This is a genomic window from Nitrosovibrio sp. Nv4, assembly GCF_900215485.1.
In the GTDB taxonomy this organism is placed as follows: Bacteria; Pseudomonadota; Gammaproteobacteria; order Burkholderiales; family Nitrosomonadaceae; genus Nitrosospira.
The window spans coordinates 230686-459148 of record NZ_OCMZ01000002.1 but is presented as its reverse complement, the minus strand read 5'-3'; the positions used below and the strand labels follow the sequence as shown (position 1 = coordinate 459148).

General features: G+C 53.4%; 227 protein-coding genes, 2 pseudogenes and 1 CRISPR repeat array (2 of these 230 running past the window's edge). Of the genes and pseudogenes, 138 read left to right on the top strand and 91 right to left on the bottom strand.

The window, feature by feature from the left end:
• A protein-coding gene (locus CRO05_RS10305; protein WP_097067115.1) for an EAL domain-containing protein crosses the window boundary here: on the top strand, window positions 1–405 show its final stretch. Its footprint begins 2745 nt before the window's first position; 405 of the gene's 3150 nt are visible here — the last part of the coding sequence; its start codon lies beyond the left edge, outside the window; it ends in the stop codon at window positions 403–405.
• Window positions 406–1009: 604 nt separating this feature from the next.
• Here the strand turns inward: CRO05_RS10305 and dapF are convergent.
• From dapF to CRO05_RS10285, 3 genes are all read right to left on the bottom strand, one after another.
• Complete coding sequence (gene dapF / locus CRO05_RS10295) at window positions 1010–1828, bottom strand: diaminopimelate epimerase (protein ID WP_097067113.1); 819 nt, start codon at window positions 1826–1828, stop codon at window positions 1010–1012.
• A gap of 633 nt (window positions 1829–2461) precedes the next feature.
• Window positions 2462–2908, bottom strand: coding sequence for a GNAT family N-acetyltransferase (locus tag CRO05_RS10290; protein ID WP_097067112.1), 447 nt, complete (start codon window positions 2906–2908; stop codon window positions 2462–2464).
• Window positions 2905–4011 carry a hypothetical protein gene (locus tag CRO05_RS10285; protein ID WP_097067111.1) on the bottom strand — a complete coding sequence of 369 codons (1107 nt, stop codon included), beginning with the start codon at window positions 4009–4011 and terminating at the stop codon, window positions 2905–2907. Before CRO05_RS10285 ends, CRO05_RS10290 begins: the two co-directional genes overlap by 4 nt.
• A 564-nt stretch (window positions 4012–4575) precedes the next feature.
• Here CRO05_RS10285 and CRO05_RS10280 point away from each other — a divergent pair.
• On the top strand, window positions 4576–4974 hold the full coding sequence (locus CRO05_RS10280; RefSeq protein ID WP_235001388.1) for a hypothetical protein: 399 nt from the start codon (window positions 4576–4578) through the stop codon (window positions 4972–4974).
• Window positions 4975–5091: 117 nt separating this feature from the next.
• The gene (locus tag CRO05_RS10275; RefSeq protein ID WP_097067109.1) at window positions 5092–6027 is read left to right on the top strand and encodes a pyridoxal-phosphate dependent enzyme; all 936 of its coding nucleotides are present in this window, start codon (window positions 5092–5094) and stop codon (window positions 6025–6027) included.
• Between the two features lie 208 nt (window positions 6028–6235).
• Here the strand turns inward: CRO05_RS10275 and CRO05_RS10270 are convergent, their stop codons facing one another.
• From CRO05_RS10270 to CRO05_RS10240, 7 genes are all read right to left on the bottom strand, one after another.
• Complete coding sequence (locus tag CRO05_RS10270; protein ID WP_097067108.1) at window positions 6236–8308, bottom strand: VWD domain-containing protein; 2073 nt, start codon at window positions 8306–8308, stop codon at window positions 6236–6238.
• Window positions 8309–9126: 818 nt separating this feature from the next.
• Window positions 9127–9600: a serine hydrolase gene (locus CRO05_RS16125; protein WP_369831630.1), complete on the bottom strand. Its 474-nt coding sequence runs from the start codon at window positions 9598–9600 to the stop codon at window positions 9127–9129.
• Window positions 9601–9608: 8 nt separating this feature from the next.
• The gene (locus CRO05_RS15720; protein WP_200814364.1) at window positions 9609–9764 is read right to left on the bottom strand and encodes a serine hydrolase; all 156 of its coding nucleotides are present in this window, start codon (window positions 9762–9764) and stop codon (window positions 9609–9611) included.
• Between the two features lie 63 nt (window positions 9765–9827).
• Entirely contained in the window at window positions 9828–10214 is a 387-nt protein-coding gene (locus tag CRO05_RS10255; RefSeq protein ID WP_097067106.1) for a nuclear transport factor 2 family protein, read from the bottom strand.
• A 79-nt stretch (window positions 10215–10293) separates the two neighbouring features.
• The gene (locus CRO05_RS10250) at window positions 10294–10680 is read right to left on the bottom strand and encodes a nuclear transport factor 2 family protein (protein WP_097067105.1); all 387 of its coding nucleotides are present in this window, start codon (window positions 10678–10680) and stop codon (window positions 10294–10296) included.
• Between the two features lie 214 nt (window positions 10681–10894).
• Window positions 10895–11638 (bottom strand): SDR family oxidoreductase, encoded by a 744-nt coding sequence (locus CRO05_RS10245; RefSeq protein WP_097067104.1) that lies wholly within the window; start codon window positions 11636–11638, stop codon window positions 10895–10897.
• Window positions 11639–11673: 35 nt separating this feature from the next.
• Window positions 11674–12219 (bottom strand): TetR/AcrR family transcriptional regulator, encoded by a 546-nt coding sequence (locus tag CRO05_RS10240; RefSeq protein WP_235001386.1) that lies wholly within the window; start codon window positions 12217–12219, stop codon window positions 11674–11676.
• A 269-nt stretch (window positions 12220–12488) separates the two neighbouring features.
• On the opposite strand from CRO05_RS10240, the pseudogene CRO05_RS10235 reads away from it, so the two are divergent.
• The 3 genes and pseudogenes from CRO05_RS10235 to CRO05_RS15535 all read left to right on the top strand — a co-directional run.
• Window positions 12489–12830 (top strand): annotated as a pseudogene (locus CRO05_RS10235) (AAA family ATPase); the annotation flags it as partial.
• A 407-nt stretch (window positions 12831–13237) separates the two neighbouring features.
• On the top strand, window positions 13238–15589 hold the full coding sequence (locus tag CRO05_RS10230) for a TonB-dependent siderophore receptor (RefSeq protein ID WP_235001385.1): 2352 nt from the start codon (window positions 13238–13240) through the stop codon (window positions 15587–15589).
• A gap of 47 nt (window positions 15590–15636) precedes the next feature.
• Window positions 15637–15810 (top strand): hypothetical protein, encoded by a 174-nt coding sequence (locus CRO05_RS15535; protein WP_159462723.1) that lies wholly within the window; start codon window positions 15637–15639, stop codon window positions 15808–15810.
• Between the two features lie 277 nt (window positions 15811–16087).
• Here the strand turns inward: CRO05_RS15535 and CRO05_RS10225 are convergent, their stop codons facing one another.
• The 4 genes from CRO05_RS10225 to CRO05_RS10205 all read right to left on the bottom strand — a co-directional run bounded on the left by CRO05_RS10225 (window position 16088) and on the right by CRO05_RS10205 (window position 18153).
• Window positions 16088–16318: a hypothetical protein gene (locus CRO05_RS10225; RefSeq protein ID WP_097067923.1), complete on the bottom strand. Its 231-nt coding sequence runs from the start codon at window positions 16316–16318 to the stop codon at window positions 16088–16090.
• A 370-nt stretch (window positions 16319–16688) separates the two neighbouring features.
• Window positions 16689–17021 (bottom strand): hypothetical protein, encoded by a 333-nt coding sequence (locus CRO05_RS10215; protein ID WP_097067100.1) that lies wholly within the window; start codon window positions 17019–17021, stop codon window positions 16689–16691.
• Between the two features lie 107 nt (window positions 17022–17128).
• Window positions 17129–17362 carry a hypothetical protein gene (locus tag CRO05_RS10210; protein WP_235001384.1) on the bottom strand — a complete coding sequence of 78 codons (234 nt, stop codon included), beginning with the start codon at window positions 17360–17362 and terminating at the stop codon, window positions 17129–17131.
• A gap of 221 nt (window positions 17363–17583) precedes the next feature.
• On the bottom strand, window positions 17584–18153 hold the full coding sequence (locus CRO05_RS10205; protein ID WP_097067099.1) for an XRE family transcriptional regulator: 570 nt from the start codon (window positions 18151–18153) through the stop codon (window positions 17584–17586).
• Window positions 18154–18325: 172 nt separating this feature from the next.
• Here CRO05_RS10205 and CRO05_RS10200 point away from each other — a divergent pair, with 172 nt between their 5' ends.
• The 5 genes from CRO05_RS10200 to CRO05_RS10175 all read left to right on the top strand — a co-directional run bounded on the left by CRO05_RS10200 (window position 18326) and on the right by CRO05_RS10175 (window position 21981).
• On the top strand, window positions 18326–19285 hold the full coding sequence (locus CRO05_RS10200) for a YdaU family protein (protein ID WP_097067098.1): 960 nt from the start codon (window positions 18326–18328) through the stop codon (window positions 19283–19285).
• Window positions 19275–19952, top strand: coding sequence for a DUF6475 domain-containing protein (locus tag CRO05_RS10195; RefSeq protein WP_097067097.1), 678 nt, complete (start codon window positions 19275–19277; stop codon window positions 19950–19952). Before CRO05_RS10200 ends, CRO05_RS10195 begins: the two co-directional genes overlap by 11 nt.
• A 344-nt stretch (window positions 19953–20296) precedes the next feature.
• Window positions 20297–20833: a hypothetical protein gene (locus CRO05_RS10185; RefSeq protein WP_097067095.1), complete on the top strand. Its 537-nt coding sequence runs from the start codon at window positions 20297–20299 to the stop codon at window positions 20831–20833.
• 285 nt (window positions 20834–21118) lie between these two features.
• The gene (locus CRO05_RS10180) at window positions 21119–21418 is read left to right on the top strand and encodes an EexN family lipoprotein (protein WP_200814362.1); all 300 of its coding nucleotides are present in this window, start codon (window positions 21119–21121) and stop codon (window positions 21416–21418) included.
• A gap of 317 nt (window positions 21419–21735) precedes the next feature.
• On the top strand, window positions 21736–21981 hold the full coding sequence (locus tag CRO05_RS10175) for an EexN family lipoprotein (RefSeq protein WP_097067094.1): 246 nt from the start codon (window positions 21736–21738) through the stop codon (window positions 21979–21981).
• 176 nt (window positions 21982–22157) lie between these two features.
• Here CRO05_RS10175 and CRO05_RS10170 read toward each other — a convergent pair whose 3' ends face one another.
• The 8 genes from CRO05_RS10170 to CRO05_RS10135 all read right to left on the bottom strand — a co-directional run bounded on the left by CRO05_RS10170 (window position 22158) and on the right by CRO05_RS10135 (window position 32203).
• Window positions 22158–22817, bottom strand: coding sequence for a phosphatidylcholine/phosphatidylserine synthase (locus tag CRO05_RS10170; protein WP_097067093.1), 660 nt, complete (start codon window positions 22815–22817; stop codon window positions 22158–22160).
• A gap of 52 nt (window positions 22818–22869) precedes the next feature.
• Window positions 22870–25740, bottom strand: a complete 2871-nt coding sequence (locus CRO05_RS10165) for a cation-translocating P-type ATPase (protein ID WP_097067092.1) — start codon at window positions 25738–25740, stop codon at window positions 22870–22872.
• A 437-nt stretch (window positions 25741–26177) separates the two neighbouring features.
• Window positions 26178–26723 (bottom strand): SRPBCC family protein, encoded by a 546-nt coding sequence (locus CRO05_RS10160; RefSeq protein WP_097067091.1) that lies wholly within the window; start codon window positions 26721–26723, stop codon window positions 26178–26180.
• A gap of 380 nt (window positions 26724–27103) precedes the next feature.
• Entirely contained in the window at window positions 27104–27790 is a 687-nt protein-coding gene (locus CRO05_RS10155; protein WP_097067090.1) for an endonuclease/exonuclease/phosphatase family protein, read from the bottom strand.
• 103 nt (window positions 27791–27893) lie between these two features.
• Window positions 27894–30038, bottom strand: a complete 2145-nt coding sequence (locus CRO05_RS10150) for a VTT domain-containing protein (protein ID WP_097067089.1) — start codon at window positions 30036–30038, stop codon at window positions 27894–27896.
• On the bottom strand, window positions 30035–30376 hold the full coding sequence (locus CRO05_RS10145) for a hypothetical protein (protein WP_143860913.1): 342 nt from the start codon (window positions 30374–30376) through the stop codon (window positions 30035–30037). The genes CRO05_RS10150 and CRO05_RS10145 overlap by 4 nt, the downstream gene beginning before the upstream one ends.
• A 472-nt stretch (window positions 30377–30848) precedes the next feature.
• Window positions 30849–31211, bottom strand: coding sequence for a chaperone modulator CbpM (locus CRO05_RS10140; RefSeq protein WP_097067087.1), 363 nt, complete (start codon window positions 31209–31211; stop codon window positions 30849–30851).
• Complete coding sequence (locus CRO05_RS10135) at window positions 31208–32203, bottom strand: DnaJ C-terminal domain-containing protein (protein WP_097067086.1); 996 nt, start codon at window positions 32201–32203, stop codon at window positions 31208–31210. Before CRO05_RS10135 ends, CRO05_RS10140 begins: the two co-directional genes overlap by 4 nt.
• Before the next feature lie 707 nt (window positions 32204–32910).
• Between CRO05_RS10135 and CRO05_RS10130 the strand changes: the two genes are divergently transcribed.
• From CRO05_RS10130 to CRO05_RS10110, 4 genes are all read left to right on the top strand, one after another.
• Window positions 32911–33267, top strand: a complete 357-nt coding sequence (locus CRO05_RS10130) for a hypothetical protein (RefSeq protein WP_097067085.1) — start codon at window positions 32911–32913, stop codon at window positions 33265–33267.
• Window positions 33268–33378: 111 nt separating this feature from the next.
• Window positions 33379–33846, top strand: a complete 468-nt coding sequence (locus CRO05_RS10125) for a hypothetical protein (RefSeq protein WP_097067084.1) — start codon at window positions 33379–33381, stop codon at window positions 33844–33846.
• 392 nt (window positions 33847–34238) lie between these two features.
• Window positions 34239–36746 (top strand): mechanosensitive ion channel family protein, encoded by a 2508-nt coding sequence (locus CRO05_RS10115; protein WP_097067082.1) that lies wholly within the window; start codon window positions 34239–34241, stop codon window positions 36744–36746.
• Window positions 36747–37031: 285 nt separating this feature from the next.
• Window positions 37032–38306: an O-acetylhomoserine aminocarboxypropyltransferase/cysteine synthase family protein gene (locus CRO05_RS10110; protein WP_097067081.1), complete on the top strand. Its 1275-nt coding sequence runs from the start codon at window positions 37032–37034 to the stop codon at window positions 38304–38306.
• 110 nt (window positions 38307–38416) lie between these two features.
• On the opposite strand, the gene CRO05_RS10105 is transcribed toward CRO05_RS10110, so the two are convergent.
• A complete protein-coding gene (locus tag CRO05_RS10105) occupies window positions 38417–39076 on the bottom strand; it encodes a hypothetical protein (RefSeq protein WP_097067080.1) in 660 nt (219 codons plus the stop codon).
• Window positions 39077–39138: 62 nt separating this feature from the next.
• Entirely contained in the window at window positions 39139–40440 is a 1302-nt protein-coding gene (egtB, locus tag CRO05_RS10100; RefSeq protein WP_097067079.1) for an ergothioneine biosynthesis protein EgtB, read from the bottom strand.
• A 391-nt stretch (window positions 40441–40831) separates the two neighbouring features.
• Here egtB and CRO05_RS10095 point away from each other — a divergent pair, with 391 nt between their 5' ends.
• Window positions 40832–41437, top strand: a complete 606-nt coding sequence (locus tag CRO05_RS10095) for a hypothetical protein (RefSeq protein WP_200814360.1) — start codon at window positions 40832–40834, stop codon at window positions 41435–41437.
• A gap of 13 nt (window positions 41438–41450) precedes the next feature.
• Window positions 41451–41993 carry a hypothetical protein gene (locus tag CRO05_RS10090; RefSeq protein ID WP_097067078.1) on the top strand — a complete coding sequence of 181 codons (543 nt, stop codon included), beginning with the start codon at window positions 41451–41453 and terminating at the stop codon, window positions 41991–41993.
• A gap of 74 nt (window positions 41994–42067) precedes the next feature.
• On the opposite strand, the gene CRO05_RS10085 is transcribed toward CRO05_RS10090, so the two are convergent.
• Complete coding sequence (locus tag CRO05_RS10085; RefSeq protein ID WP_097067077.1) at window positions 42068–42328, bottom strand: hypothetical protein; 261 nt, start codon at window positions 42326–42328, stop codon at window positions 42068–42070.
• An 88-nt stretch (window positions 42329–42416) separates the two neighbouring features.
• On the opposite strand from CRO05_RS10085, the gene CRO05_RS10080 reads away from it, so the two are divergent.
• Entirely contained in the window at window positions 42417–44111 is a 1695-nt protein-coding gene (locus tag CRO05_RS10080; protein WP_181319750.1) for a YdiU family protein, read from the top strand.
• A 173-nt stretch (window positions 44112–44284) separates the two neighbouring features.
• Here the strand turns inward: CRO05_RS10080 and CRO05_RS10075 are convergent, their stop codons facing one another.
• Window positions 44285–46003, bottom strand: a complete 1719-nt coding sequence (locus CRO05_RS10075) for a di-heme-cytochrome C peroxidase (RefSeq protein WP_097067076.1) — start codon at window positions 46001–46003, stop codon at window positions 44285–44287.
• Between the two features lie 688 nt (window positions 46004–46691).
• Between CRO05_RS10075 and CRO05_RS10070 the strand changes: the two genes are divergently transcribed.
• The 3 genes from CRO05_RS10070 (at window position 46692) to pyk (ending at window position 49077) form a co-directional block, all read left to right on the top strand.
• Entirely contained in the window at window positions 46692–47177 is a 486-nt protein-coding gene (locus tag CRO05_RS10070) for an MgtC/SapB family protein (protein ID WP_097067919.1), read from the top strand.
• Between the two features lie 112 nt (window positions 47178–47289).
• Window positions 47290–47541, top strand: a complete 252-nt coding sequence (locus tag CRO05_RS10065; RefSeq protein WP_090877972.1) for a hypothetical protein — start codon at window positions 47290–47292, stop codon at window positions 47539–47541.
• 15 nt (window positions 47542–47556) lie between these two features.
• A complete protein-coding gene (gene pyk / locus CRO05_RS10060) occupies window positions 47557–49077 on the top strand; it encodes a pyruvate kinase (RefSeq protein ID WP_097067075.1) in 1521 nt (506 codons plus the stop codon).
• 48 nt (window positions 49078–49125) lie between these two features.
• Here pyk and CRO05_RS10055 read toward each other — a convergent pair whose 3' ends face one another.
• Window positions 49126–50193, bottom strand: a complete 1068-nt coding sequence (locus CRO05_RS10055) for a GGDEF domain-containing protein (protein WP_097067074.1) — start codon at window positions 50191–50193, stop codon at window positions 49126–49128.
• Between the two features lie 177 nt (window positions 50194–50370).
• Between CRO05_RS10055 and CRO05_RS10050 the strand changes: the two genes are divergently transcribed.
• A complete protein-coding gene (locus tag CRO05_RS10050; protein WP_097067073.1) occupies window positions 50371–51027 on the top strand; it encodes a hypothetical protein in 657 nt (218 codons plus the stop codon).
• A gap of 151 nt (window positions 51028–51178) precedes the next feature.
• Here CRO05_RS10050 and CRO05_RS10045 read toward each other — a convergent pair whose 3' ends face one another.
• On the bottom strand, window positions 51179–52678 hold the full coding sequence (locus tag CRO05_RS10045; RefSeq protein WP_097067072.1) for an FAD-dependent oxidoreductase: 1500 nt from the start codon (window positions 52676–52678) through the stop codon (window positions 51179–51181).
• Between the two features lie 307 nt (window positions 52679–52985).
• Window positions 52986–53408, bottom strand: coding sequence for a MarR family transcriptional regulator (locus tag CRO05_RS10040; protein WP_235001383.1), 423 nt, complete (start codon window positions 53406–53408; stop codon window positions 52986–52988).
• A 178-nt stretch (window positions 53409–53586) separates the two neighbouring features.
• Here CRO05_RS10040 and CRO05_RS10035 point away from each other — a divergent pair, with 178 nt between their 5' ends.
• Window positions 53587–54615: a fatty acid desaturase gene (locus tag CRO05_RS10035; protein ID WP_097067917.1), complete on the top strand. Its 1029-nt coding sequence runs from the start codon at window positions 53587–53589 to the stop codon at window positions 54613–54615.
• 151 nt (window positions 54616–54766) lie between these two features.
• Here CRO05_RS10035 and CRO05_RS10030 read toward each other — a convergent pair whose 3' ends face one another.
• From CRO05_RS10030 to CRO05_RS10015, 3 genes are all read right to left on the bottom strand, one after another.
• Entirely contained in the window at window positions 54767–55753 is a 987-nt protein-coding gene (locus CRO05_RS10030; RefSeq protein WP_235001382.1) for an alpha/beta hydrolase, read from the bottom strand.
• An 830-nt stretch (window positions 55754–56583) separates the two neighbouring features.
• Window positions 56584–57255: a DVUA0089 family protein gene (locus CRO05_RS10020; RefSeq protein WP_101750222.1), complete on the bottom strand. Its 672-nt coding sequence runs from the start codon at window positions 57253–57255 to the stop codon at window positions 56584–56586.
• Window positions 57256–57608: 353 nt separating this feature from the next.
• The gene (locus CRO05_RS10015; protein ID WP_097067069.1) at window positions 57609–59714 is read right to left on the bottom strand and encodes a PAS domain-containing sensor histidine kinase; all 2106 of its coding nucleotides are present in this window, start codon (window positions 59712–59714) and stop codon (window positions 57609–57611) included.
• Between the two features lie 601 nt (window positions 59715–60315).
• Here CRO05_RS10015 and CRO05_RS10010 point away from each other — a divergent pair.
• The 5 genes from CRO05_RS10010 (at window position 60316) to CRO05_RS09985 (ending at window position 68559) form a co-directional block, all read left to right on the top strand.
• The gene (locus CRO05_RS10010) at window positions 60316–63126 is read left to right on the top strand and encodes a PAS domain S-box protein (RefSeq protein ID WP_097067915.1); all 2811 of its coding nucleotides are present in this window, start codon (window positions 60316–60318) and stop codon (window positions 63124–63126) included.
• A gap of 273 nt (window positions 63127–63399) precedes the next feature.
• Window positions 63400–64290, top strand: a complete 891-nt coding sequence (locus CRO05_RS10005; RefSeq protein WP_097067068.1) for an SDR family oxidoreductase — start codon at window positions 63400–63402, stop codon at window positions 64288–64290.
• A gap of 242 nt (window positions 64291–64532) precedes the next feature.
• On the top strand, window positions 64533–64802 hold the full coding sequence (locus CRO05_RS10000; protein ID WP_097067067.1) for a KGG domain-containing protein: 270 nt from the start codon (window positions 64533–64535) through the stop codon (window positions 64800–64802).
• A gap of 878 nt (window positions 64803–65680) precedes the next feature.
• Complete coding sequence (locus CRO05_RS09990; protein WP_097067065.1) at window positions 65681–68047, top strand: catalase; 2367 nt, start codon at window positions 65681–65683, stop codon at window positions 68045–68047.
• Between the two features lie 146 nt (window positions 68048–68193).
• Complete coding sequence (locus CRO05_RS09985; protein ID WP_143860912.1) at window positions 68194–68559, top strand: hypothetical protein; 366 nt, start codon at window positions 68194–68196, stop codon at window positions 68557–68559.
• A 244-nt stretch (window positions 68560–68803) separates the two neighbouring features.
• Here CRO05_RS09985 and CRO05_RS09980 read toward each other — a convergent pair whose 3' ends face one another.
• Complete coding sequence (locus CRO05_RS09980; RefSeq protein WP_097067063.1) at window positions 68804–69340, bottom strand: DUF4142 domain-containing protein; 537 nt, start codon at window positions 69338–69340, stop codon at window positions 68804–68806.
• 364 nt (window positions 69341–69704) lie between these two features.
• On the opposite strand from CRO05_RS09980, the gene CRO05_RS09975 reads away from it, so the two are divergent.
• From CRO05_RS09975 to CRO05_RS09915, 12 genes are all read left to right on the top strand, one after another.
• Window positions 69705–69962 (top strand): hypothetical protein, encoded by a 258-nt coding sequence (locus tag CRO05_RS09975; RefSeq protein ID WP_097067062.1) that lies wholly within the window; start codon window positions 69705–69707, stop codon window positions 69960–69962.
• Window positions 69963–70930: 968 nt separating this feature from the next.
• Window positions 70931–71536 carry a DVUA0089 family protein gene (locus CRO05_RS15865; RefSeq protein ID WP_235001381.1) on the top strand — a complete coding sequence of 202 codons (606 nt, stop codon included), beginning with the start codon at window positions 70931–70933 and terminating at the stop codon, window positions 71534–71536.
• Window positions 71537–71907: 371 nt separating this feature from the next.
• Window positions 71908–75255 (top strand): autotransporter domain-containing protein, encoded by a 3348-nt coding sequence (locus CRO05_RS09965; RefSeq protein ID WP_159462722.1) that lies wholly within the window; start codon window positions 71908–71910, stop codon window positions 75253–75255.
• Between the two features lie 215 nt (window positions 75256–75470).
• Window positions 75471–75797, top strand: coding sequence for a BON domain-containing protein (locus tag CRO05_RS09960; RefSeq protein WP_090877926.1), 327 nt, complete (start codon window positions 75471–75473; stop codon window positions 75795–75797).
• 525 nt (window positions 75798–76322) lie between these two features.
• On the top strand, window positions 76323–76649 hold the full coding sequence (locus CRO05_RS09950) for a cytochrome c (RefSeq protein ID WP_200814358.1): 327 nt from the start codon (window positions 76323–76325) through the stop codon (window positions 76647–76649).
• A gap of 42 nt (window positions 76650–76691) precedes the next feature.
• On the top strand, window positions 76692–77684 hold the full coding sequence (locus CRO05_RS09945) for a hypothetical protein (protein WP_097067058.1): 993 nt from the start codon (window positions 76692–76694) through the stop codon (window positions 77682–77684).
• Window positions 77685–77702: 18 nt separating this feature from the next.
• Window positions 77703–79247: an FAD-binding oxidoreductase gene (locus CRO05_RS09940; protein ID WP_097067057.1), complete on the top strand. Its 1545-nt coding sequence runs from the start codon at window positions 77703–77705 to the stop codon at window positions 79245–79247.
• A gap of 220 nt (window positions 79248–79467) precedes the next feature.
• Complete coding sequence (locus tag CRO05_RS09935) at window positions 79468–80574, top strand: NAD(P)-dependent alcohol dehydrogenase (RefSeq protein ID WP_097067056.1); 1107 nt, start codon at window positions 79468–79470, stop codon at window positions 80572–80574.
• Window positions 80575–80721: 147 nt separating this feature from the next.
• Window positions 80722–81288 (top strand): NADPH-dependent FMN reductase, encoded by a 567-nt coding sequence (locus CRO05_RS09930; RefSeq protein ID WP_097067055.1) that lies wholly within the window; start codon window positions 80722–80724, stop codon window positions 81286–81288.
• 51 nt (window positions 81289–81339) lie between these two features.
• Window positions 81340–81774 (top strand): hypothetical protein, encoded by a 435-nt coding sequence (locus CRO05_RS09925; protein WP_097067054.1) that lies wholly within the window; start codon window positions 81340–81342, stop codon window positions 81772–81774.
• 40 nt (window positions 81775–81814) lie between these two features.
• Window positions 81815–82426, top strand: coding sequence for a hypothetical protein (locus tag CRO05_RS09920; protein ID WP_097067053.1), 612 nt, complete (start codon window positions 81815–81817; stop codon window positions 82424–82426).
• Window positions 82427–82664: 238 nt separating this feature from the next.
• Window positions 82665–84431, top strand: a complete 1767-nt coding sequence (locus CRO05_RS09915; protein WP_097067052.1) for a thiamine pyrophosphate-requiring protein — start codon at window positions 82665–82667, stop codon at window positions 84429–84431.
• A gap of 136 nt (window positions 84432–84567) precedes the next feature.
• Here CRO05_RS09915 and CRO05_RS09910 read toward each other — a convergent pair whose 3' ends face one another.
• The 3 genes from CRO05_RS09910 to CRO05_RS09900 are packed head-to-tail and all read right to left on the bottom strand — an operon-like array spanning window position 84568 to window position 87093.
• Entirely contained in the window at window positions 84568–86148 is a 1581-nt protein-coding gene (locus tag CRO05_RS09910; RefSeq protein ID WP_097067051.1) for an FAD-binding protein, read from the bottom strand.
• 38 nt (window positions 86149–86186) lie between these two features.
• Window positions 86187–86597 (bottom strand): Bor/Iss family lipoprotein, encoded by a 411-nt coding sequence (locus CRO05_RS09905; RefSeq protein ID WP_097067050.1) that lies wholly within the window; start codon window positions 86595–86597, stop codon window positions 86187–86189.
• Between the two features lie 25 nt (window positions 86598–86622).
• Window positions 86623–87093: a hypothetical protein gene (locus CRO05_RS09900; protein WP_143860911.1), complete on the bottom strand. Its 471-nt coding sequence runs from the start codon at window positions 87091–87093 to the stop codon at window positions 86623–86625.
• A gap of 644 nt (window positions 87094–87737) precedes the next feature.
• On the opposite strand from CRO05_RS09900, the gene CRO05_RS09895 reads away from it, so the two are divergent.
• The 18 genes from CRO05_RS09895 to CRO05_RS09810 all read left to right on the top strand — a co-directional run bounded on the left by CRO05_RS09895 (window position 87738) and on the right by CRO05_RS09810 (window position 101028).
• Window positions 87738–88124, top strand: a complete 387-nt coding sequence (locus CRO05_RS09895; protein WP_097067048.1) for a hypothetical protein — start codon at window positions 87738–87740, stop codon at window positions 88122–88124.
• 124 nt (window positions 88125–88248) lie between these two features.
• Complete coding sequence (locus CRO05_RS09890) at window positions 88249–88572, top strand: hypothetical protein (protein WP_097067047.1); 324 nt, start codon at window positions 88249–88251, stop codon at window positions 88570–88572.
• On the top strand, window positions 88569–89132 hold the full coding sequence (locus CRO05_RS09885; protein WP_235001380.1) for a hypothetical protein: 564 nt from the start codon (window positions 88569–88571) through the stop codon (window positions 89130–89132). Before CRO05_RS09890 ends, CRO05_RS09885 begins: the two co-directional genes overlap by 4 nt.
• Window positions 89133–89156: 24 nt before the next feature.
• Entirely contained in the window at window positions 89157–90410 is a 1254-nt protein-coding gene (locus CRO05_RS09880; protein WP_097067046.1) for a PBSX family phage terminase large subunit, read from the top strand.
• Window positions 90407–92176, top strand: a complete 1770-nt coding sequence (locus CRO05_RS09875; RefSeq protein WP_097067045.1) for a phage portal protein — start codon at window positions 90407–90409, stop codon at window positions 92174–92176. Before CRO05_RS09880 ends, CRO05_RS09875 begins: the two co-directional genes overlap by 4 nt.
• Before the next feature lie 241 nt (window positions 92177–92417).
• A complete protein-coding gene (locus CRO05_RS09870) occupies window positions 92418–93245 on the top strand; it encodes a hypothetical protein (protein WP_097067044.1) in 828 nt (275 codons plus the stop codon).
• Window positions 93242–94210, top strand: a complete 969-nt coding sequence (locus tag CRO05_RS09865) for a hypothetical protein (RefSeq protein WP_097067043.1) — start codon at window positions 93242–93244, stop codon at window positions 94208–94210. The genes CRO05_RS09870 and CRO05_RS09865 overlap by 4 nt, the downstream gene beginning before the upstream one ends.
• Window positions 94211–94361: 151 nt before the next feature.
• Window positions 94362–95324 (top strand): hypothetical protein, encoded by a 963-nt coding sequence (locus CRO05_RS09860; RefSeq protein ID WP_097067042.1) that lies wholly within the window; start codon window positions 94362–94364, stop codon window positions 95322–95324.
• Window positions 95325–95335: 11 nt separating this feature from the next.
• Complete coding sequence (locus CRO05_RS09855; RefSeq protein ID WP_090877888.1) at window positions 95336–96607, top strand: DUF4043 family protein; 1272 nt, start codon at window positions 95336–95338, stop codon at window positions 96605–96607.
• Window positions 96608–96681: 74 nt separating this feature from the next.
• On the top strand, window positions 96682–97119 hold the full coding sequence (locus CRO05_RS09850; RefSeq protein ID WP_097067041.1) for a hypothetical protein: 438 nt from the start codon (window positions 96682–96684) through the stop codon (window positions 97117–97119).
• Window positions 97120–97179: 60 nt separating this feature from the next.
• Window positions 97180–97575 (top strand): hypothetical protein, encoded by a 396-nt coding sequence (locus CRO05_RS09845; RefSeq protein ID WP_097067040.1) that lies wholly within the window; start codon window positions 97180–97182, stop codon window positions 97573–97575.
• On the top strand, window positions 97575–97907 hold the full coding sequence (locus CRO05_RS09840; protein ID WP_097067039.1) for a hypothetical protein: 333 nt from the start codon (window positions 97575–97577) through the stop codon (window positions 97905–97907). The genes CRO05_RS09845 and CRO05_RS09840 overlap by 1 nt, the downstream gene beginning before the upstream one ends.
• A complete protein-coding gene (locus tag CRO05_RS09835) occupies window positions 97904–98527 on the top strand; it encodes a hypothetical protein (RefSeq protein WP_097067038.1) in 624 nt (207 codons plus the stop codon). Before CRO05_RS09840 ends, CRO05_RS09835 begins: the two co-directional genes overlap by 4 nt.
• Window positions 98528–98541: 14 nt before the next feature.
• On the top strand, window positions 98542–99441 hold the full coding sequence (locus CRO05_RS09830; RefSeq protein WP_097067037.1) for a hypothetical protein: 900 nt from the start codon (window positions 98542–98544) through the stop codon (window positions 99439–99441).
• The gene (locus CRO05_RS09825; protein WP_097067036.1) at window positions 99441–99770 is read left to right on the top strand and encodes a hypothetical protein; all 330 of its coding nucleotides are present in this window, start codon (window positions 99441–99443) and stop codon (window positions 99768–99770) included. Before CRO05_RS09830 ends, CRO05_RS09825 begins: the two co-directional genes overlap by 1 nt.
• Window positions 99761–100357 carry a hypothetical protein gene (locus tag CRO05_RS09820; protein WP_097067035.1) on the top strand — a complete coding sequence of 199 codons (597 nt, stop codon included), beginning with the start codon at window positions 99761–99763 and terminating at the stop codon, window positions 100355–100357. The genes CRO05_RS09825 and CRO05_RS09820 overlap by 10 nt, the downstream gene beginning before the upstream one ends.
• 189 nt (window positions 100358–100546) lie before the next feature.
• The gene (locus tag CRO05_RS09815) at window positions 100547–100726 is read left to right on the top strand and encodes a hypothetical protein (RefSeq protein ID WP_097067034.1); all 180 of its coding nucleotides are present in this window, start codon (window positions 100547–100549) and stop codon (window positions 100724–100726) included.
• A 2-nt stretch (window positions 100727–100728) separates the two neighbouring features.
• Window positions 100729–101028: a hypothetical protein gene (locus CRO05_RS09810; RefSeq protein ID WP_235001470.1), complete on the top strand. Its 300-nt coding sequence runs from the start codon at window positions 100729–100731 to the stop codon at window positions 101026–101028.
• Window positions 101029–101104: 76 nt separating this feature from the next.
• On the opposite strand, the gene CRO05_RS15530 is transcribed toward CRO05_RS09810, so the two are convergent.
• A complete protein-coding gene (locus CRO05_RS15530; RefSeq protein WP_159462720.1) occupies window positions 101105–101266 on the bottom strand; it encodes a hypothetical protein in 162 nt (53 codons plus the stop codon).
• A gap of 71 nt (window positions 101267–101337) precedes the next feature.
• Here CRO05_RS15530 and CRO05_RS09800 point away from each other — a divergent pair, with 71 nt between their 5' ends.
• The 9 genes from CRO05_RS09800 (at window position 101338) to CRO05_RS09760 (ending at window position 110986) form a co-directional block, all read left to right on the top strand.
• Window positions 101338–101877, top strand: coding sequence for a glycoside hydrolase family protein (locus CRO05_RS09800; protein WP_177168718.1), 540 nt, complete (start codon window positions 101338–101340; stop codon window positions 101875–101877).
• A gap of 12 nt (window positions 101878–101889) precedes the next feature.
• Window positions 101890–103926 carry a hypothetical protein gene (locus tag CRO05_RS09795; protein ID WP_097067031.1) on the top strand — a complete coding sequence of 679 codons (2037 nt, stop codon included), beginning with the start codon at window positions 101890–101892 and terminating at the stop codon, window positions 103924–103926.
• 69 nt (window positions 103927–103995) lie between these two features.
• Window positions 103996–104379, top strand: coding sequence for a hypothetical protein (locus CRO05_RS09790; RefSeq protein ID WP_097067030.1), 384 nt, complete (start codon window positions 103996–103998; stop codon window positions 104377–104379).
• A gap of 36 nt (window positions 104380–104415) precedes the next feature.
• Window positions 104416–104853: a hypothetical protein gene (locus tag CRO05_RS09785; protein WP_097067029.1), complete on the top strand. Its 438-nt coding sequence runs from the start codon at window positions 104416–104418 to the stop codon at window positions 104851–104853.
• Window positions 104854–104859: 6 nt separating this feature from the next.
• Window positions 104860–106383 carry a hypothetical protein gene (locus CRO05_RS09780; RefSeq protein WP_097067028.1) on the top strand — a complete coding sequence of 508 codons (1524 nt, stop codon included), beginning with the start codon at window positions 104860–104862 and terminating at the stop codon, window positions 106381–106383.
• Window positions 106383–106994, top strand: coding sequence for a GNAT family N-acetyltransferase (locus CRO05_RS09775; RefSeq protein WP_097067027.1), 612 nt, complete (start codon window positions 106383–106385; stop codon window positions 106992–106994). Before CRO05_RS09780 ends, CRO05_RS09775 begins: the two co-directional genes overlap by 1 nt.
• Window positions 106987–108129, top strand: a complete 1143-nt coding sequence (locus CRO05_RS09770) for a hypothetical protein (RefSeq protein WP_097067026.1) — start codon at window positions 106987–106989, stop codon at window positions 108127–108129. Before CRO05_RS09775 ends, CRO05_RS09770 begins: the two co-directional genes overlap by 8 nt.
• The gene (locus CRO05_RS09765; protein WP_097067025.1) at window positions 108122–108865 is read left to right on the top strand and encodes a hypothetical protein; all 744 of its coding nucleotides are present in this window, start codon (window positions 108122–108124) and stop codon (window positions 108863–108865) included. Before CRO05_RS09770 ends, CRO05_RS09765 begins: the two co-directional genes overlap by 8 nt.
• Window positions 108866–109366: 501 nt before the next feature.
• Window positions 109367–110986 carry a hypothetical protein gene (locus tag CRO05_RS09760; protein ID WP_235001379.1) on the top strand — a complete coding sequence of 540 codons (1620 nt, stop codon included), beginning with the start codon at window positions 109367–109369 and terminating at the stop codon, window positions 110984–110986.
• A gap of 206 nt (window positions 110987–111192) precedes the next feature.
• Here the strand turns inward: CRO05_RS09760 and CRO05_RS09755 are convergent, their stop codons facing one another.
• The 4 genes from CRO05_RS09755 to CRO05_RS09740 all read right to left on the bottom strand — a co-directional run bounded on the left by CRO05_RS09755 (window position 111193) and on the right by CRO05_RS09740 (window position 116145).
• Window positions 111193–112458, bottom strand: a complete 1266-nt coding sequence (locus tag CRO05_RS09755; RefSeq protein ID WP_143860909.1) for a glycosyltransferase family 4 protein — start codon at window positions 112456–112458, stop codon at window positions 111193–111195.
• 240 nt (window positions 112459–112698) lie between these two features.
• The gene (locus CRO05_RS09750) at window positions 112699–113601 is read right to left on the bottom strand and encodes a rhamnan synthesis F family protein (protein ID WP_097067023.1); all 903 of its coding nucleotides are present in this window, start codon (window positions 113599–113601) and stop codon (window positions 112699–112701) included.
• Between the two features lie 141 nt (window positions 113602–113742).
• Window positions 113743–114678, bottom strand: coding sequence for a glycosyltransferase family 4 protein (locus CRO05_RS09745; RefSeq protein ID WP_143860908.1), 936 nt, complete (start codon window positions 114676–114678; stop codon window positions 113743–113745).
• A 219-nt stretch (window positions 114679–114897) separates the two neighbouring features.
• Entirely contained in the window at window positions 114898–116145 is a 1248-nt protein-coding gene (locus tag CRO05_RS09740) for an O-antigen ligase (protein WP_235001378.1), read from the bottom strand.
• A 584-nt stretch (window positions 116146–116729) separates the two neighbouring features.
• Here CRO05_RS09740 and CRO05_RS09735 point away from each other — a divergent pair.
• The gene (locus CRO05_RS09735) at window positions 116730–117146 is read left to right on the top strand and encodes a hypothetical protein (RefSeq protein ID WP_181319751.1); all 417 of its coding nucleotides are present in this window, start codon (window positions 116730–116732) and stop codon (window positions 117144–117146) included.
• Window positions 117147–117373: 227 nt separating this feature from the next.
• Here the strand turns inward: CRO05_RS09735 and CRO05_RS09730 are convergent, their stop codons facing one another.
• Window positions 117374–117628 carry a hypothetical protein gene (locus tag CRO05_RS09730; protein WP_097067020.1) on the bottom strand — a complete coding sequence of 85 codons (255 nt, stop codon included), beginning with the start codon at window positions 117626–117628 and terminating at the stop codon, window positions 117374–117376.
• A 232-nt stretch (window positions 117629–117860) separates the two neighbouring features.
• Here CRO05_RS09730 and CRO05_RS09725 point away from each other — a divergent pair, with 232 nt between their 5' ends.
• Window positions 117861–120092 (top strand): TonB-dependent receptor, encoded by a 2232-nt coding sequence (locus CRO05_RS09725; protein ID WP_235001377.1) that lies wholly within the window; start codon window positions 117861–117863, stop codon window positions 120090–120092.
• A gap of 173 nt (window positions 120093–120265) precedes the next feature.
• On the opposite strand, the gene CRO05_RS15860 is transcribed toward CRO05_RS09725, so the two are convergent.
• From CRO05_RS15860 to CRO05_RS09705, 3 genes are all read right to left on the bottom strand, one after another.
• A complete protein-coding gene (locus tag CRO05_RS15860) occupies window positions 120266–120859 on the bottom strand; it encodes a DVUA0089 family protein (protein WP_181319752.1) in 594 nt (197 codons plus the stop codon).
• A gap of 455 nt (window positions 120860–121314) precedes the next feature.
• The gene (locus CRO05_RS09710; RefSeq protein WP_200814354.1) at window positions 121315–122289 is read right to left on the bottom strand and encodes an aldo/keto reductase; all 975 of its coding nucleotides are present in this window, start codon (window positions 122287–122289) and stop codon (window positions 121315–121317) included.
• A gap of 62 nt (window positions 122290–122351) precedes the next feature.
• Window positions 122352–122687: a DUF2007 domain-containing protein gene (locus CRO05_RS09705; protein WP_097067018.1), complete on the bottom strand. Its 336-nt coding sequence runs from the start codon at window positions 122685–122687 to the stop codon at window positions 122352–122354.
• Between the two features lie 187 nt (window positions 122688–122874).
• Here CRO05_RS09705 and CRO05_RS09700 point away from each other — a divergent pair, with 187 nt between their 5' ends.
• Together CRO05_RS09700 and CRO05_RS09695 are read left to right on the top strand one after the other, a co-directional pair.
• A complete protein-coding gene (locus tag CRO05_RS09700) occupies window positions 122875–123684 on the top strand; it encodes an OBAP family protein (protein WP_097067017.1) in 810 nt (269 codons plus the stop codon).
• Between the two features lie 383 nt (window positions 123685–124067).
• Window positions 124068–124991, top strand: a complete 924-nt coding sequence (locus CRO05_RS09695) for a universal stress protein (protein ID WP_097067016.1) — start codon at window positions 124068–124070, stop codon at window positions 124989–124991.
• A gap of 80 nt (window positions 124992–125071) precedes the next feature.
• Here the strand turns inward: CRO05_RS09695 and CRO05_RS09690 are convergent, their stop codons facing one another.
• Window positions 125072–126259 carry an esterase-like activity of phytase family protein gene (locus CRO05_RS09690; RefSeq protein ID WP_235001376.1) on the bottom strand — a complete coding sequence of 396 codons (1188 nt, stop codon included), beginning with the start codon at window positions 126257–126259 and terminating at the stop codon, window positions 125072–125074.
• A 79-nt stretch (window positions 126260–126338) separates the two neighbouring features.
• Between CRO05_RS09690 and CRO05_RS09685 the strand changes: the two genes are divergently transcribed.
• Together CRO05_RS09685 and CRO05_RS09680 are read left to right on the top strand one after the other, a co-directional pair.
• Window positions 126339–127199, top strand: coding sequence for a hypothetical protein (locus CRO05_RS09685; RefSeq protein ID WP_097067015.1), 861 nt, complete (start codon window positions 126339–126341; stop codon window positions 127197–127199).
• 14 nt (window positions 127200–127213) lie between these two features.
• Complete coding sequence (locus tag CRO05_RS09680; protein ID WP_097067014.1) at window positions 127214–127633, top strand: hypothetical protein; 420 nt, start codon at window positions 127214–127216, stop codon at window positions 127631–127633.
• Between the two features lie 44 nt (window positions 127634–127677).
• Here CRO05_RS09680 and CRO05_RS16120 read toward each other — a convergent pair.
• A pseudogene (locus tag CRO05_RS16120) lies at window positions 127678–127761 on the bottom strand (hypothetical protein); the annotation flags it as partial.
• Window positions 127762–128080: 319 nt separating this feature from the next.
• On the opposite strand from CRO05_RS16120, the gene CRO05_RS09675 reads away from it, so the two are divergent.
• From CRO05_RS09675 to CRO05_RS09660, 4 genes are all read left to right on the top strand, one after another.
• Entirely contained in the window at window positions 128081–128824 is a 744-nt protein-coding gene (locus CRO05_RS09675; protein WP_097067013.1) for a hypothetical protein, read from the top strand.
• 94 nt (window positions 128825–128918) lie between these two features.
• Window positions 128919–129395, top strand: coding sequence for a hypothetical protein (locus CRO05_RS09670; protein WP_097067012.1), 477 nt, complete (start codon window positions 128919–128921; stop codon window positions 129393–129395).
• The gene (locus tag CRO05_RS09665; RefSeq protein ID WP_097067011.1) at window positions 129392–130294 is read left to right on the top strand and encodes a tyrosinase family protein; all 903 of its coding nucleotides are present in this window, start codon (window positions 129392–129394) and stop codon (window positions 130292–130294) included. The genes CRO05_RS09670 and CRO05_RS09665 overlap by 4 nt, the downstream gene beginning before the upstream one ends.
• Window positions 130295–130675: 381 nt before the next feature.
• Window positions 130676–132541 (top strand): long-chain fatty acid--CoA ligase, encoded by a 1866-nt coding sequence (locus CRO05_RS09660; protein WP_097067010.1) that lies wholly within the window; start codon window positions 130676–130678, stop codon window positions 132539–132541.
• Between the two features lie 215 nt (window positions 132542–132756).
• On the opposite strand, the gene CRO05_RS09655 is transcribed toward CRO05_RS09660, so the two are convergent.
• Both CRO05_RS09655 and CRO05_RS09650 read right to left on the bottom strand, forming a co-directional pair.
• Window positions 132757–133053: a hypothetical protein gene (locus CRO05_RS09655; protein ID WP_097067009.1), complete on the bottom strand. Its 297-nt coding sequence runs from the start codon at window positions 133051–133053 to the stop codon at window positions 132757–132759.
• A gap of 183 nt (window positions 133054–133236) precedes the next feature.
• A complete protein-coding gene (locus CRO05_RS09650) occupies window positions 133237–133533 on the bottom strand; it encodes a hypothetical protein (protein ID WP_097067008.1) in 297 nt (98 codons plus the stop codon).
• Between the two features lie 230 nt (window positions 133534–133763).
• Between CRO05_RS09650 and CRO05_RS09645 the strand changes: the two genes are divergently transcribed.
• The 3 genes from CRO05_RS09645 (at window position 133764) to CRO05_RS09635 (ending at window position 135872) form a co-directional block, all read left to right on the top strand.
• A complete protein-coding gene (locus CRO05_RS09645) occupies window positions 133764–134630 on the top strand; it encodes a S8 family serine peptidase (RefSeq protein WP_097067007.1) in 867 nt (288 codons plus the stop codon).
• A 13-nt stretch (window positions 134631–134643) separates the two neighbouring features.
• Entirely contained in the window at window positions 134644–134862 is a 219-nt protein-coding gene (locus CRO05_RS09640; protein ID WP_097067006.1) for a hypothetical protein, read from the top strand.
• A gap of 68 nt (window positions 134863–134930) precedes the next feature.
• Window positions 134931–135872 (top strand): hypothetical protein, encoded by a 942-nt coding sequence (locus CRO05_RS09635; RefSeq protein WP_097067005.1) that lies wholly within the window; start codon window positions 134931–134933, stop codon window positions 135870–135872.
• Between the two features lie 1395 nt (window positions 135873–137267).
• Here the strand turns inward: CRO05_RS09635 and CRO05_RS09620 are convergent.
• The 6 genes from CRO05_RS09620 to ppk2 all read right to left on the bottom strand — a co-directional run bounded on the left by CRO05_RS09620 (window position 137268) and on the right by ppk2 (window position 144205).
• Window positions 137268–137888, bottom strand: a complete 621-nt coding sequence (locus CRO05_RS09620) for a DUF2238 domain-containing protein (RefSeq protein ID WP_097067003.1) — start codon at window positions 137886–137888, stop codon at window positions 137268–137270.
• Window positions 137885–138574 (bottom strand): DUF2238 domain-containing protein, encoded by a 690-nt coding sequence (locus tag CRO05_RS09615; protein WP_159462719.1) that lies wholly within the window; start codon window positions 138572–138574, stop codon window positions 137885–137887. The genes CRO05_RS09620 and CRO05_RS09615 overlap by 4 nt, the downstream gene beginning before the upstream one ends.
• A 159-nt stretch (window positions 138575–138733) precedes the next feature.
• Window positions 138734–139447 carry a hypothetical protein gene (locus tag CRO05_RS09610; protein ID WP_097067908.1) on the bottom strand — a complete coding sequence of 238 codons (714 nt, stop codon included), beginning with the start codon at window positions 139445–139447 and terminating at the stop codon, window positions 138734–138736.
• Window positions 139448–139629: 182 nt separating this feature from the next.
• Window positions 139630–141594, bottom strand: coding sequence for an ATP-dependent DNA helicase (locus tag CRO05_RS09605; protein ID WP_097067001.1), 1965 nt, complete (start codon window positions 141592–141594; stop codon window positions 139630–139632).
• Between the two features lie 621 nt (window positions 141595–142215).
• The gene (locus CRO05_RS09595) at window positions 142216–142668 is read right to left on the bottom strand and encodes a hypothetical protein (RefSeq protein WP_235001375.1); all 453 of its coding nucleotides are present in this window, start codon (window positions 142666–142668) and stop codon (window positions 142216–142218) included.
• Between the two features lie 730 nt (window positions 142669–143398).
• Window positions 143399–144205, bottom strand: a complete 807-nt coding sequence (gene ppk2 / locus CRO05_RS09590; protein WP_097066999.1) for a polyphosphate kinase 2 — start codon at window positions 144203–144205, stop codon at window positions 143399–143401.
• A 363-nt stretch (window positions 144206–144568) separates the two neighbouring features.
• Here ppk2 and CRO05_RS09585 point away from each other — a divergent pair, with 363 nt between their 5' ends.
• The 4 genes from CRO05_RS09585 to CRO05_RS09570 all read left to right on the top strand — a co-directional run bounded on the left by CRO05_RS09585 (window position 144569) and on the right by CRO05_RS09570 (window position 151445).
• On the top strand, window positions 144569–144970 hold the full coding sequence (locus CRO05_RS09585) for a hypothetical protein (protein ID WP_097066998.1): 402 nt from the start codon (window positions 144569–144571) through the stop codon (window positions 144968–144970).
• A 269-nt stretch (window positions 144971–145239) separates the two neighbouring features.
• Complete coding sequence (locus CRO05_RS09580; protein WP_097066997.1) at window positions 145240–146619, top strand: TolC family protein; 1380 nt, start codon at window positions 145240–145242, stop codon at window positions 146617–146619.
• A gap of 10 nt (window positions 146620–146629) precedes the next feature.
• Window positions 146630–148312, top strand: coding sequence for an efflux RND transporter periplasmic adaptor subunit (locus CRO05_RS09575; RefSeq protein ID WP_097066996.1), 1683 nt, complete (start codon window positions 146630–146632; stop codon window positions 148310–148312).
• 1 nt (window position 148313) lies between these two features.
• On the top strand, window positions 148314–151445 hold the full coding sequence (locus CRO05_RS09570; RefSeq protein ID WP_097067907.1) for an efflux RND transporter permease subunit: 3132 nt from the start codon (window positions 148314–148316) through the stop codon (window positions 151443–151445).
• A gap of 89 nt (window positions 151446–151534) precedes the next feature.
• Here the strand turns inward: CRO05_RS09570 and CRO05_RS09565 are convergent, their stop codons facing one another.
• From CRO05_RS09565 to CRO05_RS09545, 5 genes are all read right to left on the bottom strand, one after another.
• The gene (locus CRO05_RS09565; protein WP_159462718.1) at window positions 151535–152215 is read right to left on the bottom strand and encodes a DUF1826 domain-containing protein; all 681 of its coding nucleotides are present in this window, start codon (window positions 152213–152215) and stop codon (window positions 151535–151537) included.
• Between the two features lie 217 nt (window positions 152216–152432).
• Window positions 152433–153572: a GTP-binding protein gene (locus CRO05_RS09560; protein WP_097066994.1), complete on the bottom strand. Its 1140-nt coding sequence runs from the start codon at window positions 153570–153572 to the stop codon at window positions 152433–152435.
• The gene (gene dksA, locus CRO05_RS09555) at window positions 153562–153987 is read right to left on the bottom strand and encodes an RNA polymerase-binding protein DksA (RefSeq protein WP_097066993.1); all 426 of its coding nucleotides are present in this window, start codon (window positions 153985–153987) and stop codon (window positions 153562–153564) included. Before dksA ends, CRO05_RS09560 begins: the two co-directional genes overlap by 11 nt.
• A 207-nt stretch (window positions 153988–154194) precedes the next feature.
• The gene (locus CRO05_RS16020) at window positions 154195–154329 is read right to left on the bottom strand and encodes a hypothetical protein (protein ID WP_255405882.1); all 135 of its coding nucleotides are present in this window, start codon (window positions 154327–154329) and stop codon (window positions 154195–154197) included.
• The gene (locus CRO05_RS09545; RefSeq protein WP_097066992.1) at window positions 154326–155588 is read right to left on the bottom strand and encodes a GTP-binding protein; all 1263 of its coding nucleotides are present in this window, start codon (window positions 155586–155588) and stop codon (window positions 154326–154328) included. Before CRO05_RS09545 ends, CRO05_RS16020 begins: the two co-directional genes overlap by 4 nt.
• A 312-nt stretch (window positions 155589–155900) precedes the next feature.
• Here CRO05_RS09545 and CRO05_RS09540 point away from each other — a divergent pair, with 312 nt between their 5' ends.
• Complete coding sequence (locus CRO05_RS09540; protein WP_097066991.1) at window positions 155901–156314, top strand: Fur family transcriptional regulator; 414 nt, start codon at window positions 155901–155903, stop codon at window positions 156312–156314.
• Between the two features lie 80 nt (window positions 156315–156394).
• Here the strand turns inward: CRO05_RS09540 and CRO05_RS15525 are convergent, their stop codons facing one another.
• Both CRO05_RS15525 and CRO05_RS15855 read right to left on the bottom strand, forming a co-directional pair.
• Window positions 156395–156562 (bottom strand): hypothetical protein, encoded by a 168-nt coding sequence (locus CRO05_RS15525; protein ID WP_159462717.1) that lies wholly within the window; start codon window positions 156560–156562, stop codon window positions 156395–156397.
• 294 nt (window positions 156563–156856) lie between these two features.
• On the bottom strand, window positions 156857–156994 hold the full coding sequence (locus CRO05_RS15855; protein ID WP_235001374.1) for a hypothetical protein: 138 nt from the start codon (window positions 156992–156994) through the stop codon (window positions 156857–156859).
• Between the two features lie 20 nt (window positions 156995–157014).
• Between CRO05_RS15855 and CRO05_RS09535 the strand changes: the two genes are divergently transcribed.
• From CRO05_RS09535 to CRO05_RS15850, 3 genes are all read left to right on the top strand, one after another.
• Window positions 157015–159105, top strand: coding sequence for a copper-translocating P-type ATPase (locus CRO05_RS09535; protein WP_235001373.1), 2091 nt, complete (start codon window positions 157015–157017; stop codon window positions 159103–159105).
• Window positions 159106–159166: 61 nt separating this feature from the next.
• Window positions 159167–159520 (top strand): hypothetical protein, encoded by a 354-nt coding sequence (locus CRO05_RS09530; protein ID WP_097066990.1) that lies wholly within the window; start codon window positions 159167–159169, stop codon window positions 159518–159520.
• Window positions 159521–159628: 108 nt separating this feature from the next.
• The gene (locus CRO05_RS15850; protein WP_097067905.1) at window positions 159629–159847 is read left to right on the top strand and encodes a GDCCVxC domain-containing (seleno)protein; all 219 of its coding nucleotides are present in this window, start codon (window positions 159629–159631) and stop codon (window positions 159845–159847) included.
• Window positions 159848–159928: 81 nt separating this feature from the next.
• Here the strand turns inward: CRO05_RS15850 and CRO05_RS09520 are convergent, their stop codons facing one another.
• Window positions 159929–160507, bottom strand: a complete 579-nt coding sequence (locus CRO05_RS09520) for a hypothetical protein (RefSeq protein WP_097067904.1) — start codon at window positions 160505–160507, stop codon at window positions 159929–159931.
• A gap of 361 nt (window positions 160508–160868) precedes the next feature.
• On the opposite strand from CRO05_RS09520, the gene CRO05_RS09515 reads away from it, so the two are divergent.
• Complete coding sequence (locus CRO05_RS09515) at window positions 160869–161240, top strand: helix-turn-helix domain-containing protein (RefSeq protein WP_097066989.1); 372 nt, start codon at window positions 160869–160871, stop codon at window positions 161238–161240.
• Window positions 161241–161457: 217 nt separating this feature from the next.
• Window positions 161458–163704: a CRISPR direct-repeat array (repeat unit 28 nt; unit sequence TTTCTGAGCTGCCTAACCGGCAGTGAAG).
• Between the two features lie 128 nt (window positions 163705–163832).
• Here CRO05_RS09515 and cas6f read toward each other — a convergent pair.
• Genes cas6f through cas1f form a run of 6 tightly spaced genes read right to left on the bottom strand, consistent with a single transcriptional unit; the run spans window position 163833 to window position 172069 of the window.
• A complete protein-coding gene (gene cas6f, locus CRO05_RS09510; protein WP_097066988.1) occupies window positions 163833–164393 on the bottom strand; it encodes a type I-F CRISPR-associated endoribonuclease Cas6/Csy4 in 561 nt (186 codons plus the stop codon).
• Between the two features lie 3 nt (window positions 164394–164396).
• Window positions 164397–165428, bottom strand: coding sequence for a type I-F CRISPR-associated protein Csy3 (gene csy3 / locus CRO05_RS09505; RefSeq protein WP_097066987.1), 1032 nt, complete (start codon window positions 165426–165428; stop codon window positions 164397–164399).
• Entirely contained in the window at window positions 165429–166454 is a 1026-nt protein-coding gene (gene csy2, locus CRO05_RS09500; RefSeq protein WP_097066986.1) for a type I-F CRISPR-associated protein Csy2, read from the bottom strand. It lies immediately after the preceding gene.
• A complete protein-coding gene (gene csy1, locus CRO05_RS09495; RefSeq protein ID WP_097066985.1) occupies window positions 166447–167805 on the bottom strand; it encodes a type I-F CRISPR-associated protein Csy1 in 1359 nt (452 codons plus the stop codon). The genes csy2 and csy1 overlap by 8 nt, the downstream gene beginning before the upstream one ends.
• A 14-nt stretch (window positions 167806–167819) precedes the next feature.
• Entirely contained in the window at window positions 167820–171095 is a 3276-nt protein-coding gene (gene cas3f / locus CRO05_RS09490; protein WP_097066984.1) for a type I-F CRISPR-associated helicase Cas3f, read from the bottom strand.
• Complete coding sequence (gene cas1f, locus CRO05_RS09485; protein WP_097066983.1) at window positions 171092–172069, bottom strand: type I-F CRISPR-associated endonuclease Cas1f; 978 nt, start codon at window positions 172067–172069, stop codon at window positions 171092–171094. The genes cas3f and cas1f overlap by 4 nt, the downstream gene beginning before the upstream one ends.
• Window positions 172070–172326: 257 nt before the next feature.
• On the opposite strand from cas1f, the gene CRO05_RS09480 reads away from it, so the two are divergent.
• The 3 genes from CRO05_RS09480 to CRO05_RS09470 all read left to right on the top strand — a co-directional run bounded on the left by CRO05_RS09480 (window position 172327) and on the right by CRO05_RS09470 (window position 174484).
• Window positions 172327–172890: a sugar O-acetyltransferase gene (locus CRO05_RS09480; protein WP_097066982.1), complete on the top strand. Its 564-nt coding sequence runs from the start codon at window positions 172327–172329 to the stop codon at window positions 172888–172890.
• A 50-nt stretch (window positions 172891–172940) separates the two neighbouring features.
• Window positions 172941–173378, top strand: a complete 438-nt coding sequence (locus CRO05_RS09475; RefSeq protein WP_097066981.1) for a DUF3293 domain-containing protein — start codon at window positions 172941–172943, stop codon at window positions 173376–173378.
• A 164-nt stretch (window positions 173379–173542) separates the two neighbouring features.
• Window positions 173543–174484: a D-hexose-6-phosphate mutarotase gene (locus tag CRO05_RS09470; protein ID WP_097066980.1), complete on the top strand. Its 942-nt coding sequence runs from the start codon at window positions 173543–173545 to the stop codon at window positions 174482–174484.
• 137 nt (window positions 174485–174621) lie between these two features.
• On the opposite strand, the gene hrpA is transcribed toward CRO05_RS09470, so the two are convergent.
• A complete protein-coding gene (gene hrpA / locus CRO05_RS09465; RefSeq protein ID WP_097066979.1) occupies window positions 174622–178503 on the bottom strand; it encodes an ATP-dependent RNA helicase HrpA in 3882 nt (1293 codons plus the stop codon).
• 540 nt (window positions 178504–179043) lie between these two features.
• On the opposite strand from hrpA, the gene CRO05_RS09460 reads away from it, so the two are divergent.
• The 6 genes from CRO05_RS09460 to msrA all read left to right on the top strand — a co-directional run bounded on the left by CRO05_RS09460 (window position 179044) and on the right by msrA (window position 183509).
• Window positions 179044–180450 (top strand): carboxypeptidase-like regulatory domain-containing protein, encoded by a 1407-nt coding sequence (locus CRO05_RS09460; RefSeq protein ID WP_097066978.1) that lies wholly within the window; start codon window positions 179044–179046, stop codon window positions 180448–180450.
• A 144-nt stretch (window positions 180451–180594) separates the two neighbouring features.
• Window positions 180595–180834, top strand: coding sequence for a hypothetical protein (locus CRO05_RS09455; RefSeq protein ID WP_143860907.1), 240 nt, complete (start codon window positions 180595–180597; stop codon window positions 180832–180834).
• Complete coding sequence (locus CRO05_RS15705; protein WP_181319753.1) at window positions 180831–180992, top strand: hypothetical protein; 162 nt, start codon at window positions 180831–180833, stop codon at window positions 180990–180992. The genes CRO05_RS09455 and CRO05_RS15705 overlap by 4 nt, the downstream gene beginning before the upstream one ends.
• Before the next feature lie 636 nt (window positions 180993–181628).
• Window positions 181629–182156, top strand: a complete 528-nt coding sequence (locus tag CRO05_RS09450; RefSeq protein WP_097066976.1) for a DUF1269 domain-containing protein — start codon at window positions 181629–181631, stop codon at window positions 182154–182156.
• Window positions 182157–182259: 103 nt separating this feature from the next.
• Window positions 182260–182781, top strand: a complete 522-nt coding sequence (gene msrB, locus CRO05_RS09445) for a peptide-methionine (R)-S-oxide reductase MsrB (RefSeq protein ID WP_097067903.1) — start codon at window positions 182260–182262, stop codon at window positions 182779–182781.
• Window positions 182782–182798: 17 nt separating this feature from the next.
• Window positions 182799–183509, top strand: a complete 711-nt coding sequence (gene msrA / locus CRO05_RS09440) for a peptide-methionine (S)-S-oxide reductase MsrA (RefSeq protein ID WP_235001372.1) — start codon at window positions 182799–182801, stop codon at window positions 183507–183509.
• A gap of 240 nt (window positions 183510–183749) precedes the next feature.
• Here the strand turns inward: msrA and CRO05_RS09435 are convergent, their stop codons facing one another.
• The gene (locus CRO05_RS09435) at window positions 183750–184508 is read right to left on the bottom strand and encodes a hypothetical protein (RefSeq protein ID WP_097066975.1); all 759 of its coding nucleotides are present in this window, start codon (window positions 184506–184508) and stop codon (window positions 183750–183752) included.
• Window positions 184509–184795: 287 nt separating this feature from the next.
• Here CRO05_RS09435 and tmk point away from each other — a divergent pair, with 287 nt between their 5' ends.
• The 6 genes from tmk to CRO05_RS09405 all read left to right on the top strand — a co-directional run bounded on the left by tmk (window position 184796) and on the right by CRO05_RS09405 (window position 189553).
• Window positions 184796–185425: a dTMP kinase gene (gene tmk, locus CRO05_RS09430; RefSeq protein ID WP_097066974.1), complete on the top strand. Its 630-nt coding sequence runs from the start codon at window positions 184796–184798 to the stop codon at window positions 185423–185425.
• A 46-nt stretch (window positions 185426–185471) separates the two neighbouring features.
• A complete protein-coding gene (gene holB / locus CRO05_RS09425; RefSeq protein WP_235001371.1) occupies window positions 185472–186569 on the top strand; it encodes a DNA polymerase III subunit delta' in 1098 nt (365 codons plus the stop codon).
• Window positions 186570–186647: 78 nt separating this feature from the next.
• A complete protein-coding gene (locus tag CRO05_RS09420; RefSeq protein WP_097066972.1) occupies window positions 186648–187412 on the top strand; it encodes a TatD family hydrolase in 765 nt (254 codons plus the stop codon).
• Between the two features lie 3 nt (window positions 187413–187415).
• Entirely contained in the window at window positions 187416–188069 is a 654-nt protein-coding gene (locus CRO05_RS09415) for an ankyrin repeat domain-containing protein (RefSeq protein WP_097066971.1), read from the top strand.
• Between the two features lie 47 nt (window positions 188070–188116).
• Window positions 188117–188506, top strand: coding sequence for a VOC family protein (locus tag CRO05_RS09410; protein WP_097066970.1), 390 nt, complete (start codon window positions 188117–188119; stop codon window positions 188504–188506).
• Window positions 188507–188809: 303 nt separating this feature from the next.
• Window positions 188810–189553 (top strand): SDR family oxidoreductase, encoded by a 744-nt coding sequence (locus CRO05_RS09405; RefSeq protein WP_097066969.1) that lies wholly within the window; start codon window positions 188810–188812, stop codon window positions 189551–189553.
• 220 nt (window positions 189554–189773) lie between these two features.
• On the opposite strand, the gene CRO05_RS09400 is transcribed toward CRO05_RS09405, so the two are convergent.
• Window positions 189774–190040: a hypothetical protein gene (locus tag CRO05_RS09400; protein ID WP_143860906.1), complete on the bottom strand. Its 267-nt coding sequence runs from the start codon at window positions 190038–190040 to the stop codon at window positions 189774–189776.
• A gap of 535 nt (window positions 190041–190575) precedes the next feature.
• Here CRO05_RS09400 and CRO05_RS09395 point away from each other — a divergent pair.
• From CRO05_RS09395 to CRO05_RS09375, 5 genes are all read left to right on the top strand, one after another.
• Window positions 190576–192366 carry a hypothetical protein gene (locus CRO05_RS09395; RefSeq protein WP_097066967.1) on the top strand — a complete coding sequence of 597 codons (1791 nt, stop codon included), beginning with the start codon at window positions 190576–190578 and terminating at the stop codon, window positions 192364–192366.
• 220 nt (window positions 192367–192586) lie between these two features.
• Window positions 192587–193279: an MgtC/SapB family protein gene (locus CRO05_RS09390; RefSeq protein ID WP_090877664.1), complete on the top strand. Its 693-nt coding sequence runs from the start codon at window positions 192587–192589 to the stop codon at window positions 193277–193279.
• Window positions 193280–193399: 120 nt separating this feature from the next.
• Window positions 193400–193849, top strand: a complete 450-nt coding sequence (locus CRO05_RS09385) for an SgcJ/EcaC family oxidoreductase (protein ID WP_097066966.1) — start codon at window positions 193400–193402, stop codon at window positions 193847–193849.
• A gap of 134 nt (window positions 193850–193983) precedes the next feature.
• Entirely contained in the window at window positions 193984–194421 is a 438-nt protein-coding gene (locus CRO05_RS09380) for a YciI family protein (RefSeq protein ID WP_097066965.1), read from the top strand.
• Window positions 194422–194568: 147 nt separating this feature from the next.
• Window positions 194569–194970 carry a VOC family protein gene (locus tag CRO05_RS09375; RefSeq protein WP_097066964.1) on the top strand — a complete coding sequence of 134 codons (402 nt, stop codon included), beginning with the start codon at window positions 194569–194571 and terminating at the stop codon, window positions 194968–194970.
• Between the two features lie 59 nt (window positions 194971–195029).
• Here CRO05_RS09375 and CRO05_RS09370 read toward each other — a convergent pair whose 3' ends face one another.
• Window positions 195030–196049, bottom strand: coding sequence for an NAD(P)H-quinone oxidoreductase (locus CRO05_RS09370; protein ID WP_235001370.1), 1020 nt, complete (start codon window positions 196047–196049; stop codon window positions 195030–195032).
• 270 nt (window positions 196050–196319) lie between these two features.
• Between CRO05_RS09370 and CRO05_RS09365 the strand changes: the two genes are divergently transcribed.
• Window positions 196320–197009: a type 1 glutamine amidotransferase domain-containing protein gene (locus CRO05_RS09365; protein ID WP_097066962.1), complete on the top strand. Its 690-nt coding sequence runs from the start codon at window positions 196320–196322 to the stop codon at window positions 197007–197009.
• Between the two features lie 109 nt (window positions 197010–197118).
• Complete coding sequence (locus CRO05_RS09360; RefSeq protein WP_235001369.1) at window positions 197119–197355, top strand: hypothetical protein; 237 nt, start codon at window positions 197119–197121, stop codon at window positions 197353–197355.
• A 34-nt stretch (window positions 197356–197389) separates the two neighbouring features.
• Here CRO05_RS09360 and CRO05_RS09355 read toward each other — a convergent pair whose 3' ends face one another.
• Together CRO05_RS09355 and CRO05_RS09345 are read right to left on the bottom strand one after the other, a co-directional pair.
• Window positions 197390–198115 (bottom strand): glycosyltransferase, encoded by a 726-nt coding sequence (locus CRO05_RS09355; protein ID WP_097066961.1) that lies wholly within the window; start codon window positions 198113–198115, stop codon window positions 197390–197392.
• A gap of 470 nt (window positions 198116–198585) precedes the next feature.
• A complete protein-coding gene (locus CRO05_RS09345; RefSeq protein WP_097066959.1) occupies window positions 198586–199014 on the bottom strand; it encodes a hypothetical protein in 429 nt (142 codons plus the stop codon).
• 222 nt (window positions 199015–199236) lie between these two features.
• On the opposite strand from CRO05_RS09345, the gene CRO05_RS09340 reads away from it, so the two are divergent.
• From CRO05_RS09340 to CRO05_RS15840, 22 genes are all read left to right on the top strand, one after another.
• Complete coding sequence (locus CRO05_RS09340) at window positions 199237–199473, top strand: hypothetical protein (RefSeq protein WP_097066958.1); 237 nt, start codon at window positions 199237–199239, stop codon at window positions 199471–199473.
• A gap of 2 nt (window positions 199474–199475) precedes the next feature.
• Window positions 199476–199640 carry a hypothetical protein gene (locus CRO05_RS15520; protein WP_159462716.1) on the top strand — a complete coding sequence of 55 codons (165 nt, stop codon included), beginning with the start codon at window positions 199476–199478 and terminating at the stop codon, window positions 199638–199640.
• The gene (locus tag CRO05_RS09335; protein WP_097066957.1) at window positions 199637–200920 is read left to right on the top strand and encodes a protein rep; all 1284 of its coding nucleotides are present in this window, start codon (window positions 199637–199639) and stop codon (window positions 200918–200920) included. The genes CRO05_RS15520 and CRO05_RS09335 overlap by 4 nt, the downstream gene beginning before the upstream one ends.
• Window positions 200920–201522: a hypothetical protein gene (locus CRO05_RS09330; protein ID WP_181319767.1), complete on the top strand. Its 603-nt coding sequence runs from the start codon at window positions 200920–200922 to the stop codon at window positions 201520–201522. The genes CRO05_RS09335 and CRO05_RS09330 overlap by 1 nt, the downstream gene beginning before the upstream one ends.
• Complete coding sequence (locus CRO05_RS09325; RefSeq protein ID WP_143860905.1) at window positions 201522–201725, top strand: hypothetical protein; 204 nt, start codon at window positions 201522–201524, stop codon at window positions 201723–201725. Before CRO05_RS09330 ends, CRO05_RS09325 begins: the two co-directional genes overlap by 1 nt.
• Window positions 201712–202032: a hypothetical protein gene (locus CRO05_RS09320; protein WP_097066955.1), complete on the top strand. Its 321-nt coding sequence runs from the start codon at window positions 201712–201714 to the stop codon at window positions 202030–202032. Before CRO05_RS09325 ends, CRO05_RS09320 begins: the two co-directional genes overlap by 14 nt.
• Window positions 202029–202538 (top strand): hypothetical protein, encoded by a 510-nt coding sequence (locus CRO05_RS09315; RefSeq protein ID WP_097066954.1) that lies wholly within the window; start codon window positions 202029–202031, stop codon window positions 202536–202538. Before CRO05_RS09320 ends, CRO05_RS09315 begins: the two co-directional genes overlap by 4 nt.
• Entirely contained in the window at window positions 202531–202752 is a 222-nt protein-coding gene (locus CRO05_RS09310; RefSeq protein ID WP_097066953.1) for a hypothetical protein, read from the top strand. Before CRO05_RS09315 ends, CRO05_RS09310 begins: the two co-directional genes overlap by 8 nt.
• Window positions 202749–203360, top strand: a complete 612-nt coding sequence (locus CRO05_RS09305; RefSeq protein ID WP_097066952.1) for a hypothetical protein — start codon at window positions 202749–202751, stop codon at window positions 203358–203360. Before CRO05_RS09310 ends, CRO05_RS09305 begins: the two co-directional genes overlap by 4 nt.
• Window positions 203361–203525: 165 nt before the next feature.
• Window positions 203526–203678, top strand: coding sequence for a hypothetical protein (locus CRO05_RS15515; protein ID WP_159462715.1), 153 nt, complete (start codon window positions 203526–203528; stop codon window positions 203676–203678).
• Between the two features lie 67 nt (window positions 203679–203745).
• Window positions 203746–204579 carry a major capsid protein P2 gene (locus CRO05_RS09300; RefSeq protein ID WP_097066951.1) on the top strand — a complete coding sequence of 278 codons (834 nt, stop codon included), beginning with the start codon at window positions 203746–203748 and terminating at the stop codon, window positions 204577–204579.
• A gap of 77 nt (window positions 204580–204656) precedes the next feature.
• Window positions 204657–204896: a hypothetical protein gene (locus CRO05_RS09295; RefSeq protein WP_097066950.1), complete on the top strand. Its 240-nt coding sequence runs from the start codon at window positions 204657–204659 to the stop codon at window positions 204894–204896.
• A 4-nt stretch (window positions 204897–204900) separates the two neighbouring features.
• A complete protein-coding gene (locus CRO05_RS09290) occupies window positions 204901–205269 on the top strand; it encodes a hypothetical protein (RefSeq protein ID WP_097066949.1) in 369 nt (122 codons plus the stop codon).
• Window positions 205221–205640, top strand: a complete 420-nt coding sequence (locus CRO05_RS09285; RefSeq protein WP_097066948.1) for a hypothetical protein — start codon at window positions 205221–205223, stop codon at window positions 205638–205640. The genes CRO05_RS09290 and CRO05_RS09285 overlap by 49 nt, the downstream gene beginning before the upstream one ends.
• A complete protein-coding gene (locus CRO05_RS09280) occupies window positions 205633–206031 on the top strand; it encodes a hypothetical protein (RefSeq protein ID WP_097066947.1) in 399 nt (132 codons plus the stop codon). Before CRO05_RS09285 ends, CRO05_RS09280 begins: the two co-directional genes overlap by 8 nt.
• The gene (locus CRO05_RS09275) at window positions 206031–206774 is read left to right on the top strand and encodes a hypothetical protein (protein WP_097066946.1); all 744 of its coding nucleotides are present in this window, start codon (window positions 206031–206033) and stop codon (window positions 206772–206774) included. Before CRO05_RS09280 ends, CRO05_RS09275 begins: the two co-directional genes overlap by 1 nt.
• Window positions 206771–206983, top strand: coding sequence for a hypothetical protein (locus CRO05_RS09270; protein WP_097066945.1), 213 nt, complete (start codon window positions 206771–206773; stop codon window positions 206981–206983). The genes CRO05_RS09275 and CRO05_RS09270 overlap by 4 nt, the downstream gene beginning before the upstream one ends.
• Before the next feature lie 2 nt (window positions 206984–206985).
• Window positions 206986–207579: a lytic transglycosylase domain-containing protein gene (locus CRO05_RS09265; RefSeq protein ID WP_143860903.1), complete on the top strand. Its 594-nt coding sequence runs from the start codon at window positions 206986–206988 to the stop codon at window positions 207577–207579.
• Window positions 207576–207860, top strand: coding sequence for a hypothetical protein (locus CRO05_RS09260; protein ID WP_097066943.1), 285 nt, complete (start codon window positions 207576–207578; stop codon window positions 207858–207860). Before CRO05_RS09265 ends, CRO05_RS09260 begins: the two co-directional genes overlap by 4 nt.
• Window positions 207845–208165, top strand: coding sequence for a hypothetical protein (locus CRO05_RS09255; protein WP_097066942.1), 321 nt, complete (start codon window positions 207845–207847; stop codon window positions 208163–208165). The genes CRO05_RS09260 and CRO05_RS09255 overlap by 16 nt, the downstream gene beginning before the upstream one ends.
• 31 nt (window positions 208166–208196) lie before the next feature.
• Entirely contained in the window at window positions 208197–208574 is a 378-nt protein-coding gene (locus CRO05_RS09250; RefSeq protein WP_097066941.1) for a hypothetical protein, read from the top strand.
• A gap of 2 nt (window positions 208575–208576) precedes the next feature.
• Window positions 208577–208723, top strand: coding sequence for a hypothetical protein (locus CRO05_RS15840; protein WP_235001368.1), 147 nt, complete (start codon window positions 208577–208579; stop codon window positions 208721–208723).
• Window positions 208724–208881: 158 nt separating this feature from the next.
• Here the strand turns inward: CRO05_RS15840 and CRO05_RS09245 are convergent, their stop codons facing one another.
• Window positions 208882–209310: a hypothetical protein gene (locus CRO05_RS09245; protein ID WP_097066940.1), complete on the bottom strand. Its 429-nt coding sequence runs from the start codon at window positions 209308–209310 to the stop codon at window positions 208882–208884.
• Window positions 209311–209872: 562 nt separating this feature from the next.
• On the opposite strand from CRO05_RS09245, the gene CRO05_RS09235 reads away from it, so the two are divergent.
• Window positions 209873–210376 (top strand): hypothetical protein, encoded by a 504-nt coding sequence (locus tag CRO05_RS09235; protein WP_097066938.1) that lies wholly within the window; start codon window positions 209873–209875, stop codon window positions 210374–210376.
• A gap of 276 nt (window positions 210377–210652) precedes the next feature.
• Complete coding sequence (locus CRO05_RS09230; protein ID WP_181319754.1) at window positions 210653–210997, top strand: NrfJ-related protein; 345 nt, start codon at window positions 210653–210655, stop codon at window positions 210995–210997.
• Between the two features lie 45 nt (window positions 210998–211042).
• Here CRO05_RS09230 and uvrB read toward each other — a convergent pair whose 3' ends face one another.
• Window positions 211043–213130 (bottom strand): excinuclease ABC subunit UvrB, encoded by a 2088-nt coding sequence (gene uvrB, locus CRO05_RS09225; RefSeq protein ID WP_097066936.1) that lies wholly within the window; start codon window positions 213128–213130, stop codon window positions 211043–211045.
• Between the two features lie 97 nt (window positions 213131–213227).
• On the opposite strand from uvrB, the gene CRO05_RS09220 reads away from it, so the two are divergent.
• Window positions 213228–214418 carry a pyridoxal phosphate-dependent aminotransferase gene (locus CRO05_RS09220; RefSeq protein ID WP_097067899.1) on the top strand — a complete coding sequence of 397 codons (1191 nt, stop codon included), beginning with the start codon at window positions 213228–213230 and terminating at the stop codon, window positions 214416–214418.
• Between the two features lie 253 nt (window positions 214419–214671).
• Here CRO05_RS09220 and CRO05_RS09215 read toward each other — a convergent pair whose 3' ends face one another.
• Complete coding sequence (locus tag CRO05_RS09215) at window positions 214672–215760, bottom strand: hypothetical protein (RefSeq protein ID WP_097066935.1); 1089 nt, start codon at window positions 215758–215760, stop codon at window positions 214672–214674.
• 467 nt (window positions 215761–216227) lie between these two features.
• Between CRO05_RS09215 and CRO05_RS09210 the strand changes: the two genes are divergently transcribed.
• Window positions 216228–217016, top strand: a complete 789-nt coding sequence (locus CRO05_RS09210; RefSeq protein ID WP_097066934.1) for a PEP-CTERM sorting domain-containing protein — start codon at window positions 216228–216230, stop codon at window positions 217014–217016.
• A gap of 89 nt (window positions 217017–217105) precedes the next feature.
• On the opposite strand, the gene fliR is transcribed toward CRO05_RS09210, so the two are convergent.
• The 4 genes from fliR to fliO are packed head-to-tail and all read right to left on the bottom strand — an operon-like array spanning window position 217106 to window position 219416.
• On the bottom strand, window positions 217106–217918 hold the full coding sequence (gene fliR, locus CRO05_RS09205) for a flagellar biosynthetic protein FliR (protein WP_097066933.1): 813 nt from the start codon (window positions 217916–217918) through the stop codon (window positions 217106–217108).
• Window positions 217919–217961: 43 nt separating this feature from the next.
• Window positions 217962–218231, bottom strand: a complete 270-nt coding sequence (gene fliQ / locus CRO05_RS09200; RefSeq protein WP_097066932.1) for a flagellar biosynthesis protein FliQ — start codon at window positions 218229–218231, stop codon at window positions 217962–217964.
• Between the two features lie 59 nt (window positions 218232–218290).
• Complete coding sequence (fliP, locus tag CRO05_RS09195; protein ID WP_097067898.1) at window positions 218291–219055, bottom strand: flagellar type III secretion system pore protein FliP; 765 nt, start codon at window positions 219053–219055, stop codon at window positions 218291–218293.
• A gap of 7 nt (window positions 219056–219062) precedes the next feature.
• Window positions 219063–219416, bottom strand: a complete 354-nt coding sequence (gene fliO / locus CRO05_RS09190) for a flagellar biosynthetic protein FliO (protein ID WP_235001367.1) — start codon at window positions 219414–219416, stop codon at window positions 219063–219065.
• Between fliO and CRO05_RS15835 the strand changes: the two genes are divergently transcribed.
• On the top strand, window positions 219403–219600 hold the full coding sequence (locus CRO05_RS15835; RefSeq protein ID WP_235001366.1) for a hypothetical protein: 198 nt from the start codon (window positions 219403–219405) through the stop codon (window positions 219598–219600). The two genes, fliO and CRO05_RS15835, sit on opposite strands and share 14 nt — an antisense overlap.
• A gap of 60 nt (window positions 219601–219660) precedes the next feature.
• Here the strand turns inward: CRO05_RS15835 and fliN are convergent, their stop codons facing one another.
• The 9 genes from fliN to fliF all read right to left on the bottom strand — a co-directional run.
• Entirely contained in the window at window positions 219661–220116 is a 456-nt protein-coding gene (gene fliN / locus CRO05_RS09185) for a flagellar motor switch protein FliN (protein ID WP_097066930.1), read from the bottom strand.
• A complete protein-coding gene (fliM, locus tag CRO05_RS09180; RefSeq protein WP_097066929.1) occupies window positions 220113–221090 on the bottom strand; it encodes a flagellar motor switch protein FliM in 978 nt (325 codons plus the stop codon). Before fliM ends, fliN begins: the two co-directional genes overlap by 4 nt.
• A 6-nt stretch (window positions 221091–221096) precedes the next feature.
• Complete coding sequence (gene fliL, locus CRO05_RS09175) at window positions 221097–221606, bottom strand: flagellar basal body-associated protein FliL (protein WP_097066928.1); 510 nt, start codon at window positions 221604–221606, stop codon at window positions 221097–221099.
• Between the two features lie 269 nt (window positions 221607–221875).
• Complete coding sequence (locus CRO05_RS09170) at window positions 221876–223300, bottom strand: flagellar hook-length control protein FliK (RefSeq protein ID WP_200814346.1); 1425 nt, start codon at window positions 223298–223300, stop codon at window positions 221876–221878.
• 41 nt (window positions 223301–223341) lie between these two features.
• Window positions 223342–223791 carry a flagellar export protein FliJ gene (fliJ, locus tag CRO05_RS09165; RefSeq protein WP_097066927.1) on the bottom strand — a complete coding sequence of 150 codons (450 nt, stop codon included), beginning with the start codon at window positions 223789–223791 and terminating at the stop codon, window positions 223342–223344.
• A 17-nt stretch (window positions 223792–223808) separates the two neighbouring features.
• A complete protein-coding gene (gene fliI / locus CRO05_RS09160) occupies window positions 223809–225248 on the bottom strand; it encodes a flagellar protein export ATPase FliI (protein WP_097066926.1) in 1440 nt (479 codons plus the stop codon).
• Window positions 225249–225488: 240 nt separating this feature from the next.
• The gene (locus CRO05_RS09155; RefSeq protein ID WP_097066925.1) at window positions 225489–226175 is read right to left on the bottom strand and encodes a flagellar assembly protein FliH; all 687 of its coding nucleotides are present in this window, start codon (window positions 226173–226175) and stop codon (window positions 225489–225491) included.
• An 88-nt stretch (window positions 226176–226263) separates the two neighbouring features.
• Complete coding sequence (gene fliG, locus CRO05_RS09150; protein ID WP_097066924.1) at window positions 226264–227262, bottom strand: flagellar motor switch protein FliG; 999 nt, start codon at window positions 227260–227262, stop codon at window positions 226264–226266.
• Window positions 227255–228463, bottom strand: partial view of a flagellar basal-body MS-ring/collar protein FliF gene (gene fliF, locus CRO05_RS09145; RefSeq protein WP_097066923.1) — the 3' portion only. The gene runs 513 nt beyond the window's last position; 1209 of the gene's 1722 nt are visible here — the last part of the coding sequence; the start codon falls outside the window, past its right edge; its stop codon occupies window positions 227255–227257. The genes fliG and fliF overlap by 8 nt, the downstream gene beginning before the upstream one ends.

The following is a 228463-nucleotide window of genomic DNA, read 5'->3' as shown; positions in this document are numbered from 1 at the left end:
CTTGAGCTTACCGAGAGCATCCTGGTAAGCAATATGGATGAAACCATTGCAAAAATGATGGCACTGAAAGCCAAGGGTTTGGGTTTTTCCCTGGATGACTTCGGAGTCGGCTATTCCTCGCTCTACTATCTGAAACGCCTTCCCCTGGATTGGGTAAAAATCGATCAGTCATTTATAAGAGACGTGCTGATTGATCATAACGACGCAACAATCGTCCGCGCTATTCTGCTCCTTTCAAAAAGCATGGGATTAGCGGTAATTGCCGAAGGGGTGGAAACCTTGGCACAAAAGGACTTTCTCGCTATGCACGGATGTAGCGCCTACCAAGGCTATCTGTTCAGTCCGCCTCTGCCATTAGACCGATTCGAGGATTTCGTGCGTGGAGGAGGCAGACGGGCTGTATGAACAAGAGCCGTATATACCCTATCCGAAAGCCGTTATGCGGATCCGTTATGGCGGATTTTAATTTCGTTGATTTGGTTTTACCCTGTCTAAGAATTTTGTTGCTTTTCCTTTCTCTGCTTCCACCTAATTGTTCCAAACGTACCTAAATAGGCGCCTATAAACGCAGCGGTTATATAGATTTTGTTCTCTACATAAGTAGTGACTGTAAATGCGTGCACCAGAACAATCATAGCTGACCAAAACGACGCGCCATATGCCTTTCTTTCATCTACATCAATGAAATATAGTGTCCAACATATATCTGCGAGCGCCATTGCCAGGACAATTAATAAAAACGTGACAATTGAAAATTCCATACGACGACCTAAAAATAGTAGTAGTGCGCCGAATTAAACGGCTCGCAAGTGTTGTGAGTCAACTACTTGTGTCCGGCAGCAGCCGATAGGGTTCCTCGAAAACAACGAGCGATCCCTGCCAGGTCTCCCATGGTTTAATCGGGATGAGAATGCGAACGTAGCATCAATAAACGATTACCAAAAGAATCGCTTATATGCAGCCTGCCAAGTTGACCTGAAGAGAATAATTGACTGAATTTGGTTTTCGATCACCCAACATTTCGATAATAGATTGGCGTCGGCGGTTTTGGATAAAGATCCTTCACAAATCCGATTGCCTTCCCTTGATAACATGTCGGACCCCGAATTGACAAGGACCCATTGCTTTCTTTGATTTCCAGACTTCCTCCGATCGAACTGGTGACGAGCGGAAACGCCATCCCGAAGACCTTGGCCGTCACGTACGCGCTTGCCGCGCTTCCTGTTCCGCAACTTCTGGTGATGTCCTCAACGCCCACTTCGTACGTGTACACGGAGATGCCTTCCTGGTTGGGCCAGATAAAATTAACGTTCACGCCTTCCGGATGACCGACGAGTTCACTTAGTGATTTTTCTTCTCTTAAGGATTTGCCGAGCATCCTTGCGCTCTCCACATCAAGTTCCGAGCAAAGAACCACTATATGGGGGACACCGGTAAAAACAAAATGAAGCTGATGGTTGATTTGCCGATAGTTTCGTGCCTCACCCAGATTCACCTCGATCAGGTCATCGACTACGCACACCTCCTTCTCGCCATCGCCGGTAAGGATCCAAAATGAATCATTGGAAATGTGCGTGTCCCGTAAATACCGGGTTGCGCACCGCAGACCATTCCCGCACATGGTCTCTTCAGTTCCATCGCTATCGAAAATCTTCATCGTGGGAACTCCACGCAGCTGGTCCACGTAGATAATGCCATCGGTTCCATGCTGAGTCGCCAGCGCGCTCGAAATCAGCGATCGATCAAACCCATTCAGCGGGGTTTTCATCTCATCCACTATCAAGAACGAATTGCCACACCCGTCAATCTTTGTCGCTTTGATTCTCATCGTCCTCCGCGCCTCATGAGTTCATAAAATTCTCCAGCAAGAAGGCACGTTGGTATTCCCCCATACCTCCAATTGTTACAAAGCCTGTAAAACAACAACGCTGCTAAGAGCGAGCCCGTTGACACTGCTCCAATGTTTTCAGCGGTTAATTTCCGCAAAAAATCGATTACAGGCAGGATGCTGCCTAAAAGGCCGCTCTTTTCCTTGCGGTGGTTCCAATTCACCCCACACAGGCTTGGCGTAAATTAAAAGCTGTCGAGGAATCTGATTAAATCCGGTATGAGGTCATATGTGCCATGACAATGTGGTTCTCCCCGCTTGTTATTCCGTTGGAGAATGCTTATGAGCGGAGAAAACCACATGTACCGATGAGGAGATGGTGTTTGAGGGTCGAAGTACGGAAATCGAAAAAGCGGATCCCCGAGTTGGGCACCTTACCTTGCGCAACCGAACTGCCATGGAGTTCAAGATTTCATGCCGAATGGGCAAGTGATACACATACAAGTGATACACGTGCCTTTGCGCAGATTATTGTGATCTGGAGATCGTGGTCTTGTCATTGCAAACCGTCACTGACCACAGCGATCCACCTAGTGGAACTTTATTACGAGGAATATAAGCTTTTGTAATTAACTATGGTTTATAACCTAACCGTCTTGTGAGATGCGCCTGGGCAATGCCGGAGATAAATTCATCTTGAACAATACCGGTCAAGGAAAAGCCATTTTTAAGATAAAACCGTAAAACTTCATTCGCATCGGCATCAGTAACGACATTTAGGATTTTTCCTCCCTGTTGCTCAATCTCGGCGAAAATGCCGTCTAAAATAAGAGAACCATACCCCTTGCCGCGATGATCCCTGTCCACCGCGAACGTAAGCAAGTGATATGTATCAACGGTCTTTTTAGCCACTGCATAGCCAAGAGGATTTCCATTGTCTATAGCGCAAATGCCGAAACTCTTGCCGCTCGCGACCTCTTCCAGTTCGTCATGAATTGCAGATTCATACATTGCGCCAATATCCTGTAAAGCAATCTTCGCAAGCCCAAGGTGCAATTCTTTCGTGATTGGGACAATCATGCTTCGTCCTCTCTTATTTGTTCTCCTAAAAGTGTATACATTCGATCACGATAGATAATCGTGCCTGCTTTTGTTGCCTTGTTGATAGCAAGATTTGCTAGCTCCTCAAGTATTTCAGTCTTTCCTGTAAATCGGATCGGATAAAGCCTGGAGAGCCGCTGGAAGGCAGCATGGACGATCAGCGCAATCATGTCATCGTGTGGGATATGGGCATGACGGCACATGTTTGTGAGATCAGCTTCTGTTGGATGAAGGCCGGGAATCACGTTAGCTTCAAGGAAATAAAGCTGGTCATCTCGCTCGCGAAAATCCATGCGGTTATAGTCGCGCACTTCAAGGGCCTCGTGCGCCACGATGGCAAGCTGCGCAAAGCTTTTCGCCTTTTCAGTCCAGGCAATGTGTGTGACAAAAGGATTCTCAATATCTTTTACGTGTGGATCACGCACGTGTGGTTGCCCTGGAATTCTCGTGTAGTCGATCTCCAGGATCGGTAAGACGTATTTACCTATAATGCCAATTGTATACTCGCGCCCTGGCAAGAATTCTTCGACGAGCGCTGATTCATTGAAATTCGTGTGGACCATTTTCACGGCCTCGTCGAGCTCCGGAAAATCATGAACTTTACTTTTTTGACTGATGCCAATGCTCGTCCCTTCACTGCGAGGCTTAACCATCAGTGGAAAGGATAAATCTTCGAGTCGATCCCCTGGTGCCATGAGTTGGAATCGTGCAGTCGGAACAGCGTCATATGCAACGATCTTTTTTGCCGTTGCTTTATCCATCTTGTTAATGAAGGTTTTGGGACTGCTGCCGGTATAAGGGATTTGCAGGTGCTCACAAAAGAAGGGAACAATAGCCTCACGCAATTCTTTTTCGTCGAGACCTTCTGCGTTATTGAAGACCAAATCGATATGGTTCTTGCGCCTTTCGAGTTGGTAATAGATATCAGAACCAACATCAATCAATTCCACATTCGCGCCGATACGTTCTAGCGCTGCCGTTACTGCATTGATGGTAGCGGGGCTTTCAAATTCACCATAGCGCTCATCGTCCATTCCCGGTTTTCTTACATTACACGTATAAGCAATATTGAGTTTTTCCATAGCGACAGATAGATATAGGAAATAACATCCTTTTTATTAAAAACGAAATCAGCTGAAAGCTGAGTTTGAGAAGATCCTCCTGTTTAATTATTAATAATGAACGGGGCCGTTATTCGTTGACAGACTCAGACTCGGTTATTTGTACATTTTTCCCAGAGCCAACGCCTTCAGATGAGACTTAATTCCAGTGGGAGTTAATTTAGAACGATAGCGAACAGATCCGAATAGTTTGGCTCAACCACAAAACTGCTGCTTCACACGTCCTCCCTTCGTTCGAAAGATTTCTTATTAGGGCCTGGCTCTAGTGAGAAATCGGTCTTACTCGCTCACACCCTGCCTTCGTTAAAGCTCGAGCAGCAAAAGTGAGCAGAGATACCATTTTTTGGGCATATTCCGGGGGCACTGCAGTTAGGATTAAAGGTCCGTAATGTATAAACAAAACATTATGCTTACAATCAAAACACGTGACTTTCATTTATAATAATACTGAGTACAATTCTGAAGCATGGACTGCATTAGATGAAGCGGCTTTCACTTCATCCATTTTCTTGGAGTGTACCTATCATGCAAAAAGAAATAAGGAAGTTTGTAGCGGCTATATCCACGCTGGGCCTACTAGCGGGCTGCTCGGAGACCGGTGCAATCGAAGCAAAGAAGGACGACACGAGTGCGTCCGCACAAAATATCAGGCCTTTTGTCGACCACGACGGCCTCGCCAGGCGGTATGAAAACCGGGCCAGGACACTGCTGGAAATAGCGGCGAAACACGAGAAACGGCTCCAGTATTACGAGGACAAAAGCTACCGCTACGGAAGACACGGGCAGGATTCACAAGCGCATGCCATCGCCCTGGTGCAAAAATACAAGCGGGCGGCAGAGAAAGCCGCCGAATCTGCTTTTCACCACAGAATGGTGTCGCAGCTCGCGAAACGCGATTATATTGCTTCGAGGGCGTCACATTGATTTGGATTGCCCAGAAGCTCAGCGGTGAATCTGGCTGGACTGGGTGAAACAGTACGACTTGATTCTCTGCACTGGCCCGTGGATTAGCTGTTCGCATTACATGGAGATCTCTTCGGAATGCCGCTACATATTGAAACACCGCTAATTGAATCCCATTCGATCAGCCGTAAAGTGGGTCAATCCATTTGGTTGAAAATGGAGTCCGCGCAACCATCCGGCTCTTTCAAAACCCGAGGGATCGGCTACGCATGCGAAGAATATCTAAAACGAGGAGCAAAACGTTTCATTGCATCATCGGGCGGTAATGCCGGGCTAGCAGTTGCGTTTGCTGGACGTTGCCTTTCGGTACCTGTAATCATCGTGGTACCTGAGACAGCTTCAAAGCGGGCGGTGAACTTGATGCGTTTAGAGAGTGCGGAAGTTATAGTCCATGGGAAGTCTTTGGACGAAGCACACCGATTTGCGCTGTCAATCATGCAATCTACCGATGCATATATACATCCTTTCGATGACCCTCTGGTTTGGAGGGGTCATGCCAGTCTAATTGATGAAATATTCCGTGCTGGTCTAAAGCCTGACGCAATCGTTCTGTCAGTCGGCGGTGGCGGCCTCCTTTGCGGTGTTATAGAAGGATTGAAGCGGCATGGAGGGGCCGACGTGCCCATCATCGCTGTTGAAACTGAAGGTGCCGACTCCTATGGGAAATCGTTAAACGCGGGGTTTCTTATCGAGCTTGCATGCATATCGAGTATTGCGACGACGTTAGGAGCGCGCATTGTTTGTGAACAAGCGTTGGCGTACTCCAAAAATCATCGTATCGAAAGCGTTGTGTTGCCGGACAAGTTGGCCGTTTCTGCTTCTTTGCAGTTTCTGCAAGATCATGGAATTGTCGTTGAGCCTGCTTGCGGCGTTGCGCTCGCTGCGGTGTACGAAAAAGTTGCAGCGTTATCAGGGTATAAAACCGTATTGGTTATCGTATGCGGCGGCGTTGGTTCTACCGCTGATGACTTAGTTGAGTTGGCACGTCTGGAATGTGACGTAGCAAAATGTTAAGTATTCAGTGTGCCTCATTCCCAAGGAGGGCGAAGGGCAGGGCGCCTTGTAAGCATGCCATTTTTTCATGGGGAAGGGAAACGGCTACAAAAGGATCCTTGAATTAATAGACACGCCAGTAAGCTGGCTTACGCCGTAATCTCACTAGATGGATCTTTTCAATAAGTTGCCTTCCCTAAGGAAGGATTGTTGCGCTGATGACCGAATTTCAGTGAGAGACTAATCTTAAAAAAATGCCGTACTCCCCATGCCCGTAGTCAAATCGGGAAGGGAGTCCTTTGTTACCCCCTGTAATTGTTAAGGTGTGCTCTCCGTTTTCTTTTATTGAAGCTTTTTCCTGACGAGCCTCTACGTCGCCGATCAGCGGGTCAGGCAATAGTCGATCAAATATCAGCTTTCCCTTTGGATCTCTCAATTGCCACTTCGCGAGATATAAGCGGTTATCCTTTTTTAGCACCGATAGTGCAAGCATGTCTCCGCTATTAGCAGCAAAACGGAATGTATCCTTCGACCCTGGCAACTCGATACGCCCCGCCCCTTTTGCTGGGACATCAGGCGATATCCTTGCTGGTAGGCTAATATCGAAAATTTGAGGGTCGGGAACCAGATTACGAGTAACTTCAAGAGTCCCGGTTTCACTACCTGATGTCGTTAGAGTGGATCGATAGTTGCCTGTTTTTGGTAAGACGTGTTCGCCAGGTTGCATTGCTCCAGGATCAAAATATTGTGTAAAAATAATTTTTCCTTCCGAATCTTCGAGTTTCCATTCGCTCCACTTCAGTCCGCCGGAAGCTAAGGCACGAAAAAACATTTTCTGGCCCGCCAGGGCCTCAAAATTCTCGATTGGGTAACTACCCGGCTTGTCGATCTCGACAGTGAAGGATTTTGTTTCTGCTTCTAACGAATGACCTGTATTCTCGCGATGCCGACTGTTTGAGACAGCAAGGGCCGAACGAGCAAATTCAGCATCTTTTGTTACCCCTACATCTAGGATGCAATCATCAAGCAACGGTTGCGTTCGAATTCCACTGCTTGTACATACTGCTTGCGCCTTTTTACGGTCATCATCTGAAAGGTCAATGACAGTAAATGATTTTATTGGGAACGACCTAATCTGAAATGCAGCATAATTCTTACCCTGAACGTAATCAAACAGAGATTCCGCTTCGCTGATTCGCCAACTCTCGCCGAAAGTTTCGTATAGCTGGACCCAATACAGCTCATCCTTTTTCCCTGACAGCGTTATCTGCTTTCCATCCCTCGTAATCAACTCATCGTCGGGGTTATCGTTGTAATTTCCAAGTAATCCGCGCACCTGCCCAGACCTTTCAGGAGCAAGCTTAACGTAAACATTTAAATGCTTCGGAAACGATTCGACCCACATCTCAGTGCCGTCGAGCCAGCGAGTGATGACTCTTCCCCGATGGTTTCGCACGGTCCCGCCTTTTGGCAGGTTACGCCAATTGTCATCGGCGGAATAATCACGTCCATTGACTTTTATCTGTACCCCCTCCGGACGTGCCCCATACACCGCCACCCGATCTCCGTGCACGTTTGCAGCCGCAGCCGTATTCAAGCTAACGGTCTTCGAATTCTCCCATGGCTCCTGTCGGACTTGGATCACCAGGTCATCAGTGATTGATTTCAGCGCAATAAACTCTCCAGCTGCCTGAAAATCATAATGAAACCCATCCCTGGTTGTTATATGCGGATCACCATGGCTGGCGCTGCATTTTTCGCAACGATCTCCTTCTTCACGTGTATTTCGTACCTGCCTAGTTCCGCAGTCCCACCACTGTCTCTCAGGGGCAGTAAGATCGAGAACATTATTTTGGTAAGCAGTATCGCAAATGGTTGAGCAGCTTCCTTCCCATAAACTGTAATATATCCCCTCATTTTCATTGTGGATATCTTGCCAAAAGCTATCATGTTCGCCTCCCCATCCAGTTTCTCGCGCTAATTCTCGAAACCATCCTACTGCGCCAGCTCCTGGGAAGATAGAACGCTCGGCTTGACAGCCATACCAGCAGTGACCAAAAGCATCATAATGGTTGGATGGAATCGTATCTATTCCCTCTTTACTGCACTGTTGAGTTCTCCAATCGCGAGTCGCATCTTGGGCTGCTTTGGAAAATTCCCGTGAGAGTTGGCGTTGCTCCTCAGGTAAATAGTCTTCAATCTCGAAGTCAAGCCATGCTTTCGCCTTGCTACAGTCCGATAGCATTGCGAAAAAGACAATCGCAAATAACAATGATCTTGACCAAATCCGCTTGACACTCATATAACCGCCAAGATCTCTAAGGAAGCGCTGAACAAATCACCAGATTTGGGATAATAGCAGCATCCGCTAGCTTTTTTATCTACACCATGCCTCGCCAAACCACCTTTGCTGATCTTGAATGCGGCTGTAAGAAACATCAGATCCGCGGAAGACTGCGCTGGGTTTCAAGATCGGTGCGCATGCGCTACGCGCGACTGCGGCAACCAATGCTCTGGATCATTAGGCAGACATTGCCAAGGTGCAGGAATGGCTGGGGCATGCGAACATTGCCACGACGCGGATCTATGATCACCGTAAGACTCGGCCGGAGGATAGTCCGACGTTTAAAGTAAGTTATTAGGGAGATCAACAAACGTTCGTTTGACGTTCTCTGCACAGGAGTCGCCGAACTCTACAAATCTTCAGAATTAATTCGGGGGGTGTCATTGTAGCTATGAGATTTCAATAAGATATTCTCTGCAAGTCTAACGCCATTGAACGCCGACTGGGGGCGGACCAATTATTATGATCCGGGATTCTTTGCACCATTTAGCTAATTAGGTCATAGGTGTAGCAACCCGCATTTAGAAATGGTCCAACCAGCATTTAACGGCTTTTCCAACCGAGAATAACTGCATCTATCCACCCTCGCAAACCAGAGATAACTGCAAATGAACCTGCATTTATCCTTGCCGACCTGCATTTGATCTTCGCGAACCAGGAATAAGCGCGACTGACGTGACACTCATTTTGGCGCTGAACTGCTTGAGCACGCTCCAAACGCGTGCGGCGTCGCTTTCCACGACAGCGTTGTATTGAACCAAGGGCATGGTATTCTCCTAGCAGGTCGTTGGCCTGATTTTCCAGCTCGCTCTTGACCCGGTTGTAGAAGAACCGCGAGCCTGCGTCGGCGCCGATCGCCGAGTTGAGCACGTAGGTCGGTGTGCCATGGGCATGGGCCCGTTGCGCCACGGCCAGCGGATAATCGTGATCCACACGACGGAACGCCGTCTGCGAGCCGGCGGTGCGGATGGTGGTGGTGCCCAGGGTGCAGTGACGGCATCGGCACGCCACCAGGCTGCATCATCATCGAGCCGGTCGTACGCACTGCCCTCGGCCATCAGAAAGCGATAGCCCAGGCTTGCGGTATGGCTGAGCAGGTGATTGAGGGTGATGACGGCTTCCGTGCCGTCAGCCAAGCGCGGACGAAAATCGGGCAGGTGGCGCGTCACGGGCGCATCCAGCGCCAGCGTGCGGAGTTCGATCAGCCGCGTCGCCGCGACCGTGACGATCGGTTTGGTAACCGACGCCAGCCGGAAGATCAGTTCTTCCCCATGGCGCTGCCACCCTCGCGGTCGGCCCAGTCCGCGGCCCGGCGATAGATTGGCTCGCCGTCCCGGCTGACCAGCACCACCGTGCCGAGGATACGCTCGTCGGCCAAGGCCTGGTCGATGGCCTCGTCCAGCCGCTCGGTCATTGAAGTGGATTGCATCACGCGCACATCCCGATGAGTTGAAAGAGCCTGCGGCTTATGCCGCCGTCAGCCTTCGAACTGGTGATAGACCTTGGCGATGACCTTCCACTCGCCGTCGATCCTGATCAGCGTCAGGTAGTCATTGTAGTCCGCACCGATGGCGTCCTTCTCCATGTCCACCCGCACCACCGCAGTGGTCGGCGTGATCGCCAGTACGTCCAGTCGCGTGGTGATCTCGGGGGCCTTGCCGTTCTTCTTGACGAAGTCAAAAAGATTGGCAATCGGGCCGCCCAGCAGTTCGCCATTGGTGAAGCCGTACATGACCGCATCCTTGTGGAATGCCTCGGCCACGCCTTCGACGCTGCCAATGCGCAGGCCGTCGACGTACTTCTGGGCCACCGCGATCACCGCGTTGTAGTCGGCGGTTGGGACTGCCTTGATGTTCTTGCTCATGATGTTCTCCGGTTCAAGTGGTGCATGACGCGCCGGGGGATAGGCGCCACCGCATCGGCCGATGCGAGGCGCGATCGGCTCAAGGGGCGACGTGGGTATGGTAGATCTTGCTGACCACCGTCCACTTGCCCTCGACCTTCAGCAGGTTGAAGAAGTCGGTGAAGCAGAAGCCCGAAATGTCGTTGGTATCGATGCGGGCGCTGGCGGCGGTTCCGACGATATCGATGTTGACGATCACGCCTTGGGCTTCGGGCGACGGCCGGAACGGCGGGTTGTCGATGGTGTCAAACAGCCCCTGGATCGGACCACCGGTCAGCTTGTTGTCGCCATCGATGCCGAAGATGGTAGCCTGGTCGCTGAAGGCCGGCTTCATGATGCTGCTCTTGGCCTGCTTGCCGCCTTCGTTATACTGGTTCAGCACCTCGACGATGGCGTTATATTCCTGGACGTAAGTTGGCTTGCTCATAACGTAACTCCTGTTGAAAATAAAAAAAAGCAGAGGTCTCGTGGACGCTTGCTCGGGCTTGGGACGGGTTTCGCTTTCATGCGGTGGCCTCGGCAGCAGCCGGAATCCGGGGTCCCAACTGCCGAATCTCGTGCTCGTACGGAGAAACGGTTTCCAGGAGCCTATCTTGCGATTCGGACTTCATTAGCTGTCGTTTCCTCATGGATGACTCTGATCACCAGTCTTGCCGCGTCGGCGAGATAATCAGGTCATTGATAGTCACCGTCGCCGGTTGGTTGAGCGCATAGATGACTGCTTGCGCAACGTCCTCGGGTGCGATAGCGAGCTTGTTGAGCTCCTGGGCAGCTTGGCGACCCACAGGGTCGCTCACCTTGTCGGCCCAGCCGGTGTTGATCACGCCGGGGCTGATCGTGTTGACCTGGATACCATGCTGGACACCCAGTTCCTTTCGCATCGACTCGGTCATGGCCCGGATGAAGAACTTGGTGGCGCTGTATACACCCGCTGACGGAGACACTTGATGGCCAGCCACGGAGTCCATGTTGAGGATCTGCCCTGACTTCTGCTTCAGCATGAAGGGCAAAACTGCAGCAACCCCGTTCAGATAACCCCTGATGTTGACATCAATCATTTTTTCCCAATCCTGGACTGCAAGATTCGTCCAGTTCGAGAACAGCATCAGCCCGGCGTTGTTGATCAGGATATCGATGGAACCGTAGGTGTCCTGAGCGGACTGGGCTAGCGCCTTCATTTGGTCCAGATCCGTGACGTCTGCTACGTGCCCCACGATTCGTCCGCCGGTCTGGCGCACATCAGCCACGAACGCATCGAGCTCTTGCTGGTCCTGGGCAACGGCTATCACACGAACACCCTGCGCAACCAGTGCACGGGTTGTTGCTGCCCCGATACCGGACGATGCTCCGGTGACAATGGCGGTTTTACTCTCCAGATGATTCATGTCGAATTTCCTCTTTGCTTTGGCTAAAAAACACCTCAGTGAAGCAGTCGCTCCATAGCAGACAAAGCTGTGTCGAACGGTGCGCCATCCTTGCCCAGCTTGGCCAGCAGTGAAGCACCCAACCACAACTGGTACAGAGATTCGGCGAGCACAGGAGCCTCAGTGCCGGCTGGGATTGAGCCATCGGCATGGCCTTGCGCAATGCACTTGGCGATGCGCCCGATGATGGCATCGGTTCCCTTCTTGAGAACCAGGCGCATGTCTTCGGACAGATCGCATACTTCCGGCCCCAGCTTGACGACCAGGCACTTGTCATCGGGCAGATCCGTGCCTTGGCTATCCGCCCAGTAGCGGAAATAGCTCAGCAGGCGTTCAGCTGCAGGACCGTCCGTATTCAGCATCGTATCTACCTTGGATAGATATTCGGAAAAGTACTCATCCAGCAATGCGTGTCCGAACTCCTCCTTCGACTTGAAATAGTAGTAAAAAGAGCCCTTGGGCACACCAGCGGCGGTCACCACCTCGGCCAGGCCGACGGCGGTATAGCCTTTGTTGGTCATCAGCGACTTGGTTATATCCAAGATGTGCTGCCGCGTTTCCTGTGCTGGTTTCTTCATAGCTGCGCACTATAGCGTATAACTGACCAGTCGTCTAGTAATCTCCCACGCATTGCCACACGCCTGAGAGCGAAACCCGGACTCATGAACCTTTTGTTGTAGAACTGGAGCCCGATTCCAAAGAGGCCCTACTTGTGTCAAATCAGAGCGCAAGTGTCAGTGTAAAAAACGTCCGTTTGTTGGACTCGATCTGCAACCTCGCGTAACGGTTGCTCGGCGCCAGCTTTGCCACCAAAACCAAGCCGGAGTCGATTTTGACGACTGAAGCGATCGACATGCTGGCCACCAAACTGCGCACCCCACTGCAAGTCCAGCTGCACCTGACATTGGCACTGGAAGCCGGCTTCCACACAGGTAAAAAGCCAGTCACGGCGGAACTGGTGGAAACCGTGCTGTCGCGGCAGCTCGACGATTTGGAGTCGACGCTGACGCGCCATTGGCTATCGGCTTAAAGACATGGTGGAGAAGTTCGACGCCAAGCCGGCAGAAATCAGGGCGCAGTTCAGCAACCAGTTGAACCAGCCCGCGCAGCTGAGTTCCGCGAGCGGATATTGGCTGCGGGTTTGCCGATCTAAAGTGAGTGCCCCCTCAGTCGCACTTATTCCCGGTTCGCGAAGATCAAATGCAGGTCGACGGGGATAAACGCAGGTTCATTTGCAGTTATCTCTGGTTTGCGGGGGTGGATAGATGCAGTTATTCCTGGCCCAAAATCGCGTTGAATGCTGGTCGGACCATTTTTAAATGCAGGTTGCTACAGATAGCCATCGCTGAAACCTATTGTAGCAGCGGCCTTGCCGATCGCCCGGCACGCTACGCTTAGCCATGGACAACTCTAATGGAAAACCTGATGGACGGATATATCCCCGTCCACGAGGTTTTTCACAGAGATTGCCCACAGGCATTCAACCCTTCACCACACAAAGGAAATCTTCCTGACACGGCCTTCGGCCTTGCTCTCAGTAGGGCTAGCTCTATGGAGAAGGTGAGCCCCATTACCCCTCGTCTTGCTTTCCATGAGAATGATTATAATTTACAATGCGAACCTGCAACCGCACCCCGCCAGCCATCGCCAGCCAGTGCTCTTCCAAGAAAAACCAGGAAAAAGGAAAACATTGTGCTGCGCGAGATTACTTTTGCTCCCCGCTCTTCGTGCGTCCCTGCACTAGTACGCTTCAAGCCGCTGGCCTTTGCCATGCGCATGGCCTTCGCGGGCCTGTTGACCGCGGGATTCATCAATCCTAGTCATGCACAAACTGCGCCAGACGCAAAGCAAGAGGCCGCCAAAGACGTGGCGACACTCCCTGAGGTGAAAGTCAGTGCGGAACGCCCTGATGCGCTTCCGGAGCCCTATGCCGGCGGACACGTTGCGCGTGGTGGACGGCTCGGGTTGCTCGGCAATACCGATCTCATGAAGACGCCTTTCAGCATCAGCAGCTATACGTCGCAGATGGTCCGGGACCAGCACGCAATTACGGCGGCCGACGTCTTGTCCAGAGATCCTTCAGTCCGCTCTACTGGCCAGAGGGGCGGTGTCGTCGATTCTTTCTATATTCGTGGCTTTCCGATCGGCGAAGGCAACATTGGAGAACTCGCCTTCGACGGGCAGTATGGGGTAGCGCCCAATTACCGGGTATTTACCGATTACGCCGAGCGCGTCGAGGTGATCAAGGGACCTGCCGCCCTGCTGTACGGCATGTCCCCGAACAGCGGCGTAGGCGGCGTCATCAATATCGTTCCAAAGCGCGCATCTTCAACCGACCTGACCCGGCTCACGGGCAACTACCTGTCGAACACGCAAGGAGGCGGCCACCTCGATGTCAGCAGGCGGTTTGGTGCGGATCGCCAGTTCGGCATTCGGCTCAACGGTAGTCATCACCAGGGTAATACGATGCTGGACAACCAGTTTCGCCAGGCGGATGTCGGTGCCGTGGCGCTCGACTATCAGGGCGAAAGGTTTCGGGCGACCTTTGACGCCCTTGGGCAGTATGAGCGGTTCAAGGCTCCATCGCGCCCGTTCCTGGTTGCCGCAGGCCTTGCCGTGCCCACCGCCCCCGATGGCAGGCGTAACGTAACTCAGCCTTGGGGCCGGTCGACGATCGAGGACGTGTCGCTCCTGGCCAAGGCGGAATACGACATCTCGGACTCGCTGACACTGTTCGGCAGTGTCGGCGGCTCCCAATCATGGGTGAGTCGGCTCTCGGATCAGACGCCTACGATCCAGAATGCCGCCGGCGATACCAGGTCAACGCCGATGCACTTCAGGTTCGGCGTCAACCGCTCCAGCGCGGACGGGGGGCTGCGCGCCCGCTTCAATACCGGGCCCATTCGCCATACCATGACGCTTCAGGGCAGCGGTTATCGTGATCGTCTGGATCGAGGTTCCACTACTGGTACGGCAGTGTTGTCGAACATGTATTCCCCAATCGATCGCCCCGGTCAAGACTTGGCCAGGCCTGGCCTGATGAAAGTTTCGGAGACAGAATTCTACGGAGGCGCATTAACCGATGTCCTGTCTATCGCCGACGAGCGCGTGCTGCTTACGCTCGGCGTGCGCCTGCAGCAGATCAGCTCGGACAACTTCGGTCCAACGGGCGCCGTCACTTCTTCCTATGACAAGGGCGCCGTCACGCCGCTGGCCGGTCTGGTCGTCAGGCCCTGGAAAAATGTTTCCGTTTACGCCAACCGCATGGAAGGGCTAAGCAAGGGCGACATTGCGCCACAGGTCGCGGCCAATGCCGGCCAGATCTTCGCGCCCTACAAAACCGAGCAGGTTGAAGTCGGCGTCAAGATTGATCATGGCAGCCTGATCACTACACTTAGTCTCTTCGAGATCAAAAGGCCTAGCGGCCAGCTCACGGGCAATGTCTTTGCCGTGGATAGTGAGCAGCGCAACCGTGGCCTGGAACTTTCCCTATTTGGCGAACCCCTGTCAGGTCTTCGGCTGCTGGGCGGCGCGACGCTGTTCGATGCCGAATTGACGAAGACCAGCAGCGCGGCCACGGTGGGCAACAAACCGGTCGGCGTGCCGACATTGCAAGCCAATCTGAGCACCGAATGGGATGTGCGGTGGCTGCCCGGATTCACCTTGACCGGACATCTTATCCATACCGGCAAACGATATATCGACCAGGCGAATACGCAAAGCGTGCCTTCCTGGACGACGTTTGATTTTGGCGCGCGCTACACTACCAAGGTGGCCGGAAAATCGACCACTGTCCGGGCCAATGTACTTAATGCATTCGATACCAACCACTGGTCAGGTGTGGCCTCTTTCGGCACTTTATCGCTAGGCATGCCGCGCACCGTCCTGGTATCGGCCACGATCGACTTCTGAGTCGAGGCGGGAGCATGCCATGCAGGAAAATTTCCTATTGATGGAGAATGAAACCGAACACACGTGCCTCGATTCCGATCGAGCTACCGCCCGTGCTCACTCGAAACATGGCGGACATGGCCTATTGTCTCCACACACTCCTGGATCTGGTCGATCGGTATGGATATCCCGTCACGTCATTTGGCCGCATTTTCTGCAGCGAAACGTTGACGCTGCGCTAACGCGACCTGCAAGTTACGAGATTATTCCCGGATCAGGTATTTGCAAAACATAGCTGAACAAAATGATTTTCACAGATTTCTCGAATCCCCAAAATTGGTCGGAAATTTGGGGCGGATCGGGTTAGCGCAGCGTAACCGGGCAATATAATGCGCTAATGCTGAGATCCGCCGTAGCGGAATATGAGTCTTTTGCTGTATCCGGAGGAACATCCGAAGAATGAAGCGGTACGTTAACGATTTATATACTTGGGTTTACCAGTAATAATTGAAAAAAATACTATTCGTTCAATTCATCCAATTTTGCCGCCGCCAGGCAGACCGCTTCGCGCAAGGTTGCCCCGCTGGTGCTGATTTCATCGCAGTATAAAGTGAACCCGCCCCGGTATTGAGGGGAAGGGCGGTTATAGACCGCCTGGTCGCAATATTCACCTAACCAGTCCAGTATTTCGGTGTCCGAAAGGTTAAGGGGGGCCGGACGCTGTTCGGTCCACAATTCTTTCCAAGCCATCCAGCGCACAGCCCCCTTTCCCATAGTTTAGCCCCGACTCTTTCTCCACTGTTGCTGCGCCCTTTCAAACCGGGCAGAGTTCCGCGCCAGGCACGGCCTGGACATTTCTTTGTGCCTTTCCGTCACCGACCGCTTGTCTTTCCACGCCACCCGGGGCTTACTGGATCGAGGCTATGCCGAATCGGGCTACACATCTGTTTCGCGAATGCTGTAAACAACCCATCGAACAAACTGCGGAGATGTTTTACAGCATGGAGAGTATGTTACAAGTAATACTTGTAATTGTCAAGGAGAAACTTGTAATGACTGCAAGGGCGGGGTTCGACGCCAATGAGGGGAATGCTCTTGCCAGAGGGTCGGTTGGTGCTCTTTAGCGGGCTGGCATTCTTACAAAAGGCGTGGCGCCGGAGGCGCGTTGATGCGTTCGTCCAGGGCCGTACTCAACGACGTGGTCATCTTTCAGGATTACCGAATAATCGACGACATCCCGGTAGGAGGTACTAAAAGCCGACCAGTTACCAGCACTTCGATCGATGTAGAACAGTACTTCATATTCACCGCTGCGCTGATAGCCATCCGGATCGCCGGCGGCCCTGATAACTTCCGCCTTTGTCATACCCTCATGCACTCCAGTCATTTTTCCCCGCGTGACGCATGAGGAAAGGATCAATATGCTGAGCAGCGCGAAAATAACAGTTTTCATAATGGCTCCATTGAGAGTATGAACAGTATTATTTTAAAAGTCGTCACCGTCGGCGCGGGCACTCGCCGGGCAGAAAGAATGAGTCCTGTTGCGCTAGCTCCCCTGCGCTAGCTCTCCAATTCCTTGATGAGCAGCGCGACCTCCGCCACTTCCGCCAAGACTTCCTTTACCGCTTGCTCGAGGGTGTACCTGCGTTTTTCCACTTCATGAAGATGCTCGGGAAATTGCGTAATATATTGCTCCAGCTTTGCCCGCGCTTTTTCTGAAACATGAAAAGCGAGCAGCATCTCCAGGCTATCATAGGGCAAGCTGCTCATGGCGGCTTTCATCGAAGATTTCATATTGCTACAATCCCGGGCGGATTATCAGGATCACAAAATGGGGCTCTGGGCTGGCTTGTGTCCGGGCCACAATGCCTGTGAATTTTGTCCCTTTCCATATCTTCATATCCTTATTTCATCCCGATCTATCCGATCGAGTTTGTATAGTTCAGGTCTGTTTCCGCTAGCTGCGGCGTCTGTCGTTTTTTCGCCGATCTATCTGATGTCTGTCATGCAATCTTCTATCTGACAGCCGTCTTTCCACGAACCTTCGTTCCTGTCTCGGGCATCCGACGCGCAGGAAACGCTGGAGCCGGGTGAGGGGCCATATCGGGTAAAGGCAAGGGCTTCAGGTCTACCGCAGGTGATGCTTCCGCCCCTTCCGCAGGGGCTTCGCCTACCAGAGCCTTGCTGATCGTTACAAGGCGGGCAGCGTCTTCTTTTGACATGCGTCGCATTGCTTCGACAACCTGATTGATGAGCGGATCGTTGTTTGAAACGGGTTTCTCGTTTGAAGCAGATTTCTCAATGGCAGTTTTGGAAGATTGACCGGTCCTTGCATCTCTGGCGCCGGCGGATACTGCTGCTCCACTCAAGGCCGTGAGGGCTTCCGCAGACGCGCCAAAATGCATCAGTGCCTGCGGTAGCTTGAGTACTTGCGCGATCTTGTTCAATCTTTTTCCACGAGGCTGGGTTGCACCAGCTTCCCATTGCTGCACGGCCTGCGGAGACACACCGACCAGTTCCGCCAATTGGGACTGGTTCAGGTTGAGCCTTTCACGACCGTCGCGGATTATTTTCGCAATATTCATGCATTCATAATACAAGCAACGCTTGCAGAGTGTTTACAAGAATTACTTGACAATACAAGTATTACTTGTAATAATGTCCCTATTGGAGATCGGTTAATCAAAAAAGTTCGCCTGCCGGCGGATAAGCAGGTGTTGACCAAGCCCAGTTACCTTCAATGAACGGAGTTATCCCGTGAATTATTATGAACGTTATTGCGGCGACTACCAGCGTGATACCGCACATCTTTCTCTAGCCGAGCACGGCGCTTATACGATGCTACTCGACACCTATTTTAGCGTGGAAAAACCGTTGCCCAAAGATTTGCCCAGTCTCTACAGGGTCTGCAGGGCAATGACGAGGGTTGAGCAGCAAGCCGTAAAGACGATTGCCGAGCAGTTTTTTCCGGTTTCGGGGATTGACGGGTTGCGCCACAACCATCGTGCTGACCGCGAAATTGCCAAAGCCCGACCGAAAATAGAAGCGGCACGTATCAATGGCAGGAAAGGGGGCCGCCCTTCGAGAGAAAGCTTGCGGCAAGCGCGGCAGGAAACCCCGGACCTACCTGATGGGTTACCCGCGGATTCCGGCAATGCGGCCGCCGGGATATCCCCTGGGGAACCCATCGGGAAAACCCACCAGCGCCAGCACCAGCACCAGCACCAATCCCAGCACCAGCCTAATAAAAATACAGGCTGCGATTATACGGACGCTATTGAGCCTTCGAAGGAGCAGACGTCCGCGCCCAGCCCCGTGTCTGACTTCGTTTCGCTCGCTCCTCACCTCACCACAGACTCGACCGAAACCGCCGATTGGGAATCCTTGCCGTCTGGCGCAGGAGGTGCGTGCTGCAAAACCCTGACTCGGCTGGGTGTGCAAGGTTGTAATCCGCATCATCCCATATTGCTTGCGTTGCTTCAGGCTGGAGCGGTGGAGGATGAGTTTGTGCAGGCAGCAAGAAACGCTGCTGCCAAGGGAAAAGCGAATTTCGCTTATGTGGTCGGCACTGTGAAACGGCAGCGCGAAGAGGCTGCGAAACTGGTTTTGCACCGGGGACGGATGCCCAACAGCCAGGAAATGCTTGAATCATCCAATAAGGCCGCGACCGAAGGATGGCTGCCACCGGAATTGAGGGAAGCTCAGCATGCAAACTGATGATTTTCAGAAATTTCAGGATGGTATTGCCGGGGTGATGGGGTTCTATGGCAAAAGCGTATCGCGGTTTGCACTGGATGTGTGGTGGACCGCTCTCAAGCGGTATGACCTGGCCGCGATTGTGGACGCTTTTAACCGCCATCTCGCAAATCCCGACGCAGGGCAGTTTGCGCCGAAGCCAGCGGACGTTATTCGCATGCTGCAAGGATCGACGCAGGATGCCGCGATGAGGGCGTGGGCTAAAGTCGATCAAGCGGTGCGCAGCGTGGGAACCTATTGCGACGTGGTGTTCGACGATGCGCTGATTCATCGTGTAGTCCAGGATATGGGTGGATGGATTGCGCTCGGCGCCAAGGCGGAGGATGAATGGCCGTTTGTGGCGAGGGAATTTGAAAACCGTTATCGCGGATTCTGTTCCCGCAGTGAGCGTCCGCAATACCCGGCTACTTTAATTGGAATTGCAGCAGCACACAACAACCTGAAGGGCTTCAAAAATGACCACCCGGTGCTGATCGGGAATGAGCAGTTGGCACTGCAAGTGCTGCGCGGTGGAACGGACCGGCCGGCATTGGGTTTGAAACGCATGAGCGTCGCCCTGGACGAGACTGTGGGCGAGGCCCTGCACAGCCAGACCAGGCTGATGAGCGAGCAAAGAAAGGCAGGTTGAGATGCCCCCTACGGGTCGAGACAAGGTAAGCGGAATCTATCGGAACCATAGCAGCAGCTAAAGCAGGAGACTGAAAGCAAATGGAAACAAGAACCACTCGAACAGCGGGACCACACAGAATCGGAGGAAATTCTACAACTACGGCATATGACAGCTCCACGCATCTCGAGCGCTGGGAGTACGGAAATCCCCAAGCGGTTGCGGAGCGCAGGCAGGCGCAATCATGCCACGGTTGCCGATTTGAAGAAACGATCCGTTTTGACTCGCAATTCTCGAAGTATTGCGCGAAAGGACGGAAATATGGGAAGCATTGTGCGTTATATCAATCAAAAGGAATATAACAAGTGAAGTTCAGAAATCCGGAGCATGCCCTGAGATGGGCTTATGAAACCACTAACAGGCCAATCGTGAAAATCTCGTCCGTTAATGCGATGCGTGGACCGGACAGGGGAGGGGAGACCGGTGCGGATGGCGACCTGACAGCTTATGACCGGCACGCTCAGGCGGCGTTGATACTGGGGCTGTGCGAACGCGTATTATCGGCCTTGCATATGGCCTACGTAACCGTGCAGTACGGCCGGGAAGCAAGCGGATTTGATTTGCTTGCACGCCATCTCGCCGCGAATTTTGGCACGGGAATGCACAGTCGGAGAGGCGTCGAGCTGATAATCCGCACTTACTGTGGGCAAAAGACAGGACTGCGCGAGATCAGAAAAAACTTGTCATGCGGGATGCTCAAGGCGGCGTCGCTGCGCAACCGCGGCTATGATGCGCTGGATATGATCCACAACCAGGCCATGGACATTTTGCAAAGGGAAATGGAAGCCCGGGATTTGCTGCAGAGTTCGGGTCATGGTCCGGCTATAGGCGAAATGTCATAGATGCAGACCGGATTAGCGTGGGTAATTCGCCGGAGGGGAATGATGCGTGGAACGATTGTGCCTGCAGTCGGCATTATCCATCAATGATGTATTGCCATGGTTCGCTAGCGCACAGAGAAAGGGTGCGGCCACATGTAATGCTCGAAATCAACGGTGCTGGAAAGAACGATGATTCGAAATGGGAAAGCTTGCAGATGATACGTTATGGCTTACAGCCTCCACTTTTCAAACAAAGCGCCCAACCGAAAATTCAGGGGGCATATATTTCTATTGAAGAGTTAAACCATGAAGATGAAAAAAAACGTAACTGCTGTTCCAATGGCGGCAAGTGTGCTGGTGATATCGGTACTGGCGGGATGCGAAGGCCGTCAAGCGCAGGACGAAGTCCGGTCCGTGGATTGGTACGAGCAACATTCAGCGGAACGAGCGGCAAAGCTGGCTGACTGCATGACCAGCCCCCGCACGCTTGACGCCACGCCAGATTGCGTGAACGCCAGCCGTGCGGAGAATAACGTAAAAGCCAATACAGAATGGGGGACGCCGGATGAGGGCGTTCGGACCACCCCGCCGCCCATTGTCAAGTGAGATTGAAAGAGGTGGTGGGTTGTTTTGCATCGGTCTGGCTGGTTTTTTCATCCTGGAATTTCGCAGATAGGTTGACTAGCGCACAGAGCAACGTGCCTCGATACGAGATCATTAATAACGTGGCCTGCAACATATGGCGGCCAAAATGGATGGGCTGGGTTTTTGAGCGGGGATACCACGGTTTGGTTGTGGAGAGTGAAGCAGGGCGCCATCATCAAAAATCATGACAAGAGCGCCCTAGCCTCTATTCGCTCTATCTGTGGCGTCCCCGGATCGATAATTTGTTAATGAACATATTTCCATTAATGGGTTAAACCATGAAGACGAGACAGAACGTAACCTTTATTCGAATCGGAGCAAGCCTGCTATTCATATCGGTACTGGTGGGCTGCAAGATACGGGATCCGCAGGATGTTCGTCCAGTAGACTGGTATGAAAAACATGACAAGGAACGAGCAGCAATGCTGGCTGACTGCCAGGCTGATCCAACCACGGCTGATGCGATGCCGGATTGCAAGAACGCGGCTCGGGCAGAAGAAAACGTAAAGTCTGCTGCGAAATAAAAAGGGCGAAAAAGGCGGTGGAGGAATCGGGATGGCACCGGGATGGCACTAGGACCGGCCGTTTCTTTATCACCACCCCCAGGCCGTGGGAAGTGTGATTTTCCTACTTCCTCCGCACTTCCTCCTCATCAGACAGCGAAGAGGGGTCACTACAAAGCGTGCGCGTGCGAACCGGGCTATATTTTCGGGATGCGCAGCGTTTTGCTGATCATGAGGGTCCCGGACAATGCAAACAGCAGGGCTAGAGGGTGCAGCTCCCATGGTCCGACTGTCCACGCCCCCCAGTAAAGATTGTCGCCCAGCTGCTCCTTCCATGCGGCTAGTGCCAATACGGCGGTCAGAAAGATGCTGGTAGGAATCGGGGTACCTTCGAAGTAGGCTACCTTATCGGCCCCCGCTGAAAGACTTTCTGCCGTAATATTAAACCTTGCCAGCCGACTTACTCCGCAACATACAAAATAAATCAGCAATAACCAATCCCAGCCGCCGCGCAATCCCGCAGCGAAACCAAGAGCCGCTGGGGCGATGCCGAATGAAAGGATGTCCGCCAGCGAGTCGAGTTCGCGCCCCAGCGCCGAATGCTGGCGCCGCAAGCGCGCTATGTATCCATCGAGCACGTCGAATACAAAAGCTGCCGCCATCATTGCGGCCGAGCTGAAGAAATGGGTTGCGGCTTTGCTATCAATATAGAGCATGGCGAATAGCACAGCCGTTACACCGCAGGCGGCGTTACCCAGCGTAAAAAAGTCCGCCAGGTGGAATCCGCGAATCATCGAAAAATGCTTGGGGGAACTGGGGGAATTGGGGGAACCGGGGGACTTGGGGGATGGGGGCATGGTTTTTCCGAGTCAGTCATCAAGATGTATAGTGTGATGATCCTGGCCGTACCTAGCTTGGCGGCACATCCGCGTGGCCGCGTGTGGCGCGTCCGATTATTTTGCTCAGTTCACGCAGCCACAGCACGGAACTTGCCACCAGTATGCAAAACAGCCAGTCCCGAAAGCTCAAGCTCACCGTCGAAAACGCCTGCTGCAGGAAGGGCACGTACACTACCGCCATTTGCAACAGGAACGATAACAGGATCGTGCCCCACAGCCATTTGTTGGAAAGCAATCCAACGGATGCGCTCTGTTCGCCGGACCGGGCGTTGAAAACGTTAAAGAGGTTAAACAGTACCAGCGTCGTAAACGCCATGGTTTGTGCATAGCGTATGCTGCCGGAGCCTTCAATAAAACCGCCCGGCAAGCTGGCATCGAGTACCAGCAGCGTCCCCATACCCATGATCACGCCTACCAGGAGGATGCCGAACCACATCCGGGATGTGATCACGCCTTCGTCCTGCGGACGGGGCTGCTTGCTCATTACATCTGAGCTGGGAGGATCCACGCCAAGCGCGAGTGCCGGCGCGCCGTCCGTTACGAGATTGATCCACAGGAGTTGCGTTGCCAGCAGCGGCAGCACGAGGGATTGTCCTTCAGCCTTCAATCCGATGATGTCCGCCAGCAGCAAGCCGAAGAACATCACGAGCACCTCCCCGCTGTTGGACGAGAGCAGATACCACAGGAACTTGCGGATATTGGAGAAAATAGCGCGTCCTTCTTCGACCGCTGCAACGATCGATGCGAAGTTGTCGTCCATGAGTATCATGTCGGCTGCTTCCTTGGAAACATCCGTTCCCATTATGCCCATTGCGACGCCGATATCCGCGGTTTTCAGCGCGGGCGCGTCATTTACACCATCACCCGTCATCGCCACAATCGCTCCTCCTCGCTGCAACGCTTCGACGATTCGCAGCTTGTGTCTGGGGCTGACGCGTGCGTAGACTGATACTTCCTTTACTGTCTGATCGAGGGCGTCGTCCGAAAGCTTCTCGATTTCGGCGCCGGTAGTCGCGCGTGCTTTTTCGGTAATGCCGAGTTGGCCGGCGATAACGGCTGCGGTTACGGGGTGATCTCCCGTTATCATTATCGGGCGTATCCCTGCCGCGGCCGCGCGGGCGACAGCTTGCTTCGCTTCTTCACGCGGTGGATCGATCATGCCGATCAGGCCCGCGAAAACGAGATCCTGCTCGATGCGTTCGTCAACTTTGTCGGCATCAAACGCGTTAGCGGGCAAAGAACGGAAGGCGACGCCAAGTGAACGCAGGGCTTCCCCTGCAAGCTCTTCGTTTGTTTGCAGAATCGCTGCCCGGCGGTTTGCGGTCAGTGGTTTCGCCTCTTCTCCCACAAGTTCGTGCGAACAGCGCTCGAGCAACAGGTCTGGTGCGCCTTTGGTGAAGACTCGCAGATGCTCCTGTCTCTGTGTGTCTTTATGAATCGTCGTCATCAATTTACGGTCGGATGTGAAGGGTAGTTCGCCCAGGCGCTCGAAACGCGCATCGAGTGCCTCATCTTCCAGTCCCGCCTTGCGGGAAGCGACGATGAGCGCCCCTTCGGTTGGGTCGCCCTGAACCGTCCACCGACCGTCATGCTGCTGCAGCACGGCATTATTGGCCCGCTGGGCGATTACGAGCGCACGCTCCAGCTCTATTTTCGGCGCACCGGCTATTGCTCCCTTTCGGGCCGTATCGTCCTTAGTGCCGCCATCAGCGATCTCTTCACTGCCCTGCAGTCTTACTTCACCCCCTGGTGCATACCCCGCGCCATCCATTACTACCCGGCCGCTCGCGGTGACAACGGCGCGTACTGTCATCTCATTCTTCGTCAATGTGCCTGTTTTGTCTGAGGCAATAACGGTTGCCGAACCAAGTGTCTCGACTGCCGGGAGGTGTCGTATGATGACGTTTCTGCGCGCCATACGCTGCACGCCGAGGGCAAGGACAGCTGTAACAACCGCGGGCAAGCCTTCCGGTATTGCTGCTACGGCCAGCGCGATGCCCAGGATAAGAACGTCGAATAACGCCGCGAAACCGCTGACATCCTCGATGAGGATAATCGTTGCGATCATGATAACGGCGATAATGACAATAATTATCCCCAGGAGCTTGCCGACGCGAGCGAGTTCCTTTTGCAGCAGCGTGATCTCTACCGGGGTTTCTTTCAGCATCCCTGCGATGCGCCCCATCTGCGTCTGCATGCCAGTTGCAACGACCACGGCGCGCCCTCGACCGAAAGTTGCAGCCGTGCCGCTGAAGATCATGTTATGGCGGTCGCCGAGCTCGGCCTCTTCCGTAATCACAGCTGTATCTTTCGGTACCGGCAGGCTCTCACCCGTGAGTGCCGCCTCCGCCGTTTGCAGCGCGGTCGACTGAATCAGTCGTGAGTCGGCCGCAATGGTATCCCCCTCTTCTACAAGGATGATATCGCCGGGCACGAGTTCCGCCGCTGCTATACTCCGCTGTGCGCCTTCTCGAATAACACTGGCGTGCGCCGCCGACATATCACGTAAAGCTGCTACAGCTTCCTCCGCGCGTGCTTCCTGAATATAGCCCATGGCGGCGTTAAGCAGCACGACTGCGAAGATCGCAATCGCTTCATAAGGCAATGCCGATTCGCGCTCATATAGCCACAGTCCTGCCGAAATCGCCGTTGCAATCAGCAGCAGGACGACCAGCACATTTTGAAACTGCGCCAGGAACTTCTTCCAACGGGGGGTGGGTTCCTCGGCTGCCAGCTCGTTTTTACCGTATCTGTCGAGCCGCGCGCGAGCTTCGGTTTCACTCAAGCCGCTCGGCGCATCGGTACCGAGCGCGGCCATTAATTCATCGGCAGTCTGCTGATAAGGATCCTTCTGATGCTGCTGCGCGTTCGAAGTGCTCATTGGGCATCATGACGCTTTTGTGCTTACCAACTGATTGAGGGCCCCCGTCAACAAGCAACGGGCAGGGCTTAAGGAGGTGTCTCGGCCCGGGACGTACTATTTCAGGTCAATCGCTATCCTGCCCAGCCCTCCCATGTGGCGCGACACGCGGTCGCCCTTGAAAGTGCCTGATACCCTGTCAAAGCGGCTGCTAACGGAATTAAGGGATGAGATGTTTCTCGCTTTATGGCAGAAGTATCTACCGCGAAGTGGAGTTCGCTTAAATAGAGACGCTGGAGGCAGACATGCCTGAAAAGTGTAAGCAATGATTCCACTGATTCTTACGGCTGAGTTAGGTGCATGGGGACGCGGAATAGACACAGCCTGATTTCAGGATCACTGCCGCGCGAATACGCCAACGCATATGATCGGTTCATCAGGCCGGGGCCTACTCTGAGTTAGTGCTGGGGCACGGAGCCGCGCCACTCTCCGGTTTCTTTCCCGCGGCTTTCTATGTATTCCTTGAAACGCCTCAGATCTCCGCTCGTGCGCATCTTGACCATCCCTAATGCGTCGCCAATTTCTTCAACCAAGCCCTTCGGGCCGTAATCCATTTGTAGCACGACCCGGGTTACAGAATCGGCGATTTTATAGAACTTTACGACGCCCTCGTTCTTGGCTCCGCTCGTGCTTCGCCAGGCGATCCGTGTATCCGGCACCTGTTCCGTGATCTCGGCATCCCATTGTTCCTCTTTACCGCCGATCTCAACCCGCCAGTGCACGTGGGTGTCATCAAGCTGCCGTACTTCGCGCACACCTTTCATGAACTTGGGAAATTCTTCAAATTGAGTCCACTGGTTATATGCAGTACTTACCGGCACATTAACTTCGATCGAATCTTCCATGGTCGACGTTTTCTCAGAGTGCCGGGAATTTTTGAACTTCTTGGATAACAAGACCCCGCCTGCGGCAACCGCAGCGAGCGTTACAATTTTTCCTATCATTTTGAGTCTCCTCCAGGTGAATACCGCTTCGCCGTCCGGAAGGCTGTCGCACCGCGAGTTTGGGAATTTATGCCAACCGAACGCTTGAGTTTACGAAAGATTGCTCGACAAATGGAGACAAGTCCGCCTTTACCATAACGCGTACCTGCAAGAGCAGACAGGTCGAATCAAATAAGGCGACAAATTGTACTCGTGGGGAAATAATGTGCTCTCGGGCGCATGTTATCTGTGCGGTTGTACACGTAGTGCAAAATTCGGGGAGCGGGCGAAGCCATCTCCGATATAACATCCAGAGATAAATCTGAGGTTGCCGAGTTTTTCTGGAAATTCACGATCTTTTGACGTGCGCGACAATGAATACTTGAGGCCAGCCTCACAAATCAGATTTCAACAACGGCTTTCAACGGTAGGTGGTCGGAGGCAAGGCGCGCAAGGCCGCTCGCGTGAGCTTCCAGTTTTGTGAGCCGGCGGCGGGGGTGTACCCACATGCGATCGAGCGCCATGAAAGGACGGCGCGAGGGGAACGTCGGAGGATGTGGAGCGTGCTTGAAGTGCGCGTGCAGCCAACGCACAGGGCGTCCCCACAGGAACCATTCGTTCAGGTCACCCATCAGCACATAAGTATCTGTAAGACCGATTTCGAACAGTTCGAGCAAGCGGCGAACCTGCTGACGCCGTTCCCAGGGCCTGAGCCCAAGATGCGTTGCCACAACCTGCACGCGCCGCTCATTGCCGGCAAGGGTGACATCAATCGCTCCCCGCGCCTCGCGTCCAGGCAGGGTCAGGTCGACGCGGTTTACCGCCATGACGGGGAGCCTGGTCAATATGGCGTTGCCGTAGTGGCGGGTTTCACGCTTCAGCGTAGGGCCGGCAATAGCTGTCAAGCCCGTTTTTTCCGCCAGGTAATCCAGCAAATCATAACCATCGACGTCATGATGCTCCACCTCTTGCAAGGCCACTACATCGGCATTCAGTTCCTGCAGCACGCGGACGATGCGGTCAGGATCGAAGCGTCTGTCCGTGCCAATGCATGCATGTATGTTATAGGTGGCCAGTGTCAGGTTCATGGAGCGGATAAAAACCTTGAAATTTCTTGTGCCTGAAACACAGGTGGCGGCAAAGTGGGCAGATGCAGCGTTATACCGCGCTGGAAAAATGCTGTGCACTCGCTCAATCTGACTGAGCTCGTAGCCTGGGGTTCCGGTGGCGCTCTTCCCACCGCCAGAATGTCCAGCCCGCGACGATAATGACCCCGACAACCGCCACCAATATGGCGAAGGCTGGCAGATCAGGTTCCTGGATGGTGGCAGCCAGCCGATCCGTAAACAGTGATATGCCGACGATTCCGGGCAGCATGCCAATGGCGCTGCCGATGACAAAATCCCGGAAACGGATTTTGGAGGCGCCGGCGATCATGTTGATGACCGAAAACGGGGCAAATGGAATGATCCGGACAACGATAATGGTCATTAACCCGCGTCGGGCGAGCCGCTTGTTCAGTTCGTGAAGTTTCTTGCCGGCAAATCGCCGCACCGTGTTGCGGCCCAGCAAATGACCCAGTCCATAGGTGGATACCGCACTCAACAGCGCACCAAGCATTGAATAGAGAAAACCCTGCCACGGACCAAACACCAGCACGCAGACAACGATGAGCACCGTAAGGGGAAACGCAATTATACCGCTGATAAGGAAAACGCCAAGGGTCAATAGTGGCGCGCTCGGCGCCTGCTCGAATTCGGCGGCGAAGCCGACCAGATTGTCGACATTGACCCATTCTCTCAGGGGCGACCATTGCCACATGGCGGCCAGCCCAAGAATGGCGGCGAGTATCGTCAAGATCAAAAAGATATGATTGCGCACCGGTCCGCGTTCTTCTTCGGGAACAAACTCTTTCATCAGTTCGCTCGGATCCATAGGTTGGCCGGGGTCAACGAAATCATCATCCGGTACCCACGCGTCCATCTCCGGTGTCACGCGAAACGTCAGTGGGCGCACGGTGCGCCCAGAGCCGCGAAGCGATTCGATAGTGCGGATCAGGGATCCCTCTTGTGCGAGTCGCTCTTCTATTCTGCTTGCTTCCATGCCTAAATGCTCTTCCAGCAAGCGGTTGCGGAAGGCATGAATAGCGCTGCGTATATGGGGCTTGCCATTTGCCTCAATCACAAGATCGCATTCGGTATCCAGGCCCATTGAACGATTATTGAGGTTTGCCGAGCCTATGCGGAGCAGTTCATCGTCTATTATCGTAACCTTGGAGTGTATGTTGACGCATTCATCATCAAGACCGGGTATGCAGGGCTCATAAAGCCGCAATCGGTTGTAGTGATCTGCTTTCAGGAGTTGCCGGAATGAGCGCTCGCGCAGGACGTCCATGGTGGTTTTCGACAGCCAGCCGACGGTGTGTTCCGGCAACAGCACGGCCACTTCCGGGCCGTCTTCCTCCTTCAGGCGCTTCGCAAGGGCAGCAGTAATCTTATGTGCTGTAAAATATTGGGCTTCGATATATATCGACTGGCGGGCGGCTGCGATGGCATCGACCAGAAGCCGCTCCACTTCCCGCACCTCCGCCTGGTTCTCGTACTTGGGAACAGTCCGGCAAATTGCAACGTCCACATTTTCCACATCCGGCGCCAGATAGGCCGGCCAGTAGTTTGCCTCGGCCTGGATCCGGGGTGCGGGAAGAGTCGCGCCTGTTGCATGGCGCCAGCGTTCCCGCGCGAGTTCCCCAAGCGCAGCCGCGGCCGGACCGCTGACCATCATCTGGATGTCGTGATAAGGTTGCGGCACCTGTTCTGATTCAAGGTCCCGCCGGCGGGGATCGCAAGGCGTGTGTTGGGGAGTATCCCAGCGGCCCAGTGTCAAATCCAGCCCACCTGCGAATGCGATTTGATCATCAACCACCACGATTTTCTGATGATGGCACGCCCCGGTCGGATGTCGGTCATCCAGGCAAAAATGCAGGCGCGGATGACCGTTCCATTTCTCTTTGTAAAGCGGCAGCCATTCACGGTCCGGGGCAAAGATCATGACGAAATCCCAGTCCAGTATGTGTATGTCGAGCTTACTGTTGCGCTTGACCATGCTGGTGAGAAAATCGCCCAGTTCGACTGGCAGGCCGTCCGATTCACCTTCCCGCACGAGCTTCACCCGGCTATCGATGTCCCATGCAATGATCAGCACCGAGCGCTGCGCCTGTTTTACCGTTTCGCGGAAAGCCTTGAAGAAATCAGCTCCATCCACGATAAAGGCGGCCCGATCAGCGCGTTCCATGCGCCAGCAGTTATCCCCCGGTTTTAGAATGGCAGGGCGAGTCATTTCCCTTCGGTATTCCCGGCAGGAAGCGTGATGATAACTTTTGGCGGACTCTCGACCTGTATCGTAGCTCGGGCGGCGGTTAACGGGCGAGTGAGCGTGGCAAATTCTTCAAGACCACTGACGGTTGCAACGCGTGCGAGGAGTTCCGGACCGCCGGAGACATCAATTTCTTCCAGCTGAGCCGCGGGTTCGTCGCGATGCAACGCACTGAACAAAGAATGGTTATAGTTCGAGGGGAGAGTTATCTCCAGTTTTCGCGCATGATCCAGCAGCGCAGGTATGGATTCGATTGTTTCATGGCCGCGCCAGGTTAACTTGATCAATGGGTCTTTTTCCATTATCAACTCCTGATTCATTCAATGGGTTTAATTGCTCCGCCTCTCAGGAACCCGAAATTCTGAAGCAATGCAAATTATTTGTGATGCGCCGCCGCTGCCGAGCGAACGCAAAGCCTAACAAAACCGGTCCTTGCCGATCAGGCGAATATGCTCCTGCTGGGACAGGTCTTCCGTTCGTTGTCGAACATAAACGAAAACCGGGGATAACAGATGTCTTGCCAGATGTCTTGCCTCAGTGGCAGCAAGGATGGGCTGGAGCCAGCAGGGCAATGATTACAACTACCGTCCAGGCGATGGATATCGATGATCAGGAAATTAACGGCCGTTGCCGGAGATATGGAAGGAGCAGATTTGTGTTTTTGACGGCCGCCCAATTCTTGTATTTTCCTTGCCGTTTTCAGCTCGACGGAAGATCTGCGCGGGTTGGAAAGACTTCGATGACAATTCCAGAGGCGGGCATCAACCCGCAATATCACTCTCTATCCATCGCCTCGAGCCGCGCCCGAAGAACTTCAACTTCCTCCAGCAATTGCAGGGCCAGCGCTACCCCCGCGAGATTGATGCCGAGATCATTTTGCAGCCGGGAGGCCACTCTGGCACGGCGCATCTGTGTGCCGGTAAAGCGCCAGCGATGTGGTTCATGCTCGTCCACGGTTTCGGGGGTGAGCAGGCCTTCGTCAACCAATTCGACAATATAGCCGCTCTGTACTGCGCAGGCGTGGCTGAGTTCGGTCAGCGTGAGGGTGTGCTGCTCATCAATGATGATGGTGCTTAGCTCGGCCGGTGTCTCCGCTGGTTTATCGTTTGACGTGCCGGGCGGGTTTTTCTCCGTCATGCATGCACTCCGAGTTTAGCCCGTGGGTTGAACGATTTAAAGTGCTCAGCCATGCTGTGGTAGAACGATTTCGCCGCTTCATCGTTGGCGGGGGGCGGAACGATTCGCAGCACAACATAGAAATCTCCCGGCGTTTTGCCGGGAATCCCGCGGCCTTTCAACCGCAGCTTGCGGCCAGTAGCAGAATCGGGAGGTATTTTGAGTTCAATTATCCCTTCCGGAGTAGGCACTTTCACGGTGGCCCCCAACGCCGCCTCCCACGGCGCTACCGGCAGGTCAAGATACACATCCCTGTCTTCCACACGGTAGTGGGGATGAGGGCGGAATTCAATCTCCAGATACAGGTCGCCCCGCTTGCCCTGCCCATGGCTTGGCGCCCCTTGTCCGGCGAGGCGAATATACTGCTTCGGTCGAATGCCGCGCGGAATGGCGACATTGAGCTTGTGTTCGCGCGTCGATACGCGTCCCTGCGCATCGACCCCAGGTACTTGCAGGGTAATGGTGCGGGTAGCGCCCGCGTAGGAATCTTCCAGATCGATCATTACCTTGGCATAATGATCCTCACCTGGGACATGAAACGAGGCACCGCCCCGCCCGGCGGCCCCTCGATCACTTGTCGCGCCGCCGTATCTGCTGGCGCCTGAGCGAAAGCTCCGGCCAAACAGCGATTCGAAAAAGTCGCTGTACTGCGAGGCATCGCCGCCCGGAAATCCACGCTCGGAAAATTCGAAACCGGTATTCCAGTCTGGTGGGGGACGAAATTCCTGATTCGCTTTCCAGTTTGTGCCGAGCTGGTCGTAAGCCACCCGTTTCTCCGGATCTTTCAGCACTTCATAGGCTTCGCCCAGTTCCTTGAAACGTACTTCAGCTTGCGGTTCCTTGCTTACATCGGGATGATACTTGCGCGCCAGCTTCCTGTAAGCGCGCTTGATATCATCCTGGGAGGCGCCGCGCGCAACCCCCATGATTTTGTAATAATCCTTGTATTCCATCTATTTCCCGTGAAGGCGTTTAGGCCTGATTAGGCGAATCTCCCTTTTAAGGAACCTCCGGTACCTCCGAACGATCACCGGCGCACCTTCGATTCTCCCGTTTTTGCGAGATAAGTGTCAAATATGCACTCGCGAGGAGCTTATCAGCGGTTCTTCCGAGAAAAGCAAATCCGGGAGATTTTCATACGAATAGGCCCTAAACTTTCCTTTGATGATCGGTATCGTTGCCTCGAAACGCCGCTGGAACACTTATCCGGTTCAATATCTTCCTTCAGCATCTGCCTCAGTGGACCTAGGAGGCTACCTCAGTGCTACCGTGGGGAAGCCCATGAGTCCATTGCTCATCGTCTCCCCAGCTCCGCGCGCATGAGGGGCAAGCATGAATGACTAAGCCGCTGCGCGCGGTGCGATAGCCAACATAGGATGGGTATATTCGGCGGCGTTTGGGCCAGCGCCCTAACGGACATAACGGACAACCCCCGAAAGTTTGACAGAGGCTTAAGGATGGGGATATCGCTCCTGCGTTGCTTATGTGCGGTGGGGCACAGCCACCGGCACGTATTTACCGTATAGTTACCTGTCAGTCCGACTGCGACTGATATCGAGCGTGTAAAATCATGCTTCGCAACTTCTGAAGACGATTCACGCCGTCGTTCGAAACCATCCTGTTCCTGTTAATCCAAACCACCAACCCTTGAGTGAAGCCGATGGCCACTGACAAGAAACCTCTCTCCAAGCAGCAAAAACCCCCTAGACAGGAAACCGGCGTGCTGACAGAGCGGGTGGAGCTTTCCAATCCGGAGCCAGAGCGGCAGGAGCAGAATCAAGCAGAGCAACAGACGTTGTTGCCGCATGAGCGGGACCAGACAACCGGCCCGGCCAGCGCAGGCGAGGCTAACGAAGATGAGCACTCCCGCGCCGTGATCGGGCAAGCAGCGGAAGATACCGAGCACGGCCTGAAAGACACGGACCGCAGGGGGATACCCTCGGATATCGTCGCTTCGGACGTTCCCGCACCGAGCGTGCCTGCAGCGAAGCGTAAAAAAGGCAGCAAGGCGACATGATTGCCGAGGATGTTCGCGCGAGCGATCATCCGCATAAGCCGGACCAGACATCGCTCTGCCGAAATCCGCTGGGTACATTTTCTTCCTTAACGAATTCGGAGGTGTAATCTCATGAAAATCCATATTAAACTCATTCAAATATTGATGGCGCTGGCGGCATTATCGTTAACCAGTATCTTTTCAACTTCAAGTTTTGCGCAAGGCGGTTCCTCTCCGGTAAACTCCTCACTTCCAACTGTGCAATCGCAAGGTCAAATCGAATTTCTAACGGGTGGAATAGGAAAAGACGAGTCGGAAGCAATACTGAAAGAAGGAAATTCATGGCCGTTGATGCTTGAACTGGCCCAGGCTGCTACCCCTCGCGCCCAATACATCAGCGATGTACAGATAACAATCAAGGATAAATCGGGCAATACCGTCCTGGATATCGGCGCCGAAGGTCCGTACGTACTGGTAAAACTGCCGCCCGGAAAATACTCGCTGGACGCTATCTACGAATCAACAAAACTTCATCGTCATCTGGATATTCAGAAGGGGAGTAATAGAAAGATCACATTACTCTGGCCTGTCGCCAAATAATCGGGCTTCTATCCGATTTTGGCGCGGGGTGTTTATTGCGGCGATTGGTCGAAGCTGAAAAGATAACACTACGCGGAACAGTAATCTCCCGACGCTGAAAACAAGGCATGCGATTCGGCGATGGACTCAATGAAACCTTGAGGAACTCGATGAAGCCTCAAGGAGGAACTTCCGGTAAGCCGTTCCTGAGCCCTTTGCGGGAGTTCAGTATGCATAGGGAAGGATTGCAGGACGCCGCCGCGATCAGCGATGGCGGAGTGCAACGCCTTTTTCCATCCGGTTTTAATCCTTTACTCCATCCGAGTGGAAAGGAATTCAGTGCGATCTGGCCTCCGAGTTCCTGAGTTACCAGCCCGTGCCAAGGTATTCCCGCTCAAATATGTTACCCGTCCATGTTTTTTGAAATAAAAAAGTCTGTTTCCCTGCTGGTGTCATTGATATCGTTATTGGCCGGCGTGGGGTTCAATGGCGCGTATGCCAATGAATCTCCGAAACAATATGATGTTACGCCAGCGCAAGCCAGGCGTACGCTCTCGATTCTTCAGGATGACAAGAAGCGCGCGGAACTCGAACAAACGCTCAGCGCGATCGCAGAAGCTACAGAGAATGCGCCCGGCGAATCTGCCGTACCCGCCCAACCCGTGGCGCCTGCGCCTCCAGCCGTACCGGCGGCTGAGGGAGCAGCGCCCATCGAGTTGGCCGAGGGCGGGTTGGTCGCCCAGATATTCGATCTGATAGGACAGCGGCTGGATACCGTTGTGGACCAGCTGCGATTAGCCGTTCGCACGCTTCTTGAGGTCAGAACCGTAGCCGACTGGTGGCAGTATAACCTGGGGGTGCCGGAGCGCCGGGCTCTGGTGCTTGGCGCGCTGTGGGAGGTTGCAGTCATACTTGCGGGAGCCTTGTCCGTGGAGTGGCTGCTGCGGCGGGCGCTTGGGCGGCCCCGGCGATTGGTTGAGGAACGCGCGGCAGCTCGTCAGGCGGCAGCCGGCTGGAAGGAAGAACCGAGAGAAAAGGAGGAACCGGGAAGCGCGAAAGCGAAAGTGGTGGATGGAGCCGTCCTTAATGCAGTTCCGGGCCGGGATCCTCTTGTTACGCCTGGTACCCGCAAGGGGCCAGCCGCCGATCGCCATTTGAGCCTGCTGCGCCGTCTTCCGTTTGCGCTTGCCCACTGGGTGCTTGAGTTGATCCCATTGGCCGCTTTTTTGGCGATAGCCATCGCGCTATTGAACGTGTTCGGGGGGCGGGCCGCCATATTTTATAGCGCGACGTTGCCTATTATCGAGGCTTACGCAACCACCCGCATCGTGCTCAGCGTGATTCATCTCATGGCGTCCCCACTCGGACAAGGGCTGCGCCTGATGCACATCAGCGATGGCGCGGCGGACTATCTGAATTGCTGGCTCCGGCGGATTGTCATCGTTGCCGTGTTCGGTACCGCCATTGCCGATATCTCGCTGCAAACGGGGGGGACGCGGGATACTCACGACACGCTCTCTAAAATGGTTGGACTGGCTGTTCACATCATGTTGCTGATCATGGTCTTCCGCAGCCGCAAAGCTACGGCGACGGCAATCCGCGGAACAACTGAAGATGGTCACGGGGCCCTGTTTGGGTTGCGCGGAATACTGGCCGATAGCTGGACGTTTGTAGCGACGTTTTTTATCATTGCTGCGTGGCTGCTATGGTCAGTCGGGGCAGAAAACGGTTTCCAGCGCGTACTGCATTTCTTTGCGTTGTTGGCCGCGGTTATCGTCGGCGCCAGTCTGGTATCGATTTTTGTTCTGGGTGCGATCGACCGCGCTTTCATTGAACATCGTAAAAATAAAGCGGACCAGATCGGGCAGGCAGGGCAGTCACAGTTTGTTGCTCCCGAGGTTGCCGGTAAAAACACTTATCATCTGCTGGTTGACCGTGCCGTATCCTTACTGATAGCCATTGTCGCCTTTATCGTGTTATTGCAGGTCTGGGGCGTGGATACGCTTTCATGGTTTGAAAGCGGGTCGGTAGGCCGGCGTCTGGCTTCTGCTGTCGCCACAATCGCGATAACCTGCGCAGTGGCGATGACGGCATGGGAGGCTTTTAATATGTCAGTTTGCCGACGTATCGACCAGTGGACCGAGGCTGGCGACGTTGCGCGCGCCGCGCGTCTGCGCACATTGGTGCCCATGCTGCGCACCACTCTGTTCTTCATTATTGCCATGGTCGTGCTGCTTGCTGCGCTAAACGAGCTGGGCATCACCATCGCGCCGCTGCTGGCGGGCGCAAGTATTATCGGCGTCGCATTAGGTTTTGGTTCTCAAAAGCTGGTACAGGATTTCATCACTGGCATTTTTTTACTGATGGAAAATGCCATTCAGGTCGGAGATTTCATCACCGTCGCCGATGTTTCGGGATCGGTCGAGCATCTATCGATACGTACAGTCCGGTTACGCGCCCCCGACGGTGCGTTGCATGTCGTACCATTCAGCTCTGTTTCCACCGTCACTAATTTCAAGCGCGGCATCGGTAATGCTTCTATCAAGGTGAGCGTAACGGCGGATTCGGACGTCGATAAGGTATTTGCCGCCATTAGAAGCGTCGCTGGCGAGATGCGCGCAGATCCCGAATTTAAAGATCTGATTCTTGACGACGTGAATATCTGGGGTGTGGATCAGGTCGATGGATCGACGATTACTATTCTCGGACAAATAAGCGCGCTGGACAGTGGCAGATGGCCGGTGCAGCGTGGCTTCAACCGACGGATTCTGCAGCGCTTCCGCGAGTGGGGCATCGAGTTTATTAACCCTCAGGAACGGCAGGTCGTGGCGCAAATGGCGCCCCCGCCATCTATTACCGGCACAGTCGACAAGAGCGATGTTCCTTCAAATGCCGGCAACAACGAACGCTCGAAAGGCTGATGGGCACTTCGAGTAAACCGGACGGGACGACGTGGGCTGGTCGTTTACGGAGATTCCAAGACAAGGACTATGGCAGGAAGCAAAGCATCGCCGTTCGCCAGCTTTTCAACCTCTGCTACTTGACTCACTTCGGGGTTAATGGATACATTGGATTGATGAGTGGCGACCTTTGGGGAACGACACGTTAAATCGAAGGCAGGTCAAGATGATCGATAACCGGTCTACCGCATCGCTTCGAAAGCATTCACACTCCGCAAGCCCCTAAATTAAACAAGAGAGAACAGTATGAAATTAGAATCGCTGGCACTGCATCACGGTTATAAATCCGAAGCGACGACCAGGGCGGCCGCCGTTCCTATTTATCAGACAACCTCTTACACGTTCGATAATACTCAACATGGCGCTGACCTGTTTGATCTGAAGGTGCCCGGAAATATTTATACGCGAATAATGAATCCTACCAATGCCGTGCTGGAGCAGCGCATAGCAGAGATGGAGGAGGGTGTCGGAGCGCTGGCCGTCGCCTCGGGCATGGCGGCGATAACCTATGCAATTCAATGCATAACCAGCGCGGGCGACAATATTGTCAGTACCAGTCAGCTCTATGGAGGGACTTACAATCTGTTTGCTCACACATTTCCCCGGCAAGGCATTGATGTGCGCATGGTGTCGTACGACGATTATGAAGGGGTCGAGAGGCATATAGACCATAATACAAAAGCGGTTTTCTGCGAGTCCATCGGGAATCCCGCCGGACATATCGTCGATATCGAAAAAATGGCTGACATTGCCCATAAGTATGGTGTGCCCCTGATCGTTGACAGTACTGTTTCCACCCCCTATCTCTGCCAGCCATTTAAACTGGGTGCGGATATTGTTGTGCATTCCCTGACGAAATATATCGGTGGCCATGGAACGACGGTAGGTGGGATGATTGTTGATTCAGGGAAATTCGATTGGGTAAAGTACAAAGAACGCTTTCCCTTGCTGAACGAGCCCGATCCTTCATATCACGATGTCGTTTACACGGAGGCTTTTGAACAAGCTGCTTTTATTGGACGCTGTCGAGTCGTGCCTCTGCGTAATACGGGGGCGGCATTGGCGCCGCATAGCGCATTCCTGATACTGCAGGGCCTGGAAACGCTGGGTTTGAGAATGGAAAGACATTGTGAAAACGCGCTGAAGGTCGCACAGTACCTGGAAGAGCACCCAGTGGTGGAAAGGGTTAATTATGCGGGGTTGACCGGCAGTAAATTTCACGACCTGTGCAACAAAATAAGCAAGGGGAAAGCCTCGGGTTTGTTGAGCTTTGAGATAAAGGGCGGCTCGGTGTCCGGCAGTCGGTTTATCGATGCGCTGAAGATGATCCTGCGTCTGGTTAATATCGGCGATGCAAAATCGCTCGCCTGTCATCCTGCATCAACTACTCACAGACAGTTGAACCCGGATGAGCTTAAGGCCGCCGGGGTTTCGGAAGGTCTTGTCAGGATATCCGTAGGGATCGAGCACATTGACGATATCATTGAGGATATATCGCAGGCTCTCGAGTCAATTGATTGAAAATGACTGTGCCTGCCGCTTCGAAATTGGTGCATCAGCATAAGACCCAAGCCATTGCAGCATTTCCGGCCGGACTGGCTCTGGCCAGAGGGCTTTAGCTCCATCTTTTTTTATTCGATCATCCCGTTGAGATTAGGCTTGCGATATGAGCCAAGCTCCGGAGGAGATGCGAGGTCTGTTGATTTAAACGAAAATATCAGCAGAACCGTATGATCGTTGTAATACGTTTCGGCGAGGAAAGCAGGGGTCGACTGGATAAACGTGCCTGACGGTAATTCAAAGATATCCATGTAAAACGTCACATACCCGGTTTGATATTGCGCCTTGTAGAGCGCCAATTCGGGAAGCGAAAAAGGGATGATCTGACTTCTGACAGGAGGCATCCCGAAAAAACTGCCACCCAGCTCCGTACCCAGGGCTCCCACAATCACATTGATTCGATGTGTAGCGTTTTCCTCATTTTTTTGAACGGAATACCCCTGCCGCCCCAGCCATCCGACCAGCGTCTTTTGCAGAAGAGCCTGGTCTGAGCTTACTCCCGCTGCCGTGCTTATACCGGATGTATCGAGTATTACGCTTGAGCCGTGCGGAATTGGCAGAAGACCATCGGGTTTGGCGGGAAGACTTCGTAGTACCGCTTCGCTAATGAGGAGTTGTTCGATGGGGGTTCTTTGAGATTGGGTGGTTTTGTGCATGGTTGAACAGCCTGCTACCGCAAGCAACACGAGGGAAACCACGCCAAAGGACAGCGTTTTTAATACTTTGATCATATTTTTTCCATGGCTTGTGTTCAGTTGAGCATTACTCAAACTGAACCTGTCAAAACGGTCAGTCAAGTTGCATCACGCGCCAGGCGGATGCCTGAAAACTGCCAGCACGTCTGGGCAGGGAAGAAATTGCGGAAGCTTGGACGGATCCGCTCTTGCGGAATAGCACAGGATCCCCCCCTCAACACATACTGGTTTACCATCGACCTGCTGTTGTATTCCCCCACCGCCTCATCCCAGACAAGAGACATGGGTTCGCTGGCGTTTGGTTTTGCCGGGTTATAACCCGGATAAGGCGAGTAGCTCGACTGCGTCCATTCCCATGCATCGCCGTACAGCTGAGCCAGACCTATGCCGCCGGCATCTTCAATAGTACCGGCGGCCGAGGGGTGGAAACGGTTATTGTCCGCGAAACAACCCTCGATTTCCTGTTGGGAAGCGGCATTTTCCCACTCGGCCTCGGTGGGTAGCCGGGCATTGGACCACCGGGCAAAGGCATCGGCCTCGTAAAACGACATATGAATAACCGGAAGATTCAAGTCCAGCGGACGCAGTCCGCCGAGCGTGAATTCCTGCCACTCGGCGCCGGATTCCCCGTTTGATCGCCAGTAGAGCGGGTGACCGCCCTTTTGCGCCTTCATCCAGTCCCAACCCTCTGAAAGCCATAGGCTGGGGCTGCTGTAACCGTTCGCCTCCATGAATTCCAGATATTCGCCATTGGTCACGAGGCGGGATGCGAGCTGGTAAGGTTGAAGGTACTGCTTGTGCCGCGGTGATTCGTTGTCATAACTGAATCCCTCCCCATGGTAACCGATTTCGATCAACCCTCCTTCAAAGCCGCGCCATTCCAGGGGGTGGGGTGTCGGAGAATCCAGGGACTGCATTTCCCTGTAGCAGGGATTCAGCGGACTTTGCGAGAAAAGGTGCTTGATATCGGTGAGCAGGAGTTCCTGATGCTGCTGCTCGTGATGCATGCCCAGCACCGTTAGTGTAGACAACATTTCGTCTTCCACCACGCGATCCAGAACCCGCTCCATGCGCTCGCTGACATTGGTCCGATAGTCCCGGATCACCCGCAAGGCAGGCCGGGTGAAGAGTCCTCGCTTTGGGTCTGGATGAGTTTGCCCAGATTTGTTATAGGAGCTGAACATGGCAAAAAAGGCCGGATGAAAGGGCTTGAACGGTTTTTCGTAATGCTGCAGCACAAATGTTTCGAAGAACCAGGAAATATGGCCCAGATGCCATTTTACCGGACTGGCCTCGGGCATGGACTGAACACAGCAATCTTCGTCTAAAAGCGGCTCGACCAAATCGGTTGTGCGGTTACGGATAGCGGTATATTTTTGAAAAAGCGAAGAGGAGGTCATGAGGGCTTCCTTTGACAGTAAAAGTCTTTGCTGAAAAGTTTCCAGATTTCATCCGGCCCTGCCGAAAAAGCAGCTACATTGGTGACCAGCGACGATAATCTGCAGCTTTAATACGCCTGATCGAGCGATTCTGGCGTTTCCGGAGTTTCAACCAGGCACGAATTGGCCGATGTCCATGGGGACAACCAAAAATCGCCGCCTCGTGGCCTGAAATTGATCCAGTCAAGTGGAACGCCGGAATAATCCGGTGTTCTAAATCCTCAGGCATGGGACGGACACGAGCAGTCGGCGGAGCAGGCAGGGAACGCGATCAGTCTGCACGTTTCTCATCTTGTCCTTATGCATTGTCATGTCGTGAAGAGCAGTTTCTAGGTTACAGGAGTGAGTTTACGTGAAAATTAAACTGATATGTCTCATCCTCTTGGCCCTGGGACCGATTTCGGCGGGCTCGGCCTGGAGCAATGAGGGTGACGGCGGCGGAGGCGGAGGTGCAGAGGGTGGAGGCGGCGATCACGGCGGTGGAGGGGGCGACCATGGTGGCGGCCATCATGGCGGCGGAGACCATCAACATCACGGCGGTCACCATCATGGGGGCCATCATCATCATGGGAGCCATCATCACCACGGCCATCGCCACGGCTTGAGTGTCTTCTATGGGGTAGGCGGTTTTTATCCTGGCTACGGCTTGGGCCTGGGCTACGGCGGCTTTGGCGGCTATGGGGGGTATGGGGGATATGGGGGCTATGGCTACGGAAGGTACGGTTTTGCCCCACCTTATTATTCCCCTTATTATTCCTATCCGCCGGTCATTGCCGTGCCGACAGCGCCACCTGTCTATATCCAGCAGCAGGAACAGGCACCGCCGCCGGCGCCGGCGCCGGCGCCGAAGTCAACGAATTATTGGCACTATTGCAGAAACCCCGAAGGATATTATCCATATATAAAGAAATGCCCGGATGGCTGGCTGCAAGTCGCTCCCCAACCTGCAACTCAATAAATAAGGAATAGACATGTCCAAAACTTATAGATCAGCTCCTCTCCTACTGGCGTCTTTATTGGTTTCCTGTGCGAGCATACCAAGCGGCCCCAGCGTAATGGCGCTGCCAGGCTCCGGTAAAACTTTCGATCAATTTCGTGATGACGACGGCTACTGCAGGCTGTATGCCGGCGAGCAAGCGCGGGGCGAAACCCCGAACAGAGCTTCGGTGATGAGTGGATTAGGAACTGCTGCGGTCGGCACAGGGGTTGGTGCGGCGGCAGGCGGTGCCTTTGGCGGAGGGACCGGTGCCGCAATCGGCGCGGGCAGTGGCCTCCTGCTCGGAGGGCTGATGGGAACCGGCACAGCGAGGGCGTCCGGCGAAATCCGGCAGCAGCGTTATGATATGGGTTACACGCAATGCATGTACGGCAAAGGCCACCGTGTCCCTGTCTCCGGTCAGATCATGGATGATTCCCGTAACCGGCCTGCAGGAACACCGAGCCAACCTTTACCGGGTGCGGCGACGCCTCCTCCACCACCACCCGGCAATCCACCGCCTCCACCCCCGCAATAAATTTAAATCCACGGGAGGGTTCAACGATAACTCGGCAGGGGATAACTGGATGTTCTTCAAGATGGGCAGCATGTTCAGGTTTTCGGCGGAAACCTTATGCGGCGGATCATTTTATCCAGGTGAAAAGCCGCTTTTTTTGTTGCTCGCTCATCTTCCAGGTTCAGCTCCTTTTGCACCATTTCGGCAAAAGCAATCAGATCCTGGCGAGGGTAAGCATCCTGCACACCGCTGTCCTGAAAGAATTCAGCAATCCAGCGCGCATCGAGTTCGGTGCTTCCGCGATCATGCACATACTCGTCCGCCGCCATTTTGACGTAGTCCGTCAGTTTTGGCATTCTCTCCCTCCCGTAAATTTCTTTGAATCGAATTTAGGGCTATCATGAACCGGTGTCAAGAAACGACTATTTATTCAAGGGAAAATAAATGAGCCTCCCCCATCTAAAGTGTAATGCAGCGGTTGCCGATCTGCCCGGTCTCGACGATCTGGGTAATGTGCAATTCGACAATAGCTTCGTGCGCGAGCTGCCGGGAGACCCGGTAGCGCAAAATGTGCCGCGTGCTGTGCGAAATGCCTGCTACACACGGGTGGAGCCAACCCCGGTGAGAGCGCCGCGGTTACTGGCCTGGGCTGACCCGGTGGGGGAAATGCTGGGAATCTCGCGTCCGACCTCGCCTGTTGGTCCGGCGGTAGAGGTGCTTGGTGGCAACCGTGTTCTTCCAGGCATGCAACCTTATGCCGCGCGTTACGGCGGCCATCAGTTCGGCCACTGGGCGGGGCAACTCGGTGATGGGCGCGCCATTACCCTCGGTGAAATACTCTGCCCGGACGGCATCCGCCGGGAGTTGCAGCTCAAGGGGGCCGGTAAAACGCCATACTCGCGTACCGCGGATGGCCGCGCCGTGCTTCGCTCGTCGGTGCGCGAATTCCTGTGCAGCGAAGCCATGCACTATCTGGGCGTGCCGACTACCCGTGCATTGAGTCTGGTGGCGACGGGTGACTCGGTGGTGCGGGACATGTTTTACGATGGCAATCCCCAGCCGGAAACGGGCGCTATCGTCTGCCGCGTCTCACCCTCATTCGTGCGTTTCGGCAATTTCGAGATACTTGCGGCGCAGGACGAGCCGGACATACTCAAGCGGCTGGCCGATTACGTCATAAGGGAACATTTCCCCGAGCTGGGCGGGGAATCAGCTTTTACGCCTGCGATATATGCCAGGTGGTTCGAGGAGATATGCCGGCGCACGGGTACGCTCATCGCCCACTGGATGCGCGTTGGCTTTGTGCACGGGGTGATGAATACCGACAATATGTCGATACTGGGACTCACGATAGATTATGGTCCGTATGGCTGGCTCGAAGGTTTCGACCTGAGCTGGACACCCAATACCACGGATGCGCAGGGGCGGCGTTACTGCTTCGGCAATCAGCCGCAGATCGCACAATGGAACCTGACCCGGCTGGCCGCCGCGCTTGCGCCGCTGATCGAGGATCATGCCATGCTGGAGCAGGGGCTGGCGGTTTTTGGCGAAACTTTCAACAATACATGGCGTCGCATGCTGGCCGAAAAGCTCGGGCTGGCGTCACTGGAGCACAAAGATGACGACACATTGGTGAGCGATCTGTTCGAGCTGCTGCAACAGGTTGAAACCGACATGACGCTGTTCTTCCGCTGCCTGATGGACATTCCCGTGAAGGGTGCGAATGAGAGCGCAGCGGGCGATGTAGCCGATAACGCGGACCGCATCGAGGATAGCGCGTTGGCCGGGTTTTTCCGCCGCGCATTCTACGATGAACGACAGGCGTTCGCGCACGCCCAACTGAGCAAACTGACTGGATGGCTGCGTCGCTATATCGCGCGCGTTCGCCTGGATGATGAGCCTGCCGATAGGCGTTATGAACGAATGAGGCACGCGAATCCCAAGTATGTGCCGCGCAATTATCTCGCGCAGCAGGCTATCGAAGCGCTCGAGCAGGGCGACGCCTCCGTTATTGAGCGTCTAATGGGGGTATTGAAACGGCCTTATGACGAGCAACCCGCGCACGATGAGTTGGCGGCCAGGCGTCCCGAATGGGCACGCAACAAGCCCGGATGTTCGGCGTTGTCTTGCAGTTCGTGAAGGATGTATTAACTGCGAAATGGGCGCAGGGATATAGGCAGGCCGGGGTTGAGGGTTGAGGGCAGAGATTGATGGGGTCGACGGGTCGACGGGTCGAGGAATCGTACATCAATAACCGGTAGTGGAAAACCCTCTCCGTGATGGGAGAGGGTTCCATGTTGTGTCTCCGGCTGTTAAAGCGTCTTTAAATATTCGAGCAGTGCTTTTTTCTCGTCCGACGATAGTTTGGTCCCAAACTCATGGCCGCAGCGGCTGTTTCCCGAATTCCGGTCGCTGCAATCCGTCGTCTGTAACGTATAGTCGAACGCGGTCTGATCGACGGCGAGGCCAATATTGACCAGGTCGTAAGCCGGACCAATCTTGAACGAGCTGACCCGTTCGGCGGCTGGCTTCAGTAACTCTGCGAGCGTCGGCACAGAGCCATTATGCAGATACGGAGCCGCTGCCCAAATTCCTTCAAGCACTCGGGATTCGTAGGCGTAGGAAGGCTTGGCATCGGGCGCCGGCAAAATGAACGCATTCCTCAGTGATTCGGTTTCCGGTGTAAGCGGGGATTGCGTACCCTTTACTTGTGCCTGATCTTCCGTTTTCATCAAAACCGGGACGTAATGCTGGAGAATAGACCCGATCACGGAGGTTCCGAGGACATTGAAGGCCGTATCGACGGGCTTGAGGGGTGCGGCAACAAAAGGGATTTTGGCCCCTTCGAGCACTCCGGTCTTGACGGTCCAGCCAAGAATGTCGTATTCCCTGGAATCTGTGCCGACATCCACAACGAGCGTGTTCCAGGTCTTCTTGTTGGGAAAACGGGTCTGGCCAGGTGTCTTTCCGTGGCAATCTGCGCAGCCACCCTGTTCGGTCTTGCGCTCAAAGACCGCTTTGCCTTTGCTGGCAAGCGCCTGGTCTATCTTCCACTGCCATTTGGGCGGGCCGATCTTTCGAACGAGGTTCTCCAATGCGTTGAGCCCTTGAAAATTTGCTGAGTTGTTTGCCAGATAGTCGATTCCAAGCAGTCTCCACGCGTCTTTTTTTGGATGAAAGACGCCGAAGACCCCATAAACCTCGCCCAGATTACGGGCGAGGCCTAAAATATCATTGCCATTGCTCGCAAAGCCGGGCCACTGCGTCTTGTCCTGGATTGCCGCATTCCAGAGGAACGGATAGCGCACTGGCGCGGTTGCCGGTTTGATATTCTCGGGAATCATGTAGGTCGGCGGCGGACCGATGTCGAGCCCGGTGAGCCGGTTGAAAATCATCGATACGGCGTCGAGCCGCGCCGGTCCCCAGGCGGGCGATGGCAGTGCGCCTTTCATTAATGTGTGATAGGGCAAATACCAGGCCTGCACCGCTTCGCGCAACTTCGTCTTGTCATCCGGCGCTGGCGACGGGCCCAGCACAGCATGGGCAAAATCGGTAAATGCCTTTTGATCCGTCAGTACCGTATTCACCGCCGTATCGAGATCGGCAAGGAAACTCTGAAAGTCGACGATACCCGGACCACCATCAATGCGATAGGACGTGCCGTTGACCTCAATCTGGCGCGTGTGGCAAGCCGAACAATTCATACCGATTTCCTGGCCGTTGCTCCCGCTGCCAACGGTAAAGCCGACCGGTAGCCCGGCAGGTTGGCTCTCCTCATTGGGCAAATAACCATATCGGCTAAGGCTGGAAGCCATGAAAGGCTCCCCATTGGACTGCTTCAGGGCGGCAATCCAGCGAAGCGGCATGATCCGCGAGCCCTGGTCGCGACTGTAGAAGTCTTTCTGTGCAGAGGCTGTCCACTCCGCTCCCTGATTGGTGCCTAGCGGCGCCGCTGCGGATGAAGGCAGTGGCGCGAGCATGGCAAACGCAAGCACCGTGCTCCTGATCCAGAATGCAAATCCGGCTTTCATTTATTATTTCCCTCTTATGAATGAGCTGTGGATATCTTATAAATTGGCTCGTGTGATCCTCACTCTCTGATCAATGTGAAAGATCCACTTGTTCAGGCCTCGTATGCCTGCCAATACGAAACCTCGCGGGCAGCCAAGAGGCACGGGCGATCGTCGCACGAAGTTTATGCGATATCCATGCTGAATGGGTAAACGAACCCAACTCGGAAACCGGTTGGTTTTTATAGTCCCGGTGTCAAAGTGGTTCGACAATCTGTCAGGTACGTGTCTAAGACCGCGCATAACCGGTATTGCGCAAGAGACATGTATTCCTAATGCATTTCCTTCATCGCCGGTTAACGACGGAAGCAATTAGATATTAAAATTTTGTAGTTGAATACCTGCAAAATCTTACAGGTATGAACCGCATAAGCTGGCCGGCCCCAGGATCGCGGGCGAGCGCGATAGGACGGTGAGGGGTCAAGTATTGGGGTGTCCAGCCCAATAACCTGCCGCGCGGAACTATATGGCGAGCGGAAACCCAGCCTGCCGCCGGCTGTATCTTTCTCTACTCGGATGGCATAATCTGTTGAGCTGTGCCGTTGATGAACCAGGGGCACTGATAGCGGCGGCAACTGTGATATTCTTGAGGGAGCTGCAATTTTGGCGTGGATTTCGGGCGAGATCCGGTACTGGACAAGGAGCTATTGTGAATAGCTGGTGGCAGGAAATCGTCAACATGCTGGTGTCGGAGTTTTCGGATCTTCCCTCTGCAACTGAATTTGCCCGGACCACGCTGCGTCTGGCAATCGCTGCCGCACTTGGCGGCATACTGGGTTTGGAACGGGAGCACAGGGGCAAGGCGGCGGGAGTGCGGACGCACATGCTGGTTGCCGTGGGCGCTGCGCTCTTTGTCCTCATCCCTCAACAAATGCACATGTCCGATGACGCGTTGTCGCGCGTGATCCAGGGCGTTGTCACCGGGGTCGGGTTCCTTGGGGCCGGAACCATTCTTAAAAGTACCAGTGAAGAAACGGTAAAAGGACTTACTACCGCGGCGGGGTTATGGCTTACGGCGGCGATCGGCATTGCCGCCGGGCTTGGACGGGAAGCTTCCGCCGTTTTATGTACTGTCCTTGCCCTGATCATATTGCATCTACTGCCTAAAGTCTGGTCCAGGACCGGTCGGGAATGAATTGCTGAGCGACCGGGCAGGCGGGCATTGTGTAGGGTAATCCGTGTGCATGTGAACATTTGCGATATCATTTCTTGCATTTAACGCTCAATATCTCTTCAAGGGAGAAAGCATGACACGGCTTATGCTGGTATTTGCGGTGGTGCTTGGGGCTACGGTAACCGCACAGGCAGATGAAAAGGTGTATGTGGGAGAGGGCCGCTACGCGTGCTCGGAGGATTCCGCGGACTGCGCTGTTCTCAAGCAAAGAAACGAGGAGCAGACGCGAAGGGCTCGGGACCGGAATGACTACGAGCAGAGAAGCGACCGGGCTGAGCGTCACGAGCGGGAATATCTACGCGACTATGAGTCAGATCGTTATTAGGGTTTACGTAGGATCATGACTGATCACCGCTGGCATGGAACCAAGATCGTTTGTACGCTGGGTCCAGCAACCGACCAGCCTGGCGTCGTTGCGCGTTTGATCGAGAGCGGAATGGATGTCGCCCGCATAAACGCCTCGCATGGCAATCATGCCGATCATGCACGGCGCATTCAGCTGGTGCGGCGCTCAGCTTGGGAATCCGGCCGGCCGGTGGCTATTCTTATTGATCTGCCGGGTCCGAAGTTTCGCATTGGCGAGCTGCCCGACGGGTGCTGCAAGCTGGAAGAAGGCACGATAGTTACGCTTGCGGCGGAGGACGATATCGCGGAGGAGGGCGGTGTTCGGAGAGAAGGCAACAGTCTTCTGCCCGTGCGGAACCCTGAGTTGCTTGTGGTACTCCGTACCGGGGAATCGGTATTTCTTGCCGATGGCTCGATCGACCTTCGGGTAAAAACCCCCGCCAGCCACGCCAGCCCCGCCAACCATGCCGGTCAGGTTCAGTGCGAAGTGCGTGTCGGAGGCATCGTTCGCTCCGGTTCAGGCATCAACGTTCCAGAGTCCGTCTTGAATGAGCTGGTCCCGACAGAGGATGACCGACGGCATCTCGCATTCGCGGTCTCCCAAGAGGCAGAGTGGATTGGCGTTTCGTTCGTGCAGTCGGCCGACGATCTTACCCGGGTACGAGCGTTGTTCCCGGCCGGCGCGCAGCCGCTGCTGATGGCAAAGATAGAGAAGCGCCGGGCCCTCGCCAACCTTGAAGAGATTGTGGAAGCGGCTGACGGCGTAATGGTGGCGCGCGGGGACCTGGGGGTCGAGACCGACCTGGCTGAAATTCCAATTGTGCAGAAGCGAATTATTGCCATGGCCAATGCTTGGGCGCGTCCGGTAGTAACGGCAACACAAATGCTCGAGTCGATGGTGGAGCATGAGCACCCGACGCGCGCGGAGGTTACCGATGTGGCCAACGCCGTGCTCGATGGAACGGACGCGGTGATGCTTTCTGCGGAGACGGCCATCGGCCAATTTCCCGTTGCCGCCGTGAAGATACTGCACCGCGTGCTCACCGCCACCGAGGCCGCGTCTGGTGAGTCCGGACGTGGTGAGTCCGGGTATGGGAGGGGAGGTGCGCAGGGCATGCGTCCGAGTGCGACATCGGGATCTCCGGAGGACGCCCTGAGCTTCGCCGCGTGCCAGCTTTCGACGCGCTTGAATGCCTGCGCCATAATCGTTTCCGCCTGCAATCTCAGGACGGCGCTGGGCATTGCCCGCTTTCGCCCCGGGGTTCCGCTCGTGATAATTACAGATTCAGCGCGGTTGTACCGGAGTCTGGCGATAGTGCACGGCGTCGCGCCGCTTTTTTCAGGCGCTCCGGGATTGGTTGAGCCGCACTTATGCGCGGCGCAAGCCCGGGAGTGGCTGTTTGCGTGGAGGCTGGCACAGCCAGGAGATCAGGCTGTGGTGTTGTCTGCTTCCGGTATCAGTACCGGGACCGCTGGAGAGGAAGCCGATACATTGCAGGTCGTGCGGTTGGGCTAGTGATGGCTAGCAATGATTAGCGATGATGTCAGGAATCGCTGGCCGCTGTCAGGCGATGACCACGCGATTGCGGCCGCTTCTTTTTGCTTCATACATTGCCGCATCCGCACGCTCGAGCAATGATTCCTTGCGTTCGCCTTGCCTCAACATCGCCACGCCCAGGCTGATGGTTATCCTAATGTTGAATCGCTTCACATGGAAAGGCGCATGCATGACGGCTTCGCGTATTCGTTCCGCAATCGCCGTTGCCAGCTCCAGGTTGGTGTCCGTCATGATAATGACAAATTCTTCTCCCCCAAATCTGCCAACCAGATCGAAGTTGCGGGTTGCCGATTGTATGCGTCCCGCTACGTGGCGCAGCACGAGGTCGCCCATCATATGCCCGTAGGTGTCGTTGATTTTCTTGAAGAAGTCGAGATCGGACATTATGAGGCACAAGGGGCTGCGATCGTGGCCCCTGCGATGTGTCCGATCGATCTGCTGTTCAAGGGATTCCATGAGTTTGGCATAGCTCATCACCCCGGTGAGTTCATCAGTCGAGGTTCTTCGCTGCAAGCGGAAAGTTTCTTTGCGCAGCTTATCCAGATCCTCTTCCAGTTCATCAAGTTCCGGTAGACGATAACCCTCCGCGGTGAGGTACAAGTCCAGGGAGATGAGTTTCAAAACAGCATCGAGGAGGGGCCACAAGGTCCTGGAATTCTCATTGAATTTATCCGAGAGACTGCCTATCAGAAGCTCTTGTGTAAGGCAGTAAGGAAGATGCAAAACGCTGAGCGGGATTTTTGCACGGGCGAAAGCAGCGGACAATTGCAGCCGCTCTTCGAAATATTCAGCTGTATCGAAATTCCTGCCAAAGCACTGCACGTAATGGACCCAGGTCTGTTTGAAAGAGTCGGAACCGATATCCTTCTCTATCAATGAGAAGCCATGAGTACGCGCCAAGGTAGCAAAGCAGGAATTCACGAGCTCGCCAGCTCGGCCGGCAATGACTTCCGCGCGTATCTGCTCTGCAAGCGCATGATGCGCCGCATCAAGGCCCAGTATGGAAAGCACTTCCCGGATCCGCTTATCGTTAAATCCGAGTGCTATGGAATGAGGTGTTGCTGGAGCGTTCATTTTTGCCCGGAATCTGTTTGCCGAGGAGCAGCTCGGCCATTCGAACCTTGGAGCAAATACCCATACGGTCGAGCAGGTTGCAGTGCAAAGAATAACGCATTATTCTCAGCAATTGCTATTCTTAGTAGTAGTCCCTGCCTTGAGAGCCGAATGTGCCCCCATCCTGACGGAGTTTTTATGAATATCGGTCGTCGCATCGTACTTGGATCTGTTATAGCCTCCTTTGTACTGGCGGGATGCACATCACCAAAAAGGTCTTTCCTGGGCGCCTCGTTTCCAAAGGTCGCGTATAAGGATATAGAGCAGCGAAGCGCGCCGTTTCGGCTGAAGCTTACTGTCGAGTTCCAGCGAAATGGCGAGCACTTTCCCAAGGGCGACGTCCCTTTGAAAGACTATACTGCCTTGATACTCAGGGATTCCGGCGTGATTTTGCCGGTCGTAGATCAGGAAGAAGGCGAAATCAGAGTGATCTTGAACAATGTTGCTGACAGCGGCACTGTGGCCGCGGAGGCGGCTCGGACCGGATATCCGTTATGGATGGTCGGAAAAACCATCACCGATGCCTACGAATTATCGATGTTTATCACCAGACAGGGAAAGACAATCAGCCGAACCGGTATAAAGCATGCGGTTCATACCGCTATCGGCAACATGAGCATACCCGACAGCGTGCAGCCCTTTCCCCAGGACCAGGGGTTTGGAAAAGTACTTGAGCAAATGATTCTTCGAGCCCTGGGTGATATGCAGGAGAGCGGAGAGCTTGTCCGGTCGAGTATGCCGTCGGCCATTGTTTTATCCGGAGGAACAGGTCAGGCAGCGCCGGGCAGACATTGATAGTCAATGAAATGCATCGCTGAAATACCCGTTTCTTTCCGCTGGCTGTCTGTCCAGAACCACCCGGCACGTGCGATGCCAAGGAGGAATCCATTTCATTGACATACACCTGCCGCCCGTGAGTTACATGCTGATGAGCGTACTTTTTGATCTAGTGCCCCGGCAGAAAGTGGCGTTGCAACGGCTCCGTTGCAGGGCCTTCAATTACCGTTCCGTCGGGCGCGAAACGGCTGCCGTGGCAGGGGCAGTCCCAGCTTTTTTCCACACCGTTCCAGTGAACTCTGCACTTCATATGCGTACACACCGGCGAAACCGCAAATAACGTGCCGTCGGTCTCTCTATAAGCGGCGAGCGATACGTTCTCGAATTTCACGATTGCCGCTTTGCCCGGCATGAGCTGAGATAGTGGAATTGTCTCGCGATCGGTCACGTAGTCCTTGATCAGCGATTTCAGCACGGTTGCGGTTTCCTCGGCTACGCCCTTGGCGCCTTTCAACGGTGAAAACCGGGTCGCTTTGACGATCGGTGCGAGGACGTTGTCGCGACCGGCAATTTTGTCGGCGATAAGCGATGCGGCTAACGTTCCATAGATCAAACCGTCGGTTTCAAAACCAGTTGCGATGAAACAGCCGGCTGCATCCCTTCCGATATAGGGCAAGCCATCAGCGGCGCTATAATTCTGGGCCGACCATCGGTACGCTATCTCGCTCACGTTGAAATTCCCCTGGGCAGCCGCTTCAAGCCGATCCAGGTTGATGGTTGCATCTTCCTGTCCGGTTTTGTGCTCCTCCCCCACACACACGAAGAACGTTGCATCGTCCACGTCCACGCTACGTACCGAGAGCCGCTCGATACCGCTGCCCCAGAAAATTCCGTCAGGAAACGAATCCCTGGCAATGCGCGTGGCGAGCCCATATTCGCGGTTCACGATCATTTCGGCTTGCACCAAGTGGATTCCCTTCGGCGAATGAGTAGCAAGCACGACCTCCCTGGCTGTTACCTGGCCATTGGCGGTGCGCACGACGCGCCGGTCCGGGTCCACCTCAAGCGCCATCGAGTTCTCGAAAATACGGCAGCCCCGGCTGGCGGCCTCGCCAGCAAGCCCGTGGATATACGCCTGAGGGTGAAACTGCGCCTGGTTGTTCAGGACCATGGCGGGCCCTTGGGGCCGGGGAAGGGGAGCCAGCAGCGTTTTTTCAAAATGCGCCGTCAAACCTGCTTTTAGCGAGGCCTGGTACTCCTTTTCTATCGTCGATTGCGCGTTCTCGGTTGTAGCATAGCGGTACAGCTTGCAACGGCGAAAACCACAGGGGATGTTGAATCGCCTGACCCTTTGCTCGATTTGCTCCAGCGCCGTGCGGCGAGCAGTGGTTATGGCATGGGCGACATCACCGCCCCATTGATTGACGACCCTGTGAATGCCTCGGCTAACCGTTTCATAAAGGTTGCCAGTTGAGTTGCCGGTGCTACCGAAACCAATATTGCGGGCTTCCAGTAACACGACCGAGGTGCCTTGCTCGACCAGATTCAAAGCGAGTGTAACTCCGGTGATACCGCCTCCCACGATCACCACGTCCGCAGTCGTCTCTTCTTGCAGCATGGGAAAACCTGCTTCGGGCGCCGTAGCGCGCCAGACAGAAATCGTATTCACGTTAATTTCCCTTTTATTGTTCAAGACATTTCGAAATATAACCGCACCCGCGACGCTTCAGCTTTTCCGGCCGTGCTGTCGCTAAAATCGCGCTCGAGATGTATGAGATATATGAAAGGTTCGACTGATCAATATCATGAAACGTAAACCTGGATCATTCTGTGCGCTACAGCACGAAGCGTCTTCTTGAACAATGACAGATTGAGTGTTGCGCCGGCCGCAGAACATTTGTTTCTGATTGTTTTTCTGATGGGGCTACGGTTCCCCGGGTTCTCCGATCTGCTAAACGAAACCATTCAGGCCCAATTCATCTCGCTTTGCCGCCCTCTTGCTGTGGGCTGGGGGGAGGAAGCGCCTGGAACACTGAAATGGAATAATCCAGAAAACGCTCGATTTTCTGCTTGAGATCGGCCGACATGGTTACGCATCTGGAACGGAGATCTTTCGGGTTGGCTTGCTCCAGGAGTAACCCGTGATCGATTGCGATCTGGATGTATTTGATTGCGGTTCGTTGGCTGATGTTCGGCATGAGCTGGTACAACTCGGACTTGTGAAAAGTGTCACAACCGCCACCGTTGAGCCTTAGCCACATTTGCGTAAAGAGGTCGTAGTAATTCAAATCGTGGAAACGTTGGTTTCCCAGCATATCTATCCAGTACTGATCCGTAATGCTGAGTAACTGGATGAACTGGAGGCGATCGGCATGTGCCTGTTTTTGCGGTTTATCCAATTTAAACCTTTATCTTTGATCTTTGCATTTTTCGAAATTGAGGATTGCCAGATAATTCTAATTCTTTTTTACATGTAATTTTACATGTATAATTGCATTTTAGCCTGGAAAATAACTTCCGCTACAGGAATAGCTGCGCTAAGGCTGCATGTAGTAGCTAATGGGAGACTTGCAAAGCATGTTCAACAGAATCGAGAAAACGTATTTTCGTCATAGGGGCGGCCTGCGTCCAAGTGTTTTGGCCCTGTTTTATTGTCAGCTTGCCTATTTTGGCGGGGCCACGCTCATTCTGTCCCTGAATCCGGTTCTGATGGCGATGGGTACGCTCGCAATGGCTCATGGCATGGTGATCGCCTCATACATGATCCATGAGTGCGGCCATAATGCATTATTCAAATCCCCGCGTCACAATGCCTTGGTTGGAAGCGCGTTGAACTGGTTTTCCGGGGGTTGCTACGGCACTTACGAGGATTTGAGGAGCGTACATATGCGGCACCATGTGGATAGGGCCGACGTAATCGGGTTCGACTACAGAGGCTATCTCGCGCGGCATCCGATCCAGCTGAGAATCGTGGAGACGTTGGAGTGGCTGTACGTGCCGGCGGTAGAGTTTCTCATGCATGGCGCGCTTGTTCTTGCTCCTTTTCTCTTCACGGAGAAAAAAGACCAGCGGTCTCGGATGATAAGAATAGTCATTGTCCGGTCGAGCCTGCTTCTGGCGTTATTCCTCTATTCGCCTATCGCCTTTGTGTGCTATCTCCTCGCGTATGCGATCCTTGTAACAATTTTACGTTTCATGGATGCACTTCAGCATAATTATGACATCGTTATGGAATCCGGTAGCGGCCCGGATTCGATAAAGCGCAGAGGGGACCGGGATTATGAGCAAACTCATACATTCAGCAATCTGATTTCGACCCGTTATCCATGGTTGAATCTCATCACCCTCAACTTTGGTTATCACAATGCGCACCACAGCAGACCTACCGCTCCATGGCACGAACTGCCCAAGCTGCATGAAGCGCTGTATGGAAATAAAACGGATATTGTCATTCCGTTCCGCAAGCAACTGGCGAGCTTCCATAGGTGCAGGGTTGCGCGTGTGCTCGGCGATTCCGGTGAGACCCAAGGGAACCGGTTTGCGCAACGCCTTTGGGATGGCTCTGCGGTAGGCGCTAGCGGTGTGTCATTTCTAACGCCACTCTAAAAAAAGCGGATTTTGAGCGGCAACAGAGAATTTAGATTTGCTCGAGTTTGACCTGCCAGGGCAATGCCAGGCAAAGAAGCGCACCGCCCGTGTTACTCTGGCAATCGCTCATTAGGCTCTGGCTAACGGACAGGCTCGACCATATCCGTTCCTAGTTCTGTTTTCGCAAATACCATTCAAAAAAATCGGATATACGATTCTCGTATTCCTTGCCGGCGTAGGCGTGCATATTGAAGTGGCCGCCGCCAGGAACAATCCATATTTCTTTCGGCTGCCGGGCAGTATCGAACAACCGTTGCGTTTCCGCCACTTTCGTATGCTGATCGTCGGTGCCGGAAATAAGAAATAATGGGGCGTTGAGCTTGTCTATCTGATTGGCAGGATTCAACTCTTCGGGAGAGATATTCAAACGAAACGACAACTGTGCCAGCAGGAGTGGGGACAAGACTGGCCCAAACTCGCCGAGATGAAGCTTAAGCCGATTTTTCACCGCTTCTTCGATTGTGGCATGGACCGACTCGAGCACCACGGCGTCAAGTCGCAAGGAATTTTTCGCGAGCACGATAGCGGCTGCGCCCAGCGAGACGCCGATGGCGCCAATACGTTCTCCCGGAAAGGTATTTTGCAAATATGCTACTGATGCTTCCACGTCTTCCGATTCGCGCAAACCAAAGGTAATTCGATCCCCCGGCGTTTCGCCGTGTCCGCGCAGATCAATGAGGAGAACAGTGTATCCCTGTTCATTCAAAAATTTTGCCCGGCTCAGCATTTCCACACGATTGCTTCGGAGCGAATGGACAAGCAATACCGCACCGTCTCCACGCGTACCGCGCACCAGCCAGCCGTGCACGTTGGAATCAGTATCCCTGGAACTGATGTTGACGGGAATTTGCACCGGCTCGACCGGAACGTCGGTCGATATGGCGCTGGACAGCGAATCCACGGCAGTGGGTACCGGCCCCGACAGCAGCTCCCCAACGCCAACGGCGGCGAGCAGTATGACCGCAACGCCGCAGAGCAGCGAAAACACAGAGACCAGCATCCAGTGACGCATATTCTTGATCGATTGACGAGGTTGACTGAAAATCCGGTTATTTTGCCACGGGAGCTTGCCATATCGCGGGCAGATGCGTCCCATTTGCTTGGCAATTGTTCACGGTGGCCGCTTGTAGACTTGTAGTAAAGCCGTATCGCAGGAGCGTTATAAACTATCCATCCATTATCACGTTTCCTGATTTGTAATTGAATTGTCGTTTGAGTTCACCCAAGCTTGATTTTTTCCCTGCGTGGTCTATTTAAAGATTAAACAATGGATAGTAAACGGTTGCCAGAGACGTTTTTGCCATATTTACATTCAGAGGGCATGTAATTCCGGCTAAATTTTTCGCGCCGAGGCGCCATCATATTGTGATGTGGAACCAAACAATTCAGGGAGGTAACCAAAATGAATATACCCACCTTTACGGCAGATGCTTCGCTTTACAAAACGCGTGCAAATTACCGCATGTGTGTTTCCGGTTTCCTTGAAAGAGGGCTGCACATGCAGGTATTGACCGGGATCACCGCGCAGCCCATTGAATGCGAACTTGTATGCGAGAGGGTTTTTGAGAATGGAATCAGTTTTGAACGATGCAGAGTCGAATGCCCAGAGGATGGGAATGATGGGGGCGGCGGCGGATCATTGGATTGCAGGGAACGCTGCAGAGAAATGGGTTTGCCTCAATCGGAGTGCCTGCGGTTATGTCTCGGACAGTCCTGATCCTCGGCGAATAAGAAACAAAGCATAGAACTGTATATTCGGCTCTGTAGCAACCCTTGGGCTTTTCACCCAGGTGATGACAAAGTCTGAAGTTCCACGCCTTGAAATCATGCTGGTTTGAAAGCAATGTGTTGGAGGCCATTGAACAATTCCTTGAATGGATTGAGCGAAACGCAACCCATCAGCGCACGCTCCACCCATCCTCGCCACTAGCCAAATATTCGCCTTCTGCGGGATATACGAGATATTGCTCCGATCAGCCCCAAACCAGCCAGGAGCATCGCGTAGCTTTCCGGTTCCGGCACCGGGCTCACTTGGACCTGCAGAGTATATTGACGATCACCGGCAATAAAACTTTCCGCGCTCCAGCCCGTATCATTCGGTTCGTTAAAAAAGCGACTCACGCCAGCGATGTAGTGACCCGCCGGTGCATTTAGCACCTGGAAAGAATCAAAGTCATGTACTGATCCACCGGCGCCTGCTGACGTTGAAGAGTCGTCATTCCAGTCGAGGAGTGAATAGGCATCGGTGTCGACCTGTTGCCAAAGCGCGACCTCGGCATCGAAACCATACGGATTGTTTGGATGATCCATGGTGTAGTCTATGTCGAGCGTAACCCGCTGTCCTTCTTGTGATATGTCGAAACTGAAGTAATCGGAAGCGTCGTTGCCCTGGCCTGAAATCGTCACCCAAGGTCCATCCATTGAGGTATTGTTCCCGGCAGTATTACCAATGTCGGGGCTGAATGCAGTGGTGAAATATGGATTGATATTCGCGGCGGTTGCAAAGCTGTTATTCAATGTTGTATCGGTATAGGATCCAGCGTACGATGACATCGCTGTTGCTGCCAGCGAGAGTGCTAATACTGTTCTTTTAATCATTTTTTATACTCCTCGAATCTGATAGATCTGTGCGACTCCCAGGAGGATTGCCAAGGGCTGCACTTCTTCAGTTTCAACCCACCAACCCTCTTATTATGGTTGCTGGTTTGCAAGGCTTCTTCTGTGCGTTGTCACACAAATATCAAACAGGACGTCCGAAGATGTATAGCGAAAATTGAAGGGCAGAAGAGCCGTGTGAATACTTGTCAGTTCCGAGTTCCGGTATCAACTGAGATATTCTGATAATTATGCCGTTGCGACGTAAACTCTCGGCTTGCCGATCGCGATGATTCGTTGGCATACGGCGCTACTGTTCGTTATCTGGAACAACCTTAGGCCGGCTGATTGTCTCGCTATCCGCCCGGCTTTCGCGGCCATCCGGTCAAATTACCAATCGAAGCAATCAACTCCTGCGATTCAACAGGTTTGGAAAGATGTATCTGGTAACCGGCAATCATGGCTTTGGTCCGGTCTTCAGAGTGAGCAAATGCGCTTAGTGCAATAGCCGGTGTTTTGCCGCCGTGAGTTGCGGGAAGGCTTCTCACTGCGCGGATGAACTGGTAACCATCGGTTTCCGGCATGCCGATGTCGCTTATCATCACATCCGGCCTCTGGCTTTTCAGGATCTGCAGTCCTTCCATGGCACTCCCGGCAGTGATGACTTCGGCTTCACATTGCGTAAGTACCTCATTGATGAGTTCACGGGCATCCGGTTCATCATCGATGACCAGGATCTTTACACCGGGGAGCGATATGTATCCGTTCTGTAGAGCAGAATGGGGGGGCGCTGCCAGGGATTGCCTGTCGTGACTGTCATTGATGGGAGCAAGCGGCAAACTCACGATAAACGATGCTCCTTTACCTTCGCCTTCGCTTTCCGCCCGGACCGTTCCGCCATGCAGTCCCACAAGCTGCTTCACGATGGCAAGCCCCAGGCCGAGGCCGCCGTGATTTCGGGTAAGCGAAGAATCGGCCTGGCGGAAACGATCAAAAACGTATACCAGAAACTCGGGCTTGATGCCCGCCCCGGAGTCTCTTACCGTCGCTTCGAGATGTGAAGCTACCCGCTCGACTATAACCTCTACGGTACCCCCCTTGGGCGTAAATTTAACCGCGTTGGAAAGAAGGTTCCAGACTATCTGTTGAAGCCGGTTATGGTCACCGGAAACGAGCCCGGCTCCTGGATCGATTATTTTCCGGATGCGGATTCCTTTGGCTTCCGCTGCCGGGGCTACCGATTCAACCGCAACTTCCGCTATGGCGGCCAGGTCCAGCCTTTGCACGTCAAGCCTCACCTTTCCGGAAATGATACTGCTCATTTCGAGAAGATCCTCGATAAGCTTGTTCTGCGCTCGAGCATTTCGCTCGATAGTCTCAAGGCCTCGCTGGATGTCTTTCATGCTCATTGTTCCCTGCAAAATGAGCTGCGACCATCCAAGGATCGCATTAAGTGGTGTTCTAAGCTCGTGGGATAGCGTGGCGAGAAATTCATCCTTCATTCGATTGGCTCGTTCGGCATCGCTCCTCGCGATCCGTTCGTTCTCAAGGAGTTGCTTTTTCTCCTCGTCCGCGCGCTTGATGGTGTCGATATCCGTGTTTGAACCTACCCATATCGATATATATCCTTTGGCGTCGTGTTTGGCCTGGGCACGGGTCAAATGCCAGCGGTAATCGCCATTGCCTTGCCGGAAACGGCATTCCATCTGGAGAGGCTCCCCCGTGCTCAGGGAATGCCGCCAGCGTCTGACGCTCTCATCCACATCATCGGGATGGATGAGTTTTGTCCATTCCCACCCTTGCATCTGTTCAAAGGCAAGCCCGGTGTAATCTTTCCATTGCTGGTTAAAATAATCCACCGCACCGTCGGCCCGAGCAGTAAATATTTTCTGTGGCATCGCCTCGGCCATAAAGCGCAAGCGCTCGCTGCTTTCCCGTAAGGCTTCCTCAGCGCGCTTGCGTGCCGTGATATCTCTAAAGCTCCAGACGCGGCCGATACTGCGGCCCTCCACATACTGGATCTTGGAAAAGCGCTCGAACACTCTGCCATCGGCGAGTTCCAGCAAATCGTGGCTCTCGGCCGGCCAGGTCGCGTATATTTCCGTCATTCTATCCAGGAACTGTTGCGGATCTGCCAAATGCTTGCAGCAGAATTTCAGCAGTTGCCTATGCTGCTGCATCTCGATAATCTCGGGCAGATGAATCTGCCACATCTGCAGGTATCTTTCATTGAAGCGCAGCACATGGCCTTCCTCGTCGGTAACCAGGATCCCATCGGCCGTGGATTCTATGGTTGCCCGCAGGATAGATAGCGAGTGATCAAGTTGTCTTGTCTTGTCCTCCAATGCTGTTTTTACCTCCTTGAGCTCGTGCTCGACACGCTCACCTGCCTGAAGAACAGCATTGGAAGTTTGCAGGGGGATAGAGGGCTGGGGTTGCAACTCTTCGTCGTTGTCTTCCATTATTACTTATCCTCTATAAGGCCGCTGAAGCTCGCAAGAAAACAGCGGCAACAGACGGCATACCTCGGCACGTCCCGGTATTTGTACCTTTGACAGTTGTTTGCGAAGGAGGTTTTAATTTCAGTCTACAGGCCCTGAGTACAATGAGTATTACAGGCCTGAGTACCTTGAGCCCCGAGTACCTTGAGCCCCGAGTACCTTGAGCCCCGAGTACCTTGAGCCCCGAGTACCTTGAGCCCCGAGTACCTTGAGCTCTATCTGAGGGAGTCTCTTCGAGTACATTACAAACATGGAAACAGTAGCGCAGATTTTCGGGCCGGACACGACCGACCATATCACAATGCGTATAGCTAATATACAGGATGGGACCGGTTCTTGATTAGTGTCAGCGATCCTGGCTTGCTCCGCAGGAAATCGATCCCGGTCGCACTCCATCATCTTTTTTTGTGCATAATGCCGCAAGCTCTGGGTACGGGCACAAGGGGAGCACGAGATTATGCTAGTCTAGAAACGAGGTATGGTTTGGCAGCGTTATTCCGGTATGCCCGATATCAAGCAAAATATTAAATTATCAAAGCAGAAAACGGGGGACCAGATATCCATGAATCCGGCTGAAATACCGATCTGGCTGCGCGGTAGCGAAATGGGCGAGCTGATTTTTTCCCATGATTGGACTGAGTCTGGTCTCGGGTCCGTCTCGACATGGCCGCCTAATCTTCAATTTATGCTCAACACCATACTGTTGATGCCTTCGGCTGTCCTATTGCTTTGGGGACCAAAGCTCGTGCAGATCTATAACGATAGTTACCGTGATTTGATGGGCGCCAAACACCCCGGAGGCTTGGGACAGCCGGTTTCGGATTGCTGGCCAGAGGTGTGGCGTTTTCTTGCGCCCGTCTGCGAGGGCGTGATGCAGCGACGCGAGTCTTTTGTTTTTAACGACGAGCCGCTGATCATTAATCGCACGGGGACTCCTGAAGAGGCCTTTTTCAAGCTCACCTACAGCCCTATTCCGGGAGAGGTTGATGGCAGCGCTGAAACGGGTGTGTCGGGCATTCTCGTGACCGTGAGCGAGACGACTGAAATAATCAGGGAACGCGCATGGAAGGCGGAATGTAACCGGCTCAAGGAAGAGCTTCAAGCGAAACGCATTCAACTACTGGAAGAAGTATTTCGTAACGCGCCATCTTTTCTGCATGTGCTTCACGGCCCTGAATTTGTTTTTGAACTTGCGAACGATGCCTATTATCGGTTGGTCGGCCAACGTGAACTATTGGGCCGTCCCATATTTGAAGCGCTTCCCCTGGCGGCAGAGGACAGTTACCGGCGTAAGCTTGCAGAGGTTATGTCAACATGTGAGCCGTTCATGGGATTCGAGCTTCCGGTGACAGTAAGCCGTGATCCTGACGAAGCGCCGGAAGAGCGCTTTATCGATGTTATCTATCTTCCGCTGCTAGAGGAGGATGGTACCTGCCAGCGCATCCTGGGCCATGGGGTCGATGTTACGGAGCACGTGAAAAAACGCGAAAAAGCCGAGGAAGCATTGCGCGAGACTGAGAAACGCTTTCGGCGTGCGCTCGAGATCGACACAGTCGGCGTGATTTTCCTGAATAGGGAAGGCCAGGTTACTGAAGCCAACGATGCCTTTCTGAAGATGAGCGGCTTCAGTTGCGAAGACGAGCGCAGGCGCATGTTGCGATGTGATGAGCTGACGCCGCCGGAATGGATGGCCAGTACTCTGCGGGCAGACGAGGAACTCAAGGCAACTGGACGCGCTACTCCTTATGAGAAGGAATTATTTCGCAAGGACGGCTCGCGATGGTGGGCGCTGATCGCTATGATGCAACTCAACGAGACGGAAGGCGTGGGGTACATTATCGACATAACCGAACGCAAGCGCGCCGAGCAGAGCGTGCGCGAGAGCGAGGCAAGATTTCGCGCTATGGCGGAAGCTTCCCCCGCCCTGACATGGCAGGTAGATGCAAGCGGCCATCTGGTTTATGCCAATCAAAGGATCGTGGATATGGTCGGTATGACCATGGAAGAACTGATACCTTCCGGATGGGCTTCAATTCTTCACCGGGAGGATAAACCGGGGTATCTGGCGGCGTTCGAGCAGGCGTTGAAAGACCGCTCCCACTTTCAACATCGGATCCGGGTCAAGACTCGCGAAGGGGAATGGCGCTGGCTGAAGTCGTATGCGCTGCCCTGGTTCACGGCTAATGACGAGTATGCAGGACATGTCGGCGTGTCGATAGATATTACCGAAGCGGTCAAAGCGGAGACTGCCCTGCTGGAAGCCGACCGCCGCAAGGATGAGTTTTTAGCTACGCTCGCGCATGAGTTGCGTAATCCGCTTGCGCCAATTGCCAACGCGCTGGCGCTTATCGCCCGCCCAGACGGTGCCACCGCTGTTTCCCATCTGTTGCCGGTCATAAACCGGCAAGTCAATTATATGGTTCGCCTGGTGGACGATTTGCTGGAGATCTCGCGCATTACGAGCGGAAAGGTAGAATTGCGGCAATCCGCGACGGACCTTGCTGTCGTGCTGCGTAATGCCGTCGAGGCGAGCAGGGCGCAAATCGAGGAGAAGGAACAACAGCTCAGTGTTTTCATCCCCGAGACACCTTTGATCGTTTACGGCGATGCTGTGCGTCTTGAGCAAGTGTTCACGAATCTGCTCAACAATGCCGCACGGTACACCAGAAAAGCCGGGCATATCTGGCTCGCCGCACGTCATGAAGCCGATAGCGCGGTCGTATCCGTGCGCGACAACGGTATAGGAATCCTGCCGGGAATGCTGCCTCGTCTATTCGATATATTTGCCCAGGAGCGGCGCAATGGTGTCGGAACGCAGGAGGGGCTGGGCATCGGGCTCAACCTGGTTTATCGTCTGGTCCAAATGCACGGCGGCACTGTTGAAGCGACAAGCGAGGGCAAGGATAAGGGCAGCGAATTTATTGTGCGCCTGCCTCTGTCCGAAACAGCCGTGCAGAGCAGGGTTCCCGAACGGGAGAAAACGGTTACCGCACCGCTCGCGCTGCGCGTATTGGTGGTCGACGATAATCATGACGCAGCCGAAGTCCTATCCATGCTGCTGCAGTCGATGGGTCTTCACGTTGAAACTGCCGACAGCGGTCCCGCGGCACTTGCGGCAATTCCCATTTGCCAGCCCAATATAATCCTGATGGATATCGGAATGCCAGGCATGGACGGTAATGAAGTGGCGCGCCGCATTCGCGACCAGCCGCAATTCAACGATATCAAGCTGATCGCGCTGACAGGCTGGGGTCAGGAAAAAGACCGCCGGCTTTCGCACGAAAGCGGCTTCGATCATCACCTCACCAAACCAGTGAATTTCAAGATTCTGAAGGATTTGATAGCCACCATGCAGGATAGAGCAGGTTCCTGAGCTACTCGGGGCTATTTTCGACAACAGTAAGAGTCCGGCAACTCATGCTTGTGTTGTAACAACACATGTATGCGGCATTCTTCGTCAATGCGGTGATCGGTGCCAATTGGGTCATTGCCGGACTATGCTCCGCCAACTGGCCCCAAGCCCATCTCAGTAAACACACGTATGTGTGTTTCTGCACAGTCGCAATGAAAGATTACTCCTAATCTTTGATCACGACTTTTAGTCCGTCGTTTTTCCGATGTTATGTTTTATGTCAAGGAGAGGGTTATGTCTGCTTCTCTTAAGCCCATAAATCAGCAAGTCATGGTTATTACCGGTGCATCCAGCGGTATCGGTCTTGCTACGGCAAAGCTTGCCGCTGGACGCGGCGCCAAACTGGTCCTTATCGCGCGCAGCGCAGGCACGCTCAGGAGCCTGGTGACGCAAATCGTGAGCAGTGGCGGCGAAGCCATTCATGTGGTTGCCGATGTCGCTGATCGAGAAAAAATCCGGGCCGCAGCGCATGATGCGATCGATCGCTTTGGCCGTGTCGATACCTGGATCAATAACGCAGGTGTATCGATCTATGGTCGCCTGGATCAAGTGAGCGAAGCGGACAGCCGGCGTCTTTTCGATACCAACTTTTGGGGCATGGTTAATGGTTCGCTCGCTGCTTTGCCCCATCTGAAGAAGCATGGCGGCGCGCTTATCAATGTGGGCAGCGAAGTATCTGAAGCGATCGTACCTTTACAGGGCATGTATTCCGCATCCAAGCACGCTGTCAAAGGTTTTACCGACGCGCTCCGCGTGGAGATCGAAGATTTCGACATGGCACCAATTTCGATTACGCTGATTCAGCCATCAGCTGTTAATACGCCTTTCCCTCAACATGCCAAGAATTATATGGATAGGGAACCGAAATTACCCCAGCCGTTGATCAACCCCGAACAAGTCGCGGAAGCGATACTGAAAGCAGCTACTGAAGGCGGGCGCGATGTGAAGGTTGGCGCGATGGCGGTTATCAATACTGCGATATCCAAGCTGATGCCGAGCTTCAGCGACAAGTTGTCTGCCAAACGCGGGAGCAGTCAACAGGAAAATATACCGCCGCTTCATCCGCAAGGCACGTTATACGAGCCTGGCGAGTCAGGATGTGCGCATGGCCAGGTATCTCTGTAAATATTGATGATACAGAGGTCGCTCAGGCATCGCTTTTATTCATGCGTAATAATACATGTGAATGATTTTTTGGGGTATATGTGTGCCGCCGTACATAAAACCGCGAGTATGCTTATTAAGATGAAGCCACGTCTCAGCTTTATGGCAGAGATAAGGCTTCCCAAAGCGTCGTGCAACACAATTTGAGTGTAAGCGGGATGTCAGCGGGAATTTCTTAATATTTTATGTATCAGGAGATAAACATGCCTTCATCAAAAAGCAGTGGTGGCGACAGCAAACGTGGTTTCGCGTCGATGGACGAAGCTAAACAGAGAGAAATCGCGAGCAAAGGTGGAAAAGCAGCCCATGAAAAAGGAACTGCGCATGAGTTTGATTCTGAAGAAGCTCGCGAAGCTGGTCGAAAGGGCGGCGAAGCGTCCCATGGTGGTGGAAAAAGTGGCTCATCTTCAAGCAGGGGTGGCTCATCCGGTCAGCATGCCAAGGCTGGTAGCCAAAGCCACAAAAACGGTTAAGTAGAGTTGGAGGAAAAAAGGTGGGTCGTCTCACCTTTTTTCCTCTTGAATTTTCTTGCTGGAATTCGGGGCGAGACGCCACGCCTTGGCGCGGTCAATCAGGGTTCCTCTATAACCCTACAAAGCCGACCTTAAGAGTGAATTGGCAGGTGGATGGGGCTCTCGCTGCGTAACTAATTTCAGCCGCGGCCTTCTGGTGATTCTGGCACGAGTCAGAAAGCTGACGCATGGCTCCCCGAACAGTGGGAGACGATTTATCGCTTAGGATGAGTCATTCTCCGGTTTTTATCATTTTTCCTGTTTAGCCAATTGTGGATATCAGTTGCGGCAACGGCAGCTTGTCCGGCCGCAACGCTTATCTAGCTTAGTTCATTTATCACAGCGCCTGCGGCATAAAGGCCTGAAAACGTTGTGCGCTGATAGCGGTCGACAATCAGTCCCATTTTATTGCATTTCGCTCCCATTTGGCTGGCCCAAACCCGACGGTGGATTTTCGCCCAACCGCCCGAGCGCGGCTTCCGCAATATGAACGAGCGTTACCTTATTGGTATAGGTCTTTAAGAACAATGCGTGGTTCGCCCCCTTCTTTGCGGAGGAAGACATTACAGCAACGGCTCGATCCCTGAACTCGTAAGCATCACAGATGGGGCACAGTCGAATAATGCCCCGTTTAACGCCTGTCATCCAATTGGGAATATTGCGTATCGCATCGGATGTACCCGTCGCGAACAATACCGACGCATAGCGGTAAGCTGTGCGGATTATTGGGTCAGATCAATGTGCGGCGTAGCACCGACGGGGGGAAGTTAAGCGTCGATTATATTCGGCAGTTAGCCCAGCCAATTAAATCTTGAGTCCGTCTTTAAAAAGGGAACCAAATGAAAACTGAAAATGATGGTGATAATCGTTCGACCATCGGGGGTCCTGCCCGCCAAGGTACGTCAGAAAATGAATTTACTTCCAAGCTTGCCGCTACACAGGAGCTTGCCGCGGCTATGCCTTACAACTCGAACAAGGGGCTGGAGTACGGGGAAATTTCCGCCTACCCGGAGAAAGGCCAAGCGGTGGAGCCTTCAGATCCTTCTACTACAGGCAGCACGTTAACCGAATCGATCAGTTCGGAAAAAAGTGGTAGCGGTGACCCCCAATTAGGGTTTAATGCTGGCAATGAGTCGCTGGATCGCGTTCGTGCCGATTCAAGCGGACGTGTATTGACGACCAATCAAGGTGTTCCCGTCGGAGACAATCAGAATTCCCTTAAGGCGGGCTACCGGGGTCCGGCACTGCTCGAGGATTTTATTCTGCGCGAGAAGATCACCCACTTTGATCATGAGCGCATACCGGAGCGCGTCGTTCACGCGCGAGGGTCAGCTGCCCACGGATACTTTGAGTGTTACGAATCATTGGAGAAATATACACAGGCATCGCTGTTCTCGGCTGCGGGGAAGCAAACTCCTGTCTTCGTGCGTTTCTCGACCGTATTCGGGGAGCGAGGCTCGGCCGACACCGTTCGCGATGCACGCGGCTTTGCGGTGAAATTTTATACGGATGAAGGGAACTGGGATCTGGTGGGAAACAATATCCCGGTATTTTTCATCCAGGACGCGATGAAGTTTCCAGATTTGGTGCACGCGGCCAAACCCGAGCCGCACTTCGCTATGCCGCAAGCTTCGACCGCGCATGATACGTTCTGGGATTTTGTTTCACTCATGCCTGAATCGATGCACATGCTGATGTGGGTTATGTCTGATCGGGGGATTCCCCGCAGTTACCGCATGATGCAAGGCTTTGGTGTTCATACGTTTAGGCTGATAGCTGCTGACGGCGCCTCACGATTTGTCAAATTTCACTGGCGGCCGCTCGCCGGGACCCATTCGCTTGACTGGGACGAGGCGGTGAAAATCGGCGGGGCCGATCCCGACTTTCACCGCCGGGACTTATGGGAAGCAATCGAATGCGGAGCGTATCCGCAATACGAACTGGGCATGCAGATTTTTACTGAGGCACAAGCCGAAGCATTCAGCTTCGATGTGCTCGATGCGACAAAGATCGTCCCGGAAGAGCTTGTGCCGGTCCAGCCTATCGGAAAAATGACGCTAAATCGTAATCCCGACAATTTCTTTGCGGAAACAGAGCAGGTTGCTTTCTGTGCCGCGCATATTGTTCCAGGTCTGGATTTCAGTAGCGACCCGCTATTGGCTGGCCGTATCCATTCCTACGTGGATACGCAGCTATTGCGACTGGGCGGGCCTAATTTTCACGAGATTCCCATCAATTCTCCCGTAGCACAGGCGCACAACAACCAGCGGGACGGAATGCATCGCCAGACGATCAACAGGGGCCGTGTTGCGTACGAGCCTAATTCCCTCGGGGGCGGATGCCCGTTTCAGGCAGGTGCAGCGGGTTTCACTTCGTTCCGGGAACCCGCGATCGGGGATAAGGTGCGCGGAAAACCGGAGCGGTTCGCGGATCACTACACGCAGGCGACGTTGTTCTGGAACAGCCAATCGCCGGTGGAAAAGGCGCACATCATACGTGCTTTCCGTTTCGAGTTGACACGGGTACAGACAGCCTCGATACGGCAACGCACTGTTGCGATGCTTTTAAACGTTGCCAGGGAACTTGCGGAAAGTGTCGCACAAGGGCTTGGCATGAGCTTGCCACCTCCTCTACCAAAGGCAATGGAAAATACGGCCCCGCCAGAGGTGGTCGCATCCCCCGCTCTCTCGCTTTTCGCTCGCCCCGGCGATGGCAGTATTCGAATGCGTCGCGTCGCGATCCTGGTAGCCAATGGAGTGGACGGTGTTGCCGTAAGAACGCTCCATACTGCCCTGGCGCGAGAGGAGGCAGTACCTCGCTTTGTGGGCGCTCGTCTGGGAACAGTCCAGAGCACGGGCGGCGATAATATTGAGGTGGATGTAACGTTTGAAGCTATGCCTAACGTGCTTTTTGACGCAATTGCGATTCCGGGCGGCCATGAAGATATGACCGTTTTGGCGAGCATGGGGCAGGTAGTTGAATTCATCAAAGAGCAGTACCGTCACTGCAAGCCTATTCTGATACTGGGCAATGGCAAAAGTCTGGCGGAGAGCTCGGGGGTAAAGCTAGCGCTTCCCTCAGGCGAACCTGATCCGGGAGTACTTTACTTTCCGGATGGAAACGCTGTCGATATTCTGCCGCAGTTCATCAATGCGATTGCAGCCCACCGACATTTTGAAAGAGAAATCGACCCGCCTCGGGTGTAGCAAATTGAGGGAGGCCTGCGGTCGGGATCACTTTCGCAATTGTCCTTTCCTCTTCGTCATTCTGTGCGTCAACGTACGGAAAGACCTGGCAGTATGAGTAGCATGTCAATTCAGCAATTTCGCTGGATTAATTATGAGGAACCATCATGGAAAAAATTTCGGCATTGAAAACGACGGCACGATCTGTAGTGCTTGCCAGCGTGATCATTTTCAGCGCTGCTGGCGTGGCTCATGCGGCTGGCGCTGGGGACCAGACTGGAGAGTTTGGCGATATGTCTGGTCATGGCGGCCCGATTGATAAAAAGGCGGCTCCCAGTGCGGGGCAGCCCTCATCCGGACAGGGAACTTCAGGTGAACGCGATTATCGGAAAAAACCAGACGGCTCTACCCCCGGCCAAGAAGCCCCCTCATATGATAGACCTGCTGATAAGCCATATGATAGACCTGCCGGCCAAGGAGGGGGAACCCAGGGAGGAGGATCCGGGCAGTCCGGCGGCGGTGGAGGGTACTGATTTTATTCTTAACCAATGACGGGGCGCGGCCAGAGATAAAATACTGACGCTGCCTTGTATCCGGTTTTCAACGCGGCCATGCCCCGAGATTGATGATAATTTTTGGATTTTACGCATGATACGAGTGCGCCCTTAGGGAGGAGAATGCTGCGCATGGCTGCGCAACATTCCACTCCACCCTGAAGATTGGCCGCGCAGGACCGGAAATCCTCAGCAGAGCAGGATCCTGCCGTAATTTGCTTTATTACTTATCGCCAATTGTGGGCTGGATTTTCTGTGCGTGTTCCAGGTGCGAAACGAACGCTGGGCGTACCTTGACCAGTAAGGCTTTCAGCTCCTCGTTCTTGACATTAGGCACCAGCTTGTTGTCGGCCACATCGATTACCTTTTTATGAAGGGCTATTTCACCGTCGATATAGGCTTTGTCGAATTCCTTGCCGCTCAGGCCTTTCAATTTATCGAGATTCGCCTTGCCATCGTCCTTCAGGCTCTGGCTGATCTTGTTATCCTTGGGTGTCACATTGAGCTTCTTTACAAGATCCTTCGCTTGCTGGTTGACGTCGGTGTGATCGGCGACCATCCGATGAGCATATGCATGCACGTCTTCATGGGATGCTTTTTTCTTTGCAAGTTCACCGGCTTCAATATCAACGTTGTTGGCGGTAACCACAATGTGAGCAATTTCCGCGTCATTGAGATCACCTTTCTTATCCCCCGTTTGGGCGGTAGCGGTAAACGCAGGTAGCATCAGAGCAATTGTTAATATGAGTAAATTTTTCATTGATTCTTCTCCTTAATATGATGTGTTACAGAATGGTCAGCTCGTCAATAAAACGCTGACTCGGCAATAATGGGGGCGTGGAGCATGAAGCTTCTGTTCGCTACCAGACACAAAAGTAAATTTCAGGAAAAATCACGAACAAAATTACAAGGAGAAAGCATTGGGCAGGGCGGCTTGTCATTCAACTGAACTGGATAATCCCATATCGCGTCAAGTAATCGTGATCCTGTTTTCATTCCCTCTACTCTTCCGGAGGCAGCAATTGCGCCATAAGGTGTTGTGCGCTATCGCACTGAACGAGTAGCTCCGATTCAGGAAAATAAATTTGGTGTAGTCCGATACGCAATTTTTGCAGGAGTCATCCATGAACAATCCGCCGAAAACCAGCGATGAAGAATTGAAGGACAATAACATCCAGGATCAATCACCCGACGAATCGGACGAAAGCGTACTCGTGAGCGAGGAGACTCATGGGAATAGAGCGGAAGAGAAAATAGAAAATCGATCTAATAAAAAACAGGAAACGCATGAGGAGGCGAAATCGGTTACCGGAACCGAACCGCACCACGATACCAGAAACGAACATCCTGATTCAGGGCCGGCTCCGCTCGACCGATATTAAGAGCCTGGATGGCGCGTTGATAGGGAACCGGCCACGATGAGGAAAGCCTGGGTTGGGTCGGCCTTTCGTAGCAGGGGCCATTAGTCAGGCATTTTATTGAATGCCATTGTACAAGGTCTCTAATCGGGACTGCAAATAGTATTGACAATCATTCTCATTATGGTTAATGTTATCGAAAGGATTTGAGTTTTCACTTCAATATGACAAAGCCAGCATTGTTCCCATGGAAAATTCAGTGCAAAATTCAAGATCAAAATATGACAGACCTTCGGTCAGGCTATTACTAGCTGTTTTGTCGTGGCTTACTACCAGACGCCATCGACTTCCCGATCCGGCTACCCAAGCGGCGATTGCCTATCACTTCCACCTCCTTGTCCTGCACCCGTCTTCCGATAGTATTGACATCCAGGCGGGGATACATATGGCTGGCAGGGCAGGGATGGATGCGGCCGGCCTCCTCGCGCGTTATTCGGGCCCGGCAAGACTTCACTAAGGCCTTCACTGAGGTAGCCTGCGAGCAAACGAAACGCGTCCTGTTTGACACAAGTACCTCATGATGGGCCTGGTCCAACCTGCTGTTCGTGGGGACCCGGTTTCCCATCTTCGCGAACAGCTCTTAACCGCAGGGTTTCATTGTTCTTCTCTCACCGGGTTTTCGATCCGCCAGAGAGAAGCTCCCTTCTTATTCCACGCAGAAATTCTATTTCTTCCTCCTCGCGCTTCCATCTCGTAATCGACGGAACTCGTTCAAAAGCCGTTTAGGTGTACCTTAGTCCAATTGGCCTACGTCTTGAGATGCGTATGATGCATTCTTCGCTAGGCTGTTATTGATAAAGGGATCAACGCGGTAACAATAGAAGGTTTCCCTGAGCGTAAAAAACAGGAGCGAAAAGGAAAAAATGCTACACCTGGGTGCAAGACAAACCTGTTTTATATCCAGGCTGCATATTATTATTTTGAAGAGGGATATGATGAATTTAGTTTCAGCATTTAGAAAATTTTGCTCAGGGCTCGCGTCGGCCGCTATCCTGACAGGCGCTTATCCTGCATATGCAAGCCTGTATCTCGAAGTGGACGACGCGGGGACTACAGCCGAAACCGCTAACTATATTTCCTGGGATACGGCAACCATAATCGGTGCTATTCACGCGAACGATGGGGCCGATGTCTATGGCTTCGATTGGGCAGGCGGCTTCTTCCAGGCAGACACGATAGGTTCCGATTTCGACACCATGCTGTCGCTTTTTAATGAATCAGGCGGCTTACTTTTATTTAACGATGACTTTAACGATAACAGTGGCGTATGGTATAGCCATTCCCTGCTTTCGATGGAACTCGACCCTGGCAACTATTTTCTCGGCGTTACCTATTATTCCAATAATTATCTCGGGGAAATGAGGTATTACCTGGACGAAGGCATCGAAGGTTCCTATCAGGTTCAAAAAACCGTAGCAATGCCGCTACCCCCGCAACCGCAAATCATTGCCGAGGTTCCGGAACCGGCAACCATGGCGCTGCTTGTCATCGGCTTTGCCGGAATCATGCTCAATCGCCGTCGGAAAATGGGCTTATGATTTGGGCAGTTTCCTGCCCAACAGTATGCGCTCACACGGCATCCTGAAGTTTATGAGTGGATGGTGGGAGAAGTTCAAACGCTGCTCCTTTAATCATTGCCCTGTTATATCTTACAGATAGCGGCAGCGCTTTTTCACACTTAGATTCGTTCTCTTCGATATGCCTCGTTCGATTTATCCGAGAGGAAAAAATATACAGTGATCACTTTATTCGCGCGGAAATGGGGACGTTCTATTATTTCAAGCTCTATGCTATCCGCAAGACCCGAAGCAGCTCATTGCTTCAGCTTTCAAAATGACAGGGTGAGGGACAGGTTTGAACAGTTTGGTCCGTTTTCTGCAAATCCACAGTTATTTCTATGATGCGAGAGATGACGAAAAGAAAGAGACTGGCTTCTCTTCACATGAGGTTCGTCGTAACGTTATTTGCGGCCCCGGCTTTATTGCCGCCAGTTTACGCTCAGCAGGATCTCACCTGGGATGCGAATGAGGCCGGGACTGGCACTGGCGGCAGCGGAACCTGGGATACGAGTTCCTTGAACTGGTTTAATGGCACAAGCTTCCAGGCATGGAAAAATCCCACATTCGACAACGCAGTCTTTAAGGGAACGCCGGGCATCGTAACACTGAATGCGACCATTGCCGCGCACAATATTACCTTCAGTACGAGCGAATATACGATCAATGGCGGTACGCTGGCGCTTGGGGGCGCAATTCCTCCCACCATTATCGTTAATACACCGCTGGCAATAATTAACTCGACTCTTGCCGCCAGCAACGGGTTACTCAAAAATGGTCTGGGTATGCTGGTTCTGGGCGCGGATAATAACCTGAGCTTTAGCGGAGTAACGAGAGTTATCCTGGGCACGCTGCGCGTGGACAATGCCAATGCTCTTGGTACCTCGACGGCAGCTTCCGACCTGGTACTGAACAAAGGCTCAACCTTTTATTTCAATACGGACTTTACGCACGACTACACATTGGTAGGTGCCACGGTGAACGTGCAAGGCGGAGAGGGTACGACATGGTACGGCGCTCCGACGCTGAGTGCTCCGACCACTCTCAACTTGAATGGAATAAACGGCACGCTGGCGGGAGACCTGGCCGATACGGGCGCTAATGTGCTTTCCCTGACAAGAAACGGCATGGGCCGAATGATATTGTCGGGAAACAATACTTACACGGGTGCGACCACGGTAAGCCAGGGCATCCTGCAGCTGGGCAGTGCGGGAGCGCTCTCGTCCGGCAGCAACCTGGTGTTCAATGGCGCGGTTGGTACGGGCGGGTCAATTGAGCTGACGGCTGCTTCGGGCGACTTTACGCGAAACCTCGGCACAGGAGCCGGGCAAGTGCAATGGACCGGTGATGGTGGTTTCCAATCTTCGGATACCGATCGTATCGTCGATATCGGCGGTGCGGGTACTACCCTGACTTGGGCGAGCGGTGGTTTTGTGCCCGACGGCAATCGCCTTATCCTCGGCACATCCAACAATGCAATGCTCGATTTCCAGAATGGAATCGATCTTGGCGGCGGGCTCCGCACTATCCAGGTTGAGGGTGGCGCCAGCAGCGGTCATGCCCGGATCAATGGTGTTTTGTCGGGAGCGGGGGGACTCAATGTTGTCGGTACCAGTACAGCATTGCTGGAATTGACGGGCGCCAATACCTATACAGGTGGTACGGTCGTGACTGCCGGCACGCTATCGATAAGTTCCGACGCAAACCTTGGTGCTGCTTCAAGTCCCCTCATTTTGAATGGGGGCACGCTCGCGAACACGGCCGCGTTTTCGACTGGCCGCAGTGTTACGCTCAATACAGCCAGTGATACATTCCAGACTGATGCGGATCTGGTGGTTGGCGGCCCTATAAGCGGCAGCGGCAGCCTGAATAAGACCGGGTCAGGCGCACTTATTCTGACGGGCGTCAATTCGTATGCTGGAGGCACGACGATTGCCGCCGGCGTGCTACAGGTTGGGGATGGCGGCGTGCTTGGCAGTATACCGGGTAATGTAAGCAACAGCGGAACTCTGGTTTTTAATCGTTCTGACAGCATCAGCTATGGTGGTGTGATTTCCGGTACTGGCGTGTTGACTAAAACAGGTACAGGCATTCTCACATTAACGGGCGATTCAAGCAGCTTTGGCGGACATACATCTGTAGATGCCGGTACCCTCGCGCTACACGGGGAACTGGGTGGAACACTCGATGTGCTGGCAGGCGGCCGCTTGCAGGGTGGCGGTGATATTGGCGCAAATGACGGAGCGGGAGCGACAATTGTAGCCGGAACGATAGCGCCGGGAAATTCGATCGGAACGCTGATGGTCAACGGCAATTACGTTCAGCTTCCCGGTTCCACCTATGAAGTGGAAATTGCGCCGAACGGCGCCAGTGATCGGATTATCGCCACAGGCTCGGCAGATATTCAAGGAGGAACCGTTTCCGTTATCGCCGCGAGCGGTGCTTACATACCCGGCAGCCGTTACACCATCCTGACAGCCAATGGTGGCCTAACCGGCCAGTTTGACGCGCTCGCCCAAGGTTTGCCCCGCATTAATCTCGGGCTTGCCTACGATCCGAACCATGTTTATCTTGATGTACTGCGCTTTTGCGATATCGCCGGTACTCGTAACCAGTGCGCGGGCGGAAGCGGCGCGGAAAGCCTGGGTCCCGGCAATCCGATCTACAGCGCTATCGTGGACTTGCCCGACCAGGAGAGTGCGCGGCGCGCTTTCAGTAAGCTTTCCGGGGAAGGCCATGCAAGTGTGAAAGGGGTAATGATCGAGGACAGCCGCTTTGTCCGGGAGGCCGTCTCTGACAGGATGCGGCAAGCTTTCGGCTCGGCTGGCGCGCCGACATCGGATCTGCCAGGGCAGACGTTACAGCAGAGTTCCGCCACGGGACGCGCTTTCTGGAGCCGCGCTTTTGGCTCTTTCGGACACCGCGACGGTGACGGCAACGCGACCCGGATAGGCCGCAATATTGGCGGGGTCTTTCTCGGCGGGGACGTGCTGATTGCCGATAAGTTCCTCCTTGGTATCGCCACCGGCTACAGCCACAGCTTTTACAACGTTAACCAGCTTTCGACGAGTTCGAGCGATAATTACCATGTTTCGCTTTATGGAGCCACGCAGTGGGGTCCGCTCGGTCTGCGCCTTGGCTCAGCGTATGCGTGGCACGATCTCGATACCAACCGGGACATTACCTTTGCCGGTTTTTCGGACCATGCCAAAGCGAATTATACCGCCCATACCGCACAAGTATTCGGGGAGGTGGGTTACGGTCTTCCCTTTGATGCCATATCGCTCGAGCCGTTTGCACGGGTTGCTTATGTCAATCTTGACGCAAACAGCTACCAGGAACGCGGAGGACCTGCGGCCTTGCGCAGTCCAAAGGATAATCAGGGTACCGCTTATACGACAGTGGGCCTTAATGCGGCGAAAACATTCTCAAGCATCGGCAGGATGACCACAACATTGCGCGGTATGCTCGGCTGGCGCCATGCGTTCGGCGACAGGACTCCGCTCTCGACTTTCGCCTTCACCGGTGGCTCATCTTTCGCCACTGCTGGCGTGCCAATTGCTGGCGATGCGGTAGTGATGTCCGCGGGTCTCGATATGCATATCATCAAGACTGCCACGCTCGGCATTTATTACAATGGCCAGGTTCTGCACAACATTGTCGATAACGGTGTACGTGCAAATTTAAGCTGGAAGTTCTAAGTAATTAACGATATCAATTCAAGAGTGTTCTGGTTCCGCGAGCCGCTCTCCGCTCCCCACGCTACGCAAGACCCAGAATAGTTTCAGATCATGGATAATCGGCAACCAGTTATCAAGATAAAAAGCGGCACGTGCATCTCAGTATGTGGGGGAGCGAACAGACGAGAAAGAGCTGTTGAGCGAATATACGACTTCGAACCTTTAAAGGAGAAGTCATGAAAATTACCAAATTCGCAGCAGCTATTCTTGTGAGTGGCCTGTTGTTCGCGCCTGTCGCAAGCTATTCCGCAGACGAAGAACCCTTCAGCGTCGGAGAGTTTGTCAGCGATTCAATAATAACCACGAAAATAAAGGCAAAATTCGCTCAGGACAAGCGCGTCAGCGCAATGGACGTGAAGGTCGATACGGACAAGGATGGCGTGGTCGTCCTGAGCGGTACCGCCGACAACCGAGCCGAAGCGGAAAATGCCGTGTCCATTGCCAAAGCCGTCGAAGGTGTTACCAAGGTCCATAACCGCATCAAGATCAAAAAAGATGATTAAAACGGTTGTGGATGCGTAGTCCTCCATGCAACAGCCTGGAAATTGCCAAGCATTCGTTGATGCTGTTCCCAGTTGGTCTGACCTGCATCCGTTCTTCGCCTCGCCATGAACAAATCCTGGTGAGTACTGTTCGCGCTACGCCATAATTCTGCCTGCTGATGCTGGTCCTGCCAGCAGGCAGATGCTCTTCGGAGGTTCGACGCCACAGAAGAGGACATCTCATTACCCTTGTCATAATCGCCAGCTATCATCCATATGATCCGGCTTCGGTTCATAGGCCCGCGGTAATGGTGCGACGTCCTTCAGGCATTCACCGGGATGGCTGCGTAAATCCAATGGTATGACGGTCTGAGCAGCCTGCATGGCTGGACGCTTTGATGTCGATTTGTTGCTTTTTCAGTTGCGCCGCTATATAAAGTACAAAGCTCATCAAGAGTCTCGTGCGTAACGGCGCATGCTATTCAAGAGATGAGGCGTGCGAGCGCATGGCTCTGTTTTCAGTATGTATCTGTCCGGAGGAGCATTATGGAAGCAAAATCACGAGTTGCTGTATCGGGTTTCGCGCTTGCAATGATCCTTGCGGCCGAAATGGTGGCTGGCATTGCGTGGGCGGCGCCTGAGGACTCCCACGCCCGTGGGTTTGAATGGAAGGATGGCGCCGAGGTTTATGCCAAGGTTTGCGGCTACTGCCATGACACTCAGGTCGGGCCACCGATTCGTAACCGTCAGCTTCCTCCCGCTTATATCCGTGCTGTGGTGCGAAACGGAAACCGGGCAATGCCGGCGTTTCGCGCGTCGGAAATCGACGATGAGTCACTGGCAAAACTGGCTGAATATATCTCGAAGAACTGAATCAGCCGGTAGGGACCGGCAAGCGCGAGGGGAGGCTGATCAATGGACGTTAACCGACGTAATCTCATGAAAGGCGTACTGACGAGCGGCACGCTGCTGGCACTGGGCATCCCTCCGGGGGTATACGCGAACAACGCAACCGCCGGCGGAGCCGGGAGGTTGGGATTGCTGCTTGGGAACACGCGCGTGGATGCGGCGTTTGCCGCCGGTATTCGCACAGCCTATGCCGCCCATGTCAAACACGCGGTCAAGGAGGGTGGGGCAGCAGGGCATGGCGCCCCGGAGGTGGTAAAGCTGAAAGGCGGACTGCTCACTGATTATGAGGAAGTCGCACGATTGCTGGAGAAATCCCGCGACACACGGTGGATCGCCGTTATGGATGATGGCAGCGCTGCGGTTTTCACGGAATTGGCGCGCAATGCCGGTGCCAAGCTCCTCTTGCTGGGCTCGCATGTTTCTTCGGGTAGCGACCGGACGCAGGATATTTCTGGTGATATTCCCGAGCTTCGACACGTATGGGCAGCGGCGTCGCCGCTGCATAGCGCGGCGGGTATTCTTGCATTGCAACTCATCACCAATCAGAGCGATTTTTCCATCGTGGAAAATTTTTTTTCCGGAGAGCATGCCGCCGAGCAGGCACAGGCTGGCAGCACAACGGCAAGCAAGTTTCCGCCGGACTTCCTGACCTATCGGCTCGACGGATTGGATGCAATCCATCTCCACTGTTCCGGCCTTTCACCCTCGGACGGGTGTAAATCGCTTGGCTGGAACCCGGCAGGAGCATGGGTGCCTGTTTCACAGGAGATACCTGCGCGTAAAGCAACCGCATCCGCACGGAGGGGAGATGGGTCACCGCAATCCGCGGGCTGGGTGGAATCGGTAGGATACGCTGTCATGGCTGCGGCGCTTGGCGCGGGTGCGCTTGGGGAACCCTGCTCCGCCCGCGCTTTCGTGCATCGGCCGGCTATCGGAAGACGGAGGGAGCCGGTCGTCCCGGCGGAGCGGCTCACCTCATTCGTAATTGATTTAGCGTAGTGCCCAGGAGAACAAACGATGGCCAGTAAATATATTGCACTGCCCAAGGGCGTATCCGAACCAACTTTTGACGCCGCGATAAAAGCGTTTCGCGCTGCTCTCGGCGAGGCAGCCGTGCTAACGAGTGCGGAACAGCTTGCACCTTATATCAAGACAATGATGCCAGTGCCGGACTCTGACCATACTCCCTCTGCGGCACTGATGGCCACAACAGTGGAACAGATCCAGAAGATTGTGGGTATCTGCAACCAGTATAAAGTACCGATCTGGCCCATCTCAACGGGAAAAAACCTGGGCTACGGCTCCGCTGCACCGGCTGAGCGCGGCCAGATCGTGCTCGATCTAAAGCGCATGAATCGCATTCTGGAAGTTGATAAGGACCTCGCGTATGCGCTCGTCGAGCCAGGTGTTACTTACAAACAGCTCTACGACTACATCGCCGAACATAAGCTGGGCTTGTGGCTGTCGATGCCAGCCCCGTCAGCGATTGCCGGACCGGTCGGCAATACGCTGGATCGCGGGGTTGGCTATACACCTTATGGGGAGCATTTCCTGTTCGCCTGCGGCATGGAGGTCGTGCTCGCGAACGGCGAAGTGCTGCGTACCGCGATGGGCTCGATGCCGAATTCCAACACGTGGCAGGTTTTCAAATGGGGATACGGCCCCTATCTGGATGGAATTTTTACCCAATCCAATTATGGCATTGTTACTAAATTCGGTTTCTGGCTCATGCCCGCGCCGCCGGTGTTCAAGCCGTTTGTCATACAATACCAGGATGAGGGAGACATTGTGGAGATCGTGGAAACGATCCGGCCGTTGCGCATCAACGGTGTTATCCCCAACGCCGTCGTTATCGCTCATGCCTTGTACGAAGCGCCGACCAAGGCCCGGCGCAGCGACTATGTAACCGGGCCTGGCTCGATCCCCGATGCGGCCGTGCGTAAAATCACAAAAGATCATAACCTGGGAATCTGGAACGTATACGCGGCCCTCTACGGCACGCAGGAACAGGTCGATGTGAACTGGAACATCGTGACGCAGGCGTTTGGCAAGTCCGGCAAGGGGAAGATTCTGACCGAGAAGGAGTCAGCCGGCGATCCCGCTTTTGCCTATCGCGCCGCCCTCATGCGTGGAGATATGACGCTCAAGGAATTTTCCTTGTACAACTGGCGCGGTGGTGGCGGCTCGATGTGGTTTGCACCGGTCTCTCAGGCGCGCGGGAGCGAAACGCTCAAACAAATGGCCTTGACCAAGCAGATCCTGGGCAAGCATGGACTGGATTATTCTGGCGAATTTATTGTCGGTATGCGCGATATGCATCATGTCGTCGATGTGTTGTACGATAAGACAGACCCGGAGCAGATGAAGGCGGCATACAGGTGCTTCGATGAACTGGTAACCACATTTTCAGCTCAGGGATACGGAATCTATCGCGTGAACACCGCCTTTATGGACAAAGTGGCCGATACGTACGGCCCGGTGCAGCGCAAAGTCAACAAGACTCTCAAAGACGCCCTGGATCCCAATGGAATCCTTGCACCGGGAAAATCTGGCATCCGGTAACAGAAGGGCTTGAAGGAGGTCGACGGCGGGATTTGCGAATAAGGGCATCCGTCGTGCTTCAGTGATGCGGATATAGTACCTGGTTCCGCTATCGGCAGCGGATTGTCCGCTGAATGCTGCGCCGCGGCTCCTGATAACACCCAATACCTGCCACAACGAGCCCCATTCTCGACGAAGACCATTTTTCGATGAGTAGTCCAATAAATATTGGAACCTGATGATGAGAGAAATCAAAGCGGCGACAATTCGACAGAAGGGCGGCCCATTCCAGATTGAAATACTCAATCTGAATGAACCGCTTCCCGATGAGGTGCTGGTGCGGGTAGTTGCGACTGGCATGTGTCACACCGACATGGTCGCGCGCGACCAACTCTACGACGTGCCTTTGCCTGTTGTACTCGGGCATGAAGGTTCTGGCGTGGTGGAGCAAATTGGCGACAGCGTGAAGAAAGTGGCGGTAGGCGACCACGTCGTGCTGACCTATATGTGGTGCGGCCACTGCAAACCCTGCCTGCGCGGCGATCTGACCTATTGCGAAAATTTCTATCCGCTTAATTTTGGCGGCGCCCGTGAAGACGGCAGTACGGCCACCCGCGACACGAATGGACCAATTCACGACCATTTCTTCGGGCAATCCTCATTCGGCACCTATGCGCTTGCTCACGAGCGCAACGTGATCAAGGTGTCCAAGGATGTGCCGCTGGAACTGCTGGGCCCACTCGGCTGCGGCATTCAAACCGGCGCGGGAGCCGTGATGAATGCGCTGAAGGTCAGGCCCGGCAGCAGCTTTGCTGCATTTGGCGGAGGCGCGGTGGGACTGAGCGCCGTCATGGCGGCGCGCGTGGCGGGGGCCGCCATTATTATTGCCGCGGACGTGGTGCCGTCCCGGCTCGAGCTGGCTAAAGAACTTGGGGCGACCCATACTGTGAACAGCAAAGAGGCTAATCCTGTCGAAGCGGTCCGCCAGATTACCGGCGGCGGGGCCAATTTCACGCTTGAATCCAGCGGACGGCCAGCGGTGCTACGGCAGGCCATTGATGCGCTGGCAATCCGCGGAACCTGCGGCATTGTCGGCGCGCCCGCCCTCGGCACCGAGGCAAGTTTCGATGTGAATGGGGTGATGACGACGGGCAAGCGCATTATCGGGATTATCGAAGGCGACAGCATGCCGGATATCTTCATCCCTGCCCTCATCGAGCTTTATAGACAGGGGCGTTTTCCGTTCGACAAGCTGGTGAAATTCTACAGCCTGGAACAGATCAATCAGGCGGCTGAAGACAGTGAGAAGGGCCTCATCATTAAACCGATCATTCGGCTCGCATCCTGAGGTCTTTGCAGTTTTATTCGATTTGAATATAAATTTTTCCTCGGCGCCACCGTGTAAATTACAGGCCGGCATGAGTCGGAAATCGTCGGTGCGCTGTTGATATGAACTGGAATATTTCAAAGCAGAGTACTCAAATAAAGGAAAAATATGACTCTTAAACTTCATATTATCATCTGCAGTACGCGGCCGGGCCGCGTGGGGCCTCCTGTGGCCAAGTGGTTTCATGAGCTCGCAGTGCAGCATGAAAAGTTTGACGCGGTGCTGGTCGACCTCGCTGACTTCCATCTTCCGGTATACGATGAACCGGAGCATCCCATCCGGCAGAACTACCAGCACGCACATACGAAGAAGTGGGCCGCCAGCGTGAACGCGGCGGACGCCTACGTGTTCGTGACGCCTGAATACAATTTCGGGCCTCCGCCTTCCCTTTTGAATGCGCTCAATTATGTTTACAAGGAATGGAACTACAAGCCCGCAGGGATCGTGAGTTATGGCGGAGTCTCGGGCGGCATGCGTTCAGCCTTCGTACAAAAACTCACGTTGACCACGCTGAAAATGATGCCAATGATGGAAGCTGTCTCGGTGCAGAATGTTTCTGGCCTCTTCGATGATAGCCAAAACTTCATGCCGGACGATCATCACGAAAATTCAGGCATATCGTTGCTGAACGAGCTATACAAGTGGGCGGAGGCGTTGAAAACGATGAGGCAATGAGCAACCCCGGCCTGACACTCCGATGGTCAATTTTTATCATCACGAGGTGAAATGCCCCGAATAGGTGCGCTGCTCTCATTGTCGCGAGAACATCACACCTCGCTGGTAATGGCGCGGGATGCACGGCGCGCCACCAGTAGTAATGATGCAGCCGTCTTGTCAGCTGCGGTTGAGCAGATTGAGAGGCATTGGCATATGCTGTTGGCCGTGCACTTCGAACAGGAGGAACGGCTGATACAGGTCGCGAAGGACACTCTCGATCCGGTATCGGTGGAACGTATTCTCACCGAGCACGCCGAGTTGCGGATGCTGGGGGCAGGCCCCTGCCAGCTTGAACCAGCAGAGCGCCTGCGCAGATTCGCCGATCTTCTCCGCGCGCACGTACGGTACGAGGAACGCGCATTTTTTCCGCAGCTGCAGTCGCACCCCTGTGTTGCGAATACCGATACTCATACCCACACCGATGCCGCCGACGCCAATACGTGACGGCCGGTCCAGCTTGATCCAACTTTTAAAGGAGGTGCGTGTGAATTTTCCCGATTTTTATGAACAGGCTCCGGTGGTACGTACCCATGACCCGTTTGCGGCTATGCTAGGCGCAGCGCACGGAGGCATTTTAGAATACCACTACCTTGATGCGGTGCGGCTTGCGGGGCATTCCTGTCCCACTGTCGCAGGCGCCTTTCTGGTGGGACGTGCCGCGCTGGCAGCGCTTTATCCAGATGAACCCGCTGAGCGCGGCGCCGTCGCCGTGCATATGCCTGCGCCCGAAGATGACGGTACTACCGGAGTTATGGCCCAGGTGCTGACGCTGCTGACGGGCGCCGCCGCTGAAAACGGCTTTCATGGCATCCAGGGGCGTTTCCGGCGCAAGGGGTTGCTCAGCTTTGCGGAGCGCCGCGAAGGAGAAGCTATCACTTTCAAGCGCCTTGATAGCGGCGCGAGCGTGGCAGTGAAACTAGACGTTTCCTCCGTGCCGGGGGATCCTGCACAGGGACTACGTTTGATGGCTATCCTGCAGGATCGCGCGGACGATACGCAGCGCAGTGCGTTTGCCGATGCATGGCAGGATCGCGTGCGGCGGCTACTGCTGGAGTTTGCCGACGATCCGCGCGTGGTAAGTGTTGCGCATATCTAAAGTTGAAGCGACGCATAGGCCTTCAAAAATATTTCCTTTCGCATGATGCCTACATGGCAACCAAACCACTGCCGCGTGATTCGGTTGTCCAAAAAATGAAGGCACTTCCACAGAATCTCCGGCTACAGGTTGGGTCGGCTATAAAAGTCTGTTTACGTACCTTACCGCACGGTAGTTCAGGACTGGGCGAGTAATACTTTGGTTTTTGGGGTAGCGTCCCATTAGCCAGGAGCCGGTCATGAAAGAAAACGTCAGTGATTTTCTGGTCCGCCGTTTATCCGAATGGGGTATCAAGCGCATCTTCGGCCTTCCGGGTGACGGCATCAATGGCATTATGGGGGCGATAAATCGTGCTTCGGATAAGCTCGATTTCGTGCAGGTAAGGCACGAAGAGATGTCGGCATTCATGGCTTGCGCACATGCGAAATTCACCGGCGAAGTAGGCGTTTGTCTGGCGACTTCGGGGCCAGGTGCAATTCACCTGCTCAATGGCCTCTATGATGCGAAGCTTGACCACCAGCCCGTGGTTGCCATTGTCGGACAACAGAAACGTTCCGCACTGGGAGGGAGCTACCAGCAGGAAGTCGATCTCGTCTCACTATTCAAGGATGTGGCGCACGAATACGTGCATGTCGTGACTACGCCAGTGCAGGTTCGCCATGTTCTGGACCGCGCCATTCGAATCGCGCAGGTTGAGCGGAATGTCTGCTGCGTAATTGTACCCAACGACATTCAGGAAATGGATTTCGAAAAGCCGCCTCATGAGCACGGCACCGTACATTCGGGAGCCGGGTATACGGCGCCGCGGATCGTACCTCAAGCTGAGGATTTACAACGGGCAGCGGACGTGCTTAACGCCGGCTCGAAAGTTGCTATCCTGGCTGGTGCCGGGGCATTGGACGCCACCAACGAGGTCGTTCAGGTGGCCGATCTGCTGGGTGCCGGCGTCGCGAAGGCCCTGCTGGGCAAAGCCGTTGTCCCCGACGACCTGCCATATGTAACCGGCGCCATTGGAATGCTGGGTACCATGCCGAGCTACAAGATGATGACGTCATGCGATACGCTTTTGATGGTTGGATCCAGTTTCCCCTATTCGGAGTTTCTGCCGGAGGAAGGGAAGGCGCGCGGCGTGCAAATTGACATAGACGGCCGAATGATCAGCATCCGCTACCCCATGGAAGTGAATCTTATCGGGGACAGCGCGGAAACTTTGAAGCTCCTGATTCCGCTATTGAAAAAGAAGGAAGACCGTACCTGGCGCAACCGGATAGAAAGCAATGTTGCGGAATGGTGGAAAACCATTGAAGCGCGCGCCATGGAACCGGCCAACCCTGTCAATCCGCAGAGAGTATTCTGGGAACTGTCGCCGCGGCTTCCGGATAATTGCATCCTGACTGGCGATTCGGGTTCTTCGGCTTTCTGGTATGCGCGGGATCTGAAGATACGTCAGGGTATGATGGCGTCGCTTTCGGGCGGGCTGGCCAGTATGGGATCGGGAGTGCCCTATGCAATCGCAGCCAAATTTGCCTACCCGGACCGGGTGGTAATAGCCATGGTAGGGGATGGTGCGATGCAGATGAATGGCATGAATGAACTCATCACCATCGGAAAATATTGGCATGATTGGAGCGATCCGCGGCTTATCGTGATGGTTCTGAATAACCGCGATTTGAATATGGTGACGTGGGAACAGCGGGCAACAGAGGGAGACCCGAAATTCAACGAGGCACAAGACGTGCCCGACCTTCCTTACGCGGATTATGCAAAGCTGATCGGCTTGCACGGTATACGGGTCGACCGTCCCGAAGATCTTGGCAGCGCCTGGGATTTTGCATTGAGCGCGGACCGACCGGTGGTGCTCGAGGCCTGCACCGATCCGGATGTACCCCCACTGCCACCGCATGTCACCCTGGAACAGGCAAGGGCGTACGCATCGGCGGTCATGAAGGGCGATTCAGATTCAGCCGGTATCATAAGAGCCACGGTCAAGCAGATTTTTGCCTGAGGCGGGGCGTTGTCCCCGTGTCTCAGAGAACCGAATGCCACCCGTTACGCTCTTCTGCCGATGACGTCCAGTTCATATCTTGCAATGAACCTCGCATGGGCTCTACATCTCGCCCGAACGCTATGGTTCCTGTTATTCAGTTTGCCAACCCTACGCTCACGGTGAAGTCGTTGTTGAAGATCCGGCGTACTGCCGCGCTTTCCAGCAGCGTCTCGCGACTGGTGAGCCATTGATCCACGGCGGCATCGCCGTAGCGCTCTCGCACGCGTTCCGGCGTAAGGAAAGAGTTGTATTTACCCCAGTGCAGGGTAAATGGAATGCCGGCTGCATCGAGCGCTTCCCAGACCCTGTTGAAGAATGCGCGAGTTTCAGGGGTATTTACCGCATCCATCTCCATAACCGCCGTGGTATCGAAGCGGGTGAATCCGAGCAGCGCTTTTGTGCCCTTGACGAAACGGTGCGAAAGTATAAGCGGCAGAACGCTGTTTGACTCCTTATAAATCCCGAAGGCGATTTCCATTGCTTCTACTGCGCGGGAGACGGGCATGCCCACCCCGCAGGCCAGCGTCTTGCCCAGGGTCTTCTCGCCGCGGAAGAGGTCCCTGATGATCGCCGTCCTGAAATAGGGTGCGAACTCCTGATTCACCTGGCTGTTCAGCAATGGCACGGCCAGTTTATTTAGCGGGGTGGGTATCCTGCCCACCAGCGCCCCCATGATATCCAGCCCAGATGCGCCGAGGCCCGGCTCGCCGGCATTCCATTCCGGAGCGACATAAGTGTCGGGATCATAATGAGTCTCGTACATGAGAAGAACAATAGCTTCGGCAGGCGGCGTGCCTTCGTTGGGGTTGAAGAAAACTTCGAAGTGGTAGGGATTGTCGCGGGATATGCCGCTGGCCTCCGGCGGCAGAGGAATCAGCATGGGATCGCATGCAGTGATCGCCGCCTTGAGTGTGTCACCATAAGGGAATCTGAACCGGGCTGCGTTAAGGGCGAACAGGGCCCGCGTCTCGATCATGATGCCGTGTATGATCCCGAAGGAGCCGAAATTTACCAGTGCCGCGTTGAACAATGTGTCGTCCCGGATGAATTCGGTGTCTATGCTCTCTGCAAAGGCGGATTGCATGACAGGAGCGGACTTCCGTTCCAGGTAGACATGTTTGTCCGGTCCGGTGATGAGGTGCAATCCGACAACCATTTCCTGCATGGCGCCGAACAGGTAGGCGCCCCCATGGGTTCCGGTCGAAAGCGCACCGGCGATGGTCTGACCGTTGTTGGAACCGCAACCCTTGATCGACAGGCCGGCGGCAAAGAGATAGTCATTGAGCGCCGCAACCGAGTTGCCGCATTCGACGAAGCGCAGCTTTGCGGAATCGCCGGAATAAGCGGGGTCAGCCAGTGCCTGTGGCACTTCGAATGCCAGTCGCAGTGCTGTGTTGTCGATGAGACGGCCATCCGTGACAGCTACCGTACTCAATGACCACAAACTGCCGTGCGCCCTCAGCGACTTGTCATCGTCAAGGCAAGCCTGGATGATACCCTGCAATTCCCTGGTCGCTGCATTGTAGGTGTCCAAGGGTGGATTGGCGCCGCGGTCGATGCGAAAGGCGTATTCGCCCTCAAGGGTCTGCTTGAAAGACTCATGTCGTCCCGTTTCCACGGCTTGAAGCCTGAAGAAGCTTCGTCCGTTTGAGTTGCTTTCAGTCCCGTTTGGCATAATGGAGGCTCTCTTGATTTGTTTTGACTGACCTTGTTTCAAGACACGGCGCGCGACCGTTTACGCGGCACAGGAAGCACCCCCGGTCGTGTGGGAGGCGCCTTGCAGCGAAAACGTACCTCTGTCGGCATCCATAGACCCAGAGTGACGACGCCGGCAAGATCATGTGCAAGGGTACGATAGACAACGACGTCATTGATGCCCTGGCCGTGGCATTCAGCAGCAAAAACCTGGGGATCAAGCACCAGTCCCCAAAAGAATGCATGCATGGTCTTTTTCTGATATTCAGCAGCTTGTCCTTCGGGCTGGATAGGATCGGAATCCGGCACGGTGACCTGAAAACTGGCACAACCTGGCAGTACAAGAATGATGGTCATGCAAGCAGCAATACACCAGACACGAGCATTTTTCTTCACTACATCGGAAGCAGTCATACCTGCGGTTATCATTGCCGCCCTCTCCTCATCGTGTCATTTACGGTGCATTGCGCCTTGAAGGCTTCGTCGTGTAGCTTTTTTGTTTTGGAATCTCGCCATTTATGGTGTACACAGGGCATGGCTGTGAATGAGCCGGGGCCGCCAGGGATCGCGTTGACGTAATCTTGATCGAACGCCGCGCCACTGCGCCTGGTTCAGTTGTTGCTTCGGTGGGGAGTTCGGGCGGGTCACAAACCACATAACCATTGAATCTGTGGAGAGGTGTGTCTCGTGGCATGTAACTGCCGGGGTACTGGAACCCATACATGCTGTTGAATCCGGACATACCGTTACCCTGCAGCGGCACAGGCAGGACGATGAGCGGCCTGCCAGATGCACCCTTATTTTGATGCCCGTTATGCTGGTTATAGGCCGCTCCATGTCGCGCAAACTGATCATGCATTGCCGAGGGATAGACGAATGGACTGTCCTGAGCCATCCCGGCTGCGGCGCCGGACGGAATGTTCATATCTGGGGCGATCAACTCCTGCGCTGGCGCTTGGCTTGAATATGCCAAATTAAACGCGATGAGCAATGCGGAACTTTTGATCACGAAATGTTGCATATAAAGGATTTGGGAGATATTGAAGTCCACTGGGGTATGAGTTTATCTACGGCTATTCAGCAGCCTTATTTATAGCATCGTCAGGTAAAAAATCAATTTAAATGGGAATGATAATACCGGAGGTATCCTCATAAGACGTAACGCGCTTCGCTCATTGTCGCCACATTCACGTTGCATTTTCAATCGAGATTTAACGGAAAAATCCGGGACGCGATAAATTCGGACAGCTTTATTTGGTTGCTACATTATTAGCAAAGCAATATCGAAAGTGGATAGTAACAAATAGCTGTAGCGAGCTGCAGGAACAAATAGCTTGACAACAGCCGGTAACGCTGTATAATTCGCATCCATATTGTGGATTTTCGTGCACGGACACAAAAACTAAAACCCCGCTGTAGCGGGTTACATCCACCCGCCCCGCGCGGGTTTTTTCTTACCCGCTTCTGGCGGGTTTTTTATTGCCCGCTGTTTTTGCAGTTCTTTATCCAAACCCGCCTCGTGCGGGTTTTTTTGTGCCCACTCTCAGCGATTTTTACAGGTGAACCCGGATGTTCAGCAGTCCAGCGATTACAGCGGCAATAATTGCCATTTTTGCTGCTCTCGCCTTCAGTGGTGGCTTCGCGGTCAGTGACTGGCGCTCAGCAGCGAAGATTGAGCGATTGAAATCCAGTAATGCAGTGCTGTCGTCGGCAAACGACAAGTGCGCAGTGGATATTCAGTCCGTGCGCAAGGCAATGGACGCGCTGACAGCAGCCTCAGCCAGAAGAGAAAAAAACGCAGCAATGGCAATGCGGAGTGCAACGGCAGTTGCAGCAAAGCACACAAAGCGCGCAAAGAAAATGCGCGCTCTACCGTCAGTGGCGCCTGCGCATCAATGTGAGGCAGTAACTCGAGAACAGATCGAGTACGTAGAAGGCCGCTCTCAATATGACTAGATCGTCGACACGTTGTACTTGCGCCTGCTGTACAGGATAACGGTACGCCTCCCCACTTCTTGATTGACCAATTGAGCTATCTTTTAAACCACTTATTCATTCCAGCTTGTTATCCAATAAATCCATGATGCATTTTATTAACCCGGTTCTGGCTCTGGTGTTCGCAATTCTATTGACCGGTTGCGCTGGCAAACCGGTGATTCAGACGCAGGTAATCGAAAAAACAATTGCTGTCCCTTGCCTGGTGGAGACTCCACCCGAGTGCAAGTCCGCCTATGCGGTAGACCGCGTATCAGTAAAGGACGATACCTTGACCATCAACAGGGCGCTGCGCGCCGAGATAGAGGAACGATGGGCATGTGAGATCAAACTGCGTGCGGCATTAAAGGGATGCAACAAGGGGTTGCATAAAGGGAGCACGACAGATACTGAAAAAGCCGGATCATGAGTGAACTTGAACGTGAGATGCTCCCGAATAAAACGGAGAAGAATGAGGAAGGCGCAGCATCATCAGGCAGAAAAAGAGGGGCTCCGACGATTAAAACGCCAGAATTGCTGGACACGATCCTGGCCGGCATATCGCTCGGCAGATCGGCTCGGGCAATGTGCGTCGAGGTCGGCATCAGCCAAAGGATTTTATGGTACTGGTTGACGGGTGATGAGGATCTCATGCGGCAGTATCTGCGCGCCAAGGAGCTTTGCGTTGATGCTTATGCTGAAGAAATCATCGAAATTTCCGACGACGGATCAAAAGATACCTATATCGATGAGAAGGGGCGGCAGGTGGTCGATCGGGAGGTTATTGCGCGCGCGCAATTGCGGATCGATGCGCGTAAATGGTATGCGGCAAGGCTTGCTCCACGAAAGTACGGAGATAAATTGCCCGTCACGCATGAAGCGGTGGATACCAGGAAGCCGGTTGTCCACAGTGTCGAGGTGGCTTTTGTCTCTTCAGCCGATGCGGCTCATGCGGTCGATGCAGCTATTGCGGGGGAGGGGCCGTCATGATTCTCGTAAAATCTGTGGAGTGCCATGGCTGCGCATAGGGCGGAATTTCCCGCAAAACTCCGGTTCCTGTTCAAACCCGCACGATACAAGGTCTTGTACGGCGGGAGAGGGGGAGCAAAATCGTGGGGTGTGGCAAGGGCGTTATTGATCCAGGCGGCCGCAACGCCATTGCGCATCCTGTGCGCGAGAGAGTTTCAGAATTCTATCGTTGAATCCGTGCATCACCTGTTGCAGGCACAGATCGACGCGATCGGCCTGAGCTCTTTTTATGAAGTACAGAGCAGCATGATCCGCGGAGCCAATGGCTCCGAATTCATATTTGCCGGGCTGCGTAACAACGTTACGAAGATCAAGTCGTTTGAAGGCGTGGATCGGGTCTGGGTGGAAGAAGCCCAGACCGTGAGCAAATCCAGTTGGGATACGCTTATTCCGACTATCCGAAAAGAGGGATCGGAAATATGGGTTACCTACAACCCCGAGCTGGAAACCGACGAGACGCATCAGCGATTTGTTGTCAACCCTCCGGCCGGCGCCGTAGTGGTAAAGATCAACTGGAATGACAACCCGTGGTTTCCCTATACGTTGCAACGGGAAAAGGATGAACTGAAAATCCGTGATCCGGATGCATATCAGAACATCTGGGAAGGAAACTGCAGGGTAACGCTGGATGGAGCGGTCTATGCCAAAGAACTCAGGCTCGCCCAGGAAGAAGGGCGAATTGCAAGTGCGCCATATGATGCGACAAAGCAGGTGCATACCTTTTTTGATCTGGGTTGGGCTGATAACACCAGCATATGGTTTGCCCAAACGGTGGGAAACGAACTCAGATTGATCGATTATTACAGCAATAACCAGATGCCCATCCAACATTACATCACCGTGCTCCAAAACAAGGGATACATATATGGTACAGACTGGTTACCTCATGACGCAAAAGCGAAAACGCTGGCAACCGGCCGCAGTGTTGAAGAAATCATGCTCGCGGCCGGACGGAAGGTGAGGGTCGTGCCGAATCTTTCCATTGCTGACGGAATCAATGCCGCGCGAACGGTTTTCAATCGCTGTTATTTCGATAAACAGAAGTGTGCCGAGGGGCTGCAGAGCCTGAGGCATTACCGATTCGATGTTGACCCTGAATCCAGGCAATTCAGTGGCAGGCCATTGCACGACTACCATAGTCACGCCGCGGATGCCTTCAGGTATTTTGCCGTGTCTGTGGAGGATGACAAACCGGCCGCCAGCGTGCGCGGTATCAGTATAAAGGGTTGGCGGGCATGATCGGGGCCGCGATCACCGCGGATATATCGGTTGAAGCCTACGACAAGATCTGCCGCGATATACGCGATCAACCCAAGTGGCGTCTGGATTCGGATACCGATTGCGATTACTACGATGGCGCCCAGACGAGCACCGAAGTAATCCAGCGGCTGAAGAATGCGGGTATTCCCCCGCAGGAATCGAACCTGATCAAATCGACGATCAACGCTGTGCTGGGGCTGGAGGCGCGCACCCGAACAGATTATAAAATTACCTCGGACGACGAAAGCCAGACCGAGATAGCCGAAGGCCTGTCGGCACGCATTAAAGAGGCCGAGACCGAATCCAGGGCGGACCGGGCGATGTCGGATGCCTACTCCAGCATGATTCGCGCGGGCATTGGATGGGTTGAGGTCTCGCGCGAATTCGATACGCTGAAATATCCGTATCGCGTGCGACAGGTACACCGTAACGAGATTTTCTGGGACTGGACAGCAAGAGAGCCGGATTTGTCGGATGCGCGCTATCTGAGGCGCGATAAGTGGGTGGATCGCGTGCAGGCGTCGCTTATGTTGCCGGACAAGGCCGAGCTCATCCAGAACAGCTGGTCAGGCTGGAGCAATCTGGACGTATACGATGGAACCGACACCGGCATGGCCAGAGCCTACGAAATTGAGCAGGCGTGGGGCCGCAGCCACGAGGATTATTTGAACCGGAATTCAGGCATGGTCCGGCTTTCGGAATTATGGTACCGGCATCTCGAGGATGGGTATGTGCTGGAGCTGCCGAATGGCAAAGCGATCGAATACCGCGAGGACAATCCATACCATCAGGCGGCGGTAGCGCAAGGGCTCGTGCAGGTACAGAAATCGCTGCTCACGCGAATGCGCGTTTCAATCTGGCTGGGGCCGCATAAATTGATGGATGTGCCAAGTCCGCTGCCGCATACGGATTTTCCTTATGTTCCATTCTGGTGTTTTCGCAAGGACCGGAGTAGAGCGCCTTATGGATTGGTTCGCGACATGAGGGGACCCCAGGACCAGATTATCGACCTGGATATTCTGTTGTACGAAGTCCTGAACTCGGTAAAAGTCGAGGTGGATAATGATGCGCTCGATCTTAGCCAAAACTCGTATCAGGAGGTCGCGCAGAATATCAGCAGCCTTCGATCGATGACTGTCCTCAATGCCCAGCGCAGAAATGCCGGCGGATTCAAAGTGACGCGCGAGTATCAGCTCGCCGCGCAAGTGTTCCAGCTGGTGCAGGAGCGAAAGCGGAGAATCGAAGAAGTGGGCGGCATATACAGAGCCATGCTCGGGGCCGATACCACGGCAACCAGCGGCATAGCCATCAATAGCCTGGTAGAGCAGGGTTCTACCGTTCTGGCGGAGCCTAACGATAATTTCCGTTATGCGAGGCGAATGGTCGGGCAGCAGCTTCTGGCATTGATCAAGCAAGATATGCTGGGCGCGACGACAGCCGTGGCCGTCAAGCAAGGCGCCGGACAGAAGATCGTGTACTTCAACCGCTCCGTAATGACGGATGCCGGACCGGCGGTGGAGAACGACCTGGCAACCGCGCAGGTCAAGGTTGTACTGGAGGACATTCCTGCCACACCCAGCTTCCGGGCACAGCAGCTGCATGCGTTCACGCAGATCGTACAGGCGGCGCCACCGGCTTATCAGGCAGTTCTATATCCGGCCATGCTGGAATTATCCGACGTACCGAACCGGCATGAGCTGGCGGAGCAGTTGCGTAAGCTGGGCGGCGGAGGAGAGTCGGATTAGCAGGGTTCAGCAAATGCGGCAACAATTCCAGGGTGCGATATAGCCATGGGCTCAAGCAATAGTCGCGGTGAAATTAGAGCTGGCGAAAGCGCAACAGGGTTACCGGGAATGCAAGTAGGGGGTTCAAACCAGAATCCGGTCACTCTCACGCCGGGTGCAATAGGCTTTGCTTATTGAGCCCTTATATATAGTCAAAATGAGCCGCTCGCGAGCGGTTTTACATTTACTAAGGGGTATTAAAATGATTCGTCTTTTATATGATACCACTATTGGTGGTATCCGCCATGGCAAGGGCAGCGTCATAAATCTCGATCGGGCACTCGAGCTTGATTTGTTGGCAAAAGGCAACGCCGATCGGGGAACAGGAGTATTTTCAAGAGACTCAAAAGGCAATATCGTCGGGCTGGAAGCAGATGAAGGCACTATTCCGCTTGCGCTTTCGTACACATGGAATACTCGTCCGAATGCGTATACCACCGCTGCCGGGACAATAATTAATATACGGGACGTAGGTGGAGAAGCAGGATCGTTTTGGAAGGCGACTGCGGCGGGATGGGTACCGCTTAATGGCACAGTTAAACTTGCCTCCAAATGGGGTTCTGTCGCCTCTCCTGTTGCGAGCATTATGGGTTCAACGGGAGGGTTATTCGTAATAAACGGCGGTGCTGGATCGCTGGTTGTTCCGGCTACAATGCTGATACCCGGGCGTAGCATTCTGCGGGTAAGACCCCTGATTCACCGGCGAGGCGCTAACGCGACGGCTATCGTGAGAATCTATCTTGGCACGGCCGGGACATCATCCGATGGGATGATATTTTCTATGTCACTTGCTGCTACAGATACGCTGCAAACTCGGCCTGATATAGAGCTTGCCGCCATCACTTCCAGTTCAATGACCTCTACTGATTGGCTGACACCAGGCAACAACGGTTCCCCTGGCGTTATTCGGGCAGTATCCACAAATATCAACACCGAGGCGGCCATGACAATATCGTTCAGCATCATCTCGGCGAATACGTTGGACTCGTTTGATTTAATTGGTTATTCAGTCGTACTGGAATCGCTATGAGCTTTTTACTTGGCCTCAATCTTACTCCCATAGCACCGTTTTCCGCTACTCATGAAAACTGGATGATGCCGGATGGGCATGACGCACTTTTACACATACCATATTACGCTCGGTGTCTGGATGATACCGACGGGGTTTTGTATATGACGTTCTGGAAAACGCTCGAAACCGCACAGGGAGTTTATGACTTTAGCACGATCACGAATGCCCTGGATTATGTGGCAGGAAGAGGCAAAAAACTCATCGTTAGGACTTTCTATAAGAGCTTCTCGGCCGCGCACGCAAAGCCGCTGCCGAGTTACATCCTGGATGACCATGTGACGTATGGCGGCTCGGCGACCACCGGCGGGCTGTGGGTTAACTCGTTCGGGGGTTATTCACCTAGATTCAATAACCCTGCAGTAATGGCGCGTTTCAAGGCGCTAATCACAGCAATGGCCGATGAATTTGGTGACCATCCTGCATTGCAAGGAATTGCGCCGGATGAGTCCGCATGGGGTTTTGGTGCGCTGTGGGGAACACCGGCAACAGCAGGTTTGACAGCGGCGCAAGTTCGGAACGCGCACAGAGAAATATGCTTGCATATTCAGATCTGCTTTCCGGACAAGGAAATTTATCCCTTTTACAGTTATTGTGACGGAAGCCCAGACGCAGATGTAATAGCGGAATTGAAATGGTCAATATCTCAAGGCATGTGCGCCGGAATTACGGATACGCACCGACTCCCCGGTATGATCGGAGGTATTCAGCCGGTAGCTTCCGCCTTCCCTGTGCCCGCCAAAACCGTGATGTGTGTGGACTTCATGAGCACCGGCGCTGATGATTCAGGTTTGACGGAGCGGTATCTGGAGAATGCGCGTACGACCGCGCTGCGCGGCGCAGATATAACAGTATGGTATGCGCGGGGCGGAGCAACCAGCAGTTATTGGGCAGCAGCCAAAAATGCAATGGCTATTATCGGATAAGAGCATTTAAAGATAAACGCACTAAGCCGCCCCTGGAACATTGGCGGCTTTTTTAATGATCTCACGTAACACGCGCTAACGGCGATACCGCAGTTTTCATTAACCCGCGAAAGCGGCGCGCTCACTGCGTTAAGAAGTGGAGATGAAGTCAATGGAAGTAGATCAGCTTACGGATGAACAAATTGCAAATCTTACACCGGAACAAATCGAGATACTGGAAAGCGATCCGGGCAAGCTTGCTGAAATTCTAGGCCCACAGGAAGCACCGGAGCAAGGGGCTCATGAAAAACCCGTACAGGAAGTGGAAGACAGCGCGCTCGATAAAGCGAGTAGCGGGGCGGGAGAAGATGAGCCGGTCGTTCTGAACAAGAGCGGCAAGGGTACTATTCCTTACAAGAAACACAAGGAACTGCGGGTGGAGAACTCGGCACTGCGCGAGCAACTACAGTCCGCGCAAAGCAAACTCGAAGAACTTCTGAAACAGAAGGAGGATGCGAAGGGCGCGGATATTGCCGTGGCCGACGATGCTATCAAGGCGCACCTGGAGGTTCTGAAGGAAGATATGCCTGATCTTCATCAGGTAATCAGTGCCGTTCTTGAGGGAAGCCGGAAGCAGGGCGAGAAGCTGGAACAAACGCTGCAGGAACTGAAACGCGAAAAAGAGGAATCAGATCGCGCGAGTCAACTGAGCGTTGCCGAGCAAATCGCCGAGGCAAAAGACAATAACTCCGATCTGGTGCAGTGGGAAAGCAACGACCCGGAAGCCTGGGACGAAGCACTGAAGCAGGACGAGATTCTGAGAACCAGTACTAAATGGTCTGGAAAGCCTTATCCGGACAGGTTTGAAGAAGTTGTCCGTCGCGTCAGGGCGATTATGCCGGAAGCCTCTACTCCAAAAAAGACCGCCGATCCGGAAAAGATAAAAGCCGATGCGAAAGCTAAGCTCGACACTGCCCCGGTGAGGAAGCCCGTAACCCTATCGGATATTCAAGGTGGAGCAAACCCAGCCTCTGAACGTGAGCAACTTGAGAACTTGAGCCCCTTTGAACTGGCTCAGAAGTTGATGAAGATGCCCACGCACCAGGCGGCAGCCTTGAGAGCCGAACTTGATTAAGGATTTTTTAAATGGCTGAAACAAATGTAGCAACCGGCAGTTCACTGGCCGTCAAGCATTATAGCGCAGCGCTTTTTGCCAATACGCTCAAAGGATCAACTGCCATCGACAGTCTTGTCGGACCGGTTGAACCTTCCGCCGCGATGCAGAAAATGGCAGGGCAGACAAATCCCGGCATGCCGGTCGTGCGCATCGACAACCTGATGAAGAGCGCCGGTGATGTTGTGTCGCTCGACCTGGTCGATACTGTCGGCGGCGAACCGCTGATGGGTGACGTAAACCGTGAAGGCCGTGGCAGCGCTCTCTCGTTTTCTTCGATGGAAATCAAGATCGATCTGTCCAGCAAGGTCATTGACGCGGGCGGGAGCATGTCTCAGCAGCGCACCAAGCATCAATTGCGGGAAATCGCCCTGGCGCAATTGTCGGGCTATTTTCCTCGCCTGGATGCGCAGGAAACGCTGGTACACCTTGCCGGTGCGCGGGGCTCCCAGATGGGATCGGACTGGACGATACCAACGCAGGCTGCTTCCAGCTTCGCTTCGATCATGGTCAATCCGGTCAAGGCGCCGACCTATAACCGCCATTTTGTGGTGAATGGCGCAAGTCTTACGCCCGGAGGCCAGCAGTTGGGGTCCATTGTCTCCACAGACGCCCTGCGTCTGTCGCACCTGGATCTCCTGCGGAAAAGGCTGGACGATATGGATCAGCCCCTGCAATCCGTGAAGCTTGCGGGAGACAGGGCGGCGCAGACATCGAAGATGTGGGTGTTCCTCGCAACCCCCAATCAGTACTCGATACTGTTGACGGAGGGTTCGCTCCGCGCATTCCAGCAGAATGCCATCAATCGGGCAGCGTATTTCGATAGCCGTCACCCGCTGTTTGCCGGTGAAGTCGGAATGTGGAACGGCATTCTGGTGATCAAGAACGAGCGCGCCATTCGATTCACGCCCAGCGAAAGCACGAAGATTGTTACCGCAGCGAATGCCGCAACGGCTGCCGAGACAGATCAAGCCGTGAATTCGGCTTTGACCGCCGGTTATGCCGTCGAGCGCGGCCTGTTGCTTGGCGCGCAGGCTCTGGGCGTTGCCTACGGCAAAACCAATGTCAGCGGCATGCAGTTTGGCTGGAAGGAACATTGGTACAACTTCGAGAGCAACCTGGAAGTGATGGGTGAAAAGGTTTGCGGCAAGGCGAAAACCCGTTTCTCGATCGATGACGGAACCGGCTCCAAGGTGCCCACGGACTTTGGTGTTATCGCGGTGGATTCGGCCGTACCACTTTAATCCGCTTTAATCAATCCAGCAGAGCGGGACTTTCGAGTCCCGCTTCAGTCCGTTAATTTTTAGGGAGTTTATCAATGGCTACTTTTAACGCAGCAGATTTGAATAGCAAAGCCATGCCGATGGGTGGCTATGGCAATGCCGCCATGGTTTACGGAACGGTGACGCCGTCTTCCGGCGCCCTGGCAAGCGTTTATCGCCCTGTCAGAATACCAGCCGGTATGACTGTTACGGGTCTCCGGGTTCACAACGCAGACCTGGATACCGCTGGGACGTCCTTTGCCGTCAAGATCGGTTACACGCCAGTCAATCCGGAGGACGGTCCGGCGGATGACGATTATTTTTCGCCCCCTGTCACCCATCTATCCGTCGCCGGGCTCAACGATTATCGATTCGATCCCATCAAGTTCGAGAAAGATGTGTATGTGGATCTGACGGTAACCGTAGCGGCCACAGTATTTGCCGCTGGCAAGATCACCGCCATCGTTACCGGGGAAGCAACAGGCGTCAAATAAGGATTAAACAAGAGGTCACTGGGCGATTCTCCGGAGTCGCCCTTTTTTTTGGGATTTGATATGCCACAAGTTAAATACATTGCCGCCAGTATCAAGACTGACAGCATAAACGGGGTAGGACTTCGCTGGGAGCCCGGGCAGGTCCGAAACGTCAGTGCCGAAGTCGCTGAACGGCTGCTGGTCTATTCCGATACCTGGACAAACGGACAGGAGTGGCAGGAGGGGCAGGAGGGGCAGGGCAAGGAACCAGTTAATGCAGAACCCATTGGTCTGGCAGAAGCAGAAAAGCCGGTTGACGAACCCCTGCCGGTAATCGACTTCCATGCTATGGACAAAGATATGCTGGTCAAGTATGCCGAGCGCCACTATAACGAACGGCTGGACAAGCGCCAGAACGAAGAAACATTGCGGCACAAAGTGATCGACCTGTTTTCCAGACACGAGATGGCCGACTAATGCCTTTCACTTATCAGTCGATCATCGATCTGGCGCGCATCCCGCTCAACGATGAAGACAAGGCACGGTATTCCAACGAAATATTGCTGTCGTTTGCCAACCAAGGTGTATTGCGCCTTCTCGAGCATCGCCCTGATTTGTTTATCGGGCAGTTTGGCAATTTGCCGGACGGGGAAAAGTTACTCGCCGATACTTTCCCGTTACCCGCCTGTCATGTGCAGACCGTTGCGGATTACGTCACGGCCAGGGCCGAAATGACCGATGATGAACATGTCAATTCCGGACGCGCGGCGACATTCATACAGTTGTTCAGCTCGGAGGCGCAACCATGACGATCTGGAGCGATTTCTATGATTTGGTTATACCCGACTTGCCTGGTTGCACATTCAGCGCTGCCGATAGCGCGCTGCGCCAATCTGCAATCACATTTTGTGAACAGTCACTGGCGTGGCAGGTAGCGCACCCTGATGTTCCGGTTGTGGCTGGTATCGCCGGGTACGCCTTTGCGCCGCCAGAGGGCACGGTCGTGCATGCGGTCACTTTTGCGGCACTGGATGGCGAAGAAATAGCGCCATATCTGGGTGGGGCCGGCGTCTCCGCTCAAAACTGGCGTGGCTGGATCAGCGCCCCGCAATATATTGTCGATGACGCAGCTTCCATCACACTGGTACCGCGACCCGGCGCTGCTGCAATATTAATCATGACGGTGGCGCTCAAACCTTCGCCTGTCAGCACCGGCATAGATGATGCATTATTCAACGAATACCGCGAGGCGATTGTTCACGGCGCCCTGGCACGGCTGATGCTGTCACCCAAAAAGCCTTATACCAATGCGCAGCTTGCTGCCTATCACCAGCAGCAATTCTCGATCAAAACAGCGGCGGCTGGCTTGCGGGCAGCGAGAAGCCATACCAGAGCACCGTTAAGAACATCCATCATGAGCCGAAGGTAGACAAGAGGTAAAACATGGGACTCAAGTTCTCGAATTTCGGCAAAGCCATCGTCAGTTCCGCCCCAAGCGGGACAAGCGGATTGAGCTTCACGGTTGAGGCAGGGAAAGGGATTCTCTTCCCGGTGCTCGGCGCTGGCGATTATTTCTATGGAATCTTCAAGGACGCTTCGGGCAACCGTGAAATTGTAAAGGTCGAGGCGCGTAGCGCCGATAGTCTCGCCATTGCGGCAGGGGGACGCGGACTGGACGGGACAACACCGCGCACGTGGGCGGCTGGAGATCATTTCGTAGCTGGAGTGACCAACGTTGCCTTGCAGGAGTCGCTTTCGAATGCGAACCTCATAGCACTGGGCGGTCTCTCGGCATCTGCCGATAAGTTGCCGTACTTCACCGGCGCGGGCTCAGCGGCACTGCTGGACCTGAGTTCGTTTAGCCGAACATTGCTGGACGATGCGGATGCAGCGGCAGCTAGAGCAACGCTGGGTATTCCTGCTGCAATTGCAGCTCTCATTCCGCCGGGGACCGTCATGTCATTTTTCCAGGCTGCCGCGCCGGTTGGCTGGACCCAGGTAACCAACCATAACAACAAGGCGATTCGCGTTGTCGGGGGCGCGGGCGGAGGTTCCGGTGGCTCGGTTGCATTTACAACCGCGTTTGCATCGCAAGCTGTTACGGGATCGAATAGTGCGATCACTTTAACGTCTGCCCAAATACCGGCACATAGCCATAGCATCACTTATGGTTTTGCCGGACCTGACGCCGGACCTCTCGTATCTACCACTAATGTTTCGCAAGGCACCATTTCTACAAATAACAATATCGGTGGCGGCGGTTCGCATAACCACATATTCACTGGCACTGCTATTAACCTGGCCGTGCAGTACATAGACATGATCATAGCGAGCAAAGACTGATGAAAACACGCATAGCAGACTGTCCTCTTGGCGCAAAATGCGAAGAACTCAAGGTGGAGGAGGGGCAACCCACCCTTTACCGCTGCCCGTGGTACGTGCAGGTCCGTGGCGTTGATGCAAATACCGGGCAGGAAACCGGCACCTGGGGCTGCGCCATCGCCTGGATGCCAACCCTCGTGATCAATACCGCCAATGAGTCGCGGAAGGGCGCTGCAGCTACCGAGTCGTTCCGCAACGAGATGGTGAAGCAGGGAGCGCAGACGCAACAAGCGCTGATCGTCGCTGCACAACGGATGCTGTCGCAACAGGGGGATCGGGCATGCGGGTGACGATCATTAGAGACGATGGCGTCGTCGGCATTGATGGAATATTCAGGCCGGTTGACCTGTCGGCGCTGCCCCCAGGCATACGCGCCGTGCAATGGAATGGCGTCAGCGGGCATATCGAGCATGACGAAGTGGCGAACACGCGGTTGGATAGCATAGCGGACTTTCAGTCATTCATTCACCTCTGGACTGCCGCCGAGCCGCAGGCGATTGTCCCTATCCCAGTCGGCCAATCAGCAGCCGGGCAGATGAAAGCAGCCGCGATAGCGCGCATCAATGCTTCCTATCGGGCCGCGGTGAAGGCCATGACTTCAGGTTATCCCGAGGATGAAATCAACAGCTGGCCGAAACAGGAAACGGAAGCCCGTGCCTGGTTACAGGATTCGAATGCCCCTACCCCATGGATTGATGGTGCAGCCGCAGAACGCGGCATGATCAAGGCTGAGCTGGTTGACAGAATTATCGCCAATGCCGCCCTGTTTGCACCAATGCATGGGCAGCTCACGGGCAAGCGGCAGAAATTGTGCGATGAGATTGCCGCCCTCGGCAATACCCCAGCTCAGCAGCAGCTGGATGCGATTCAATGGTAAATCCCCGATAAATACTTTATGCAACTTATCAGGTATCCAAGCTAAGACGCGGTTTTGCCGCGTTTTTTATTATGTGCCCAACCGGATATCGACTAATTGCAGTTGGCGAGATATGGCGATAAGCAAGTGATGGGTTGGTTTAACTCCACCCATCCCTATTAAACACGTTATTTTTTCGGAGAATTAAGCATGACTATGTTCCAGCGCAAACGTATTAGGGCCTTGAAGGAAGATATGGAAAGACAACATGCAGTAGCCGACTCTGGCGCTGACAGATTGCTCGATAAACTGAAGGCGTCGAAATGGACGGCTACGATATTGCTAGGCGCTGTCGTGCTTGCGGTCGTATTTCTGTGGATTCTCGTGTGACCATGACGGACGATGATAGCGATCAAAAGAAAGACCGGCGGCGTGGACCATCCACCTACACATTATCCTTTAGCGGAATTATTGCCGTAGCCGGTCTTCTCGCATCCGGCGTAGCCACTTACAACGATGTGCAGAACGATATCGCCAGCCTTAAACGCGGCGAGCTGTACCAGGAAAGAACCAATGAGCGTCTGAGCGAAGAGCTTAAATCCGCAAGAGGCGAGCAGCGGGAAACAATGCGGGAATTCAATGAGAAACTCGACCGGATTATTGATCAGTGGGCACACGGGAGGAAGCGATGAGATACCTGGTGGGAGCGCTGTTTCTTGCGTCATGCACCATGCTTGTACCTTCGCCCACGGAGGATGGGCCAACCGATCAACCGGCTTCCGTAATGGATTCCGAGCCGCCCGAAAGCGGGGGGGAAACGCCCAAGCTGAAACCGAAGCCATTGCCCGCGCCAACAACCAGAATATCGTCCTGCGCAAATGTGGATGCGGGGAATTTGAAAGAGACAATAAAGGCGAAGCTTGATTGCATTGAGGAAAACGCCAAATGACATTGAGGGAAAATTCGCAGGAGTGCGATGAAAAATCTGAAGGAATCGAGAAATGATCAAATCATCCCCGACGCAAGTCCGTTCCGCAGTGGCTGTACTGGTACTGGCGGCTTCAACCCTTGTCGGGCTTGCCGTGCATGAAGGCTACAAGGATGAAGCCTATATCCCTGTCCCCGGCGACGTGCCGACTATCGGATTCGGCACGACAGGCGGGGTCAGGATGGGCGACAAGACCACCCCGGAACGCTCATTGGTGCGGCTGCTTGACGAGGTGGAGGGAATCTATGCGGCAGGGGTGAAACGCTGTGTCACCGTGCCATTGTATCAGCATGAATACGAGGCATTTGTGAGACTGGCTTATAACGTGGGTGTCCCGACATTTTGCCGGAAGGCCCAGCCGGGGAAACCGCCCAACCTGATCGATTTGATCAATTCCAAAAAATATGCTGAAGCGTGCGCTCGCATAGAAGCGTTCAAGTACGGTCCCGGCAGAAAAGTATTGCCAGGGCTGGTAAAGAGAAGGGCAGAGGAGCGCGCCATTTGCGAGGGGAAGAAGCTGGGCCTGTCACGTACCACACAATCCCAAGACTGAGGTTTTGCCAAAGTGAATGCTTTTAGAATTGCCGGGTTTTCCGGCCTTGTGCCAAGACTGGCAAAGCAGCTGCTAAGCTCCAATCAGGCTCAGGTTGCGACCAATTGCAATCTTACTTCCGGCGATTTACGCCCGAGAAACGGGCCGAGGGCGGTCTTCTCCCCGGTTATAGATAGAGACATCCGATCAATGTTTCGCCTGCCGAAGGACGGCAACGAAAAGTGGCTGGCATGGGACGTGGATGTGGATGTGGCACAATCCCCTGTCGCTGGCAATACATCGCGGCGCTTCTATTACACGGGCGATGGGGAGCCGCGTACATCGGATTTTGATCTCGCGACTGCGGGCGCCGGGCCCTATCCTTCGGGTTGTTATGTTCTGGGTGTTACTCCACCCGTTGCCCAGCCGGCAGTTGCATCGTCTGGCGGAACCGGATCATCCGCCACTCGCGCTTATGTTTATACCTTCGTCACGCAATGGGGGGAAGAGTCCAGGCCGTCTCCTGCCTCGAAGGTCACTACCGGAAAGATGGATGATACCTGGGCACTGTCAAATCTGGATTCCGCGCCGCCGAACTCGGGAACAGTATCAGGCGCGGTCAGGGAAACACCGACTTCAGGACAGGTGGAAGTCACGCTTGACACAGTTTTCGGTCTGCGAGTTTTGGAAAAGATCACGTTCGCCTCAATTACAGGCATGGATGATCTCAACGGCCAGTTCACCTTGGTGAACGTAGATTCAGCAACAAAAAAAGTCATTGTATCGCTCGCAACGACACAGATCTATGCCGGGGGCGGAACATGGAAGCGCGTGGCGCCCCATAACACGACTGGCATGACCAAGCGGATTTACCGCACGTTGACCACTCCATCCGGAACCGAGTACCGCTACGTGGTCACCATCCCGGCGGTGACCTCCAGCTATGACGATACCGCGACCGACTCTGCGGTTGCGCTTGGAGAAGTGCTGCCATCCGCCACCTGGGATATGCCGCCAGCGGACATGAAAGGCATCAAGATCCTGGCGAATGGAATTGGGGCTGGTTTCATTGGCAACGAAGTATTGTTCTCGGAACCGTTCAAGCCCTACGCCTGGCCAACTGCTTACCGGCAAACCTACGACCAGGAAATTGTAGCAATTGGCGTTAGCGGCACGACACTGGTCGGGATGACGAAAGGCAATCCTTTTACCATAACGGGCGTTGAGCCGGTAACCATGGGCGGGGGTATGGAGAAGCTGGGTGTGGCGTGGCCCTGCATGTCAAAGCGCGGCGTGGCGAGTTTTGCGTTCGGCGTCGGTTATCCCGCGCCACAGGGCATGGTAATCATTGGCGCTAACAGCGACATCGTAACGAAAGATCTGTTCACGCAAAAGGAATGGGCAGAGTTGAACCCTGCCACATTCATTGCGGCCTCTGCCGATAACCGCTATTACTGCGGCTATACCGTTGAGGGCAGTTCCCTGATGTTCGTCATCGACAAGGCCGAGAGCGCGTCCTTTATCAAGGTGAACCAGAACATTACCTGCACGTGGGCAGATCCGGCTACCGGCAAGCTCTACGTAGCGCTGGAAAAGAAGATATACGAGTGGGAAGGGAATGCGGGAACCAAGCTCACCTACGAATGGAAGAGCAAGAAGTTCGTGACTGGACCACCGGTCAATTATGGCGCGGCAAAGATCGATGCCGATTTCGATATGTCCGAAGCCGAGATGGCTTCGGCACAGGCTTCCCATACCGCAGCCCTCGCGGCCAATCAGGCGCTTGTCGATTCAGGTGCAATGAATGATGGACTGGCTGATCCAGCGCTGGGAGAGTATGAGATCGGCGGTGACGACATGCGAGCAATTCCGCCGCTCGCTATCGACTCGCTGCAATTTCAGCTATGGGCCGATGGCGTGCTGAAGTTTACCAAACAGGTTGAGAATAGCCGGGCTTTCCGGCTTCCAGGCGGTTACAAATCCGATAACGTGGAAGTTGTGCTGTCCGGCAATGTGAAAGTAACCGGGGTTGTACTGGCTAAAACAATGGACGGATTGAAGCAGGCATAACGAGCATTGATTTGCAAACAAGCCGCTGTTACGCGGCTTTTTTTACGACTATAGAAAAGGAGAGTTGAATTGGCGAAATATGCTCACGCGGATGTTCTGGATGGCGGCCTGAACGTGATCAGGAACAATGGAATCCGCATGTTGCTGCTCAAGGCTTATACAGCGGCGGACAGCTACACGACAGTCGTCAGCAATGCAATCTGTACCGTCGCCGTCGCCCCCGACGATTACACGCTATCCGGCGCGGATGGCGCTGCCCGGGTGTTGTCCGTTGCCGCCAAAAGCGGCACAGCTTCAGCAAACTCCGGCGTCACGCCAGATCTGCACATTGCCTTCACGGATAACATCTCCAAAGTTCTTCTGGTTACGGATGAGACCAGCGATCAGGTGGTGACAAGCGGCAACACGGTCAGCTTCCCGGCCCTGACTTACACGAGCTCGCAGCCAGCTTGAGCTGGGTTTTACTAACGAAACTCAGAGGAAAGAATCATGGCAACCTTTACACAAACGCAGAATGCGCGTAGCCAATCTGTACTCAATATGGGTACTCTGGCAAGCGCTGCCTACGCCGCCTCATCCGTAATTGACCTGGGCTCCGCTATCCCCCTGGACGTGACCATCGAAGTGGAATGCGATCCCAACGGCGCTCCCGTCGGCAACAAACAGGTTGTCCTCTTCGCAAAGCTGTCACTTGATAATGTCAATTTCAGCAGTGGCCCTGAAAGTGGCACAGATACCGTCAACGAGGCTGATCTACATTGGATCGGCACATTGCCGTGCAATGATACGAGCATTCACAGAAAATTCTTCAGTTTGCAAGGCTTGGCCGTAGCCCGTTATCTCAAGCTGGTTGTCAAGAATGACGCGGGTGTGCCGCTTGCCAGCGGAAACGTCTATATGGCAGGCATCAGCGGCCTTTCCGCGTAGCATCAAATGTCCCTAGTCATACGTCCAGGCCCGCCTGTAACGCAACCTCAACATGCGGTACAGATAGATTATGCCGGACTCGCCAAAAGTGTACGCGTACTGTTCAACCCTGGTGTTGGGCCCGTCGATCTGGTAACCGGCCGTAGTTGGGCGCCAGGTGGAAACGCTGCAATTGCAACGGGGCAGAATGGCAAGGTATTCTCATTCGATGGGGAAGACGACTTTTATGCCTGTAATGGCTACCCGGAGCTGACCAGTAATATCGGCACCTTCTTTGCGTGGTGTCCGACGGTAGGCGCTGCTGATATCAATGGCCATGTCCTCTTCGGCGCATCTTCTCCAAATGTTTCCGCATATGAGATTTATCCTGATCTAAGGGTTTCAATTGGTTCCAATAGCCCAAGTTCCGGCAGTCTTTCTTCGTGGTTCCACACTAAGAACCGCAGCATCGTTTTCGTATCCGGTGGTACTGCGCAGACTTGCAGGGTTTTTCTTGATGGAAAAGAGACTGGATTAACCTGGGCCACCGCGCCCGCGGCATGGGGACCGGGGAACAAGAATTTGAACCTCGGGCGGTATGTTGGCGGAGCGTTCCGTGATTTTAATGGGTCGATACTGGTAGCTGGATACACCGACGCCATCTGGGGCGAGGCTGAGGCAAGAGCATTCCGTGAAAATCCCTGGCAGTTGTTCAAAGCCCAGGCTAAAAAATGGTGGACCCGCATTGGGCCAAAGCATGATTTGACCAGTGCGGCTTCAACCCAGGCGAATAACGGCAGTGCGTCTGGAATCACTCAGGACCACGCTCTGGCGGGGTCGAACCTGGCCCAGGCTGGCACAGGCAGCGCCGGAAAGATAGCGCAGAAACAGCTTCTTGTGACCGCGTCCTGCGCTCAGGTCAACGCATCCAGTGCTGCAGCCATGGCGATTGGCCATTCTCTTGCCGGCACCCCTGGCAGACAAGCCAATACCTCCAGTGCCTCGGCAATAGCGCAAACTCATATACTGCTCGTTGCTGCCGCGGCTCAGGCGAACATGCCTTCGGCAGCAGGAATCGCGAAAACGCTCGTTTTGGTGGCAACGAGTGTTGCGCAGGACAATACGAGCGGCACTGGCGCAATATCCACTGGCAGCGACGGCCTGATGCCGCGATTGCAGACACAGGGGAATACCGCCGGCGCAGGCGCCATCAGACAGACGCAGATCCTTGTCGTTGCTTCCTCCAAACAATGGAATAGAGCCGGCACCGGCTCTATTAGCGACGGCATTGTGGTTGAGACCCTTCTAGTAACAGGCAGGGCGGCAGCACCCCGCATCAAGAAGCCGGGCATACCCGCCGGAACACCTGAATGGCTCAAAACGATGGTTGAGATACTGACTGGGCGACGCGGAAACAGAATAGCAGTACCCAGGTTCCAGACACTGACCTTCTCTCCCAATCCAACCAGAGTGGAGTGCGAAGCACTTTACGCATATACAAATGAAGTTCGCAGCGCGGTTGAAACCATCATTACGAGGCTGGATAGCTGATGAATATCGAGCTGATTACGTTACTCAAGAGACACATGGGCTTGCCCTTATCGCCCGAACTGGCGGCGGATGTGTGCATCGCGGCGGGTCGGATCGAGCCGCTGGTACAGACAAGCGCCATTGAGCAGATCAGGCCGGAACACTATGAAGACTTCATGTTTTCTCATGAACGTATCGAGGATATTGCCGACGAAATAAAACCGCTGCACCGGGCACATTGGGATGAGACTGAATCGCACCGGCATGAGCTGCCGTTCCACCCCGATTACGATACATTCATCCGCTATGAGCGGGCGGGCAGGTACGTTCTCCTGACCCTAAGGAGTGAAGGTAATTTATTAGGAAACTGCGCTATGTATCTGGATAAAAGTGCACATACGCAAACCATCATTGCCACAGAGGATACGCTTTATCTGTTGCCGCAAGCGCGGAAGGGAAGGGTGGCAGCCAGCTTTGTGGCCTATGTCGAATATGCCCTACGGCAGCTCGGGGCAAGGGAAATCAATATCACCGTGAAGACGGTCAACAAGGCCGGACGATTCTTCCGCATGCTTGGGTACCACCACGTTGAAAACGGCTTAACCAAAATATTGGAGATTGAAAATGTGTAGCTCGAAACCGCCCAGACCCGATCCGCTGATCGGTCAGGCAGCGAAGCAGCAAGCTGATATCGGGCAGCAGCAGCTTGATGTGGCAAAACAGCAGCTCGAATGGGAGAAGGATCGAGCCGGCGTACAGGACCCGCTGATTCAAAGAGTCGTCGATCAGCAGATCGCATCCGGCGACGCAAATGCCGCCAGGGCGGAATCGCAGTGGCAGGTTTACCGCAACCTGTTCGCGCCGATTGAAGAGCGCTTAGTAAAGGATGCAAACGACTTTGACTCGACGGAGCGCAAAGAAAGGATGGCGGCGGAAGCGGTAGGCGATGTTGCCCGCGGATATCAAGGCGCGTTGGCCTCGAACCAACGCGCGATGGCGCGCATGGGCGTCAACCCTAATTCGGGCAGATTTCAGGCATTGAACCATGAGATTAATCTGGGTCTTGCCAAAGATACAGCAGGGGCCATGAACAAGGCCCGGCGCGATACTGAGCTGCAGGGCATGGCGATGCGGCAAAGCGCCGCGCAATTTGGCCGCAACATGCCCTCCACGGGGATAGCGACAGATGCGGCGGCGCTAAGCGCGGGTAACGCAGCCACGGATAATCTCGCCACCAAAGCGGGATTGCACAATGCCGGGATGAATGCGGCGCAGAGCTGGTTTGATGGAGCAATCGGAGCAAATACCGCTGCGGGCAACATGATGCTGAATCAATACCAGGGCCAGCTTGGCGCCTGGCAGCAACAGCAGCAAAACAGGGCAGAAGCACTAAGCGGACTGGGAAGTCTCGTTGGAACACTGGGTGGGGCATATATGAAAGGGCCAGGACTCAGGAAAGGCGGGGTTATCAAAAACTACAGTGTTTATGGATTCAAATCCGGCGGCTATAACGGCGGCTTGTCTACCCTGAAGCGCAAGGGCTATACGGAAGGTGGCATGATAGAAGGTCCTGGCACCGGCACAAGCGACTCGATCTCCGCAACCATTGAAGGGGTCGAGCCAATCCGCTTATCCAATGGCGAAGCGGTGCTGAACCAGGAGGCTGTGGCGCTGGTGGGAGAAGACTTTATCCATCGAATCAACAGCGGCAGTCTGGCCATGTCGCAGTTCAAAGATACGGAAAACAAGGAGATTGAGCATGGCTAACGGACTTGTTGGACTTGGCGCATTTGCGGGAGGGCTCGCGCAAGGGCTGCGTGCGGGTCAGGAAATGAGTTTACGGCAGCAATATGTTGACCGGAAGGCAAAAGCCGACGAACGCGACGCGGAATCTCACCAGGCGAAAATGGAGGAGATTGATTTCAACAAGGAGAAGCGTGATCGATTACGGGCCGCCAATGATGAAATAGTTGCAAGTTGGGTTCATACCGGGCAGCGTGACCGGCAAGTACAGTCTGCTCAGCCGACGCCTGGGCTAAATGACATCTCCGTGCACGCCCCGGCAGTTGTGGACACAAGAGCTGCTGGTCTTTCCAGCCTGAACCAGCCGGTAGCGCACCCGGCCACATCATCCGATGAGATGATCGGCAAACGTATGTTAACTGGCAATCTCCTTGAAAAACCCGATGAGCTTACGCGTATGGCCAGTATCTACAAGAAATATGGCCTCCTTGAGGAGATGGCGCCATGGATGAACCAGGTCTACGCGGCAAGGAAAAAACGACTCCCTGATGCCCTGCATTTCCTGTTAACGGGGAATGCGAAAGGAGCGAGAGAAATTCTGAGGAAAGGAGGCATGAACCTGGTCGATGATCCGGTGCAAATGAAGCCTAATGATCAGCAGCAGAATATATGGAAATTTAGGTTTGAGGATGGAAGGGAAAAAGATATCGACCTCAAGGAATTCGGAGCTAGGTTTTTCCCAGAGAATTTTCTCAAATAAAGGTATGTAATTAAATTCTTCCAGATAAAGCACACAAAGGTCGTTCTGTAATGGTCAGCCCTGTAGGCGACAAGCGTAGATTGAATGTTTTAGATGAATATATTGCTCTTTGTCATCCATAATGGCTAGGACAGAATAGCAAAGAGCCAAATACAATCGCGGTGCTTGTGTATCTATATCCCGTATCTCACTCTCCGCCAGTCAGGAGCTTTATCGCATCTCTTGGAAGTGAAGTATCAGCGACTTTGGAACGGCATTGACTCAAGAGCCACCGGTTAAAAGCCGGTGGGTCAGCTTTGCGGACTAAGTCCGATAGTGTATTGCCTGAACACACATCTTAATCTGGTTCCATTTTGAAATATCGTTCTTTCTATTCGGCTCAAAACGGTGCTCTAAATACTTTTTGATCATCTCTCCCGCCAAGATGCTGACCGGCTCCACAAAATTGTAGCTAGCGACAATGTCAGTTTTTGGCAAAACTTACCTTTAGAGAAAGGAGTTTTGCATGAAGAAACAAGCAGTTTGCTGTGGAGTGCGGCAGGTACCATTACTACAATAATCAAGATGTATAACAAGCCTCAAGAAAATAAGCTACTGGCTTTTCAAATACTGGCTTTTGCCAGCTTTGTCGTATTCGCACTTTTTCTTTGGCAGGGGCATAAAGGGTTTTCGCTGTGGGATGAGGGTTTTCTTTGGTACGGTGCTCAACGTGTGATGCTGGGTGAGGTGCCCATCCGCGATTTCATGTCCTACGACCCCGGCCGGTACTACTGGTCTGCAGCTCTCATGAGCTTGTGGGGGGACAATGGCATCGTGGCCCTGAGGGGTGCTGTAGCGGTTTTTCAGGTGATGGGGTTATTCGTCGCTCTACTGTTAATCGCTCGAAGTGTAAGAACCGCAAATTTTCCTTATTTATTTCTTTCAGCCATCACATTGGTGGCGTGGATGTATCCGCGCCACAAACTGTTCGATATCTCCTTGTCTATTCTGCTGATCGGAGTATTGGCTTTCCTCGTGCAGCATCCCACAAGCAGGCGTTACTTTCTCACTGGTCTATGTGTAGGTCTGGTGGCCGTTTTTGGCCGTAACCATGGTGTGTACGGTGTTTTAGGCAGCCTCGGGGTTATGGTCTGGCTGACTATCAAACGAGTGGATGAGCCTGGATTTATCAAGGGAGTTACACTGTGGGCAATAGGCGTAACGGCTGGTTTTGCGCCCATGCTTCTTATGATTTTGCTGGTGCCGGATTTTGCCACCGCCTTCTGGAAAAGCCTGCTCTTTTTCCTTGAAATCAAGACAACTAATCTTACTCTGCCAGTTCCTTGGCCTTGGCGTGTGGCGTTCGACTCAGTATCCGTTGGCAAGGCGATTCGTGGAGTGCTGGTCGGCCTGTTTTTCATTGCTATGGTCGTTTTCGGCGTACTTGCTATCTCATGGGCTACCCGGCAGAAATTCCACAAGAGGGCCGTCCCACCTACGCTAGTTGCAGCTGCATTCCTGGCGCTGCCCTATGCGCACTATGCTTATTCCCGTGCCGATGTAAGTCACCTTGCTAAAAGTATTTTTCCGTTATTAGTTGGTTGCCTAGTGCTGCTGGCCACACAACCGGCGAGGATTAAGTGGCCCTTGGCGCTCATGCTATGTGGAGCCAGCTTGTGGGTGATGATGCATTTTCATCCCGGCTGGCAATGTCGTGCTAGCAAGCAATGCATGAATATCGAAATCTCCGGTAGCGAGCTGAGCATCGATGCTGGCACAGCGAGTGAGATCGCTCTACTGCGGAAGCTGGCTGCTCAATATGCGCCGAATGGCCAAAGTTTTATCGCCGCGCCTTTCTGGCCTGGTGCTTATCCGCTACTGGAGAGAAAGTCCCCTATGCGGGAAATATATGCCCTGTTCCCTCGAAGTGAAAGTTTTCAACAGCTGGAAATCGAACGCATAAAGGCCGCTAACCCCGGTTTTATCCTGATATTCGATTTTCCCCTTGATGGGCGGGAGGAACTGCGTTTCCGCAATACACGCGCTCTAATCCATCAGTACATTTCGGATAACTTCGAGTTGTTGCCGGATTCGCCCGACCCAGCCTATCAAATATACACGATCAAGAGGACCGTCCAATGAGGAAAGTTGCCGCTTGCGACGCGACACTACGCATTTACGCGTGATCAGCGAAGGTCAGAAACTGGCACAAAGATACCTGTCCGAGATACGATCATCCACCTAGCGGGATTTATGATTGCCATATCTGTGATCCATGTCGCACCTCCACCCCGTGCAGCATATCGTTGCAGCTAAAGCTGACTGGCTAAAGCACCGGTGGGGGAAAATTAAAAAGGATTACTGCTAATAAAAGGCGGCGGCTCTAATATGAACTTTGCAACCTCGCCGAGGCTGGTATCCCAGTCGCCTGCGTCAGCTAAAATTTGATTAGCTGCACGCTGACGAAGGGAGGCCAATTCGTCGTAGTGGTCAAGTCCATAAGACAGCCTCACTGCTAGACAGGAAGCACTCGGGGCTGAGATCAGGCAATTTTCGCCATCCTTCAGCAACCAGGTATTTGCCTGATTGAAATTGGTCACCACGATCGCACCGCTGGCCATCAATTCAAACGGCAGATAAGAAGGGTGTTTGGTCATCATCATGACAAGCCCCAAATGACAACTTCGATAAAGATCACCAGTTGCAGGGTAGGGCAGCATCCCTAAGCTTCTGACAACACCGTTCAGATTATAGTCTGCGGGATTCCAGCGAGCTCCAGCGCATATGATGTCAATCGAATTACCGTATTGTTGCTTGAGCCGCCGTAAGGCTACAGCCGCTAATTCGAAGCCATTTCGAGGAGTTCCGGGTCGCCCGTAATAGAACAGCCTCTTGGGTACCGCCGCTTTTTCCTCACTACTTGGATAAAACACCGTCTTGTCGATACTCGGCCGAAGCAAGACGGCGCAACCCCCGTAGTCTCGCTCGTAAATTTCTTTAAGAGATTGGGTATTGGCTATACCGTAAAAACCAAAATAGTAGCTGAGTTCCGCTTGTGCATAGGTGCTACCTGCTGGATAGAATGCGGGTTCAAAATCTTGGATCATATAAAACTTGTACCCAGTGTTTTCCACACCTAGGAGCACGTACGCAGTGGACCAGAGCGTTGCAACGGAGTAATCAGCAGGTGGTATCTCAATAAGTGATTTGCCGGTATTGAGAATTATTACCTCTGCTTTTGACAATGCTGGAAAAGCGCGGATGATGTTTGCACTGACCTCATCAGATTCTGAGTTTCCACAAATCAGGATGCGCTGTTTGATCCCGTGACAACGTTGCAAGTAATCTGCTAGGCGAAGTATCGTCATTATTCCGCCATAGAACGGATTAGCAAACCGCGGAAGATACCAATTACAGATACGATCTTTAACGTGGACTGCAACACGCTCGGGATGTTGCTGTGGCTTTAGCAATTGTTCAGGTAAACAGTCAATCTTGTTTGCTAACCGCAAGGCATCACGTGTGTAACCTCCCCAAGTGGTTTGTTGGAGGGCACAACCGTTACCTGCATATTTTGCAGCTCTGCGGACAATGGATTTGATATATCTTTTCACGAATGAATTATTAACCTTTGATTCCCCCTTTGGAGAGGCTGGATTGTAGGCTACTACCGGATCGACACGAAAGGAAGGAGAGCTACTTTGCACCTACTTTTTGAATATCAGCGCCGAGCGGGCAACGCTTATCCAGGATGCTTTATGCTACAGTTTAACTCTGGAATTAGTTGCCAACACTCGCTAGAAGCGGAGATTACCATCATTACCATCTTTGGCAATCGGAAACAGTCAATCCAGCTAAGACGTGAGATTGTAAGTAGAGTTATTTTCTGTAAGCACCTTTGAAACTTCCTCGGTGCTCACACCCCTCCGTGTTAGGAGGCTTTTTTTAAGGAACGGGAATTTAAATTCAGTAACAAGGGGTTTCCATAAGTGGAATGTTGGCTCAATCCACTTCATGGGCTTTTCACGATAGCTGATTTGAGTTAGGACACGTTCTAAATCATAAAGGGCTGCGATGCGAAACCGATGACTAAGAATCCGAGAAAAACCAACTTCATATTTTCGAATAACAGCAACTTTAAGCTCGAGAACCTTAACTTCTTGGAAAAAACGGAGAAATTCTTCAGATAAAACCACAGTTTTTTTGCAATAAAGAAAATAGGATTGCAGATGCGGATAAAAGTGAAAACAATTTGTCATTCCAATAATATCTGCCTCGCAATTTTCGAGCCTTGCGATTATATCTGTTATATTAAAAAGCGGCCCGAGAACACTGTCGTTTGCTAACAAAAGGCCGACGTGAAATTTATATTGAGGATATTTTTCCAGTCCTGTTTTCCATCCATAAAAATCGTATCCTCTGTTCTCTCGATTTATTATTTTTATACAGCATTTGGATAGCTTCTTCAGGTCTGCATCTACAATGGTATCGCTCGAGCTGATGAATACGATATCAAACCCGGCCAGCATGAGCTCATTAAGATAATAATACACATTCTCTTTAACAATATTTTCTTTGTCGTAACTACAAAAGAGACATATGGGCCTATCGTAATTAGACGATACCCCTTCTTTATGCAACCTAACCAAAGGTTTTTCGGTTATGTTCTCCCTCGTGAGCAAATAGAATGACAAATCGCGAAAATATCTTAAATCCTTAGCTATCGCCTTAAGGGGCCATTTAATAAAATTTTTCATGTACTGGTATTCTGGGGCATATAAATCCGAGCTACCGGAATGAAATCAATAGAATAGGTTTCTTTCTTCGTACATACTTCGCTCGACAGATTACGCACTTCCTTAGCATATCGCTCCTGGTTAATCGCTGTCCTACTATCTCTAACCCAAAGTTTGATTAACCAGAGATGAAAATTTCAATAAGTGAAACAACTCATTTTCGGCAGAATAAGTCCGCTTGACATCCTCTAATTGTTTTTTAAATTCAATGGTTTGTGGTATTCCAGCCTCCACATCCCGAATCGCTGTGCGAACACTTTCAACAAACCCCTTCAAATCACCATTCGGAATATCTCGAAAAACTGGTTTATAAAAATATTCTTTTGCACCCTGCCCTGTATACCCAACAACGATATTTCCGGAAATTGCCGCCTCAAGAGGCGGCAGTGAAAATCCTTCTAAATCAGAAAATGACATAAATATGGAACTCTTTGCCAGAATCGAGCCTACGTCTTTTTCAGTGCGATTTATGATTGGCACCAATTCCCAACCTTCAGGTAAGTATTGCTTCAGATAAAAACATACCTGCTCAGCATGTTTAGGCAACTTTCTCGGTATAAAGCTAATGATTTTTTGCTTTACCCCCGCACCAAAAGTTTCCCCAACATTTGGAAAAAGTCTAATAATTTTTTGATGTGATATGGATGGAAAAGCCAGAGAGATCATGGTGGAGGTATCTTCTGATATCGACATTAAAATATCAGCATGATCATAAGCACGTCTCAGATCTCTCTCCGATAAAGACCCTATACCAGTGTGAATTAAATATCCACCTTGCACATAAATAGCATATCTCAAACCAGCATCAATGCATTGATTTCCATATCGGGCCGCCCAAATTTCAGGTATCACAAGGAAATCATTCTTTGCATCAAAAATCCCTGGCTCGAGAAATTTGCTGACACGAGAAAACCATGTAGAAGAGAAGCGGGATTTTCTGGGGATAAAAGGTTTGGCGTTGTGAGAAAACCATGTGCAAGAAAAATTGGGTTTCCGGGGGTGAAAAATATAGCTTTCAACGTTATTAGCATATAGCATCTCGGATTGCCTATACATAACCTTAATCCCCCCATGGGGGGTGTCATGATGAGGTGACAAGAATATTATTGACATAATTTTCGTTGATTATTATTTGCGTTCTTTCAAAAGTAGCGCCTGTTTAACGAATTTAAGTCCTTCGACTGCCAGCATGAAGTGGATGCAGATAGTGGAGCACCCTTTTCGCGATGCGCAAGCGCTTGCAAGCATCCAATCACATTACACAGGGTAGTTTTCTGTCTGGACAGAAGTGAGCCCATAAGCTTTCTGCCAAGTGACACCAATGGCGGTAATGATAAGGATCAGATAAAGATTTTGTCTGAATATTACAAAAACATCCGTTAGGCCGAGCAGAACGATAAAGCACATAAAAGCTGCACCTAAGGGTGTAAGTCGATGTATTCTTAGGGTCCGAAACCAGCTTTGCAAAAAAAAAGCATAAGCTGCGAGGCCAAGCGCTCCCAAATGCATTCCTACCTCGATCCAGTCGTTGTGGTAATGGTAAATTGGCGAAAATTTCAGCAGTTCCTTGTAGAGGCCACTCTTGTAGGTCTCAATAGTTTTATCGAAGTAGCTACCCGCCATACCCGTACCACGACCTAAAAGCGGGCGCTCCGCAATACCGTGCAACCCCACGTCCCATAGAGCCAAACGATATCCCAGACTGGTATCGTACTGTCCTAGTTTGGACAATTCTATGTCATGCTCGGCTTGCGCCATCCGTTCGTGGAAGCTGGTGCTGGTGTATGCAAACACGGCGATCACGATAATTAGCGATGCCATGACCGTAAGAAGGGTTCTGATTTCTTTTTTGTGCAGCAGTAAAAGTAATAGCCCGGATGAAATGAGCGTGGCTATAAGAATTCCGCGTGCATTCTGATTAAATTGAATGAATAGTAAAAGGATAGCCAGAAACCACAAGAGTGATTTGGTCTTTTTGTTTTTACTTATATCAGCAAGATAAAGAGTCAGTATGATCCCGATCCCGAGCATTGCAGAAAAGTCTAGGTAAGTTAGCCTAAGGGTCGGAATACCTTGCGTGTTCATGATTATCCACTGATGTATGCCGGTAAGCAGAACACCGAGATAACCTGCGAGCAGGCCACCGATCGCCCACGGCAACCGCTCTTTATTCAACAGGGATAAATAGGGGATAAAAACCAGGAATGCGAAGTACCTTCGCCAAACCTTGAAGCCAAGTTTAGGATCATCACTCCAGAGGATTCCCAGAGCGAGGACAAAACACAGAACAAGCATACCTATAACAAATGGCTCGTTAAGCGTCTGCCTGAATCGGCGCAAACCTCCATCCAGGACCCAGGCTACGGGGAGGAGATAGTAGCCATAAAAACTCAGTCCTTTGTGCCACAAGGCGATACCGAAAAAGAGTAGCGCAATCTTTGCCAGCATATCGCGCCATGTAGAAGCGCTTTGCAAGAGGTTGGGCGAGGTAACGGATGTTGACACGGTTTTACGAAATGAAGTTGTTATGGGTCGGCTATATTAGCGTATCTGTCGCTACTCTCGTATATTTCCGTGAAGCGGTGCGAGTTTATCTTGCTGCGAAATTACGTGAACCGCTTATATCGTCAGGGAAAGAAGGACCTACGAACAATCGTTTTACACGCTTGTAGAATAGAGTTCTGAAGCGGACAGGACATTGTGCTAGTACCATTTCCCTATACAGAAAGCGATTTACCAAGATGCATCCCGCCCTGGTCGTGTGGACCGAGGCATTAAGTGCAAAGGCGGGAAATATTTTCTTGCGATGAGTACAAGTTCAGAGCATGCTTTATTCCAGGGTATTTGGAGTGGCGACCCAAACCGCTGGATTGCCAAATAATCTATTGTACGTCCGAGCACGATTGCGACATCCAAGCCGATATCGATTGTCCGGTGCAGTGTTATATTATTGCTTAAGGATCAGAAGAATGTATCCAGTTTTGAGCAAACTCATTTTGTGTCGCTGCCAAAGCTAAGAATATTCGGATCGGATCAGTAGATTAAGCCATCAAGCGATATTCCCATAAACTATACGGAGGCAATAGCTTATGAAACCATTCATTCTTCTTGTCGCTTCTACCGCGCTCATTACCACATTTGCGGTAAATGCTGGTGTTCTGGAAGGCGGCAAATGGTCGCCAAGCGGCTGCGGCGCCATGCCTGAAGCGCCTGTTATCGACTCAAGCAGCGCCGATGCTTTCAATCGGAGCATTGGTACGCTAAATGCCTGGCAGGAAAAAATACAGGCTTACCACGACTGTATGGTCAAAGAAGCGAATGCCGACAGCTCAGCTATTAATCAGGCGGCAACCGCGGAGCAGGCGAGAATAAATAATGCGGTGGAGAAGATGAATAAAGAAGCCGCTGCTGGAAAGCAGAGGGCAGAGCAAAGTTCTTCGTCCTCTTCCTCTTCCTCTACTCCTATCGCGCCGCCACTCACACCAGCCCCTGGTCAGATGTATTAACGATTCGTCGGATCATTAGCATGGCGTAACCCGGCAATTCAATCCCGTTGGGTTATTCGTGCTTCACGTGTTCTAAATACACCATCTCCGTTTCACGGATGCGAATAACAGTTGGCGTCTGCTGCGATGATGAAAAGGAATCAATGCTCGCAATTCTGTTCGGCTTTGGCTGGCCCCTCGCCGGCTAGGTTGCGCTACTCTGGCTACTCTCCAGCCAGTCAGGACGGTCAACGAAAAGGAATCGCCGTGCGCTCAATGCTTGCCTTCGTGGTGAGGAGCCTGGCCTCGACGGTATGTGCGAGCTCATCTATAAGCCCTGCCGATGCCCCGTGGCCGCCTCTTCTTGTAACGTTTGCGATTGCCTGAAGATCCGCATGGAGACGTACAGGGTCGATTTGCCAGCCCAGCGCGGTGACAATCGCTTTCAATGCGTCTGTATAGGCGTCAGGAATTTGAGTATCAGTGAATGCCGGAATTGTCATGGTTTGTCTCCATATGCGAATGAGACTTAATCCTATATTAACTGCGATTGGCTGTAAAGCGTCCGCGTTTTCCGGGCCTTTCCATTGACCCACGTTACCAGATAATAGCCATTAGCTGCGATAGTGGCGGTAGTTCATAAGCCTGAGCAAACTGCCTCCATAGCGAATGTTGATGGATGTATAAAAGTACAGCTATCATGTTGTGATATATCGGCGTAAAAAGCGAAAGTCATTGAAAACGCCGTGCCTAATTCCGGTAGTCGTTGTCGTTCTCCTGCCTATTCTGGTATCGGTGTCAGGCCCCTCCATAGCGCAGACAGGCGTCCAGTCGGTCACTCCACCAGTCGTCCAGCAAGACGCAGCACCGGCTGGCACCCTGCCGATCCTCAATCCTGTCGTCATTAGCGGCACCCGCATGGAACAGTCGAGTTTCTTGCTGCCCATGTCCATCGACGTGGTTGAAGCGCCGGTTATCCAGGAAGCGCAACCGCGGATCAATCTTTCTGAAGCACTATCTCGCGTTCCCGGCCTGGTTATTCAAAACCGGCAAAATTACGCGCAGGATCTGCAGGTATCAATCCGCGGCTTTGGGGCGCGTTCCACTTTCGGCATTCGCGGCATACGGATGGTCGTCGATGACATTCCCGCAAGCATGCCCGACGGTCAGGGTCAGGCGGCCAATATCAATCTCGGTTCGACCAAACGAATCGAAGTATTGCGCGGCCCGTTCTCGGCTATCTATGGCAATGCCTCAGGCGGGGTGATACAGGCATTCACGGAGGATGGCCCGGCGGCAACCACGCTATCCGGCACGGTGCTTGGCGGCAGCTATGGCACGATTCGCGGGGAGGTCAAGCTGGGCGGCACGCTCGGCGGAACGGATGGAACAGGCGGCGTAAATGGAACAGGCGGAACTGCGGGGCCGTTCAATTACGTGGTCGATGTTTCGCGTTTTCAGACGGATGGCTACCGCGAACATAGCGCTGCCACCCGCTACCAGGCGAACGCCAAGCTGACTTACCGGTTCAATCACGATGCCAAGCTTACGTTGATGGTTAACGAACTGCACCAGGACAATACCCAGGACCCTCTCGGACTGACGCGTGCTCAGGTGCTGGCGAATCCACGCCAGGCTGATGCAAGCGTCATCAACTTCAACACTCGCAAGAGTATCGGCAATACGCAGGGCGGATTGGTATATGAACATAGATTTTCCGCCGCGAACACTGTCAAGCTGATCGGGTATGCAGGAACCCGACAGATCGAGCAGTTTCTTGCCGTGCCGCTCGGCGCGCAGATTCCGGTTACCAGTTCCGGGGGCGTAATCGATCTGGATCGCGAATTCGGGGGATTGGGTCTGCGATGGACGTATCGCAGCAGCGGGCCGCGCCCGCTGACGCTGAGCACGGGCATCGACTATGAGACATCCAGGGAACGGCGCAAGGGATTCGAGAATTTCTCCGGCACGGTATTGGGGGTACGGGGCAACCTGCGCCGCAACGAGAATGACACAGTCACCAGTTTCAGCCAGTATGCGCAGGCCGAGTGGCAATTTGCGCGCGCCTGGGCATTCTCCGCTGGACTGCGCCATACGGAAGTGAAATTCAAATCCGAGGATCTTTTTATCCGCACGGGCAATGGCAATGACAGCGGTAGCCTGACTTTTCGCAATGTGAATCCCGTACTGGGACTATTGTACAAAGCAGCACCCACCCTCAATCTGTATGTCAGCGGGGGCACGGGTTTCGAGACACCGACTTTCACGGAGCTCGCCTATAGGCCAGACGGCGCGAGTGGCCTCAATTTCGCGCTTCGGCCGAGCAAGAGCCGCAATGTCGAAGCAGGGGTCAAATGGCTGGCCACGGATAATACTCGTGTCAATCTGGCGCTTTTCGAGACCCATGTCAGCAATGAGATTCTGCCTGCTACCAATTCCGGGGGCAGAACCACTTTCCAGAATTCGGCCGACACAAGACGGCGCGGAATAGAGCTTTCAGCCGACTACCGTTTCGGCACCGACGTTTCCGCCTATTTGTCTTATACCTATCTTGACGCCAAGTTCCAGGATTCCTTCGCTTACCGCCCAAGGGCTACATCGCCCCTCGTAACAGTAGCCGAAGGCAATTTTCTTCCCGGCGTGCCCCGCAACACGGCTTACGCAGAACTGGCCTGGAGGCGTGGCTTGCCGGGTTTTTCAGCGGTACTGGAAGCAATCTATCGCGATAAAATTTTCGTCAACGATACTAATACCGAAGCTGCGAAACAGTACGCCATGGCAAACGTTCGGCTCGTCTACTCGCACCGGATCGGCCGTTGGAAGCTCAGCGAATTTGTGCGCGTGGATAATGTCAGCGGTACCGGATATGTCGGTTCGGTGATTGTAAATGAAGGCAACGGGCGCTTTTATGAACCCGCACCGGGACGGCATGTGATGGTGGGTTTGAATGCAAGTTATACTTTTTGAGGAGCGTGCGGCATATGATGTTTAGACTCAGAACCTTACGATAGAAAAAACGGTTTCATGTTGAACGGCATGACAGGGGCAGAAGCCGCTAGCGTACCTTAGCAAAACAGCGGGACGGATTTTCTTGCGAAAGCGTTCCGCTATTTTTTTCAGATCCCATTGGTTGCCAAATGTTATTCCCGTCTGAAGCGGGTCATGAAGCCGATAAGACCAAGGCCCGCAAGCAGCAGGGCGTACGTTTCCGGTTCTGGAATTGGCGAGGAGATGTAGGAAGCGCCAAGGGAAGCGCTCTCGACATTCAGCACGTCCAGTGCCCAATGTGAATCCCGGTTGCCAAAATTAGTCCGACCACTGCCGTCGAAACCGTCAGCCAATGCACCAACTGAGAAGTTGCTGTATTGCGTCACCGTGGCAGTGTAGCTGCCAGCCGAAAGATTGCTCATCAGAAATGAATCAAAACCGAACCCGTTAACAGGATCTAGAATCAAATGTCCGTCGTCGTTGTGACCTATCAGGGCCCCGGTAGACCCATTGAAGAGTGAAACGACGGGATCAAACCCGCCTCGCTCAATTACTGTCCCCTGGGCATTTGTTCCTCCCGCATAAGACCAGGTGCGCAAGGTGACGTCCGCGACTGCTTCTGCCACGGTGAAATTGAATTCCTGCACTTCATTGTCATTGTTAAACCCACCGGCAAATGAAAAATCCGCTCCGTTTGCGCTTCCTGCGGTCAAGCTGATAGCAATTATTGCTCCAAAAGTTTTCATGCTAGCCTCCTAAAGAATACAGTTACGAAAAAACCAGTGACAAGCCTGGGTTACGTCAACATCTGTTTTTCCCTCCTGCTCTCAATTTTAAGCAAGACTTGTTCCGTATCTTTACTCATTGGATTTGAAGGGATTTATTAGACTTGACGAGGAAAGTGTAAGGTATGTCGACACATCGGCCCGGGTTTTTCCCCGGCGATTACGGTTTCGTGATGAAGCGCGTACTGGCCAGGAAAATGACCAGGTCGTTTAGACAGAAGAGAACCCGAGAATCAATGGGGAATTGTTGCCAGCGAGTGTGCCGCTTGCCAAGGATAAAGCGGGGAGAATGATGCCGTGCGATCCCTTCAATAACTACACGTTGAAAGAGTCGGAACTGTTGCTAATATCCGACGTAAGCGGCACATCTTTCGATGACCGTGATTTCGGCGGTGAAGCACGGCCTCTGCAAGTTCCTATCCGCTGGCTGCACTCAACAGTTCGGTATCGGAGATAGAGAGTCTGAGATGCGCCGCACGGATCAGGCTGTCAACCTGTTGAACATTCGTTGCGCTGGCAATGGGCGCGGTAACGCCTTCCCGAGCGATCAACCATGCCAGCGCCACCTCCGCCGGCGCTGCACCGTGCACCCCCGCCACGGTGTCCAATGCGTGCAGAATTCGAAAGCCGCGGTCATTGAGATATTTACTGGCGCCCCGACCTCGGACGCTCTTCCCGAGATCGTCCTGAGAGCGGTATTTACCGGACAGGAAGCCTGATGCGAGGCTGTAATAAGTGATGACCCCGAGACCTTCCTCGATACACAAATCGCGTAATTCCCCTTCGTAGCCGCTGCGGTCGTACAGATTGTATTCGGGCTCCAAAACTTCGTAGCGCGGCAGGCATTGTTTCGATGCAATTGTCAATGCCTCACGCAACTGGACGGCGTTGTAGTTGGATGCGCCAATCGCCTTTACCTTGCCTTGCCGGATGAGGTTCTCATAGGCGCGCAGTGTTTCATCGACCGGCGTTTCCGGGTCCGGACGATGGCTCAGATAAAGGTCGATATAATCAGTCTGCAGGCGGCGCCATGAATTTTCGGCTGCCTCTGCGATACGTTTGGCCGACAAGCCCTTCTTGTCCTCGACGAGCTGGGCGCCGACCTTGGTAATGAGGACCATTTTCTCGCGGCGCGCGGGTGAAGCCTTGAACCAGTTGCCAATGATTGTTTCCGATTCGCCGCCCTGATTACCCGGCACCCAGGTGGAGTAGGCGTCTGCGGTGTCTATGGCATTAAGGCCCCCTTCCACGAAACGATCCAGCAGCATAAAGGCAGTTTGTTGATCGACAGTCCAGCCGAATACGTTGCCGCCAAATACCAGCGGTGCGATTTCCAAGCCAGTACGGCCAAGCGGACGTTTGCGGATGAGGCCGAGGGAACGTTCATTCATGATGAGTTCCTTTCTGTGTTGCTGCTGAAGAACCGAACCGCTACTTCCACCTATGCGATGTATCAGCGATATCCTGCATTCGATATCGCGATTTCAAGTCCCGCGCCGCATTGCCAGCATAGTTGAAAATTGCGTGGATTTTCCTCACCGCATGCACGGCAGAATACGACGCGGTTTTCGGTCGGCGTTTTCTCAAAATCCCTTATGATCGCCAGACCCCGTTCAAAGTCGCTGTCGCGGACTACCCACACCTCAGGATAAGCGTGCGTAAAAGGGATGTCCCCAAGGCCGCCCTGCGCGTGTTCGTTAAACAGTCGCGCAGCGATATTCGCATGCCCAAGCAGATCAAGCATGATCTGGGCTTCCATGAGATTAGTGGCGGAGCAGAGTTTCTTCATACCCTCAAGTATCCCCAAACTCTTCCTTGGGCGCAACAGAAGAACCTGCTGATTTGCGCGCTGGGCACGGCCTTGGCTTTCCTGGCGATAATTGCGAGAACACTGTGCTACCTTCCGTGCGCTAACGTACTTACCAGCGCCATGGCATCTCGCAAAATACAAAGGCGATGAACCATGGGGGGAGATCATGAGCGAAGAGAGCAAAAACCTTCTGGTTATTTTATATGCAAGCGTGTTAGCAGCGCTCGCTGGTACTTTTGTATCGGCCACCTTTGCCCGGGAGTTGACGCAACCTGTCACTGCACCGCCCGGCGAGGCAAAAACGCCGAAAACGAGACTGCTGGAAGCGGGGGCGAAACTCTTGCAGAGCAGTCCGCCGCTGGAACGGTTTGATATTTACCTTGTCGGCTTCCATCCCATGAAAGGCTCGCCGGAAGACCAGATGGAGGCTCATCATTACTGCCATCAGGTCAATGAAGATTTTGCGCAGTGCGCGTTATTCGATAGCAATACGAAGGATGCGAATCTGAACGGCATCGAATACATAATCTCCGAAAAGCTTTTTACCGCCTTGCCGGAAGAGGAGAAAAAATATTGGCACCCTCATAATGGCGAAATTCTTTCCGGACAACTCGTCGCACCGGATATTCCGGACGCTGCGGAAAAAGCGCTGATGAAGGGGAAGATGAACAGTTATGGCAAGACATGGCATGTCTGGAATACGGGTTATGAAGGAAAACCGGGAGATAAATTGCCTTTGGGCGAGCCGATGCTCGGATGGTCGTTCAACCGCGAGGGTGAAGCGGTACCGGGGTTGATCGAAAAACGGGATAAAAATATGGGAATAAACAGTGCTGAAAAGCGCAGGCAGCGCGCAGACCTGAAACAATACGCCAGGCCGCAATCGGGTGTTGATGACCTTAAAGGCAACTTTGCCCGGCACATGCAGGATATCCCCGGTGTTATCGATCAAAGAAATACAGGTAAAGATGAGTAAATAGCTCAAACTGGTAGTGATCCCCTTCTATTCCGTTCCCCTGTTTTATCCTGCGATCCAACCTGAGAATCACCTGTAGGGGCCGTCCCGCGAACTGGCGAGGCGGAGAATCGCTGATAATGCTTCTTCGGCTTACGAACCGCAAGTCGGCCGGTCCAGGAGCCTTGCGGTCCAGGTAGGCAATTTGATATGCTCATCTCTCCAGCTTCAATTCCACAGGGTGACACTCAACGGTCGAGGGATTGCGACCGCAATGACAATAGCCCCTGACCCAAAGACCGGACTTTATTCCCCAGTATTCGCAGCCAGAAGATATTTTTGCTTCCTGACGAATTGCGCGGTAGAGCACCATTGGGTTTTACAAAGAATCATGGAGGAGGCGCGTGCCAGCTATTAAAACCATTCTTGTGGCAACGGATTTTTCCGAATTTTCCCACCGCGCCGGAATACGTGCCGCAATGTTATGTTCCGAACTGAAGTGCGGTACGGTCGAGTTATTGACTGTGAAGGAAGCTGGCTTGCCGGATGCGCTGGGGGTTGTTCTCAAGAGCGCACCAACCGTAGCTGAAACTGTTCTGGTCGACCGCGCCATGCGACAACTGCGGCTGATTTCGGGGCAGTTGCACGATAATTATGGTATCCACTGTACCAATAACGTCAAGTTTGGGCGGCCCGTGGAGGAAATTGTTGCGAGGGCAGACGAGTTATCTGCTGAATTAACGGTTATCGGTGCGCACGGGGGCAACTTCTTTACCGACCTTTTTCTCGGCAACACTGCCGATAAATTGGCGCGCATGAGTAAAACCCCAATGTTACTGGTGAAAAACCAGAGCATGAAGGCCTATCGTCAGGTATTGGTTCCGGTCGATTTTTCTGAAAATTCGCGGCGTGCCGCCCACACGGCTCTAAACTTTGCGCCTGATGCACATATAACTTTTCTGCATGTGTTTGATGTGGTGCTGGAAGAGCAAATGCAGTATGTAAACGTCGCTCATGACATCATCCATGAATATCATGTTAAAGCCGGTGAAGACGCCCGGCACGAATTAAATCAGTTTGTAGCGGATCTTGAGCCCGGCTCTCGCTCATTTTTCCGTGTCGTCAAATTCGGCCATCCTGGACATGTTATTTGCGACCATGCCAAGTCAATGAAGCCGGATCTGATCGTGCTGGGAAAACATGGAAAGTCCCGCTTCGAGGAATTGTTGCTGGGGAGCGCCTCGCGACATGTCATGGAGCAATGTTTTTGCGATGTTCTGATTGTGCCCGCGCCGCCCTGGATGGAGTCAGGTGAGATAGGCTTGTGACCGGGGAGCGGCATCCTCGGTAGACCAGGGGTGTAGAAGCAACAATAGGCGAAGCACATGCACCGTTTTCTGAATTTGCATCAATCAGAATTGATTTCCAGCGCGATAAACTGGGTCAACTGGTGTTTGTTGAAGTTATCGTCGGCGACCAGGACAATCGTGTTTTTGCCATTAAACCTCGGACCCAGGGTGATGCCTTCGATATTGCCTAGCGCCAGCGCGGAGCCATCCTTATTTTTGACTTGCGATAAATCAACCAGGAGCGTTTTTCTTACGGGCCGAATGCTTTGACGCGCAAGAGACTCCATGCCGGAAACATCGGTAGCATCCCGCGCGTCGGCATAATACAGCCGGATGGTAAAACCGGTTGAGGCGCCGCCGGGTATGACCGCATCCAAAGCGAAGGAACGCTCGACAGTAATGAACTGGCGGTCTCCGATGACGATGAAATCTGACAACCCATTGGTGGCGAAACCTCCAAGCGTCGCGGTGACGAAAGCAACCGGTTCGATATAATAAATATATTCCGCGCCCGATTTTCCGCTTGCAATGTCGAACGACAGGATGCGCGAACGGGAACCGGTGAGAATGGTGGCAGGCGGAGAGTCCTGAACCAGGCCGTTTTCAGTAGCGGTGTATAGAGTCGCGCCGTCGACGGAGATTGCAAGGCTCTCGAACGCCAGATTGTTGTATATGCCATTGTCGCCGGGAAGTATTCCAATATTGGAGCCGCGCGGAGCGTAGTATGAAGGTACGCTGAACTCACGGCTGTGGCTGCCATCGGAATTCATCTCGCGTACCGCCGGACTCCGGAAACCGGATACGCTGCGCTGACCCTCGTCGCACCAGTAAATTTTATTGCGAGCCGAATCAAAACGCATGCCTTCGGGGTCCACGGAATGTTTCTCGAAAGCACCCCCATCGACCTGTTGAATCGTGGTTACGGTATGGAAGATTACGCCCGCCATGCCTGGTACGGCAGAAGACTGGAATTGAGACAAGTCCAGAGACAATTCATAGAAGCGCGCTGGACCGGTTTTGCTTCGATCGTCGCTGATGGTCAGGTAACGGCCGGTCGCAGGGTTATAGTCCAGCGAGGATAAACCCCCGACAGTGGTTCCATTGAAGCGTGTCTTGTTGGGCACGATTTGGTGGCCGATATAGCTCAGGCCGAAGTTGATGGAATCCCCGGAAGCATGGAGGGGGGCAGCGGCACTGAAGCTTATTGCCAACGCTGTAGCCGCCAGAGGAATTATTCTCATGAGCATGGGATTTTCACTGTTATTAAAATTATAGAAACATTGCCACAATGGTCCCCTCAGGCGTGAGCGTCACAGGTAATAACATATGATTTGTTTCTCTCATACAAGCGGAAGGTACCTGCAGGCACTGGCTACAATTTTCCTGGTGTCAGCGGTTTCCGGATGTGCCAGTTTCAAGGAAGTAAAATCGTTTGCGTCGCTTTCTTCGAACGCTGCCAGCCATGGTGCGCTTACAAAGGACTATATCGGCGCACTCGACCGACGCAAGCAGTATCAGCCGGAGAAATTCCATGCCGGACTGGACGCGCAGAAAGTGCGCCGGGAAGCGCAGCGAGCAAGCCTGGATTTGCTCCAGCAATCCGTAACAGATTACATGCAGGGCCTTAATAGTCTTGCTACGGGCGACGTCAGACCGTACGACAGATCACTCAAGGACCTGAGCAGCGACCTCAACAAGGCAACGCTGCTGACCCATGATGAGAAAGAGGCGGTTGGTGCGCTATCGATCATTCTCGCACGTGCAGTGACGACTGTGTACAGGCTGCATGAAATCAGGAAACTGATCCATGATGGCAATCAACCGCTCCAGGATGTGATCAGCGCCACGCGAAAGATCGTGATGAAGGGCATGATTGCGGATTTACAGATCGAATCCGCACTGGTAGGACGGTACTATGATAATTTCATGCTTGCGCCGGATAATCCTGTGGAACCCGTCGCAATGGCACTCGCAAAGGAAGCCAGGACAGAAGCACTTGGCCGTGTTAATAGCCGGATCCAGAGTGCTCGAAGCTATGACGTAGTATTGGAAAAGATCGCCCAGGGCCATCAGTATCTATATGACAATCGGGACATGGTCGGCAATAAGGAGTTCGACCGGCAGCTAAAGCCGTATGTAGACGGGCTTCGAGGCGCTTACCGGAATTTGCTTGGCGGTTCGCCATGAAAAAGAGGTAGGGCGTGGATAAACTGACATCAGATGATGCTTTTGAGTTGGGCAACCAGTTTCGCGATACGGCGATCGCGCTGGGAGACTGGCGCATCAGCAATCTGTCCTGCCTGAGTAAAGCGCAATGGGACGAACTCGATGAACGGGAAGTCATGCTTCTGAATATCGCCTCCAGCATATACACCGCTGCGGTAGGTATGGTCCTCCAGGATAGTCAGGCTGCACTCACGCGCTTGCAGTCCAGCGTTGAAAGCGCCAAATTGGCAATCAAGCATATCGCAACGCTCAAGCAGGCACTTGACCTCGCATCTGCACTGGTCCTGTTGGCCGGCACTGTTTACTCAGGCAATGCGGCTGCTATTCCCGGGGCAATAGTCGCGCTGGAAGACGCTGCCGAGGCTATTGCTACCCCGGGGGAACCGAGTGAGTAATTACCTGAAGTGGTTGGCAGGTATACGTTACGGGAGGATTCCTTCTACGAAATTGCCAAAAAGTTCCCTTCCAATGGCAACCCTTGATTACTGACTACAAAGAGCATGTAAGAGCCCGGTGGCGCTACGTTTCCGTTGGCGCCGTGGTTTCAATAGTGGTGGCCGTACGTGAATTAATCGGCAGTTTGATATAACGCTGCCCGGCGTCCGTGTGATCAAATCGGCCACATGCTGCTTCGGAAATCCTTGGATATCACTTCCGCCCGCATGAATTTGGTATTGTTTGCTCCCTAATCCGAGGCGGTGGATCAATTTATTTTTGCAACCCATGAGCAGAAAAAACATAAATATAGTTGTTTTTTCTATTTTCTAACCTATAAAGAAAGATTAAAAAGTAGAAACGCGCCATGAAATAACCCCATCGTAACCGTCTCGAGGAAACCAATTATGGAAAAAGTTTTGGAAGTGGTAGAAGTCGACCTTGCGGTTCTGGAAAGCTTCCCGCCCAAATTGCGGATCCTCGCATCTGGCACCGTGCCCACCGGCGGATGGACCAATCCCAGGTTGGAGCCCTTTATTTTCATTCAGCCGCCACCCAATGGAATTTACGATTTCGATTTCGTTGCCGATCCCCCTGAAGGATCTGCGACGCAGGTTATTACTCCCATCAAAGTCGCGCATCTCTGGGAAAATTTACCCGAGAGCGCCAAGGGAGTTCGAATACATGCTACGCAAAATTCAAAAACAGCATTGCTCGATGAATCCGGTCATCCCGATCGACAACCCACCCGTTTTACCTTCAGCGATCGTGAAAACGTTAAACGCGTCGTTTTTTTTCCCAGAGGGGAAGGTCCGCGGGGAAAGAGTGAATCACCAGCAGAACCGCAGCTTGAATATACGGGTCCCGAAGGCCACGTGATATTCCGTGGAGAAGAGATTACCCAGCAGAAAACGGTACTGGGATCGCTTGTTTCCGTAAAACTTAGGACCAATATGGCCGACGAGGGTTTTTTGGATTTTGCGCTGGTTTTGCCTCCAATCAGGATGGGAGAGGAGGCACGGCACGAATTCAAAACCGTGGGTATCCTCTCGCACGCGCCCTCGGGCTTTGGGGGGTTTCCTCCCGGCGCGCAACGCAGTTACGAGATATTGGATCTCGCCGGTATTGCTGAATATATTCCTATTCTTTGAGTATGGGGTTATCGAAAAAGGGTGCTCGCTGAGAGTGGGGATACAAGGATAGTAACGGTTCTGCCCCTCTCTCTATCTTTATGGAGGAACTGACATGGAAAAAAAGAAGGCTCCCCCCAAGGGACACACGGGAAAGGGCAAGGAGCCGAAGCCGGTCCGAAAGCCAAGTGACTCGACCGGTAATCCGGACACTTCTGTTTTAGAAAACTACTCGCCAACGGAAGGCGCACAGTCCCACCCGGACTGGGTGAAGAAAAAATTCCCAACCTATCTTGCACCCCACGGCAAGCACGAGGCCACGAGCGTGCGCGAGCTCACGCATAATGGACATACTATCAAGATTATCACCACCTATCGCGTCGAGGTCGATGGCAAACCGGCGGATATGCACCTGTCCGTTGATGAGGATGGGCAGGTTTTCACGCATGCAACGCCATTCGTAACTTATGCTTCCGCCGTGGATTTGATGAAACAGGTTATGGACGCTTACCCGGATGCGTTTTCCGAATCTGATTCACATCCCGATCAGGGCCACGACCGTGATCATAGTCACGGGGGAGGTAACCAATGATTCGCCGCAACTTCCTCACTGACGCCGACGCTGCTCAGAAGTACATCGATGGGGTAAGAAGGCTTAAAGACCCCGCGCAGTTTCCGTGGCCGGGCCAGGACGGATTGTCGATCTACGACTCGTTCGTTTTCTGGCACCACCAGTCGATGATGCTGATGACCCCGCCCACTCAAAGCGACCGCAACGCCGCACACTCCGGCCCGTCGTTTTTGCCCTGGCACCGATATTTCCTTATCACTCTCGAAGGATTACTGCGGCAGGCAGTAGACGACATTGAGTTCAGGATTCCATACTGGGATTGGAACGCCGACGCGGAACTTCCCGAACCTGTCACGTCACCGATATGGAGCAATGCCAATCTCGGACAATTTGCCGGCTCGGATTGGCGGGTTCGTCTGGAAATGAGCCTGAGGACAGGTGACTTGAGACGAACGGATCGAACGCTGCAACGTGCCCTTGGCGATGCGGGCAGGCTTCCTACCCGAACCGGAGTACGAATGGTCATCCGCGACCAGGCGGCTTATGACACCTCACCGTTTAGCTCATCTTCGCCAGGGGGCGTGCGCAACCTTCTCGAAGGCTGGATCGGAAATGAGCGCATTCACAATAGCGTACATGTATGGGTAGGGGGAGACATGTCGTTATCATCATCGCCGAACGATCCGGTATTCTTCCTGCATCATTGCAATGTGGATCGGATCTGGGCGGCCTGGCAGGAGAGGCACCCTGACTCACCGTACTTACCCGATATGAGCGCGCCGGATACACTCCAGTTTCATCGGGTAGACGACGCGCTTTACAGCATTTACGAGGACACTGTCACGCCTGGCGATATGGTCGACTACCGACGATACTACGAGTACGACACGGTTTCCGATCTGACAGAACTGCAAACTTGATCGAATGCCTGGCGAAGTGGGATGCGTGGTGAATCAAGTTTCACGCACCCTTTTGACCGTTTGACCACGTGTTCTAGACACGGCTAATTTATCATTCCCTTATAGCTCATCGGAAGTTGTCGAAGAAAGTTGAATGAAGAAAAATCCGCTTTGACCATGGGCCCCATGATGCTGTTCAGCTTGAAAAAGGCACTGGCCCCATCTTAGTAGCCCCTTTCAGCAAGTATGTCTTTGCCGCATTTCCCGGAAAAATGGCGGTTCCCGCAATTTAATCTATCATGAATAAATGCGAAGGCCCAAGAACGAAGGAGGAGAAGGGCACTTCCCGGCGAATTGCACAAAAACCCCGTAACTCTTCAGTACTGTCAGGAGGCCTGACCCGTGGCATCGCAAACGACAGACATCATTTCATGCACGGAGGCGGGGACGCTGCCTGGGCTGTTTGCTTTGCGCATCAAACGGACCCCCGACTCCCCCGCTTACAGGCAGTTTGATGCCGACACCGGGGAATGGCGGGCCCATACCTGGCGGGAAATGGGCGTGCTGGTAGAACGCTGGAGGCGAGCCCTCCGGCAGGAGAATTTCGCTCCCGGCGATCGGGTTGCGGTCCTGCTGCGCAACTCGGTGGAATGGGTATGTTTCGATCAGGCTGCCATGGCTTTGGGACTTGTTGTGGTGCCGCTTTTCCCATCGGACGCACAAAGCAATATTGCTTATATCCTGGCGGACTCAGGGGCTCGTCTGCTTCTGACAGGGACGCAAAGTCGGTGGGAAACGCTTGCTCCGCTGTGCGCCGATCTGACTGGGCTGGGGAAAGTGTTATGCGTGCAGCGCCCCGCCGGCAATGCTGATAACGAGAGAGTGCTGAAGGGGGTGGACGACTGGCTTGCGGAAGCCAATCAGTCTGCCACAGGGGAGGTCAAGGGCCAGGACGCCGTTCAGGCTGATATTGATGAATTCCGCTCAGCCGATCCTCAGTCGCTTGCCACGCTTGTTTATACTTCCGGCACAACCGGCAAACCCAAAGGAGTAATGCTCTCACACCACAATATCCTCTGGAACGCGGAGGCAGTGCTCAAAGCCATACCCGGCTATCGCGAAGATGTTTATCTTTCGTTATTGCCTCTTTCGCATATGTTCGAACGCACTGTCGGCTACTATGTGCCGATAATGGCCGGCAGCAGCGTCGCTCATGCCCGTTCACTCAAGGATCTCGCTGAGGACCTGAATTCCGTGCGTCCTCGTATACTTATCGGGGTGCCACAGATTTTCGCAGGCATCCGCGCCAAAATGCGTCGGCAAGTGCAGGAGAAAGGACCATTCGCCACGCGGCTGCTCGACTGGACCATGACGATCGGATGGGACCGATTTACCGCCGGGCAGCACCGGCAGGGACAGAAACAGCCCCGCAGGTCGTACCGGTTCGCCTGGTCAGTGTTGCGCCCGCTGGTAGCGGAAAAGGTTCTGGCGCATCTCGGCGGTCAGTTACGGCTTGCGGTAAGCGGCGGGGGACCACTCTATGGCGATGTTTCACGATATTTCATCGGACTAGGGCTGCCGCTGGTACAAGGTTACGGCCTGACCGAGGCCTCGCCTGTGCTGGCAGCCAATCGTCTGGACGACAACATTCCGGAATCGGCGGGTATGGCATTGCCGGGGGTTGAAATTCGCATTGGTGATGAAGGCGAACTGCTGGTGCGCAGCCCCGGAATCATGCTCGGTTATTGGAACAGGCCGGAAGAAACACGCGCCGCAATCGATTCGGAAGGCTGGCTTCATACCGGCGATCAGGCACGCATTTCGGAAAACCATGTATTCATTTGCGGCCGGCTCAAGGAAATCCTAGTCACATCGAGCGGGGAAAAAGTCCCGCCAGGCGATCTGGAGATGGCAATCGTCCAGGATTCACTCTTCGACCAGGCGATGGTCGTAGGCGAAGGGAAACCCCACCTGGCTGCGCTGCTGGTGCTGAACCAGCGCGAGTGGGCGAATCTGGCGAAGAGCCTCGGCCTGAAGGACGATGCCCAATCCCTCGCGAATTCAGCTGTGCGAGGCGCCGCACTGAACAAAATCAAGGCCGCCTTGCACAGTTTTCCAAAATACGCCCGGGTTCGCGCCGTGTATTTGACATTGGAGCCGTGGACCGTGGAAAACGGCCTCCTGACACCGACATTAAAGCTGAAGCGTTCTGAAATGGAGAAACGTTTCGCCGACAAGATCGACGAATTGTATAGAAAACCTGAATGATCCTAAAGCCGCGCCCGAACGCGTGTTTTAACCTATCCTGCTACCATGAGCAACGCGCGGTTGCTTAGTAGCAAACTTGGCAAATCCTTTCGGTAAGGTTCGATAAAAGCAATAGAAGCAGTAATAGAAATAGAAGCGAAAGTGTGCCCATACGACGATCACGCGCTTTCGCCACCCACCGGATTGCACGGAGTTGACAAGGATTTGATCAGCCGTTATTTTTGTTCACGCAGGCGAGCCGCCTGCTCTTCCATCTGATCTGCACGCTTCTCCGCTGCTTCGCGAGCTGCATCAGCGGTACGGTCGGTAGTGTGAGTATCCATACCGGGGTCTTGCTTTTCAATCCGGTCCGCTGTTGCTTCTCCCTGCTCGCGTGTCACATCCGCTTTTTGTTCCAGTTTATCGGCTTTCTTCTCGACCGCTTGCTCCCGCTGGTTTTCTTGCTTGGACTCGCAGCCGACAAGCGCAAAGGTGAGTATTGCCGCGATGAGAACAGGTTTCAGATTGTTCATGATGTCATCTCCGGTCAGTTCCAAAGTGAACAATGTAATCACGACTGCAGCTTTGTTGCATACGCCGGCATACGCGAAGGAAAAATGGATGAGGCTGTTTGCGGCTTAAGAAATCCGGCAGGTCTTTGACACCCGCAAATTGTGCTCCGGGTCGGCGCACCGCTAACTCGATCAGGTTAGTCGTTATTTTTTCTCACGCGTCCGATCCGCGTACTCCTCCAACTGATCCGCGCTCCTTTCAGACGTTTCGCGGGCAGCCTCAGCGGCGCGGTCGGTTGCACTAGTATCCATCCCCGGGTCTTTCTTTTCAGCCAGGTCTGCTGCTGCTTCTCCTCGCTCACGTACCACATCCGCTTTTTGTTCCATTGTATCGGCTTTCTTTTCCAACGCCTCTTCCCGTTGGTTTTCTTGCTTGGACTCGCAGCCGGCAAGCGCAAAGGCGAGTATTGCCGCAGTGAGAACAGGTTTTAGGTAGGTCATAATAAGTAGCCTCCATCGTGTTAAGAGTTGCGGGCTTAACTGTGTATTAAGGTAACGAAAACAGCGCCGGATCCGGCTTTGGCACTTACTGGACAGTGTAATCTCCACCTTGTTCGGTTTCTGTGCGCTGGCACACGGAGTTACTGCTGTCCTGGTCCGGGGCGGTCCGAGACCACTCTGTTCGATAGCGTACTGAACGGGTCAGGAATTGAGGGTATTTACATACCCCTATGCTCCCTACCGAATTAGTCAAGCTCACAGCGTTGATGGAACGCAGCAGAGGCAATCCTGATGTGAGGATCGGACTCATCGACGGACCCGTTCTCACTCAACATGCCGGTCTGGCAGGGGAGGGCCTCCAGGAGATTCCCGGACAAAACGCAGCCACCTGCACGCAAACTGACAGTTCGGCATGCCTGCACGGAACCTTTATAGCGGGCATCCTATCCGGGAAGCGGAATTCGAGGGCGCCTGCCATTTGCCCCGACTGTACCCTCCTTGTGCGTCCCATTTTTAGCGAGAAAACTTTTGGGCGCGAGCGTATGCCAAATGCAACGCCACAGGAACTGGCCGCGGCCGTCCTTGAATGTATCAACGCAGGCGCGCGAGTAATCAACCTGAGCCTTGCCCTTTCTCAACCTTCCACCAAAGGAGAACACGCACTGGAGGATGCGTTCAACCAAGCCCTCAGACGCGGAGTGATGATAGTCGCGGCAGCAGGCAATCAGGGCACTCTGGGAAGTTCAGCCATTACCCGTCATCCCTGGGTCATCCCGGTGGTCGCCTGCGATCTGCGCGCCCGACCAATAAACGAATCGAATCTGGGTGGTTCGATTGGTATGCGAGGTTTGAGCGCACCCGGCGACAATATCACCAGCTTGGGCCCCGCCGGCCAAACGCTCACGCTCGGCGGCACGAGCGTTGCCGTACCGTTTGTGACGGGTGCCATTGCACTGCTGTGGTCAGAATTCCCCGCTGCAACGGCTGCGCAAATCAAACTCGCTGTTACAAAAGCGTCTATGCGGCGGAGAGCCTCGATAGTTCCGCCTCTGCTGGATGCGGCGGCGGCCTACCAAATCCTGATTGCAGGCATGTGAGGAGATAAATAGCATGACAAAAACAAACGAAAAAAATGGTTCTCCTGACAAAGCAGAGCATTTGCACCATCGTGTCCGTCTACCTGGCTTTATTGCCGATGAGGAGATCGGGCTTGGCGATGCGGTTAAACGAGCGACCTCCTTTTTTGGGATACAGCCCTGCCGAGGCTGTGCACGCCGAGCAGCTGCGCTTGACCGCTGGCTGGTTTTCATTAATCGACGATCAAAATAAGCGCAGCTCGTGAATCCGGATTGTCGAGTTTATGGTTATGTTAACGTCTACCCAAGGAGGAGAAAAATATGAATGAACAAGCTGAAACAATGGAACAGCAGATGGATCAACCGGTTAATGAGAGTAATGAGCGCTTTGCTGCGCCTGAGGTTCGTTCAAACGCTACGATCTCACCGCAAACGGGCGACGGAACCTGTGGTTGCAGCGGTGCGGCAGGCATGAGTCCCAATGATATCGGGATGATCTCATATGTCTATGCTATCGGCCGGGTTGAAGCGCGTTTCCCGAATCTGGCTGCGGAAAAGGAATTTGTTCAAGCAACAGGCCGGACGGATACTGCGGGGAAGACTGATCAACAGGCTTTCCATGCCGTTTTATCCGAACGTCAGAACCGCTACCTGGTGCGCCAGCTATGCTGGGTGATGACCATACAGGGCCTGGAAACCTACCTGCTTCAGCCGCGCGATCCAGGGGATATTGATATGCTGGTGGACGCCATCCGCCCCGCACCGGCTCCCAACGACATTGATGTCGTCATCGGTTTGCGTGGTCCTATTGCCCCGCCGGAAATGTGTAACGGCTTGATGGTACCTGTTGTCGTCTTCGACCAGATTTATTCTTTCGGCCGCGATGCGCTCATCAAAGCCATCCCCAAGCCGGAGAAGATCGCTGATGAGCAATTCGGTCCAGCTGCGGAGGAATTGTTCGACAGGATCATGCAAATGACGGATAACGCCGGGATGACCGACGAGCACCGTGCGTTGAACTACCTGGTCATGCGTTATCCGTCCATTTATGCAAAGACGGCGGAAAAATATGGCGACGACTGTTCGCTCACGGGAGTGGAGGTTATCCCTTCATCATTGAGCAGCACACGCAAAATTTACAAGGTTATCCTCTCTTACACCAATCGCAACACCGATTTCATCGAGAAATTCTTTGTCCGCGTGGATGTAACCGAGGAATTTCCGTTCCTGGTTACCAAGATGTCGCCTTACTATGATCGTTAATTCTCATTAACTGAGGAGGTACAAAAATGAATACCGCGAACATGCCTGGATTTACAGCTGAGGTTGCACTTTATAAGACAATCAATCCCTATCACATGACAGCTACGACCCGCCAAACTGGCAGAAAAGTACATCCCGCGCAACTCGACCCCGATAATCCCTCTTGCTTTGTGGAATGCTTCCGCGAGTGCATTCAGGAAGGTATTCCACCGTTTCAGTGTGGTCCCGCCTGCCGCAGTCAATGCAATCCACGTCCGACTTGTGGTCCTTGTGTGGGTGTCAGGCAATGCTCCGACGGAAGTCAGAGGCCCTGTTCTGCCTAACCCGAGCGACCTTTCGTTGTGGATTGAAACGGGTTTTTTAGCGTATGTATACTTTGAAGAGAGGATGAGGAGACAGGAAATGAACATGCCACAATTCAACGCAGAAGCTTCGCTTGGTCCGTCCATGCGGGTTTACCGAGGGAAGACCGGTCATGGCGGATCGAGTTCGCCCCAGGTTTCGCCGAGTCAGATTGCGCAATTCCGGTTCGATATTTTTCCGGTAATGACATGCTGCGGATATGTGCCGTCACGAGGAAGGTTTTTCTGTACCTCGCGCCAGACGCATCCCCTGGAAAACTGCAGATGCGAAAGGGATTTTTTTGGCTACCCGGTAATCTTATGCAGCGAACCCGTCAATGCCCTGGCGTTTCGATGAAGCAAGGGAATGACAATCTTTGATTTTTCCGCAGGTGCCCGTCGTCGTCGTGCAAGCCCTGCTGCGCAGGCCTGGAATAGCAGATGGCATATGACCGGTAACGCTGTCAAAGAGCTTCAAAAGAAGGCTCCTCCGACTATGGCTTGAACGATGATTATTCTGGAATTACTCATGACGTGCCGACCCCCCGGATACCTTGCTTTACATCGATAGCCTGAATCCGGTCCATATAGCGGTACCGTAAGTTTCCAAGGGGTTTCAACGGGCTTTCAAGGGAAATTTAAGGGAAGTTTCAGAAAGCAAAAAAAGGAACAGGAAGAAAAAGAGGAAGTTTTTTATTTTAATCATGGAAAGCCGGATTTGCTCACCTTGGTGGCAGCCTGCTCTCACTAATATCAGAAGCGGAGGGATTTATGCCAAAATGTGACGGGTGCGGGAATGACTACGACAAATCGTTCCAGGTGATCGCTGCAAGCAAAACCTATACCTTCGATAGTTTCGAATGTGCGATTAATAAGCTTGCACCTACCTGCGCGCACTGCCGAGCGCGGATTATAGGGCATGGTCTGGAGAAAAACGGCGTGATGTTCTGCTGTAATCATTGTGCAGGGGAAAAGGGCGTGAAAGACCTTCGCGACCGCTCGTGACGTAAGAGGTACTTCTAGCGCTGTCATCCTATCGGCTTGCTAACCGGCATCACCGCACGTCCAGGTTTTCAGGCTTGAACAGGCCGCGCTTAAGGCTCACTGCCAGCAATGCCCCAAGCACGGCAAGCCCCATGTCCTTCTGCGCATCCCAAACATCTCCTTGCAGCCCGAGGTACGCGGCGCCAAGCTCCGGACTGACTAGTGTTGCGATCACCGCCTCGATGATTTCAAAAAATCCGCTGAACGATACTGTTATTGCAGCCGGCAGAAGCATTACCCAAATACCGCGTGCTTTTGTGATGCGCACGAATACTTCCTGAACCGGATACGCCATAACTCCAAACATGAAATGGACGATCCGGTCAAAATGGTTTCGCTGCATGTCGAACGTTTCCTTTAGCCAGTAACCCAGCGGTACTTCTGCGTAAGTATAATGTGCGCCCGCAGTATGCATGACGAGGAAGAAAAAAATGAGGATGTAGGAAGTATCCGAAAGCGGCAGCCGGCAATAGGTGAAAATCAGCATCGGCACGCAGGCGAAAACCAGAAGATTTTCGAGCAGCCAATCGCTGCGTTTCACCGGATCAATCGCTGCGATGATCCATACAATTGCATAGCAGGCGCAAAGTACATGGAGCAGCCTGCGTTCCCGGAAAGGTCTTCCATTCATGGGGGCCCACCGAGTCTGGCGGCGACCCGCTCTTCCCAATACGTAAAGGGCATTACCGCAAGCGCACCCAGCAGTGCGGCAGCCAGGTCGAATTGCATATCCCATTCGTCCCCCTGCGCGCCAAGCCAGGCCGGGCCGGTTCCGGGGCTAACAATCTCTGCGATGAACGATTCCATCACTTCGAAACCGGCGCTCGCTGCCAGGATTATGCTGACTGGTGACCAGTGCGCGACCCAGCCACGCAGGCTGCTCGTACGGACTATTAGCTCGTAAAATGGGTATGCGAGCAACAGCCCGAATGTAAAATGTATGATTCGATCGTACGGATTCCGGTTCAAGTCGAACATCTCTTTTAGCCAAAAACCAATGGGTGTCTGCGCATAGCCGGTATTCGTGCCGATGGCATGGAGGCTGAGATAAAGCACGATCAGAAGGTAGGACAGATTCGAGAAAGAAAATCGCCGGTAAGTCGCCACGAGGATAGCAACGAGGACAACGACGAGAATATTCTCCAAGACCCACACCAGCCAATCGAGCGGATTGATCGCTGTGGCAATCCAGACCAGCGCATAAACCGCCAGCACAACTTGCAGGAAGCGGTTTTGGCTAAATGATGGGGGAGTTGTTGGCAAGGCGCGGCGACCCGGTTCATTGAAAACTAGGAGAACGGCATCGAGCGGAGCCATACGCCCCGGCAAATCCGATGCGAGCAGCATGCGCTTTTAATAATCGGAAAAAAGCTACATGCAATTAAGCGCGTTCTGTAGTTTCGGATGTTCAGGCAGCTGAATCTGTACGGTGGGATACAGTAGGATACCTCGATAGGTTCCCGGAAAGCGTTTTCTCTAGAAGCTATAGATCAGGCGTGAAGTGAGCAGCCAATCCGTTTTTTTTTCCTCATTCAGCCGAGATGGGCCTCCCCCGAGCTGGAGTATTGCCTGCTTGTTGAAGACATATTGAAGTTGCGGCGTCAACCGGTAACGCCACTCCTGTTCTCTGATTTCACCATTCAATTCGACTCCAATCGAGAGATGTTTTGAATAACTGTAAAACAAACTGTTATTGAGCAAGCCCACGAAATCACCGGATTTACCAAGGGTGGTATGCCTGACGCCAAGCATATTCATCATGCTCCACCCCGTCGAAAATTTATAATCGTTCAAATACAAAATCTCCGCCGCATAGGCTTTTTCCTCGTTCTTTCGACGACCGATAGCTTGCCAGCCATGAATCATCCTGCCGCTGTCAAGCTTGCCAAAGGTTCCCTGCAAGGAAACCTTATACTCTTTCAATAACGTGTTTTCGAGCGGCAGTTCCAGTTCGATCGCGTACCCGTCAGCGAAGGAATACTCTATTTCCGGCGACCATTCAAGCTGGCCTGTGCGCGTTGAATAGTCCAGCAAAGTATTAATCTCGAATTCGCCTTTAGGCGCGCCCAGCGGATCCACCAGGTCAAACACCATCGGCTCAGGTCTGCTGCTATGGGAGTTGCCGGATGCGTCGCTCTCTTGGCTCTGTGCCTCATGCGTGAGGCTCAGCCAGGCAAGAAGGGCCCACATGATCCTCGCGTAGCGAATAAAGCCGAGCATATCAGCCCTGTTGTGAAGTTGAGTGAAGAGCATGACGACGACAGACCTTGGTTGACGCCTTATCCGCGCTGGTACTTTTTTATCTTTTAAAGGAAAGAGTGAGATAAATCGCAAGATTCAGGTGCGATCGCTGGCCCTGGCCTGTGTCGGTCTTATACCCCCGCCACGGCGTCTTTTGCTGAAAAAAAATCTTCGACTTCTGCGATGTTGCGCGTGCGTTTCATTGATGGCAGGCTTTGCCAGATTTTCTTGCCGTAAGGTTTGGTGATGAGACGAGGATCACAGATCATCAATACGCCACGGTCGGTTTCATCGCGAATTAGCCTCCCGGCTCCCTGCTTCAGGTTGATAACAGCGCGGGGCAGTTGATATTCCATGAAGGCATTGCGCCCTTCTTTATTGATTTTGTCGATACGCGCCGCGAGCACCGGGTCATCAGGCGGAGCGAAGGGAAGTTTGTCGATTATCACGACCGACAACGCCTCGCCGCGCACATCCACGCCTTCCCAAAAGGACTGGCTGCCGATCAGCACGGCATTGCCCATTTTGCGAAAACGCTCCAGCATGTGGGAGCGCGAGCCCTGACCTTGCAGCAATATGGGATAGTCGAGTTGCTCCTGCCTGAATGCCTCCAACAGCAATTCGTGGACCCGCTTCATTGCCCGCAGGCTCGTGCATAAGAAAAATGCACGCCCCCGGCTGCTCTTTAATACGGGCAGAGCTGCCTTCACCACTTCTTCGGTATATCCTGGGCTATTGGGTTCGCGCAGGCCAGTTGGCACATATAGCAGTGATTGATTGGCAAAGTCAAACGGACTCTCCCAGCAGGCCGACCGCATGGAATTTGATCCTTCGGTCAATCCCATTTCATTGTTGTAATGAGTGAAGTCGCCCTTCACCGACAGGGTTGCAGAGGTAAATATCCATGCCCGCGGTGGCCCGCCGCTCAACTGCTTATTGAATATTTCTGCAATGGAAAGCGGCGTGGCATTGAGTTGCAGTGCCTGACTGAACACTTCTACCCACCGCACGAATCCTTCCGTTTCTGCCTGATCGCGCCAGCGTCTTATGCTGGCGGCGATTTCACGAGCGCGTTGCCAGCAATTTTCCAGTCCGTCCGAGCGCTCCGCCTGGCTCTCCAGTAACTCTACCAGAGCACCCAGTTTTTTTAGCAGCTCATCCAGCGCGCCGCCAAATCTCGCATTTCTCATTATGGCAGCCAGCGGCATTCGTGTATTCTCGCCTTCGATGGTCAGGCGGAAATCGCGCGCTGCTTTTTCCATCTCGGTGATGGCCTGGGGCAAGGCGATAAAATCCTTGGCTCCCCGCAGCGCTTCGGCCACCGCATCACGAGCAAGCTCCAGCAATTGACTGGTACTCACCGATTCGCCAAAAAACAGGCTGGCCGTTTCAGGCAATTGATGAGCTTCGTCAAATATCACGGTATTGCAAGTGGGAAGCAACTCAGCCAGTCCTTCATCACGCAGCATGACGTCAGCAAAGAACAAATGATGGTTGACTACCACGACATCTGCTGAAAGTGCCTGTTTGCGCGCTTCCATAACGAAGCAATTCTTGTAATGGGAACATTCCGAACCAAGGCAGCTGTCGCGGGTGGAGGTCACCTGCTGCCAGACCGCGGCATTTTCCGGCACTTCGCTCAGTCCGCTTTTATCCCCGGTCTTGCTGACAGAGGCATAGCGCTCGATCAGCTTCAGATACTTCACCTCTTCGCGGCTGGGAAGGGTGCGTCCATCGTGTATCGTGCGCTCCAGATGATAATGGCAGACGTAATTGGCTCGTCCTTTCAATAAAGCCACGGTGACCGGGGCCATGAGGGCGGTCCGCACGGTAGGGATGTCGCGATTGAAAAGCTGATCTTGCAGCGTTTTCGTGCCAGTGGAAATGATCACCTTTCCGCCTGCCAGCAACGCTGGAACCAGATACGCAAAGGTCTTGCCTGTGCCGGTGCCAGCCTCGGCAACGAGAATCGAATTTGCGGCAATGGTTTCCGCTATCGCCTGCGCCATTTCCAGTTGCTGCGCGCGAACGCTGAAGGCAGGCACAGTGCGGGCGAGGGAGCCAGCGGCGGAAAAAAAAGAATCGATATTAGGCATGGGGAAGCTGGGATAACTGCCGCCATGATAACGCAGTGTCTTGAGTAAGGCACTGCCTAACAGCTCCGATTGCTGTTGCCAGTTTGTGGAACTACTTCCTGGGCGTGTCTAACCTAGTTGACAGGTATGGGCAATGTATTTTCATCACAACACACAACGAAATATCGCGACCCCGACCTCTCGCGCAGGTAAGTCAGCTGTGTTGCGAGGGGCTCTCCCAGGAAACGCTTTTCCAGAAAACTGGTTTTTAATCCTTTCCTCATTTTTTTATTATCGTCCTTTGCATGAGATGTATGCCCGATGTGATATGTCTTTTTCCAAAGCCGATTACATAAGGGGTCGCTGAGAACATCCCTTTTCTGCGCGATATTCCTGGCCAGTCCGTTCAGCGCAGCGATGCTCAATATCGTACAGATAACAAGAATTATTAGCGGGAGCCATCTCTTTACCAATAATGGTATTTCCCTACAGATTAGCCGGACTGATTTCATATCGTTGATTAACGGCTTCCTCGCGACGGGCTGATTGATTTGCCCTCGCCATAGGAGGTTTGCCTTACGGGGATTTAAGAAGAGTAAAAACGGTTTTTCGCTACGCTTACCTCAGTTGTTTTACATTGTTTCAGTTATTTCCAAAGCGGAGGTTGGTGGTATCGTCAACCGCCTCGGCTGTTTGACGGTCAGGAGAAGTATAAACGTCCGGCTCGAGTTGCGCTGCGATTTGACGATGTGAGGCAGCCTTACTCAGGCTTGTCTTGGCCGCTTGCTCATACCTGACCATTAAAGCCCATGTATGGGATTGCCGATCCTGGGCTTGTCTACCGTATAGATAACTTTTTTCCTCATAATGCTGAAGCAATTTTTTTTGCTCCGCCGCTTTAATTCGCATTTCTTCAGCCAGGTTTTCAAAATGCCGCGTTAAAGCATCATGGTCGCTGCGTGTTCTGGCGTTCTGAACGGTTTTACGAAGAGTGGGACTATTGACTGCCTCATAAGGACTCATCGGCGCACATGAAGCCAAAAAACCGAGTATGGACACCATCGATACTATCGCCAGAAACCTTCTTGTTTTCATACGACACCTGCTGACAAACCGAGTTGACGGGGCCAAATGCATTAGGGAAGTCCGGACCCACAAATATAGATTACCAATTTGCTCTATACTTTGTCAACTTTCTTATGTTTAAAGTGTCTCACGACATGATATGTGCGATAATTTTAACGGTTCTCTTGGTTCCAGTGTTTCTACCAGGAGAACTGAACAATTATGACAGACGCCGAATGATCAGGACAAACGAGTCACAGCGTAAAATGCAACCTGGTTATTCGAAGATCTGTAGCGATTGAGTGTGATACCTGGTCCGAAATTAAAGGGAATGAGAATGGCCATGCGTCATGCAAACGAATGCGGCGACATCTTGAGACCTTGAGAAGCCGAAGAATTATTGCGGCTGGCAACGCATCCATCGGGGAGGAGGACGCACCCAGCTGTACCTTCTAACGGATCTTGGATAAGAGATGTTGCCGCTCCCTATTTGGAGCGGTGTGGCAAGCTCGAGGGTATAGAAACCGTACTGCCAATTCTTCTTGCTGAGCAAAAAATACTATAAACCAAAATTACGCTAGTCGCCTCACGCCACGGCTGCCATTTTTTTATTGTTAACGGCGTTTTGTAGCCAGACTGCGGGCGAGCGCATCAGACCTAAGCGTTTATCGACTGTTACGCTGCCTTTTCAGTCCTTGGTTTGACGCCTTTATATTTATGGTTTCGCTTGTTTTGCTCTTGTCTCCCGGTCTTTGTTTTCTTACGACGCGAGCAGACCTTCTTCTATAAGCGAGGCGGCAAACGTCGTTACGATCTGCGTGTCTGGCAGAATGAGTCGCTCGTCCTTATCTCCGTAATCCAGCCGGCTGAGCATATCCTTGATGACATTCAATCGCGTCAGCGGCTTGTTATCGGCATGCACGATAATCCACGGCGTTATGAGATTGTGAGTATGAGCAAGCATTTTGTCGCGCGCCAGACTGTATTCATCCCATTTTTTCAATGCAAATTCGTCCAGACCGCTAATTTTCCATTGCGCAAGCGGATCCTTCTTGCGCTCGTCCAGCCGTTTTTCCTGTTCGGCTTTACTGATGTCCAGGTAATACTTGAGGAGCTTGATGCCCGAGCGGATCAGCATAAGCTCGAACTCAACCACCGAGTTCATGAATTCATCGTACTCGGCGTCTGTGCAAAAGCGCATTACCCGCTCCACTCCTGCCCGGTTGTACCAGCTCCGGTTGAATATCACGAGTTCCTGCGCTGCGGGCAGATATTGAACGTAACGCTGAAAATACCATGTGTTGCGGTCCCGGTCCGTTGGTTTGCCGAGAGCAACCACACGCGTTTCCCGCGGACTCAGATGCTGAGTGATGCGCTTGATCGTACCGTCCTTCCCAGCCGCATCCCGACCCTCGAAGATAACCAGAATCCTGTCATCATGTTTGATGAAGTGCCGCTGCAGCTTTACGAGTTCAATTTGCAGTTTGTATAGCGTGTCCTCATAGGCTTCTTTGGATATTTCCGAAGGAGGCGTATCTTTGTCCTTTTTATCCGCTTTTTTACTCATGATAGGTATTTTCCAGGGTAGATTTGTTCAATGAGATGATCATAGGGCGGAGAAGCGAAGCCCGGCCCATCAGTCCGCGCCAAGGCTAAAAAAATGACTGCGCTTGAAAGAATTACGCCAGAGTTTGATCATGGTTGATGCGTCAGATGAGTTCTGATGGATTGCACTTTACCCCATCCACCCTGACATGAGCTGTTTTATGCAGGATTGATCGTTATGGTGCGGCCGGTTCGCTCGACTTGCTTTTATCTGCCTTTCTACTATGATAAATCAACATCCGGAAGGACCGCGGAATTCGGCAATCAGGATGAAGACTGGCTTAAGCAATAGTAGTTGCAATAGTAGTTGCTCTAAGCAGGAGAGATGCGCATACTGGAAAACATGAAGTTGCGTGCAAGTACATTTATATCGATTCTAATCATGCTGGCGCTGCCACTGCAAACCGCACTGGCCGCGATCATGCCGCTATGCGCACAAGCCAAAAATATGCCAGCCGGGCTCGAAACTCAAATCTCTTCCGCCATGCCAACTCTGATTGCCTGTAGCCAGCATGACAGCAACAGTCATGCTGGCAACGATGATGGCGCCGGGGAGGAGGATTTTACGCTGTCCTGTGATGGGGTTGTTTGTCATATAAGCGGCAACGGGTTGCCTCCGGCGGCCTCATCCCTCAATTTCGCCGGCGGATTTTCTTACGCCATCTCTTCCAATTCCCGCTTTTCCTCATTCATTCTTCAGCAACCACAACGTCCCCCTCTCGTTTGATCTCGCAACACCCGGAACCTGCCTGAAATAGGCAACTGAACGTTTTATTCGTATTACCTTGCATCGGAACCGCATGCTCTTGCTGCACAAAGGTTTGCCGGATCGCAACCGCAGTAGCTGCCTCTATGCAAAATAAATAATCCTGGCGCAAACTTCGAGGAGGTCATAATGATTATTCCATTCTCTGCTGCGTTGCAACTGGCGCGCTTACCTGTACGTATCCCTGCCTTGGCTCATGCAGACCAAATCCTTCGCACTAAGGGGTTGGAATGATTCTCAGCGGAATCATCGCGGCAGCGCTTGCCGTTGTCGTGCTTCCGGTAAATGCCCAAAGCGAAATCTCGAGTAGAGCAGGCACAGTAGCGCCTGCGCGAGCTGTCACCGAACTACCCATGGAAACTTTCGCGGCATCAAATACCGGAAGCTTTACTCCCCTGGCTCCCCTGATTGCCGAAGCCTTGGAGAATAATCCGGAAATTCAGGGTGCTCTGCAGGAACGCGAAGCGGCCCACCATAGAATATCGCCTGCGGAAGCGCTCGATGATCCGGTCCTCGAAGCGGGAGTGATCAATGCGCCATTGGCATCGTCGACTTTCAATCGTGAAGACATGACCATGAAAATGATCGGCTTATCTCAGCGCCTGCCCTTTCCCGGAAAACGAGGTTTGCGGAAGGACGTTGCAGCCAAGGACGCCGAGGCGGTCGATTACGGTTACGAGGAAACCGTGAACCGGGTAGCGCGAGACATCAGGACTGCTTATACAGATCTGGGCCTCACGCTCGAAGTAATTCATCTGGTTGAGAAAAACAAGCTGATCCTGGAGGAGTTCCTGCACCTCGCCGAGGACCACTACGAGGTGGGGCGAGGAAACCAGGCCGACGTACTAAAGGCTCAGACGCAGGTATCGAAAATGATGGACGAGCTGCTCAGGCTCGAACGGGAACGGCCGACGATCGAAGCAGAGCTTATTCGCGCGCTGGGCCGCAGTGGAAATATTGCCGCACCAATACCTGCGCCCCCGCAATTGCAGGAAGAAACCCTGAATCTGGAATCCTTGCGTGAAACCGCTCTGACGCAGCGTCCGCAATTGCTGGCACTGCAAAGTCTCGTTGCGCGCAACGACAAAGCGCTGGAACTGACACGCAAAAATTATTACCCAGACTTCGACGTGCGCATGTCGTACGGCCAACGCGACAACATGCTGGACAACACGCGAAGACCCGACATGGTGAGCCTGACGGTGGCCATCAATCTACCGGTATGGCGCGGCAGCAAACTCGCGCCACGCGAAGCGGAGTCGCTGGCAATGCGCAATCAGACCTTGAGTCTGTATCAGGCACAGCGCAATGAGGTTACCGCCAGACTCCGCCAGCAGATAGCAGTGGCCCAGCAAAGTCTGAAATCAGCGCAGCTATACCAGACCTCCATCCTGCCGCAGGCCCGGCTTACAGTTGAATCCGCGCTGGCGGCCTATCGGGTCAATCGAGTGGATTTCATGACACTGCTCGACGGCCGGATGACAGTATTTAACTATGAAATCAGCCTGGCGACGGCTGTGGCCAGCTACAACAAGGCGCTGGCGGAAATCGATCTGCTTACCGGTAAATCGCCGATCCACCTGCCTGCCATCCCCGAGGAACGCATGTGAAGGAGCGCACATGAAATTGGCCGTCAAACTGATCGTTTTTATTGCCCTGACGGGAGTCACCCTGGCGGCGGGATATTGGTGGGGTATGAGCCAATCCGCGACCTCTGCGGTTAACTCGTCCGGCGAGGAGTCGAACGATGGGAAGATCAAGGGGAAAACTAAGGGAAAAACTAAGGGAAAAACTGAAGGGAAGATCCTCTATTACCGCAACCCGATGGGGCTGCCGGACACGTCACCCTTGCCGAAGAAAGATCCGATGGGCATGGACTATATCCCGGTCTATGAAGGCGAAGAACCCGCGCCTGGCAATCTGGAAGTAAAAATCAGTGTAGAAAAAATACAAAAACTGGGTGTGAGAACCGAGGCCGTCGTGCTGCGTGAACTCGCCCGTACCGTGCGAGCAGTATCGACAGTGCAGGCAGATGAGGGACGATTGCACACCGTGGCGCCCCGATTCGAAGGCTGGATCGAGAGGCTCTACGTCAACACTACCGGGCAAGGGGTAAAAAAGGGCGATGCACTGATGGATGTATACAGCCCCGACCTGATTACGGCGCAACACGAATATCTCGTCGCCCGAAAAGGGACCCAATTGGTCGAAGGAGGTGGCCTCGAGGTTCAGGCGGGAATGGAGCGATTGGCCGAGAGCGCCTTGCAGAGACTGCGCAACTGGGATATCCCGGAGGCCGATCTGCGCATACTTCAGCAGGAAGGCCGGATCAGGCAACGCTTTACATTGCACTCTCCGGCGAGCGGTGTTGTGCTGGAAAAGAATGCCGTTCAGGGGCAGCGCTTCATGCCCGGAGAGATGCTGTATCAGATTGCTGATCTCTCCCACGTCTGGATACTGGTGGATGTGTTCGAACAGGACCTTGCCATGATTAGTCGGGGCGACGCCGCCATCATCAGCATCGACGCGTATCCGGACAAAATATTCAACGGCAGGGTGACGTTCATCTACCCGACAGTAAATCCTGACACGCGTACCGCCAGGGTACGAATCGAACTGCCCAACATGCAAGGGCTGCTCAAACCGGCCATGTATGGAAGAGTGAAATTAGCTTCCTCCCACCGCAAAGACAAGGTACTCGCCGTGCCCGAGTCGGCAGTGCTGGCAACCGGTACGCGGCAGTTGGTACTGGTTGATCTCGGCGGAGGCCGGTTTGAGCCGAGGGAGGTAAAACTCGGCGCCCATGGCGATGGCTATGATGAAGTAGTGAGCGGACTGGAGGCCGGGGAAAGGGTTGTGGTGAAAGCTAATTTTCTGATTGATGCGGAAAGCAACCTCAGGGCGGCACTGAGCGGCTTCGGCCACAGCGGCAACGGTTCAATGCCTGAAGAGCCGGAGGAGCCGGGTGAGAAGCAGCAAGCCGCGTCCGGCTCGTCTCCCGCAGCCTCTGTATCTCCCCCTCCGTCAGCGATTCATCGCGGCGAAGGCATCATTGAAGCGATCGACCGGGCTAATGCGACAATAAGAATTGCGCATCGCCCTATCCCCAGCCTTAAGTGGGCAGAAATGACAATGGACTTTCGGGTCTCTGAACCCGCATTGCTCCAGGCGTTGAGACCGGGCCAGAACATTGCTTTCGAAATAACCGAAAAATCAGCTGGTGAATACGTGATCACCCGTATCCAGCCGAGCCAGGATAGCCCTGATGCCCGTCCAGGCAGCAACGATCACAGGGAACACTGAGGTGGTAGGAAATATCATCGAATGGTCCGTGCGACATATCTTCCTGGTGTTGATTGGAACATTTATTCTGGCGACTGGGGGTGTGTATTCGGTATGGAAGACGCCGATCGACGCGATTCCGGATCTCTCGGACGTGCAGGTCATCATTTATACGGAATATCCGGGGCAGGCGCCGCAGGTCGTCGAGGACCAGGTTACCTATCCGCTCACCACCGCGATGCTGAGCGTGCCGAAATCGAAGGTAGTGCGCGGGCTATCCAACTTCGGTGCGTCGTTTGTCTATGTCATCTTCGAAGACGGCACCGATATCTATTGGGCTCGCTCGCGGGTCTTGGAATACCTGAGTTTCGCCGCGAGCCGTCTGCCCAACAATGTCAGGCCTTCGCTCGGCCCGGATGCAACCGGGGTGGGGTGGGTTTACCAATATGTTGTCACGGCCAGGAACCGGACGCTGGATGAGTTGCGCGCCCTGCAGGACTGGTTCTTGCGTTACCAGTTGACCGCGGCGGAGGGCGTGTCGGAAATCGCCAGTGTAGGTGGATTTGTACGAAGCTACCAGGTTACGGTAGACCCTCGGCAGCTACAAGCCTACGGCATACCGCTCAAGAAAGTGAGCGAGGTTATCGCAGTGAGTAACCGGGACGTCGGTGGACGCGTTATCGAGATGGCGGAAACCGAATACATGGTGCGCGGCAAGGGCTATCTGCGCGGTATCGGTGATCTTGAAAATCTCGTTGTGAAGGTGGAAAAGGGCACCCCGGTGCTGTTGCGCGATATCGCCCGGGTGGAACTGGTTCCGGAAGAACGCCGCGGCATCGCCGAACTCGACGGTGAAGGAGAAGTCGTTTCGGCGATTGCGGTAGCGCGGCATGGCGAGCATGCACTGGACGTTACCCGCAACCTTGAAAAGAAAATCGGGGAGATCGCATCGGGCCTGCCGGAAGATGTTTCGATTCATCCCGTCTACAATCGCTCCGAGCTGATTCATCGCGCCATTGCGACACTGCGCGAAATTTTTATCGAGCAGATTATTATCGTGGCGCTGGTATGCGTGGTCTTTCTCATGCATGTGCGTAGCGCATTGGTGGCAATCATCATGCTTCCGCTCGGGGTCCTGATTGCTTTTATCGCGATGCGATTTCTTGGCATCAATTCCAATATCATGAGCCTCGCCGGCATTGCCCTTGCGATCGCCGAAATGACCGATGCAGCCATCGTCATGATCGAGAACGCCCACAAGCATCTTGCACGCCTTGATCCTGACGCACCGAGCGCATCTCGCATCGACGCCGTCATCGCTGCCTGCAAGGAAGTCGGTCCGTCGCTGTTCTTCAGCCTGCTGATCATCACGGTTTCATTCCTGCCGGTGTTTACCCTCGAAGCCCAGGAAGGGCGCATGTTTCAGCCACTCGCCTACACAAAGACCTTCGCCATGGCCGGAGCCGCGCTGCTTTCGATTACGCTGGTCCCGGCCCTGATCCTGCTTCTGATTCGCGGCCGCATTCCGCGTGAGCAGGATAATCCGCTGGGCCGTATGATGATCCGGACCTACCGTCCGGTAATGGCTTGGGTGATGCATTGGAAAAAAACGATTATTGTGTCAGCGCTCGCCGTGCTTGGGCTTACTGTCTATCCCGCACTCAAGTTGGGAACTGAATTCATGCCGACGTTGAACGAGGGCACGCTCCTTTATATGCCGGTGACCCTGCCGGGTATTTCGGTTACGAAGGCGGCGGAAATCCTGCAAACGCAAGACAAGATCATCAAAAGCTTCCCCGAAGTGGCGTCGGTGCTCGGTAAAGCCGGACGGGCCAATACCGCCACTGATCCCGCTCCTCTGGAAATGGCTGAAACGATCGTCAACCTGAAGCCGCAAAGCGAATGGCGTGCAGGAATAACCGTCGATAAGCTCATCGCTGAAATGGATCAAGCGCTGCAGATGCCTGGCGTCAGCAATGCCTGGACAATGCCGATCAAAAACAGGATCGATATGCTTGCCACAGGCATCCGCACGCCGATCGGCATCAAGGTGTTCGGCAAGGATTTGAACGAGATCAACATGCTTGCCCGGCAGATCGAGACAGCGGTGAAAAATGTGCCTGGGACCACCAGCGTCTATGCGGAGCGCATCACTGGGGGCTACTACCTCGATATCGAACCCGATCGGATGGCGCTCGCCCGCCATGGACTGGCTATCGGTGATCTGCTGGAAGTGATCTCGGTAGCGCTTGGCGGCGAGACAGTGACAACTACTGTGGAAGGGCGGGAACGTTTTAATGTCGCCGTTCGCTATCCGCGCGCATTGCGCAGCGATCCGCAGGCAATCGCCACTCAGGTGCTGATACCGACCATGAACCAAACAATGATTCCGCTCGGGCAGCTCGCGCGCATCAAGCTTGTTACGGGACCACCGAGCATCCGCACCGAGAACGCGCTCCTGTCGGCCTACATCTTCGTCGATATCCGCGATCGCGACATCGGCCGCTATGTGGCGGACGCGCAGCAAGCGGTGCGCGAGCAGGTGCGGTTTCCCTCGGGATACTACGCCGCATGGAGCGGTCAGTTCGAGTATATGGAACGTGCAACCGAGAAATTGAAAATAGTGGTGCCGCTCACGATCCTGATTGTGTTCCTTCTTGTGTATCTCAACTTCAATCGCCTCACCGAAACCATGATAGTGATGCTCTCGGTACCGTTCTCGCTGGTTGGGGGAATCTGGCTGATGTATCTTCTCGATTACAACATGAGCATCGCTGCGGTGGTCGGTTTTATCGGCCTCGTCGGTATTGCGACTGAAACGGGAATGGTGATGCTTACCTTCCTGGATCGGGCGCTGGCGGGTATTACGGCTACGAGAAAAGCCGCAGGCGAAAAGGTTGCGGTGGCGGATCTTTACGAGGCAGTCATCCAGGGCGCCGTATACCGGATACGGCCCGTCATGATGACGATAGCAGGAAGTATAGTCGGTCTATTCCCGGTCATGTTCAGCAGCGGCACGGGCTCGGAGGTGACTCGGCACATCGCCGCTCCCATGGTTGGCGGTATGGTATCCGCAACCGTGCTGACGCTGATCGTATTCCCTGCCGTCTATGCGATGGTCAAGGAATGGAGCATTCGAAAGAAAGAAAAATGAAGATTGCCGTTGTTGAAATTGTTTAACCAATATGGCTGAGCCTGCGGGGAAAACGCAATGCCTGCTTCATCTTTGTCCCGCATCTTTGCTCAATTCCAGATTGCGTCAATCACAACGAGAATACGCGATCCGTTTTCCGGCACCACGGCTGGCGAGCGATGGATTGCACCCCTTCCGTCATTACCTTGCCATAGCGAGTCTTTGAAAAGTATCACGTCAAAAGGCGCGGCTGCTTCCACCGCAGTTCTGTGATCGAACAAGCCGGATACCTCGTCGGGAAGTCCGCCGGATCCGGACCCAAGCTTGCTGCGGTCGACCCATTCGTCATCAATCCATTCCGTGCCCGAACCCCGGTAAGCACATGCCAGCCGTATACCCGTGCGGTCTACGTGAAAGCGCGGGCACATCGGGCTGCCGAGTACCTCCATGCGCAAACCCACTGCGTCACACCCGAGAAGTTCCGAGTAGATATTCGAAAGCAGAAAAATATCATCAACAATAAACTCCCGACCAGGGAGATCCGGTAAAAAGTTCGGTTTTAATCTATCGCCAATCCGAATAACCGTACGAAAACCACTACCCACAACATCGCTTGCCATCGCTTGTTCGAAATACGTCTTGATAACTTGATCTTCCCGCCGTTGCCAGTGAACAAGCTGAATGCCGGGATCAAAAATATGAATCAGTTCCCCTGGTTGAGTCGTCGTCCATGCGTACTGCTGAGGGGCCTGATTTGTAGAATGAGTTTCCTCCGAGGCGTTGATGGACATGGACGAATGCCTGTGCGTCCGGGAATTTTCATTTGAATCCGGCTGCGGCCCGCTTAGCGAATCGGGCATTTGGAGGAGAAGCTATCATTCATGAGCTAGACTCTGTGTCGAAGTGATGAAAGGGCAGGGCGAACCGGAGCAGTTTCCTGAGAGGAGTGAGGGAGTCTATTCGGGAAAATAGCAGACGAGCAGCATATTGCGCTCAGTCCTCATGACTTTATGTCTGTTGCGGCATGGCCAACCGCGCCTCAGTGAATGCAAACATGTGTTCGATGGTATTCCGATCGATAGCTCGCGTGATAAATACGATGCGTGTGCGATGGTCGTCCGATGGCCAATCAGCCAGTTCAACAGGTGGATGAAAGATATGTTGAACTCCGTGAATTATGACAGGCCCCGCCCGGTGCGCAAGGTTGACGATACCTTTTACCCGAAGAACGTCAGTACCCTTGATACCCAGCAATAATCCAATCCATGAATCGAATACATATGGGTCAATCGGATCATCGAAAGTAAAGCAAAATGCCCGAATTTGATCGTCATGACGATTGATGTCCCTGGGAACCGTCACGCGCAATGGTCTTTTGCGGGTCAGTCGATGTGTTCCCATAATCGATATGGGCTTGTATGTAAATCTTCCAGCCGGCGGTGCCATGCTGTCTTGAAATGACTCCGCATTGAGCCAGCGAGCAACATCGGGTATTTTATTGTCAGTCGAAAATAAACCGAGACCGAGCAGTTGTTCCGCTTCCGCGTGTCCATTCATTACCCGCATTTGCCGCGCGCCGGGATTAAGTACCGCAAGCCGATCACGGAGTTCCGTAAGTTGCACGTCGTTGACCAAATCGCTCTTGGTCAGCACCAGTCGATCTGCGACGGCCGCCTGTTTGACTGCTTCAGGATAAAGGCTCAGTGTCTGCATTCCGTTGACACAATCCACCGTCGTCACCACCCCATCAAGGCGATAGTGCTCAACAAGGAACGCATCCGTCATCAAGGTGTGCAGAATGGGTGTCGGGTCGCCCAGGCCGGTTGTCTCGATGATTACCCGGTTGAACTGCCGTTTTCCTCCACGCGCAAAACGCCATGTTACCTCGCGGAGCGCTTTCTTGATGTCACTGCGGGTCGTACAACAGATACAGCCGCCGGCCACTTTCGCCACCATTTCCTCATGACTATGTTTGACCAGCAGGTGATCGAGACTGATTGCGCCAAACTCATTGATGATAACCAATGTGTCGCTCAAAGCCGGTTGCCGCACCAGGTGGTTGAGCAATGTGGTTTTCCCGCTGCCGAGAAAGCCGGTTAGCAGCGATACAGGTATCAGTTGCCGGGTTGAAAGGCTATCAGACGCCATAGCTTCGCTCGTGGAGTTCATGTCGCTCTTGAGCTTCAATGCAGAGCGTGGCGGTAGGTCTTGCCAGCAGGCGGGCGATGCCGATGGGCTCGCCTGTGTCCGTGCACCAGCCATACGTGCCGTCCTCAATACGCAAGAGGGCATCTTCGATTTTTTTGAGCAACTTTCGCTCGCGGTCTCTCACTCGGAACTCAAGAGAAAATTTTTCCTCGGTACTTGCCCGGTCGTTAGGGTCGGGCCCGGAAACAATAGCTTGCATCTGTTCGAGCGTGCTTTGCGCGTTTTCCAGCAATTTACGCCGCTCATCTTCCAGCCGCAGACGGAAGAACTCCAGTTGCGCCGGGGACATGTACTCGCCTCGCGGCACCATGCGGATGGCCTGCTCTACGGAAGACAATAATTGTTTATCTTTCATCGTGTTTCACCCTTAACCTGATCTGGCGCACCTCAGCTTGCCATGAACCTCATGAGTTTGAAACGCGGCTCCGCTTTCCAGGAGAAATACGCTCCACCACAGAAATATACATTGCCACCCCTAAACAGCGGTCTCGGTACGCTCGAACCAGCCCACAATGCTTCGCCAATGCGCCTCCCCATAATGACGAATGAAGCGCTATTACTTTCATATTTCCTCATGCCGCGGCGCACGCAATATAGCCAATCGTTTTTCGATAAATTCCCGGGGCAAGCGAACGCCGCAGTCATGCTCGATGCAATGCCGCCATTCGCCGAAAGTCCGAGGAATGATTGCGCTCATGTGAGTTCCGTTTCCTCCTGCGGCACTTCCGCGGCGGTCCAATCGGGAAACTGGTCCGGCAGGCTGCGCCAATGCCCGGTGCTCTTGCGGATTTCGGTAAATGTAAGCCGGCATGCTGAAAAAGTTTTTTCGATCAGCTCCCGATCCCCATTCCCATCCTTGTAGCGGCCAATGAAGACCACTTCATTGATGCGGTCTCCGTAGGGTTGCTGCCAATTCTGCTCTATCGAAGCGCGCTCCGGGCTTCCCTCGGCGGGCCAGCGCTCTTTCGGCACCGCGACCCACCATCGTCCTACCGGTTCCACCGTGGCGGTGTTGCCGGAACGCGAATAGGATATCGCCCACTCCGGGCGACTGGCCAACCACACATAGCCTTTGGCCCGCAAGGTGCCGGGCAGGGGGTTTTCAAGAAAAGCGGCAAAACGTTGGGGGTGCAGTGGTTCACGTATGCGCACAACGAAACTGCTGATGCCGAATTCTTCCGTTTCAGGAATATGTTCGCCGGCCAGTTCCTTAAACCAGCCCGCCATTCTGCTGGCACGATCCAGGTCGAATCGGCCGGTACCGAGAATTTTTTTCAAGGGAACATTGCCGTGTTTGGCGTAGATTATTTCCGCTACAGGATTCAAGGCCTTGATCACACCGGTCACCTCATTGAGCTTATCGCGGGTAACACTATCCACTTTGCTTACCACAATCACATCCGCAAATTCGATCTGCTCGGTCAGCAGACTGGCCAATGTCCGATTGTCTTCATCGCTCGCAACTTCGCCGCGTTGTGCCAGCGAATCTTCACTGGAAAAATCGCGCAGCAGATTAACCGCATCGACTACCGTGACCATGGTATCTATGCGCGCAATATCGTTTAGCGAATCGCCTTTTTCATTCCGAAAATCAAATGTGGCTGCGACAGGCATCGGTTCGCCGATTCCCGTCGATTCGATCAGCAGATAATCGAAACGGCCGTCGGCGCAGAGCTTGTGCACCTCAGTCAGTAAATCTTCGCGCAGTGTGCAGCAAATGCAGCCGTTACTCATTTCGACCAGTCTTTCTTCAGTGCGGGACAGCGCCGCACCCGCATGTTCGGCCCCTCTTTCGATCAGGGAAGCATCGATGTTCACTTCGCTCATATCATTCACAATTACCGCTACCCGCAATCCTTCGCGATTAGCCAGCACATGATTTAGCAAGGTTGTTTTGCCTGCGCCCAGAAATCCTGAAAATACCGTCACCGGCAAACGTCGATCCACTGTTGTCATAACGACCTTAGTTGGTTGATAAAAACGCCACCGTTATCCCTATTGTTTTTGTGGCGTATCATGTGTTTCATGCTGCCAGTCCGGCAAAAATACCGAGGTGAGACGCAAACACTTTTTTCTTGCGCGGTTGTAGAATGAATGTCTGCGTGGGCATTGTCGCCAAGTTGATTCGAACATGCCTGATGTAGTATCCCTTTATTGATAATAAGTTATCATTAGCGAGTATGTCAAGGATGATAGGGCTGTTAAACACTGATTTTTTTATCGTGTGGCGTAACTATTAATAAAAGTTGACGTCGATGAAGGTGATGCATGGAACGAAATACTCGCCAGCGTAACGCGATTCTGGGCGCCATTTCCTCGGCGGGCAGGCCGCTTTCGACGCAGGAAGTCCTTGCGGCAGGGCAGGCGGTTGTACCATCGCTGAGCATCGCAACGGTTTATCGAACGCTGAAGGATTTGACGACGGAAGGTTGGATCCTGCCCGTCAAACTGCCGGGTGAGTCGGACCGGTATGAGGTGACAACGCTAGGCGAGCATTATCACTTCAAATGCAGTTCGTGCAGCAAGGTGTTTGATGTTCATGAGAGGATCAAGAATAGCAATCTTCCGGCTCCTCCCAATTTCGTCGTGGAGAAGTACGACCTCATTCTTTATGGCCGGTGCAGCAATTGCATCCCTAAGCGCAAGGGCCAGAAGCCCAGCGCGGCAAAATACCCCTTCTAAATTCCATTCAACGCGGCTCAATTTTTCAGCCATTTTCATGCCGGGCAGCTTGTGATTCTCACCCCATCCGCACCCCCTGTTTAGGCGATGGTGGGGGGAGGAGCCGCAACAGCGTAAAACTGAAAATCAGCCTCTCCCGGCGGCGTTTTGCTATGCAGCATCCAACTGGCTTTGTCATGACGGTTAGTGATTACCAGTTTGCGGAAGGGTTCATTTGCGGCGAGTTTCTGGCGGAAATGAGATAGCATTTAGAGACGCCGCTCATCACGTTTTCAGCGAAATATCGGGCACGACCAGCAGCACAGCTATCGCGGCTTAGGTGGGACAAGAGAGCTTAAGTAAAAGCAGGATTGGGAGTTTCAAGTAATGAGCGTGGGTAGAGTAGTAGCGCTGTGCAAGCAGCAACACAATAATTCCCCTGGAATTGTTCAAATATCAGAAAGTTGGCCTAATATGAATCATGGTCGAGGGAAATCGGTTTAGTTTGGCACGTTCTGGCCAGCGCCGCGTTGGAAGCCGTATTCCACATTTCAGGAATGATTTCAGAGGGTCAGCAATGGATACAGACCTGAAACATCCGCATCCGCCGCATGCTCACGATAAGCAACATCACCATCATGAGCACTCAGATGCCGCGCCGCCAGGTTCTCCTCAGGCAGCGGAAGGAGCCCAATGGACATGCCCGATGCACCCGGAGATCGTGCGGGATTCTGCCGGCGATTGCCCCATCTGCGGGATGGCGCTGGTGCCCATTGCAGGTACGAATATCGACATAAGCGGCGGTAAGCCCGATGATTCCGAGTTGCGGGATCTCGCGCGCAGGTTGTGGGTTGGAATTGCATTGTCGCTCCCGCTGATAGTGGTGGCGATGTCGCCCATGATCGGTATTCATGAGCCGTTCGGGCTACAGCCGCATTCCCGTGGATGGATCGAATTTTTACTGGGTACGCCCGTTGTGCTATGGGTTGGCTGGCCGATTCTGCGCAAATTCTGGTTTTCGCTGGTGCATCGCGCACTCAACATGTATACGCTGATCGGCTTGGGAGTAGGGTTCGCATATCTGTACAGTGTTGCTGCTGTGCTTATTCCAGGGTGGTTTCCGCAAGAGTTCCGCGAGCACGACGGTGCTGTAGGGACGTATTTCGAGGCCGCGGCGGTCATCGTGACGTTGGTGATCCTGGGGGAATACCTCCAGACGCGAGCGATGGGCCAGACCAGCCGGGCCATCCAGCAATTGCTGAAACTCGCGCCCAACCAGGCTTGGCGCATGCGCGACGACGGGACGGAAGAACAGGTGCCATTGGAAATGGTGGCCGTGGGTGATCGGCTGCGCGTGAAACCGGGAGAAAAGATCCCGGTGGATGGCACGGTACTGGAAGGCGCGAGTCGGGTGGATGAATCGATGATCACAGGCGAGCCGCTGCCGGTGGCGAAGGCGGCTGGCGACAAGGTAACCGGCGCAACCGTGAACAGTAATGGCTCCCTGATCTTCCGCGCCGAACGCATAGGTGCGGACACCCTGTTGGCACGCATTGTTCATATGGTAGGGGAAGCACAGCGCACGCGCGCGCCCGTCCAGCGGCTCGCGGACGTCATCGCCGCCTATTTCGTCCAGACAGTTATCGCCATCGCCGTCGTCACAGCGCTCGCATGGTGGTTTCTCGGTCCGGAACCAAAATTCACGTATGCGTTTGTTAATGCCATTGCCGTACTGATTATCGCCTGCCCATGCGCGGTGGGGCTGGCTACACCCATTTCGATGACTGTTGCGATGGGGCAGGGCGCTCGCGCAGGCATTCTGTTTCGCAATGCCGAGGCAATCGAGCGCATGCGCGACATCGATACCGTTGTCGTGGATAAAACCGGTACGTTGACGCTGGGACGCCCTGCGCTGACGGATTTTTCCGCAGAAAGTATCGGACAGAATGAGGCGCTGGCGCTCGTGGCGGGAGTGGAGCAGCTCTCCGAGCATCCGATCGGACATGCAATCGTAGAGAGCGCCAAGGCTCGCGGTTTGAAGCTTCCGGCAGCAGAAGCGTTCAATGCAATCAATGGCCTTGGCGTGCAAGCCAATATCGACGGCAAGCACATTCTGGTTGGCAGCCGTAATTTTCTCGTACAGCAGGGTGTGGATACACAACACTGGGAAGAGCGCGGAAAAGGGTGGCGGGCCGAAGCCAAAACAGTAGTGTTTTTCGCCGTGGATGACGTAGCCGCCGGAATTGCCGCAGTCGCCGACCCAATCAAGGATAGCACACCCGAAGCCATCACGACGCTTCGGAACCTGGGCGTCCATATCGTCATGCTGACGGGAGACTCGCAACGCACGGCCGATGCGATTGCCCGGCAGCTCGGTATTGATGAAGCACTGGCTGAAGTACTTCCAGAGCACAAGGCCGATCACGTAAGGCGCTTGCAGGCGGAGGGGCGCAAGGTGGCCATGGCGGGCGATGGCATCAATGACGCGCCTGCGCTGGCGCAAGCCGATGTTGGTATCGCAATGGGCACCGGCACCGATGTGGCAATGGAAAGTGCTGGTGTTACGCTCGTCAAGGGAGATCTGCGCGGCATTGAACGGGCCATGGTGCTGTCGCGCGCCACCATGCGCAATATCAGGCAGAACCTCACCTTCGCATTTGGCTATAACGCCCTTGGCATACCCTTGGCAGCCGGCGTGTTTTACCCGGCTTTCGGGCTGCTGCTATCGCCAATGTTTGCTGGGGCCGCTATGGCGATGAGCTCCGTATCCGTCGTTACTAACGCACTGCGGCTTAATCGCGTCAAGTTATGAAATACGACTGCAAATTTCCCTGATATTGATTTTTCATACCAACCCAACATGGAGAAATATCATGAAATCCCGCGCTTTTTTTGCCATTTTGGTTATGCTTGGCATATTGAGCTCCTGCGCTCATATTGATCCCCATCCGATGGACATGACGAGCGCTATCCGGGAGGCTAAAACAAAAGAAGACCATAATGCGCTTGCCAGACACTACGAAGCTGCTGCAAATGCAATGCAGGCAAAAGCAAGCGAACAAAAAAGATGTCTTGCCGAATATCAGAAGCATGGATATTACTACGGCAGGCAAACCATAGATGTGAAGGAGCATGCACAGGCCTTAGTACATGTCTACGAGGAAGCCGCGGAGGCCAACATGAGCATGGCGAAATCCCATCGCCGGATGGCGGAGGAAATGAGATAGAAGCGACATGATCTGCAATAAATTTTGCCTGATCAAGAAACTGGGGGACCTCAAACATCCCGGAGTTCCAGTGGAATGAGCTCGGCAAATCCAACCCGGCCAGCTACCATGACCGATAATACGCCAACTCTGGAATCCGTGCTGACCTGCCCTCGATGCGGGTATGTCAAACAGGAAATAATGCCGATTGACGCCTGCCAGTTTTATTATGAGTGCGGCCACTGCGGCACGCTGTTACGTCCCCTTCCTGGCGATTGCTGTGTCTATTGTTCCTTCGGGTCCGTCAAATGCCCACCGGTACAGGGGCAATCGAACTGCTGCGGATAATAATCCGGTCACGCCATAGCTGTGACACAGCTTCATGCATCAACCGATCATTATCCGCGGTTAAACGTCCGGTTCATTCGCCTATGAACGACGCGAGGCCCTCCATTGACGCACTCGCTTCGAATGCATGATCTTATAAGCGAGAAAGCTTAGCAGAAGCGCCGCTATCAACGGTCCTATCGCGGTCCGAAAGGTCTTCGCGTAGTTAATCATCTGCACCCGCAACGGATACTCATAGCGTACGGGAGGCACCGAATCTCCCGTTATAAATACCGTATATTCCCCTTCATCCAGACTTGTCTCTCCGTTGATCACGCCGTCAGGATGGTAGCTTGGACGCATATATGTCACCGTCTCATCGTCTGCCTCGTTGGTTCCCCTTACCACTCGCACGCCTATCGGTATATCACGCAACGCCGGATCCACAAGGTCCACTACCAAAAATGTATTCCCCTCCTTGGGTATTTCCGTGCAGTATTGGTCACCTGGCTCATATTGAGGCTGATAGGCGCTTAAATGAACCATGCTGCTATCGCCCAGCCTGCGCATGCACGTGTCTTCCTCCATAGCCACTCTTCCATGGGCAGCCGCTGCGCCACCGTAAAGCGCTGCAACAAGGGCAAGGGCCGCTCCACCGGCCTGTATCATTTCCTTGATCATCATCAATTACTCCTCTTGATTTGGTTTTGCTTGCCTGTGCGCATTGTACTCATATCCTTGAGTTACCCTGCAGCAGGGCAAGGGGTCGTCTGTGGCGGAAAAATATACTCGCGAACACACTCTATCCGTGACACTCGCTATCCGTGAAACAGTGAAAAAACAAGACATTGCTCCAACTCCTTTACAACAGTGTCAGCCCCTTATCCGATTCATTGACCCGGCGGTCGAAGTTTGCTCTGAATTGCAAAAATATGGCCTGCAACGATGAGATAGCGTTTATTTTATCCTCGTGTATGGTTGCATAATGAAAGTATAATAAAGTAATTGCATACTACAATCAAAAATAATATGGTAGGGCTCCATGACTAAAGATCAGATTAAGCGCTCATCCTGCCCCGTTAGCTGCGCGCTTGACGTATTGGGTGACAAGTGGAGCCTGCTCGTTATCCGGGACATCATGTTCATGCGCAAGCAGTACTTCCGCGATTTCCTGACATCGCCCGAGAAAATCGCCTCGAATATACTTTCCGACAGACTGAAAAAGCTGGAGGAGTCCAATATCGTCCTGCGGCAACGCGATCCTGTAAACGCCCGCAGGGTAATCTATACACTCACGGAAAAAGGCCTGGATTTGTCACCTGCAATTCAGGAACTGCTCCGCTGGGGCGCGAAACATGACCCTGCAAGTGACGCACACGATTGGTCGACCCAGCACTCGAATAAAATTTCCTAGATTTGGGGGCTGAAGTATGAGCAATTCTATTCTGGAATCTCGCGATTTGTAGTGGAGGTTGACGCGGCGATGTTACCTGTATTCGTCTATTTCTGAGGTGCTTTCCCAGTAAAAGTATTCGGCGAAATTCGCAGTGGCTATGCTGAGTACTTATTCCTCTTTTGTGAATTGCTTAACCAGCAGTGAAACTCCCTTCAGTACGAGGCAATCAATTGACTTTTCGAGCTTCCTAACGGGCAGTGAAGCCTCGCTGTACGCGGTAGTCCTCAAAGCAAGATTCTGAGCTGCCTAACCGGCAGTGAAGGGCATATCGGCTTTAAGCGTCTCAAGGTGCTTTTTCTGAGCTGCCTAACCGGCAGTGAAGACATACCGCCCGCGTCATTGGATGCGCCAGTTTTTCTGAGCTGCCTAACCGGCAGTGAAGCCATCAATGTATCGATGCGGCCCCGAATGATTTTTCTGAGCTGCCTAACCGGCAGTGAAGGCGGAGGCGTCGGCATCACTGATCTGTTATCTTTTCTGAGCTGCCTAACCGGCAGTGAAGGTCACCGCTACCTGATACCTCCCTGCTGGAATTTTCTGAGCTGCCTAACCGGCAGTGAAGGGAAAAATGCTTCGCCGGGGTGAAGTCTATCATTTCTGAGCTGCCTAACCGGCAGTGAAGGTTGACATGGTTCAGTCTCTCCTGCCATTTACTTTCTGAGCTGCCTAACCGGCAGTGAAGTATGCTGGAGCAGATCGTCGATAACTTCGGCATTTCTGAGCTGCCTAACCGGCAGTGAAGGGTTGTGGGCTTAACTTGGGACTTAATCATCTTTTCTGAGCTGCCTAACCGGCAGTGAAGGGCTGAACTATCTTCATGCTGGCCGCTGCTCCTTTCTGAGCTGCCTAACCGGCAGTGAAGACTGACGTGGTCAAGGTCAAACCCGGCGGCATTTTCTGAGCTGCCTAACCGGCAGTGAAGCATTCCGGCACACTGACCCTGACGAAAGGGCATTTCTGAGCTGCCTAACCGGCAGTGAAGGCGGACAAGCTTTTTACCGGCGCTGCTGGCTTTTTCTGAACTGCCTAACCGGCAGTGAAGCAAAAAACAATGGTGATAGCTGCCGGGATCGCTTTCTGAGCTGCCTAACCGGCAGTGAAGGCAATGCGCTGCGCTTCGGCCTCGGCTTCTGCTTTCTGAGCTGCCTAACCGGCAGTGAAGAATAGTTCCGCCAGGCTACGGCATGGGCGTGTTTTCTGAGCTGCCTAACCGGCAGTGAAGTGAGAGCGTATGACCTTCCGCCGCGCAGCCAATTTCTGAGCTGCCTAACCGGCAGTGAAGGCTGTAGCCAAGCAAGTTCCCTACATCAAAACTTTCTGAGCTGCCTAACCGGCAGTGAAGTATCGGCCGCAGTATGGCGCGAATTACGTGCTTTTCTGAGCTGCCTAACCGGCAGTGAAGGCCCAGCCCGTGTTTACCTGCCCAGCGGTATCTTTCTGAGCTGCCTAACCGGCAGTGAAGCTTGGCAATTCATCTGGCCAAGCTCTACAATATTTCTGAGCTGCCTAACCGGCAGTGAAGGTGGATCAGGGCATAGCGGCCGCACAGATACATTTCTGAGCTGCCTAACCGGCAGTGAAGATTACCGCCGTCAGCGCCTTATTGGCCCAACTTTTCTGAGCTGCCTAACCGGCAGTGAAGTGGGCTATCGTCGCAACCCATACGTAAGGACTTTTCTGAGCTGCCTAACCGGCAGTGAAGGTTCGCCGGGGCCTAAGACTGAGGCGAACGGTTTTCTGAGCTGCCTAACCGGCAGTGAAGCGGCCAAGTCTGCTTTGGTGACAGACCTATTCTTTCTGAGCTGCCTAACCGGCAGTGAAGTGTGTTTACCGTTTCCCCCCTGAATTTGTTCATTTCTGAGCTGCCTAACCGGCAGTGAAGAGCTGGCCGGACACCTTTCATCATCCCCCTACTTTCTGAGCTGCCTAACCGGCAGTGAAGAATATCCGGCTGCGCGGAAACAAACGGGCTTTTTTCTGAGCTGCCTAACCGGCAGTGAAGTCACTCGCGCCCCCGCACGACCGCCGCCAGCATTTCTGAGCTGCCTAACCGGCAGTGAAGGCCAAGTGCATCGATCGCATAATCCGCGCCCTTTTCTGAGCTGCCTAACCGGCAGTGAAGCCTCTTGGTGACGAATCCCATCAGCTCGTACTTTTCTGAGCTGCCTAACCGGCAGTGAAGATGATGATATTTTAAGGGGGTGGGATAGGCAATTTCTGAGCTGCCTAACCGGCAGTGAAGGCGGCAATGGGTGCGCCACCGGAAGTGATCGATTTCTGAGCTGCCTAACCGGCAGTGAAGACTTGAGTTTGATATTTTCCAGCGTTCTCGCTTTTCTGAGCTGCCTAACCGGCAGTGAAGTTTCAATGTCGCCATATCCGCCTGGACTCCCTTTTCTGAGCTGCCTAACCGGCAGTGAAGTACAAGAAAAACTCGCTAATATATTAATTGTTAAAGAGCAAATGCGAAAATTAATCGCGATTCCTAAATTTTAGAGGAATGGATAACAGCTTGATTTTTAGAACCTAAAGGCCCTGGTAAAAAAAGGGTCAGAACCATGGTACGGTCGCTACCGAGCTTAGTCCATAAGCGCCAAATTTGCCCTCAACCGCTTGTTCCTGAGGCGGTAAATGTTCTATAAACAGGCGGAACTGTTGCCCAGTGCTTTGGCTGGTAAGGACAAAGTAGGGCAAGCGTAGCCGTCGGGCGGTGCTGTCGGGTATAACCTGTCTCGCTACCTCGGCGCTGACATTTTTCCGCAATATTAATCGACGCCGTTCCCGCTCGGGGTTGCTTTTGGCCTGGACGCGCCGAACTACCCAATGTTTCGCATGAGGGGGTACTAAGGTAATTTCCCCCACGCTCGCATGATCCCGCATCCCTGTCATCCAACCCAATTCCATCAATCTTGCAAGATCGTTGTCTTTTCCATGAAGACGTAGCCGTGCCCCGAGTGTCGCGCTATTTCCTGAATCGGGGAAGCTCACGCCAATATTCTGCTGACCATAAGTTACCAATCCCCGATGTAATTTGCTGAAGAGGGCATTCATTAGAGTTGTTGGCAAGAAATCCGGATCGGGGAACAAGCTTATTTCGAGATAAGCGTTCATTCATTAGTCCTTCTCGCCAAAAACGCCGCCGCGGACGAGCGTTGCCATTACAAAATGCTGGTTACCATCGCTTGGCGTACGGTCGTTCAGTACCCAGTTGTCCAGTAGATTGTAGAAGTCAGCTTTCTGTCTAGGCTGGCGGTATGCCTTTCCTTGCGTTGTGACCGAGCCATATGGTTCCACCGCGATGGGACCTACCGGGGATTCACCATCAACGGGATACCACGTGTCGATGGTGCGCAATGCGTTGCCTACCTTCTGGCTATGAATCGCTGCTACTGATCCTACTGAGTACAGCGTCTTGCTCTTCTGTCCTTTCTTATCCCCGCGGTCCAGGATCAATTCCTGGGAGGGGTAAACTTCCTGTCCGTTACCGACTCGAGCGTACGCTACCACTTCCAACAGCGCATAGGATTGCCCTGAAAGACCCTGTTCGATCACTTGTGTCAGTGCTTGTAGCGATGATGCTGAGTTCGACGGTTCGTCAAAATTTCTGAGTGAAAAATTGTGGCTATCAAAAGTCCAACTCTGGCTTGCCTCCCCGTGGATCAAATGACTAATCCGTACTTCCACTTGCTCCGCACCGATTCGGTTGCGCCATAGGAAGCGGCCGTTGGCCAGATTGTGGGCATAGCGACGGGCTAGTTCCGAGAAGCCAAGCTGACTGAGGTATTGCTGGACGACGGTTTGCAATTTAGCTTGATAATCAGAACTGTTGCAGGCGGACGGAATTCCTGCGCCGTCCAGCACGCGCACGGTGAAACAAACGCGCAACGTATCTTGATCGTTGGGCAGGGTAGCAACATCGACAGTTTGAAGGTTTGGCGATTGAATCGAAGCGTCCAGCTTTGCCGGGTCCTGATCTTTGGTCGAGAGCCGGTTTGAAATTGTGCCGCGTACAGATTTCTCTCTGACACCAACAGCAGGCCAAGTGCCGCCATTTTCGCGATCGCTCCAGCACCCGGAAGAAAAAAGCGCGTCAGAAGGATCCAGCTTGCGTTCGAATGCCAATACAGAGGCGGTTTTGAGTACCATTTATTTCTCCTTATGAGTACCCTTGCGGGTGATGTTGAGATAGTCGGAATAACGGTTGATGCAGCGATAGATGCCATTTTCTGGTTCAGATTCGGCGTGCCAGAACAGTTGCTCTAGATTTTCAAGCCGGTGGGGGCTAACCCACTCGCCAAGGGAATAGAGGCTTTCAACAAAACGGAAGGGTGTAGTGTCATCCCGCGTATTTTTAACCTCTCCCGCTGCATAGACAGGCGATAGGGCGCCATAACCGACGGGTAGAGGCACCAACCAACCGGGTCTCTTGCGTATGCCCCACTGAACATCGCCCGGTGAACTAGAGTTCGGCAAGCCAGGTTCAATGTTCAACCGAGACAAGTCCAGCAGGGCGTCCAGCGTATTTGGCGTGGTTTCGCTATTTAGATGACGAGCTCTCATTTCCGCCAGATGTTCGATCAGCAGATCCTCCCGTTGCACGAGAGCAAATCCCGGCAACAGACGGCGGCGCAGTTTGCGAAACACTTCGGCCTGACCTTCCAAATCGTCGGGAACTGGCCACCATTGTGCGGCGTGCTGCCGACTACGGTTCTGGGGTGGCAACAGGCTTCCGCCAGCTAAACGCATGCCATAAGCGGTGCTAAGCACATCCTCAGCAAAATATTTTCCCTTGCTGGCTGACAGATAGTCCCTTACGGCAATAACCAAGCTTATTTCCATGTGGGCGCGGCCTTCTTCCACAAAAGCTGCAGTATCGCCATCTTTATCCAATGGATGACGCGCCAGGCAGAACACTTTGTTACGCCGGCCGGATGGCTCAGATACTTGAGGATCGAAGCGATGGCAAATGATGCCGATTCCGCCAAATCCTTCCTGGAACAAGTCGCAAAAATTGCGCTCTATCGATTTCCGCTCAAGGGCATGAACAAATCCGGTAAAAGCAGCCGGTGACGGGAAGCCCCAGCTGAGTGGGCCCGAAATAGCATTTGCATTCTGTATCCGCAAGCGCGGCAAAAGCAGAAGGGCGGTAGTATCGATTGTCAGCTTAGCCATGATCAAGCTCCATACGGATCATTTGCAATTCCTCATCCAGAATGTCGGCCCAATGCGCGGCTTCTGTCTGACCCATCGGCGTTTGAGCGGTATTGAGACGGGCGTTCAGCCAATTTGCAAAGCGCTGGCAGATAGCGTTCTGCCAATCACCCTTACGGCACAAGTCCGCAAATGCCTTATCTTCTCGTGCCCGCCCGGGATCCAGCCAGCATTGTTCTTCGGGATTCAAGCGGCTGTCGGGGTCAAGGCTCCAACCCGCCTTCAACTCATGTATTTCCGCTGCAAATTGAAACAACTCGTCGCGGATATAACCTATCAGCTCAGCTCGCTTGTTGCGAATACGGATGTTGCTATCAATGCCGACGACGCTGACGAGAAATTCCCGGAAGATGCGGGTCAACTCTCGAACACGCGGCCTATTGCCAAATATGCGGTCGAATACACTATTTACGCGCAAAGGTGGTCGCAGCGTGCTAGAGCGCCACGTTGGCGGAAGCGAAGGCAGCAAATAGTTCTTGCCACGCCGTTTGCTGTTGAGCAGGCTGATATTTTGTGGCTTTGTGCCACCAAAGTTTTGTACAGCCAAATCAGGGTATTCTCGATAACCATGGGGATAGGCTACTTTCGCACGGCATGCGTCGCGGGCAGCCTTGGACGTTTCGGAAAAACGATCATCTTCAATCATTTTCCAAACGTCATGCAATAGGGATGTCGGAAAAAGCGGCGCCAGCAGATGATATCCTTTCTGTCCCACCGGCCAGTAAATTTGCTTCGCCAGCTTATGGGATGAGAGTTCACCCTTGGGTTGTACTAGAGTTGCAAAAGCTGCCATCCAATTTTTTGCCCGTTCCTCATCGCTACAAAACGCAGCAGCCAGAGCTGGGTCAAGGCTGATGGCATGTTCCAGCAGAGATTGCCCGTCAACGCTCAGGCGCAGGAACGTATAGACATCCAGCGCAGCGGCATTGCCGACAACATCAAACTCGAGATTTACGCGAATCGTATGCGTCCCTACGTAGTTATCGTTGGCAATCGGATTTGCTTGTAAAATCAGAGCAGAGCCCTCTGCTTTTGGATGAGTAAACTTCAGCGAATGGGTGGCTTGTTGTAACTGAGCGACCCGTCGGACGGCATCTGCGATCCATTCTTCTGGTTGGTGACGCAATATCTCCTTATCGCGCTCAAGCTCTACCTTCCGTATCTCCTCGATCTGGTGCTCTTTAAGTTTCGCGCGTTTTTTCTGAAGACCGTCCAGTTTTGGCTGGAGCCGTTTTTGCAGGAACTCCAGAATCTCGGCCCGAATCCGATGGCTGCGCGCGGGTATTGACAACGAATCACTCGTCTGTTGCATTACATAGTTCTCCTTTATCTAAACCGGCTGAATCCTAGTGTCTGGTGGTAAAGCCAACCTTGCTCCACATCTTTTGGTAAATCCACGGTGCCATAATTTTTTGCACACGCGGAGATCTCGAGTTGGAGCCCGTCGGCCAACTCGTTCAACGCCTCTTCATAGTCTGTCGCACCCCAGTGGCCGATTCGAGGGCCAAGCTGAAGATCAACGGTATGCCGCAAGTTCTCTACGGGCGTCGGCGGCCAGTCCGGTTCAAATCGGTAGAAGCCAATCTCGCCGTCTTCATCAGGCAGCAAACCGTAGCGTTGTCGTCCAACTGGATCGTGTCGAAATTGCTGACGCTGCTGGAGTTCACCAGCGAAATAAGCGCGCGTAGTCCACCATAAGTTTGCTGGCAATGCAGCTTGCACTTTGCCAGTCGGAGCGCCAAGGATGAGGTCGTGCAAGCACGCGTGTTCCAGATCGGCAAGATTACTGTCCGGCTGCATAGCTTCGCGTTCTTGTATGCGGCTCGAGGAATTGATGGTTGTTAGCTGATCCAGGGTGAGCAGTTCGCTCAATCGGTGGTTTTTCAAGGAAAAGTATTTACTTTCGAACCCCGGACGAATGAACGCGAGTTCGTTCTTTCCATGTACCAGGTGTCTGATATTGGTATCGAGCAGATAGAGATTGGGCACCTCGTATGCTTCCGGTCTATGGCGGCGAATACGCCCAGCCAATTGGATGATGGAACGCATGGAGGAGGGCTCGACAATGGCCCAATCGTAGTCGTGATCCCGCCCTACTTCAGCCACGGCCGTAGCCAGCACAACGAAGATATGATTATTTTCCAGAGCCCCATTCAACCGTTCGCGGAGTTGTATATCGTGGAATATAGCTTCTGGCTGCTTTCGATTTAGCAATTTATCCAAACGGCGCTCAATACTTGAGCGAATAAGCAGAGGATGTTGTGAGTGGTATACACATAGGTGGATGTGGTGGTCTACCTCAGCGCCTAAAGCAAATAGCGCACGTGCCACCTCAACCAAAGGATCGATGTTGGCCAAGCGGATAAGACCAAAGCTGGCCCGCTTACCGGTTTGCTGATCGGTGGTATTGTGCGAATGGTGCAAGGCATGCAGCTGCACCTTAAGGTACGCAGCTAGTTCCGCGCAAACGGCAGTTTGCTGTTGCCCATAGGCGATAAGCAAAGGTTTGATTTCGGCGCTGCGTCGTACAGTGGCTGCCGCTAATCTGGTCAGGCGTTTCTTTACATAGCTCTGATGAGCTAGTGAATAACCGTTCCCGTCCGCCTGTTCGCTGGCCTCTGAAGAAAATTCATCAAACCAGGCGCAGCATATATTTGCGGTGTAGCCAGGGACCCCACGGTTATGCTGAAAGTGACGGCGCCCTTCAAGGTAGGCCAGAAACAGACCTTGTATCAGTGCGGGCGGAAGTGTGGCTGATGAGAGTAGTACACGGCTTCCCAGCATGCCCGCCCAATTAACTAAACGGCATAAGGCCGGCAGATCGTCATTGCCGAAATCGTCGGGCTCGTCGAGCACGAGATCAGAGCTCATCAGTCGCAACATCGGTAATATTTGATGACCGCCTCGGGTTCCCTCGGTGGCAGGCATCAAATGATCAATGGTGCAGGCGAGAATCGGCGCATTCAATAAACTGGATGCGCCTGGGCTGGTCCGTAACCAGCGATTCAGCGGCCCATCTTCGAGGCTGCCTTCGAAATGGACATAGTTGTGCTCCGGCAAGAGATTGGCGCTGGATTCGGCACCTATCCGGGCAAGGATTGCAGCTTCCGCTTCCTCCTTGCGTTGATGTTCATGCAGAGCACGAACAGCGCCGCCGCCCACTAACACACCCAGGTCCTCCGGTCCAAGGCCGAGCCGCTCCCGATAGACATCACCAGTCTGCAGTGTCAAGGTTCGGAGCCCTAGCGCTATGACAAAGCGCGTGCCGAGGTTGGGATCGGATAGTGCGTATAGAATTCGCCCGTTGGCAAGCGTTTTCCCACAACCGGTGGAAGCCATATTCACACCAAAAAATCCCTGGGTCACGGACCGGGCTTGCAAACTTTCCGCTACATCGAAAGCTCGGTCTTGCCAGCGATAATGGGTGTCCTTGCTGCGCAGGCGGAAGCCCTTGTGGCGAGCGATGCTGGGAAGCTGGCGCGCCATCCGGGGCAATGCAGCCATTATCCGTCCAGCATTGACTTCCACCCCGATTAGGTGCTCATCCAGCCGTTGCTTGCGTTCGCCGGTACGCCGGTCGGTGTTGGCATATAGGTCAAAACCGGGATCGCCGTAGCGAGCATGGCTGGGTTCGCTCGAGTAATAGTGGTCGGCAAGCATCAATGCCAAGCGGGATAAATGCAGGACATACGGGTCATCGAGCCATGTCCCGTTCAACAAGCCGGGCCGCTGTAATATGGCGCGGGCGATTTTGCTGGCATGCGCTCGCCAATGACGGCTTTTGAAAGGCAGACCTTTCCCGAAACGCCAGCATGCTTCGATCTCATCAAAACCAGCGCTGGAGCGGGAACCGCACCAATCTGCCTCTATATCCTCCGGAAGGCGTTTAAGTGCCTCAGTGCGCAGTTTGAGGTCTTTGGGTGGCGTTGGTATTCGATGATGGCTAACGATCAGCCAGCCCACAGCCCGTGCTAAAGGAGGGAGTTTATCAAACGGGCTGGAGAGTCGTTTGTCAATGCCGTCACGTAAGGGTTGCGACCAAGCGTTCTTGTTTGAATCATTTTGTTCATTCGACAAGCTAGCAAGTCTGGTCAACCATTCCTCATCCTTATCGGAACTGACGAACGCTTCGAAAAGACGTAGGGAAATCCACTCATGCCGGTAGGCGTCGGCGGTCGGTCTCGCACTCGGCTTCAGTTTATTTTGAAAGGCATTGCTGGCCTTGCCAAAATCATGGAAGAGGGCGGCAAGGCTGGCAAAGAGCCGTATTTCTTCGGCTGAGTGCCAATCGTTTTCATCGCCGGCCCGAAGCACGTCTCGTGCCGTCATATTGGTGGGTGTGGCGCCTTGGGCATTAAATTGCCGTGCATCCCCCACGACCCAGATCAGCTCACTGTGGTCTTTGCTGCGTATCCAATGACAGGCAACTGCCGTGTTTTTGCGGGCAGTTTGCCGAAGCAGCCGATGCAATGTTTGCAATCCCTGCTGCGTAATGGCTGTTTGCCAGGAACGATCTCCCCTGCGTTCGGCGAATTGGTCAAGAATACGCCGAGTCTCCGTAAGTGCTTTTTTGCTGCATTGTGATATCAGCATCACGTTCATGCAGTGCCAGCTCCGAGGTTCAGCGCAATCGCCTTGAGCGTGTCAATCATGAGATCCAGAGATTCGGTCCGGGCAAAATTCTCTATGCAGCTTTGCCGAAATGCTTGCTCATCGTCGCCACGTGCGGCTGAAATGAAAGCTTGGGGCAGTACAATTGCATCCTTGATGAGGTCGGCAACATCAAACACCAAGGCTCCTCGCCTGGTTTTACCATGGAGAACAGCCAGACCATGAGGCAGGCCAAGAACCCATGTGGCGGTTGCGGCAAGGCCATAAGCCAAATAGTTGCCGTGATCCAGAAAGCGATTTGCAGGATCCGTGGCCGATCCCTTCTTCGCTCGTACGAAGTCGCCGTAATCCACTGCATTGGCAGCGAGCCTAAACAGTTTTTTGGTGAGACGCGCTTCTTCTGTTAGCACAGAAGTATTATCTGGGGCTATATCGAGCATTTGCTTCGAGCCAATAAGAGCGGGCAATAGTTGCTCTTGAGGTACACGAAAACCGTTATCGGAAAAGTGCCGGCTGTTGCACCAGTGCAGCGCTATATGCTCAAGCCGAGCAGCCTGAAATGCCTTGGCTGCCTTCAGGCGGAGCCCGTCGTCAAACCAGAACCGAACCCACGCCTGGAGGTATTCCGTAGGGCGATACTCGCTCTGTGGCGCGAACCACGCGACCTCGACATCCATTTCGTTAGCGCTGAAAAGAGGCGTGCCACCACCGCCGCAAAAGCCGACCATGACTCCCGCCTTGGCTAATTCACGCATTGCTGCCTGAGTAATGGAGGTGCCGGTACCGAGCATCAGGGTGGTAGTGTTGGCGATGGGAATGTTCCAGTAAAGCGCACTCTTTCCCTCATCTGTGACGTATTCCACACGTCCGCCTTTGACCAGCACACGGCAGTGCTCAAGATAGTAAAGATTGGCTCGTTTGGAGTGAAGAATGGTCTTCAGGTCGGAAGGAGAAATATCGTCCATATTTTTTAAACAGGAGAGGTTATTGTCGAAGCAACAGGGGTGAATACTCGCCTTTGAGCCATTCCCGATTTGTTCTTTACTCAGCAGTAAAGCAAATCCTGCATCTTACGGACTGTGATTGGATTGAACATTGGACTAAAGTACAGCTCGGGAAGAAAATACTGTTGAAGCCAGGGGCTTATCATGCGATAGAGCGCTGTGCAGTATTAAAAACTTACTTGTGATTTTTACTGGCAACTTGAGTCATGGAGGGAAGGATGGCCCATGAGACAGAAAAGCACAAAATGATCACCGGGCAAGTATACCGGCCTGGCGATGATCTGCTGCGTGAGGAAAGAAGACAGGCCAAACGGCTGTTAAAGATGTTCAACGATGCCCTCCCGGACGAGCTTGAAAAACGAGCCGTTATTCTGAATGAGTTATTTGGCGCGATAGGCTCCAACCCTGAAATCGAGCCACCTTTTTATTGCGATTATGGTTATAACGTCAGCGTCGGTAATAATTTCTACGCCAACCATAACTGCATAATCCTGGACGGAGCACCGGTGATTATCGGCGACAATGTGTTTCTCGGGCCTAATGTCCAGATTTATACGGCAACGCATCCATTGGCGGTGGAGGAACGTAATCAGGGGCTGGAAATGGCTATACCAGTTACCATAGGGGACAGTGTCTGGATTTGTGGCGGTGCTATCATCAACCCAGGCGTGACAGTTGGCCGAGGAACAACGATTGGAGCGGGAAGCGTCGTAACCAGAGACCTGCCCCCAAGTGTCCTGGCTGCGGGGAACCCGTGCAAGGTGATACGGAATCTTGGTTGACCGATATTGAACAGATGGGAGCCGCAAGGCTTGTAATACTGGAGTTCTGATTGCCGCAATCCGAAATTTCCGAGGACCTCATCGCTGCTTACCGCTCGACCAATTATCGGGCGGGAACTGGCGAGGATGGGATTACCTTGCGCGTCGGTGAATATTCAGAGCCGCTATCGCGGCTTTTTGCCCAGTCGGGTCATCGATGCGCCGCTTTCATTACTGCTTGCAATCCGTTCGGGGCGCTGGAAAATCGCGAGGCGAACATGAAAGCCTGTGCGGATCTTCGCGACAGGCTGGATCGTTATGTGGCTCGGCCGGACCAGATCATCGAGGGCATGGGCATTGGCTCATCCGGAGCATGGCCGCCGGAGAAGAGTTTCCTTGTGCTTGGGTTGGATCTTGAGACGTCGCGTACGCTCGGCAGAGAGTTCGGCCAAAACGCCGTGGTATGGGTCGGCGCAGACGCTATCCCCCAGTTGATTTTGCTCCGCTAATTGATGCCTGGCGCATCGCTTGCATGTCGTCATTGGCAGGCTAAATGACAATTGAGCAAAAAAAGGTTTTTTGCAGCAAAATGTGGGTATGTTTGTTATGATGTTGTTTCTACGCAGCCATTTCTATGCAGTCTATCCGGTCAAACCCAGAAAAAATAAAAACCATGGACATCGAACAACTGAATAACGATCACGGAATAGCCGGGCAAATAAAATTCATCGAGGGCGCGGGAGGATTTCCGTTCATCAAAATCGATAATGCCAAAGCCGGCGCCGTGATTTCCGTGTATGGGGGCCAGGTACTGTCTTTTCAGCCTGCCAATGAGCCACATAATCTGATGTTTCTTAGCGAAGCGGCATATTATCAGGCCGGCAAAGGCATCAAAGGCGGCACCCCCATCTGTTGGCCGTGGTTTGGACCTGACCTTGAACGATTGGGTCGTCCTGCGCACGGTTTTGTGCGTAACTGCTTCTGGAATGTGATAAAGACCGAAGCGATTACGGACGGCGACAGCAGGGTTACGCTGGGCCTGACAGACACTCCCGAAACCAGGACTATCTGGCCCCACGCATTCAGCCTTTCACTTGTAATTACGGTCGGCGAGTCACTGAATCTGGAATTGATCACCCGCAATACGTCAGCACAGGTATTTCACATAACCCAGGCGCTGCATACGTATTTCAGAGTCGGACATATCGATCAGGTAACGATATCCGGTCTGGATGGGGCTGAGTATATCGATAAAGCCGACAACGGCCTTCTAAAATTTCAGACGGGTGCGGTAACAATTGGCACAGAGGTCGACCGTATCTATCGGGGCATCGAAGGTGAATTGATAATTAATGACGCTGCCTTTGGCCGTCGGATCAAAATCGCATCCAGAGGCAGCAAAACCGCTGTGGTGTGGAACCCGTGGTCAGCAATCTCCGCGGAAATGAGCGACTTGAAAGACGACGATTACAAACGCTTTGTCTGCGTCGAAACTGCCAATGCCGGCTCGGATATAGTGAAAGTCAGCCCCTATGGTGAATGCAGACTGGTGGCAAACTACCGCATAGAGCAGGCTTTTCCGGAAATGCTGAATGAATTCCCGCCTGCCGCTTAGCCGGTTCAGCAGAAACATGTAAAAATTGCTCTTGATGAAGTTAATCCTATCGACTCGTCATCAGTATGAGATACATAATCGTGATGGGTTGCGCTACGCTTCACCCATCCTACCCGAGCTGAAGCCTGAATTGAGGTTCACGGGGTGACTTCCTCCCATAATTTCTGCAGGCGTTTGGCGGAAACAGGGTAGGGCGTTTTCAGCTCCTGAGCAAATAGCGAGATGCGCAGTTCCTCGATCTGCCACCGGAATTCGCCAAGGGTGGGGTCGCAGATACCAGCCTTGCGATGTTTTTCCAACCGTTGCTCATACTGATTCCATAATCCGGCAATAACGCCGCCGTGGCGCGCGTCGCGCTCCGGGCTGGCGGCATATTTGTCCAGGCGAAGAATCATTCCTTTCAGATACCGCGGCAGGTGTTGCACCCGGTCCCATGGGGTAGCATTCAAAAACCCCGGATAAACCAGGTTATTCAATTGAGTGCGCAATTGGGCATCGAGGCCGCCTTTCAGTTTGCCTGAACCTGAGCCGGGTTTCGCCAACGCACTTCCACCAGTTCCTCCCGTTGCGGACAACCTGCCCATTAACGTTTGGCATTCGTTCGCAATGTTTTGCACCATTCGTATAACCGCTTCAGCCACGGCAGGGAGCCGCGCTCTCGCGCGCTGCCGCTGGGCAATGAATTCCTTTTCGCTATGCGGCAGTGAATCATCGCCGATAAAGGCACGGTCGGCAATGGCGTTCAGCATATCTTCGCGAAGCGCCTCCGCACCGATAAGGGTGTGTAATTGCAATAAGGCCGGACTCTGGTAGCGCCCTTGCCCTGACAGATTCTTCTCCAGCTGCTTCATCTGTTCCTTAAGCTCGAAACGCAGCAACTGCAGCACGCCGCCGCGCATGCTCGCTTGTGCCGCCTCGCGCGTATCGAACAAATGGATCGCCACTTTTCCCTCCCGGTTGACGAGTGCCGGGTAGCCGGTCAGTTTTTTGCCGGCACGGGTAAAAGCGATTTCTTCGGGCAGATCGCCAAAGTCCCAGCGTTTTACGTCGTCGTGTTCGATTGGCAGGCGTTCACCCGAATCCTGGCGCGAGAATGTCATCTGTGCCGCCTGGCCAAGCTGCGCCTTCAGTTGCGTGAGATCGCGGCTCATCGCCAACTCCTGCCCCGCATCGTCCACGATCTTGTAATTCATCAGCAGGTGGGACGGCGGTCTCTCGTGGCGCAACGCATCCTGTGTGACGCCGATGCCGGTTTTGGCCCTGATAAAATCCCCTAATGCCTCAGTTAGCGGCAAGGGCGGGGACTGAGGTACTGCCACTCCCGGCTCCTGACTTTCCAGAAACCGCGTTACAAATTCCGGTATTGGCACAATATGACGACGGATCTGTTTGGGGAGCGCTTTCAGGTACCAGGTCACCTTTTCACGGGCCAATCCCGGAACGAGGTTGTCGAATCGCGCTGTATTCAGCTTGTTGAGCAGCGGCAGCACCACGGTAACGGTGACGCCATCCAATACGTGTCCCGGGTCGAATCGATAAGTAAGCGGCAACCGGACGCCGTCCACCGTCATGCTGTCAGGATATCGCTCTTCCGTGACGCTGTTGGCCTCGTGACGCATCAGGTATTCCCTGGAGAGAAAGAGCAGTCGCGGGTTTTCCCGTTCCGCTTGCCTCCGCCATTTTTCGAACGCTGCGCCGTTGCCTGTTCCGTCAGGAATAATGGCATCGTAAAACGCAAAAATTTCCGTGTCGTCCACCAGCACATCCGGCCGGCGCGTCTTGTGTTCCAGCGCTGCGACGTCGGCGATCAGTTTGCGGTTATGCTCGAAAAACGGCGCTTGAGTAATATATTCGCCCGCCACGAGTGCTGAGCGGATAAAAATTTCACGTGCCTCTGCCGGATTTATGTTGCCGTAATAAACCCGCCGCTTTGGCACAACAGTAATGCCGTACAGGGTTACCCGCTCGAATGCCGAGACCTGCGCCGTCTTCTTCTCCCAATGCGGATCGAAGTAATGCTTCTTGCATAGCCGGTCCGCAATTTTCTCCACCCAAAGCGGGTCGATTCTGGCTGCGCACCGTCCGTAGAGCTTTGTGGTCTCTGCCAGCTCAGCGACCATTACCCATTTGGATTTGGCTTTTTTTAGTACGGAGCCGGGAAAAATGGAGAACTTGATTCCCCGTGCTCCCAGATATTCACCGGTCTCCTCGGCCTTGAAGCCGATGTTGCCCAGCAGCCCCGCAAGAAGTGCCCGGTGAATTTCATCATAACTGGCGGGAATCTGATTAGGCCTCAACCCTAGTTCCGCCACCAATGTATGCAACTGACCATGAACCTCACGCCACTCGCGCATTCTCCGGTGGGACAAAAAGTTTTCCTGGCACTGCGCCATGAGCTTGCGATTGGATTTCTTATGTTTCAATTGTTCATCGAAGAACTCCCACAGCCTGAGATAGCCGAGAAAGTCGGAGCGTTCGTCCTGAAAACGCTGATGCGCCCGATCCGCCGCTTCCTGCCGCTCGAATGGCCGGTCGCGTGGGTCTTGCACGCTGAGAGCGGCAGTAATGATGAGCACCTCACTCAGGCAGTTCTCCTCTTTGGCAGCCAGAATCATGCGTGCAATTTTCGGATCGATCGGAAACTTCGCCAGCCGCCAGCCTATGCTTGTCAGCATATTGCTGTCGTCAACTGCGCCGAGTTCGGCCAGCAGTTGGTAGCCATCCGCGATCATCCGCGTGGGAGGCGGCTCGAGGAAGGGGAAATTTTCCACCTCGCCGATCTTCAGTGATTTCATACGCAGAATCACGGCTGCCAGCGATGAACGTAGAATCTCGGGGTCGGTGAACTCCGGTCTGGCAAGATATTCCTCTTCCGAATAGAGCCGTATACAGATGCCGCTCATCACTCGCCCGCAACGGCCAGCCCGCTGATTGGCCGAAGCGCGCGAGATTTTTTCCACCTGCAGCTGTTCCACCTTGTTGCGGTAGCTGTAACGATTGAGCCGGGCCAATCCCGTATCGATGACATAGCGTATGCCGGGAACCGTAAGCGACGTTTCGGCCACATTGGTAGCGAGCACGATGCGCCTCACGTTGCTGTCGGGTTTGAATACGCGCTCCTGCTCCGCGTACGACAAGCGTGCGAACAACGGCAGAATCTCCGCACTGCCGCCTCCCTGGGCACCGAGTCCGAGCCGGTTAAACGCATGCTTGCGCAGCGCCTCGGCGGTTTCCCGAATTTCCCGCTCGCCCGGAAGAAAAATCAGTATGTCTCCCATGCCGGAGCGGGTCGTTTCGTCCAGCGCGTCGACGATGGCCTGTTCGAGGCCGCCTTCTTCTTCTTTTTCTTCATCTTCGGTTTTATTCTGGCTGGGGCCGAAAGGGCGATAACGCACTTCCACCGGATACATCCGGCCGGATACCTCGATAATCGTCGCATTATTGAAATGCGCTGAAAAGCGCTGCGCATTGATGGTGGCGGAAGTGACGATAAGCTTCAGGTCTGGCCGCCGGGGCAGCAACTGTTTGAGATAGCCCAGCAGAAAGTCGATATTGAGGCTGCGCTCGTGCGCCTCGTCGATAATGATCGTATCGTAGGCAAGGAGAGAAGGGTCGCCCTGTGTTTCCGCCAGCAGCATGCCGTCGGTCATGAGCTTGACATACGTTTCCGAGCCCACCTTGTCCGAAAAGCGCACCTTGTAGCCCACCGCGTGCCCCAGCGGACTTTTGAGTTCAGAAGCAATTCGCGCCGCCACCGTGCGCGCAGCAATGCGCCGTGGCTGCGTGTGCCCGATCATTCCCGCCACCCCGCGACCGAGCTCGAGGCAGATTTTCGGCAACTGCGTCGTCTTGCCCGAGCCGGTCTCGCCGCAGACGATTACTACCTGATTCTCCCTTATCGCGCGTGCTATCTCTTCACGCCGTCCAACTACAGGCAGGTCTTCGGGATAAACGGGTTTTGGCAGATTGGCGAGGCGCGAGGCGGCGTCGGCAACGGAAATGGCAGAAGATTTTCTCATCAGGCGGTGTAACAAAGGATTGCTATTCTAACGCAGGAGAACGACTGGAAAAAAAGCACAGGATGGAAATGTATAAAACACCCGAGGCGATAATTTATTCTTGATTTCTCATACTCATCAGCTATGTTTAATAAATAACACGAACGTGGAGCGGGAATGCAAGGCTCGGGTCAAAGAGATTCCAAGCATAAGGTGATACGCTTCACAAGAGCAGATCAGGGCCCCATCAAGAAACAGGAGTCACAAAGTCCAACCATTCGACTTAAGTAAGGACTGTGATGCAAGCCGTGGACTCTCGTGTAGACCACATGAACCGCTGTAGATAAGGTACGATTGCAGAACTTGATTTTCCCCCAGCTTGATCATTACACGGCAAGTTATTCCATAGTTGCTTGATGCTCGATTGCTTTCAATTTGCCCAGGCAGAAGAAGATGAAAAGATCGGTTACAGCACGAGACCCGCTGCCCGTTTCCGAATAAGGCGACTATCCGTCTGAAGAATTCGCGATTTATCCGGACAATAAGAAAGGAAAATGCAAGATGCGAGCCACGATTCAATTTAGTCATCCGGACAAAAAATTCGCCATTCTCACAAAACTGCTGAACATCATTAAGGGTATAAAAAACCTGCGTCAGCACATACTGGCCGACGGCATATTGCTGGAAAGGCTGGATACAAGCGACATAGAAAAACTGAAAACAGCGCTGGCAGGTCCGAATTATTCCAAATGTGTCATCTCGGACAATTCGGTCCGCGTCATCATTATCGGTGGCGAGCTTCGCGCCTTGTTCGGGCTGGTAATACCCATTCCCGGCCGACAGGACGACTTCGCCCGAATCTTTTGGGAACGCGGTTTTACCCTCGAGCACTTGACACCGGGACAGGCTGAAGCAATAAGAAACCAGCTCGACACCATCGCAGCCGTGACTATCACGCCCGATACTCCTCAGACGCGCATTTACACGGTCAGCGGGCAGGTCAGCCAGGACGACGGCACCCCTCTCAGCGCTCGCGGTTTTACCGTCCGCGCCTTTGATTCGCTCTCCGGGAATGGTCTCGTACTCTGCGGGAGTACAGCTACTCTTCAAGCTGACGGATCTTATCGAATCGACTACGCCTGGCGGTCAAACGGACGAAAAGGCCCCGATTTACTCGTTCGCGTGTTTGATGCGGAAGGTAACGTTGTGGCTGAAACCAAAAAATCCTCAGCCGCAATTCAGGAATTCCTGGACATGACAGCAGAAGGATTATGTATCGTCCGAGGCATAATCCGTTACGCCGATGGTACCCCGCTTCCGGATGTCGTCGTGCGCGCTTTCGACCGTGATATGCGGGCAGAGGCACTACTGGGAAACACGGTCGCGGATGCTGAAGGATTTTATGAAATTACCTATAGCGTGGGGCAATTCCAGGCAAAAAAGGCGCAAGCTGACCTGGTCATGCGCGTTTTCCGGCAGGGAGAGGAAGAGGAGGAAATCGCCGTTTCCGATATTGTGTTCGATGCGTCGCTACAGCAGGCCATTGATGTGGAGATCGAGTCCAGGAAATTTCCTGGTCCATCAGAATATGAGCAGTATCTTACCGCGCTGAAACCATTCATCGTGGGAGAACCAATTCACGAATTGACTGATGAGGATTTAAGTTTTCTCAACGGCAAAACAAACATTCCGCTTGAACACCTCAATCACTTGCGCGTGGACGCGCAATGGTCGTTTCAATACGGATTGGAACCCGGAGTAGCCTACGGCCTTTTTCGTCAGGGACTACCGGCAAACCTGCGCCGTTTACTGGCCGAGAAGCCGTCGGGTTTATATGAAGCACTTCGGGTCTCGCTAGCGCATAACGTTGCCCCGGCGCCGCTGGCCGGGCAAATTGATAAGGTTATTGAACGGCTTCTGTCCCTGGCCGATTCGCCGGTCGTTGAGCTGGACAGGAAGGTCAAGTAACGAGACCTATCAATAAATCCTTCGATGATTATCGCTTATTGACAACTGAGCCGCAAAATCGAGCCCGCATAAGCGCACAACTGACCTCGTCTGCGAACTTTACGACAAATAAATCCTAGGGGCGCAGTACATTGAGCGGCGCTTTTGCCGCAACCCGAAGAGTCCCGCCGTCCTTCCATGGGTAAGCAGTCGAAAGAGATCAAACTCGCCTTGCCGCCTCCCTCCACCGTGCTTTTTGGCGACCTGTTATATGACGCAATATTGAAAATACTTTTCGGCAGATTTGATTGGCACAATCGCAGGGCGATCCACTGGACTGGTATTTTGCAGGTTGAGGTCTATATTTATATTGTCTTGTTCGCGAAGTGCTTCCACGCATCATGATCAGAACTCGCACTAAACGAGTGTTATCCATTTCGCTGCTCGTACTGGGCGGCATACTGATGTTTTTCGCGCCCGAAAATATCTGGATCGGCGCAGTTATTTTCGCCCTCGGTCTTTGTGTGGAAATAGCAGGGCTAGTGCTCGGGCATCGCAAATAAGAAGATTTAAAGCGTGGGAATGACCGATATATTCGGGCTTTGTGCCAGGTTCTCGGCGCGCGGGCCACGAACCTGGCCTGGAGCCCAGGCGATATCGTGCTCCCGGATCAATTTTCTGCAAGCATAAAAAAACCCGAAAACGGACGAACCGGCTTCGGGTTTCAAGTTTCCACTTACAAAGGAGGGTATCACTTATACAGCGTTTATATGATATAACCGTCAAGAATAAAGTCAAGTACAAAAATCCAATTTTGTTTAGGCCAATCGGAACGATCATATCTTGCTGTACGATTTAATAGCTCCGGATCTTTCTGTCCCTGTCATGCGCCCAAACCCCAGCGCCTGATCAACAGCCTGTACCTCCAATCGAACGACCCAACAATCAAATGGGCATTATCGCATAAGCCCAAGTACAGGCTGGCACGCTGCAGTCGGGCTACTTTACCCCGAAGTTTGCCCGGTCTGCCTTTTATACCCAGCGATATTGGTACAGGCAGATAGAGACAGGAGCAGCAGCCGAGGCCCGAGACGCATTGATCTCGCAGTTGACCCATACAGCACAACACCTGCGCTTCCGCTGCTTGCCAGGATAACCGTGATATGCTGATGTGCCTCATCTTTTGACAGGAGAGAAACATGTCTGATCTGGTAGTGATAGGTTTTGAAAATCCCTTGAAAGCCGATGAGGTTTTATGGAGGCTCAGAGCCCTAAAAAGACAACATCTGATAGATCTTGAGGATGCCGTTGTTGTCGTTCGCGACGAGTCAGGCGAGGTTCACCTCAAGCAGAGCATCAATCTTACCGCACTTAACGCGTCTTCCGGATTGCTTTCCGGGGGTCTCCTGGGCGCCTTCGTTGGATTGCTGTTCCTGAATCCGACTGCTGGATTTTTGATAGGAAGTATGTTTGGCGCCGGTGCGGGAGCGCTTTCCGGCTCTCTTGGCGATTATGGTATCGATGATGACTTCATCAAATCATTAAGCGAAACGATTCCCCCCAACTCATCGGCACTTTTCATCCTTGCCCGAAAAGTGGATCCAGAAGAGGTTCTGGCTGAATTTTCTGATGTTAAAGGCAAGGTCCTGCGGACAACTCTATCGCCAGATCAGGAGAAGAGATTTCGGGAGGCGCTTGCGGGCTCACCGGCGGCAGCAAAGCCGTAACTTGTCGGGAAATCGATTACAGTCCAAAGCGGGACAAAACGCAGCCGAGAAACCATACCGCGCAGCCATGGTCAAAGTTTTACAAAAACACGAGGAGCTTTCCATGAAACGACGCGCCATACTGCAAAGTCTTGCCACGTTGACAGTGCTGCCGTTGATTTCGGCCTGCTCCGGCAGCAAGACCGCAAATACGGCCACAGAGATTACAGTTCAACCTTTGGACAAGCCGCACAAAGAATGGCGTGATCTGGTTTCGTCCGCAGCCTATCGGGTGCTGTTTGAGGAAGAGACGGAACCTCCGGGCAGCAGCCCGTTGAATTGGGAAGATCGTGATGGAACCTTTATTTGCGCAGCATGCTATCTGCCGTTGTTCGGTAGCGCGAACAAATTTGAAAGCGGAACGGGATGGCCCAGTTTCACCCAACCGATTGCAGGACATATGGAAACAAGGCGCGACTTCAAGATGATCATGCCGCGGACTGAATACCATTGCGCACGTTGCGGGGGCCACCAGGGCCACGTGTTTAAGGACGGGCCTCCGCCAAGAGGAGAACGCTGGTGCAACAACGGGCTGGCACTCCGGTTTGTACCAAAAAGTGAAAAGCTGCCGGCACTCAGGGGTTGACCAGCTTCAAACTACCCATGCCCAAGTTATCCACATCTCACAACGCAACCGCCATTCACCTTATTCGCCGCACCTTCGGCAGCGTGCTGTTGGGCCTGGCGGTGGTTATGTTGGCAGCATGCGAACAACCTGCGGCGCGCAGCAAATCAGCAGGCGGTCCACCCGCCAACTCATCCGCCAACCTGGCTGCTGAGTCGTCCGTTACAGGTATCGCCACCTTTGCCGGCGGTTGCTTCTGGTGCACAGAGGCGGATTTCGATAAGGTGCCGGGTGTAATATCCACTACATCCGGGTATATCGGCGGCAAGGTGGTCAATCCCACTTATAAGCAGGTATCTTCCGGTAAAACGGGCCATATTGAAGCAGTGCAGATACGCTTCGATCCCGAAAAGACGAGTTTTGCCAAGCTGTTGGACGCGTTCTGGCCGACGATTGACCCCCTTACGCCAAACCGTCAATTTTGCGACGGCGGCCCGCAATATCGCAGCGCGATCTTTTATCACAACGACGAACAACGACAGCAAGCCGAGGCGTCCAAGGCTCGGCTTGAAGCTTCCGGCCGCTTTGCGCAACCGATCGTAACTGAAATTTTACCCGCCACGGAATTTTATCCGGCGGAGGAATACCATCAGGACTATTACATCAAGAATCCAATCCGCTATTCGTACTACCGCAGCAACTGCGGCAGGGATGCACGACTGGCCGAAGTATGGGGTACTTCACGATGATCGGTGCCGGTGAGTCGGGAATCCTCGTGCCTCACTCTCGCGGAGCCGCCCGCGTTATTTTTGGCGGCCACAATTACTGATGTGCCTCTGCATTCCCCCCATTACAACGTACAACATACCTCTTTTTAATCGTCGGTCTAGCTAATTTCTGTAGGTCGGGCTATGCCCGATCTACTTTTGATATGCTGTTCACATTTACCCTCTTGCTCATGCAAATCCCTTAACTCCCCTTTGACTCCCTTAGCGTACGACGTTCAAAGCGGGGCCCGGGTTTGATCCTGAGGTTGGGGCGGGGGAAGGCATGGTTCCGTCACGCTTCGACCTGAGCTCTTCAGTATCCATGTCCATGATCCGCGGGTCTTTAGCAGATGAATCCGTGAAGGGTAGATCATCAGTCTGGACGTCCCTGGTCTTTGCGTTCCTGACCTTTGAGTCTTTCGCCTTGGTTTCTCTGGTTTTCGCCGGCTTTACCTTTGCGCCCTTGGTCTCGCCGGATGTATCTTCCCGCTTGCTTGAATCTTTGACAGCGTCGTGTTTCACCTTCAGGTTATTGCTCAGGGTCGCATAATTGCGAGATTCGTTCTGCATTTGGGAATACAACTGCGTATATTGCGTATTGTAGGAAGTGCGCGCCATTTCCAGTTGACGTAATTTGGTCTCCAACTGGCGCCGGTTGTGAGAGCTGTCCTTGATTTCAGCGGTTTTGGCGGCCAGTGAGACCTCTTGAATTTTTTGATTCAGCTGCTTGTACAATTGAGCCATGTTGTTGGCGGCGGTACTGTAGCGCCGATGGTGTATCTCCATTTTTTCGAAATCTGTCAGCGGCTCGCCAAGGGGGCGCGAAGTTTGCTCAGACACATCAGTTGCTGCCGGCTCCTGTTGCGCCTCTTCCGCAAAAGCGCTGGATAGGCACGGGCCGAATATCAGCACAATCAAAGCAGTGTACCGCGCTACCAAGCTTCCGACATTGCCGCTGATATTGCTGATAGGGCAAGTCATGGATGAACTCCCGAATGTATTTATGCTTGTCAGTCTTTTCATAACACGATGTGTGGGTTGGTTTCTCGAACAGTATACCTGAATGCGGGTTTGCGATTTCCGAGGCGTCGGTCGGTTTTTTTGGCTTAAGGTAAAAACTGTCCGGTTTAGTGAAATCGGGATACAGACGAGGCTGCAATACTATTACCTCTCTCGAGTATAGGCTAAACTTCGCCATATCTTTAGGAGGGCCCTTCCGATGCACCATTGGCGATTAGGATGATCGGCCGAACCAGCAGGTTTCGCGAATGACAGTTCCGGGAACAACCAGGGGTAAATTCATCACACTCGAAGGCATAGATGGTGCGGGCAAGAGCACGCATCTAAGCTGGCTCAAGGGTATTTTGCGGGACCGAGGAAAAACCGTTGTCGTGACGCGCGAGCCGGGCGGCACCCCTTTGGGCGAAATGTTGCGCGAACTCCTGCTTGATCAAAGTCAGGCAATGCATGCGGAAACCGAAGCCCTGTTGATGTTCGCTGCAAGGCGCGAACATTTGGATAAGGTCATTCTGCCTGCACTGGATCGTGGCGATTGGGTGATTTCAGACCGTTTCACCGATGCCAGCTTTGCTTATCAGGGTGGGGGCAGGGGATTGACAACGCAAAAACTCGATAAGCTCGAACTTTGGGTGCAGGGAGAATTTCAACCCGACCTCACACTCTATTTTGATGTAACAGTTGAAGTAGGAAGAAAACGAATAAATGCCATCAAGGCAGCGGATCGTTTTGAGAAAGAACAGGATGATTTTTTCCAGAAAGTGCGGGATGCATATCTGGAAAGGGCGCATAAATTCCCCCAGCGGATACGTGTGATAGACGCCAATCGGTCCTTGGATGAAGTTAAGAAATCAGTTGAGAATATCGTTATATCTATATAATATAATGACAATATACTCCTGGCAAAGAGAAGTCTGGCGAAAATTCGTGGAGCAAGCCCGAGGCGATATTCAAGGGAGCAACACATCGTTGGCTCACGCAGTATTGCTACGGGGCAGGAAAGGGCTGGGCAAGTTTTCATTCGCGACTTCGCTGGCTAAATCCCGGCTGTGCGTAACTCCGTCTGCTGAAGGTGAGGCATGCCGGAGTTGCCTAAGCTGTAGATGGTTTGAACAAGGGAGCCATCCCGATTTTCGCCTCATTGAGCCCCAGGCACTATCAGCCTTTTCAACAATATCGGATGCGCCAGATGACATTAGAGACGACAGTGGCGCTGATGCCGGGGCAGGGAGCGTTACCAGGTCCCCCTCGGATGCCGGAACAGAATCGGGTGGTGCAAAAACCGGGAAAAAACCGAGCAAACAGATCAGTGTCGCGCAAATACGCGAACTTGCCGATTTCATCAATATATCCAGTCACCAGAATGGTTGTAAAATCATCCTGATCCATCCGGCTGAAACCATGAATCCAGCCGCTGCGAATGCGTTGCTGAAGAGCCTGGAAGAACCGCCTCCACGAACGTTGTTCATTCTGGTATCGCATTACGCACAATTTTTACTGCCGACCATCCGCAGCCGGTGCCGCCAAATCCCGATGCCCGCGCCTGACCCTGCGACCGCCATTGCCTGGCTTAAACAGCAGGAGGTCAAAGACCCGGAAATGTGCCTGGCTTCCGCAGGCTACGCTCCGTTGGGGGCCCTGGAATTCAATGATGAAAATTATCTGGAACGGCACGGCGCTTTCGTCAAACAGATCAGCATGCCGGATAATTTCAGTCCCATCGTTCTGGCTGAAGAAATGCAGAAATCAGACCTGCCAACCGTGGTCAATTGGTTGCAAAAATGGTGCTATGATCTGATGAGCTTTCGTATGACCAGCAAAATCCGCTATCATCTGGATAGGAGTGCCGCGATCAAATCATTGGCCTCCGGCATTGATCCGCGCGCAATGGCAACTTATTTGCGGACCTTGGCCGAAACACAACAGTTGGCAAGCCATCCACTCAACCCCCGATTGTTCCTGGAAGAATTGCTGTTTTCCTACGTCACGGTATTATCTCCGGCACCGGTCGCTCAACGCGAATGAATTGAGAATAAATTGACTGAAAGGGTACTGTAATGCGCTCAATTATCCTATTACCATTCCGCATCTACCTGTCCAGACATGTTTGTTGACTCCCATTGTCATCTGGATTTTCCCGATCTTTCGGGCAATCTCGATGAGTTGCTCGAAAGAATGCGGGACAATAGTGTTACCCACGCACTTTGCGTGAGCGTTAATCTGGAAGATTTTCCCCGAGTATTGGCGTTGGCGGAAACGCATCCCAACCTGTTTGCTTCCGTCGGCGTTCATCCCGATTACGAAAACTTGACCGAACCGCAGGCGGCGCAACTGGCATCGCTGGCGGATCATCCCAAAGTCATCGCCATCGGTGAAACGGGGCTGGATTACTTTCGCCTCAAAGGCGATCTGGAGTGGCAGCGGGAGCGTTTCCGCCAGCATATCCGCGCTGCCCGGCAATGTGGCAAACCGCTTATCATCCATACCCGTGAAGCCGCGGCGGACACGTTGCGCATCATGGGGGAGGAGGGCGCGGACAGCGTTGGCGGGGTAATGCATTGCTTTACAGAAAGCTGGGAAGTGGCGCAGCAAGCAATGGAGATGAATTTTTATATCTCTTTTTCCGGTATTGTTACTTTCAAGAACGCTGTTGCGCTAAAGGATGTGGCCAGAAAAATCAGACTGGAGAGAATGCTGATAGAAACCGATTCACCTTATCTCGCCCCGGTACCTCATCGCGGCAAAATGAATCAGCCGGCGTTTGTGCGGCATGTTGCTGAAGAGATAGCGGCATTGCGTGGTATCAGCGTTGACGAAGTGGGTACAGCCACGACCGACAATTTTTTCAACTTATTCAAGGCGGCCTGAACCATGAGCTCATCAAGAAAATCATTTTTCATGGCGGGACTGGTGCTTGCTGTCTGCCTGTCCCAGCAACCGACGGCAATTGCCGGGGCTTATGAAGATCTACGCTGGGCAATTGAAGACAATAATACCAGCGACGTAACGAAGTTGCTTTCCCAGGGCGCTGATCCCAACACGCCCGACGAGCAGGGGAATACGCTCCTGATGGTTGCCGTCCGGAATAAAAACGCCGCACTTGTCGATCTGTTGATAAAAGCCGGTGCCAAGCTTAACCTGCGCAATAGATATGGTGAGACCGCCATCATGCTTGCCAGCTATAACGGCCTCGGCGATATTGTTGAAAAACTATATGTCAAGGGAGCGGAAATCAACCATAAGGGATGGAACCCCTTGATCTACGCAGCATCTGGCGGCCATCCGGGCATCATCCAATTATTATTGGAAGGGGGTGTTCAGGTAAATTCCATTTCCGATAATGGAACAACCGCGTTAATGATGGCGGCAAGAAGCAATCATCTGGACGCCGTCAGAGTCCTCCTGAAAAACGGCGCCGATCCCAACATCAAAAATGAATGGGACAAAACCGCGCTTGAATGGGCCTTGAGCAAGGGGAACCATGAAGTTGTCGAATTATTGAAAACCAATGGAGCCAAAAAATAACAGGGGATGCCTCCTTTTCGGGTAGTTATACTTAACTGGTGAATCGCATGAGTACGATCGGTTTCAATCATTACAATTTGCGCGCTCCACGTGAGTTGATGGACAAGCTCAAAGCGTTCTATTGTGAAATTGTAGGGCTCACCGAAGGTCAGCGACCGCCTTTTGAGAGTTTCGGATATTGGCTTTATGCGGGCGATCAATGCGTTCTCCACTTGAGCCAGGCAAAGCCGGATGAGGTGCGTCTCACGCATGTAACCACAACCCTTGATCATGTAGCGTTTACCTGCACCAATCGCGCGGAGGTGGAGGCGCGCCTGAAGCAGCACAATATTGGATTCAAGACAGGTCGGGTACCCACGCTGGGCATAGCTCAGCTATTCTTCAAGGATCCGGCAGGGAATGGATTGGAGCTAAGCTTTTCGGATGCCCCGGTTTGATACTTAGCGGGCAAGGGAAAATAGAATCATCAGCCTGCTGGGTTGTCTGGTCTTCATTCGCACTGTTCACTGCGTTCAAGCTGGTATGGATGAGCAAGCCGGCTCGCTCTATGAGAGGGTGGCTATGGCAGCCCGTATCCCCCGAAAACAAGCTGCAGTCGTCAGTTTTTCAGGGCAGGGACGTCACCCGAAATCACCAGGAAAAATGCGCGTAAGCCCACCGTCACTGAACAAAAATACCGCCAGACTTGCGAAGAACAGCGCAGGCATATTCCGCAGGCGTATCCATCAGCAAACATTGCAATGACAAAGCTGCTTCAGGATAAAGTCGCCGTTATCACCGGCTCATCACGTGGCATAGGCGCTGAGATCGCCCGCTCCCTGGCGGGCGCCGGTGCCAAAGTCGTTGTCAATTACGCGGGGAATCAGGAAGCTGCCGACACATTGTGCGCTGCGATAACGGAAGCAGGGGGCGAATCGCTGGCTGTAAAAGCGGACATCAGTGATCCAGCTGAGGTTCGGATGCTATTTGATGCGGCAATCGAGCGGTACAAGCGCCTGGATATTCTTGTCAACAATGCGGGCGTGCTTCTTTCCAAAAGAATTGCCGATATAAGTGACGAGGAATTCGACCGCGTCTTGAACATTAATGTGAAGGGCGTTTTCTATGCTTTGCGGGAAGCCGCCACCCGTATGGCGGATGGCGGACGAGTGGTGAGCGTTTCCAGCACTGTGACGCGGTTGATGCTACCCAATTACGGCGCATATGCGGCCAGTAAAGGCGGAGTCGAACAATTGACGCGCGTCTTCGCGAAAGAAATGGGCGAACGCGGTATTACCGCCAACATCATTTCGCCGGGGCCGGTCAATACCGAAATGTTTACTGCCGGAAAAAGCGAGGAAACGATCAAACGGATGGCCGCCATGTCCTTTACGGGACGCGTGGGCGAGCCGAAGGATATCGCCCGTGTAGTGCTTTTTCTGGTCAGCGATGAAGCCGGTTGGGTTACTGGGCAAAATATTAGCGCGAGCGGCGGCGTGGCATAAACTGCAATTCGGCACAGGATGCGCAGGGGGGCAAAACGCAACCGATCAAACGGCCAGGATCATGAGGCGATGGGTTAGTTCATATGAGATGCGAATGAAGCGTCCCTGGCACTCCACTCATTCTGTCAAGAAATGCCAGGAAGGCCATGCAAAAAGAGAAATCGCAACAAATTCTCCTACGCGATAGAAAGCTGGAAGCGTACGGGCACTTGAAGCCCACTCAGATTACTAACTGATCTGCTCCGCTTTCCGGTTTTTTTCCTATGCTTCCTATCCCCTGGCATTTCACTCTATCCATCATCATGCAGAAGTCCCTTATCTGCATGCAATCCAGAGCCCATTCCCCGGGTTCTGATTCCTGTATCGCGTCTTCCATTGTCAATGCAGCGGCATCCCAGTGACCGTGCGCAATCTCCACCATGGCAATTTTGCACCGTGTTACTTGCGCTGGCGGTGCCGTCATCAAAATTTCGTGTATCGTTTTCACGGCGACCTCCTTGCTCAAATACCCCTCCTATAACTTTGACCAAATCCACTGCTTCATGTTCCGCTAACTGAGGCGGTTACAGAAAATGGGAATCATACGTAAAACTTCCTTTTTCAAGACCCCATACATGTCCAGCGTTTCCGTTTCCTAGCAGCCTGTCGCACTTGAAGAATCGAAGCGAAAAAGTGACGCTTTTGCAGCCGATTTCCTTTAAGTCCGACAGGCTGCCAAGTGGCTAATGTGTGACGGCGAACAGTAGCAGTCCTGTACATAAGATAAAAACATGGATGCACCAGCCACTCGCTTGACACGAGACGGATACGGCGTGCGTGTACGCGTCACCCTCAGGCAGAATGATATTGGGCGATACCGCGCCACTCCCTGCTGTCAGGAAAACCGGATGGCGTTAACGGCTCCGTAACGGTTTGCCAGAGATGCTGCGCTTGCTCATATGGCAGAGCTTCCTCAACGATGGGATGGCAAGGATGGACTCGGTCGCGCTGTCACAATCTAAAGCAGAAAGAGAGGAGACAGAATGCCGTTTACCCCGAGTTCAACGCTGCTTACCGCTATCGCCTTTGTTCTCTTCTACAGCGGAGCCGTACTTGCGCAACCGTCCAGTTACTGCGGCACAGCAGTTGCAACGAATGACAGCAGCATCGGCAGCAGTCGCTATCTGATGCCGAGTCCGGTCTGCAATGGGTGCCACACATCAGGCGATGGCTCTGCCCCGAGTAATGCTCAGCAGTTCAAATTGGGTGCGGTCGATTTCCCAACTTCAGCCAAATCCAAAAAAACACAAATTAGGTTTCTTCACGGGATCACCGCCCTTCATTCCTTCTCGTACGAACTGGCGCTGGATGAGTTTCGCGCGTCCACGGAGATCGAACCGGATTTTATGATGGGCTACTGGGGCGAGGCGATGACATATAACCAACCGCTCTGGGGAAAGCAAGACTTCGAGGCGGCACGAGAGGTGCTTGCAAAAATAGAGAACCTTCCAGGATCTACCTCAAGGGAGCGTATGTATTTGCATGCGGTGAAAGCATTATACGGCGAGGGCGATAAGATCGCTCGCGATAAGGCCTATGCAACAGCAATGGAGAAGATCTACCGGGAGTATCCGGATGACCTGGAGGCGGCATCGTTTTTGGCGCTTGCTTTGCTTGGAAGCGTCCGGCCCGAGGACCCTGCCGCTTTGCGCACCCGCATGCACGCAGGCGCAATTGCGTTGGAGGTTACCCGTAAAAAACCTGATCACCCCGGCGCCACGCACTACGTCCTCCATGCGTTTGACGATCCCGACCACGCAATCCTGGCGCTTCCAGCGGCCCGGCGTTATGCCGATATCGCGCCCGATGCACCTCATGCCATGCATATGCCCGCTCACATCTACCTGCAATTAGGGGCGTGGGTGGACGCCGCTTCAACACAGGAAGCGTTATGGGTACAAGAAAAAAATCTTTCCATTGCCAATCGCGACTACCACAATCTTTATTGGCTGTTCTACGTCTATTTACAGCAAGGCCGCTACAACAGGGCAGAAGAATTGCTTGACCTGATGCGAAAAAGCCTGATGGAGGGCCCTGGAGATGACATGTCCTTTGTCGGCTACGGAACTTTCATCTATTCCGGTATGGCTGCTGCTTTCATTGTTGAAACCGAGCGATGGGATTTGGCCGAACAGCTAATTGATCCGCTTCAGCAGAACGCCGCACATTTGATTGACGCGATAGAGCACGCTTCCGGCCCGTTTCAGGCAGCAGCCAAGTACGTCCGGGCGCTATGGATATTCTCGCGTGGTATGGCGGCCGCGAAGAAGAACTCGCGAGACGCCAGGAAAAGTATTGATGAGCTAGAAGCGATGGAACAGCGAGTTGGCACAGGAGATTTAATTGGTATCGGTTTGCCTTTGCCGATGGTATTGAAAGTTCAAAAACTGGAAATTGCGGCGGTCGCAAGTGCTTCCGAAGATAAATGGGATGAGGCTATCGAGAACATGGAGAAAGCAATTGCCACGGAAGAATTGGTCCCGCCCACCCCGGGACCACCTCCACTGATCAAACCCCCGCACGAACTGTTCGGTGAAATCCTGTTAAAGGCAGACCGCGTCGCGGAAGCTGACAAACAGTTTGGCGCAGCACTTCTCCGACATCCAAATCGGGCACGTTCCCTACTAGGTGCTGCGCGCACCGCTGCGCGGCAAGGAGATCAAGAGGACGCTACAAGCTTCTACTCCCAGTTTGTACGTCAGTGGCTGGGTGACAAAAGGCTGCCGGAGCTGGAAGAAGCCCTGAAGTACTTGAAGCAGGGCACCGCACAGTAGAGAGTATCTCTACGGACTGACTATGGCCAATGAACTCGACAGTCCAGCCCAAGCCGACAGAAGTAATGGCATTTAAGCATTTATTATTAATATACTATCTATAATATCTATAATTAACATTAGCATGAAACATGGACCATTCTTCCAGTCTGAAAAATATCGGCGATCAGCAGCGTTTTGCATTTATCATAACCGAGGGAAATAATCCCCGGGGGCTGATATGAATACCGACGATTCTCTGATAATCGTCATACATCTTGTCGCGGCACTGACAGCAGGCGGCATAATCGGCCTTGAAAGAAGCCTGCACGGTCATCCTGCCGGTTTCAGAACTCACGCGCTCGTATGCCTCGCATCCAGCTTGCTGATGCTGGTGACGCTATTTCAAGAGAAGTGGTTGCCAAGCGTGCCGATTGATTCCATACGGATGGATCCGACCCGAATGGCCCAAGGAATTATGACCGGCATAGGTTTTCTCGGTGCGGGTGTGATTTTCAAAGAGGGCCTGAGTGTCCGAGGATTGACCACTGCTGCTTCGATCTGGATCACGGCCGGCATTGGCATTTTGATGGGGATAGGATTTTTCCTGCCTGGGATACTCGGAACCGTCCTCACCTTCGGCGTTCTCTCGCTGTTTCGTCTGATTGAAAACAAACTGCCTAGCCAGTCCTATGCGCAATATCACGTCAGCTTCGATAGAAACAATGTAATGCCGGAGAATGAAGTCAGAACACTCGTGGCTGACCACGGGTTTGAGATAGCCACCATGAGTTATCGTGTTACTCAGGCTGGACTGTTCGAGTATCGTATGGATATACGAAGTACAAATCCTGGCAGAGCTTCTGCTCTAGCAGAAGTGTTGCGCACTATGGCGTCAGTGCGGGAATTCCGCATCTCCACGACGGGTAGTTAAGCAGCTAATAATGACATCACATGCTTAATCCTGTACCGTGTGCATGGGTATCGTGTGATAACTACATCCCTCAAAGATCAGGATCAATCCTATCGTTTTTTTTGACAATGGAGAAAGATCATGAATACTAAAACTACCGCAGCAACAGCCGAAGCCGAGATCCGCCAACTGGTGGATACGTGGCTGAAAGCGGCCAAAACCAAGGACATCAATGGAATTATGTCATTCTACGCGCCGGATGTTCTCGCGTTCGATGCAATATCCCAACTGCAATTCAAGGGAGCGGAGACATACAGAAAACACTGGGAAGCGTGTCTTTCCATGTGTTCAACCGGCGAGATGATCTTTGAGATTCATGATCTCGAAATTGTGGCGGCGGATGACGTAGCTTTCTCTCATTGCCTCAACTGGTGCGGTGGAAAAGATGAAAACGGCCAGGAGAAGGCAGGTTGGATGCGCATGACGGCCTGTTATCGCAAGACAAGCGGAAAATGGAAAATCGTGCATGAACATTTTTCGGTACCCTTCGATATGGAGAGTGGCCGGGCATTGTTCGATCTCAAACCATAGCATCAGGAAATAAATTTATCCGGCGGCATGTCTTGCGAGCCCAGGCTCGTTCGCTTTACGGTTGAGTGAGGACCAGCCAATGAAGCAATCCGAAGACCCGCATTTCCAATTTGAAATCAAGCGGAGAAACTATCATGCAATTCATGCTATTGGTCAAAGCCGACAAAAACACGGAGGCAGGCATTATGCCCAGCGAAAAGCTCCTGGCCGATATGGGAAAATACAACGAGGAGATGGTTGAGGCGGGTGTGCTGCTCGCCGCCGGAGGGCTCCACCCGAGCGCGAAGGGTGCGCGTGTCAGATTCTCGGGTGAGAAACGAACCGTGATCGAAGGACCCTTTCCCGACCCGAAAAAGCTGATTGCCGGCTTCTGGCTGATTCAGGTGAAATCCAAGAATGAAGCTATCGAATGGGTCAAGCGGTGCCCAAATCCAACGGAAGGAAGAGCCGAAATCGAAATTCGCCAGGTATTCGAAGCGGATGACTTCGGTGTCGAGTTCACTCCCGAACTACGGGAACAAGAAAAGCGAATGCAGGCGCAACTGGCCGCACAGAACAAACGCGGTCCTTGAAATGGACGATTGATCCATGTTGAGACAAGACGGATACAAGATTACATAGTGTCGACAGGAATTGCCAGGAGGGAAGGGAGGTTTCACCGGCAGCACGTGATATCGCACAGACTTCTCAATCATTGATCAGCCAAAAAGGAGTGCATCATGCAACTGAACCCTTATCTTAGTTTCAACGGCAAATGCGAGGCAGCGTTCAAGTTCTACGAGCAATGCCTTGGCGGCAAAATCGGCGTAATCCTCACCTACGGGAGTTCGCCAATGGCGGAACAGACACCACCGGAATGGCGCGATAAGATCATGCATGTCCGCTTAACGGTGGGAGACGAGGTATTGATGGGTTCGGACAGTCCGCCTGAGCATTATGAAGAAACAAAGGGCATGTCCGTATCGCTCAACATAGAACTGCCGGAAGATGCAGAGCGCATATTTCGCGCATTATCGGAAAATGGCACAGTACGGATGCCGCTGCAGGAGACGTTTTGGGCTGCCCGCTTTGGCATGCTCGTGGATCAATTCGGTATACCGTGGATGGTAAACTGCGAGTAATCAGCTCGAACGTCAACGATGGGACGAAATGGTGCAGGCTGCCGGTGGCTCGCGGAATATCATGTGTTTGCGGCAGTCGTTAAAACGATCTTCCCGATATGCATGCCTGATTCCATCAATGCATGTGCCTTAGCCGCGTCCTCAAGCCGGAACACTTGAAATATCAGGGGCTTTAATGTTCCCTGCTGCAACAGCGGCCAGACTTGCTGTTCCAGTTCCTGCGCTATCTGTGCTTTCTCCGCGACGCTGCGGGAGCGCAACGTGGATCCCGTATGTGTGAGCCGCTTGGTCAGCATAGTCATCAGGTTCAATTCCCTGACCGGGCCATTCTGGACGCCGATCTGGACAATGCGACCATTCAACGCAGCTGCCTTGTAGTTTCTTGCAACGTAGTCGCCGGCAATAATATCGACAATGACATCTGCTCCTTTGCCTCCAGTGAATTTTACGGTTTCTTCGACAAAGTCCTGCGTACGGTAATTGATGGCCAGATCGGCGCCCAAAGCCAGGCATGCCTGCCGTTTCTCCTCGGAGCCTGCTGTCACCAGAACAGTCGCGCCAAACGCCTTCGAGAGCATGATGGCGGTTGTGCCTATGCCGGAAGAGCCGCCGTGAATCAGCACGGTCTCGCCGGTTTTAAGCTTGCCCCGCTGGAACAGGTTGGTCCAAACCGTGAAAAAAGTTTCCGGCAAGGCAGCCGCTTCAACCATGCTGAAATTTTTCGGCACAGGCAATGCGTTACTTTCATGAACGGCACAATACTCGGCATACCCACCACCTGCGACAAGCGCACACACCTTGTCTCCCACCTTAAACCGAACCATGCCTTCGCCCGAAGCAACAACATCGCCTGCGATTTCGAGTCCGGGAATCGCGGAAGCTCCTGGTGGCGGCGGGTACAGTCCCCGCCTCTGCAACATATCCGGACGATTTACCCCGGCCGCCATCACTCTGATCAGAATCTCCCCGCTTCCGGGCTGGGGAATGGGTTGCGTCGCCCGCACCAGTACCTCGGGTCCTCCGGACCTCTGAATATCAATGGCAAGCATGGTCTGCCGACTGTCAGGTTTGAAAGCCAAGCTTATTCCTGCTATAGGTTAAGGGGGCGGAGAAGATTTCCAGTATTCGACCAATGAAGTCCAGTGTTACTTTACCTCAACGTCCTTGCCAATGCATGAGCGCCACAAGAATTTCTGACCGATGGGCTAAATAGCGATACTCTTTGAACCTCAATGGTCGAGTATTGCGCTAAACGCTGCACGAAGCGGACGAGCCAGATGAAGAGATGGGCGTGCGAATGGCACTAGCAGGCATATCACCGCGAGTTCTCAATCAGAAGGAGGTGCTCCATGAAGATTCTCATTGTTCTCACGTCTCACGATCAACTCGGCAGCACGGGCAAGAAAACAGGCTTCTGGCTGGACGAGTTTGTAGCACCTTATTATGTACTGAAAGAAGGCGGGGCAGAGATCATGCTATTCTCGCCGAAGGGCGGCCAGCCTCCGATCGATCCAAAAAGCGATCTGCCGGAAAACCATACCCACTTAACGAAGCGCTTCCGTACAGATGGCGCAGCACAGGCTGAACTCGCCAATACGGAAGAGTTGGTATACGCAACGGCAAGCGACTTTGACGCCATCTTTTATCCCGGAGGACATGGTCCAATGTGGGACATGCCTGACAATGCGATATCCATTGCGCTGATCGAAGACTTCGTGAAGGCTGACAAGCCGATCGCTGCAGTGTGTCATGCGCCAGCCGCGTTGATCAACGTGCGAGGAAAAGACGGTGAATATCTGATTAAAGGAAAACGTGTGACCGGATTTGCAAATACGGAAGAAGAAGCGGTAGGCTTGACCACCGTGGTTCCTTTCCTGTTGGAAAACCAGCTAAGGGAACGGGGTGCCATTTACAGTAAGGCAGACGACTGGGCGCCCTACGTCCAGGTGGACGGCAAGCTGGTGACCGGCCAGAACCCAGCTTCATCACGTCCTGCAGCAGAAGAGCTGTTGAGGCTGTTGCGGGAGTCTATGCCATAGACGCCGGATTACCCCATAAATCCATGGATTTCAGGGGTAGGGCGCGCTATATTCGACATTGTTTTAAACAGCTGGACGTGGTGCGTCCATAGGGTCCAGCAATAAGAGGATGACAGGAACAATCAGCGTGGACAAAAGTGAATGGTATTTTGATGTAGGGTACGTGGAGATATTGTACGCAGCCATGGTGGTGGGCATTTTTGTTGCTCTTTATTTCTTCCGCCGCCTCAGCCGTACGTCTGGGCTGTCCGCTCACATGACCGAGGAACGAGGCAAACTGGTGGGCTTGCTTACGCTCGCTGTGTTGCTCTTTGTGCTCAACAGGGTGCTGGGAGATCTGTGGTAACGGCACGGTGAGTCTTTGTCTCGCACATTCTGGCTCAACGTCGTCCGTCATACCATACTGATAGATGTTTCTTGTCTTGCAATGTCCGGCGTGGGCGCAAAAGAACGCGCAGAATCTGACCGGCAATCTCGCGTCCCGAATACAGCTGCACCTTGCGCGCGGAGGATTCCAGCGGATGTTTTGTCAAAATAACAAATTGAAGGCCGCGCTGCTGTCCCCATTTCTTCAGTTTCTGACTCAAGGTTACTTCATCAGCAGCGTACAGTTCCTGGTCAAAGCCGCCGACATCACGAAATGCATCACTGCGGGATACGACCAGCGCACCTGCCGCCCAACGAAACATTACTGACGTCACCGTCCACAGTTTCAATACTCCGTCCGCCCACCATGGCAATCCTTCCATTCGTATTGCGCTGCCGCAACCCACGTATTTACCACCTTCGATGAGCTGCAAGATATCGGCAAGCAATTCGGGATTTAAAATACTGTCCGCATCTACAAACAGCAGCCAGTCACCGGTTGCCTCAGCTGCGCCGGCATTGCGCGCGCGGCCAATCTGGTTGACCGGTTCAAAAACGACCCGTGCACCTGCCTGCCTTGCCAGGTTGGCCGTGTTGTCGGTGGAGTTGTTGTCAACGACGATGATTTCCGATGTAAAACCAGGCTGACTATTTGTGGCGAGAGATGCGTAAACGGACTGTAAGCACTGCTCAATCAAGCGCTCTTCATTAAAGGCCGGGATGATAATTGAGAGATGCATGGCAATGGATTCTGGTTTTAGACTCGAACTTGCCATTATCCGCGAAAACAGGACTGCGCACGAAAACGCACACAAAAATTCCCGCGCTGCTTCAATAAAAAATAGATGGCCCCAGGATACCATCCATACCACATTTTCGGGAATTGCATAAAAACCTGCTTAACCTATAAATAAACCGGTTACCGGATATTTTAGGCATAGGGAGAGGATCTCATTATACTCGGCATCTTCAAAGTTGCTGATTAACTATATGGGAGGTTATATGAGTGAAGTTGGCGTCATGCAATGGCTAATAGCGTCCATAATTTTTTTCGTCGTACCATTCTGGAGAATTTACAAGAGGGCAGGTTTTAAGCCGGCATTGTCATTAATCGCACTGGTCCCCGGAGGCATTCTGATACTGTTGTGGGTTTTTGCATTTGTGAAATGGCCTGCTTTTACAGGAGGAGAAGAAAAGAAGGAGTAAGAGGTCAGTTAGAGTTCGGCTCAGTCATCCACAGCCAATTTAACATAATATACAGAGTACTTTCGCTTGCTGTCGTCAGAGCCAATAGGGGCGCGGCTTCCAAGTCAATTCCCAATACCGGGCTGGTCATTATGGCCACGCCTGCCGCAACGCCTCCGAGTAGTTTCGCTGCCTTTTCCCACGCCTTTTTTACGTTCTCCTCCTTTGCACGTTGGGCGTTCATGCACGCCATGACGTAGGCCTCATTTACGCCCAGTTCATGGGCGATTTTGATAGCTGTTTCATCATCAAAGGTGAATTTGCAAGTCCGATATTTGCTTACCTGCTGGCGGTGCATGTTCAATCGTTTTGCTATCGCATAGTCAGATGGCAACTCATATTTAATCTTCAAGTCGTCTAGAAAATCAGCGGTCGTTTTCATCGTCTTTTTCATCGTGTTGTCTCCTTTTTGCATAGTCTTTTGGGTAGTAGGGTCGCCCTGTCTTTATAGTCCCAAAGTCTAAGACGTGCAATAGGGGTGACACCAGTTGACATGTCCCAACATTTGGGACTATTCTTCTCTCCGTCCCTACCCGGTTTTCCCGTTTGGGCCTTCCTCCCTTGGTTGCGGGAGGGCCGGGCAGGGGCACCAATCCAAACCAAAACGGAGAACAAAATGCTCACCCCTAAACAAGTCGAGTCCCTGAAAAATTGTCAGGAGACTCTGGAAGAGATCGCGCGTCTCGTAACTGCCGTCCAAGCGACTATCAGCACGTGCGAGCTGCCCGTAAAGCTATCTGCTACCACGTTGGCAATGACCTATCACGAAATTGGGCAGCTGCTGGAAGCGCATGAAATGGCAGTCGCCAAAAGCCGCTTGCTGGCGGGTTTCGAGCAGAGAAGGGCGGCATAGCCATGATGTACGCCCCTGGCTCCATAAAACGGTACCGCGCTATCCGGGAAGCGATAGTGCGGGAACGCAAGGCTAAGCGGTGCCGCAAACGGGCAGCGAAGGTGTTTGTTGTGGGACTGGCGGCGGTGCTTTGGGGCACTGCCGTTTTTTTTGTGGTCACGCTATGAGCGCCGAAATCGATTTTTACGCCAAGTATCCACCATCAAAACCAGCGGTCCCTAATATTCTTGGTAGTAAGGCGAAATCGCTACATTCCAAAGATAACATACGGGATTTACAGAGTTTTATCACTTCCAAAAAAATCCGGCAGGGGCTGCAAAGGGTAGCGGCGGGACTGCTCTGGGAAAGGACCGGAAATCCAAAGCAAAAATACCGGGTCGTGCACTGCGGACGGTCTATTGCCGGTGACGGCGTGGCCGTATACCGGGCGGCTGACGGTACCAGGGCACGGCTTTCCGGCCTGACTACGTGCGGTTCCGGCTGGATGTGTCCAGTCTGTGCGCAAAATATCGCGGAAGCACGGCGCAAGGAAGCCTCGAAGGCAATGGTGCAGCACATCCAGGGCGGTGGTCAGGCGCACCTGGTCACGCTCACGTTCTCGCATCATGCGGATGAGCCGCTGCCGGAAATGCTAAAAAAATTCGATGATGCACGGCAAAGCTTTAAGAACTGTGTCACCTGGAAAACAATCCTTGGAAAAAAGGATGGAAAGGAAGGTGAGGCAGGTTGTATCGGCGCCATCACGGCGCTTGAGGTTACCTACGGGATCGCAAACGGCTGGCATCCACATGTTCACATGGTCGTTTTGACCAAAAAAGAAGTAACCGCGTTTCAGCAAGAGCGGCTGAAATGTGAGTGGGTTCGCATCCTGCTTAAAAAAGGGTTATCAGATCGCTCGCAGGTAACTGATCTGATGGAACGGGCGTTTGATATGCGCGGCGGTGCGGATGCAGCCGACTACATCACGAAATACGGGCGTGAAGAGCACTGGGGCCTCACCTCTGAACTGGTCCGTGCGCATTCCAAGCAGGGTTTGATGGATGGCCGCTACAAGCCTTTTGGTCTCTTACAGCTGGCCGGGGAAGGCAATGCCTGGGCGGCTGAGAGATTCAAGGAATTTGCGGTCGCATTTCACGGGAAACGGTTGCTCACGTGGTCGCCGGGTCTCAAAAAGGCATTCGATTTGCAAGAAATTGACGATGCGGAATTGTCAGATGACGCACTGCCAGTAGAGGAAAGGGTAGGGCGGCTGACTCCGGAGCAATGGAAGGTAGTACTGGATCGTGATGCAAGAGCTGATCTGCTGATGTATGCAGCTGGCTACTGTGCAGCTGGTGAACAGCAGTCGCTGGATGAGTACATCGAACATCTGAGCAAAAGGCCAAAAACGAGCCGCGGCTGGTTCATTCAAAAACCTGACGGGTGCGAACCATGGGTATATCACTAATGGAAACGCCAAGTGTAGCCGTGTTGTTCGCCAGAAAAGACAGCGTCTATAAAACTCTGACTGATTGCGATGTGTGGGACATCGAGCGTGATGCAAGGCGTTGGTCCGGTGGTCAACCAATCGTTGCGCATCCTCCATGCCGTGCATGGGGACGGCTAAGAAAACTGGCTAATCCGAGACCGGATGAAAAAGCGCTGGCGCTGTGGGCTGTCGATCAAGTGCGGACATTTGGCGGGGTGCTTGAGCATCCATCCGCGTCATTGCTTTGGCCGGTAGCCGGACTCCCTTCGCCTTCATGTGGAATGGATAAATGGGGCGGGTGGACACTGCCAATCTCCCAAAGATGGTTTGGTCATAGAGCCGAAAAATCTACCTTTCTTTATATCGTCGGTTGTAATTCAAAAAAACTGCCAATCATGCCGCTCGCCCTGGGCGAAGCAAGCCATGTTTGCGGCACATCCGGCCGGCGAAGAGACGGTAGCCGTCTCCATAAGGGTGATTTGGGGTGGCGTCCCGAAATCACAAAAACGGAAAGAGAAGCTACGCCGGCCGCGTTCGCGGTATGGCTTGTTGAGCTGGCTAAATTATGCAGAGGGCAATAATGGTAACAGCAGAGCAGTTGAGAAAAGCAGCAAATGAAGCGAAGGCGGCGAGCCTGTTACGGATACAGGAAAAAATAGCTGTCCTGGTAGATTTGCTAATACAGAAATCGGATGAAATAGACCGGGAGCTATATGCCGTTGAAAAGGATTTGATCCAGGCGCGGAACGACATTAAGGAGCTTAAGAAAAATGGCGAAGGGTGATTTGTTGGGGCGTATTGACTGTGAAACGTGTGGAACGAAAGATGGAATGCGGATTACTGAGGATAAAAACGGCGATCCGTTTGGGTACTGTGATGCCCGTTGCCATCAGCAAAAGCGTATAGGGGGAAGGAACGAGGTAGACCGCGAGCGTGTGGAAGCTTTTTACAAAAAATATCCGCATGTTCGCCGTCCGGGTACTGTTACCGATACAGGGTCGGAAATTCCTGTAACGGTACCTGATACAGTGCCGGGCCCTAAAAAAAGCGGCAAGGCGTCGGCGCTGGAAATATTCGGGGTGACAGGATGAGTACTGTTACTGATACAGGGATGGAATCCGAAAAAGAAGCGGCCTTCGCGTCGCTCCGGGCGCGTGCGGCCGAAATCGACGGTATCGATACGGTACCGGAAACCGCACCGGCTGAAGCCGGGGAAAAGCTCGCGGGTGAAATCGCCGGGCTGGTGGCAATGTTCGTCAAGGTGGCAAGCCCGGCGCTGCCGTCGCTCTCCGGTATCTATACCGAAGAGACTACGGCGGCGGCTGCGCAAGCAGTTGCGGCCGTGTGCAAAAAACACGGCTGGATGCAGGATGGCGTCGCGCACGGGTACGGGGAAGAGGTCGCGGCCGCGTGTGTGCTGTTACCGCTAGCATTCGCAACATACCAGGGCGTGAAGCATGATCTGGCGGCATCCGGCGTGCGACAAGTCGAGGTAAAGCCTGTACCGGGTACGGGGCAGGTGGCAGGTGCCAAGACGGTTATAATCGGTGCGCCGGTAGCGGCGAGTGATTCTAACTTTGGGAGTGCCAATGGCTAAGAAAAAGGAAAAGGTTAACTATAACGAGGATGTAGAGCGTCCGGCTTTTGAGAAGCATTTTATCAACGGTTATTTTTTCGATAAAAGACGGTTCGAGCGTGATCCTGATATGCCAAGTCGGTATGCTGATCATGAAATTTCAGCTATGTGGTATGGATGGGTTAATGCGGTCTTTAGTTTTGCGCGTCGCAATAAAATCAAATTGCCTGAATGAAAACCAATGACGGCAAGCTGGTAGTGGTAAGCGGCGCGTCCAGGTCGGGAAAGACCGCATACGTGCGAAAAGCCGTCAAGGGTGAAAAACGCATCATGGCGTGGGACCCTGAAGACCAGTGGTCAAGGTTGCCAGGCTGGCGGCGGGTTACGACAGTAACGGAACTGCTGAGATATGCCGAGTCGCCGAAAAACTACAAGGTCGGGTTTGTGGCGCGGGGTGATTTGAAAGAACCGTTCGATGCCTGGGCCGAAGCGGTATTCAATGCGGGTGTGTTCGTCGGGCCGGTGGTGGCAATTGCCGAAGAGTTGTCTGATGTAACGACGCCTAGCAAGGCTCCGGGAAACTGGGGCGTGCTGCTTCGCCGTGGCTTGAAACGCGGTATCGATATCTACGCAATCAGTCAGCGATGGGCCGAAGCGGATAAAACCGCCGTGGGGAATGCTTCCTACTTTGTCCTGTTCCGGCAATCGAGCGGCGATGATATCCGCTACCTGTCCAGAAAAACGAGAGTTGCTGAATCGGAAATTGCCGGATTAAAGCCCTTGCAGTTCGTGATGCTGAATTCTGCTGATGGTTCGATAGTCCGCGATACGCTCAAATTCTGAGTTTTTTCACATTTTTTTCAAAAAAAAGCCGGGTCAAACCGGCTTTTTTATTGCCTTTTTCCTGTAACGGTAACGGTTACTGTCTATTCAAATCGCATGATGTTTTTGATTTAATTCGTCCTGCTGTGCAAGTTTGGAACTTTATTAACTTCGGGGACTGAGGATATGAATCAAGAGCAACTCATGAAGCTGGCAATACCTGCCGCTTTAATCTTTTTAGGTTGGAAGTACGGTTCCGGCGTGGTGAAAGCCGGGGCGCTGGCAGTCGGCGCGGTCGCCGTGGCCAAGCAAGTGCCTTATCTGAAAACGGTCGTTTAAAACCGTCGACACGTCGCCGGGCGGCAACGCGAACGGCATAAATTAACGAACATAAGGGAAGAGAAAAATGGCAGTTGGAAAATTAATGCGCTATGCCATGCCGTTTAGCAACGTGGTTGCCACTGGCGTCGCAACGAACAGCATCACTCCGGGCCGCACGCTCGAAAACATGAAGTTGAAATTGGGCGGCACGGCCTTCACGAAGGCCATGATCAGCGATATCAAGATCAAAGCCAACGGCAAGGTAATCGTTCAGGGTACCGGTACCGAGCTCGATAAGCTCAACACTTACCGGGGTGAACCGTCTGATGCGGCTTATCTTGATCTGTCCTTTGCAGACTATGCGCTCAATAATGAATTTGACCGCATGATCGGGGCCTTCGATACAAGCCGGGGCATCGCCAATATTACTTCTGAGGTCACCATAGCCGGGGCAACCGCTCCGACTCTTCTCGGCATTACAACCGAGTCGGCTGCGCAAAAAGCCTTTACTGGCGAAGATGCGCCTTGGGCTCCTTACATCGCCAAGATTCTGCGCTATCCGTTCGCCGTGGCAACGGGCGGTCAATTGCCTATTACCGTGCCGTTCGGTCCGCAGAATGGCGCGATCATCAAGCGTCTGCACGTGTTCCATAACGGCGGCTTTATGACGGGCGCAACCGTGAAGCAGGACGGTATGGTTGTGCATGAATCGGTGAAATCCGAAAACGAGCATGAGCAAAAGCGTTTCGGCCGCACTCCTCAAGCCAATGTTTACACCATCGATTTTGTAGTCGATGGCAGCGCTAAAAAGGCATTGGATACCCGCGATGCGCGGGCGCTGGAATGGCTCCTGACATTCTCGGCCGCTGATAGCGGCAATATCCTCGTTGAATATCTGGATTTGCTCGGAAACCTGTAATCCGGGTATCGGGTAGTTATCAATGCTGGCCCGGCGATCCTGCCGGGCCGCTCTGACGGTAAACAAGGGGCAAGAAAATGAACTGGGAAGAGTGGGTGCAGCAAATGGCAGGCAAGGCGTCTGACGCCTTCATTGCTAAAAAGGTCACGCAGCCCTATGAACTCAAAAAAATGCAGCTGCAGGCATTCAGCGATTACGGTTACTACTCTGAGGGTCAGCCTGGGGTGAATGGGATGCCCATGCAGTATAACGGCACGCGCAATCTGGTTATGTTGGGCGCTGGTGCGTTGCTGCTCTTCATGCTGGTGAAGGATTGAAAGCGTGTATCCGGGCTACGGCGGGACGGTACCGGCCGCAACAGTACCAGTAAAGGGGTCAGGCATGGTTGAAGGGTTGATGGCAACGATGTTGCCGGGAATCGCGCAAGGCGTGGGGTCCGGGCTGGCCGGGCTGGCTGGCGGTGCCGGTGGGCCTACGGTATCCGGGGCCGATGGCAACCGGCAAGAGGCAATCTTTGACAATTCCGGCTGGAATGTCGCGTTCGGCGAATCAACGATCAAGAGCGATAGGCGGCAATTGCCGGAACTGGGCGGCATGGACTCAATGACCATGCTGTTATGGCTGGCGGGGGGCGTGGTGGTATGGAAAGTTTTAAGCAAGTCGAAGAGCAAAGCGACGCTATCCGTTTAGTTCCGGGGCCGTGGTCGCATGACGCGGAATACTGGCTTGGGCGGGTAGATCAGGATGCGACGCTTGCGGACTTGAAGCGGCAGAGCGAAGCGGGTTTGTGCCAGGTGGTTTACGTGGAACGCGGCGGGGCAGTGGCCGGTGCGGTGCTCTTGCGTATCGATGTGACGTCTTCCGGGCCGCAAGGTGTCATGGTGGCGGCAGCTGGTGCTCTTGAACTCATGCCGGTCTGTATGCCGTATCTGGAAAAAATGTTTCAGGGTGTCAGTTCCATTCGCATTCACACTGCACGGCCGGGGCTTGTGAGAAAACTGACGGCGATGGGCTACAAGCCAACAGAAATGGTGCTTAGGAAAGAGGTAGTCAATGGCTAAGTCAGATTCAACCAGTTCGGTAAGTACTAGCAATCAGGCAATCGACAAGCGTATTGCGGTTGAGACCGGTATGGGTATCAGTTCTGATAGCTCCACGATCAACGTCCAGACTGTAGATGGCGAATTGATGAAGGCCACGCTGGATGTGCTCGGGAAGTCGGATGCAGTGAACGGGCAAGGGTTCACTCAGTTGCTTTCCCTTGCAGACAAGCTTTTTACGGGCGCGGGTCAGGTGATAGGCAAATCGCAAGATACTGCCATGGCTCAACTTCAACAGATTGCCACGGCGCAAAACGACGCGAAGGGAACCATAGACCAAAAAACTATGATTGCGCTGGCTATTGCTGGCGCGGCTATGGTAATCGTGCCGAAAATGAAAGGGGGTAAGTGATGTTTGTGTTTGAAAAGCTCACACAGGCGCTCGCGGCCAATCAGTTATGGCCGCTGAAGATCGCGGCTAATGAAGCGCGTATCGTCGCGTCAAGCTACCCGGTCACGCTGGAATTCCGGCGTATGGGGCAATCAATTGGCTCTGCATCGAACGTCCAGGCGGGTGACTTCTTCCGTGGTGTGGATTTTGATGAGGTAGTGCTCAAGAACGGCGCCACTGCGCAAAGCATCACGCTTGGGCTGGTATCCGGTCAGTCCGGTTCCGATCGGGTAACTGGCGAAGTGTCGGTAATCTCTGGCGAAGTTTCAAGGACTAAATCGGGCGTAGCTTATGCGGTCGGTGGCTATCAGGCTGCGGTGGTAGCGGAATATGGGTATGTCTATTTGTGGAATCCACCTGCTTCCGGCAAAAGGCTGGTTGTTGGGGAAATCGCCGGCTGCGCTGAAGCGTTGGGGGTATGGGGTGTGCGTTCTACAGTTTCGCAAATTGGCACGGCGTGGGGCAATCTTCCGGGCAATAAATTGATAGGCGGCGCAGGTTCGGTCGCTACGCTGTATGTCGGCACTCAGGTCGCTCATACGGGTGTTCCACTTACCGGGTACAAGTCCTCAACAACCGAGTTCGGCAAAATCGGACTGATCGAGCCGGTGATAGTGCCAGCGGGTTACGGGGTGGGCGTGTGGTGTTCTGGCGTAAATGAACTGGTGCGGGGGTCGTTTCAGTACTGGGAGGAGTCACTGTGAAAATCAATAATCCTCATTTTGTGGCGTCCGCAAGGGCAAAGATAACCGCGCATAAGGCAGTGGTGGATGCTTTTTTGCGTAATCAAAAAGTGCAATTTGTCGATGCGGAAGCGATACGGTCGGCGATGCCGCCAGAGGTCGCAGCTGATCTTACGGATGGCGTGTTATCGGAAATCGTTCGCGAATTGGGCGGGCGGGCCGAAGGGTGAATATGGCAGTCATGCTCTCGGCTGGTCTGTTTATCGGCGTGGTCGCGTGGCGGCTTTCGGAAGAAACCGGCGATGAGTACCAGGGCGAGGGGGAGGCCGATGCTGAAAGCGTGCTGGATGGTATCGATGATTTTGCGTTTGACTTGGGAGTGAATTTGCCGATGAGCGACAGAAAATGGAGTGATGATCTGAATACAAGGGGCGCGGCCTATAAGTCGGCGCTGGCGACAACTGAGCGAAAGTACGGCATTCCGCAAAACATGCTTGCCCGACTGGCATGGCAGGAATCGCGGTTCCGGCCGGACATCATCAACGGCACTACCAAAAGCGCGGCCGGTGCGGTCGGCATCATGCAGATCGTGCCGCGCTGGCATCCGGGGGTGAACCCACTCAATCCGGCCGAAGCAATTGACTACGCGGGGCGTTTCTTGGCCGATTTGTACCGGCAGTTCGGGAGTTGGGAGCTCGCCTTGAAGGCGTACAACTGGGGCGCGGCGAATGTAAACGCGTGGATCAAGGGGGTTAAAACTGAGCCGGTTGAGACGCGGAATTATTCCGCTCAGATATTGGCCGATTTGGGGAAGGGTAAGGCATGAAACAAAAAGATGTTTTGATCGTGGCGTTTTTCGCGGCCGGTGCGTTTTTTTTGCTGAATACTTCGGCGGGTAGGGCGCTGCTCCCGCGTCGCTTGTTGGGCGCGGGAGCCGGGGCCGGAACGAGTGCGCCAATAACCGGTTACCAAAAAGTCAATGAAATTCTCAACACGGTCTTTCCGGGCGAAATCGGCTATGGCTGGAAGTACTACGATGACGGTACCAGCATAGGGCCTGATGGCGCTTATTACTTCCAGGGTAAAAAGGTATGGTCGCCGTCTTGAACCCGTACCGGGCCTATCTGCCGCTGCTCGGCGTCGGGGCCGGGGTTGTGTTGGCAATCTATCTGGCGCGCAAGGCGAACATCATCCCGTCGTTCAATGAGATTGCCTATAACACGGGATCGGCGGCGGTAGAAGCGGTGGACAGCGTGCTTACGGGCACGGTTGAGGCTACCGGTGCGATTTTTGGAATTCCGAAGACCGATAAAACTCAATGCCAACGCGATATCGAAGCGGGGCACATGTGGGACGCGAGTTTCAGCTGTCCGGCGCGGGATTTTCTCGGTGCCGCATGGGACAGACTTTGATTTTTTCCTATAGACAAAAAGAGGTGAGTAAATGGCAATTTTGGGGATGATTCTGCCGGCGCTGTTGCCGATGCTAACGGATGGGTTTAGGGGCTTGTTCGCCAGGTTGACAGGTGGGGCCGGTGGTACCCCGCAAAACATGACGGAGCGCATCCAGTTGATGGAAGCGGAAACCCGCAAGCTAGCTGCTCTGGCTGACCTTGACCGTCCTTCGGGCGAAGTGTCCAGGTGGGTCGCTGATCTTCGTGCCTCGTTTCGCTACGTCGCTATATGCGCGATCTGGATTGTAACCGGCGTGGCCGTGATATCCGGCGCGGCCGAAGCTTATACGCTGGTGCTTCTCGATCTTTCCGGCATGTGCATGTCATTTGTCATCGGAGAAAGATTTTATTTGAAACTCAAGGGGTGATCGTGGGGGAAATACTGTCGATATTGAATGTGTTGATAATTCCTGTGCTGGCGTATGTGGTGCGTATCGAGCATCGCTTGACAAAGCTGGAAGGGTTGTCGGAGCGGGTTGAGAAACTTGAGGAGGCGGTGTATGGCGGCAAAGCGTAGGACGAAAAAAAAGCCCGCAAGGGCGAAGAACGGGCGCTTCAAAAAGCGGTAAAGTGGGAAAATAGTTCAGACAATGGATCCGTGTATCAGCAAGAAGTGGGGAATATCTATCGAGATCTCGCTTAACATGGATCCATTTTTTGATTCAAAGTGGGAAATCACGCAAATATCTTCGAGAGCAACATGCCGAAGCGCGATTCAAGCGTTACTTGTCGCCGGTAAAAGTCGCGCTGCTTCTTCAATTCCTGCATGACGGTCTCAAGCTTGTCCATCTCTTTTTTCAGGCGGCGGGACTCGGCTTCCAGACTGGATACGCGCTGCACATCAAAGAACATGGAGCGGATTTCTTCGGGCGTGAAACCGCGCTTCCATCCAGGTAAATAAAGGTGGCCGTTTATCAGCCTGAATCCTTCCCATTCGTTGCCAAGTATTGTCGCAAGATCTCCATCGATAAAAAGCCGTAGCAGTCTCAGGACAGATTCTGGCGGGTTGGCGGTGCCGTCTTTCCATCGTTTCACTGTTCGCGGAAATGCGCCGGTAATCCGGGTTATCTCTTCGGATGATGCGTTATCGATCTCTGGCAGCATGACGTTTCTCTTGATTAAACCACGTCATAACGGCAAGCATGGGAACAAGCATGAAAGGATTAAGCGAATTTAACATAATATACATTATGAGCAAATTGAATGACGAAATAGCAGCTGCGATTTCGGGCTCTTGGGTCTCTTCCTGAATCTTCTTGGGCCTCTTTTTCCAGAACAACATCTGCTTGTAGCCGGGCACCTTTGGATTTTAGACGAGGCGCCGCTCCCGGCCATTGAAATACTGTGAAAAAATTTGCTTTATGTGTGGCTCCGTACAGAACGCAAGATGAGGTGGTAGGAGAATGAACACTGGTATCTGCTTTTTTCTCCCTCTTGTAGTAGATGCCACTGGCCCGGCATAGGCCAACTACTCCTTGCCGGGCCTCTTTTCGTTTTACCGCAGAGCGACTGCGGACTCTCCGTTAAATTTCCCAAATTCGAACAGGGTGGGAAACATATTTTGGCCCGAATGAGGATAATTGCTATAGGCTTAATCAGCCCATGGTTTTTTTTCTTGAACCGCCATTCTATAATTCTTCACCTCCATTTCTAAATGGGAGAAAGCATGAAATTCATAGTTGCAGCTGTTTTGGCGGCCATAATTTCAAACACCGCGTGGGCGGCCGATACCTCTCCGATATTTCAAAAGCCTGATGCGCAAAGCAGGTTCAAGGATGCCCAGCGCCATGTAAATGAACTGATGAAAACTGGTCAGTACAAAGAGGCGGCTGAATACATGACTGTCTATCAAAAATTGGCATGTGAAGCCACGGAGCAGAAAGCCGGCAGAAGCGTGGAAGACGCAACTGAAATATGCGCGCGCAAACATAGTCCGGCGGGAATTAGCGTCAGTAAGGCCCTGCAGCAACAAGAAAACCCTGCTACAGACCCGTTAGCTTCAAATGTTGTCGCGCCGGGCATCACTGTCATGCCACGCAACCTGCCCGGGACACCAACGCTGCTGGATGGGTCGACACCCTCGCTTTTCATGTTTGATCCGCGGAATGCGCCAGGGGAAGCAAATGCTCGGACTGAGCGCCGGGTTGATCCGTGGACCGGAACTCCCTGATCAGGCATTCTCCAACACGGTATCACTGTTTATACGGATTTCACCCGAGAAGAACGAAATGAATCAGTTCAAATCAGTTCAAATCAGTTCAATACAGGGAAAAACACGCGTGCCTCAGGTTGGAGTATTCATGCCGGATTTAGCCATTTCCGTCTAGGCCTCAAACAAAAAATAGAAGCAAAAACACTGCAGGCCCGATAGTTTTTCGATTGGAACTCCCGAGATTGAGGTGTATTATTCGCGTCTGGCATTTACTCAATACACTGGAGGCTGGTTTTGAAAATATCTTACCTGGCAATAGCTTTCTCTATTGGGCTTTCGCTGTTGAGCCCTTTGCATGCGCTTGCGGAAAAGACAGGCGGAAATAACGGCGATGCGGCGGCGGGAATGCCTGCCAACGAGGGTAAAGTGCTTTCCACACTGGACGCGCCAGGATACACCTACATGGAATTGGCAAATACAGAAAAACGTTTCTGGATAGCCGCCCCGACCACAAGAGTTAAGCCGGGTGACCGCGTTCGTTTTGAACAAAGCCTGGTTATGAAAAATTTCAACAGCAAGACGCTTAATCGTACCTTTGATCAGATTATTTTTGTCAATTCAGCAACGGTAATTAACTAGATACATACAACTTTAATATTGTTGTATATGCCGCTGATATACAATCTATTTAAGCGCCCTTCCCGTCTTCCGGGGTTTGCTGGCTGTTTCCGGGTTTTTCTCAGATTCTGGTTCAATAAACCCCACGAAGAGCTTGTTTTTTAATTTCTTTAATTCATCCCGATGTTCCGCTGCGCGCTCGAATTCAAGATTTTTCGCTGCATCAAGCATCTGCTTTTCCAGTAGCTTGATTTCTTTGGCCAGTTGCACCTCACTCATGGAATCATAGCGCGCCTGCACCTGTGCCGCCTTGAGCTGTTGCTGGGCGGTTTCCATGTTGTACACCCCATCAATCAAATCCTTGACACGTTTCTGCACGCTGCGAGGCGTAATGCCGTGTTCCTGATTAAACAGAATCTGTTTATTGCGCCGCCGCTCGGTTTCGTCCATTGCGAGGCGCATTGAATTCGTAATCCTGTCAGCGTATAGCAGCGCCGTGCCGTTAATATGACGGGCCGCCCGGCCTATGGTCTGTATTAACGAGCGTTCCGACCGCAGGAAGCCTTCCTTGTCGGCATCCAGTATGGCTACAAGGGAAACTTCCGGTATGTCCAGACCTTCTCGCAGCAGATTGATACCCACCAACACGTCGAATTGGCCCAGCCGCAGGTCGCGAATGATTTCGACCCGCTCTACCGTATCGATATCCGAATGAAGATAGCGCACCTTGATGCCATGATCGGAAAAATAATCGGTCAAATCTTCAGCCATGCGTTTGGTGAGTGTCGTAACCAGCACGCGCTCGCCTTTGGCCGTGCGGAGGTTGACCTCCGACATAAGGTCATCGACCTGAGTGGTGGCGGGACGAACCTCGATCTGCGGATCCACCAGACCGGTAGGACGTACCACCTGCTCTACTACCTGGCCGCTGTGCACGCGCTCAAACTCCGCGGGGGTTGCCGAAACAAACACCGTTTGCGGCATGATTTTTCTGAACTCATCGAATCGCAGCGGACGATTGTCCAGCGCTGAGGGCAGGCGGAAGCCGTAGTCCACGAGGTTCTCCTTGCGGGAACGATCACCTTTGTACATGCCGCCTACCTGTGGAACGGTAACGTGACTCTCGTCGATTACCATCAGGGTGCTGGGCGGCAGGTAATCCAGTAGGGTGGGTGGTGGCTCTCCCGGATTTTTCCCTGACAAGTGCCGGGAATAGTTCTCGATGCCTTTGCAGAAGCCCAGTTCGTTAAGCATTTCCAGATCGAAACGGGTACGTTGTTCGATACGCTGCAGCTCTACCAGTTTGTTGTGCTGCTGGAAAAAGTCCAGGCGTTCGCGTAGTTCGGTCTTGATCGTTTCGATCGCACGCAACGTAGTGCTTCTGGGCGTCACATAATGGCTGGATGGATAAACCGTATAACGCGATACTTTCCTCAAGGTTCTGCCAGTGAGCGGATCGAACAGCATCATGCTTTCCACTTCATCGTCGAACAATGAGACGCGCACCGCGGTTTCCGAGCTTTCCGCAGGAAATATGTCAAGCACGTCTCCCCTCACCCTGAAAGTTCCGCGAGAGAATTCGAACTCGTTGCGTTCATACTGCATTTCAATCAGGCGCTGTATCGCCTGGCGTTGCGTAATCTTTTCATGCTCGCGCAAATGCAGAATCATGCCGTGGTAATCCACGGGGTCACCGATGCCGTATATGCACGATACGGTAGCAACAATGATAGTGTCATCCCGCTCGAGCAGCGCCTTCGTCGCGGAGAGCCGCATCTGCTCGATATGCTCGTTGATGTTGGAATCCTTCTCGATAAACAGGTCGCGCGACGGTACGTATGCTTCCGGCTGATAATAGTCGTAATAGGACACGAAATACTCAACTGCGTTTTCCGGGAAAAACTCCCGCATTTCCGCATAGAGCTGCGCGGCCAGCGTTTTGTTTGGCGCCATGATAATCGCAGGTCGCCCCAGCAGCGCGATCACGTGGGCCATGGTGAATGTCTTGCCGGAACCCGTCACACCCAGGAGGGTTTGAAACGCGAGGCCATCCTCTATCCCTTCCACCAGCTTGTCAATCGCTTCAGGCTGATCGCCAGCAGGCTTGAACAACTGATGGAGCTTGTAGGGACTATTGGGGAAGGTTACGATCACAGGTATAATTCGCAGACTGAATCAAGTTTTCTTCAGCTTGGTTTTCCGCCAATTTTATCACGCAGACGCCCCTTGCATCGGCTTTAAGGACATTATCGTGGAACTCTCAAAGCGTGTTCAGGCCATCAGGCCCTCCCCCACTCTTGCCGTAACCGCCCGAGCTGCGAGGCTCAAGGCGGAAGGCCGGGACATCATCGGGCTTGGCGCCGGCGAACCGGATTTCGATACCCCCCAGCATATCAAGGATGCGGCCATCATCGCCATTAACAAAGGTTTTACAAAATACACGGCGGTGGGCGGCACACCAGGCCTCAAGAATGCCATTATCGCCAAGTTCAAGCGCGACAACGGATTTGATTACACTGCCAGCCAAATTCTGGTTTCTTGCGGTGGAAAGCAAAGTTTCTTCAACCTGACACTTTCCGTCATCAATCCAGGCGATGAAGTCATCATACCCGCGCCCTTCTGGGTTTCCTATCCCGATATCGCTCTCATCGCAGAGGGCAAGCCCGTAATCGTCGAGGCGGGTATCGATCAGGGTTTCAAAATAACCGCAGCGCAACTGGAACAAGCTATCACCCCCAGAACCAGAATGTTCGTCATGAACAGCCCCAGCAATCCCTCTGGCGCGGTTTATACATTGGATGAGCTCAAGGCTCTAGGGGAAGTTCTGCTCAAACATCCGAATATCCTGGTTGCCACCGATGACATGTACGAACACATTCTGCTTTCCGACGGCAAATTCGTGAATATCCTTAACGCATGTCCTGATCTGTATTCGCGGACCGTGGTACTTAATGGAGTATCCAAGGCCTACGCCATGACCGGCTGGCGCATCGGTTATTGCGGGGGCCCGCAGCACATTATCGCCGCGATGGAGAATGTTCAATCCCAAAGTACTTCCAACCCCGCTTCCATTTCGCAGGCCGCTGCCGAAATAGCGCTTAATGGCGACCAATCGTGTATCGCACCCATGGTGACAGCCTTCAAAGAGCGTAACCGGTTTGTGACCAATGCACTCAACGCCATTCCGGGCATCAAGTGCCTGTTGTCAGCAGGCGCTTTTTACGCCTTTGCCGATGCCAGAGAGGCCATAAGGGGAGCGCATCTCAAAGGGAAAATCAAGGATTGCAGCGATATTGCGCTCAGCGAGTATCTGCTGGAACAAGGGGTCGCAGTGGTACCTGGATCCGCATTCGGCAGTGAAGGATATATCCGCCTTTCCTTCGCCACGACCATGACCAACCTGGAAAACGCACTAGGCCGCATCGCGAAAGCGCTGGGCTGAAAATACTGAAGGTCGCAAGTAAGGAAGCCTGCCACTCCAAGAGCGAATGCGCACCTTCAGGAAGGAGTACAAGTACGGAATATTCTGAAGCCTGTTGACGGCCCGTGCTTCAGGCGGCATCCACGCTATCAGTGCTGCCGAACTTGAAGTAGTCCGGTGAGGGGCGGTAGCGAAATATCGGCTTCACGTGTGGCGAGAGGTGGGGCAAGCATTGGCGACACGCGTTGTATCGCCATTTCTCCCCTCCCGATTTTTACCAATATCCCGGCGGCACCATGTAGAGTCCGGTGTCCCATTTCCATTCCCTGATGGGATTTTCGGTCATCGCATTCCTGTCATCCGGCTGCGCGGTCCAGTGGAAATCGCACACACTTCCCTTATGCCCGACAAAGGTATGTATGCCGCCATTTGCGACACCGACGAAGAATGGTACATTTTCCAGCTTTTCCAGCAGTGCTTCGGTTTTCCTGTCCGGCGCGATGCCGCGGTAGCCTGCGATGACTGCATCGCAACGTACACCGGCCGAACCGGGCACCGGTGATTTCCATACCCGCGCGCCTGCCTTTGCCATGTTAAGCGCACCTAATTTTTCGCGCTCGCCCGAATCCTCAAGATCGCCGGCCGTGCGCGGACAATAAAACACTGCGGTCCAGCCGTCCTTCTGCAATTCTTCACAGAGGATAGTGCCCCGCAGATCGGCATCCTTCACCCTGCTGTTTATCTCGGCGAACCGCGCCTCGATGCCAGCGCCTTCATAGGCGGCTTTCACGTTATCCATCACCCAGCCGATACATGAGCTTTCCCGAATACGGGCGGCCCCTCCCGTCGGGTTTTCTATCACAACGGCGCCGGGCTCGATCGATCCCATTCGCCAGTTACCCGCGCTCATGGCATCTATCTGCGTCTGTAGACCGGGGCGATCGCCTCTCAGAATAGCATCATGAAAAGGCGAATGGTCCCCGTAGTAGAGGCCCACACCAGTTTGTTCGATGGCGGTTTTATGCGCACTGCTGTTTTCAGTGATGCTCTTGTCACCGAGTTCCGCAACCTTCCTCCACCTTGCCGTTTCGTCGCCCATGGTCGCAGTGCTTCCTGCTTTGACGAACAACCATTCGGCCATGGACAGGGCCGGTTGATCGGAAATCGTATTGACATTGCCATCACGGTCGTAGTTATCAATAATCTCCCATAACTTTTCAAGATTCCGCATCGTACCTTTGATAAACCCATTATCCGAGATGCTCCCCACATCCAGCTCTGGATAAACGCTCTGCAGCTCCACGGTATTAATGGGTTTTCCCTTCAAGCGACTGATAAAAGTGGCATGGTCGAGTATGGGCATCCTGTAACTCCCGGAAAACACATTAAGACTGTGTGGGTTAAAGGCGGAGATTGCTTACCGTTTTTCTTGCCGAATGATTTACTTTAGCAGCAATCGGGAAAAGTTCAATTCTGGTTATCGAACGGCCCGACACCCCGCCGGCGCGATTTAAAAGCCTGGATACTGGAACTTCATTCATCGCAGCCCGGCGGAATAGCCGACCGAATGTACTCAATATCTGCCCTTCATTAGCCCTCAAATCTCGAGAATCTGTTGGGACTTTCACCTCATACTCATGCAGGAGAAAGCCGGGTTAAATCAAAAATTAAAAAACCAGCGGGTAAAAATGGTTATAAGGTATTGACACATTTCCTATTGTTGGGTTGACGCCGAAGGTCAGGCGTTATAAATTCCCATCCGGAGCTAAACCTCCAGGAGTTTTGGAGGATACAAATAATTGAAGTGCCCCCCAAATAGAAGGAGTTATCTTGAGAACAGCCAATTCAAATCTAATAAGGCGCGCATTAGTCGCGACGCTGACAATCACATCAGTTATCGCGCCGTTGACTGCTGTAGAGGGAGCAGCCCTGACTATTAGCGGGATCACCCAGGAGGAGGTAGGTTACAGGCCTGACTGCGCTTCGCAGTTTGGAGGCACGACCACGGGTATTGGAACCAGCTCTCTCCTGGGTCGGGTTTCGCTTGAGACTAACGATTGCATCATTCCTATCGATGACTACTTCGCCTTCACCGGAACAATGATATTCACGGTATCGAGCGGAGATGAATTGTTTGCCGACTATAGCGGTTTCTTTACCCCGACGATCTCTCCGTCAATATTTACCTTGACGGACTCGATCTTCAACATAACAGGTGGAACCGGCAGCTTCCGGACAGCAACAGGAGGTGGAACCTTGCTGGGCGGTCAAAATATCCAGACGGGTCGGGGGTTAATGCAGGCAACGGGAACCATATCAGATTACAAGAAATATAGGGATAAGTCGGACAGGGGCGAGTCTGGCCCACTATTTTCGAATCTGGGTACGAGTAGCAGCATTGATGATACAGCGGTTATGCACGGGTCCGGTGACGAGGTTGCCGCCATCAGCCTGGTGCCGGATTCCCTTACTCTTGGCGACTATTTCTACCAGGATCAGAGCGGACAGTTACTTGCGATAAACGAACTACCCGAATCGGGTTCCTTGAGCCTGCTGGGAATCGGCCTCGCCGGCCTTGCGGTTATACGTCGCCGCAAGCTATTAAAGGCACGCGACTGATTTTAGAACATGAGGCCAGATAGTTCCATTTATTATCAGATATGGCTTTTCGGGCAAACCTTGAACAGGTAATGTCAATAGAATGACGATCAGGACGGCGGCATGGGGCCTGGGGAGGAAGGGCGAGCGGCACGAGCAATCTCCAGCATGGTTTCTAGCCCTTCCGTGATCAATTGTTCGATCACCGGAGTAAAGTATGGAAGCGACAGCATCAGCACTACCATGCCGACCATCAGCGTGATCGGAAAACCGACAGCGAAGATATTGAGTTGGGGAGAGGCGCGAGTCAGAATACCCAGCGCAAGATTGACAATGAGCAGCGCGGCGACGACCGGAAGCGCAAGTTGCAAACCTGCCAGAAAAATCGTGCCTCCCCAGTCGGCAAGCTTCTTCCATCCAACAGCTGAAAAGGGCTCGATGGAGATGGGAAATGCAGTAAAACTTTCGGCCAGTACCGACAGCATCAGCAGATGACCGTTTAAGGAAAGAAATGTAAGCGTCGCCAGCAGACCAAGGAATTTACCCACTACCAGCGTGCTGCCATCGCTCTGGGGCGTAAAGAGCGTAGCGAAACCCAGTCCCATTTGCAGGCCCGCTATTTCTCCGGCCAGTTCCACTGCGCTGAAAACGATTCGCATCGCGAAACCCATCGCCAGTCCTATCACGATCTGCTGGCCCAGCACCAGCAGTCCCTCGGGCGAGGCCGGTTCTACGTTTGGCAGCGGCCCGACGGCGGGCGCCACAACCAGCGTAATGAGCACCCCCAGCCCGATCTTCACCCGCATGGGAGTAGCCATGTTTCCCAGAACCGGCGTTGCCGCCAATAATGCCAGAACGCGGGCAAGCGGCCACAGGAAAGCGATCAGCCAGGCGTTAAGATCGGCAGAACTGAAGGTGATCATTTTCCTGATGCTGCAAATTCACGTTACGCCGGTGTTGCAATCGCTAGCTCACCAGCGCCGGAATTCCCTCGAATACCTGCCGCATATAGTCGATCATCACGGAGAGCATCCACGGCCCAGCCAGCACCAGGGCGGCAAATAGCGCAACAAGCTTGGGAATGAAAGACAGGGTCATCTCGTTGATCTGGGTGGCAGCCTGGAAAATACTCACCAGCAGGCCGGTTGCCAGCGCAACCAGCAACAGCGGAGCGGAAATCATCAGGGTTACCTCCATGGCCTTCTGGCCCAGCGTCATTACACTTTCCGGGGTCATCGTTTTTTCCTTAAAAAATCGACGGAGCTAACCGTATCAATCATTGTTTTTCTTACACATCAATAGAAACTCTCTGCCAGAGAGCCGAGCAGCATATGCCAGCCGTCGACCAGCACGAACAACATGATCTTGAATGGCAATGCCACGAGAGCGGGCGAAACCATCATCATGCCCATGGACATGAGCACCGAAGCGACAACCATGTCGATAATGAGAAAGGGAATGAATACTGCAAAACCGATCTGAAATGCGGTTTTCAATTCGCTGGTGACAAAAGCCGGGGCAAGTACGCGCAAAGGCACGTCTTCCGGTCCATTCAATTGCGGAACGCCCGAGAGCTTGACGAACAGCGCCAGGTCCGCTTCGCGGGTTTGTTTCATCATGAAGGCTTTGAGCGGCGCTGTACCTCTCTCCAGTGCCTGGGCCATCGTTATCTTGTTATCGGAGTACGGTTGGTAGGCATCCTCGTAAATCCTGTCGAATACGGGACCCATAACGAAAAAAGTAAGAAACAGCGCAAGCCCGACGAGCACCTGATTGGGCGGCGAAGACTGCGTGCCAAGCGCCTGGCGCAACAGCGAGAGCACGATGATGATGCGGGTAAAGCCGGTCATCATCAGCAGCGCAGCCGGCAGGAAAGTGAGCGATGTCAGCAGCAGCAGGGTTTGCAGACTTAGGGAATAGTTTTGCCCTCCTCCCGGGGCCGGCGTGCTGGTGAATGCGGGCAGACCCGGCGTTTGCGCCAACGCGAATAACGGCGCGACAAGCAATACGATCCCGACTGCGATTCCCGGCGTGATGAGCGCACCGGAGAGTTTGTTCATCGCTTTCTTAGTCATGCTGCTCTCTACCGCGCTTGTCGATCACTCGCCTGAACCATTCGGAAAAACGTGCATCTGTCCCGGTCCTACCGGCAGTACTGGCGATATCGCCAGTACTGCCGGTAATCTCACCTTTTGGCATGCTGTGCAATGCCGTTACATGACCCGGGGCAACACCAATTACGAGCCAGGTATCGGCAACTTCCACCAGCACCACCCGCTCACGCTGACCTACAGCCGAGCCGCCGATAACCTTGATTGCGCCAGCGGAGCTTCGTTGCATACCGCCGAAACGCCTCAGCAGCCACGCGCAACCAGCCATTACCGCGAGCACCAGCCCAAGACCAATCATGACCTGGAGCATGCCTGTCCCGGAAGCGACCCCACCGGGTGCTGCAGTTTGCGCAACAGAATTGGCTGGGAATGCGCAGGCGAAGGCTAGTCCCGGCACGAGAAAACGCCTTGGTTTCGCCAGCAAATTCCTTGGCCGGGACGAAACGTTGATAGAACAAAATGTATTGATCGGAATCATGGATTTCTATGCGTGACAACCCTGCAAATTCGGTCAGTACTCATCTATTTCTTACCAGGATTTAGGCTTTCAGGATTTAGCGGTTTAATTTACGGATCCGCTCGCTCGGTGTAATGATGTCGGTAAGACGTATACCGAATTTTTCGTTGACCACGACGACCTCGCCCTGGGCAATCAGATAGCCGTTGACCAGAACATCCATCGGTTCCCCAGCCAGACCGTCCAGTTCCACCACAGAACCTTGCGCCAGCTGGAGCAGGTTCTTGATGGCGATCTTGGTCCGCCCCAGTTGCACGGTGAGCTGGACAGGTATATCCATGATCAAGTCTATGTCATTGTGAATCTGCACCTTTTGCGTGCTGGTGAATTGCTCGAAAATCGGAGCTGGTTCGCCATCGGCGGCAGCAGTTGCGATATCTTCCCGCTCGGTCGTTAAAGGTGCGGAATTGGCTTGTGTTGCGGACACGTTCATCTCCTCGGGTTTATTCGTAAAAGGTCGCTTGGACAGGTTGCGGCGTTCGGCTGAGCTCATTCGTTACTCGCGGAGCCAAGCATTTTTTCCATGCGCAACGCATACTGGCCGTTGGATATGCCATAACGGCATTCCATTACCGGTACGCCATCCACGCTGGCGGTGACAAAATCGGGAAGGTCCAGCGGGATGACATCACCTATCTGCATGTTGAGTATCTGATCGAGGGTGACCTGGACGTGCGCGAGATTTACCAACATGGTTACCTCAGCCGACTGCACTTGTTTTGACAAGCGGCCAACCCATCGTTTATCCACCTCCAGCGCCTCACCCTGCATGCTGCTGGAAAGCAGATCGCGGATCGGCTCAAGAATGGAGTATGGGACGCAAATGTGCATCTCTCCGACGACCGCTCCGAAATTGACCTCGAACGTGGTGGCCACGACCACTTCATTGGGTGTTGCTACGTTGGCGAACTGGGTATTTGTCTCCGCCCGAACGTATTCAAATTCGATGGGATATACCGGTTGCCAGGACTTTCCATAGCTGTCGAACACCAGATTAAGCAGGCGCTGAATGATACGCTGCTCGGTCTGGGTAAAATCCCGGCCTTCCTTCTTGGGGAGAAAACGGCCGTCACCTCCAAATAGATTGTCAACTACCAGGAACACCAGCGTAGGATCGAACACGAACAGCGAGGTGCCGCGTAACGGCTTGACGTGCACAAGGTTCAGATTGCTCGGAACCACCAGGGTCCGCACAAATTCACTGAATTTGATTACCCTTACCGGTCCCGCGGTGACGTTTGCGCTCCGTCGCATGAAATTGAACAAGCTAAGCCGTAACAGACGTGCAAACCGCTCATTGATGATTTCAAGCGTGGGCATACGCCCACGCACAATACGCTCCTGCGTTGCCAGGTTATAGGGACGGAAGCCCGACGATGCGTTGTTTTGCTGAGCCACTTCCGCACCACCTGTTACTCCTTTAAGCAGTGCATCCACCTCTTCCCGGGAGAGAAAGTCATTGCTCATGGGGGCTTATTGGATGACGAAAGAAGTAAAAAGCACGCTTTCAACGGCGTGCCCGGCGCCTCCTTCATTGAAGGGCTGATTGATCTCCGCCAGCAATTCGGCGGCAAGCTTCTTCTTGCCGTCAATGGCAGTAATCTGTGAGGCCTCTTTACCGGAAAGAAGCAGCAAGATGCGGTTGCGCACTTCAGGCATGTGCAGCTTGATCAAATCGACTGTCCTGATATCCTCAACCTTCAAGGTCAGACTGGTCTGCAGATGCTGCTCGTTGTGCTCAGCCTGGAGATTGACGGTAAATGTATCGAGGCTGAGGAAAACAGGTGGTTTGTGCGTGAGGGCCGCCTCGTCCCGAACCTGGCTGAAATACCACGCCGCGCCTCCGGCTCCGGCGCCGAGCAGCAGCGCCGCGGAAACAATCACAAGAATCAGGTTGCTTCTTCCGGTTTTTTGTTCCGGCCTGATTGCTTGTTCTCTATAATCCCTGTCCTGCTTGTTTAGCTTGTTTAGCTTGGTTGCCATGTTTCATCCTGTTGCAAATTATGAATATCATTATCACGCCGATAGCAGCGCGACAACGCGGGGAACAGAGGGAGAAAAAAGTGCCAACTCGGAATTTGGTGCGAGACGGTCTCCGCCAGAAGACCGGGGAAAAAGATGAAAAAGATCAAATACAGCGGGAAGATAAATAAAAACCGGGAGGCCATGTGCTGTCTGACGCTTATCTGGCCCGGCCTGAAAATCGCAAGTATTTTCAACTCTGGCCAGCAGTCTGTCCGCTCCATCTAACGCTACGCGAATGTATCCACCAGACTGTTTCCGGCAGAACGGATATGACCGGCGCCCATATCGTTCCTCTGCGCGGTTCCCAAGCCGACACCATCATAACGTGCGCCAGGCCGGCCTTGCCTGTCGAATTCTCTCTGCTGTTGCGGAGATTCGGAGCTAACGGTCGTGCTGCCCAGATTGATTCCGCTGTCCGCCATCATTTCCTTAAGCCGAGGCAGGGCGGCTTCCAGCGCTTGCCGCACATCGGGTTGTTGCGAAACAAACGTTGCGCTGGCCTGATCTCCGGCAACGGATAAAACGACTTGCAAGGGTCCAAGACCGGGAGGGTTGAGATTCAATTCCGCAATCTGTTGTTGCTGAGACACCATCCAGAGTACTTTCTGACCCAAAGCGCTATCCCAGCCCGGCGCCCCCAGGCGTGGTTCCAGTCCTGGCACGGCAGCGGCATGGGCAGGTGCATCTGCCGCAACGGTTGAGATTGCAGATGCGGGGCCGCGCTCAGCCGCGATGGCCGTCATCATTGCTTCCACCTGTGCGGGAGGCAAGCTTTGGTGGGGCGTATCCGCGAGGAATTGCGCTGATTTTTCACCTTCCGTTGTCAGCTTGATTTCCCTCAGGCTGAATTCCGGCAAGCTTGATTGCAAGCGTGGTGAAGCGCCCTGCGCTGCAGCCGGTTCCATCCTGATCGGCGCGCCATCTCCAATAACCGCGCGCGCAGCCTCAACCTGTCTCGCCGTGGTTACCATCCCGGTCGCGTTGATCGCCATCTCGGTTGCCAATACATCCACTGATGTTTCGGTCGATATTTCAGCCAGCACAGAGGCGGATAATTGAGCGGTTCCGGGAGCGATCCCGCGCACTCCGGCCGTGGATGATTCCGCACCGGTTCCGGCTTCGGCAGGGCGAGTGGCGACCAAACCGGGCTGCAAGGCTGGAGCACCCCCTTGCTGCGCCACAATCGCGGCCAGCTCGGCCTGTGGAACTTCTGGCGTGAGATTGACCGAAGCATCGGTCAACGCATGGCCTGAGGCATCAACGTGATTACCGGTCGAGGCTTTGGGCGAATAGCCGGCCACCCGTTCTCGTTCTGACAGCACATTTGCGAGGGCGATGGAGGGCGGCAATATAGTGGCCACAGCCATAGGGGTCTCTGCATCCTTGCCGTCCTTCTGTATTTCCGCGTTTCGGTCCGCCATCTGCTCAGTTCGCATGGCTGTGTCATCCGAAGTATTGGTTTGCGCAGCGTTCCCACCGGATGATCCGACACCGGGCACATCGCCTTTTCCGTTCATTTCGTGCTCAAGTACCTCGCTGAAGCCTGCTTGCCCGGCTCCTCCGGCATCGGCAGCATCCGAAGCTGGACCGGAGCTTTTGATTTGAGACACTGGGGATGAAGTCGAATTGGGCAGCATGGGCGAGGTCAGCATAGTTTTGTTCTCAATAGTAAATGCGATTGGAAGGGAAACGCCTAGCGCGACATTTTCTGACGTGCCGTGGTGTTGCCTGCATACTCGTCAGTTTCCTGCTGTTCACGCTTTACGGTACGCAGCAATTCCGCCCGCATGTCGCGCTGTGCCAGTGTGTCATAGGAGTTGAAAGTACGTTTGGCCGACTGCCACGCTGCCCTGCCCGCCGCAACGCGCTGGTGCGCCGAAGCCAGAGCCTCGCGCTGCTGAGTGATGGCGTCGTCAAGCTTATCGAGAAATTCCTGGTAGTTGCGCCAGTCGGAAGCGGTTAACCCTTGTTGCATCAATGCCTGGAAGCGGGCACAGTAGTCATCCCGGTATTGCAGCAGTAATTGGAGCTTGGCTTCCATGTGTACACCTTGTGTTTGCAGCGCTCCCAGGCGTTTTGCTGCGTCGTCTGTGCGCGTTTGCGCCAGTTCGAGCAGCGTCGTCAAAGCAGAAGATTTAGACATTTTTCGATAGTATCCAGTTAGGGTTCGGTCAGGCTGGGCTGGACCGACTGGGCTTGCGGGCCGAGCAGCGTGCCTAATCGGGTGGCGCTGTCTGCGTAACCCGCGCACTCGAACATGCCCTGCTGGAGAAATGCCTCCAGTTGGGGGTACAGCGCTATGGCGCGATCCAGCAGCTTATCGCTACCGGGCAAATAGGCTCCCACGCTGATCAGGTCGCGCGAGCGCTGGTAACGCGAGTAGAGCTGCTTGAACCCGCGCACCTGTTCGAAATATTCCGGCTGGATCAGGCTGGTCATAGCGCGGCTGATTGAAGCTTCGATATCAATGGCGGGATAATGGCCCGCTTCCGCAAGCTGCCGCGACAGCACAACGTGCCCATCGAGAATAGCGCGGGCCGCATCCGCGATTGGGTCCTGCTGATCGTCCCCCTCTGTCAGCACCGTGTAAAACGCCGTTATCGAACCACCGCCCTTGGCGCCGTTTCCGGCGCGTTCCACCAATTGCGGCAATCTGGCGAATACGGAAGGCGGGTAACCCTTGGTAGCAGGCGGCTCACCGATTGCCAGTGCAATCTCCCGCTGGGCCATGGCGTAGCGGGTAAGGGAATCCATTATCAGCAGAACATTCTTCCCCTGGTCGCGGAAATACTCGGCGATGGACGTGGCATAGGAGGCGCCCTGCAATCGCATCAGTGGCCATGTGTCGGCCGGGGCAGCGACCACTACTGAACGGGCCAGTCCTTCCGGACCGAGGATCTGTTCGATAAATTCCTTTACCTCGCGTCCTCGCTCACCGATCAGCCCGACTACAATTACATCAGCGCTGGTGTAGCGCGCCATCATGCCAAGCAGCACGCTCTTCCCTACTCCGGAGCCGGCGAACAGGCCCATGCGTTGGCCGCGTCCCACGGTGAGCAGGGCATTGATGGCCCGCACCCCAACATCGAGTATCTGATTGATCGGTTCCCGATCGAGCGGATTAAGCGGCTTATTGACGAGTGGCGCGCCATGCCCCGCCTCCAGCGGCCCAAGACCATCCAGCGGACGTCCGGTCCCATCCAGCACTCGCCCCAGCAGACCCTCCCCCACCGGGAAGCGCCTGAGCCGGTCCGATGCGCGTCGTCGTGGCTGGCCAGCGTTGCCGAGTATCGGCAATGCCCCGGTGTTGCCCCAGGGGATTACCTTTGCACCGGGCGTAAGGCCGGATATGTCGTTGGTGGGCATCAGGTAAAGCCGGTCGCCGTGGAAACCCACCACCTCGGCTTCCAACCGGTTGCCGTTCGGCATGAGCACGGTGCAGCCGCTTCCCACTGCAAGCTTGAGCCCGACTGCTTCCATTACCAGTCCGGTAACGCGAGTAAGGCTGCCCGAAACCTCGAAAGGTTGGGAACTGACAGCCAGATCACCGCATCCCTTGAGGAAGCTGCGCCACTGGTCTGCGTGAGAGGAAACTTTCATTATCCTAAATCCGGTAGTTGGACGGGGTGGAGTGTGCGGTTCTTGCGGTGCAGGGCAAGGCGCAATGACGCGGAATGGTCATTCCATTCCAAGGAGTTGCAACGCAGCCATGTACCATAAAAACCGTTCAATCCGCCCCGTAGCGGACTCACCCAAAAGATGAAGGTCAAGTGATACAAAAAGTCTTTGTGGATCATAATCCTAAACTGGAAAATGAGCGGTCAACTGCCGGATTTAGGATTACTCCAGCCAATTGCTATTCTGTCCCAGTGCCTGTGCAATACGCTGCCAGCGGGTTGCAAGGGTGGCATCGATGTGACTGTTGCCCATCTTGATCCGGCAATTCCCGCGCTCCATGTTGGTATCAACATAAACCGCGCAGTCATTGAGTTCGTGATTCAAATGTTCGCGCACCAGGGCAGCGTCATCCGGATGCAAAAATAACTGCGCCGGTTGGCTGAGCGCAGCGTCATGCTGGAGGCACTCCCGCACTACAGCAAGAATAAGTTCCGGCTTCACCTTCAAGGCCTCGCGCATCATTTGCTTTGCAAGGCAGAGAGCAAGAGTGAGCAGATCGCCGGCGATAGCCTGATCGGCACCGGCCAATTCCCGCTGTAAACTCTGGAGCAATCCTTGCAATTTGATGGCGTCCGCAGCCGCCTGCTCGTCGCCTGCCTGACGGCCAACCGCATGACCCGCCTTGAAACCAGCGTCGTACCCTGCGGCATGCCCTTCCTGCTGCGCTTGTTGATGAATCTGTTCGATTTGTTCGACGGTAGGTAGAAATACCGGGACGCTTGACTCTCCCGGGTCATCCTGCTTCTCGTCACAAGACTCGGGTATTGCCCGGACGGCTGACTCGAAGGCATCCATCTCCCAGCGCTGATAATTGAAGAGGCGTTCTTTCGGAATAATCCGGCTGGGCATAGATGCTCGTCCTTTCCTTTCTAGATTGTTCTGCGAGCTACTTGGCTACTACCAATCCGGTCGCTGCCAAATCGGGAAAGCAGCCCTGTTAAACGTAACTCTCTTCATTCTTGCTGCCAAATGCGATCCGGCCCTCGTCGACGAGCCGTCGCACAACTTGCAATATCTGCTTCTGATGCGTCTCGACCTCGCTTACCCTAACCGGGCCCATGACTTCCAGGTCTTCCCGCAGCATTTCGGAGGCCCTGTTGGACATGTTTCGGAATATTTTTTCGCGCAATTCCTCCGCGGCGCCTTTCAGTGCAATGACCAGAGACGCGGACTCGACTTCGCGCAGTATGAGTTGGATACCGCGATCATCGATGTCCATCAGGTTCTCGAAGACGATCATCTGGTCCATTATTTTCTGTGCGAGATCGTCATCAAACTCGCGTAAATTGCCGAGCACGGAGGCCTCGGCCGCGCTACCCATGAAGTTGATAATTTCGGCCGCCGTGCGAATTCCGCCTACCGGGCTCTTGTTGATATTCTCGCTGCCAGACAGCAGGTCGGTCAGCACCTCGTTGAGTTCGCGCAATGCGTAGGGCTGAATGCCTTCAAGCGTGGCGATACGCAGCAGCACGTCGTTGCGCAGTTGCTCAGTAAGTTGACCCAGAATATCGCTTGCCTGATTACGGTCCAGATGAACCAGAATGGTGGCGATGATTTGCGGATGCTCGCCTTTGATCAGCTCCGCCACCGACTGCGAATCAATCCATTTGAGACCTTCTATACCACTGGTATCGCTGCCTTCGAGAATACGGCTGATAATATCGGTGGACTTATCCTCGCCCAAAGCCCTTTGCAGCACCGTGCGGGCGTAGCTCTCCGAATCGATATCCAGTAAAAGGGTTTCTCCTGTGGCACGACTACAGAAATCGCTGAGTACAACGTCGATCTGCTCCTGACTCACATTCTTCAGTTTTGCCATCGCCATACCCAGTTTCTGCACCTCAAGAGGATTGAGATGCTTGAGTACCTTCACCGCCTCATCCTCACCTAGCGACAGAAGCAGAATCGCACCCTTGTTGACGCCTTCCTCATTCATTGCCGGTTACCCACTGCTTGACCACGTTTGCCACCACCTTTGGATCGTCTCTGGCCAGTTGCCGGGCAAGCGCCAGGTTCTGTTCATACTGGGGAAACTGCGGCACTTGCTTCAGAGCAGGCGCCGTTTGCACAACCTGATCCTCCTTTTGTTCGGGAGATTCGGCCAGCAGAGGCGGAGCCGGCGGTTGATTCGCGCGCTTCAGCATCGGACGCAATACGCCCAGCACCAGATACATGATCAAGGCTGCGATCAGCAAATTCTTTCCCACCTGCTGGGCAAGATCGATCATCTCAGGTTGTTTCCAGAGCGGCAGCTCGGGCGGAAGATCCTGCTGCATGTCCGTGAACGGGCTATTGACCACATTCAATGTATCGCCGCGTTCCCTGTTGAAGCCCATGGCTTCTTTCACCAGATCCGTGATCTGTACCTTCTGAACTTCAGTCAGCGGTTTGCTGCTGACGGCTCCATTCTGATCCGTTACCTGGTGATGGTTAACCACTACCGCAACGGACAATCGCTTGATGCCGCCCACCGGTTTCCGCACGTGCTGGATTCTCTTGTCCACCTCATAGTTGATGGTGGCATCCTTGCGCGTATTGGATGGCGGCTTGGGCGTATTGGCTTGTGCATCTGGTGCTCCAGGCGGCGTGGCGCCGACATTTGGCGTTTGGCTAAGCGGCGAGCCCGGCGGTGGCGGCGTATTGATTGGCGCGGTTGCCGGCATCGGAGGCTGATTGGAAAGCGCACCGGGCACACCGCCCTCGGTCTGGCCGCTGCTGGCCGATTCCGAGGTCTGCTGACTGCGTACCGTCGAGCTGCCGGGGTCCTGGTTAGGTTTGTAGATCTCTTCCATCTGCTCGGAGTGAGCAAAATCGACATCCGCGGCAACCTGAGCGCGAACGTTTCCCTTCCCGACAATGGGCGCGATGATGGCTTCGATGCGTCTTATATAACTCTGCTCAAGCGCCTGCAGGTACTTCAACTGATTGGGGTTCAAGCCGCTGCCGGGATCCGATTCATCGACTTTGCTCAACAGATTGCCTTGCTGATCCACTACGGTGACATTACTGAGAGGCAGGTTCGGGACACTGCTCGAAACCAGATGCATGATTGCGTTTACCTGCTGCGGATCGAGCACGCGTCCAGGGTAGAGATTTACCAGCACCGACGCGCTGGGCTTCTGTTGTTCGCGCATGAA

What these genes read in the sequence shown, in the direction of transcription:
- CRO05_RS10165 (WP_097067092.1), bottom strand. Translation starts at nt 25,740, where the DNA reads ATGAGCACTTCGAACGCGCAGCAGCATCAGAAGGATCCTTATCAGCAG.
- CRO05_RS10285 (WP_097067111.1), bottom strand. Translation starts at nt 4,011, where the DNA reads ATGGAAAAACTCAATATTGCTTATACGTGTAATGTAAGAAAACCGGGA.
- CRO05_RS09415 (WP_097066971.1), top strand. Translation starts at nt 187,416, where the DNA reads ATGAGCTCATCAAGAAAATCATTTTTCATGGCGGGACTGGTGCTTGCT.
- CRO05_RS09880 (WP_097067046.1), top strand. Translation starts at nt 89,157, where the DNA reads ATGGCTGCGCATAGGGCGGAATTTCCCGCAAAACTCCGGTTCCTGTTC.
- CRO05_RS10215 (WP_097067100.1), bottom strand. Translation starts at nt 17,021, where the DNA reads ATGAAAACTGTTATTTTCGCGCTGCTCAGCATATTGATCCTTTCCTCA.
- CRO05_RS10180 (WP_200814362.1), top strand. Translation starts at nt 21,119, where the DNA reads ATGAAGATGAAAAAAAACGTAACTGCTGTTCCAATGGCGGCAAGTGTG.
- CRO05_RS10170 (WP_097067093.1), bottom strand. Translation starts at nt 22,817, where the DNA reads ATGCCCCCATCCCCCAAGTCCCCCGGTTCCCCCAATTCCCCCAGTTCC.
- CRO05_RS10135 (WP_097067086.1), bottom strand. Translation starts at nt 32,203, where the DNA reads ATGGAATACAAGGATTATTACAAAATCATGGGGGTTGCGCGCGGCGCC.
- pyk (WP_097067075.1), top strand. Translation starts at nt 47,557, where the DNA reads ATGACTGATCACCGCTGGCATGGAACCAAGATCGTTTGTACGCTGGGT.
- CRO05_RS09580 (WP_097066997.1), top strand. Translation starts at nt 145,240, where the DNA reads ATGATTCTCAGCGGAATCATCGCGGCAGCGCTTGCCGTTGTCGTGCTT.
- fliL (WP_097066928.1), bottom strand. Translation starts at nt 221,606, where the DNA reads ATGGCAACCAAGCTAAACAAGCTAAACAAGCAGGACAGGGATTATAGA.
- CRO05_RS09960 (WP_090877926.1), top strand. Translation starts at nt 75,471, where the DNA reads ATGAAAATTACCAAATTCGCAGCAGCTATTCTTGTGAGTGGCCTGTTG.
- CRO05_RS09950 (WP_200814358.1), top strand. Translation starts at nt 76,323, where the DNA reads ATGGAAGCAAAATCACGAGTTGCTGTATCGGGTTTCGCGCTTGCAATG.
- CRO05_RS09355 (WP_097066961.1), bottom strand. Translation starts at nt 198,115, where the DNA reads ATGCATCTCTCAATTATCATCCCGGCCTTTAATGAAGAGCGCTTGATT.
- CRO05_RS10130 (WP_097067085.1), top strand. Translation starts at nt 32,911, where the DNA reads ATGGCCACTGACAAGAAACCTCTCTCCAAGCAGCAAAAACCCCCTAGA.
- CRO05_RS10115 (WP_097067082.1), top strand. Translation starts at nt 34,239, where the DNA reads ATGTTTTTTGAAATAAAAAAGTCTGTTTCCCTGCTGGTGTCATTGATA.
- CRO05_RS09820 (WP_097067035.1), top strand. Translation starts at nt 99,761, where the DNA reads ATGCGGGTGACGATCATTAGAGACGATGGCGTCGTCGGCATTGATGGA.
- CRO05_RS09595 (WP_235001375.1), bottom strand. Translation starts at nt 142,668, where the DNA reads ATGAAAACAAGAAGGTTTCTGGCGATAGTATCGATGGTGTCCATACTC.
- CRO05_RS10245 (WP_097067104.1), bottom strand. Translation starts at nt 11,638, where the DNA reads ATGAATCATCTGGAGAGTAAAACCGCCATTGTCACCGGAGCATCGTCC.
- CRO05_RS09780 (WP_097067028.1), top strand. Translation starts at nt 104,860, where the DNA reads ATGTCCCTAGTCATACGTCCAGGCCCGCCTGTAACGCAACCTCAACAT.
- CRO05_RS09295 (WP_097066950.1), top strand. Translation starts at nt 204,657, where the DNA reads ATGAACTGGGAAGAGTGGGTGCAGCAAATGGCAGGCAAGGCGTCTGAC.
- CRO05_RS10255 (WP_097067106.1), bottom strand. Translation starts at nt 10,214, where the DNA reads ATGAGCAAGAACATCAAGGCAGTCCCAACCGCCGACTACAACGCGGTG.
- fliP (WP_097067898.1), bottom strand. Translation starts at nt 219,055, where the DNA reads ATGAACAAACTCTCCGGTGCGCTCATCACGCCGGGAATCGCAGTCGGG.
- fliM (WP_097066929.1), bottom strand. Translation starts at nt 221,090, where the DNA reads ATGAGCAATGACTTTCTCTCCCGGGAAGAGGTGGATGCACTGCTTAAA.
- CRO05_RS09735 (WP_181319751.1), top strand. Translation starts at nt 116,730, where the DNA reads ATGAAACCATTCATTCTTCTTGTCGCTTCTACCGCGCTCATTACCACA.
- CRO05_RS10160 (WP_097067091.1), bottom strand. Translation starts at nt 26,723, where the DNA reads ATGATAGGAAAAATTGTAACGCTCGCTGCGGTTGCCGCAGGCGGGGTC.
- CRO05_RS09610 (WP_097067908.1), bottom strand. Translation starts at nt 139,447, where the DNA reads ATGTGGGCCCTTCTTGCCTGGCTGAGCCTCACGCATGAGGCACAGAGC.
- CRO05_RS09685 (WP_097067015.1), top strand. Translation starts at nt 126,339, where the DNA reads ATGATTTGTTTCTCTCATACAAGCGGAAGGTACCTGCAGGCACTGGCT.
- CRO05_RS10030 (WP_235001382.1), bottom strand. Translation starts at nt 55,753, where the DNA reads ATGGGACGCATCTGCCCGCGATATGGCAAGCTCCCGTGGCAAAATAAC.
- CRO05_RS10000 (WP_097067067.1), top strand. Translation starts at nt 64,533, where the DNA reads ATGCCTTCATCAAAAAGCAGTGGTGGCGACAGCAAACGTGGTTTCGCG.
- CRO05_RS09365 (WP_097066962.1), top strand. Translation starts at nt 196,320, where the DNA reads ATGAAGATTCTCATTGTTCTCACGTCTCACGATCAACTCGGCAGCACG.
- CRO05_RS09730 (WP_097067020.1), bottom strand. Translation starts at nt 117,628, where the DNA reads ATGACAATTCCGGCATTCACTGATACTCAAATTCCTGACGCCTATACA.
- CRO05_RS09865 (WP_097067043.1), top strand. Translation starts at nt 93,242, where the DNA reads ATGAGCTTTTTACTTGGCCTCAATCTTACTCCCATAGCACCGTTTTCC.
- CRO05_RS10010 (WP_097067915.1), top strand. Translation starts at nt 60,316, where the DNA reads ATGAATCCGGCTGAAATACCGATCTGGCTGCGCGGTAGCGAAATGGGC.
- CRO05_RS09745 (WP_143860908.1), bottom strand. Translation starts at nt 114,678, where the DNA reads ATGCTATATGCTAATAACGTTGAAAGCTATATTTTTCACCCCCGGAAA.
- CRO05_RS09705 (WP_097067018.1), bottom strand. Translation starts at nt 122,687, where the DNA reads ATGAAGAAACTCTGCTCCGCCACTAATCTCATGGAAGCCCAGATCATG.
- CRO05_RS09775 (WP_097067027.1), top strand. Translation starts at nt 106,383, where the DNA reads ATGAATATCGAGCTGATTACGTTACTCAAGAGACACATGGGCTTGCCC.
- CRO05_RS09785 (WP_097067029.1), top strand. Translation starts at nt 104,416, where the DNA reads ATGGCAACCTTTACACAAACGCAGAATGCGCGTAGCCAATCTGTACTC.
- CRO05_RS09320 (WP_097066955.1), top strand. Translation starts at nt 201,712, where the DNA reads ATGGCGAAGGGTGATTTGTTGGGGCGTATTGACTGTGAAACGTGTGGA.
- CRO05_RS15865 (WP_235001381.1), top strand. Translation starts at nt 70,931, where the DNA reads ATGATGAATTTAGTTTCAGCATTTAGAAAATTTTGCTCAGGGCTCGCG.
- CRO05_RS09170 (WP_200814346.1), bottom strand. Translation starts at nt 223,300, where the DNA reads ATGCTGACCTCGCCCATGCTGCCCAATTCGACTTCATCCCCAGTGTCT.
- CRO05_RS15520 (WP_159462716.1), top strand. Translation starts at nt 199,476, where the DNA reads ATGATGTACGCCCCTGGCTCCATAAAACGGTACCGCGCTATCCGGGAA.
- CRO05_RS09690 (WP_235001376.1), bottom strand. Translation starts at nt 126,259, where the DNA reads ATGCTCATGAGAATAATTCCTCTGGCGGCTACAGCGTTGGCAATAAGC.
- CRO05_RS09575 (WP_097066996.1), top strand. Translation starts at nt 146,630, where the DNA reads ATGAAATTGGCCGTCAAACTGATCGTTTTTATTGCCCTGACGGGAGTC.
- CRO05_RS10085 (WP_097067077.1), bottom strand. Translation starts at nt 42,328, where the DNA reads ATGCCAAAACTGACGGACTACGTCAAAATGGCGGCGGACGAGTATGTG.
- CRO05_RS10055 (WP_097067074.1), bottom strand. Translation starts at nt 50,193, where the DNA reads ATGAACGCTCCAGCAACACCTCATTCCATAGCACTCGGATTTAACGAT.
- CRO05_RS09615 (WP_159462719.1), bottom strand. Translation starts at nt 138,574, where the DNA reads ATGGCTCCGCTCGATGCCGTTCTCCTAGTTTTCAATGAACCGGGTCGC.
- CRO05_RS09520 (WP_097067904.1), bottom strand. Translation starts at nt 160,507, where the DNA reads ATGATCAAGGAAATGATACAGGCCGGTGGAGCGGCCCTTGCCCTTGTT.
- fliN (WP_097066930.1), bottom strand. Translation starts at nt 220,116, where the DNA reads ATGAGCTCAGCCGAACGCCGCAACCTGTCCAAGCGACCTTTTACGAAT.
- CRO05_RS09530 (WP_097066990.1), top strand. Translation starts at nt 159,167, where the DNA reads ATGAAATCCCGCGCTTTTTTTGCCATTTTGGTTATGCTTGGCATATTG.
- CRO05_RS09420 (WP_097066972.1), top strand. Translation starts at nt 186,648, where the DNA reads ATGTTTGTTGACTCCCATTGTCATCTGGATTTTCCCGATCTTTCGGGC.
- CRO05_RS09885 (WP_235001380.1), top strand. Translation starts at nt 88,569, where the DNA reads ATGAGTGAACTTGAACGTGAGATGCTCCCGAATAAAACGGAGAAGAAT.
- CRO05_RS10145 (WP_143860913.1), bottom strand. Translation starts at nt 30,376, where the DNA reads ATGGAAAAAGACCCATTGATCAAGTTAACCTGGCGCGGCCATGAAACA.
- fliJ (WP_097066927.1), bottom strand. Translation starts at nt 223,791, where the DNA reads ATGTCTAAATCTTCTGCTTTGACGACGCTGCTCGAACTGGCGCAAACG.
- CRO05_RS10140 (WP_097067087.1), bottom strand. Translation starts at nt 31,211, where the DNA reads ATGACGGAGAAAAACCCGCCCGGCACGTCAAACGATAAACCAGCGGAG.
- CRO05_RS09375 (WP_097066964.1), top strand. Translation starts at nt 194,569, where the DNA reads ATGCAACTGAACCCTTATCTTAGTTTCAACGGCAAATGCGAGGCAGCG.
- CRO05_RS09340 (WP_097066958.1), top strand. Translation starts at nt 199,237, where the DNA reads ATGCTCACCCCTAAACAAGTCGAGTCCCTGAAAAATTGTCAGGAGACT.
- fliG (WP_097066924.1), bottom strand. Translation starts at nt 227,262, where the DNA reads ATGAATGAGGAAGGCGTCAACAAGGGTGCGATTCTGCTTCTGTCGCTA.
- CRO05_RS09380 (WP_097066965.1), top strand. Translation starts at nt 193,984, where the DNA reads ATGCAATTCATGCTATTGGTCAAAGCCGACAAAAACACGGAGGCAGGC.
- CRO05_RS10065 (WP_090877972.1), top strand. Translation starts at nt 47,290, where the DNA reads ATGACACGGCTTATGCTGGTATTTGCGGTGGTGCTTGGGGCTACGGTA.
- CRO05_RS09765 (WP_097067025.1), top strand. Translation starts at nt 108,122, where the DNA reads ATGGCTAACGGACTTGTTGGACTTGGCGCATTTGCGGGAGGGCTCGCG.
- CRO05_RS09925 (WP_097067054.1), top strand. Translation starts at nt 81,340, where the DNA reads ATGCCCCGAATAGGTGCGCTGCTCTCATTGTCGCGAGAACATCACACC.
- CRO05_RS09800 (WP_177168718.1), top strand. Translation starts at nt 101,338, where the DNA reads ATGATCAAATCATCCCCGACGCAAGTCCGTTCCGCAGTGGCTGTACTG.
- egtB (WP_097067079.1), bottom strand. Translation starts at nt 40,440, where the DNA reads ATGACCTCCTCTTCGCTTTTTCAAAAATATACCGCTATCCGTAACCGC.
- CRO05_RS09385 (WP_097066966.1), top strand. Translation starts at nt 193,400, where the DNA reads ATGAATACTAAAACTACCGCAGCAACAGCCGAAGCCGAGATCCGCCAA.
- CRO05_RS09915 (WP_097067052.1), top strand. Translation starts at nt 82,665, where the DNA reads ATGAAAGAAAACGTCAGTGATTTTCTGGTCCGCCGTTTATCCGAATGG.
- CRO05_RS09435 (WP_097066975.1), bottom strand. Translation starts at nt 184,508, where the DNA reads ATGACTTGCCCTATCAGCAATATCAGCGGCAATGTCGGAAGCTTGGTA.
- msrB (WP_097067903.1), top strand. Translation starts at nt 182,260, where the DNA reads ATGAAACGACGCGCCATACTGCAAAGTCTTGCCACGTTGACAGTGCTG.
- CRO05_RS09815 (WP_097067034.1), top strand. Translation starts at nt 100,547, where the DNA reads ATGACTATGTTCCAGCGCAAACGTATTAGGGCCTTGAAGGAAGATATG.
- CRO05_RS09670 (WP_097067012.1), top strand. Translation starts at nt 128,919, where the DNA reads ATGGAAAAAAAGAAGGCTCCCCCCAAGGGACACACGGGAAAGGGCAAG.
- CRO05_RS09410 (WP_097066970.1), top strand. Translation starts at nt 188,117, where the DNA reads ATGAGTACGATCGGTTTCAATCATTACAATTTGCGCGCTCCACGTGAG.
- CRO05_RS09560 (WP_097066994.1), bottom strand. Translation starts at nt 153,572, where the DNA reads ATGGCGTCTGATAGCCTTTCAACCCGGCAACTGATACCTGTATCGCTG.
- CRO05_RS09875 (WP_097067045.1), top strand. Translation starts at nt 90,407, where the DNA reads ATGATCGGGGCCGCGATCACCGCGGATATATCGGTTGAAGCCTACGAC.
- CRO05_RS09260 (WP_097066943.1), top strand. Translation starts at nt 207,576, where the DNA reads ATGAAACAAAAAGATGTTTTGATCGTGGCGTTTTTCGCGGCCGGTGCG.
- CRO05_RS09640 (WP_097067006.1), top strand. Translation starts at nt 134,644, where the DNA reads ATGACAAAAACAAACGAAAAAAATGGTTCTCCTGACAAAGCAGAGCAT.
- CRO05_RS09945 (WP_097067058.1), top strand. Translation starts at nt 76,692, where the DNA reads ATGGACGTTAACCGACGTAATCTCATGAAAGGCGTACTGACGAGCGGC.
- CRO05_RS09665 (WP_097067011.1), top strand. Translation starts at nt 129,392, where the DNA reads ATGATTCGCCGCAACTTCCTCACTGACGCCGACGCTGCTCAGAAGTAC.
- csy1 (WP_097066985.1), bottom strand. Translation starts at nt 167,805, where the DNA reads ATGCAACAGACGAGTGATTCGTTGTCAATACCCGCGCGCAGCCATCGG.
- CRO05_RS09870 (WP_097067044.1), top strand. Translation starts at nt 92,418, where the DNA reads ATGATTCGTCTTTTATATGATACCACTATTGGTGGTATCCGCCATGGC.
- dapF (WP_097067113.1), bottom strand. Translation starts at nt 1,828, where the DNA reads ATGAGAATCAAAGCGACAAAGATTGACGGGTGTGGCAATTCGTTCTTG.
- CRO05_RS15720 (WP_200814364.1), bottom strand. Translation starts at nt 9,764, where the DNA reads ATGACCGAGCGGCTGGACGAGGCCATCGACCAGGCCTTGGCCGACGAG.
- CRO05_RS10155 (WP_097067090.1), bottom strand. Translation starts at nt 27,790, where the DNA reads ATGAACCTGACACTGGCCACCTATAACATACATGCATGCATTGGCACG.
- cas1f (WP_097066983.1), bottom strand. Translation starts at nt 172,069, where the DNA reads ATGGACGATATTTCTCCTTCCGACCTGAAGACCATTCTTCACTCCAAA.
- fliR (WP_097066933.1), bottom strand. Translation starts at nt 217,918, where the DNA reads ATGATCACCTTCAGTTCTGCCGATCTTAACGCCTGGCTGATCGCTTTC.
- CRO05_RS09280 (WP_097066947.1), top strand. Translation starts at nt 205,633, where the DNA reads ATGGCTAAGTCAGATTCAACCAGTTCGGTAAGTACTAGCAATCAGGCA.
- CRO05_RS09565 (WP_159462718.1), bottom strand. Translation starts at nt 152,215, where the DNA reads ATGTCCATCAACGCCTCGGAGGAAACTCATTCTACAAATCAGGCCCCT.
- CRO05_RS09645 (WP_097067007.1), top strand. Translation starts at nt 133,764, where the DNA reads ATGCTCCCTACCGAATTAGTCAAGCTCACAGCGTTGATGGAACGCAGC.
- CRO05_RS10005 (WP_097067068.1), top strand. Translation starts at nt 63,400, where the DNA reads ATGTCTGCTTCTCTTAAGCCCATAAATCAGCAAGTCATGGTTATTACC.
- CRO05_RS09215 (WP_097066935.1), bottom strand. Translation starts at nt 215,760, where the DNA reads ATGCCCATACTCGACCATGCCACTTTTATCAGTCGCTTGAAGGGAAAA.
- CRO05_RS10225 (WP_097067923.1), bottom strand. Translation starts at nt 16,318, where the DNA reads ATGGCTTGGAAAGAATTGTGGACCGAACAGCGTCCGGCCCCCCTTAAC.
- CRO05_RS09655 (WP_097067009.1), bottom strand. Translation starts at nt 133,053, where the DNA reads ATGAACAATCTGAAACCTGTTCTCATCGCGGCAATACTCACCTTTGCG.
- CRO05_RS09850 (WP_097067041.1), top strand. Translation starts at nt 96,682, where the DNA reads ATGGCTACTTTTAACGCAGCAGATTTGAATAGCAAAGCCATGCCGATG.
- CRO05_RS09460 (WP_097066978.1), top strand. Translation starts at nt 179,044, where the DNA reads ATGCGAGCCACGATTCAATTTAGTCATCCGGACAAAAAATTCGCCATT.
- CRO05_RS15535 (WP_159462723.1), top strand. Translation starts at nt 15,637, where the DNA reads ATGAAACCGAACACACGTGCCTCGATTCCGATCGAGCTACCGCCCGTG.
- CRO05_RS10290 (WP_097067112.1), bottom strand. Translation starts at nt 2,908, where the DNA reads ATGATTGTCCCAATCACGAAAGAATTGCACCTTGGGCTTGCGAAGATT.
- CRO05_RS09975 (WP_097067062.1), top strand. Translation starts at nt 69,705, where the DNA reads ATGAACAATCCGCCGAAAACCAGCGATGAAGAATTGAAGGACAATAAC.
- CRO05_RS09940 (WP_097067057.1), top strand. Translation starts at nt 77,703, where the DNA reads ATGGCCAGTAAATATATTGCACTGCCCAAGGGCGTATCCGAACCAACT.
- CRO05_RS16020 (WP_255405882.1), bottom strand. Translation starts at nt 154,329, where the DNA reads ATGAGCGCAATCATTCCTCGGACTTTCGGCGAATGGCGGCATTGCATC.
- CRO05_RS10050 (WP_097067073.1), top strand. Translation starts at nt 50,371, where the DNA reads ATGAATATCGGTCGTCGCATCGTACTTGGATCTGTTATAGCCTCCTTT.
- CRO05_RS09480 (WP_097066982.1), top strand. Translation starts at nt 172,327, where the DNA reads ATGGCCCATGAGACAGAAAAGCACAAAATGATCACCGGGCAAGTATAC.
- ppk2 (WP_097066999.1), bottom strand. Translation starts at nt 144,205, where the DNA reads ATGAGTAAAAAAGCGGATAAAAAGGACAAAGATACGCCTCCTTCGGAA.
- CRO05_RS09835 (WP_097067038.1), top strand. Translation starts at nt 97,904, where the DNA reads ATGACGATCTGGAGCGATTTCTATGATTTGGTTATACCCGACTTGCCT.
- CRO05_RS09335 (WP_097066957.1), top strand. Translation starts at nt 199,637, where the DNA reads ATGAGCGCCGAAATCGATTTTTACGCCAAGTATCCACCATCAAAACCA.
- CRO05_RS09770 (WP_097067026.1), top strand. Translation starts at nt 106,987, where the DNA reads ATGTGTAGCTCGAAACCGCCCAGACCCGATCCGCTGATCGGTCAGGCA.
- CRO05_RS09545 (WP_097066992.1), bottom strand. Translation starts at nt 155,588, where the DNA reads ATGACAACAGTGGATCGACGTTTGCCGGTGACGGTATTTTCAGGATTT.
- CRO05_RS10150 (WP_097067089.1), bottom strand. Translation starts at nt 30,038, where the DNA reads ATGACTCGCCCTGCCATTCTAAAACCGGGGGATAACTGCTGGCGCATG.
- CRO05_RS10125 (WP_097067084.1), top strand. Translation starts at nt 33,379, where the DNA reads ATGAAAATCCATATTAAACTCATTCAAATATTGATGGCGCTGGCGGCA.
- CRO05_RS09620 (WP_097067003.1), bottom strand. Translation starts at nt 137,888, where the DNA reads ATGAATGGAAGACCTTTCCGGGAACGCAGGCTGCTCCATGTACTTTGC.
- CRO05_RS15835 (WP_235001366.1), top strand. Translation starts at nt 219,403, where the DNA reads ATGACCTGGAGCATGCCTGTCCCGGAAGCGACCCCACCGGGTGCTGCA.
- CRO05_RS09900 (WP_143860911.1), bottom strand. Translation starts at nt 87,093, where the DNA reads ATGAACATTCCGTCCGGCGCCGCAGCCGGGATGGCTCAGGACAGTCCA.
- CRO05_RS09155 (WP_097066925.1), bottom strand. Translation starts at nt 226,175, where the DNA reads ATGCCCAGCCGGATTATTCCGAAAGAACGCCTCTTCAATTATCAGCGC.
- fliI (WP_097066926.1), bottom strand. Translation starts at nt 225,248, where the DNA reads ATGAAAGTTTCCTCTCACGCAGACCAGTGGCGCAGCTTCCTCAAGGGA.
- CRO05_RS09395 (WP_097066967.1), top strand. Translation starts at nt 190,576, where the DNA reads ATGCCGTTTACCCCGAGTTCAACGCTGCTTACCGCTATCGCCTTTGTT.
- CRO05_RS09265 (WP_143860903.1), top strand. Translation starts at nt 206,986, where the DNA reads ATGGCAGTCATGCTCTCGGCTGGTCTGTTTATCGGCGTGGTCGCGTGG.
- CRO05_RS09310 (WP_097066953.1), top strand. Translation starts at nt 202,531, where the DNA reads ATGGCTAAGAAAAAGGAAAAGGTTAACTATAACGAGGATGTAGAGCGT.
- CRO05_RS09330 (WP_181319767.1), top strand. Translation starts at nt 200,920, where the DNA reads ATGGAAACGCCAAGTGTAGCCGTGTTGTTCGCCAGAAAAGACAGCGTC.
- CRO05_RS15860 (WP_181319752.1), bottom strand. Translation starts at nt 120,859, where the DNA reads ATGAAAACTTTTGGAGCAATAATTGCTATCAGCTTGACCGCAGGAAGC.
- CRO05_RS10110 (WP_097067081.1), top strand. Translation starts at nt 37,032, where the DNA reads ATGAAATTAGAATCGCTGGCACTGCATCACGGTTATAAATCCGAAGCG.
- CRO05_RS09710 (WP_200814354.1), bottom strand. Translation starts at nt 122,289, where the DNA reads ATGAATGAACGTTCCCTCGGCCTCATCCGCAAACGTCCGCTTGGCCGT.
- CRO05_RS10015 (WP_097067069.1), bottom strand. Translation starts at nt 59,714, where the DNA reads ATGGAAGACAACGACGAAGAGTTGCAACCCCAGCCCTCTATCCCCCTG.
- CRO05_RS10275 (WP_097067109.1), top strand. Translation starts at nt 5,092, where the DNA reads ATGCCGCTACATATTGAAACACCGCTAATTGAATCCCATTCGATCAGC.
- CRO05_RS09390 (WP_090877664.1), top strand. Translation starts at nt 192,587, where the DNA reads ATGAATACCGACGATTCTCTGATAATCGTCATACATCTTGTCGCGGCA.
- CRO05_RS15855 (WP_235001374.1), bottom strand. Translation starts at nt 156,994, where the DNA reads ATGTCCATTGGGCTCCTTCCGCTGCCTGAGGAGAACCTGGCGGCGCGG.
- CRO05_RS09585 (WP_097066998.1), top strand. Translation starts at nt 144,569, where the DNA reads ATGCGCATACTGGAAAACATGAAGTTGCGTGCAAGTACATTTATATCG.
- CRO05_RS09305 (WP_097066952.1), top strand. Translation starts at nt 202,749, where the DNA reads ATGAAAACCAATGACGGCAAGCTGGTAGTGGTAAGCGGCGCGTCCAGG.
- CRO05_RS09315 (WP_097066954.1), top strand. Translation starts at nt 202,029, where the DNA reads ATGAGTACTGTTACTGATACAGGGATGGAATCCGAAAAAGAAGCGGCC.
- CRO05_RS09965 (WP_159462722.1), top strand. Translation starts at nt 71,908, where the DNA reads ATGACGAAAAGAAAGAGACTGGCTTCTCTTCACATGAGGTTCGTCGTA.
- CRO05_RS10090 (WP_097067078.1), top strand. Translation starts at nt 41,451, where the DNA reads ATGTCCAAAACTTATAGATCAGCTCCTCTCCTACTGGCGTCTTTATTG.
- CRO05_RS10250 (WP_097067105.1), bottom strand. Translation starts at nt 10,680, where the DNA reads ATGAGCAAGCCAACTTACGTCCAGGAATATAACGCCATCGTCGAGGTG.
- csy3 (WP_097066987.1), bottom strand. Translation starts at nt 165,428, where the DNA reads ATGGTACTCAAAACCGCCTCTGTATTGGCATTCGAACGCAAGCTGGAT.
- CRO05_RS10205 (WP_097067099.1), bottom strand. Translation starts at nt 18,153, where the DNA reads ATGAATATTGCGAAAATAATCCGCGACGGTCGTGAAAGGCTCAACCTG.
- tmk (WP_097066974.1), top strand. Translation starts at nt 184,796, where the DNA reads ATGACAGTTCCGGGAACAACCAGGGGTAAATTCATCACACTCGAAGGC.
- CRO05_RS09285 (WP_097066948.1), top strand. Translation starts at nt 205,221, where the DNA reads ATGGAAAGTTTTAAGCAAGTCGAAGAGCAAAGCGACGCTATCCGTTTA.
- CRO05_RS09255 (WP_097066942.1), top strand. Translation starts at nt 207,845, where the DNA reads ATGGTCGCCGTCTTGAACCCGTACCGGGCCTATCTGCCGCTGCTCGGC.
- CRO05_RS09895 (WP_097067048.1), top strand. Translation starts at nt 87,738, where the DNA reads ATGTTCAGCAGTCCAGCGATTACAGCGGCAATAATTGCCATTTTTGCT.
- CRO05_RS09930 (WP_097067055.1), top strand. Translation starts at nt 80,722, where the DNA reads ATGACTCTTAAACTTCATATTATCATCTGCAGTACGCGGCCGGGCCGC.
- CRO05_RS09515 (WP_097066989.1), top strand. Translation starts at nt 160,869, where the DNA reads ATGACTAAAGATCAGATTAAGCGCTCATCCTGCCCCGTTAGCTGCGCG.
- CRO05_RS09935 (WP_097067056.1), top strand. Translation starts at nt 79,468, where the DNA reads ATGAGAGAAATCAAAGCGGCGACAATTCGACAGAAGGGCGGCCCATTC.
- hrpA (WP_097066979.1), bottom strand. Translation starts at nt 178,503, where the DNA reads ATGAGAAAATCTTCTGCCATTTCCGTTGCCGACGCCGCCTCGCGCCTC.
- CRO05_RS15705 (WP_181319753.1), top strand. Translation starts at nt 180,831, where the DNA reads ATGATCAGAACTCGCACTAAACGAGTGTTATCCATTTCGCTGCTCGTA.
- CRO05_RS09860 (WP_097067042.1), top strand. Translation starts at nt 94,362, where the DNA reads ATGGAAGTAGATCAGCTTACGGATGAACAAATTGCAAATCTTACACCG.
- CRO05_RS09750 (WP_097067023.1), bottom strand. Translation starts at nt 113,601, where the DNA reads ATGAAAAATTTTATTAAATGGCCCCTTAAGGCGATAGCTAAGGATTTA.
- CRO05_RS10035 (WP_097067917.1), top strand. Translation starts at nt 53,587, where the DNA reads ATGTTCAACAGAATCGAGAAAACGTATTTTCGTCATAGGGGCGGCCTG.
- CRO05_RS10270 (WP_097067108.1), bottom strand. Translation starts at nt 8,308, where the DNA reads ATGAGTGTCAAGCGGATTTGGTCAAGATCATTGTTATTTGCGATTGTC.
- CRO05_RS10210 (WP_235001384.1), bottom strand. Translation starts at nt 17,362, where the DNA reads ATGAAATCTTCGATGAAAGCCGCCATGAGCAGCTTGCCCTATGATAGC.
- CRO05_RS15850 (WP_097067905.1), top strand. Translation starts at nt 159,629, where the DNA reads ATGACCGATAATACGCCAACTCTGGAATCCGTGCTGACCTGCCCTCGA.
- dksA (WP_097066993.1), bottom strand. Translation starts at nt 153,987, where the DNA reads ATGAAAGATAAACAATTATTGTCTTCCGTAGAGCAGGCCATCCGCATG.
- CRO05_RS09405 (WP_097066969.1), top strand. Translation starts at nt 188,810, where the DNA reads ATGACAAAGCTGCTTCAGGATAAAGTCGCCGTTATCACCGGCTCATCA.
- cas6f (WP_097066988.1), bottom strand. Translation starts at nt 164,393, where the DNA reads ATGAACGCTTATCTCGAAATAAGCTTGTTCCCCGATCCGGATTTCTTG.
- CRO05_RS15515 (WP_159462715.1), top strand. Translation starts at nt 203,526, where the DNA reads ATGAATCAAGAGCAACTCATGAAGCTGGCAATACCTGCCGCTTTAATC.
- CRO05_RS09980 (WP_097067063.1), bottom strand. Translation starts at nt 69,340, where the DNA reads ATGAAAAATTTACTCATATTAACAATTGCTCTGATGCTACCTGCGTTT.
- CRO05_RS10175 (WP_097067094.1), top strand. Translation starts at nt 21,736, where the DNA reads ATGAAGACGAGACAGAACGTAACCTTTATTCGAATCGGAGCAAGCCTG.
- CRO05_RS10195 (WP_097067097.1), top strand. Translation starts at nt 19,275, where the DNA reads ATGCAAACTGATGATTTTCAGAAATTTCAGGATGGTATTGCCGGGGTG.
- CRO05_RS09990 (WP_097067065.1), top strand. Translation starts at nt 65,681, where the DNA reads ATGAAAACTGAAAATGATGGTGATAATCGTTCGACCATCGGGGGTCCT.
- CRO05_RS09245 (WP_097066940.1), bottom strand. Translation starts at nt 209,310, where the DNA reads ATGCTGCCAGAGATCGATAACGCATCATCCGAAGAGATAACCCGGATT.
- CRO05_RS09985 (WP_143860912.1), top strand. Translation starts at nt 68,194, where the DNA reads ATGGAAAAAATTTCGGCATTGAAAACGACGGCACGATCTGTAGTGCTT.
- CRO05_RS15525 (WP_159462717.1), bottom strand. Translation starts at nt 156,562, where the DNA reads ATGCTATCTCATTTCCGCCAGAAACTCGCCGCAAATGAACCCTTCCGC.
- CRO05_RS09300 (WP_097066951.1), top strand. Translation starts at nt 203,746, where the DNA reads ATGGCAGTTGGAAAATTAATGCGCTATGCCATGCCGTTTAGCAACGTG.
- CRO05_RS10080 (WP_181319750.1), top strand. Translation starts at nt 42,417, where the DNA reads ATGAGCCTCCCCCATCTAAAGTGTAATGCAGCGGTTGCCGATCTGCCC.
- CRO05_RS09235 (WP_097066938.1), top strand. Translation starts at nt 209,873, where the DNA reads ATGAAATTCATAGTTGCAGCTGTTTTGGCGGCCATAATTTCAAACACC.
- fliQ (WP_097066932.1), bottom strand. Translation starts at nt 218,231, where the DNA reads ATGACCCCGGAAAGTGTAATGACGCTGGGCCAGAAGGCCATGGAGGTA.
- CRO05_RS09825 (WP_097067036.1), top strand. Translation starts at nt 99,441, where the DNA reads ATGAAAACACGCATAGCAGACTGTCCTCTTGGCGCAAAATGCGAAGAA.
- CRO05_RS09890 (WP_097067047.1), top strand. Translation starts at nt 88,249, where the DNA reads ATGATGCATTTTATTAACCCGGTTCTGGCTCTGGTGTTCGCAATTCTA.
- CRO05_RS09810 (WP_235001470.1), top strand. Translation starts at nt 100,729, where the DNA reads ATGACGGACGATGATAGCGATCAAAAGAAAGACCGGCGGCGTGGACCA.
- fliO (WP_235001367.1), bottom strand. Translation starts at nt 219,416, where the DNA reads ATGCTCCAGGTCATGATTGGTCTTGGGCTGGTGCTCGCGGTAATGGCT.
- CRO05_RS09360 (WP_235001369.1), top strand. Translation starts at nt 197,119, where the DNA reads ATGACAGGAACAATCAGCGTGGACAAAAGTGAATGGTATTTTGATGTA.
- CRO05_RS09700 (WP_097067017.1), top strand. Translation starts at nt 122,875, where the DNA reads ATGAGCGAAGAGAGCAAAAACCTTCTGGTTATTTTATATGCAAGCGTG.
- CRO05_RS10280 (WP_235001388.1), top strand. Translation starts at nt 4,576, where the DNA reads ATGCAAAAAGAAATAAGGAAGTTTGTAGCGGCTATATCCACGCTGGGC.
- csy2 (WP_097066986.1), bottom strand. Translation starts at nt 166,454, where the DNA reads ATGGCTAAGCTGACAATCGATACTACCGCCCTTCTGCTTTTGCCGCGC.
- CRO05_RS09905 (WP_097067050.1), bottom strand. Translation starts at nt 86,597, where the DNA reads ATGATAACCGCAGGTATGACTGCTTCCGATGTAGTGAAGAAAAATGCT.
- CRO05_RS09635 (WP_097067005.1), top strand. Translation starts at nt 134,931, where the DNA reads ATGAATGAACAAGCTGAAACAATGGAACAGCAGATGGATCAACCGGTT.
- CRO05_RS09275 (WP_097066946.1), top strand. Translation starts at nt 206,031, where the DNA reads ATGTTTGTGTTTGAAAAGCTCACACAGGCGCTCGCGGCCAATCAGTTA.
- CRO05_RS09250 (WP_097066941.1), top strand. Translation starts at nt 208,197, where the DNA reads ATGGCAATTTTGGGGATGATTCTGCCGGCGCTGTTGCCGATGCTAACG.
- CRO05_RS09830 (WP_097067037.1), top strand. Translation starts at nt 98,542, where the DNA reads ATGGGACTCAAGTTCTCGAATTTCGGCAAAGCCATCGTCAGTTCCGCC.
- CRO05_RS09605 (WP_097067001.1), bottom strand. Translation starts at nt 141,594, where the DNA reads ATGCCTAATATCGATTCTTTTTTTTCCGCCGCTGGCTCCCTCGCCCGC.
- CRO05_RS10075 (WP_097067076.1), bottom strand. Translation starts at nt 46,003, where the DNA reads ATGAAAGCCGGATTTGCATTCTGGATCAGGAGCACGGTGCTTGCGTTT.
- CRO05_RS10020 (WP_101750222.1), bottom strand. Translation starts at nt 57,255, where the DNA reads ATGATTAAAAGAACAGTATTAGCACTCTCGCTGGCAGCAACAGCGATG.
- CRO05_RS09650 (WP_097067008.1), bottom strand. Translation starts at nt 133,533, where the DNA reads ATGACCTACCTAAAACCTGTTCTCACTGCGGCAATACTCGCCTTTGCG.
- CRO05_RS15530 (WP_159462720.1), bottom strand. Translation starts at nt 101,266, where the DNA reads ATGCAATCAAGCTTCGCCTTTATTGTCTCTTTCAAATTCCCCGCATCC.
- CRO05_RS09675 (WP_097067013.1), top strand. Translation starts at nt 128,081, where the DNA reads ATGGAAAAAGTTTTGGAAGTGGTAGAAGTCGACCTTGCGGTTCTGGAA.
- msrA (WP_235001372.1), top strand. Translation starts at nt 182,799, where the DNA reads ATGCCCAAGTTATCCACATCTCACAACGCAACCGCCATTCACCTTATT.
- CRO05_RS09845 (WP_097067040.1), top strand. Translation starts at nt 97,180, where the DNA reads ATGCCACAAGTTAAATACATTGCCGCCAGTATCAAGACTGACAGCATA.
- CRO05_RS10105 (WP_097067080.1), bottom strand. Translation starts at nt 39,076, where the DNA reads ATGATCAAAGTATTAAAAACGCTGTCCTTTGGCGTGGTTTCCCTCGTG.
- CRO05_RS09855 (WP_090877888.1), top strand. Translation starts at nt 95,336, where the DNA reads ATGGCTGAAACAAATGTAGCAACCGGCAGTTCACTGGCCGTCAAGCAT.
- cas3f (WP_097066984.1), bottom strand. Translation starts at nt 171,095, where the DNA reads ATGAACGTGATGCTGATATCACAATGCAGCAAAAAAGCACTTACGGAG.
- CRO05_RS09910 (WP_097067051.1), bottom strand. Translation starts at nt 86,148, where the DNA reads ATGCCAAACGGGACTGAAAGCAACTCAAACGGACGAAGCTTCTTCAGG.
- CRO05_RS09450 (WP_097066976.1), top strand. Translation starts at nt 181,629, where the DNA reads ATGTCTGATCTGGTAGTGATAGGTTTTGAAAATCCCTTGAAAGCCGAT.
- CRO05_RS09345 (WP_097066959.1), bottom strand. Translation starts at nt 199,014, where the DNA reads ATGAAAAAGACGATGAAAACGACCGCTGATTTTCTAGACGACTTGAAG.
- CRO05_RS09325 (WP_143860905.1), top strand. Translation starts at nt 201,522, where the DNA reads ATGGTAACAGCAGAGCAGTTGAGAAAAGCAGCAAATGAAGCGAAGGCG.
- CRO05_RS09540 (WP_097066991.1), top strand. Translation starts at nt 155,901, where the DNA reads ATGGAACGAAATACTCGCCAGCGTAACGCGATTCTGGGCGCCATTTCC.
- CRO05_RS09840 (WP_097067039.1), top strand. Translation starts at nt 97,575, where the DNA reads ATGCCTTTCACTTATCAGTCGATCATCGATCTGGCGCGCATCCCGCTC.
- CRO05_RS09470 (WP_097066980.1), top strand. Translation starts at nt 173,543, where the DNA reads ATGGACATCGAACAACTGAATAACGATCACGGAATAGCCGGGCAAATA.